The organism is Pseudomonas idahonensis (assembly GCF_037903935.1).
GTDB lineage: Bacteria > Pseudomonadota > Gammaproteobacteria > Pseudomonadales > Pseudomonadaceae > Aquipseudomonas > Aquipseudomonas danubii.
In genome coordinates this window covers 5703230-5931314 of the sequence record NZ_CP149586.1, presented here as the reverse complement: position 1 = coordinate 5931314, position 228085 = coordinate 5703230, and the positions used below count along the sequence as shown (strand labels likewise).

At 61.2% G+C, this 228085-nt stretch carries 204 protein-coding genes, 6 tRNA genes, 3 rRNA genes and 3 pseudogenes (2 of these 216 cut by a window edge); 116 read left to right on the top strand and 100 right to left on the bottom strand.

The window, feature by feature from the left end:
• A protein-coding gene (locus WIN67_RS26820; protein WP_102865390.1) for a hypothetical protein crosses the window boundary here: on the bottom strand, positions 1–598 show its 5' portion. It extends 374 nt beyond the left edge of the window; the window shows 598 of its 972 coding nt (coding positions 1–598); its start codon is at positions 596–598; its stop codon lies beyond the left edge, outside the window.
• Complete coding sequence (locus WIN67_RS26815) at positions 599–1492, bottom strand: KPN_02809 family neutral zinc metallopeptidase (protein WP_265073797.1); 894 nt, start codon at positions 1490–1492, stop codon at positions 599–601.
• A 140-nt stretch (positions 1493–1632) separates the two neighbouring features.
• Between WIN67_RS26815 and pcaQ the strand changes: the two genes are divergently transcribed.
• From pcaQ to WIN67_RS26780, 7 genes are all read left to right on the top strand, one after another.
• On the top strand, positions 1633–2562 hold the full coding sequence (gene pcaQ, locus WIN67_RS26810) for a pca operon transcription factor PcaQ (protein ID WP_339070273.1): 930 nt from the start codon (positions 1633–1635) through the stop codon (positions 2560–2562).
• Between the two features lie 103 nt (positions 2563–2665).
• Complete coding sequence (gene pcaH, locus WIN67_RS26805; RefSeq protein WP_339070272.1) at positions 2666–3385, top strand: protocatechuate 3,4-dioxygenase subunit beta; 720 nt, start codon at positions 2666–2668, stop codon at positions 3383–3385.
• 10 nt (positions 3386–3395) lie between these two features.
• Positions 3396–4001, top strand: a complete 606-nt coding sequence (pcaG, locus tag WIN67_RS26800) for a protocatechuate 3,4-dioxygenase subunit alpha (protein ID WP_102865394.1) — start codon at positions 3396–3398, stop codon at positions 3999–4001.
• A 216-nt stretch (positions 4002–4217) separates the two neighbouring features.
• Positions 4218–4997, top strand: coding sequence for an IclR family transcriptional regulator (locus WIN67_RS26795; RefSeq protein ID WP_123390380.1), 780 nt, complete (start codon positions 4218–4220; stop codon positions 4995–4997).
• A 261-nt stretch (positions 4998–5258) separates the two neighbouring features.
• Positions 5259–6311 carry a Gfo/Idh/MocA family oxidoreductase gene (locus WIN67_RS26790; RefSeq protein WP_339070271.1) on the top strand — a complete coding sequence of 351 codons (1053 nt, stop codon included), beginning with the start codon at positions 5259–5261 and terminating at the stop codon, positions 6309–6311.
• Between the two features lie 7 nt (positions 6312–6318).
• On the top strand, positions 6319–7134 hold the full coding sequence (locus tag WIN67_RS26785) for a sugar phosphate isomerase/epimerase family protein (protein WP_306383415.1): 816 nt from the start codon (positions 6319–6321) through the stop codon (positions 7132–7134).
• 103 nt (positions 7135–7237) lie between these two features.
• On the top strand, positions 7238–8116 hold the full coding sequence (locus WIN67_RS26780) for a DMT family transporter (RefSeq protein WP_170002320.1): 879 nt from the start codon (positions 7238–7240) through the stop codon (positions 8114–8116).
• A gap of 6 nt (positions 8117–8122) precedes the next feature.
• Here WIN67_RS26780 and WIN67_RS26775 read toward each other — a convergent pair whose 3' ends face one another.
• Together WIN67_RS26775 and WIN67_RS26770 are read right to left on the bottom strand one after the other, a co-directional pair.
• Positions 8123–9745: a methyl-accepting chemotaxis protein gene (locus WIN67_RS26775; RefSeq protein WP_213665069.1), complete on the bottom strand. Its 1623-nt coding sequence runs from the start codon at positions 9743–9745 to the stop codon at positions 8123–8125.
• 90 nt (positions 9746–9835) lie between these two features.
• A complete protein-coding gene (locus WIN67_RS26770) occupies positions 9836–11170 on the bottom strand; it encodes an MFS transporter (RefSeq protein WP_102882294.1) in 1335 nt (444 codons plus the stop codon).
• 527 nt (positions 11171–11697) lie between these two features.
• Between WIN67_RS26770 and quiC the strand changes: the two genes are divergently transcribed.
• The 3 genes from quiC (at position 11698) to WIN67_RS26755 (ending at position 14730) form a co-directional block, all read left to right on the top strand.
• On the top strand, positions 11698–13608 hold the full coding sequence (gene quiC, locus WIN67_RS26765; RefSeq protein ID WP_102882293.1) for a 3-dehydroshikimate dehydratase QuiC: 1911 nt from the start codon (positions 11698–11700) through the stop codon (positions 13606–13608).
• 104 nt (positions 13609–13712) lie between these two features.
• On the top strand, positions 13713–14390 hold the full coding sequence (locus WIN67_RS26760) for a TetR family transcriptional regulator (protein ID WP_102882292.1): 678 nt from the start codon (positions 13713–13715) through the stop codon (positions 14388–14390).
• A 115-nt stretch (positions 14391–14505) separates the two neighbouring features.
• Positions 14506–14730, top strand: coding sequence for a hypothetical protein (locus tag WIN67_RS26755; protein ID WP_016967259.1), 225 nt, complete (start codon positions 14506–14508; stop codon positions 14728–14730).
• Between the two features lie 121 nt (positions 14731–14851).
• Here the strand turns inward: WIN67_RS26755 and WIN67_RS26750 are convergent, their stop codons facing one another.
• On the bottom strand, positions 14852–15706 hold the full coding sequence (locus WIN67_RS26750) for a shikimate dehydrogenase (RefSeq protein WP_339070269.1): 855 nt from the start codon (positions 15704–15706) through the stop codon (positions 14852–14854).
• Positions 15703–16152 (bottom strand): type II 3-dehydroquinate dehydratase, encoded by a 450-nt coding sequence (gene aroQ / locus WIN67_RS26745; RefSeq protein ID WP_102865405.1) that lies wholly within the window; start codon positions 16150–16152, stop codon positions 15703–15705. Before aroQ ends, WIN67_RS26750 begins: the two co-directional genes overlap by 4 nt.
• 341 nt (positions 16153–16493) lie before the next feature.
• Here aroQ and WIN67_RS26740 point away from each other — a divergent pair, with 341 nt between their 5' ends.
• The 9 genes from WIN67_RS26740 (at position 16494) to WIN67_RS26700 (ending at position 27301) form a co-directional block, all read left to right on the top strand.
• The gene (locus WIN67_RS26740; protein WP_102882290.1) at positions 16494–16916 is read left to right on the top strand and encodes a DUF4160 domain-containing protein; all 423 of its coding nucleotides are present in this window, start codon (positions 16494–16496) and stop codon (positions 16914–16916) included.
• On the top strand, positions 16913–17359 hold the full coding sequence (locus WIN67_RS26735) for a DUF2442 domain-containing protein (protein ID WP_102882289.1): 447 nt from the start codon (positions 16913–16915) through the stop codon (positions 17357–17359). Before WIN67_RS26740 ends, WIN67_RS26735 begins: the two co-directional genes overlap by 4 nt.
• A 121-nt stretch (positions 17360–17480) precedes the next feature.
• Complete coding sequence (locus tag WIN67_RS26730; RefSeq protein WP_102865512.1) at positions 17481–18002, top strand: RNA polymerase sigma factor; 522 nt, start codon at positions 17481–17483, stop codon at positions 18000–18002.
• A 63-nt stretch (positions 18003–18065) separates the two neighbouring features.
• Entirely contained in the window at positions 18066–19079 is a 1014-nt protein-coding gene (locus WIN67_RS26725; protein WP_306399979.1) for a FecR family protein, read from the top strand.
• A gap of 132 nt (positions 19080–19211) precedes the next feature.
• A complete protein-coding gene (locus WIN67_RS26720) occupies positions 19212–21917 on the top strand; it encodes a TonB-dependent receptor (RefSeq protein WP_339070268.1) in 2706 nt (901 codons plus the stop codon).
• Positions 21918–22000: 83 nt separating this feature from the next.
• The gene (locus tag WIN67_RS26715; RefSeq protein ID WP_102865410.1) at positions 22001–22618 is read left to right on the top strand and encodes a heme acquisition protein HasA; all 618 of its coding nucleotides are present in this window, start codon (positions 22001–22003) and stop codon (positions 22616–22618) included.
• Between the two features lie 218 nt (positions 22619–22836).
• Positions 22837–24621: a type I secretion system permease/ATPase gene (locus tag WIN67_RS26710; RefSeq protein WP_110596218.1), complete on the top strand. Its 1785-nt coding sequence runs from the start codon at positions 22837–22839 to the stop codon at positions 24619–24621.
• Positions 24618–25967, top strand: coding sequence for an HlyD family type I secretion periplasmic adaptor subunit (locus WIN67_RS26705; RefSeq protein ID WP_110652069.1), 1350 nt, complete (start codon positions 24618–24620; stop codon positions 25965–25967). The genes WIN67_RS26710 and WIN67_RS26705 overlap by 4 nt, the downstream gene beginning before the upstream one ends.
• Entirely contained in the window at positions 25964–27301 is a 1338-nt protein-coding gene (locus WIN67_RS26700) for a TolC family outer membrane protein (RefSeq protein ID WP_102882284.1), read from the top strand. Before WIN67_RS26705 ends, WIN67_RS26700 begins: the two co-directional genes overlap by 4 nt.
• 196 nt (positions 27302–27497) lie before the next feature.
• On the opposite strand, the gene trmA is transcribed toward WIN67_RS26700, so the two are convergent.
• Positions 27498–28577, bottom strand: coding sequence for a tRNA (uridine(54)-C5)-methyltransferase TrmA (gene trmA, locus WIN67_RS26695; RefSeq protein ID WP_273924254.1), 1080 nt, complete (start codon positions 28575–28577; stop codon positions 27498–27500).
• A complete protein-coding gene (locus tag WIN67_RS26690) occupies positions 28574–29869 on the bottom strand; it encodes an NCS2 family permease (RefSeq protein WP_339070266.1) in 1296 nt (431 codons plus the stop codon). Before WIN67_RS26690 ends, trmA begins: the two co-directional genes overlap by 4 nt.
• 207 nt (positions 29870–30076) lie before the next feature.
• On the opposite strand from WIN67_RS26690, the gene WIN67_RS26685 reads away from it, so the two are divergent.
• Together WIN67_RS26685 and WIN67_RS26680 are read left to right on the top strand one after the other, a co-directional pair.
• Positions 30077–30526: a DUF4879 domain-containing protein gene (locus WIN67_RS26685; protein WP_102882281.1), complete on the top strand. Its 450-nt coding sequence runs from the start codon at positions 30077–30079 to the stop codon at positions 30524–30526.
• 62 nt (positions 30527–30588) lie between these two features.
• Positions 30589–31140, top strand: coding sequence for a DJ-1 family glyoxalase III (locus tag WIN67_RS26680; RefSeq protein ID WP_339070265.1), 552 nt, complete (start codon positions 30589–30591; stop codon positions 31138–31140).
• 3 nt (positions 31141–31143) lie between these two features.
• Here the strand turns inward: WIN67_RS26680 and WIN67_RS26675 are convergent, their stop codons facing one another.
• The 3 genes from WIN67_RS26675 to WIN67_RS26665 all read right to left on the bottom strand — a co-directional run bounded on the left by WIN67_RS26675 (position 31144) and on the right by WIN67_RS26665 (position 33065).
• A complete protein-coding gene (locus WIN67_RS26675) occupies positions 31144–31434 on the bottom strand; it encodes a HigA family addiction module antitoxin (protein ID WP_016966170.1) in 291 nt (96 codons plus the stop codon).
• 15 nt (positions 31435–31449) lie between these two features.
• Positions 31450–31728, bottom strand: coding sequence for a type II toxin-antitoxin system RelE/ParE family toxin (locus WIN67_RS26670; RefSeq protein WP_016966171.1), 279 nt, complete (start codon positions 31726–31728; stop codon positions 31450–31452).
• 98 nt (positions 31729–31826) lie between these two features.
• Positions 31827–33065: an MFS transporter gene (locus WIN67_RS26665; protein ID WP_339070264.1), complete on the bottom strand. Its 1239-nt coding sequence runs from the start codon at positions 33063–33065 to the stop codon at positions 31827–31829.
• 586 nt (positions 33066–33651) lie between these two features.
• On the opposite strand from WIN67_RS26665, the gene WIN67_RS26660 reads away from it, so the two are divergent.
• From WIN67_RS26660 to WIN67_RS26650, 3 genes are all read left to right on the top strand, one after another.
• Complete coding sequence (locus WIN67_RS26660; RefSeq protein WP_102865419.1) at positions 33652–35091, top strand: cytochrome ubiquinol oxidase subunit I; 1440 nt, start codon at positions 33652–33654, stop codon at positions 35089–35091.
• 3 nt (positions 35092–35094) lie between these two features.
• The gene (gene cydB / locus WIN67_RS26655) at positions 35095–36102 is read left to right on the top strand and encodes a cytochrome d ubiquinol oxidase subunit II (RefSeq protein WP_102882278.1); all 1008 of its coding nucleotides are present in this window, start codon (positions 35095–35097) and stop codon (positions 36100–36102) included.
• A gap of 112 nt (positions 36103–36214) precedes the next feature.
• The gene (locus tag WIN67_RS26650) at positions 36215–36382 is read left to right on the top strand and encodes a DUF2474 domain-containing protein (RefSeq protein ID WP_102865421.1); all 168 of its coding nucleotides are present in this window, start codon (positions 36215–36217) and stop codon (positions 36380–36382) included.
• A gap of 66 nt (positions 36383–36448) precedes the next feature.
• Here the strand turns inward: WIN67_RS26650 and WIN67_RS26645 are convergent, their stop codons facing one another.
• Positions 36449–37573: a methyltransferase gene (locus WIN67_RS26645; protein WP_110596211.1), complete on the bottom strand. Its 1125-nt coding sequence runs from the start codon at positions 37571–37573 to the stop codon at positions 36449–36451.
• 214 nt (positions 37574–37787) lie between these two features.
• On the opposite strand from WIN67_RS26645, the gene WIN67_RS26640 reads away from it, so the two are divergent.
• Positions 37788–38564: a ferredoxin--NADP reductase gene (locus WIN67_RS26640; protein ID WP_102865423.1), complete on the top strand. Its 777-nt coding sequence runs from the start codon at positions 37788–37790 to the stop codon at positions 38562–38564.
• A 47-nt stretch (positions 38565–38611) separates the two neighbouring features.
• Here the strand turns inward: WIN67_RS26640 and mscL are convergent, their stop codons facing one another.
• On the bottom strand, positions 38612–39025 hold the full coding sequence (gene mscL, locus WIN67_RS26635; RefSeq protein ID WP_102882276.1) for a large-conductance mechanosensitive channel protein MscL: 414 nt from the start codon (positions 39023–39025) through the stop codon (positions 38612–38614).
• Positions 39026–39312: 287 nt separating this feature from the next.
• Between mscL and katB the strand changes: the two genes are divergently transcribed.
• From katB to WIN67_RS26615, 4 genes are all read left to right on the top strand, one after another.
• Complete coding sequence (gene katB, locus WIN67_RS26630; RefSeq protein ID WP_170002340.1) at positions 39313–40854, top strand: catalase KatB; 1542 nt, start codon at positions 39313–39315, stop codon at positions 40852–40854.
• A 67-nt stretch (positions 40855–40921) separates the two neighbouring features.
• Positions 40922–41482 (top strand): ankyrin repeat domain-containing protein, encoded by a 561-nt coding sequence (locus tag WIN67_RS26625; protein ID WP_268562401.1) that lies wholly within the window; start codon positions 40922–40924, stop codon positions 41480–41482.
• A 45-nt stretch (positions 41483–41527) separates the two neighbouring features.
• Positions 41528–42895 carry a DNA repair protein RadA gene (gene radA, locus WIN67_RS26620; protein WP_025129215.1) on the top strand — a complete coding sequence of 456 codons (1368 nt, stop codon included), beginning with the start codon at positions 41528–41530 and terminating at the stop codon, positions 42893–42895.
• A gap of 33 nt (positions 42896–42928) precedes the next feature.
• Complete coding sequence (locus WIN67_RS26615; protein ID WP_422394640.1) at positions 42929–43657, top strand: hypothetical protein; 729 nt, start codon at positions 42929–42931, stop codon at positions 43655–43657.
• Between the two features lie 16 nt (positions 43658–43673).
• On the opposite strand, the gene WIN67_RS26610 is transcribed toward WIN67_RS26615, so the two are convergent.
• Positions 43674–44042 carry a PilZ domain-containing protein gene (locus WIN67_RS26610; protein WP_102882273.1) on the bottom strand — a complete coding sequence of 123 codons (369 nt, stop codon included), beginning with the start codon at positions 44040–44042 and terminating at the stop codon, positions 43674–43676.
• A gap of 286 nt (positions 44043–44328) precedes the next feature.
• On the opposite strand from WIN67_RS26610, the gene WIN67_RS26605 reads away from it, so the two are divergent.
• The 3 genes from WIN67_RS26605 (at position 44329) to yjiA (ending at position 47695) form a co-directional block, all read left to right on the top strand.
• Positions 44329–46395, top strand: a complete 2067-nt coding sequence (locus tag WIN67_RS26605; protein WP_102882272.1) for a carbon starvation CstA family protein — start codon at positions 44329–44331, stop codon at positions 46393–46395.
• 16 nt (positions 46396–46411) lie between these two features.
• Positions 46412–46609 (top strand): YbdD/YjiX family protein, encoded by a 198-nt coding sequence (locus tag WIN67_RS26600; RefSeq protein ID WP_007937254.1) that lies wholly within the window; start codon positions 46412–46414, stop codon positions 46607–46609.
• A gap of 114 nt (positions 46610–46723) precedes the next feature.
• Positions 46724–47695 (top strand): GTPase, encoded by a 972-nt coding sequence (gene yjiA, locus WIN67_RS26595; protein WP_102865429.1) that lies wholly within the window; start codon positions 46724–46726, stop codon positions 47693–47695.
• Between the two features lie 23 nt (positions 47696–47718).
• Here the strand turns inward: yjiA and WIN67_RS26590 are convergent, their stop codons facing one another.
• The 5 genes from WIN67_RS26590 to WIN67_RS26570 all read right to left on the bottom strand — a co-directional run bounded on the left by WIN67_RS26590 (position 47719) and on the right by WIN67_RS26570 (position 56189).
• The gene (locus WIN67_RS26590; RefSeq protein WP_102865430.1) at positions 47719–48426 is read right to left on the bottom strand and encodes a GntR family transcriptional regulator; all 708 of its coding nucleotides are present in this window, start codon (positions 48424–48426) and stop codon (positions 47719–47721) included.
• Positions 48427–48463: 37 nt separating this feature from the next.
• Complete coding sequence (locus tag WIN67_RS26585; protein WP_102882271.1) at positions 48464–49177, bottom strand: FadR/GntR family transcriptional regulator; 714 nt, start codon at positions 49175–49177, stop codon at positions 48464–48466.
• 79 nt (positions 49178–49256) lie between these two features.
• The gene (locus WIN67_RS26580; RefSeq protein WP_102882270.1) at positions 49257–50570 is read right to left on the bottom strand and encodes a C4-dicarboxylate transporter DctA; all 1314 of its coding nucleotides are present in this window, start codon (positions 50568–50570) and stop codon (positions 49257–49259) included.
• Between the two features lie 338 nt (positions 50571–50908).
• Positions 50909–52162 carry a serine hydroxymethyltransferase gene (gene glyA, locus WIN67_RS26575; RefSeq protein ID WP_123724460.1) on the bottom strand — a complete coding sequence of 418 codons (1254 nt, stop codon included), beginning with the start codon at positions 52160–52162 and terminating at the stop codon, positions 50909–50911.
• Positions 52163–52340: 178 nt separating this feature from the next.
• Complete coding sequence (locus tag WIN67_RS26570; protein WP_339070260.1) at positions 52341–56189, bottom strand: sensor domain-containing protein; 3849 nt, start codon at positions 56187–56189, stop codon at positions 52341–52343.
• Between the two features lie 282 nt (positions 56190–56471).
• Here WIN67_RS26570 and ettA point away from each other — a divergent pair, with 282 nt between their 5' ends.
• On the top strand, positions 56472–58136 hold the full coding sequence (gene ettA / locus WIN67_RS26565; RefSeq protein ID WP_092309880.1) for an energy-dependent translational throttle protein EttA: 1665 nt from the start codon (positions 56472–56474) through the stop codon (positions 58134–58136).
• Between the two features lie 322 nt (positions 58137–58458).
• Positions 58459–59796, top strand: coding sequence for an NADP-specific glutamate dehydrogenase (gdhA, locus tag WIN67_RS26560; protein ID WP_339070259.1), 1338 nt, complete (start codon positions 58459–58461; stop codon positions 59794–59796).
• A gap of 6 nt (positions 59797–59802) precedes the next feature.
• Here the strand turns inward: gdhA and WIN67_RS26555 are convergent, their stop codons facing one another.
• The 4 genes from WIN67_RS26555 to WIN67_RS26540 all read right to left on the bottom strand — a co-directional run bounded on the left by WIN67_RS26555 (position 59803) and on the right by WIN67_RS26540 (position 63257).
• Entirely contained in the window at positions 59803–60294 is a 492-nt protein-coding gene (locus WIN67_RS26555) for a GreA/GreB family elongation factor (protein WP_102882266.1), read from the bottom strand.
• A gap of 72 nt (positions 60295–60366) precedes the next feature.
• Entirely contained in the window at positions 60367–60723 is a 357-nt protein-coding gene (locus WIN67_RS26550; RefSeq protein WP_273924262.1) for a hypothetical protein, read from the bottom strand.
• A 99-nt stretch (positions 60724–60822) separates the two neighbouring features.
• Complete coding sequence (locus WIN67_RS26545; protein WP_102865438.1) at positions 60823–62676, bottom strand: DUF4105 domain-containing protein; 1854 nt, start codon at positions 62674–62676, stop codon at positions 60823–60825.
• A 92-nt stretch (positions 62677–62768) separates the two neighbouring features.
• On the bottom strand, positions 62769–63257 hold the full coding sequence (locus tag WIN67_RS26540; protein WP_011063564.1) for a DUF3015 domain-containing protein: 489 nt from the start codon (positions 63255–63257) through the stop codon (positions 62769–62771).
• 276 nt (positions 63258–63533) lie between these two features.
• Between WIN67_RS26540 and WIN67_RS26535 the strand changes: the two genes are divergently transcribed.
• Both WIN67_RS26535 and WIN67_RS26530 read left to right on the top strand, forming a co-directional pair.
• Positions 63534–65972 (top strand): Lon protease family protein, encoded by a 2439-nt coding sequence (locus tag WIN67_RS26535; RefSeq protein ID WP_102865439.1) that lies wholly within the window; start codon positions 63534–63536, stop codon positions 65970–65972.
• Positions 65973–66185: 213 nt separating this feature from the next.
• Positions 66186–66527, top strand: coding sequence for a hypothetical protein (locus WIN67_RS26530; RefSeq protein WP_102865440.1), 342 nt, complete (start codon positions 66186–66188; stop codon positions 66525–66527).
• A gap of 3 nt (positions 66528–66530) precedes the next feature.
• Here the strand turns inward: WIN67_RS26530 and WIN67_RS26525 are convergent, their stop codons facing one another.
• Complete coding sequence (locus WIN67_RS26525; RefSeq protein ID WP_339070258.1) at positions 66531–68360, bottom strand: hypothetical protein; 1830 nt, start codon at positions 68358–68360, stop codon at positions 66531–66533.
• A 161-nt stretch (positions 68361–68521) separates the two neighbouring features.
• Here WIN67_RS26525 and WIN67_RS26520 point away from each other — a divergent pair, with 161 nt between their 5' ends.
• The 3 genes from WIN67_RS26520 to WIN67_RS26510 all read left to right on the top strand — a co-directional run bounded on the left by WIN67_RS26520 (position 68522) and on the right by WIN67_RS26510 (position 70193).
• Positions 68522–69010, top strand: a complete 489-nt coding sequence (locus WIN67_RS26520) for a TIGR00645 family protein (protein ID WP_102882262.1) — start codon at positions 68522–68524, stop codon at positions 69008–69010.
• Positions 69011–69143: 133 nt separating this feature from the next.
• A complete protein-coding gene (locus tag WIN67_RS26515; protein WP_102882261.1) occupies positions 69144–69449 on the top strand; it encodes a DUF6482 family protein in 306 nt (101 codons plus the stop codon).
• A 126-nt stretch (positions 69450–69575) separates the two neighbouring features.
• On the top strand, positions 69576–70193 hold the full coding sequence (locus tag WIN67_RS26510) for an FKBP-type peptidyl-prolyl cis-trans isomerase (RefSeq protein ID WP_044465159.1): 618 nt from the start codon (positions 69576–69578) through the stop codon (positions 70191–70193).
• An 89-nt stretch (positions 70194–70282) separates the two neighbouring features.
• Here WIN67_RS26510 and WIN67_RS26505 read toward each other — a convergent pair whose 3' ends face one another.
• The 3 genes from WIN67_RS26505 to WIN67_RS26495 all read right to left on the bottom strand — a co-directional run bounded on the left by WIN67_RS26505 (position 70283) and on the right by WIN67_RS26495 (position 72182).
• Entirely contained in the window at positions 70283–70552 is a 270-nt protein-coding gene (locus tag WIN67_RS26505; protein ID WP_102865444.1) for a hypothetical protein, read from the bottom strand.
• Between the two features lie 204 nt (positions 70553–70756).
• On the bottom strand, positions 70757–71098 hold the full coding sequence (locus WIN67_RS26500) for a zinc ribbon domain-containing protein YjdM (RefSeq protein ID WP_339070257.1): 342 nt from the start codon (positions 71096–71098) through the stop codon (positions 70757–70759).
• A 115-nt stretch (positions 71099–71213) separates the two neighbouring features.
• Positions 71214–72182 carry a polyprenyl synthetase family protein gene (locus WIN67_RS26495; protein ID WP_016967027.1) on the bottom strand — a complete coding sequence of 323 codons (969 nt, stop codon included), beginning with the start codon at positions 72180–72182 and terminating at the stop codon, positions 71214–71216.
• Between the two features lie 263 nt (positions 72183–72445).
• On the opposite strand from WIN67_RS26495, the gene rplU reads away from it, so the two are divergent.
• From rplU to WIN67_RS26470, 5 genes are all read left to right on the top strand, one after another.
• Complete coding sequence (rplU, locus tag WIN67_RS26490) at positions 72446–72757, top strand: 50S ribosomal protein L21 (protein WP_007924746.1); 312 nt, start codon at positions 72446–72448, stop codon at positions 72755–72757.
• 35 nt (positions 72758–72792) lie between these two features.
• A complete protein-coding gene (rpmA, locus tag WIN67_RS26485) occupies positions 72793–73050 on the top strand; it encodes a 50S ribosomal protein L27 (protein WP_003228360.1) in 258 nt (85 codons plus the stop codon).
• A gap of 194 nt (positions 73051–73244) precedes the next feature.
• Positions 73245–74468, top strand: coding sequence for an Obg family GTPase CgtA (gene cgtA, locus WIN67_RS26480; protein ID WP_110596205.1), 1224 nt, complete (start codon positions 73245–73247; stop codon positions 74466–74468).
• A 183-nt stretch (positions 74469–74651) separates the two neighbouring features.
• Positions 74652–75770: a glutamate 5-kinase gene (gene proB, locus WIN67_RS26475; RefSeq protein WP_047289314.1), complete on the top strand. Its 1119-nt coding sequence runs from the start codon at positions 74652–74654 to the stop codon at positions 75768–75770.
• Positions 75771–75789: 19 nt separating this feature from the next.
• Positions 75790–76251 (top strand): CreA family protein, encoded by a 462-nt coding sequence (locus WIN67_RS26470; RefSeq protein WP_102882259.1) that lies wholly within the window; start codon positions 75790–75792, stop codon positions 76249–76251.
• A gap of 111 nt (positions 76252–76362) precedes the next feature.
• Here WIN67_RS26470 and rpsT read toward each other — a convergent pair whose 3' ends face one another.
• Positions 76363–76641, bottom strand: a complete 279-nt coding sequence (gene rpsT / locus WIN67_RS26465; protein ID WP_016967023.1) for a 30S ribosomal protein S20 — start codon at positions 76639–76641, stop codon at positions 76363–76365.
• Positions 76642–76892: 251 nt separating this feature from the next.
• Here rpsT and murJ point away from each other — a divergent pair, with 251 nt between their 5' ends.
• The 6 genes from murJ to ispH all read left to right on the top strand — a co-directional run bounded on the left by murJ (position 76893) and on the right by ispH (position 84351).
• Entirely contained in the window at positions 76893–78431 is a 1539-nt protein-coding gene (murJ, locus tag WIN67_RS26460) for a murein biosynthesis integral membrane protein MurJ (protein ID WP_102882258.1), read from the top strand.
• A 129-nt stretch (positions 78432–78560) separates the two neighbouring features.
• Positions 78561–79505, top strand: a complete 945-nt coding sequence (ribF, locus tag WIN67_RS26455) for a bifunctional riboflavin kinase/FAD synthetase (protein ID WP_162884093.1) — start codon at positions 78561–78563, stop codon at positions 79503–79505.
• 13 nt (positions 79506–79518) lie between these two features.
• The gene (ileS, locus tag WIN67_RS26450) at positions 79519–82350 is read left to right on the top strand and encodes an isoleucine--tRNA ligase (protein ID WP_102882257.1); all 2832 of its coding nucleotides are present in this window, start codon (positions 79519–79521) and stop codon (positions 82348–82350) included.
• Positions 82343–82855 (top strand): signal peptidase II, encoded by a 513-nt coding sequence (gene lspA / locus WIN67_RS26445; RefSeq protein WP_102865450.1) that lies wholly within the window; start codon positions 82343–82345, stop codon positions 82853–82855. Before ileS ends, lspA begins: the two co-directional genes overlap by 8 nt.
• Positions 82848–83300, top strand: a complete 453-nt coding sequence (gene fkpB / locus WIN67_RS26440) for an FKBP-type peptidyl-prolyl cis-trans isomerase (protein ID WP_102865451.1) — start codon at positions 82848–82850, stop codon at positions 83298–83300. Before lspA ends, fkpB begins: the two co-directional genes overlap by 8 nt.
• A gap of 103 nt (positions 83301–83403) precedes the next feature.
• Complete coding sequence (gene ispH / locus WIN67_RS26435; RefSeq protein ID WP_253085053.1) at positions 83404–84351, top strand: 4-hydroxy-3-methylbut-2-enyl diphosphate reductase; 948 nt, start codon at positions 83404–83406, stop codon at positions 84349–84351.
• Here ispH and WIN67_RS26430 read toward each other — a convergent pair whose 3' ends face one another.
• The gene (locus WIN67_RS26430; RefSeq protein WP_102882256.1) at positions 84352–84876 is read right to left on the bottom strand and encodes a GspH/FimT family protein; all 525 of its coding nucleotides are present in this window, start codon (positions 84874–84876) and stop codon (positions 84352–84354) included.
• Positions 84877–85266: 390 nt separating this feature from the next.
• Between WIN67_RS26430 and pilV the strand changes: the two genes are divergently transcribed.
• Genes pilV through thiO form a run of 6 tightly spaced genes read left to right on the top strand, consistent with a single transcriptional unit; the run spans position 85267 to position 88966 of the window.
• Positions 85267–85710, top strand: coding sequence for a type IV pilus modification protein PilV (pilV, locus tag WIN67_RS26425; RefSeq protein ID WP_339070256.1), 444 nt, complete (start codon positions 85267–85269; stop codon positions 85708–85710).
• Positions 85707–86417 (top strand): PilW family protein, encoded by a 711-nt coding sequence (locus WIN67_RS26420; RefSeq protein ID WP_339070255.1) that lies wholly within the window; start codon positions 85707–85709, stop codon positions 86415–86417. The genes pilV and WIN67_RS26420 overlap by 4 nt, the downstream gene beginning before the upstream one ends.
• A 41-nt stretch (positions 86418–86458) precedes the next feature.
• On the top strand, positions 86459–86899 hold the full coding sequence (locus WIN67_RS26415; RefSeq protein WP_213665054.1) for a pilus assembly PilX family protein: 441 nt from the start codon (positions 86459–86461) through the stop codon (positions 86897–86899).
• Complete coding sequence (locus WIN67_RS26410; protein WP_339070254.1) at positions 86886–87392, top strand: hypothetical protein; 507 nt, start codon at positions 86886–86888, stop codon at positions 87390–87392. The genes WIN67_RS26415 and WIN67_RS26410 overlap by 14 nt, the downstream gene beginning before the upstream one ends.
• A 15-nt stretch (positions 87393–87407) precedes the next feature.
• Positions 87408–87809 (top strand): type IV pilin protein, encoded by a 402-nt coding sequence (locus WIN67_RS26405; protein ID WP_102882252.1) that lies wholly within the window; start codon positions 87408–87410, stop codon positions 87807–87809.
• Between the two features lie 56 nt (positions 87810–87865).
• Entirely contained in the window at positions 87866–88966 is a 1101-nt protein-coding gene (gene thiO, locus WIN67_RS26400; RefSeq protein ID WP_110652086.1) for a glycine oxidase ThiO, read from the top strand.
• On the opposite strand, the gene WIN67_RS26395 is transcribed toward thiO, so the two are convergent.
• The 3 genes from WIN67_RS26395 to WIN67_RS26385 form a co-directional block, all read right to left on the bottom strand.
• On the bottom strand, positions 88963–90291 hold the full coding sequence (locus WIN67_RS26395; protein ID WP_339071744.1) for a sigma-54 dependent transcriptional regulator: 1329 nt from the start codon (positions 90289–90291) through the stop codon (positions 88963–88965). The genes thiO and WIN67_RS26395 overlap by 4 nt on opposite strands.
• Positions 90292–90441: 150 nt before the next feature.
• Complete coding sequence (locus WIN67_RS26390) at positions 90442–90675, bottom strand: PP0621 family protein (RefSeq protein ID WP_339070253.1); 234 nt, start codon at positions 90673–90675, stop codon at positions 90442–90444.
• Positions 90676–90799: 124 nt separating this feature from the next.
• Entirely contained in the window at positions 90800–91822 is a 1023-nt protein-coding gene (locus tag WIN67_RS26385; protein ID WP_102882249.1) for an outer membrane protein assembly factor BamD, read from the bottom strand.
• A gap of 150 nt (positions 91823–91972) precedes the next feature.
• Between WIN67_RS26385 and rluD the strand changes: the two genes are divergently transcribed.
• The 7 genes from rluD (at position 91973) to WIN67_RS26350 (ending at position 97061) form a co-directional block, all read left to right on the top strand.
• On the top strand, positions 91973–92935 hold the full coding sequence (gene rluD / locus WIN67_RS26380; protein WP_339070252.1) for a 23S rRNA pseudouridine(1911/1915/1917) synthase RluD: 963 nt from the start codon (positions 91973–91975) through the stop codon (positions 92933–92935).
• A complete protein-coding gene (gene pgeF / locus WIN67_RS26375) occupies positions 92932–93657 on the top strand; it encodes a peptidoglycan editing factor PgeF (protein ID WP_339070251.1) in 726 nt (241 codons plus the stop codon). The genes rluD and pgeF overlap by 4 nt, the downstream gene beginning before the upstream one ends.
• Positions 93658–93787: 130 nt before the next feature.
• Positions 93788–96352, top strand: a complete 2565-nt coding sequence (gene clpB / locus WIN67_RS26370; protein ID WP_102865463.1) for an ATP-dependent chaperone ClpB — start codon at positions 93788–93790, stop codon at positions 96350–96352.
• A 296-nt stretch (positions 96353–96648) separates the two neighbouring features.
• Positions 96649–96724 (top strand) — tRNA-Asn (locus tag WIN67_RS26365).
• Between the two features lie 9 nt (positions 96725–96733).
• Positions 96734–96810, top strand: a tRNA-Pro gene (locus WIN67_RS26360).
• A gap of 5 nt (positions 96811–96815) precedes the next feature.
• A tRNA-Lys gene (locus WIN67_RS26355) sits at positions 96816–96891 on the top strand.
• A 93-nt stretch (positions 96892–96984) separates the two neighbouring features.
• A tRNA-Pro gene (locus tag WIN67_RS26350) sits at positions 96985–97061 on the top strand.
• 98 nt (positions 97062–97159) lie between these two features.
• Here the strand turns inward: WIN67_RS26350 and WIN67_RS26345 are convergent.
• Positions 97160–100807 carry a transporter substrate-binding domain-containing protein gene (locus tag WIN67_RS26345; protein ID WP_339070250.1) on the bottom strand — a complete coding sequence of 1216 codons (3648 nt, stop codon included), beginning with the start codon at positions 100805–100807 and terminating at the stop codon, positions 97160–97162.
• A gap of 121 nt (positions 100808–100928) precedes the next feature.
• On the bottom strand, positions 100929–102104 hold the full coding sequence (locus WIN67_RS26340) for an EAL domain-containing response regulator (RefSeq protein ID WP_339070249.1): 1176 nt from the start codon (positions 102102–102104) through the stop codon (positions 100929–100931).
• Between the two features lie 329 nt (positions 102105–102433).
• Between WIN67_RS26340 and WIN67_RS26335 the strand changes: the two genes are divergently transcribed.
• Positions 102434–103063: a response regulator transcription factor gene (locus WIN67_RS26335; RefSeq protein WP_110597075.1), complete on the top strand. Its 630-nt coding sequence runs from the start codon at positions 102434–102436 to the stop codon at positions 103061–103063.
• 323 nt (positions 103064–103386) lie between these two features.
• On the opposite strand, the gene WIN67_RS26330 is transcribed toward WIN67_RS26335, so the two are convergent.
• The 6 genes from WIN67_RS26330 to WIN67_RS26305 form a co-directional block, all read right to left on the bottom strand.
• Entirely contained in the window at positions 103387–104598 is a 1212-nt protein-coding gene (locus tag WIN67_RS26330) for a M24 family metallopeptidase (protein WP_339070248.1), read from the bottom strand.
• Positions 104599–104792: 194 nt separating this feature from the next.
• Entirely contained in the window at positions 104793–106307 is a 1515-nt protein-coding gene (locus WIN67_RS26325; protein ID WP_339070247.1) for an ABC transporter substrate-binding protein, read from the bottom strand.
• A 28-nt stretch (positions 106308–106335) separates the two neighbouring features.
• Positions 106336–107307 (bottom strand): ABC transporter ATP-binding protein, encoded by a 972-nt coding sequence (locus WIN67_RS26320; protein WP_339070246.1) that lies wholly within the window; start codon positions 107305–107307, stop codon positions 106336–106338.
• A complete protein-coding gene (locus WIN67_RS26315; RefSeq protein ID WP_339070245.1) occupies positions 107304–108290 on the bottom strand; it encodes an ABC transporter ATP-binding protein in 987 nt (328 codons plus the stop codon). Before WIN67_RS26315 ends, WIN67_RS26320 begins: the two co-directional genes overlap by 4 nt.
• Positions 108287–109138, bottom strand: a complete 852-nt coding sequence (locus tag WIN67_RS26310) for an ABC transporter permease (RefSeq protein WP_339070244.1) — start codon at positions 109136–109138, stop codon at positions 108287–108289. The genes WIN67_RS26315 and WIN67_RS26310 overlap by 4 nt, the downstream gene beginning before the upstream one ends.
• The gene (locus WIN67_RS26305; protein ID WP_339070243.1) at positions 109135–110082 is read right to left on the bottom strand and encodes an ABC transporter permease; all 948 of its coding nucleotides are present in this window, start codon (positions 110080–110082) and stop codon (positions 109135–109137) included. Before WIN67_RS26305 ends, WIN67_RS26310 begins: the two co-directional genes overlap by 4 nt.
• 326 nt (positions 110083–110408) lie before the next feature.
• Here WIN67_RS26305 and WIN67_RS26300 point away from each other — a divergent pair, with 326 nt between their 5' ends.
• Both WIN67_RS26300 and WIN67_RS26295 read left to right on the top strand, forming a co-directional pair.
• A complete protein-coding gene (locus WIN67_RS26300; RefSeq protein WP_339070242.1) occupies positions 110409–111170 on the top strand; it encodes a LuxR family transcriptional regulator in 762 nt (253 codons plus the stop codon).
• Positions 111171–111259: 89 nt separating this feature from the next.
• The gene (locus tag WIN67_RS26295; protein ID WP_339070241.1) at positions 111260–112162 is read left to right on the top strand and encodes a proline iminopeptidase-family hydrolase; all 903 of its coding nucleotides are present in this window, start codon (positions 111260–111262) and stop codon (positions 112160–112162) included.
• Positions 112163–112221: 59 nt separating this feature from the next.
• Here WIN67_RS26295 and WIN67_RS26290 read toward each other — a convergent pair whose 3' ends face one another.
• The 3 genes from WIN67_RS26290 to WIN67_RS26280 form a co-directional block, all read right to left on the bottom strand.
• Positions 112222–113520 (bottom strand): NAD(P)/FAD-dependent oxidoreductase, encoded by a 1299-nt coding sequence (locus WIN67_RS26290; RefSeq protein WP_102865469.1) that lies wholly within the window; start codon positions 113518–113520, stop codon positions 112222–112224.
• A 60-nt stretch (positions 113521–113580) separates the two neighbouring features.
• Positions 113581–113754 carry a DUF3094 family protein gene (locus tag WIN67_RS26285; RefSeq protein WP_043274580.1) on the bottom strand — a complete coding sequence of 58 codons (174 nt, stop codon included), beginning with the start codon at positions 113752–113754 and terminating at the stop codon, positions 113581–113583.
• 188 nt (positions 113755–113942) lie between these two features.
• The gene (locus WIN67_RS26280; RefSeq protein ID WP_102882240.1) at positions 113943–114572 is read right to left on the bottom strand and encodes a DUF1780 domain-containing protein; all 630 of its coding nucleotides are present in this window, start codon (positions 114570–114572) and stop codon (positions 113943–113945) included.
• 145 nt (positions 114573–114717) lie between these two features.
• Between WIN67_RS26280 and WIN67_RS26275 the strand changes: the two genes are divergently transcribed.
• The 3 genes from WIN67_RS26275 to WIN67_RS26265 all read left to right on the top strand — a co-directional run bounded on the left by WIN67_RS26275 (position 114718) and on the right by WIN67_RS26265 (position 116150).
• On the top strand, positions 114718–115185 hold the full coding sequence (locus tag WIN67_RS26275) for an FAD/FMN-containing dehydrogenase (RefSeq protein WP_102882239.1): 468 nt from the start codon (positions 114718–114720) through the stop codon (positions 115183–115185).
• Positions 115182–115871 carry an energy-coupling factor ABC transporter permease gene (locus WIN67_RS26270; RefSeq protein WP_102882238.1) on the top strand — a complete coding sequence of 230 codons (690 nt, stop codon included), beginning with the start codon at positions 115182–115184 and terminating at the stop codon, positions 115869–115871. The genes WIN67_RS26275 and WIN67_RS26270 overlap by 4 nt, the downstream gene beginning before the upstream one ends.
• Before the next feature lie 63 nt (positions 115872–115934).
• On the top strand, positions 115935–116150 hold the full coding sequence (locus WIN67_RS26265; RefSeq protein ID WP_102865473.1) for a hypothetical protein: 216 nt from the start codon (positions 115935–115937) through the stop codon (positions 116148–116150).
• 19 nt (positions 116151–116169) lie between these two features.
• Here WIN67_RS26265 and yacG read toward each other — a convergent pair whose 3' ends face one another.
• From yacG to WIN67_RS26245, 4 genes are read right to left on the bottom strand one after another with little or no spacing between them, the layout of a single operon-like run.
• Entirely contained in the window at positions 116170–116373 is a 204-nt protein-coding gene (gene yacG / locus WIN67_RS26260; RefSeq protein ID WP_267268931.1) for a DNA gyrase inhibitor YacG, read from the bottom strand.
• Positions 116370–116993, bottom strand: coding sequence for a dephospho-CoA kinase (coaE, locus tag WIN67_RS26255; RefSeq protein WP_102865475.1), 624 nt, complete (start codon positions 116991–116993; stop codon positions 116370–116372). Before coaE ends, yacG begins: the two co-directional genes overlap by 4 nt.
• Positions 116990–117862 carry an A24 family peptidase gene (locus WIN67_RS26250; RefSeq protein ID WP_339070240.1) on the bottom strand — a complete coding sequence of 291 codons (873 nt, stop codon included), beginning with the start codon at positions 117860–117862 and terminating at the stop codon, positions 116990–116992. Before WIN67_RS26250 ends, coaE begins: the two co-directional genes overlap by 4 nt.
• Positions 117863–117864: 2 nt before the next feature.
• The gene (locus tag WIN67_RS26245; protein ID WP_102882236.1) at positions 117865–119082 is read right to left on the bottom strand and encodes a type II secretion system F family protein; all 1218 of its coding nucleotides are present in this window, start codon (positions 119080–119082) and stop codon (positions 117865–117867) included.
• A gap of 225 nt (positions 119083–119307) precedes the next feature.
• Between WIN67_RS26245 and WIN67_RS26240 the strand changes: the two genes are divergently transcribed.
• Both WIN67_RS26240 and WIN67_RS26235 read left to right on the top strand, forming a co-directional pair.
• Positions 119308–119724: a pilin gene (locus tag WIN67_RS26240; protein ID WP_102882235.1), complete on the top strand. Its 417-nt coding sequence runs from the start codon at positions 119308–119310 to the stop codon at positions 119722–119724.
• 239 nt (positions 119725–119963) lie between these two features.
• Positions 119964–120320 carry a BON domain-containing protein gene (locus WIN67_RS26235; protein ID WP_102865479.1) on the top strand — a complete coding sequence of 119 codons (357 nt, stop codon included), beginning with the start codon at positions 119964–119966 and terminating at the stop codon, positions 120318–120320.
• A gap of 185 nt (positions 120321–120505) precedes the next feature.
• On the opposite strand, the gene WIN67_RS26230 is transcribed toward WIN67_RS26235, so the two are convergent.
• The 15 genes and pseudogenes from WIN67_RS26230 to dksA form a co-directional block, all read right to left on the bottom strand.
• Positions 120506–123424, bottom strand: a complete 2919-nt coding sequence (locus tag WIN67_RS26230; RefSeq protein ID WP_339070239.1) for a DUF748 domain-containing protein — start codon at positions 123422–123424, stop codon at positions 120506–120508.
• A 105-nt stretch (positions 123425–123529) separates the two neighbouring features.
• Positions 123530–124546, bottom strand: coding sequence for a class I SAM-dependent rRNA methyltransferase (locus WIN67_RS26225; RefSeq protein WP_339070238.1), 1017 nt, complete (start codon positions 124544–124546; stop codon positions 123530–123532).
• Positions 124547–124661: 115 nt separating this feature from the next.
• Positions 124662–124790, bottom strand: a pseudogene (locus WIN67_RS26220) (acetyl-CoA C-acetyltransferase); the annotation flags it as partial.
• A gap of 44 nt (positions 124791–124834) precedes the next feature.
• The gene (locus tag WIN67_RS26215; RefSeq protein WP_102882231.1) at positions 124835–125701 is read right to left on the bottom strand and encodes an oxygenase MpaB family protein; all 867 of its coding nucleotides are present in this window, start codon (positions 125699–125701) and stop codon (positions 124835–124837) included.
• A gap of 51 nt (positions 125702–125752) precedes the next feature.
• Positions 125753–127690 carry an acetate--CoA ligase gene (gene acs / locus WIN67_RS26210; protein ID WP_273924276.1) on the bottom strand — a complete coding sequence of 646 codons (1938 nt, stop codon included), beginning with the start codon at positions 127688–127690 and terminating at the stop codon, positions 125753–125755.
• Positions 127691–127818: 128 nt separating this feature from the next.
• Complete coding sequence (gene pgi / locus WIN67_RS26205; RefSeq protein WP_102882229.1) at positions 127819–129483, bottom strand: glucose-6-phosphate isomerase; 1665 nt, start codon at positions 129481–129483, stop codon at positions 127819–127821.
• 471 nt (positions 129484–129954) lie between these two features.
• Positions 129955–130815, bottom strand: coding sequence for a pantoate--beta-alanine ligase (gene panC / locus WIN67_RS26200; protein ID WP_102865485.1), 861 nt, complete (start codon positions 130813–130815; stop codon positions 129955–129957).
• Positions 130812–131612: a 3-methyl-2-oxobutanoate hydroxymethyltransferase gene (gene panB / locus WIN67_RS26195; RefSeq protein ID WP_102882227.1), complete on the bottom strand. Its 801-nt coding sequence runs from the start codon at positions 131610–131612 to the stop codon at positions 130812–130814. The genes panC and panB overlap by 4 nt, the downstream gene beginning before the upstream one ends.
• Positions 131613–132007: 395 nt before the next feature.
• Positions 132008–132487 carry a 2-amino-4-hydroxy-6-hydroxymethyldihydropteridine diphosphokinase gene (folK, locus tag WIN67_RS26190; RefSeq protein ID WP_110597067.1) on the bottom strand — a complete coding sequence of 160 codons (480 nt, stop codon included), beginning with the start codon at positions 132485–132487 and terminating at the stop codon, positions 132008–132010.
• Positions 132488–132490: 3 nt separating this feature from the next.
• Positions 132491–133888 (bottom strand): polynucleotide adenylyltransferase PcnB, encoded by a 1398-nt coding sequence (locus WIN67_RS26185; RefSeq protein ID WP_339070237.1) that lies wholly within the window; start codon positions 133886–133888, stop codon positions 132491–132493.
• A gap of 746 nt (positions 133889–134634) precedes the next feature.
• On the bottom strand, positions 134635–136062 hold the full coding sequence (locus WIN67_RS26180) for a sigma-54-dependent transcriptional regulator (RefSeq protein WP_102882225.1): 1428 nt from the start codon (positions 136060–136062) through the stop codon (positions 134635–134637).
• Between the two features lie 22 nt (positions 136063–136084).
• Complete coding sequence (locus tag WIN67_RS26175; protein WP_339070235.1) at positions 136085–139039, bottom strand: sensor histidine kinase; 2955 nt, start codon at positions 139037–139039, stop codon at positions 136085–136087.
• On the bottom strand, positions 139023–139199 hold the full coding sequence (locus WIN67_RS26170; RefSeq protein WP_003176118.1) for a hypothetical protein: 177 nt from the start codon (positions 139197–139199) through the stop codon (positions 139023–139025). The genes WIN67_RS26175 and WIN67_RS26170 overlap by 17 nt, the downstream gene beginning before the upstream one ends.
• Before the next feature lie 77 nt (positions 139200–139276).
• Positions 139277–140173, bottom strand: a complete 897-nt coding sequence (gluQRS, locus tag WIN67_RS26165) for a tRNA glutamyl-Q(34) synthetase GluQRS (RefSeq protein ID WP_110652095.1) — start codon at positions 140171–140173, stop codon at positions 139277–139279.
• A gap of 122 nt (positions 140174–140295) precedes the next feature.
• Entirely contained in the window at positions 140296–140736 is a 441-nt protein-coding gene (gene dksA, locus WIN67_RS26160; protein ID WP_011063504.1) for an RNA polymerase-binding protein DksA, read from the bottom strand.
• 339 nt (positions 140737–141075) lie between these two features.
• Between dksA and WIN67_RS26155 the strand changes: the two genes are divergently transcribed.
• Together WIN67_RS26155 and sfsA are read left to right on the top strand one after the other, a co-directional pair.
• The gene (locus WIN67_RS26155) at positions 141076–142248 is read left to right on the top strand and encodes a pyridoxal phosphate-dependent aminotransferase (RefSeq protein WP_102865492.1); all 1173 of its coding nucleotides are present in this window, start codon (positions 141076–141078) and stop codon (positions 142246–142248) included.
• Complete coding sequence (gene sfsA / locus WIN67_RS26150; protein ID WP_102882223.1) at positions 142248–142955, top strand: DNA/RNA nuclease SfsA; 708 nt, start codon at positions 142248–142250, stop codon at positions 142953–142955. The genes WIN67_RS26155 and sfsA overlap by 1 nt, the downstream gene beginning before the upstream one ends.
• A gap of 2 nt (positions 142956–142957) precedes the next feature.
• Here sfsA and WIN67_RS26145 read toward each other — a convergent pair whose 3' ends face one another.
• Positions 142958–143275, bottom strand: a complete 318-nt coding sequence (locus WIN67_RS26145) for a Rieske (2Fe-2S) protein (RefSeq protein WP_102865494.1) — start codon at positions 143273–143275, stop codon at positions 142958–142960.
• 218 nt (positions 143276–143493) lie between these two features.
• Here WIN67_RS26145 and WIN67_RS26140 point away from each other — a divergent pair, with 218 nt between their 5' ends.
• From WIN67_RS26140 to WIN67_RS26125, 4 genes are read left to right on the top strand one after another with little or no spacing between them, the layout of a single operon-like run.
• A complete protein-coding gene (locus WIN67_RS26140; RefSeq protein WP_170002384.1) occupies positions 143494–144369 on the top strand; it encodes a heme/hemin ABC transporter substrate-binding protein in 876 nt (291 codons plus the stop codon).
• Positions 144366–145403 (top strand): FecCD family ABC transporter permease, encoded by a 1038-nt coding sequence (locus WIN67_RS26135; RefSeq protein WP_102865496.1) that lies wholly within the window; start codon positions 144366–144368, stop codon positions 145401–145403. The genes WIN67_RS26140 and WIN67_RS26135 overlap by 4 nt, the downstream gene beginning before the upstream one ends.
• Positions 145403–146170, top strand: coding sequence for a heme ABC transporter ATP-binding protein (locus WIN67_RS26130; RefSeq protein WP_102865497.1), 768 nt, complete (start codon positions 145403–145405; stop codon positions 146168–146170). The genes WIN67_RS26135 and WIN67_RS26130 overlap by 1 nt, the downstream gene beginning before the upstream one ends.
• Positions 146171–146191: 21 nt before the next feature.
• The gene (locus WIN67_RS26125; RefSeq protein ID WP_213665039.1) at positions 146192–147055 is read left to right on the top strand and encodes a ChaN family lipoprotein; all 864 of its coding nucleotides are present in this window, start codon (positions 146192–146194) and stop codon (positions 147053–147055) included.
• A gap of 227 nt (positions 147056–147282) precedes the next feature.
• Here WIN67_RS26125 and WIN67_RS26120 read toward each other — a convergent pair whose 3' ends face one another.
• The 4 genes from WIN67_RS26120 to WIN67_RS26105 all read right to left on the bottom strand — a co-directional run bounded on the left by WIN67_RS26120 (position 147283) and on the right by WIN67_RS26105 (position 150593).
• Positions 147283–148089, bottom strand: a complete 807-nt coding sequence (locus WIN67_RS26120) for a Crp/Fnr family transcriptional regulator (RefSeq protein ID WP_273924280.1) — start codon at positions 148087–148089, stop codon at positions 147283–147285.
• Positions 148090–148102: 13 nt separating this feature from the next.
• Complete coding sequence (locus tag WIN67_RS26115) at positions 148103–148375, bottom strand: TfoX/Sxy family protein (RefSeq protein WP_339070234.1); 273 nt, start codon at positions 148373–148375, stop codon at positions 148103–148105.
• A gap of 224 nt (positions 148376–148599) precedes the next feature.
• Complete coding sequence (locus WIN67_RS26110) at positions 148600–148944, bottom strand: pentapeptide repeat-containing protein (protein WP_102882219.1); 345 nt, start codon at positions 148942–148944, stop codon at positions 148600–148602.
• 92 nt (positions 148945–149036) lie between these two features.
• A complete protein-coding gene (locus WIN67_RS26105; RefSeq protein ID WP_339070233.1) occupies positions 149037–150593 on the bottom strand; it encodes a bifunctional aminoglycoside phosphotransferase/ATP-binding protein in 1557 nt (518 codons plus the stop codon).
• Between the two features lie 116 nt (positions 150594–150709).
• Here WIN67_RS26105 and mrcB point away from each other — a divergent pair, with 116 nt between their 5' ends.
• From mrcB to WIN67_RS26020, 17 genes are all read left to right on the top strand, one after another.
• Positions 150710–153031 (top strand): penicillin-binding protein 1B, encoded by a 2322-nt coding sequence (gene mrcB / locus WIN67_RS26100; protein WP_339070232.1) that lies wholly within the window; start codon positions 150710–150712, stop codon positions 153029–153031.
• Between the two features lie 16 nt (positions 153032–153047).
• Positions 153048–153794 (top strand): tetratricopeptide repeat protein, encoded by a 747-nt coding sequence (locus tag WIN67_RS26095; RefSeq protein ID WP_110652102.1) that lies wholly within the window; start codon positions 153048–153050, stop codon positions 153792–153794.
• Positions 153794–154129, top strand: a complete 336-nt coding sequence (locus WIN67_RS26090; protein WP_102882215.1) for a YqcC family protein — start codon at positions 153794–153796, stop codon at positions 154127–154129. Before WIN67_RS26095 ends, WIN67_RS26090 begins: the two co-directional genes overlap by 1 nt.
• A 549-nt stretch (positions 154130–154678) precedes the next feature.
• On the top strand, positions 154679–156403 hold the full coding sequence (locus WIN67_RS26085) for an acetolactate synthase 3 large subunit (RefSeq protein WP_042940970.1): 1725 nt from the start codon (positions 154679–154681) through the stop codon (positions 156401–156403).
• Positions 156404–156405: 2 nt separating this feature from the next.
• Complete coding sequence (gene ilvN / locus WIN67_RS26080) at positions 156406–156897, top strand: acetolactate synthase small subunit (protein ID WP_016964842.1); 492 nt, start codon at positions 156406–156408, stop codon at positions 156895–156897.
• A gap of 45 nt (positions 156898–156942) precedes the next feature.
• Positions 156943–157959: a ketol-acid reductoisomerase gene (gene ilvC, locus WIN67_RS26075; RefSeq protein WP_007959661.1), complete on the top strand. Its 1017-nt coding sequence runs from the start codon at positions 156943–156945 to the stop codon at positions 157957–157959.
• A gap of 148 nt (positions 157960–158107) precedes the next feature.
• A complete protein-coding gene (gene pssA, locus WIN67_RS26070; protein ID WP_102865505.1) occupies positions 158108–158965 on the top strand; it encodes a CDP-diacylglycerol--serine O-phosphatidyltransferase in 858 nt (285 codons plus the stop codon).
• 63 nt (positions 158966–159028) lie between these two features.
• Positions 159029–160042 (top strand): protein-methionine-sulfoxide reductase catalytic subunit MsrP, encoded by a 1014-nt coding sequence (gene msrP / locus WIN67_RS26065; RefSeq protein WP_339070231.1) that lies wholly within the window; start codon positions 159029–159031, stop codon positions 160040–160042.
• Positions 160042–160662 carry a protein-methionine-sulfoxide reductase heme-binding subunit MsrQ gene (msrQ, locus tag WIN67_RS26060; protein ID WP_102882213.1) on the top strand — a complete coding sequence of 207 codons (621 nt, stop codon included), beginning with the start codon at positions 160042–160044 and terminating at the stop codon, positions 160660–160662. The genes msrP and msrQ overlap by 1 nt, the downstream gene beginning before the upstream one ends.
• Positions 160663–161206: 544 nt before the next feature.
• Positions 161207–162745 (top strand): 16S ribosomal RNA (locus WIN67_RS26055).
• 123 nt (positions 162746–162868) lie between these two features.
• Positions 162869–162945, top strand: a tRNA-Ile gene (locus tag WIN67_RS26050).
• A gap of 10 nt (positions 162946–162955) precedes the next feature.
• Positions 162956–163031: transfer RNA gene (locus WIN67_RS26045), tRNA-Ala, on the top strand.
• 221 nt (positions 163032–163252) lie between these two features.
• Positions 163253–166144: ribosomal RNA gene (locus tag WIN67_RS26040) — 23S ribosomal RNA — on the top strand.
• Between the two features lie 146 nt (positions 166145–166290).
• Positions 166291–166406, top strand: a 5S ribosomal RNA gene (gene rrf, locus WIN67_RS26035).
• Together the 16S, 23S and 5S rRNA genes with 2 tRNA genes alongside form the textbook arrangement of a ribosomal RNA operon.
• Before the next feature lie 148 nt (positions 166407–166554).
• The gene (locus WIN67_RS26030) at positions 166555–167214 is read left to right on the top strand and encodes a paraquat-inducible protein A (RefSeq protein WP_102860186.1); all 660 of its coding nucleotides are present in this window, start codon (positions 166555–166557) and stop codon (positions 167212–167214) included.
• A complete protein-coding gene (locus WIN67_RS26025) occupies positions 167201–167824 on the top strand; it encodes a paraquat-inducible protein A (RefSeq protein WP_102860187.1) in 624 nt (207 codons plus the stop codon). The genes WIN67_RS26030 and WIN67_RS26025 overlap by 14 nt, the downstream gene beginning before the upstream one ends.
• Positions 167817–170120, top strand: a complete 2304-nt coding sequence (locus WIN67_RS26020; RefSeq protein ID WP_110596290.1) for a PqiB family protein — start codon at positions 167817–167819, stop codon at positions 170118–170120. The genes WIN67_RS26025 and WIN67_RS26020 overlap by 8 nt, the downstream gene beginning before the upstream one ends.
• 156 nt (positions 170121–170276) lie before the next feature.
• Here the strand turns inward: WIN67_RS26020 and mksF are convergent, their stop codons facing one another.
• The 3 genes from mksF to mksB are packed head-to-tail and all read right to left on the bottom strand — an operon-like array spanning position 170277 to position 175091.
• Positions 170277–173120, bottom strand: coding sequence for an Mks condensin complex protein MksF (gene mksF, locus WIN67_RS26015; RefSeq protein WP_060844649.1), 2844 nt, complete (start codon positions 173118–173120; stop codon positions 170277–170279).
• A complete protein-coding gene (gene mksE / locus WIN67_RS26010; protein WP_015637041.1) occupies positions 173117–173824 on the bottom strand; it encodes an Mks condensin complex protein MksE in 708 nt (235 codons plus the stop codon). The genes mksF and mksE overlap by 4 nt, the downstream gene beginning before the upstream one ends.
• Complete coding sequence (gene mksB / locus WIN67_RS26005; RefSeq protein WP_339070230.1) at positions 173814–175091, bottom strand: Mks condensin complex protein MksB; 1278 nt, start codon at positions 175089–175091, stop codon at positions 173814–173816. The genes mksE and mksB overlap by 11 nt, the downstream gene beginning before the upstream one ends.
• A 179-nt stretch (positions 175092–175270) precedes the next feature.
• Here mksB and WIN67_RS26000 point away from each other — a divergent pair, with 179 nt between their 5' ends.
• Both WIN67_RS26000 and rimI read left to right on the top strand, forming a co-directional pair.
• A complete protein-coding gene (locus WIN67_RS26000; RefSeq protein WP_110596293.1) occupies positions 175271–176068 on the top strand; it encodes an energy transducer TonB in 798 nt (265 codons plus the stop codon).
• A complete protein-coding gene (gene rimI / locus WIN67_RS25995) occupies positions 176065–176517 on the top strand; it encodes a ribosomal protein S18-alanine N-acetyltransferase (protein WP_047285456.1) in 453 nt (150 codons plus the stop codon). Before WIN67_RS26000 ends, rimI begins: the two co-directional genes overlap by 4 nt.
• A 138-nt stretch (positions 176518–176655) precedes the next feature.
• Here rimI and WIN67_RS25990 read toward each other — a convergent pair whose 3' ends face one another.
• On the bottom strand, positions 176656–176988 hold the full coding sequence (locus tag WIN67_RS25990) for a hypothetical protein (RefSeq protein ID WP_047306113.1): 333 nt from the start codon (positions 176986–176988) through the stop codon (positions 176656–176658).
• 152 nt (positions 176989–177140) lie between these two features.
• Between WIN67_RS25990 and can the strand changes: the two genes are divergently transcribed.
• Complete coding sequence (gene can, locus WIN67_RS25985; protein WP_016963568.1) at positions 177141–177785, top strand: carbonate dehydratase; 645 nt, start codon at positions 177141–177143, stop codon at positions 177783–177785.
• Positions 177786–177831: 46 nt separating this feature from the next.
• Here the strand turns inward: can and WIN67_RS25980 are convergent, their stop codons facing one another.
• The 5 genes from WIN67_RS25980 to WIN67_RS25960 form a co-directional block, all read right to left on the bottom strand.
• The gene (locus WIN67_RS25980; protein ID WP_339070229.1) at positions 177832–179004 is read right to left on the bottom strand and encodes a hypothetical protein; all 1173 of its coding nucleotides are present in this window, start codon (positions 179002–179004) and stop codon (positions 177832–177834) included.
• A 109-nt stretch (positions 179005–179113) separates the two neighbouring features.
• Complete coding sequence (locus tag WIN67_RS25975) at positions 179114–180724, bottom strand: J domain-containing protein (protein ID WP_339070228.1); 1611 nt, start codon at positions 180722–180724, stop codon at positions 179114–179116.
• Positions 180725–180735: 11 nt separating this feature from the next.
• Positions 180736–182433 (bottom strand): molecular chaperone HscC, encoded by a 1698-nt coding sequence (locus tag WIN67_RS25970; protein ID WP_170004423.1) that lies wholly within the window; start codon positions 182431–182433, stop codon positions 180736–180738.
• Positions 182434–182625: 192 nt separating this feature from the next.
• Positions 182626–184326 carry an acid phosphatase gene (locus WIN67_RS25965; RefSeq protein ID WP_339070227.1) on the bottom strand — a complete coding sequence of 567 codons (1701 nt, stop codon included), beginning with the start codon at positions 184324–184326 and terminating at the stop codon, positions 182626–182628.
• 195 nt (positions 184327–184521) lie between these two features.
• Positions 184522–185940 carry a short-chain fatty acid transporter gene (locus WIN67_RS25960; protein WP_102860196.1) on the bottom strand — a complete coding sequence of 473 codons (1419 nt, stop codon included), beginning with the start codon at positions 185938–185940 and terminating at the stop codon, positions 184522–184524.
• A 114-nt stretch (positions 185941–186054) separates the two neighbouring features.
• On the opposite strand from WIN67_RS25960, the gene WIN67_RS25955 reads away from it, so the two are divergent.
• On the top strand, positions 186055–186312 hold the full coding sequence (locus WIN67_RS25955) for a Pathogenicity locus (protein WP_102880974.1): 258 nt from the start codon (positions 186055–186057) through the stop codon (positions 186310–186312).
• Between the two features lie 70 nt (positions 186313–186382).
• Positions 186383–187702, top strand: a complete 1320-nt coding sequence (locus WIN67_RS25950) for an MFS transporter (RefSeq protein WP_339070226.1) — start codon at positions 186383–186385, stop codon at positions 187700–187702.
• Positions 187703–187734: 32 nt separating this feature from the next.
• Here the strand turns inward: WIN67_RS25950 and WIN67_RS25945 are convergent, their stop codons facing one another.
• Together WIN67_RS25945 and WIN67_RS25940 are read right to left on the bottom strand one after the other, a co-directional pair.
• The gene (locus WIN67_RS25945) at positions 187735–188151 is read right to left on the bottom strand and encodes a lysozyme inhibitor LprI family protein (RefSeq protein WP_339070225.1); all 417 of its coding nucleotides are present in this window, start codon (positions 188149–188151) and stop codon (positions 187735–187737) included.
• A gap of 177 nt (positions 188152–188328) precedes the next feature.
• Complete coding sequence (locus WIN67_RS25940) at positions 188329–189003, bottom strand: heavy metal response regulator transcription factor (protein ID WP_102860200.1); 675 nt, start codon at positions 189001–189003, stop codon at positions 188329–188331.
• 384 nt (positions 189004–189387) lie between these two features.
• Here WIN67_RS25940 and WIN67_RS25935 point away from each other — a divergent pair, with 384 nt between their 5' ends.
• The 3 genes from WIN67_RS25935 (at position 189388) to WIN67_RS25925 (ending at position 195178) form a co-directional block, all read left to right on the top strand.
• Complete coding sequence (locus WIN67_RS25935; protein WP_339070224.1) at positions 189388–190638, top strand: TolC family protein; 1251 nt, start codon at positions 189388–189390, stop codon at positions 190636–190638.
• Positions 190639–190835: 197 nt separating this feature from the next.
• Positions 190836–192014 carry an efflux RND transporter periplasmic adaptor subunit gene (locus tag WIN67_RS25930; protein WP_339070223.1) on the top strand — a complete coding sequence of 393 codons (1179 nt, stop codon included), beginning with the start codon at positions 190836–190838 and terminating at the stop codon, positions 192012–192014.
• A gap of 26 nt (positions 192015–192040) precedes the next feature.
• Complete coding sequence (locus WIN67_RS25925) at positions 192041–195178, top strand: CusA/CzcA family heavy metal efflux RND transporter (RefSeq protein WP_273906654.1); 3138 nt, start codon at positions 192041–192043, stop codon at positions 195176–195178.
• Between the two features lie 324 nt (positions 195179–195502).
• Here the strand turns inward: WIN67_RS25925 and WIN67_RS25920 are convergent, their stop codons facing one another.
• From WIN67_RS25920 to WIN67_RS25910, 3 genes are all read right to left on the bottom strand, one after another.
• Positions 195503–195961: an REP-associated tyrosine transposase gene (locus tag WIN67_RS25920; RefSeq protein WP_170004413.1), complete on the bottom strand. Its 459-nt coding sequence runs from the start codon at positions 195959–195961 to the stop codon at positions 195503–195505.
• A 342-nt stretch (positions 195962–196303) separates the two neighbouring features.
• On the bottom strand, positions 196304–196522 hold the full coding sequence (locus WIN67_RS25915) for a hypothetical protein (protein WP_102880967.1): 219 nt from the start codon (positions 196520–196522) through the stop codon (positions 196304–196306).
• A gap of 176 nt (positions 196523–196698) precedes the next feature.
• On the bottom strand, positions 196699–198027 hold the full coding sequence (locus tag WIN67_RS25910) for an OprD family porin (protein ID WP_102880966.1): 1329 nt from the start codon (positions 198025–198027) through the stop codon (positions 196699–196701).
• A gap of 329 nt (positions 198028–198356) precedes the next feature.
• Here WIN67_RS25910 and WIN67_RS25905 point away from each other — a divergent pair, with 329 nt between their 5' ends.
• Positions 198357–198689 (top strand): DUF2790 domain-containing protein, encoded by a 333-nt coding sequence (locus tag WIN67_RS25905; protein WP_102860207.1) that lies wholly within the window; start codon positions 198357–198359, stop codon positions 198687–198689.
• A 16-nt stretch (positions 198690–198705) separates the two neighbouring features.
• On the opposite strand, the gene WIN67_RS25900 is transcribed toward WIN67_RS25905, so the two are convergent.
• The gene (locus WIN67_RS25900; protein WP_102860208.1) at positions 198706–199200 is read right to left on the bottom strand and encodes a RidA family protein; all 495 of its coding nucleotides are present in this window, start codon (positions 199198–199200) and stop codon (positions 198706–198708) included.
• Between the two features lie 222 nt (positions 199201–199422).
• Between WIN67_RS25900 and WIN67_RS31245 the strand changes: the two are divergent.
• The 4 genes and pseudogenes from WIN67_RS31245 to WIN67_RS31230 all read left to right on the top strand — a co-directional run.
• Positions 199423–200193 (top strand): annotated as a pseudogene (locus WIN67_RS31245) (PAS domain-containing protein); the annotation flags it as partial.
• Between the two features lie 114 nt (positions 200194–200307).
• Complete coding sequence (locus tag WIN67_RS31240) at positions 200308–200739, top strand: methyl-accepting chemotaxis protein (RefSeq protein ID WP_253085032.1); 432 nt, start codon at positions 200308–200310, stop codon at positions 200737–200739.
• A 190-nt stretch (positions 200740–200929) separates the two neighbouring features.
• A pseudogene (locus tag WIN67_RS31235) lies at positions 200930–201703 on the top strand (PAS domain-containing protein); the annotation flags it as partial.
• On the top strand, positions 201701–202246 hold the full coding sequence (locus tag WIN67_RS31230) for a methyl-accepting chemotaxis protein (protein WP_422394728.1): 546 nt from the start codon (positions 201701–201703) through the stop codon (positions 202244–202246). The pseudogene WIN67_RS31235 and the gene WIN67_RS31230, both read left to right, overlap by 3 nt.
• Before the next feature lie 57 nt (positions 202247–202303).
• Here the strand turns inward: WIN67_RS31230 and WIN67_RS25885 are convergent, their stop codons facing one another.
• The 3 genes from WIN67_RS25885 to WIN67_RS25875 all read right to left on the bottom strand — a co-directional run bounded on the left by WIN67_RS25885 (position 202304) and on the right by WIN67_RS25875 (position 204678).
• Complete coding sequence (locus tag WIN67_RS25885; protein WP_102880963.1) at positions 202304–202831, bottom strand: GNAT family N-acetyltransferase; 528 nt, start codon at positions 202829–202831, stop codon at positions 202304–202306.
• A 57-nt stretch (positions 202832–202888) separates the two neighbouring features.
• Positions 202889–203794, bottom strand: coding sequence for a LysR family transcriptional regulator (locus WIN67_RS25880; RefSeq protein WP_339070220.1), 906 nt, complete (start codon positions 203792–203794; stop codon positions 202889–202891).
• A 110-nt stretch (positions 203795–203904) separates the two neighbouring features.
• On the bottom strand, positions 203905–204678 hold the full coding sequence (locus WIN67_RS25875; RefSeq protein WP_339070219.1) for an SDR family oxidoreductase: 774 nt from the start codon (positions 204676–204678) through the stop codon (positions 203905–203907).
• A gap of 162 nt (positions 204679–204840) precedes the next feature.
• Here WIN67_RS25875 and WIN67_RS25870 point away from each other — a divergent pair, with 162 nt between their 5' ends.
• On the top strand, positions 204841–205446 hold the full coding sequence (locus WIN67_RS25870) for a flavin reductase family protein (RefSeq protein WP_110652201.1): 606 nt from the start codon (positions 204841–204843) through the stop codon (positions 205444–205446).
• A 66-nt stretch (positions 205447–205512) separates the two neighbouring features.
• On the opposite strand, the gene WIN67_RS25865 is transcribed toward WIN67_RS25870, so the two are convergent.
• Complete coding sequence (locus WIN67_RS25865; RefSeq protein ID WP_102880960.1) at positions 205513–206397, bottom strand: LysR family transcriptional regulator; 885 nt, start codon at positions 206395–206397, stop codon at positions 205513–205515.
• 96 nt (positions 206398–206493) lie between these two features.
• On the opposite strand from WIN67_RS25865, the gene WIN67_RS25860 reads away from it, so the two are divergent.
• Positions 206494–207900 carry an MFS transporter gene (locus tag WIN67_RS25860; protein ID WP_102880959.1) on the top strand — a complete coding sequence of 469 codons (1407 nt, stop codon included), beginning with the start codon at positions 206494–206496 and terminating at the stop codon, positions 207898–207900.
• 7 nt (positions 207901–207907) lie between these two features.
• Here the strand turns inward: WIN67_RS25860 and WIN67_RS25855 are convergent, their stop codons facing one another.
• Positions 207908–208837 carry a DMT family transporter gene (locus WIN67_RS25855; protein WP_339070218.1) on the bottom strand — a complete coding sequence of 310 codons (930 nt, stop codon included), beginning with the start codon at positions 208835–208837 and terminating at the stop codon, positions 207908–207910.
• Positions 208838–208939: 102 nt separating this feature from the next.
• Between WIN67_RS25855 and WIN67_RS25850 the strand changes: the two genes are divergently transcribed.
• The gene (locus WIN67_RS25850) at positions 208940–209839 is read left to right on the top strand and encodes a LysR substrate-binding domain-containing protein (protein ID WP_102880958.1); all 900 of its coding nucleotides are present in this window, start codon (positions 208940–208942) and stop codon (positions 209837–209839) included.
• A gap of 35 nt (positions 209840–209874) precedes the next feature.
• Here WIN67_RS25850 and WIN67_RS25845 read toward each other — a convergent pair whose 3' ends face one another.
• The 4 genes from WIN67_RS25845 to WIN67_RS25830 all read right to left on the bottom strand — a co-directional run bounded on the left by WIN67_RS25845 (position 209875) and on the right by WIN67_RS25830 (position 214260).
• Positions 209875–212115: an ATP-binding protein gene (locus WIN67_RS25845; protein ID WP_339070217.1), complete on the bottom strand. Its 2241-nt coding sequence runs from the start codon at positions 212113–212115 to the stop codon at positions 209875–209877.
• Positions 212112–212726, bottom strand: a complete 615-nt coding sequence (locus tag WIN67_RS25840) for a biliverdin-producing heme oxygenase (protein WP_213665955.1) — start codon at positions 212724–212726, stop codon at positions 212112–212114. Before WIN67_RS25840 ends, WIN67_RS25845 begins: the two co-directional genes overlap by 4 nt.
• Before the next feature lie 257 nt (positions 212727–212983).
• On the bottom strand, positions 212984–213370 hold the full coding sequence (locus WIN67_RS25835) for a cupin domain-containing protein (protein WP_102880955.1): 387 nt from the start codon (positions 213368–213370) through the stop codon (positions 212984–212986).
• An 80-nt stretch (positions 213371–213450) separates the two neighbouring features.
• Entirely contained in the window at positions 213451–214260 is an 810-nt protein-coding gene (locus tag WIN67_RS25830; RefSeq protein WP_102860222.1) for an AraC family transcriptional regulator, read from the bottom strand.
• 196 nt (positions 214261–214456) lie between these two features.
• Here WIN67_RS25830 and WIN67_RS25825 point away from each other — a divergent pair, with 196 nt between their 5' ends.
• Together WIN67_RS25825 and ddlA are read left to right on the top strand one after the other, a co-directional pair.
• Positions 214457–214936: a GNAT family N-acetyltransferase gene (locus WIN67_RS25825; protein ID WP_123393932.1), complete on the top strand. Its 480-nt coding sequence runs from the start codon at positions 214457–214459 to the stop codon at positions 214934–214936.
• Positions 214937–214981: 45 nt separating this feature from the next.
• Entirely contained in the window at positions 214982–216076 is a 1095-nt protein-coding gene (gene ddlA, locus WIN67_RS25820; RefSeq protein WP_268562620.1) for a D-alanine--D-alanine ligase, read from the top strand.
• Between the two features lie 19 nt (positions 216077–216095).
• Here the strand turns inward: ddlA and WIN67_RS25815 are convergent, their stop codons facing one another.
• The 9 genes from WIN67_RS25815 to ggt form a co-directional block, all read right to left on the bottom strand.
• Positions 216096–216677, bottom strand: a complete 582-nt coding sequence (locus WIN67_RS25815) for a DUF4234 domain-containing protein (protein WP_123393935.1) — start codon at positions 216675–216677, stop codon at positions 216096–216098.
• A 60-nt stretch (positions 216678–216737) separates the two neighbouring features.
• Entirely contained in the window at positions 216738–217226 is a 489-nt protein-coding gene (locus WIN67_RS25810; protein WP_265073750.1) for a GNAT family N-acetyltransferase, read from the bottom strand.
• Entirely contained in the window at positions 217223–217939 is a 717-nt protein-coding gene (locus WIN67_RS25805; protein WP_253085011.1) for a polyphenol oxidase family protein, read from the bottom strand. The genes WIN67_RS25810 and WIN67_RS25805 overlap by 4 nt, the downstream gene beginning before the upstream one ends.
• A 133-nt stretch (positions 217940–218072) precedes the next feature.
• The gene (locus tag WIN67_RS25800) at positions 218073–218885 is read right to left on the bottom strand and encodes a MerR family transcriptional regulator (protein ID WP_110652212.1); all 813 of its coding nucleotides are present in this window, start codon (positions 218883–218885) and stop codon (positions 218073–218075) included.
• Between the two features lie 78 nt (positions 218886–218963).
• Entirely contained in the window at positions 218964–219335 is a 372-nt protein-coding gene (locus tag WIN67_RS25795) for a helix-turn-helix domain-containing protein (protein ID WP_016967390.1), read from the bottom strand.
• Positions 219332–219643 (bottom strand): type II toxin-antitoxin system HigB family toxin, encoded by a 312-nt coding sequence (locus WIN67_RS25790; RefSeq protein WP_072450953.1) that lies wholly within the window; start codon positions 219641–219643, stop codon positions 219332–219334. Before WIN67_RS25790 ends, WIN67_RS25795 begins: the two co-directional genes overlap by 4 nt.
• 115 nt (positions 219644–219758) lie before the next feature.
• The gene (locus tag WIN67_RS25785; RefSeq protein ID WP_248764742.1) at positions 219759–220025 is read right to left on the bottom strand and encodes a DUF3077 domain-containing protein; all 267 of its coding nucleotides are present in this window, start codon (positions 220023–220025) and stop codon (positions 219759–219761) included.
• 463 nt (positions 220026–220488) lie between these two features.
• Complete coding sequence (locus WIN67_RS25780) at positions 220489–220983, bottom strand: GNAT family N-acetyltransferase (protein ID WP_123393939.1); 495 nt, start codon at positions 220981–220983, stop codon at positions 220489–220491.
• 154 nt (positions 220984–221137) lie between these two features.
• A complete protein-coding gene (gene ggt, locus WIN67_RS25775; RefSeq protein ID WP_339070215.1) occupies positions 221138–222973 on the bottom strand; it encodes a gamma-glutamyltransferase in 1836 nt (611 codons plus the stop codon).
• A 271-nt stretch (positions 222974–223244) separates the two neighbouring features.
• Here ggt and WIN67_RS25770 point away from each other — a divergent pair, with 271 nt between their 5' ends.
• From WIN67_RS25770 to WIN67_RS25755, 4 genes are all read left to right on the top strand, one after another.
• The gene (locus tag WIN67_RS25770; RefSeq protein WP_306408978.1) at positions 223245–224213 is read left to right on the top strand and encodes a cytochrome-c peroxidase; all 969 of its coding nucleotides are present in this window, start codon (positions 223245–223247) and stop codon (positions 224211–224213) included.
• 144 nt (positions 224214–224357) lie between these two features.
• Positions 224358–224870, top strand: coding sequence for a sigma-70 family RNA polymerase sigma factor (locus WIN67_RS25765; protein ID WP_213665947.1), 513 nt, complete (start codon positions 224358–224360; stop codon positions 224868–224870).
• A gap of 2 nt (positions 224871–224872) precedes the next feature.
• Positions 224873–225814 carry a FecR domain-containing protein gene (locus WIN67_RS25760; protein WP_253085007.1) on the top strand — a complete coding sequence of 314 codons (942 nt, stop codon included), beginning with the start codon at positions 224873–224875 and terminating at the stop codon, positions 225812–225814.
• A gap of 119 nt (positions 225815–225933) precedes the next feature.
• Positions 225934–228085, top strand: the 5' portion of a protein-coding gene (locus tag WIN67_RS25755; protein WP_339070214.1) for a TonB-dependent siderophore receptor. The gene runs 329 nt beyond the window's last position; only the first 2152 of its 2481 coding nucleotides appear in the window; the start codon lies at positions 225934–225936; its stop codon lies beyond the right edge, outside the window.

Genomic DNA, 228085 nt, shown 5'->3' with positions numbered 1-228085 from the left:
CGAAGTAGGCGTAGGACGACGGATTGGCGATCACGTAGCGCAGTTCGATTCCGGACTGCTTCAACTCGGCATGTTGCCCTGTGGTCAGGGCATAGCGCTGTACCACCTGGGCGCCCCCGGAGTGGCCGGCAATCACCACTTCCTTGAGTGCAGGAAAGAACTGGCGGTCCTGCAGACGCTGGAGGACGGCATCCAGTACCGCGTAGGAGCTGATGGCCACGGGGCCGGCAGCAGGTTCGCCGGCCATCCAGTCATTACCTTTCCAGCGCAGTAGCGCGTCCGGTAGCTGATGGCGGGCGATGTCACTCTGGTTGAGAAACTGGGGGGCGATCACCAGGGTTGCGGCGCTTTGCCCTGCTTGTCGTGAAGCACTTTCGCCGCTCTTCAGGTAAGTCTGGGCGTTGCGCAGCCGACCGTGAACCATGATCAGCGCGCGCTGCACCCCGGGCAGTGGCTGGCGCCAGTCCTGGCTCAGGCCCAGGGCCAGTTGCCCGCCCTCCAGGGGCAGGCGTTCGGGGCTGACGACCTTGACTGTGTGTTCCGCGGCCTGGGCGCCCAGGCAGCCCAGGCACAGTAATGCCGCCAGCAGTCGGCCCATCTACAGGCTCTTGGCGGCGAAGGTATCGCACTGGCCAACCTGGCCCTGGCTGAAGCCGGTCTTGAACCAGCGCACCCGTTGCGCCGAGGTGCCGTGGGTGAAGGAATCCGGTACGACCCGGCCCTGGCCCTGTTGCTGCAGTCGGTCGTCACCGATGGCATTGGCAGCGTTCAGGGCTTCTTCCACATCCCCGGGCTCCAGCCAGTTCAGGCGCTTCTGCCCATGGTAGGCCCAGACCCCAGCCAGACAGTCGGCCTGCAATTCCTGGCGCACCAGTAGTCCGCCGTCACCTTCCATTTGCCGGCCTTGCTGGCGTGCGGCCTGCATTTTCGCCGAGACCCCCAGCAGGGTCTGTACGTGGTGCCCGACTTCATGGGCAATCACGTAGGCCTGGGCGAAGTCGCCGGCAGCGGAAAAGCGCTGGGCCATCTCGCGGAAGAAGTCCATGTCCAGGTACACCTGCTGATCGGCAGGGCAATAAAAGGGGCCGCTGGCAGAGGTGGCGGAGCCGCAGGCGGAGTTGACCCGGCCACGGAACAGAATCAGCTTGGGCGCCTGATACTGGCGGCCGGCCTGCTGGAAGATCTGGCCCCAGGTGTCTTCGGTGTCGCCGAGGATGGCGCGGACGAACTCCGCCTGCTCGTCATTGGCCGGTGGGCTCTTGCGCGCCTGGGTGGTGGCCGGGGCCGAAGTCTGGCTGCTCTGGCCCACCAGTTGACCGAGGATCTGCAGCGGGTCCTGGCCGGTGGCCCAGCCGATACCGACGATCAGGATGATCGCCGTCAGGCTCAGCCCCTTGCCACCGCCAAAACGCAGGCCGCCACCACCGCCGCCACCGCTGTCATTTCGCGCATCCACGACGTTGTCGCTGCGCCGGCCTTTTTTCCAAAGCATGGGGGAGTCCTCGTTTTTTTCTGCTGGTCAGTGTTGCTGCTGGCATGAAGCGGCGCCAGTCCGGTCGTCAGGGATTTTTGCGCACGCTACCATGGCCCGATTGCGGATCTCTCCGCTCCTGGCGCATTCGGGGCTCCCTATTGAACATCGATACCCGCATCAAATTCCGTCACTTGGTGTGTTTTCTTGAAATGGCCCGCCAAGGCAGCCTGGCGCGGGCCGCCGACGTGCTGTCGGTGAGCCAGCCGGCAATGTCGAAAACCCTCAAGGAACTGGAGGAGCTGCTGGACACTCGGCTGTTTGCCAGGAGCAAGGCCGGGCTCAGCCTGACCGAAGCCGGGCGAGCCTTCCTGCGCTATGCCGGGCCTTCGGTGCAGGCCCTGCGCGAAGGCGTCAGCAGTTTGCGCGGCGGCGAATACGCTGCCGGGCTGGTACGTATCGGCGTGTTGTCCACCGTGGAAAGCCTGCTGCTGCCGGAGGTGATGCGGCGCCTGCACCAGCGGCATTCGGCGTTGACCGTGAGTGTGCTGACCGGCCCCAGCGCCCATCTGCTTTCGCAACTGCGAGTCGGTGACCTGGATCTGGTGGTCGGCCGCATGACCGAGAGTCCGGAGATCCACGGCCTGAGCTTCGAGCACCTGTACAGCGAATCCATGACCCTGGTGGCCCGCCCCGAGCATCCCCTGGCGACCGGGCCCCTGGATCGCGATGCGCTCAGCGCCTATCCGCTGGTACTGCCCCTGGCTGGCACCAGCATTCGCAAGCACGCCGACAGCCTGTTCATTCAGTGCGGTATCGCCCAGCCGCAACAACGCCTGGAAACCCTGTCGGTGGCCCTGAGCCGGCGCTACACCCTGTCCAGCGATGCATTGTGGATAGCGCCGCTGGATGCGGTGCGTCTGGACCTGGCCAATGGCGAGTTGCAGGAGCTGGATCTGGGCCTGCGCGAGCCCGGCGGTTCGGTGGGTATCTCCAGCAATGCCAGCCTGCCGCTGTCCCTGGCGGCGCAATGGGCGGTGGATGTGCTCAGGGAAGTGGGGCGGGCCTATCACGAGGGCAGTTATCCATAACCTTTTGGTTATGGATAGCGGGCGGCTTTTCAATTTTCCCCGCTCCTGGTTTGTTTGAAACTGCGCCGGCTGCGCTCCATAAATCAAACAACAGGAGATCGACATGTCTGATGCAGACAGCAGTCGCTTCGTGATTCGCGACCGTAATTGGCACCCCAAGGCCCTGACCCCCGACTACAAGACCTCCGTCGCCCGCTCGCCGCGCCAGGCACTGGTGAGCATTCCGCAATCGGCCAGCGAAACCAGCGGCCCGGACTTCTCCCACTTGCGCACCGGGCGTTTCGATAACGACTTGCTGCTCAACTTCAACCACGGCGGCTTGCCGATCGGGGAGCGGATCATCGTTTCCGGGCGGGTCTGCGATCAATATGGCAAGCCGATCCCCCACACCCTGGTGGAAATGTGGCAGGCCAACTCCGGTGGCCGTTACCGGCACAAGAACGACCGCTACCTGGCGCCCCTGGACCCGAACTTCGGCGGCGTCGGCCGAGCCCTCACCGACCGTGACGGCTACTACAGCTTCCGCACCATCAAGCCCGGGCCTTACCCCTGGCGCAACGGTCCCAACGACTGGCGCCCGGCGCATATCCACTTCTCCATCAGCGGCCCGTCGATTGCCACGCGGCTGATCACCCAGCTGTATTTCGAAGGCGACCCGTTGATCCCGCTGTGCCCGATCGTCAAGTCCATCGCCAACCCGGACGCGGTGCAGAGCCTGATCGCGCGCCTGGACATGGGCAACGCCAACCCCATGGATTGCCTGGCCTACCGCTTCGACATCGTGCTGCGCGGCCAGCGCAAGACCCACTTCGAAAACTGCTGAGGAGCCTGCCATGCCTGTTCAACTGCTGCCTGAAACCCCCTCGCAAACGGCCGGCCCCTATGTGCACATCGGCCTGGCCCTGGCGGCGGCGGGAAATCCGACCCGTCCCGAGGAAATCTGGAACCAGATGGCCAAGCCTGATGCGCCGGGCGAGCGGATTCTGCTGATCGGCCATGTGTACGACGGCAACGGCCACCTGGTGCGCGACTCCTTCCTGGAGTTCTGGCAGGCCGATTCTGCCGGGGTCTACGACCCGGTGTTCGACACGGAAAAGCCCTTCAACTGCTTTGGCCGCACCGCCACCACCTTCGATGCCGGGGAATGGACCCTCCATACCGTCAAGCCCGGGGTGGTGAACAACGCCGCCGGCGTGCCGATGGCGCCGCACATCAACCTGTCGCTGTTTGCCAGGGGGATCAACATCCACCTGCATACCCGGTTGTACTTTGCCGACGAGCCGGAGGCTAACGCCCAGTGCCCGGTGTTGAACCTGATCGAGCAGCCGCAACGTCGGGAAACCCTGCTGGCTCACCCCTGTGAAGTGAACGGCCAGCGCGCCTACCGCTTCGATATCCGCATTCAGGGTGAGGGCGAGACGGTGTTCTTCGATTTTTGACCCAGCGTCCCGCCACGGATGGCAAGCTTCGGTCCTGACTGGTTTATGGAAGGTTGTTCCAAAAAATAGCCGGGCTCGGCTAATCTGCGCACAAGACGTTGTGCCGGGCCCCAAGGTCCGGCCTCGTCGCTTCTGGGCGGTCATCGAACCCTGCCGCGCAGTTCCCCAACCGGCCCGTTGTCACTAGAATCGGCCAAATTTTGTCGGGACCCGACCATGGCTGGCAGTCAAATCGAACGCGTCTTCAGCGTTCTCGAACGTCTTACCGGTGATCCCCGCGGCCTGCCGTTGCAGACCCTGGCGGAACAACTGGAGATCCCCAAAAGTGCAACCCATCGCCTGCTGGCGGAGTTGATTCGCCTGGGCTACGTGCGCCAGAACCCGGACAACCTGCGTTACCAACTGTCCACCCGGCTGGTGGCCATGGGCTTTCGCTACCTGTCGGTCAGCGGCGCCGACATTGTCCAGCCGGTGCTCGATCGTCTGGCCCAGGAGTCCGGCGAGCTGGTGCGCCTGGGAGTGATCGAGGGCGAGCGCCAGACCTGGATCGCCAAGTCCCAGGGCGCCCGTTCCGGGCTGCGTTACGACCCGGACATGGGCCGCGAGGCGCCGCTGTTCTACACCGCTTCCGGGCATGCCTGGCTGGCCACGCTGAGTGACGCCGAGGCGTTGTCGCTGGTGGAACGCCAGGGTGTGGAGCCCCCGGCGGACCTGGGGCCCAATGCACCGCGCTCGAACATCGAGTTGCTGGAGCGCCTGCGCCTGGCCCGCGAGCAGGGCTATGCCTGGGTCGAAGAAAGCTCGGCGGTCGGCACCTCGGCGATTGCCGCGGTGGTGCGCCATCCCATCGATGGCCGGGTGGTGGGCGTGCTCAGCATCGCCGGTCCCAGCGCGCGCCTACCGTTGGCGCGGCTGCATGAACTGGCGCCGTTGCTGCTGCGATTTGCCGAAGAGCTGTCGGCCGCCAGCCAGGCTTCCGAACTGTTCAACCTGTAGCTGCTGCCGAGCCTGCGAGGCTGCGCAAAGGCCCGCAGGGTCTTGCTTGGCGATCTACCGTCGGGCGTGTGGTGGCCTTGATATCGCCGCGTCTGTTGCACAGCCGTTCGCAGCCTGCGGCAGCGGCTACACAGACTTCGGCTCGGCACAAAGCCGTTCGATAATCGGACGGTATTTTTTATCCCTCTTGTATGAAAGTGGAACTGAGTTCTAAATATTTGGAATTCATTGTCCCTATAACAATCACAAGAGGATCTTCCATTGAATCCGCCACTGCGCATTGCCCTGATCGGCGTCGGCAATATGGGGCAGCAGCACTATCAGCACCTCAAGACCCTGGCCGAGGTCCGACTGTGCGCCGTGGCCGATCCGGGGCCCCAGGCGCAAGCCATCGCCGGGCAATGGCAGGTGCCGCATTACAGCGATCACCGGACCTTGCTCAAGGACGTGCGCCCGGATGCGGTGATCGTCGCCAATCCCAACAACCTCCACGTCAGCACGGCCCTGGATTGTCTGGCCGCAGGCGTGCCGGTGCTGCTGGAAAAACCCGTGGGCGTGCACCTGGATGAAGTGCGCGAGCTGGTGGCGGCATCGCGCAACACTGGCGTGCCGGTGCTGGTGGGGCACCATCGACGACACAACCCGTTGATCGCCCGCGCCCATGAGCTGGTGCACAGCGGCGCTCTGGGCCGGCTAACCACGGTCACTGCACTCTGGCAGTTGCAAAAGCCCGAGAGCTACTTCGACATCCCCTGGCGCCGTGAGCCCGGCGCCGGCATGTTGCTGACCAACCTGATCCACGACCTCGACCTGCTGCGCCACCTGTGCGGCGAAGTGCGACAAGTGCAGGCCATCACCAGCAATCACGTGCGTGGTTACGCCAATGAAGATTGCGCCGCGGTGCTGTTGCAGTTCGACAGCGGCGCCCTGGGCAGCCTCACCGGTTCCGACGCGGTGGCCGCGCCCTGGAGCTGGGAGCTGGATTCCGGGGAGAACCCGGTGTACCCGCGCCAGGCCGATCAGCCTTGCTACCTGCTGGCCGGCACTCAGGGGGCCTTGAGCATTCCCCAGCTCAAGCGCTGGCATTACGCCCAAGCCGGGGCCGGCTGGCATCAGCCCTTGCTGATGCAGCAGGAAGCCTTTGATCCGGGCGAGGCCCTGCGCTTGCAATTGCAGCACTTCGTCCAAGTCGCCCGCGGCGAAGTCGCGCCGCTGGTCAGCGCCGCCGATGCCGCGCGCACCCTGGCGCTGATTGAAGCCATTCGCCAGGCCGCCGCCACGGGCCGCGCCTGCACCCCCACCCCTATTGAGTGAACGACTGATGAGTGAGCGGATTTTTTCCCTGGCCAGCCTGACCGTGCTGGAGCTGTCGCCGCCAGAGATGGTGGACGTGGCGGCCCGTGCCGGCTACAGCCATGTGGGCCTGCGGCTGGTGCCGGCAACCCCGGAGGAACATCACTTCCCGCTGGTGGCCGATGCCGGCTTGCGGCGCCAGACCCTGGCGCGCCTGCGTGATACCGGCGTGCGGGTGCTGGATGTGGAGATCCTGCGGCTCAAGCCACAGACCCGGGTCCGCGACTTCGAGGCGGTGCTGGCGGTGGGCGCCGAGTTTGCCGCCAGCGAGTTGCTGGTGGCGGGCAATGATCCCGATGAGGCGCGCATGACCGACAACTTCGCCGCCTTGTGCGATCTGGCGCGGCAGTACGGGCTGCATCCCCATCTGGAATTCATGCCCTGGACCGATGCACGCAACCTGGAACAGGCGCTGCGGGTGGTGGAAAACGCCGGCCGTGACAATGGCTGCGTGCTGGTGGACGCCTTCCATTTCGACCGTTCGGGTTCGCGCCTGGAGGACCTGGCCAAGGTTGATCCGGCGCGCCTGCGTTATGCACAGTTGTGCGACGTTGCCGGGCCACGGCCGGACGATATGCAGGAGATCCTGCGTCAGGCCCGTAACGAGCGGCGCTTTCCAGGGGAGGGCGATTGTGATCTGGCGGGGCTGCTCAAGTGCCTGCCGGAGAACCTGCCCCTGAGTCTGGAAATTCCCACGGTGCAATTGCTCGAACAGGGCGTGAGTGCCTTGCAGCGGGCACAGATGGCGCTGGATGCAACTCGCGCGCTGCTGGCCAGGACCTGAGTGGGCGGGAGGGCTTTCGCCAGCAAGCCGGCTCCTACAAATACCCGCTAGGAGCCGGCTTGCCGGCGAAGCTGTGTCTTCAATACACCTTCAAGGAATGCCCATGACCCGCAGCACGCCCCTCTCCGGGACCAACCACCCCTTCAAGGGCATCCTGCTGATCGTCCTGGCGACCTTTCTGTTCGCCAGCCACGATGCCCTGTCCAAATACCTCTCGGGGTTTTTCCCGGTGATCATGGTGGTCTGGGCCCGTTACCTGATCCATACCTTGCTGATGGCCGGGATCTTCCTGCCGCAATCGGGCCTGCGGGTGCTGCGCAGCAAGCGACCGCTGCTGCAATTGCTGCGGGCCTTGTGCCTGCTGAGCACCAGTTTGCTGTTCACCTCGGCATTGCTGTTCATTCCCCTGGCCGAGGCCACGGCGGTCAACTTTCTCGCGCCGGTGCTGGTCACCGCGTTGTCGGTGCCCTTGCTCGGCGAACAGGTGACCCGCGGCCAATGGCTGGCGGTGATCTGCGGTTTCATCGGGGTGCTGATCATCGTGCATCCGGGGGGCGAGCTGTTCACGCCGGCGGTGTTGCTGCCGTTCTGCTCGGCGCTGTTCTTCTGTTTCTATCAGTTGCTGACCCGCAAGCTGGCCGAGCATGACAGCCCCACCACCAGCAACTTCTTCGCCGGGCTGTGCAACACCCTGGTGATGAGTGCGCTGGTGCCGTTCTTCTGGCAGACCCCGGGCTTTGTCCATGGCCTGTTGATGCTGGCGCTGGGTGCTTGCGGCATGAGTGCCCACCTGTTCCTGACCCAGGCCTTTCGTCACGCGGCGCCGGCGCTGCTGGCGCCGTTCGGCTATTGCCAGATTGTCTTTGCCGGGCTGCTGGGCTGGCTGCTGTTCAACCACACGCCGGATGCGATTACCCAAGTGGGCATCGCCGTGATCTGCCTCAGCGGGCTGGCGGCGGCGTGGCAGCAACGCCGCCGCTGAGACGACTCAGAAACGGAAGCGCACCACCAGGTTCTGCAGGCCGGCCGCCAAGTGCGACAGCTCCTGGCTGGTGGCGTTGGTGCGCGTGGCGGCGTCGGCGCTTTCCAGGGACAGGTCGCGGATGTTCAGCAGGTTGCGGTCCACTTCACGGGCCACCTGGGCCTGTTCTTCCGAGGCACTGGCGATCACCAGGTTGCGCTCGTGGATCTGCTCCATGGCCCGGGTGATTTCCCCCAGGGCCAGCCCGGCCTGTTCGGCGATGGACAGGGTCTGGGCCACCCGCTGATTGTTGCCGTGCATGGACTGCACCACGCTGTCGGTGTCGCCCTGGACCCGGCCGATCATCTGTTCGATTTCCTGGGTCGACTGCTGGGTGCGATGGGCCAGGGCCCGCACTTCATCTGCCACCACGGCAAAGCCGCGGCCGGCTTCCCCGGCCCGCGCGGCCTCGATGGCGGCGTTCAGGGCCAGCAGGTTGGTCTGTTCGGCAATGGCGCGGATCACGTCCAGCACCTTGCCGATTTCCCTTGATTGCTCGGCCAGGGTCTGCACTTGCTGCAAGGCGGTGCCGACATCGCTGCTCATGGCCTGGATCGAGTCCAGGGTCTGGATCACCCGGGCCTGCCCCTGGGTCGCCTGGGTGGTGGACTGGCGGGTGGTGTCGGAGGTGGACACCGCGTTGCGCGCCACTTCCTCGACGGCCACGGTCATCTCGTTGACGGCGGTGGCGGCTTGCTCGATTTCGTTGTGTTGCTGCTGCAGGCGGCTGGAGTCCTGGTGGGTGCTCTGGCTCATCTGTTGCGCGGCGGCGGCCAGCTGGGTCGAGGTGCTGCTGATCAGTTGCAGGGTTTCACGCAGGCTGGCCTGCATGCTGGCCAGGGCCTTGAGCAGGCGCGCGGTTTCATCGCTGCCCTCGCTGTGGATCGGTCGGCTGAGATCGCCGGCGGCCACTTGCTCGGCCACGCCCACGGCCTGGCGGATGGGCACGACGATGCTGCGAATCAACAGCCAGGCCAGGCACAGGGTCAGCAGGGCGACGGCGATCAGGGCGCCGATCACCGTGATTTTTACCTGGGTGTACAGCGCGTCTGCATGCTGGGCCGACTGGCTGACTTCCTCGGCAGTGAGGTTCATCAGTTCGGCGAACTGGTCGCCGGTCTGGGTCGAGTAATCCTGGATCTTGCCGTTGAGCAGGGCCGTCATCTCGCTGCTGCGATTGTCCTGGGACAGGGCTTCGTACTGGGCCAGGGCCTGTTGGTAGCTTTTTACCGTGGCGAGGAATGTCTCGTATTGCACCCGGTTGTGATCGCCCACCAGCGGCGCGAACCTGGCCAGGGCCTGGTCGAGCCAGGCTTGTACCTGATGCAGGCGGGCAATGGTGCTTTCCAGCACTTTGGGTTCACGGTTGAGGGCCATGCGCAGGCTCAGCACGCGGATGCTCAACACGTAGTCGCGCACTTCTCCCAGGTAGCGGGTGCTGGGCAGGGAAATGTTTTCGGTGTGCTGGCCGGTGGCGCGGACTTCGGCCACTTGCTTGAGGGCGAACAGCCCCTGCAGCAGGACCAGCAGGGCAATCACGCCGAAGCTGATCACGGCGCGTTTGGCGATGCTCAGGTTACCCAGCGTCATGGAACGATCTCCGAGTGTGGAAAAACAAAAGGGGGGAGGGGGAGCCGATAAAAAAACGCAGGCCCTGAGCGGGCCTGCGTGAAAGGAGCATCAGTCTTCTACGTGAGGAATCTTGCGCGGGGCCATGAAGTACATCCAGGTCAGGGCGATGAAGTACATGGCCGGGATCAGGGTGAACAGCAGGGTGTAGTTGTTGTTGGTGACGGTCAGGATGTGGCCGACGATCTGGGTCATGAACATGCCGCCGATGGCCGCGCACATGCCGCCAAAGCCGAACACGGTGCTCATCATGTGCTTGGGCGTGTAGTCCATCACCAGGCTCCAGATGTTGGCAGTCCAGGCCTGGTGGGCACCGATCCCCAGGGAGATGGCGAACACGGCCAGCCACAGGTTGGCGGTGCCGGCGGCCATGATCACGCCGATGATGCAGCAGGCGAACAGGAACATCGACAGCAGCCGCGCCTTGATCGGGTTCATGCCGCGACCGATGAGGAACGAGGAGAGGATGCCGCCACCGACGCTGCCGAAGTCGGCGGTCAGGTAGATGATGATCAGCGGGATGCCCATCTGGGTGACGTTGATCCCCAGGTTGTACTGCTGGTTGAGGAACGGCGGCAGCCAGTACAGGTAGAACCAGAACACCGGCGCGGTCAGCGAGTAGGCCAGGGCGAAGGCCCAGGTGCCACGCATGCGCAGGATGCGGCTGAAGGGCACGCGGGTCGGCTCGGGTTCTACTTGTTGCTGGATGTAGGCCAGTTCCGAGGCTTTGACGCTGGGGTGATCTTCCGGGTTGAAGTACTTCAGGCCCCAGAACAGCAGCCAGACGCCGCCCAGTGCCGCCATGCACAGGAACGCCGCTTGCCAGCCCCAGGCGTGGAGGATCAACGGCAGCAGCATGGGGGTGAACATAGCGCCGACGTTGGTCCCGGCGTTGAAGATGCCGGTGGCTACCGCGCGTTCGCCGGCCGGGAACCACAGGCGCGTGGTCTTCACGCAGGCCGGGTAGTTGGCGGCTTCAGTGAGCCCGAGAATGAAGCGGCAAACCATGAAGCCTGCCGCCGAAGTGGCCAGGCCATGAGCGCCGGTGGCCAGGCTCCACAGCAGCACGGCGAAGAAGAACACCCGTTTCACGCCGACTCGGTCGATCAGTCGCCCTTGCAGCACGAAGCCCACGGCGTAACCGACCTGGAACCAGAAGTTGATGTTGGCGTAGTCCATCGCCGTCCAGTTCATTTCCTTGGCCAGGATCGGCTGCATCACGCCCAGTGCGGCGCGATCGATGTAGTTCAGGGTGGTGGCGAAGAACACCAGGGCGAGCATGCCCCAGCGGGTCTTGCCGACGGCCATGGCGCCGCGGATCTTGTCGCCGATGCCGCCGGCAACACTGAGGCTCGGGGCGATGCGAGAGCTTTGGGAAGGAATCATATAGGCCATCCGTTCAGTGACTGACGAGCCAGGGCTCGTCGGAACTCAAGGGCGCGTGATCAATCGTCAGCGAGGGCATGAGCGCCTGGGACTGGGTGATTGATCGGCTGGTTTGGTTCGTCGAGCCGTTGATTGCGGACCGGCGAACGCCATCGGTACGACGCTCCGCTCAGGGCAGTAGCGGGTCGTGATCCAGGGTGCCGATTGAGGCCGTTCCAGGCGCGAGCCAAAGGGATGAGCAGCAGGGCGGGGCGTTGAGTGCAAGCATGAGGATGTACCCGATTTTTAAAATTTTTATGGTGTGTTCTGGGTCTGGGTGATTGAAGCCACGGTTTCTTGGGGCGGCTCAATGTGCTGTCGATGGTGCGCAGTGGCTGAAAAATCGTCAATTCGCCAAGCGGCTTTTTGTTCGATAATCGAACACAAAACTAACTGGTTCGTACACTTTAAATCATGCTGTGGAATAATCCGCAACATCGAATAAAAGGCTCGGGTGCCACCGGCCGTCATCCCCCGGGAGTTCAATCATGCAGCGTTCCATTGCCACCGTTTCCTTGAGCGGCACCCTGCCGGAAAAACTCGAAGCCATCGCCGCCGCCGGCTTCGATGGGGTGGAGATTTTCGAGAACGACCTTCTCTATTACGACGGTAGCCCTCGGGAAATCAGGCAGATGTGCGCCGACCTGGGGATCGCCATCACCCTGTTCCAGCCATTCCGGGATTTCGAGGGCTGCCGCCGCGATCGCCTGTCGCGCAACCTGGAGCGTGCCGAACGCAAGTTCGACTTGATGCAGGAGCTGGGCACCGACCTGGTGCTGGTGTGCAGTAACGCCCAGGCCGACAGCCTCGGGGACCGGCAGATTCTCATCGATGATTTGCACCTGTTGGCCGAACGGGCCGCGCTGCGCGGCTTGCGCATCGGCTACGAAGCCCTGGCCTGGGGCCGTCACGTGAATACCTATCAACAGGTCTGGGACATCGTGCGCAGCGCCGATCACCCCAACCTTGGGGTGTTGCTGGACAGCTTCCATACCCTGTCGCTCAAGGGCGACCCGGCGGCGATTGCCGAGATTCCCGGGGACAAGATCTTCTTCGTGCAGATGGCCGATGCGCCGATCCTGGCCATGGATGTACTGGAGTGGAGCCGGCATTTCCGCTGTTTTCCGGGCCAGGGCGAGTTCGATCTGCCGGGCTTTCTGGCGCCGATCATCAAGAGCGGCTACACCGGGCCGCTGTCCCTGGAAATCTTCAACGACGGCTTTCGCGCCGCGCCGCCGCGGGCCAATGCCGCCGACGGCTTGCGCTCCTTGCTGTACCTGGAGGAGAAGACCCGCGAGCGCCTGCTGCAGGAGGCGCAACCGGTGGCCAACCTGGACATTCTGTTCGCCCCGCCAGCGGTTGAAGCCTATGGCGGCACCGAGTTCCTTGAGTTCGCGGTGGACGATGCCCTGGGCGCCAAGCTGGGGAGCTGGCTGGAGCGCCTGGGTTTTGCCAAGGCCGGACAGCATCGTTCCAAGAACGTGAGCCTGATGCGTCAGGGCGATATCAACCTGATCCTCAACTCCGAGCCCTATTCCTTCGCCCACAGCTTCTTCGAGGCCCATGGCCCTTCGGTGTGTGCCACGGCCATCCGGGTCAAGGACAGCGCCAAGGCTCTGGAGCGGGCGGTGGCCTACAAGGGCCAGCCTTATCGCGGGCTTGTAGGCCCCAACGAGCTGGAACTGGCGGCGGTGCGCGAGCCCGATGGCAGCCTGATCTATCTGGTGGACCCGCAGCAGGGCGGCCAGCACCTGTACGACACCGACTTCAACATGCATGACGATGTGCAGGCCAAGGGCGGCCTCAAGCGTATCGACCACATGGCCATGGCCCTGCCGGCGGACAGCCTCGACAGCTGGGCGCTGTTCTACAAGAGCCTGCTGGATTTCGAGGCCGATGATGAAGTGGTGCTGCCCGATCCTTATGGCCTGGTGAAAAGCCGCGCCCTGCGCAGCCGTTGCAGCTCGATCCGCTTGCCGCTGAACATCTCGGAGAACCGCAACACCGCGATTTCCCACGCGCTGTCCAGTTATCGTGGCAGCGGGGTGCATCACATTGCCTTCGACTGCGACGACCTTTTCGCCGAGGTCAGCCGGGCCAAGCAGGCCGGAGTGCCGCTGCTGGATATTCCGCTCAATTACTACGACGACCTGGCGGCGCGTTTTGATTTCGACGACGAGTTTCTCAGCGAATTGGCCTACTACAACGTCCTGTATGACCGCGATGCCCAGGGCGGCGAGCTGTTTCACGTCTACACCGAACCGTTCGAGGGGCGGTTCTTCTTCGAGATCATCCAGCGCAAGAACGGCTACGCCGGCTATGGTGCGGCCAACGTTGCGGTGCGTCTGGCGGCCATGGCCAAGTCTCGCAGTGGCGCGGTGCGCCAGGCCAAGTTGTAGCGCATTGGTAACCGGAGGCGGTAATCCACCGCCTCTGTGCTTTCTTTCGCGACAGGACGCGGCCCATAATCGCCCGCGTGTTCAGTGATGGCCGTGAGCCCAGAATGACAATGACCAGTGAACGCTCGATTGCGTCCGATGAGCCTGCTCTCGAACCGCGCAAGAGTCGCAAGAACAACCCGGAAAAAACCCGCGAGAACATCCTTCAAGAAGCTATTGTCGAGTTCGTCCAGCAGGGACTTTCCGGTGCGCGGGTGGATGCGATCGCCGAGCGCATCCATACCTCCAAGCGCATGATCTATTACTACTTCGGCAGCAAGGAGCAGCTGTACGTCGAAGTCCTGGAAAAACTCTACGGCGATATCCGCAGCACCGAGAGCCGCCTGCATCTGGCCGAGCTGGCGCCGCGGGAGGCGATTCGTCGGCTGGTGGAGTTCACCTTCGATCACCACGACCGCAATGTCGATTTCGTGCGCATCGTCAGCATCGAGAATATCCACAAGGCCGAGTACGTGAAGCAGTCCGGCGTAATCAAGGCAATGAACAACACCATCCTCCATGCCCTGGGCGAGATCCTTGAGCGCGGCGCGCAGGAAGGCGTGTTCCGCAGTGGCCTGGACCCGCTGGACGTGCACTTGCTGATCAGCTCGTTCTGCTTCTATCGGGTGTCGAACCGTCACACCTTTGGCGAGATCTTCCAGATCGACCTGCCGGACGAAAGCATCAAGCAGCGGCACCGGGAAATGATCTGCGAATCGGTGCTGCGCTACCTGCAGGCCTGACCCGGAGCTTTAGGGCCGGGTTGGCTTGTCAGGCGCTGGCTTGCTGGCCAAAGCGTCCGTAAGATCGCCTCGCCACCCCGGCTCTCGCATCATCCCCCACGACAAGGAAGGCACCATGGGTAACCCCGTCCCAACGCTTAAAATCATCCTGATCCTGATGATCGTCGTTGACTCGTTCTGGTTCGGTGAGCGCCTGCTGTCCCTGACCGGTTTCAGCGTATTCGACTGGCTGCCGAGCTCGGTGATCAATCTGGTGGGCCTGTTCGGCAGTCTGCTGATGATTCTCTTCAACGTGCTGTTGATCGGCCTGCTTGCGCGCCTGCAGCTCAAGCCCGAGTAAACGCAGGACCTGTAGCCGCTGCCGAAGGCTGCGAACGAGCCGCAGGCTCGCCAGCGTCCTGACGGATGCCGAGGGCCCTGCGGGGCCTGTCGCAGCCTGCGGCAGCGGCCACAGGCGTATTTCAGCCATTCATGCTGTGGAAGTGCGCCAGCATGCGTTGCGGGTCGGCGCTCTGGCCGCTGAACAGCTCGAACGCCTTGACCGCCTGGAACACCGCCATGGTGCCGCCATCCAGGGTTCGGCAACCCAGGGCGCGGGCATTGCGCAGCAGCTCGGTTTCCAGCGGGAAGTAGACGATCTCGGCCACCCACAGCTCCGCCCGCAGCAGTTCCACCGGCACCGGCGTGCCCGGCAGCTTGGCCATGCCCATGGGCGTGGTGTTCACCAGGCCGTCGGCGCTCGCCAGGGTGCTGGGCAGGTCGCCACCGGCCTTGGCCCGAGCGGCGCCGAAATGCTGGTTGAGGTTGTCCGCCAGGCTCTGCGCCCGCTGGTTTTCCATATCGAAAATGCTCAGTTGCTCCACACCCTCACTGAGCAGGGCGTGGGCCACTGCCGCTCCGGCGCCGCCGGCCCCCATCTGCACCACGTGCCGTCTGGCCACGCCTTGCAGACCGCGCCGGAACCCTTCGGCAAACCCCAGGCAGTCGGTGTTGTGGCCAACCCGCTTGCCGTCCTTGAGGACCACGGTGTTGACCGCGCCAATGCCGCGAGCTTCCGGGGACAGTTCGTCCAGTAGCGGCAAGATGCTCTGCTTGCAGGGAAAGGTGATGTTCAGGCCGGTGAAGTTCATCCGTTCGGCGGCGCTGAGCAGGTCGGGCAGGGCGCTGCTGTCGAGCCCCAGCTGGTCCAGATCGATCAACCGGTACAGGTAGCGCAGGTTTTGCGCGTCGCCTTCGTGTTCATGCAGGGCCGGGGTGCGTGAAGCCTGGATGCCGGCGCCGATCAGTCCGGCGAGTACGCCTGTATGGCCTGTCATAGACCTTGCTCCTTGAACCGCAGGCTGAAGTGTTCCAGTGCCAGGCGATAGCCGTGGCTGCCAAAGCCGCACATCACCGCCAGGGCAATACCCGAGACAAAGGAGTGATGGCGGAACGGTTCGCGGGCGTGGACGTTGGACAGGTGCACTTCGATCACCGGCAGTTCACTGGCCACCAGCGCATCGCGGATCGCCACCGAGGTGTGGGTCCAGGCGGCGGGGTTGATCACGATGCCGGCGCAGCGCCCGCGGGCGGCGTGAATCCAGTCCAGCAATTCGCCTTCGTGGTTGGTCTGGCGAAACTCCACGGCCAGGCCCAATTCCTCGGCGGCACGGCCGCACAAAGCCGAGACATCGGCCAGGGTTTCGTGGCCGTAAGTGGCAGGTTCACGGCTGCCGAGCAGATTCAGGTTCGGGCCGTTAAGCACCAGAACGATAGGACGCATGGGGGTAGATCTCCGTTGTTATTGTCAGCCTCGGGAGAGGGTACGAGGCACTGGGGAGGTAAATTGTACTAACTGGTTAATTTGGTCAATTGATGGCCGAGAGCGGAACCCGGGAAGGCTGATTAAGTGTTCGATAACCGAACGCTGTTATTGGCGATGGCCGTGGCGAGGCCTTGCCCGGCAATAAATGCTGACGACTTTGCGGCCGCCCGGAGGCTTTCCTGACCTTCTCCGGGGCTAACCTCAAGCAGGTCACCTCACTGCTGCCCTTTCAGGCCGGTGGTCGGATTAATCATGGAAACATGAGTCTTTGGACTCAATAACCTAACAGATGGGTTAGCATGAAAGTGTTCGTTTACAAGGGCTATGCGGTCGTCGTCATGTTGCGTGACGAACATTGCCCACCCCATGTGCATGTGGATGGCGGTCGTTGGAGTGCCCGTTTTCGCTTCAGCTTCTGGCACAACGGTGTCGAGCTCTGGGACGTTGTCCCCCATGGCCGTCGCCCGGCACTGGCAGTCCTTGAAGGCTTGCGCCAGGCCTTGAAGCAACGGGTGCATCTGGCTCGGCGTATCTGGTGGAGCAAGCTGCGCACCTTGTGCCTTGAGCAGCAGTTGTGGGATTGGCAAGCGAACGCTGTGGTGGAAGGTTCAAGCGCCGGCTGCAGGGTGTACCTGATCGAGTCAGCGCACTACGAGGAACAACGAAACCTGACTCGCCTGACCCTGGTGGGTGCGGCGCAAGGAGTGGAGATCGAACTATGAAAGTCGTCAAAGCAGCGGTGCCTGTCGATGTGCCCTTGACCCAGGAGCAGCTGGATCAAGCGGTCGAACGCGGTGAGGCGCGTCACGACGCGGGTTTGCAAGTCAGTACCTTGAGCTATGCGGCCGGGTGCCTGTGCCTGGGCTTTGCCGATGGCAGCTCGATTCATTTGCCTGTGGAAAACTATCCGGAGCTGGCGGCGCTGAGCGACACCCAATTGCAGCAACTGCAGTTGGGCTTTTCCGCCACGGCGGTGTGTCATGAGGCCGTGGATCTGCAGCTGTCGATTGTCGGGCTGCTGTCCGCCAGCGAGCCGCTGATGAAACTGGCGACCCAGTTGGTCGCCTCCCGTAACGGTCGGCAAAGCAGCGCGGCCAAGGCTCGGGCGGCGCGCCTGAATGGCAAGAAGGGCGGCCGGCCGCGCAAGGTCGAGGTGCCAGCCTAGGTCCTGGAAAGCGGCTGGCAACTGGTGTAAGCGATCGCTAATGAATACTGATATCAATTGAAAATAATTCTCGACTGACCGTAAGATGCCGGCAATTTCCTTCATGTTCCAGGGAGTCGGTTTGTCGGACGTGGATCTCAAGGGACTGTTTCTCAAGCATGCCGCGACCTTGCGTGGGTACCTGGCGCGCAAGGTACGGGACCCGCAGTTGGCCGCAGATCTGGTGCAGGAGAGTTTTCTGCGGCTGGCCGAGCAAACGCGCGGTGAGCGGATCGACAACTCCCAGGGCTATCTCTACCGCACGGCGAACAACCTGCTGATCGACCATGTACGCCAGGAGGCGCGGCGCAAGACCGAGACCGTGCCCCATGAAGTACTGGCCGACATCGAGGATGAGGCGGCCGGGTTGGAGGCTCAGGCGATGGCGCAACAACAGCGCAAGGCACTGAAACAGGCGATCACCGAGCTGCCTGCGCGCACTCAGGAAATCTTCCGCCTGAACCGTATCGAAGGCATGACCCACGCCGAGGTGGCCCGGCACCTGAATATCTCCGACAGCTCGGTGCAAAAGCACCTGTCCCGGGCGCTGGCTTATGTGATGCAACGCCTGCAGGCTACCGACGGTCGGCCGGTTGACCAGTGAGTTACGGTAAAAGTCGGGGTCAGACGTCACTGCTTATATATAACGAGAAATCGAGATTCACACGTGAATAGCCAGGGTCCGCAAGAGCGCAGTATCACCGAGGCCGCCGCCGATTGGGCGGTGCGTTTGCACGCGGGAGGCTTGAGCGCCACCGAGCAGGCGCAGCTTGCCCAATGGCAGGCCGAGGACCCGCGTCATCCCCAGGCTCTGGTGTTTGCCCGGCAGACCTGGGAGGCCTTGGGCGAGCTGCGCCTGGACCCCGAGCTGGCGGCCACTGCCCCACCAAGACGCCAGGTGGAACGGCCTGCGGCGACAATACAGCGCCCGCGCCGTCGACGCCGGCTGGTGCGGGTCGCCAGTGCGGCCATGCTGGTTCTGGCGGTGGCCCTGGGCTGGCTGCAAGGGCCGCAGGCACTGCTGTACCTGCAGGCCGACTACCAGACCGGCAAGGGCGAGGTGCGCACCGTGCAACTGGCCGATGGCAGCCAAGTGGAGCTGGACTCGAGCAGCGCCATTCGCCTGGATTACAGCGGCGACAAGCGTCAGATCCAATTGCTGGCCGGCTCCGCAGTATTTGATGTGGCGCCCATGGTCGGTGAGGAGCAACGACCTTTCATCGTGCACAGCGCCAGCGGCCAGACCCGGGCCCTGGGCACCCGTTTTGTGGTCGGGCGCGAGAGCGATCAACAAGCCTGGGTTGGGGTGTTGCAGCACAGTGTCGCCGTGAGCCTGGATGCCCCGGCGCAACGCGGCGTTTCCGAGCGGGTTCTGCAAGAGGGACAGAGCGTGCGCTATGACTCGCAGTCGGGGGTGGTGGCACTTGATGGGCTCGACCTGCAGCGCGCCACCAGTTGGCGACGTGGAGTCCTGGTGTTCGATCGCCAGCCCTTGAGCGTGGTGGTGGAGCGCCTCAATCGCTATCGACCCGGGCGGGTGGTGCTGACCAACAGTGCCCTGGCCCAGCGTCAGGTCAGCGGTGTGTTCCGTCTGGATATGCTCGACGCGGCCCTGGTCACCCTCACCCAGGAGTTGCAGGTGCAGCGTTTCGACCTGGCCGGCGTCAGCCTTATTTATTGAGGCCTGCGGGCCTTTTTTCACCTTCGGCGAAAAATAACTGAAAAAACCTTACTGAGTTTTCCTGCCTGGCACGTCTAGCTAATTGAGATGCATTCGCATGCACTAAAAGTAGCCAGCGCAGGAATCAGGAACATGAGGGTAGGCAGTCGCACTGGAATTCACGCCGCAAGTCGTCTGGCCCTGGCCATTCACTTGGGCGTAGCAGGGCTGTTGGCAGGAGGCGGTTTGTTGCACGCGGCAGAGCCCGTGGGCGTAGTCCCGCAGAGTGCTCAGCAACCACGCGAACTGGATTTCGATATCCCTGCCCAGGCCCTCGGCAGTGCGGTGCTGGCTTTTGCCGAGCAGGCCGGGGTGCAGGTGCTGTTCGACAGCCTGCGCCTGCATGGCTTGCACAGCTCGCCGCTCAAGGGCCGCTACGGCGCCGAGGAAGGACTGGCCCGGCTGCTGGGCAATGCGCCGGTGGAGTACCGCTTTAGCGGCGAGCGCCAGGTGACCCTGAGTCGGGTGGAAACCGGACGTGATGGCGCCCTGGCCTTGGCCCCCACCACGATTTCCGGTGACCTCGAAGGCCGGCAGAGCGATTGGGTATACAACGCGCCACGCTCGGTGAGCGTGGTCGGGCGCGAGCAACTTGATCGCAATCCACCGCGGCATGCCGCCGAAATGCTGGAGGAAACGTCCGGCGTGTATTCGGCGCTCAGCCAGCAGGACCCGGGCGTGTCGGTGAACATCCGCGGTATCCAGGACTATGGTCGGGTCAACATGTCGGTGGACGGCATGCGCCAGAACTATCAGCAGAGCGGCCACCAGCAGCGCAACGGAACGCTCTATGTCGACCCCGAGCTGCTCTCCGAAGTGGTGGTGGAGAAGGGCGCCACCTCCACCATGGGCGGGGCTGGAGTGATCGGCGGGGTCGCCAACTTTCGCACCATCGAGGCCCGCGACCTGCTCAAGCCCGGCCAGGAGATCGGTGGCCGAATTCGCCTGACCACCGGCTTGGGCGGCCGCAGCAACGGCACTCACTTCATCGGCAGTTCCGCCTTCGCCATCGGCACCGAAGTCTGGGACATGCTGCTGGCCGCCAGTGAACGACACCTGGGGGACTACAAGCCGGGGACCCGTGGCGGCATTGGCGAATTGCGCACCGGGAGCTGGATGGACCCGTCGATCAATGACCGGGTGAAGCATTCCAAGGTGGCCTATTCCGCTTCGGTGATGCGCTCGCGCCTGGTCAAGCTGGGGCTCAACCTGCCCCAGGACCAGCGTCTGCAGCTGAGCTACCTGACCACTGAGGTGTCCTACGACGACGCCAACATGATGAACACCGAGAACAAGAATCAGCTCTGGGAAAAGCTCGGCAGCAGCGATGTGCATTCGCAGAACTTCGGCCTCGACTACAGCTACACCCCGGACAACCCGCTGATCGACTTCAAGGCCAAGCTCTATTACGTCGACAACAGCAATGACCAGAGCACCCTGACCCGCCGCAGCAGCCCTGGCTACTCGATCACCTACCAGACCGATACCTATGGCGCCCAGGCGCAGAACACGTCGACCTTTGCCCTGGGCGGGCTGTCCACGCTGAAGGCCAACTACGGCCTGGAGTTCTTCTACGACAAGGTCCGCCCCGACTCCAGCCAGCCGGTGCCCAAGGGCTCGGCGGTCAGTGCCTCGCCTGCGGCGAGCATGACCCCCGAGGGTGATCGAGCCCTGGGCAGCCTGTTCACCCGCCTGGACTTCGACTACGACGGCTGGTTGAACCTCAATGCCGGCTTGCGTTACGACCGCTACCGCCTGCGCGGCGAAACCGGAATCAACACCCGCACCTTCGTGATCGGCAAGACGCCCCAGCAAATCTCGGTGCCGGTGGCCTATGACATCGACAACCAGGAAGGGCGCTTCTCGCCGACCTTCGGCCTGTCGGTCAAGCCCGGGGTCGAGTGGCTGCAACTGTTCGCCAGCTATGGCAAGGGCTGGCGGCCACCGGCGGTAACCGAAACCATGATCACCGGACGCCCCCATGGTGGAGGTTCTGAGAGCACCTTTCCCAACCCCTTCCTCAAGCCAGAGCGCTCCACCACCTGGGAAGCGGGGGTCAACGTCTTCAAGGAAAACCTCTGGTTCAACGATGACCGCCTGGGCATCAAGGTGGCCTACTTCGATACCCGGGTCGATGACTTCATCTATATGGCCATGGGCGTGCAGCCCCCGGGCTATGGCTCCCCCGGCATCGGCAACAGCGCCTACGTCAACGATCTCAGCAGCACCCGCTTCAAGGGCGTCGAGTACCAGCTCGACTATGACGCCGGTCGCGCCTACGGCCAGCTCAATTACACCCACATGATCGGCGACAACGATTTCTGCATGAAGACCGCCTGGCTGGGAGGGGTGACCCAGCCGGTGAAGAACGGCACAGGGCGGGGCGCAATTGTCACCGGCATGCGTCCCGATGATGCGGCCAACAATGCCAGCCGCTGCAACGCCGCGATCCTCGGTTCGGCCGAACACATGCCCATGGACCGCGGCACCCTGACCCTGGGCGCGCGCTTTTTCGAACGCAAACTGGATATCGGTGCCCGGGCCCGCTACAGCGCCGGCTACTCGATCGCCGGCTCGGCGACCGGGACCGTGAGCCAGACCGGTGTCTACCCGGCCGACTGGAAGCCCTACACCGTCTACGACCTGTATGGCAGCTACCGGGCCACTGAAGAACTGACCCTGCGCCTGGCCATGGAAAACGTCGCCGACCGCGCCTACCTGGTGCCCCTCGGCGATGTCCTGGCCTTCACCCTCGGCCGTGGCCGCACCTTGCAGGGCACCGTGGAATATCAGTTCTGACCGCTTTTGCCCATTGAAGGGCAAAACCGCAGCAGGCACTGGCGTGCTGCGGACCTGACCCACCTAATGTATTGGAGTTTTGCATGAGCATTTCGATCTCTTACAGCGCTACCTACGGCGGTAACACTGTTGCGCAATACCTGACTGACTGGTCGGCCTACTTCGGCGACGTCAACCATCGCCCAGGCGAAGTGGTTGATGGCACCAATACCGGTGGTTTCAACCCGGGCCCGTTCGACGGCACCCAGTACGCCATCAAGAGCACCGCCAGCGACGCCGCCTTCGTGGCCGACGGCAACCTGCATTACACCCTGTTCAGCAACCCGAGCCACACGCTGTGGGGCTCGCTGGACAGCGTTTCTCTGGGCGACACCCTCGCCGGTGGTTCGGGCAGCAACTACCACCTGGTCAGCCAGGAAGTCAGCTTCAGCAACCTGGGCCTCAACAGCCTGAAAGATGAAGGCCGTGCCGGTGAAGTGCACAAGGTGGTCTACGGCCTGATGAGCGGCGACAGCTCGGCGCTGGCCGGCGAGATCGATGCCCTGCTCAAGGCTATCGACCCAAGCCTGTCGGTGAACTCCACTTTCGACGACCTGGCCGCCGCCGGTGTTGCCCACGTCACCCCGGCTGCCGCCGCCGCAGCCGATGTCGGCCTGGTGGGTGTGCAGGACGTGGCCCAGGACTGGGCACTGGCCGCCTGAGTGCCGGCTTGAGGCATAAAAAAGCGAATGCAGGATCGCTCCTCCATTCGCTGGTTTGACTCACCTCCGTCGCCCGAGTTTTCGAAGGCCAGGGCGGCGGCGGTGGCAAATTCTGGGGAGCGCCGGGGTGCCTGTCAACGCACCGGGCGCGCCTCTTGTCGTTCCGCTCTGCCTAAGCGGAAGACCCTGTATCCCTAAACTCTGCACAGGACACCTTGATGAGCAGGCCGAATCCACTTGCCGCTTCCGAGACGCTGGCGGCCCTGACGGCCTACAAGGGCGGCTTCTTCAACATCGGCCTGTTCTCGGCGGTGATCAATCTGCTGATGCTGGCCCCGGCCCTGTACATGCTGCAGGTCTACGACCGGGTGCTGGCCTCGGGCAATCAGATGACCCTGTTGATGCTGACGCTGATGATCCTCGGCCTGTTCGGCCTGATGGGGGCGTTGGAGTGGGTGCGCAGCCAGGTGGTGATCCACCTCGGCACCCAGATGGACATGCGCCTGAACCAGCGGGTGTATGACGCGGCGTTCGAGGCCCAGCTCAAGGGCAGCCCCCAGGCCGCCGGCCAGGCCTTGAATGACCTGACCGCGCTGCGCCAGTTCGCCACCGGCAATGCCTTGTTCGCCTTCTTCGACGCGCCCTGGTTCCCGGTCTATCTGCTGGTGATCTTCCTCTTTCACCCCTGGCTCGGTCTGTTGGCCCTGGGCGGTGCGCTGCTGTTGGTGGCGCTGGCCTGGATCAACCAGCATATCTGCCAGGCGCCGCTGGCCCAGGCCAGCCAGTTGTCGATCATCACCAGCCAACAGGCCACGGCCAACCTGCGCAACGCCGACGCCATCGAAGCCATGGGCATGCTCGGCGCGCTGCGCGAGCGCTGGTTCGTCGGTCACCAGGGCTTTCTCGCTCAGCAGAACCTGGCCAGTGAAAAGACCGCCACTATCAGCGCCTGGTCCAAGGGCGTGCGCATGGCCTTGCAGTCCCTGGTATTGGGCCTGGGCGCGTGGCTGGCGGTGCAGGGGCAGATCACCCCGGGGATGATGATCGCCGGCTCGATCCTCATGGGCCGGGTGCTCAGCCCCATCGACCAGTTGATCGCGGTCTGGAAGCAATGGAGCTCGGCGCGCCTGGCCTACGAGCGCTTGTCCGAGCTGTTGCAGGCCAATCCGCCACGGCCGGTGCGCATGAGCCTGCCGACGCCCAAGGGCAAGTTGAGTGTCGAGCAATTGAGTGCCTGTGCCCCGGGAAGTCGCCGTCCGGCCCTGAGCAACCTCGGCTTCACCCTGGAGGCCGGCCAGGTCCTGGGGGTGATCGGCCCTTCCGGTTGCGGCAAGTCCACCCTGGCTCGGCTGTTGGTGGGGGCTTGGACGCCCCTGACGGGAAAGGTGCGCCTGGATGGCGCGGACCTGGCCCAGTGGGACAAGCAGCAACTGGGCCCGCATATCGGCTACCTGCCCCAGGACATCCAATTGTTCGCCGGCAGCATTGCCGAGAACATCGCGCGTTTCGGCGCGCTGGACTCCGATCAGGTCCTGCAGGCTGCGCAAATGGCCGGGGTGCATGAGTTGATCCTGCAACTGCCCCAGGGCTATGACACGCGCCTGGGTGAGGGCGGTGCCGGGCTGTCCGGCGGGCAGCGCCAGCGCATCGGCCTGGCCCGCGCGTTATACGGCTTGCCGGCGCTGATCGTGCTCGACGAACCCAACTCCAACCTTGATGAAGCTGGCGAACAGGCGCTGCTGCAGGCCATCAGCCAACTCAAGCAACGGCAGCGGACCCTGGTGCTGATCACTCACAAGCCCAACGTGCTGACCCTCACCGACCAACTGATGATCCTGCGCGAAGGCCAGCTGCAAGCCTTCGGCCCGACGGCGCGGGTGCTGGAGGCGAACCAGAAGGCCAAGGCCGCGCCGCCGCCCGCGGTACCGGTGAGCAATCCGGTGACCAGCCTGAACATGAATTACCGACTGGGCGTGGCCGGCGGCGAAGGGAAAAAAGCATGAAGGCGAATGTATCCACAGGCTCTGTTGCGCCGGTCGCGGGGCCCGCCGCCAGCAATGTGTTGTCCCTGGACGACAGGAAGTATTCACGCCTCGGCTGGCTCCTGGTGCTGGGAGGCTTTGCCGGGTTTATCGGCTGGGCCGCCCTGGCGCCGCTGGACAAGGGCGTGGCGGTATCGGGCAAGGTCATGGTCTCGGGCCATCGCAAGACGGTGCAGCACCAGAGCGGCGGCATCGTCGAGCGGATCGAGGTCAAGGAGGGCGACCGGGTCAGCGCCGGGCAGGTGCTGCTGCGCCTCAACGAGACCCCGCTGCGCACCCAGATGCAGTCCTTGCGCAGTCAGTACCTGGGGTCCCTGGCCAGCGAAGCGCGACTCAATGCCGAGCGCGATGGTGCCAGCGAGATCGTCTTTGATCCTCAGCTCCAGGCCTTGGCGAGCGAACCTGAGGTGGCCGCCAGCCTGGCCCTGCAACGGCAGCTGTTCAGCAGTCGGCGCCAGGCCCTGAGCATGGAGCAACAGGGCATTGCCGAGACCATTGCCGGCTCCGAAGCGCAGTTGCGCGGTACCCGGGATTCCCAGGCCAGCAAGCGGCAACAGCGCAGTGCCTTGAACGAACAGTTGCAGGGCCTGCGGGAGCTGGCCCGGGACGGCTACATCCCGCGCAATCGCCTGCTGGACAGCGAACGCCTGTACGCGCAGATCGACGGCTCGATCGCCGAGGACTTCGGCCGCATCGGCCAGTTGCAGCGACAGATCCTCGAACTGCGCCTGCGCATCCGCCAGTCCACCGAGGACTTCCAGAAAGACCTGCGCAGCCAGTTGGCCGACACCCGGATTCGCACCGAAGACCTGCGCAATCGCCTGGCCTCCGCCGAGTTCGAACTGGCCAACAGCCAGGTGCGCGCCCCGGCTGCCGGGGTGGTGGTGGGCCTGGAGGTGTACACCGAGGGCGGAGTGATCAAGCCGGGCCAGCCGCTGATGGACATCGTGCCCCAGGACGAGCCGCTGCTGGTGGAGGCGCGGGTGCCGGTGCAACTGGTGGACAAGGTGCACCCGGGGCTGCCCGTGGAGCTGATGTTCTCGGCCTTCAACCAGAGCACCACGCCGAGGGTGCCGGGGGAAGTGACCCTGGTGTCCGCCGATCGCCAGGTCGACGAACGTACCGAAGAGCCCTATTACACCTTGCGCGCCACGGTCAGCGCCGAAGGCATGCAGCAGTTGCAGGGCTTGCAGATCCGTCCGGGGATGCCGGTGGAGGCCTTTGTCCGTACCGGCGAGCGTTCGATGCTCAATTACCTGTTCAAGCCCCTGCTGGACCGGACTCATATGGCGTTGGTGGAAGAATGACTCGCGCCTTTTGCTTTCTCGCGCTGCTGTGCCTGCTGAGCAGCCCGTCGGCCCTGGCCCTGGGTTTGCTCGATGCCTACGATCTGGCTCTGCGTAACGACCCGACCTTCCAGGCGGCGATCAAGGAGCGCGATGCCGGTGAAGAGAACCGGGCCATCGGCCGTGCCGGGCTGTTGCCGAACCTGTCCTGGAGCTACAACAATTCGCGCAACCAGTCCGAGGTGACCCAGGACACGGTTCGTGGCGATGTCACCACCGATCGTGACTATCGCAGCTATGCCTCGACCCTGACCCTGCAACAGCCGTTGCTGGACTACGAGGCCTATGCGCGCTATCGCCAGGGCTCGGCCCAGGCGCTGTTTTCCGACGAGCGTTTTCGCGGCAAGAGCCAGGAACTGGCGGTGCGCCTGCTCAGTGCCTACAGCCAGGCGCTGCTGGCCCAGGAGCGCATCGAGCTGAGCCGGGCACAGAAACGCGCCTACGCCGAACGCTTGCAGCTCAATGAACGTCTGCTCAAGGGCGGCGAGGGCACCCGCACCGATGTGCTGGAGACCCAGGCCCGTTTGAGCCTGGCCCTGGCGCAAGAGATCGAGGCCCAGGACCAGCAGGATGCGGCCCTGCGCGAGCTGCAAGCCATAGTCGGCGAGCCGTTGCAGATCGACGAGCTGGACCCGCTGACCCGGCAGTTCGAGATCCAGCCGCTGCAGCCCAACCGCTTCGACAGTTGGCGCGACCTGGCCATGGCCAACAACCCTGAACTGGCTTCCCAGCAGCAGGCCCTGCGGGCGGCGGAATACGAAGTGGAGCGCAAGCGCGCCGGGCACCTACCCAAGATCAGCCTGTACGCCAGCAGCCGGCAGACCCGCTCTGATTCGGAGAGCACCTACAACCAGCAGTACGACACCAACACCGTGGGTATCCAGGTCAGCCTGCCGCTGTTTGCCGGTGGTTCGGTCTCGGCCTCGACCCGCCAGGCGGCCAGTCAGCTGTCCCAGGCGCAATATGAACTGGATGCGCAAACCGCCAATACCCTCAACCAGCTGCGCAAGCAGTTCAACCTCAACACCAGTGCCGCGGCCAAGGTCCGCGCCTATGAAATGGCCGTCAGCTCAGCCGAGGCCCTGGTGACTGCGACCCGCAAAAGCGTGCAGGGTGGCGAGCGGGTCAACCTCGATGTGCTGGACGCCGAGCAGCAACTGTTCACTGCCCGTCGTGACCTGGCGGATGCCCGGCATGCCTACCTGCTGGCACGGATTGAGCTCAAGTACTACGCCGGCCTGCTCAATGAACAGGACCTGCAGCAACTGGCCGGGTACTTTCAACCCGCGGGCTGACCTTGTGGCCGCTGCCGCAGGCTGCGACCGGGGCGCAGCCCCGCCAACCCCGGCCCTGATGCACCGCGGTGTCAGGTTTGCGCCTGCTTCGCAGTCGATCGCAGCCTGCGGCAGCGGCTACAGGAAGCGGTAGGGGGATCGGCGGCCCAGAATGACAACGGCCGTCTCGAGGACGGCCGTTGGGGAGCGGGGCAAATCAGCGGCGGGTCAGCAGGACCCCGGATTCCATGTGGTGAGTCCAGGGGAACTGGTCGAACAGCGCGCAGCGGGTGATGCGGTGGGTGTCGTGCAACTGGGCGATGTTGGCCGCCAGGGTTTCAGGGTTGCAGGAGATGTACAGGATGTTGTCGAAGCGCCGGGTCAGTTCGCAGGTGTCCGGGTCCATGCCGGCCCGGGGCGGGTCGACGAACACGCTGCCGAATTCGTAGCTCTTCAGGTCCACGCCCTGCAGGCGGCGGAACGGACGCACTTCGTTCAGGGCTTCGGTCAGCTCTTCGGCGGACAGACGCACCAGGGTGACGTTATCCACAGCGTTTTCGCTGAGGTTGCTCAAGGCGGCGTTGACCGAGGTCTTGCTGATCTCGGTGGCCAGTACCTTGCGCACCCGGGTGGCCAGGGGCAGGGTGAAGTTGCCGTTGCCGCAGTACAGTTCCAGCAGGTCGTCCTGGCGCTCGCCCAGGGCTTCATAGGCCCAGTTGAGCATCTTCTGGTTCACCGTGCCGTTGGGCTGGGTGAAGGCGCCTTCGGGTTGGCGGTAGCTGAAGGTACGCCCGCCGACTTCGAGCTTTTCCACCACGTAGTCCTGGCCGATGACTTCGCGCTTGCCCTTGGAACGGCCGATCACACTGACATTGAGGTCGGCGGCCAGTTGGCTCGCGGCCTTGTGCCAGTGCTCGTCCAGCGGGCGGTGGTAGCACAGGGTGATCATCGCATCGCCGGCCAAGGTGGTGAGGAACTCCACCTGGAACAGCTTGTGGCTCAAAGGCGCGCTGGCCTGCCAGGCGGCCTTGAGCCGGGGCATCAACTGGTTGATGCGCAGGCTGGCGATGGGGAATTCTTCAATGAGGATCGGCGTGCGTTTGTCGTCCTGGGAGAACATCGCGTAATGGCGTTCACCGGCCTCGCGCCACAGGCGGAACTCGGCCCGCAGGCGGAAGTTCTGCAGGGGCGAGTCGAAGACCTGGGGCTCGGGCGCAGCGAAGGGCGCCAGCAGGTCACGCAGGCGCGTGACCTTGTCGTTCAATTGGGTGCTGTAGCTTGCGGCGTCAAAAGTCATGCGGCGAACCAACCCAGCTTGATCACGAACAATATCGACAGGATCACCAGCGGTGCGTTCAGCTCGCGGGCGCGGCCCGACAGCAGCTTGATCGCGGTCCAGGCAATGAAGCCGAAGGCGATGCCGTTGGCGATCGAATAGGTGAACGGCATGGCCAGGGCAGTGACCACCACCGGCGCGGCGACGGTGATGTCGTCCCAGTCGATTTCCGCCAGGCCCGAGGTCATCAGCACGGCCACGAACAGCAGTGCCGGCGCGGTGGCGAACGGTGGCACGCTGGCCGCCAGCGGCGAGAAGAACAGTGCCAGCAGGAACAGAATCGCCACCACGATGGCGGTCAGGCCGGTGCGGCCACCGGCGCTCACGCCCGCAGCGGATTCGATGTAGCTGGTGGTGGTCGAGGTGCCCAGCAGGGAGCCGGCCATGGCGGCGGTGCTGTCAGCGATCAGCGCGCGGCCCATTTTCGGCATGTGGCCGTCCTTGCCCATCAGGCCGGCGCGCTTGGCGACGCCGATCAGGGTGCCGGAGTTGTCGAACAGATCAACGAACAGGAAGGCGAAGATCACGCTCACCAGACCAATGTCCATGGCGCCCTTGATGTCCAGTTGCAGGAACGTCGGGGCCAGGGACGGAGGCATCGAGGTCACGCCGGCGAACGGGGTGAAGCCCATGATGATCGAGGCAATGGTCACCGCGAGGATGCCGATCAGCACCGCCCCGCGCACTTTCAGCGCTTCCAGGGCGACGATCAGGGCAAAGCCCAGGGTGGCGAGGATCGGCGCCGGCTTTTTCAGATCACCCAGGCCGACCATGGTGGCCTGGTTGCTGACCACGATGCCGGCGTTGTGCAGGGCGATCAGCGCCAGGAACAGGCCGATACCGGCAGCAATCGCCGAGCGCAGCGGCAGGGGGATGCTGTTGATGATCCATTCGCGGATCTTGAAGATCGACAGCAGGAAGAACAGCACCGCCGAGATGAACACCGCACCCAGCGCCACTTGCCAGGTGTGGCCCATGTGCAGGACCACGGTGTAGGTGAAGAAGGCGTTCAGGCCCATGCCCGGGGCCAGGGCGATCGGGTAGTTGGCGATCAGGCCCATGATGGTGGAGCCGATGGCGGCAGCCAGACAGGTGGCAACGAACAGGGCGCCCTTGTCCATGCCCGTCTCGCCGAGAATGCTCGGGTTGACGAAGAGAATGTAGGCCATGGCCAGGAAGGTGGTGACGCCCGCAAGAATCTCGGTGCGCACGTTGGTGTTGTGTGCCTTGAGTTGAAACAGCCTTTCCAGCATGTCTGCTCCCCGTGGCGCCGCCGGGCGCCGTGAATGTATCGACTCCAACAGCAAAGCACAGACTTTATAAGGTGCCTGTGGATTTGCCCTGTGTCGGAAAAAGCCGCGCATCATACCAGCAGCGTGGGCCAATGGCTGCGATCGTCGGCGATGTTTTGCACTGCTGGCAAGTAGCGCATACTGCGCCCTGCTTTTAAGGGGGGATTTATGCGCAGCACAGTGAAAATGACAGCATTGACGCTGCTGGGGGCTGCGGCCTGCTGGTTGGCGGCTCCGGCCCTGGCGCGTTCGGCGCCGCCGTTGAGCCAGGTGGAGATTCTCAAGGTGCTGTCACCTTCCTGCGGCCTGGAAGATGTCTCCGATGGGCGTGAACGCACCCAGTGCGACCACAACGGCCCGAACATCAAGGTCTACGTGCTGGAGATCGGCTACGGCCGCGAGCCCCATGTGAACCTGGACGGTTTCGAGGTCGACGGCACTCGCTCGCCGGTGTGCGAGGACGGCTCCGCCTATGTGCCCTGCGGCAACTCGGGAATCACCGTGGGCTACATCTATGTCTTCGACCTGGCGGGCAAGCAGGAAGGCACCTTCAGCTTCAGCAACACCTCGATCAACGCACCGGGCAATACCCTGAGTGCGCAGATCTACATCCGGTAGCCCCGAACGGCGTTCGGCAAAGCTGACTAAGCTCTAAAGACCTTCCTTGTGGAGTCATCCCCATGACCTTCAGAGCCTTGGTCACCCTTGCCGAAGGCATTGATGACCTGCAAAGCGTGACCCTGATCGACGTACTGCGCCGTGCCGAAATCGAGGTGTTGGCGGCCAGTGTCGAAAACCGGCGCATGCTCACCTGCGCCCGCGGCACTCGACTGACCGCCGACGCCATGCTGGTGGATGTGCTGGCCCAGCGCTTCGACCTGATTGTGTTGCCCGGCGGCGCGGTAGGTGCCCAGCATTTGGCGGGCCATCAACCCCTGATGCAATTGGTCAAGTATCAGGCGGCCGCCGGCAGGTTCTTCGCCGGCATCGCCGAAGCACCGGCCCTGGCCTTGCAGGCCTATGGCGTGCTGCGCCAGCGGCGCATGACCTGCCTGCCCAGCGCCAGCCATCAGCTGTTGGGCTGTACCTTTGTCGACCAGCCGGTGGTGGTGGATGGCAACTGCATCACCGCCCAGGGTTCCGGCGCGGCCCTGACATTTGCCCTGGCCCTGGTGGAGGCGCTGTGCGGTCGCGGCAAGCGCGCCCAGGTGGCAGCAGAGTTGTCGGTATAGGGCTCAGCCGACATGGGCCGCGATAGGCTCGATCACCGGTTGCAACTCCTGCTCGGTGTGCCAGATGTCGTAATCGGCCTGCACCGCCAGCCAGACCTTGGCCTTGCCGATTCCGGCACGTTCCAGGCGGACCGCCAGTTCCGCGCGGATCGGCGCATGGCCGTTCAACACCTTGGACAGATGCGGGCGGGCATAGCCGATATGCCGGGCCAGTTCCGTCACGCTGATGCCCAGCTCAGGCAAGACATCCAAGCGCAGGGTGTCACCGGGGTGGGGCGGGTTGTGGATGGGCATGATCCTGCCTCCTGTTCAGTGGTAGTCCAGATAATCGACCAGTTCGATATCCGAACCTACGAAACGAAAGATCACTCGCCAGTTGCCGGACACCACCAAAGACCAATAGCCGTGCAGGTCGCCCTTGAGTGGGTGCAGCCGCCAACCCGGCAGGTTGAGGTCTGCCGGTTCGCTGGCGTGATCCATGAACGACAGCTGGCGGGCCAGCCGGCGTGCATGCTCAGCCCGTATTCCACGAGTCGATCCGGTTTCATAGAAGGCGCGCAGGCCTTTGTGCTGAAAGGACTTGATCATGGGGAGCGAGTGTAAGGCGATACCTTACACGCTTCGTAGCGGTTTTGTATTGCAGAGAATGATCAACACGCTGTTACAGGGACAAACCGCCTGAGGTTTTACATCTTGGCCTCTTCCACCCGTTCGATCATCCGATCGCGCTTGGCCAGGGTCGGAAACAGCTTGATCCAGACCCCGGTCACGACCAGCGTGCCGACCCCGCCCAGCACCACCGCCGGCACGGTGCCGAACCAGTGGGCGGTCAGCCCGGATTCAAATTCCCCCAGCTGGTTCGAAGCGCCGATGAACAGGCCGTTTACCGCGCTGACCCGGCCGCGCATTTCGTCCGGGGTTTCCAGCTGCACGAAGGACGCGCGGATCACCATGCTGATCATGTCCGCCGCCCCCTGCACCACCAGCACCACCAGGGAAAACCAGAACGAGGTCGAGAGGCCGAAGGCGATGGTGGCCACGCCGAATACGCCGACGGCGGTGAACATCACCCGCCCGACCTTGCGCTCGACGCTAAAGCGCGCCAGCCACAGCGACATCAGCAAGGCGCCCACCGCCGGTGCCGAACGCAGCAGGCCCAGGCCCCAGGGACCGGTGAGCAGGATGTCCTTGGCGAACACCGGCAAGAGTGCTGTGGCGCCGCCCAGCAGCACGGCGAACAGGTCCAGGGAGATGGCGCCGAGGATGTCCGGGCGGCTGCGGATGAAGCGAATCCCCGCCAGCAGCGAATCGAGGGTGGCCTTGCCCTTGTTCAGCGGCGTCTGCCGGGCCGGCAGGTTGAGCATCAGCAGGCAGGCGATCAGGTACAGGACCACGGTGGGGCCGTAGACCCAGACGCTGCCGAAGGCGTACAGCAACCCGCCCAGGGCCGGGGCGACGATGGTCGCCGACTGTTGCGCCGATTGCGCGGCGGCCACCGCCCGGGGAAACAGCGCCGCGGGCACGATGCTCGGCAGCAGGGCCTGGGTGGTGGGCATCTCGAAGGAACGGGCGCCGCCGAGGAGGAAGGCCAGGATGAAGATCATTTCCCGGGTCACGCTGTCGGTCAGGCTGCCGACGGCCAGGGCCAGGGCGATCAAGGCTTGTAGCGACTGACAGATAGCCGCCACTCGGCGCCGGTCGTAGCGGTCGGCCACGTGCCCGGTGTGCAGCATGAACAGCACTCTTGGGGCAAACTCCACCAGCCCCACCAGGCCCAGGTCGAGCACATTGCCGGTCAGCTGGTAGAGGTTCCAGCCGATGGCCACAGTGAGCATCTGGAAACCACTGGCGGTGAAGATCCGGGCCAGCCAGAACGCAATGAACGGACGATGGTGACGGAGCAGCAGAGGGTCTTGGCTGGGCATCGGGCGGTCGATCTGAGCGGGGAGTGCGACGAGGTTATCACCAAGATGTAACCAATAGTTGCGGGGCGGGGGAAATCGTTAGCCACGCATCTATCTCGTTTTTCGCTCGAACACCGGGTCGCGAACCCTGTAGCCGCTGCCGCAGGCTGCGAACGCTTTGGGCGGCACTCCGTCGCAGGAGACGCCAGGATCTTGAATACGCCGCAGGTTCGCCGGGAAATGGCCAGGCAAGACCCTGCGTACCGAACGCGGCCCGGCCTTTCGCAGCTTCGCAGGCTCAGCAGCGGCTACAGGCGTTTTGTGTGGGGAAAAGCCGGGAAAACCCCGTGTTTGGCGGGGTGAGGCAAGCTGTCACGCGGCAAATAACCACAGAGTTGCGCGCTGAAAATAGGACTACTCTTTTAACGTTGCTTGACCCAGATCAAAACCTTTTCCAGTGGTTTGATGTGGCGGCCCAAGGGCCAGAATCCCTACGTTGCGATGGTTTAAAAAAGAACGAATCCGAATTCGCCGAACTCCATATCCGTGGGGGCAGTAGGCGCTGGCCTTTGGCCCGCAGCCGGTTTTACCTGATAGAGGAAAGCTTATGTTCGGTTTAGAGGCGCTTGATCTCGCCCGAATTCAGTTCGCATTCACCGTTTCGTTCCACATCCTGTTCCCGGCCATCACCATTGGTCTGGCGAGTTATCTGGCGGTACTCGAAGGCCTGTGGCTCAAGACCCGCGACGATACCTATCGTGATCTTTACCACTTCTGGTCGAAGATCTTCGCTGTCAACTTCGGCATGGGGGTGGTTTCCGGTCTGGTGATGTCCTACCAGTTCGGCACCAACTGGAGCCGTTTCTCCGATTTTGCTGGTGCTGTCACCGGCCCCTTGCTCACCTATGAAGTGCTCACCGCGTTCTTCCTCGAGGCTGGTTTCCTCGGGGTCATGCTGTTCGGCTGGAACAAGGTCGGACGCAAGCTGCACTTCTTCTCCACGGTGATGGTGGCCATTGGCACCCTGATTTCGACCTTCTGGATTCTGTCCTCCAACAGTTGGATGCAGACCCCGCAAGGCTTCGAAATCGTTGACGGCCGAGTGATTCCGGTGGACTGGCTGGCGGTGATCTTCAACCCGTCATTCCCCTATCGCCTGGCGCACATGGCGGTGGCGGCGTTCGTCGCCACGGCGTTCTTCGTCGGCTCGTCCGCAGCCTGGCACTTGCTGCGGGGCCGCGACAACCCGGCCATTCGTCGCATGCTGTCGATGGCCATGTGGATGGCCTTGATCGTGGCACCGGTGCAGGCGGTGATCGGCGACTTCCACGGTCTTAATACCCTCAAGCACCAACCGGCGAAAATCGCCGCCATCGAAGGTCACTGGGAAAACGTCGGTAATGAGCCGACCCCGCTGATCCTATTCGGCTGGCCGGACATGAAGGCTGAGAAAACCAAATACGCAGTGGAAATCCCTTACCTGGGCAGCCTGATCCTCACCCACTCGCTGGACAAGCAGGTGCCGGCGCTCAAGGAGTTCCCGCCTGAAGACCGTCCCAACTCGACCATTGTGTTCTGGTCGTTCCGGGTCATGGTGGGCCTGGGCATGCTGATGATCTTCACCGGCCTGTGGAGTGTCTGGCTGCGCAAGCGCGGCACCCTCTACACCTCGCGTCCGTTCCTGTACCTGACGTTGTGGATGGGGCCGTCCGGCCTGATCGCGATCCTGGCGGGCTGGTTCACCACCGAGATCGGCCGTCAGCCCTGGGTGGTCTATGGCCTGATGCGCACGGCGGATGCTTCGTCCGCACACAGTTTTGTGCAGATGAGCATCACCCTGGCGTTGTTCGTGGTGGTGTATTTCTCGCTGTTCGGCGTGGGTCTGGGCTACATGATGCGCCTGGTGCGTAAAGGCCCGGTCACCAACGAAGGTGCCGAAACCAGCCACGGTGGTCCCGGGCAGAAACGTACCCCGGCCCGTCCGCTGTCCGCAGCCGACGATGACCACGACGCCGACCACGGCACCCGCCTGAACAAGGGGAACTGAGTCATGGGTATTGATCTTCCGCTGTTGTGGGCCGTGATTATCATCTTCGGCATCATGATGTATGTGGTCATGGACGGCTTCGACCTGGGGATCGGGATTCTCTTCCCGTTCGTCAAGGACGACCGCGACCGAGACGTGATGATGAACACCGTCGCCCCGGTCTGGGACGGCAACGAGACCTGGCTGGTGCTGGGGGGCGCGGCCTTGTTTGGCGCCTTCCCGCTGGCCTACTCGGTGGTGCTCTCGGCGCTGTACCTGCCGCTGATCCTGATGCTGATCGGCCTGATCTTCCGCGGGGTGGCCTTTGAGTTCCGCTTCAAGGCCAAGGAAGACAAGCGTCATATCTGGGACAAGGCGTTTATCGGCGGCTCGGCGGCGGCGACCTTCTTCCAGGGCGTGGCTTTGGGCGCATTCATCGACGGCTTGCCGGTGGTGGACCGCCAGTTTGCCGGTGGCTCCCTGGACTGGCTGACGCCCTTCACCCTGTTCTGCGGCCTGGCGCTGGTGGTGGCCTATGCCTTGCTTGGCTGCACCTGGCTGATCATGAAGACCGAAGGCAAGCTGCAGCAGCAGATGCATGACCTGGCCCGGCCCCTGGCCTATGTGGTGCTGGCGGTGATCGGCATCGTCAGTATCTGGACGCCCTTGGCCCATGCCGATATCGCGGCGCGCTGGTTCACCCTGCCCAATCTGTTCTGGTTCCTGCCGGTGCCGATCCTGGTGCTGGTGACCATGTACGGCCTGCTCCGTGCTGTGGCCCGCAACGCGCATTACACGCCGTTCCTGCTGACCCTGGTGCTGATCTTCCTCGGCTACAGCGGCCTGGGTATCAGCCTGTGGCCGAACATCGTGCCGCCGTCGATCTCCATCTGGGACGCCGCGGCGCCGCCGCAAAGCCAGGGCTTCATGCTGGTGGGCACCTTGTTCATCATCCCGTTCATCCTGGGTTACACCTTCTGGAGCTACTACGTGTTCCGCGGCAAGGTCACCCACGAAGACGGTTACCACTAGGTAGGAGCCGGCTTGCCGGCGAACAGGCCCTTGCACCTTGTGCCTGGCTGGCCGGCGCTTTCACTGGCCAGCCAGCTCCGACGAGGGTTTGGGTCAAGCAGGAGTTGAAATCATGAGCGATAAACACTCTTTGCAGGAAATCGAACAGGCGGAAAAACAGCCCCTGTGGCGGCGCCTGGGCTGGCTGGCGATGATCTGGGGTGGCAGTGTGCTGGCCCTGTTCGTGGTGGCCAGCCTGATGCGCATGTTCATGAGCGCCGCGGGCCTGACTACCCACTGATCATCCCATCCCGTTGCCTTGCGGCACGGTTTCAACCCTCCGCTTGCGGAGGGTTTTTTTTGCCTGTTACTTGCGCGCTTTGAGGATCACGAACTTGGGCGTGGCCGCCACTTGTTCGACGCCGCGGAACAGCCGCGCCAGCTTGCTGTGATAACCCAGGTGACGGTTGCCGACGATATACAGCGCACCGCCCACCACCAGGGCTTCCCGGGCCTGTTGGAACATGCGCCAGGCAAGGAAGTCGCCCACCACCTGCTGCTGGTGGAACGGCGGGTTGCACAGCACCACGTCCAGGGACTGCGGCGCCTGACCGGCCAGGCCATCGCCGGCGCGCATCTCGGCTTCGCGCTCGCCCAGCAGCGCCTGCCAGTTCTCCCGTGCCGACTGCACGGCCATGAAGGATTCGTCCACCAGGGTGTAGTGGGCCTGGGGGTTGTCCAGGGCGCTGGCGATGGCCAGCACGCCGTTGCCGCAGCCCAGGTCCGCGACCCGGGCGTTGCCGAGGTTCTGTGGCAAGTGCGGGAGGAAGGCGCGGGTGCCGATGTCCAGGCCTTCGCGGCAGAACACGTTGGCGTGGTTGAGCAGTTCGATGGCCGGCTGCTCCAGGCGATAGCGGGTCGGGTAGGGCGACACGACCGGCGGTTTGGCCTCTGGCGTGGCGACCAGCAGGCGGGCCTTTTTCACCGCCAGGGAGGCCTGCACCGGGCCGATGTAGCGCTCCAGCAAGTCACCGGCGGCGCGGGGCAGGTGCTTGACCATGGCCGCCGCCACGACCTGGGCGCCAGGGGCCAGTTGTCCCTGCAGGCGGATCAGCTGTTCTTCCAGCAGGGCCAAGGTCTTGGGGACGCGAATCAGCACCCGGTCGAAGGAACCGTGCAACGGCTCGCTGGCCGGTATCACCCGCAGGGCGTCAAAGGGCAGGCCGTTGCGCACCAGGTTCTTTTCCAGGGCCAGGGCGCCCAGGTACGAATCGCCGCTGCTGCTGACCTGGACCTTGCCCAGCAGGCTTGCAGCCAGGGCGCCGAAGCTGTCGTTGAGGATCAGCACCCGCGTATCGCTGGTCGGTTGCTGCTCGGCCAGATGGTTGAGCAGGTATTCGTCCGCTGCGTCGAAGGCTTGCAGCGGCTCGTTTTGCTGTTCGGGCTGGCGGATCAGGTCGAGCTGGGCGAAGGGGCTTGCAAGCAGGGGCATGGGGCGGACTCTAGGTAATCGGTGAATGTCCCGGCGGTGGGGGCTGTCGCGCGCACGGGAACCCTCGAACAGCGCAGGCGCGGGCCGTTCGAAGCGGGGCTAAATGGTACGTTTTTTTGCCGGGGATTGCCCGCGCTCTATGCCACTACAAACCGCCGGTGTTTCTGTCCGGCGCTTTGCGGGACACTAGCGCATCGCTTTTGTGGAGCCCGTCATGACCGCCAGTGAAGAAAAGTACACTCGCCAGACCCTGCTCGAGGTCCAGCCGCTGACCTCCAGCCTGTTCACCCTGCGCACTACCCGGGATGCGGGTTTTCGCTTTCGCGCCGGGCAGTTCGCTCGTCTCGGGGTGACCAAGGCCGATGGCAGCACGGTGTGGCGCGCCTATTCCATGGTGTCGTCGCCGTTCGATGAGTTTCTCGAATTCTTCTCCATCGTGGTGCCCGGTGGCGAGTTCACCAGCGAGCTGAGCCGCCTGGAAGTGGGGGACAGCCTGTTGGTGGATCGTCAGGCCTTTGGCTACCTGACCCTGGATCGTTTCGTCGACGGTCGCGATCTCTGGTTGTTATCCACAGGCACCGGGATTGCGCCGTTCCTGTCGATCCTCCAGGACTTCGAGGTCTGGGAGAAATTCGAACGCATCATCCTGGTCTACAGCGTGCGCGAGGCCAGGGAGCTGGCTTATCAGCAGTTGCTTGCCGAGTTGCCGCAACGTGAGTACCTGGCCGAGTTCGCGCATAAGTTGCAATTCATCAGCACCGTGACCCGCGAGCAGCACCCGGGCAGCCTCAATGGGCGCATCACCCAACTGATCGAGAACGGCGAGCTGGAACGCGCCGCTGGCGTGGAACTGACCCCCGAGCATTCCCGGGTGATGCTCTGCGGCAACCCACAGATGATTGACGACACCCGTGCCCTGCTCAAGCAGCGAGGGATGAACCTGAGCCTGAGTCGACGGCCGGGGCAGGTGGCGGTGGAGACTTACTGGTAACCAAAACGGCGCCTTGAGGGCGCCGTTGATGTATTGCAGGACTCGCCTCAGGGCTTGTTGTTCTGCGCCTTGAGCAGATCGCGGATCTCTCCCAGCAGCTCTTCTTCCTTGGTCGGTACCGGTGGCAGGGTAGGGGCCACGGCTTCTTCGCGTTTCAGGCGGTTGATGACCTTGACGCCCATGAAGATGGCGAAGGCGATGATGATGAAGTCGATGATGCTCTGGATGAACTTGCCATAGGCCAGAACCACCGCGGGTGCATCCCCAGCCGCCGCTTTCAGCGTGACCGCCAGGTCCCCGAAGTTCACCCCACCGACCAACACGCCGATGGGCGGCATGACCACGTCGCCGACAAAGGACGAGACGATCTTGCCGAACGCGGCGCCGATGATGATACCCACGGCCATATCGACCACGTTACCTTTGACCGCGAAGGCCTTGAACTCACTTAGCACGCCCATAGGTTATTCCTTGTTACAGATGAGGTTGGTTACGGCAGTGTAATTCAGCAAAAAGCATTTTGCCGACACAACTTTTAACAGCACGCGGGGTTATTGACCGATAAACAGGCAAAGAGTTTTTTCAAAGTGCCATCGGATCGCGCGCGATATACCCCGCATTTGACGAGATAACCAGAACATTCTGTCAATCGATGGGTTATGGCCTTTCTATTTATCTTTCAAATGTTTAGTCACTAGCCTCTAGCAGGCGCACCGAGATGCGCCTTATATAACTAGAGGAATTCAACATGACCGCTTCTCTTGGCCTTGGGAGTTTTTCCCAGCGACGCGTACTGGGCGTGCTTGCCGCCAGTCTGCTTTCCCTTTCCGTACAGGCCGCCACGCTGACCCGCGACAATGGCGCGGCAGTGGGCGATAACCAGAATTCACAGACCGCAGGCGCCACCGGCCCGGTGTTGCTGCAAGATGTGCAACTGATCCAGAAACTTCAGCGTTTTGATCGCGAGCGCATTCCAGAGCGCGTGGTACACGCCCGTGGCACCGGCGCCCACGGCACCTTCACCGTCACCGACAACCTCAGCGACCTGACCCGTGCCAAGGTGTTTGCCGCCGGCGAGGTGACCCCGGTATTCGTGCGTTTCTCGTCGGTGGTGCATGGCAACCACTCCCCGGAAACCTTGCGTGATCCACGGGGTTTCGCCACCAAGTTCTATACCGCAGAGGGGAACTGGGACCTGGTCGGCAACAACTTCCCGACCTTCTTCATTCGCGATGCCATCAAGTTCCCGGATATGGTGCACGCGTTCAAACCCGATCCGCGTACCAATCTGGATGATGACTCGCGACGTTTTGATTTCTTCTCTCATGTTCCCGAAGCCACTCGCACATTGACCGAACTGTATTCCAACTCCGGAACTCCGGCCAGTTACCGGGAAATGGATGGCAATGGGGTGCACGCCTACAAGTTGATCAACGCCAAGGGTGAAGTGCACTACGTGAAGTTTCACTGGAAGAGTCTGCAAGGTCTGAAGAATCTCGATCCGAAACAGGTGGTCGAGGTACAAGGGCGCGATTACAGCCATATGACCCATGACTTGGTAACCCACATTAATAAAGGGGACTTTCCCAAGTGGGACTTGTATGTCCAGGTATTGAAACCCGAAGACTTGGCCAAGTTTGATTTCGACCCGCTGGACGCCACCAAGATCTGGCCGGATGTGCCCGAGCGCAAAGTGGGACAGATGGTGTTGAACCGTAACCCGGCCAACGTCTTCCAAGAGACTGAGCAAGTGGCCATGGCCCCGTCCAACCTGGTACCGGGGATCGAGCCTTCGGAAGACCGCCTGCTGCAAGGCCGGGTGTTCTCCTACGCCGATACCCAGATGTACCGCATCGGCGCCAATGCTCTGCAACTGCCGATCAACGCACCGAAGAACCCGGTGAACAACGGCAACCAGGACGGCGCGATGAACCTGGGTCACACCAGCACGGGGGTCAACTACCAGCCGAGCCGCCTGATGCCCCGCGAAGAGCCGCAAACCGCGCGCTACAGCCAGCTGGCACTGTCGGGCAGCACCCAGCAGGCGAAGATCCAGCGCGAGCAGAACTTCAAGCAGGCCGGTGATCTGTACCGTTCCTTCAGCAAGAAGGAACGCCAGGACCTGATCGACAGCTTCGGCGGCTCCCTGGCCACCACCGATGATGAGAGCAAGCACATCATCCTGTCGTTCCTGTATAAGGCCGACCCGGAGTACGGCACCGGCGTGACCCGCGTGGCCAAGGGCGACCTGACTCGGGTCAAGGCGCTGGCGGCCAAGCTGAGCGATTGATCGAGCGCGTTTCACTTCGTCACGCCCGCCTGGGCGTGACGACTTTTTCCGACAGAGGAGTCGCGCCATGCGTCTTTTTACAGCGCTGCTGTCAGCGGCCTGTTCGTTTGCCGCCTACGCGCAGCCGGCGGCCGAAGCCGCGACCGCCGCCGACCCGGTGGCGGTCAAGGTGCAGCTGGAACACTACTATTTCGATGCCGCCCGCCGGGGCGATGTGGAAATGCTCGACACCTTTATCGAGGCCGGTTACTCCCTCGATACCCAGGATGAAAAGGGCTACACCGCGTTGATCCTCGCCGCTTATCACGGCCAGGGTCCGGCAGTGGAGCGCCTGCTGGACGCCGGCGCCAATGCCTGTGCCCAGGACAAACGCGGCAACACGGCGTTGATGGGGGCGATCTTCAAGGGCGAGGTGCAGATCGCTCGGCGTTTGCTGGCGACCGATTGCAGTCCCGATCAGCGCAATGGCGCCGGGCAGACGGCGGCCATGTACGCCGGGTTGTTCAAGCGGGTCGAACTGTTGGACGCCTTGGCCGCCAAGGGCGCTGACCTGAATGCCGAAGACCCGCTGGGCAATAGCGCCACGCGGCTGGCCAGCGGGCAGATACGCACCACGGCGCCGCGCTGATCGGTTCCAGCTGAGCTATCATCGCGGCTTTTGCCGGGGGTTCAGATGGCCAAGGCCAAGCGCATGTACGGCTGCACCGAGTGCGGCTCCACCTTTCCCAAATGGGCCGGGCAATGTGGCGAGTGCGGGGCCTGGAACACCCTGACCGAGACCATGATCGAAAGCGGTGGTGCCGCGGCTCCCGCCGGGCGCACTGGCTGGGCCGGGCAACAGGCGCAGATCAAGACCCTGGCAGAAGTCAGCGTCGAGGAAATTCCACGTTTCTCCACCGCTTCCGGCGAGCTCGACCGAGTGCTGGGCGGCGGCCTGGTGGACGGCTCGGTGGTGCTGATCGGTGGTGATCCGGGGATCGGCAAGTCGACCATCCTGCTGCAGACCCTGTGCAACATCGCCACGCGCATGCCGGCCTTGTACGTCACCGGCGAGGAGTCTCAGCAGCAGGTGGCGATGCGCGCCCGGCGCCTGGGCCTGCCCCAGGATCAGTTGCGGGTGATGACCGAGACCTGCATCGAAACCATCATCGCCACCGCTCGGGTGGAAAAACCCAAGGTCATGGTGATCGACTCGATCCAGACCATCTTCACCGAACAGCTGCAATCGGCTCCGGGCGGCGTGTCCCAGGTGCGCGAGAGCGCCGCCTTGCTGGTGCGTTACGCCAAGCAGAGCGGCACGGCGATTTTCCTGGTGGGCCACGTGACCAAGGAGGGCGCCCTGGCCGGGCCGCGGGTGCTGGAGCACATGGTCGACACCGTGCTGTATTTCGAGGGCGAGTCTGACGGTCGCCTGCGGTTGCTGCGGGCGGTGAAGAACCGTTTTGGTGCGGTCAATGAGCTGGGTGTGTTCGGCATGACCGACCGCGGTTTGAAGGAAGTCTCCAATCCTTCGGCGATTTTCCTCACTCGGGCCCAGGAAGAAGTGCCCGGCAGCGTGGTAATGGCGACCTGGGAGGGGACCCGGCCGATGCTGGTGGAAGTCCAGGCGCTGGTGGATGACAGCCACCTGGCCAATCCGCGCCGGGTCACCCTGGGCCTGGATCAGAACCGCCTGGCCATGCTGCTGGCAGTGCTGCACCGCCACGGCGGGATTCCGACCCATGATCAGGACGTGTTCCTCAACGTGGTGGGTGGGGTCAAGGTGCTGGAAACCGCGTCCGACCTGGCGTTGATGGCCGCCGTGATGTCGAGCTTGCGCAATCGTCCGCTGCCCCATGACTTGCTGGTGTTCGGTGAAGTCGGCCTGTCCGGTGAAGTGCGTCCGGTGCCCAGCGGCCAGGAGCGTTTGAAAGAGGCCGCCAAGCACGGCTTCAAACGGGCCATCGTGCCCAAGGGCAATGCGCCGAAAGAGTCGCCTCCGGGCCTGAAGATCATTGCCGTGACCCGCCTGGAACAGGCGTTGGATGCGCTCTTCGAATAAATCGAGCTGGGCTCTCATGGAAGGAAGCAGGTAATGGGCATGACAAAGTTGAAGGGTTGGTGGCTGGGCCTCAGCCTGCTGTGGGGCAGCGGCTTTGCCGTGGCGCAGCCGAGCGAGGTGCCCGAGGGCTATCGCGTGGCCCAGCAAGTGCTGGTGGGCGATGGCTCGCTGCTGGAGGTGCTGGAGGATGTGCGCATCACGCCGCAACTGCATGCCGACAGCTGGAGCAATGGCCTGGACGCCGACAGCTTTGCCCAGTCCGAGGACGATCACCCGACCACGCCCTTGGGCGCTCAGGTGCGCCTGGTTTCCGACGGTGGCGAGGTGCTTGCGCAGAAGTCCCTGGGCTATCCCCTGGCCACGGTGGAAAAGGCGCCGCTCAACGGCCTGCCATCGCCGGCGTTTTTCCTCACTGTCGACCAGACCGCCCCCATGGGCAGCTACAGCGGTCCGGCCACGCAAGTGCTGATGCCGCAGCAGAGTCAGCTGGACTCGGTGCTCTATCTGGGGGAAGAAGGGGAAAGGCAGCCGCTGGTGTTCGCCCAGACTGGCAAGGCGGCGTGGCGGATCGTGCCGTCCCGGGAGGGGGGCACCGAAAGCATCCAGCAGGTGTCATCGGCGTCGTCGATGGAGAACGAAGAGTTCATCACCACCTATCGCACCTTCCGTTATGTCGACGGCCAATGGACAGTATCGTCACGGCAGCAAGCGGGTTACTGGGACATGGAAAGCGACTTTCCCGAACCCGCGCTGTTCCCCTGAATACTGGTGCCTTTGATCAAATACTGATCAGCGCACCCAGTTCCCGCTCCAACTCCTCGGGGTCCCCCAGGTTCAGCTCGATCAACCTCCTGAGGTGTTCGATGGACTCCAGGCCGATGTGCAGGCAGACGAAGCCCAACTGACCGTTATGGTCGTGGGCCAGTTGCACATTCATACGCACGTCGGCATCGAGGCCCAGGTGAATATCGGCTTCGAAGGGGCGGTTGGGATCTCCGAGCCAGGGATCGGGGCGTTCGATCAACAGTCCCTTGAGGGACAGGTCCAGCAACCGCACCGGCCAGCGGTGGGTGCCTTGACTCAGTTCAGTCGTGGCATCGAAGGCGATGCGTTTGAAGCGTCGGCGTTCGGCGTGTTGCTCGCTCATGGGCTGGCCCTCTGCGTGGTGCACTGACTATAGACCCCGGTTTATTACTGTCGCTACAAAGCCATCGGACCGCAAAAAAAATGCAATGCCGCCGCGCTCGCGGCTTGCCGGACGAATGGGGCTGATTCAGGGTTTTGTGGCGGTGCGCCTTGCGCAGAAAAATTCCCAAAAAAATGCCGCTCATAAGATAAAAGAAGGCTCTAGACCAACGTGGGGGGTGGTCTTTGAGAACAGTAGCGCTACACTCGAAATGCTGTTTTTCTATCCCCCTGGCCGGAATAAAAAAATGAAAAATAATAATAGCCTGCTGCGCCATGTCCCTTGGCTGCTGCTGGCAATCGTAGGAGCGTGCGCCCTCGGCGTAGTTGCATTGCGTCGCGGCGAGGCGATCAACGCCTTGTGGATTGTGGTGGCCGCGGTGGCCATCTATCTGGTGGCGTACCGGTACTACAGTCTGTTCATTGCCAATAATGTGATGCAGCTGGACCCGCGTCGGGCCACTCCCGCCGTGCTCAATAATGACGGTCTGGACTATGTGCCGACCAACAAACACATTCTCTTCGGTCACCACTTCGCGGCCATTGCCGGCGCCGGCCCTTTGGTGGGCCCGGTCCTGGCGGCGCAGATGGGCTACCTGCCCGGCACCCTGTGGCTGATTGCCGGGGTGGTCCTGGCCGGTGCGGTTCAGGACTTCATGGTGCTGTTCCTGTCCACCCGGCGTAACGGCCGTTCCCTGGGCGACATGGTCCGTGAGGAAATGGGCCGTATTCCCGGCACCATTGCGCTGTTCGGCTGCTTCCTGATCATGATCATCATCCTCGCGGTGCTGGCGCTGATCGTGGTCAAGGCCCTGGCGGAGAGCCCGTGGGGCATCTTCACGGTGATGGCGACCATTCCGATCGCGGTGTTCATGGGCGTGTACATGCGCTACATCCGCCCGGGCCGCATCGGCGAGATTTCGTTGATCGGCGTTCTATTGCTGCTGGGTTCCATCTGGCTGGGGGGGCAGGTGGCCGCCGATCCGGTCTGGGGCAAGATGTTTACCTTCACCGGCATCCAGATCACCTGGATGCTGATCGGCTACGGTTTTGTCGCCGCGGTGCTGCCGGTGTGGCTGATCCTGGCGCCCCGTGACTATCTGTCGACCTTCCTCAAGATCGGTACCATCATCGCCCTGGCGATTGGCATCCTGATCACCATGCCCGAGCTGAAAATGCCGGCCCTGACCCAGTTCACCGATGGCACTGGCCCGGTATGGAAAGGCGGCCTGTTCCCGTTCCTGTTCATCACCATCGCTTGTGGCGCGGTGTCGGGCTTTCATGCGTTGATCTCCTCGGGGACCACGCCCAAGCTGCTGGATAATGAAACCAACGCCCGCTACATCGGCTACGGCGGCATGCTCATGGAGTCCTTCGTGGCGATCATGGCCATGGTCGCGGCTTCGGTGATCGAGCCTGGCGTTTACTTCGCCATGAACAGCCCGGCGGCCATCGTCGGCGGTGATGTGGTGGCCGTGGCGCAGACTGTCAGCAGCTGGGGCTTTGTCATCAGCCCGGAACAACTGCAGGCGGTGGCCAAGGACATCGGTGAAAACACCATCCTGGCCCGTGCCGGTGGGGCACCGACCCTGGCGGTGGGTATCGCGCAGATCCTCCACCAAGTACTGCCGGGTGAGAACACCATGGCGTTCTGGTACCACTTCGCGATCCTGTTCGAAGCCCTGTTCATTCTGACCGCTGTGGATGCCGGTACCCGTGCCGGTCGTTTCATGCTCCAGGATTTGCTGGGGTCTTTCGTTCCAGCGCTCAAACGCACTGAATCCTGGACCGCCAACCTGATTGCTACCGCCGGTTGCGTGTCCCTGTGGGGCTACCTGCTGTACCAGGGCGTGATCGATCCGCTGGGCGGCATCAACACCTTGTGGCCGCTGTTCGGCATCTCCAACCAGATGCTGGCCGGTATCGCCCTGATGCTGGGCACCGTGGTCCTGATCAAGATGAAGCGCCAGCGCTACATCTGGGTCACCCTGCTGCCGGCTGTCTGGCTGCTGATCTGCACCACGACTGCGGGCTTCATCAAGCTGTTCGACGCCAACCCGGCGATCGGCTTCCTGTCGCTGGCGAAGAAATACAGCGATGCGATGGCCAATGGTCAGATCCTCGCTCCGGCCAAGGACATCACGCAGATGCAGCACGTGATCTTCAACGCCTACACCAACGCGACCCTGACCGCCTTGTTCCTGCTGGTGGTGTTCAGCATCCTGTTCTACGCGCTCAAGGTCGGTATCGCGGCTTGGGGCAGCAAGGAACGTACGGATAAAGAATCGCCCTACCAGGCTGTGCCTGACGCGTAACCCGAGGATTGCAACCATGTTCAATGACCTGAGTCGCCTCGGTAAATACCTCGGTCAGGCCGCGCGCCTGATGGTCGGCATGCCCGACTACGACAACTACGTCGAGCATATGCAAACCAAGCACCCGGACAAGCCGGTGATGTCGTACGAGGCGTTCTTCCGTGAACGCCAGGAAGCCCGGTACGGCGGCAAGGGCGGTCCGAAGTGCTGTTGAAGTACAGCGTGTAAGCCACACCCATGTAGGAGCCGGCTGCTCGGCGATAGCGCTCTGATTGACGCCATCGTCGGCCAGCCGGCTCCTACGTTTTTATGCGTGGGAGATCCTGTTTTGCAAAATCCTATTCCCGTCACCGTGCTCAGCGGTTTCCTCGGCGCCGGCAAGACCACTTTGCTGCGTCATCTGCTCAAGGCCGAGCACGGTTTGAAGATCGCTGTGATCGAGAATGAGTTCAGTGATGCCGGTATCGACACCCAGCTGCTGGGGGACGAGCCGGTCCAGGTCATGACCCTGTCCAATGGCTGTGTCTGCTGCACCATCCACACCGACCTGACCAAGGCCCTGTATCTGCTGCTGGAGCGCCTGGACAGTGGCGAGATCGCCTTTGATCGACTGGTGATCGAGTGCACCGGATTGGCCGACCCGGCTCCGGTGGCGCAGACCTTTTTCATTGATGAAGAGTTGCGTGAGCGCTACATCCTCGACGGCATCATTACCCTGGTGGATGCCAAGCACGCCGAGTTCCACCTGACCCAGACCATCGCCCAGGCGCAGATCGGCTTTGCCGACCGGCTGCTGGTGAGCAAGCGCGACCTGGTGGATGAGCAGACCTTCGAGGCCCTCAGCCAGCGCCTGACGCGGATCAACCGCCGGGCGCCGATTCGCCTGGTGGAGCACGGCCGGATCGATCTGGCGGAACTGCTGGATGTGCGGGGCTTCAACTTGAATGCTGATCTGGGCGGCGGCATCAGCCTGCGTCCGGTGAGCCCGGCACCCTCGGTGGATCGGATTTCCAGCCTGGTGCTGCGCACTGAACAGGCCCTGGACCTGGATCGCCTCAGCGAGTTCATGAATGAGCTGCTGGAGGATCATGGCAAGCAATTGTTGCGTTACAAGGGCGTGCTGAACGTGATCGACGAGCCACGGCGCATGGTGTTCCAGGGCGTGCTCAAGCTTTATGGCTTCGACTGGGATACCGAATGGGCTGAGGGCGAGGCGCGGGAGAGTGTGATGGTGTTCATTGCCGACGATCTGCCGGAAGAGAAGATCCGGCAGGGCTTCGAGAAGATGCTGGGGGGCTGAAGTCCTCGCTGGCCAGCCGACTCCTACAGGTCGGCGGGCGCTGTGCCTAGCAGGCGTTGTTCCAGGTGATCCAGGTGGCGGTTCATCAGGGCTTCGGCCTTTTCTACATCAGCCGCCTGTAGCGCATCGATGATCGTCGCGTGCTCTTGCCAGGCGCAGCAGTGGCGGGCGCGGCCTTCAAACTGGGCGATGGCCAGGGAGGTCAGCGGCACCAGACTGCCGAGAAACTGCGCCAGTGGGGCGTTGCCGGCCACTTCAGCCAGTTGCAGGTGGAACTCCCCGGACAGGCGGATGGCCGGGCCGCGTTGGTCGCGCTCAATGGCTTCACGTTCCCGGGCGATCAACTGTCGCAGGGACTGCAACTGGCGCCGGGGTTGCTGGCAGGCCAGGCGCACCAGGGTGATTTCCGTCAGGCGCCGGGCGTGCAGGATCTGCCGGGTCTGCTCCAGGTCAGGAGCCGCGACCTGGGGGCGGTAATTGGGTCGCAGGATCACCACTTGCTGGTGGGACAAGCGCGCCAGGACCTGGCGGATGATGCTGCGGCTGACGCCGAAGGCCTGCCCGAGGCTGTCTTCGGTGAAGCGGCTGCCGGGGGCGATGCGCTGTTCGAGAATGGCGTCGAAGATCTGCGGATAGACATCATCGACCAGCAGTTTTTTTTCGCCGCACTGACGCCGAGGCAGGCTGGCCACCAGGGTGAAGGGGTTGTTTTTCAGGGCGTAGCTGACCATGGCCTGTCTCCAGTCCAGTTGCTGACTCGGGGGTTGATTACAGGGCGTTGGAGCCCAGGTGATCGTCCGGAATATTCAGTTCGATGCCCATGCGCTGGCCTTCCTGGAGGATGTGCCGACGCATCTCGGCGCTGGCCAGGGCGCTGTTCTTATTGCGGATCGCCCGCACCACGGCTTCATTTTCTTCCAGGCGTTCGGCCAGGTGCTCCGGCGAATTGCGCAGGATCTGCGCACTTTGCTTGAGGGCATTGCTGGTCTGTTGCACCACGTTCTGGAAGATCGGGTTGCTGGTCAGGGTGAACAGTTCCTCGTGGAAGGCGATGTAGGCATTGACCCCGGCTTCGCTGTCATTGGCCTCCAGGGCTTCGCGCATGTCCATCAGGGTCAGGCGCAGCTGGCCGACTTCCTTGCTGCTGATGGATTGCGCCACCAGCCCGACGATGAAGGGCTCCAGGGTGTAGCGCAGTTGCAGCACGTCCTCGAGGCTGGCGCCGGCCACGCTGCGCTCGGCACCCTGGGCTTCGCCCTGGGGCGCATCCAGCACCACCACGCCCTTGCCAGGCATGGAGCGCACCAGGCCCAGGGTTTCCAGGACGATCACCGCTTCGCGCAGGCTGGGGCGGCTGATGCCCAGTTGCTCGGCCAATTCACGTTGCCCGGGCAGCATGTCGCCGGAGCGCCACTGGCCTCGGGCAAGGGCCGCCCGGAGCTTTTCTACCACTGAATTCACAACCGTTGACGAGCTGATCACTGTTGACTCCATGAGCTATCGGTAGCGCGCTGTTGCCGCGCTGATTGTTGTGCCTGCCGTCGGCAGGCACAAGGTTGGATCAAAATTCCTGCTGGTGGGCACCGGCCACCGGTTTTCGCGCCTGGAAGGTATAGCCCTGTTGACCACTGAGCACCTTGTTGGCCCGTTGCACGTCGATGTCCTTTTCCCAGCGGGCGATGGCCACGGTGGCCACGCAGTTGCCGATCAGGTTGGTCAGGGCGCGACCGATGCCCATGAACCAGTCCACTGCCAGCACCAGCACCAGGCCCACCACCGGAATTGCCGGGATCGCGGTCAGGGTCGCGGCCAGGATCACCAGGGCCGAACCGGGAATGCCATGGGCTCCCTTGGAGGTGATCAGCGACACCAGGAGGATGGTCAACAGGTCCGACATGGACAACGGCGTGCCGGTGGCATTGGCGATGAAGACGATGGCCAGGGTCAGGTAAATGGAGAAACCATCCAGGTTGAACGAGTAGCCGGTGGGAATCACCAGGCCCACGGTGGAGCTGCCAATGCCCAGGTGCTCCAGCTTGCGCATGATCTGCGGCAGGACGGCGTCGGAGGAGGCGGTGCCGAGAACGATCAGCAACTCTTCGCGCAGGTATTTGAGGAAGGGCAGCATGCGTAGGCCCGACAGGCGCATGACCAGGCCGAGGATCAGCGCGACGAAGGCGACGCAGGTCAGGTAGAACAGGCCCACCAGGCTGCCCAGGTGCTGCAGCGAATCCAGACCGTATTTGCTGGTGGTGAAGGCGATGGCGCCGAACACGCCGATGGGCGCCAGGCGCACGATCATGCCCATGATGCGGAAGATCACGTGGCTCAGTTCATTGATCAGCCGGGAGATGCCCGAGGCGGCTTCGCCTACCAGGTTCAGGGCACTGCCGAACAGCACCGAGAACAGCAGCACCTGGAGGATATTGTTCTCGGCAAAGGCACCGATCACCGATGTGGGGATCAGGTCCATCAGGAACTGGGTGGTGGTGTGCATGTGCTGGCCGCGCTGGGCGATATCGCCCATGTCGGCGGTGGACAGCTGCTCCAGGTGAATATTGGCGCCGCTGCCGATGCCGGTGCTGAAGGCCATGACCAGGCCGATCACCAGGGCGATGGTGGTGAGTATTTCGAAGTAGATCACTGATTTGAGGCCGATGCGGCCGACCTTCTTCAGGTCGCCGGCGCCGGAGATGCCGCTGACCACCACGCAGAACACGATCAGGCCGATGAGCATCTTGATCAGCTTGATGAAGCCGTCGCCCAGTGGTTTGAGTTGTGAGGAGTATTCGGGGAGGGTGAGTCCGCACACGATGCCGAGCATCAGTCCGAGCACAACCTGGAGGAAAATCGAACGCGAGCACCATCTGAGCATGGGGAGGAATCCTGGTCGGTGTCCTGTCTGCCGTGCGCGGGGGAGCGCAGCGGATGGAGGACTTAATTATTGTGGTCTTACCGGTATGTCCAGTGCAGGCGCAGTCTACGCTCGGGTTTTATGGGTTTACAAGATGCTGAACGAAAATTGGCTTTACCGGTCTGACCAGTGGTTTTTCCTCCCCTGGCCACTGTAGCCGCTGCCGTAGGCTGCGATCGCCGAGTATCTTGCGTTCGCAAGACCTCGCAGGCTCCTTTCAGCGCCTGGTGCGGCGGCCATCCAGGCACAAAAAAGCCCGGCGCTGGGCCGGGCTTTTTCTGTTGCGGTCTGCGGGCTGATTAAGCGCCGTATACCGGCAGCTTCTTGCAGATGGCCTTGACCTTCTCACGCACGGCGTCGATCACCGCTTCGTTGGACAGGTCCGCCAGGATGTCGCAGATCCAGCCGGCCAGTTCCTTGCACTCGGCTTCCTTGAAGCCACGGGTGGTCACAGCCGGAGTACCGAAGCGCAGGCCGGAGGTAACGAACGGGGAACGTGGGTCGTTAGGCACGGAGTTCTTGTTCACGGTGATGAACGCTTTGCCCAGAGCGGCGTCGGCGTCTTTACCGGAGATGTCCTGCTTGATCAGCGACAGCAGGAACAGGTGGTTCTTGGTACCACCGGAAACCACGTCGAAACCGCGGGCGATGAACACTTCGGCCATGGCTTGGGCGTTCTTCACCACCTGTTCCTGGTAGGCCTTGAACTCAGGCTGCAGCGCTTCCTTGAAGCAGATCGCTTTAGCGGCGATCACGTGCTCCAGCGGGCCACCCTGGGCGCCCGGGAATACCGCGGAGTTCAGCTTCTTCTCGATGTCGGCGTTGGCGCGAGCCAGGATCAGGCCGCCACGTGGACCGCGCAGGGTCTTGTGGGTGGTGGTGGTGACCACGTCGGCGAATGGCACTGGGTTCGGGTAGACGCCAGCGGCGACCAGACCGGCCACGTGGGCCATGTCGACGAACAGGTAGGCACCGACCTTGTCAGCGATTTCGCGGAAACGCGGGAAGTCGAGGATCTGCGAGTAGGCGGAGAAACCGGCCACGATCATTTTCGGCTTGTGCTCGACGGCCAGGCGCTCGACTTCGTCGTAGTCGATCAGACCGTTGGCGTCGATGCCGTACTGAACAGCGTTGTACAGCTTGCCGGAGGAGGAAACGGCAGCACCGTGGGTCAGGTGACCACCGTGGGCCAGGCTCATGCCCAGGATGGTGTCGCCGCCTTGCAGCAGGGCCAGGTAGACCGCTGCGTTGGCTTGGGAGCCGGCGTGTGGCTGGACGTTGGCGTAGTCGGCGCCGAACAGCTCCTTGGCGCGATCAATGGCCAGTTGCTCAACCACGTCGACGTATTCGCAACCGCCGTAGTAGCGCTTGCCTGGGTAGCCTTCGGCGTATTTGTTGGTCAGTACCGAGCCTTGAGCTTCCATCACCGCTGGGCTGGTGTAGTTTTCCGAAGCGATCAGCTCAATGTGCTCTTCCTGACGCTGAGCTTCTTGCTCCATGGCGGCAAAGAGATCGGCGTCGTACTTGGCAATAGTCAAATCACGGCTGAACATGGCGGTCCTCAAGGATCGGGGGGCAGAAAGGGGAGGCATTCTAACCCAATGGGTTTTAGATGGCATATGAAAGGACATCATGTCGCATAGAAGCAGCGTTCAAGTGACGAGCAGCAAGCCGCAAGCAGAAAACCGCCATGCTTTCTTGCCGCTGGTCGCTTGAAGCTTGCCACCGCTTCTAGTCGAACATGAACAGGGCGTCGTTGCTGAACTGCGCTTCGAAGCGGTTGGCTGGCATCGGCCGGCCGAACAGGTAGCCCTGGACCTCGTCGCAGCCGTGTTCGCGCAGGAACTCCAGCTGCTCGTGGGTTTCCACGCCCTCGGCGATTACCGCCAGGTTCAGGCTGTGGGCCATGGCGATAATGGCACGGGCGATCTGCGCATCCTGCTCGCCGGACGGCAGGCCGTCGACGAAGGTGCGGTCGATCTTCAGCACGTCGATGGGGAACTGCTTGAGGTAGTTCAGCGATGAATAGCCGGTGCCGAAGTCGTCCACCGCGATGCTCAGGCCTAGATTCTTCAGGCCGTCGAGAATCTGCATCGCCTCGCTGACTTCGCGCATCAGGATACTTTCGGTGAGCTCCAGCTCCAGGCACGCCGGCGGCAGGCCGGTGTCCTTGAGGATGGTGGCGATGCGCATGCCCAGTTGGCCGTCGGAGAACTGCCGCGCGGAAATGTTCACCGAGACCTTCGGCACCCGCACCTTGGCCTGGTGCCAGGACTTGAGCTGGCGGCAGGCTTCGCTGATTACCCAGTCGCCCACATCCACCACCAGGCCCAGTTCTTCCAGGACCGGAATGAAGTCGCCCGGCGGCACCAGCCCGCGGCGCGGATGACGCCAGCGCAGCAGCGCCTCGGCACCGGTCAGGCGTTTGCCGTCGCCGCTGAACTGCGGCTGGTAATAGAGCACGAACTCTTCCTGTTCCAGGGCGTGGCGCAGGTCGCTTTCCAGCTCCAGGCGCTCCAGGGCACTGGCGTTCATGTCGGCCTGGTAGAACTGGAAGTTGTTCTTGCCGCGCTCCTTGGCGTGGTACATCGCGGTGTCGGCGTTCTTCATCAGCTGGCTCAGTTCTTTGCCGTCCTGAGGGCTCAGGGCGATGCCGATACTGGCGGTGACGAAGAACTCCCGACCTTCGAGGACGAAGGGCTTGACCAGGCTGGCGAGGATCTTCTCGGCCACATTGATGGCCCGGTTCAGGGCGATCTCGCGGCTGGCGCGCGGTTGCAGGAGCAGGGTGAATTCGTCGCCACCCATGCGCGCCACGGTGTCGTCATCGTCGACGCAACCCAACAGGCGGGTGGCCATTTCCTTGAGCATGCGATCGCCCGCCGCGTGGCCCAGGGAGTCGTTGATCGGCTTGAAACGGTCCAGATCGAGGAACATCAGCACCACCCAGGACTTCTGCCGCTCCGCCGATTGCAGCGCGGTGTGCAGACGGTCCTGGAACAGGGTGCGGTTGGGCAGGTGGGTCAGGGCGTCGTAGTAGGCCAGGCGGTGAATCCGCTGTTCACTGGCCTTGCGCTCGCTGATGTCGCTGAAGAAGCATACGTAGCTGGCCAGGTCGCCTTCATCGTCGAGCACCGCAGTGATGCCGACCCAGGCCGGGTAGTGCTCGCCATTGCGGCGCTTGAGCCAGACTTCGCCTTCCCAACTGCTGTGCTGGTGCAACTGCTTGAGCACATAACGCAGGTGGGCTTCCTGCTGGTCGTCGACGGTGAGCATGTTCGGCAACTGGTCAAGCACCTGGGACACCGCGTAGCCGCTGACCCGGCTGAAGGCTTCGTTGGCCTGGACGATGTAGCCGGCGGGGTCGGTGATCAGGATCGCCGAGGTCGAGTGCTCGAATACCGTGGCCGCCATGCGCAGGTCTTTTTCCGCCCGGCGTTGCTGGCTGATATCGCGGCCAACCCCGAGCACGCCCTCGAAGGCGCCGTGTTCGTCCCACACCAGGACCAGGCGCAGTTCGATGGGGATCTTGCGCCCATCGGCTCGCAGGCAGTCGAACAGGAACAGCTGGGTCTGCACCTGGCTGCGCAATTGCGCCAGTTGCTCGGGTTTATCCAGGGCCTTGCTGACCCGGTCCATCAGGGTGTAAATGCCGGCCAGTTGCTGTGGGTTGGCGATGGTGGACTGCCAGCCATTCTGGAAGATCCACTCCACGTCGTAGCCGAGCACCGCATGCACCGAGGGGCTGACGTAGTTCAGCGACAGCTTGTTGTCAGTGGAGAAGATCACGTCGCTGATGCTTTCGGCGAGCATGCGGTAGCGCTGTTCGCTGTCACGCAGCGACTCGCTGGCCTCGATCTGGTCGGTGATGTCCTTGGCCACGCCGATGATTCGCGTCACCTGGTCGTAGCGATCCCGGGCCAGGGCCTGTTCGCGGATCTCGAAGCGCCGCCACTGGCCGCTGCGGTGGCGAAAGCGCAGTTGGCATTGCAGGAGCTGGGCGTAGGCCGAGTGGCGCTGTTCCTGGCGCAGGCGGTGATAGAGGTCGGCGTCTTCCGGGTGCAGGAGGATTTCCCAGAAGTACTCGCCCATCTGGTGCAGTTCGGTCTTGTTGTAGCCGAGGGTCTGGCCCAGGTGGTGGTTGCTGAAGATCATCCGTTGGCTGATCACGTCCTGCACATACAGGTGATCGGGCACGGTGCGCACCACGTCCGACCAGAAACCTTCGCGCTCCAGCAGCGACAGCTCGATCAGCTTGCGGCTGGTGATGTCGCTGATGCTGAGGATCACGGCGCTGTAATCCTCAGTCGCTTCCGGCAGGCGCAGCACCAGCCATAGATGCTGGTCATTGCCTTGGGCGTCGCTGAGCTTGATCTCCAGTTCCAACTGTTTCTGCTGGTTGACCACGGCTTCCAGTAACTGGCCGCCGATGGCGTTGCCGTTCTTCGGGCAGCCTTCGATCAGTAGTTGCCAGGCCTGGTCGCTGGATTCGACATTGAGCAGGCGCAGCGCCACCTGATTGACTTCGGTGATGCGCAATTCTTTCAGCAACTGGCGACGGTGGTCCGGATGGCTGGATTGCCAGCGCTTGAGCTGCTCGCTGTTGTGTAAATGGTGTTGGCCGAGCAGGTCCGGGAGCCCGGAGATATCCAGGACGCAGAGGGCGACCCCTGTGCCCTCGAAAATATCCTGGTAGCGTCGCCGGCCCTCGTGGAGCTGGCGTTGGCGCCGACGCATGTTGAGCAGGGCAATCACCGGCAGCAGGGAGAACGCCAGGCCCAGCAGGCACTTGCCGATAAAGGCCGGCAGCAGTTCCTCGATCACCGCCCGTTGGTCGAACAGCCCGCGCAGCTGCCAGTCGCTATTGTTCAAAGGCACCAGCAGCACACTGCTGGCCATCTCGTCGGGGTCCAGCATGCCTGGGGTCGGGGCGCTGCGTTCGTCGCGCTTGATCACCTGTCGGCTCAGGCGATTCTCGATCACCCAGGTCGGCTTGAAACTTTCCTCGCTTTGCCGCACCAGGGTCTGCAGGAAACTGGGGGACATGCGCAGTATCCAGAAACTGCGAGTCGAGCCACTGGCCTGGTGCAGCAAGACATGCACCACTGAACCGTCGGCAGGATTGCTGTAGTAATAGCGCTGGGAACGGCTGCGCTGGACCAGTTCGGCGAGCCAGAGAGCATCCTGACTGTCGGTGGCGCTGTCGCTGAGGATCTGCCCCTGGCTGTCCAGCAGGGCGAAACTGCGGACGTCCGGCAGGGAACGCTGGAGCTTTTGCAGCAATTGCTGTTGTTGCTGGCTGTCTTGGGGGGCTTCGACGGTCGGTAGCAGATTGAGGGCGATCTGGGCATTGAGCGCCAGGTTCAGGCTCAGGTGGTCGGCCAGATCGGCGCTGTAGTCGATGGCGTGCTGGCGCTGGTCCTTGCGGGTTTGCTGCAGTTGATCGAGCAGTTGCCAGAACAACAGGGCCAGGAGCAATAGCACCAGCGTCGCCAGTGCGCCTTTGAGTGTGCCCCGCAAAGGAAGGGCCGACGCGGAGGCTTTAGCGCGCGCGGGCTGTGGCGAAATGACGTTGGACAAGCTGTGATCCTGCGGTTTGGCTGGGCTGGCGCGACGTGCACTATAAGCCGGACGCCCGAAGGGCGGCTAGCATGCCTTGAGTTGTGGCAAAGTGCCAGTCCCGCTTGGCTGGACCTGGATCGTGCATTGAGGTAGTTTTGCCGGTTACGCGGGAGCGTTCCAGCTCCAAACAATCAGGCTTTTTCCGCCCGTCGGTATTGATCATGGTCAATGCCGGTGCCGCGCATGGCCTGGCCCGGGCCCGGCCCGTTCTATTCATCTGTCACTGACGCTAGGTTCACCATGGCTCAATACGTCTTCACCATGCATCGGCTGGGCAAAGTTGTTCCGCCGAAGCGGGAAATCCTGAAAAACATCTCCCTGTCTTTTTTCCCTGGCGCCAAGATCGGCGTACTGGGCCTCAACGGTTCGGGTAAGTCCACGCTGCTGAAAATCATGGCCGGCGTCGATACCGAGTTCGAAGGTGAAGCCCGTCCGATGCCGGACCTGAACATCGGCTACCTGCCTCAGGAACCACAACTGGATCCAACCAAGACTGTGCGTGAAGTGGTCGAGGAAGCGGTGAGCGTGATCAAGGACGCCCAGGCACGTCTGGACGAAGTCTACGCCGCCTACGCCGAGCCGGATGCCGATTTCGACAAGCTGGCCGCCGAGCAGGCCAAGCTGGAAGCCATCCTGCAAGCCAGCGACGGTCATAACCTGGAGCGCCAGCTGGAAGTGGCCGCCGACGCCCTGCGCTTGCCGGCCTGGGACGCCAAGGTCGAGCACCTGTCCGGTGGTGAAAAGCGTCGTGTGGCCCTGTGCCGCCTGCTGCTCTCCGCCCCCGACATGCTGCTGCTCGACGAGCCAACCAACCACCTGGATGCCGATTCCGTGGCCTGGCTGGAACACTTCCTCCACGACTTCCCAGGCACCGTGGTCGCGATTACGCACGACCGTTACTTCCTGGACAACGTTGCCGGTTGGATTCTCGAACTCGACCGCGGCGCCGGTATTCCTTACGAGGGCAACTATTCGGGTTGGCTGGAAGCCAAGTCCGCGCGTCTGGCCCAGGAATCCAAGCAGCAGTCGGCCCATGAAAAGGCCATGAAGGAAGAGCTGGAGTGGGTGCGCAAAGGCGCCAAGGCCCGCCAGTCGAAATCCAAGGCTCGTCTGCAACGCTTCGAGGAAATGCAGTCCCAGGAATTCCAGAAGCGCAGCGAAACCAACGAGATCTATATCCCGGCCGGTCCGCGCCTGGGTGACAAGGTCATCGAGTTCAAGAACGTCACCAAGGGCTACGGCGATCGCGTGCTGATCGACAACCTGTCGTTCTCCATGCCCAAAGGCGCCATTGTCGGCGTGATCGGTGGTAACGGTGCCGGTAAATCGACCCTGTTCCGCATGCTCATGGGCAAGGAAACCCCGGATTCGGGCAGCATCGAGATCGGTGAAACCGTGCAGCTTGCCTGCGTGGATCAGAGCCGTGAGGACCTGGACGGCAGCAAGACCGTGTTCCAGCAGATTTCCGACGGTTCCGACCAGATCCGCATTGGTAACTACGAGATCCCGTCGCGTACCTACGTCGGTCGCTTCAACTTCAAGGGTGGCGACCAGCAGAAGTTCGTCAAGGACCTGTCCGGTGGTGAGCGTGGCCGTCTGCACCTGGCCCTGACCCTGAAAGAGGGCGGCAACGTCCTGCTGCTCGACGAACCGTCCAACGACCTCGACGTCGAAACCTTGCGTTCCCTGGAAGAGGCCCTGCTGGACTTCCCGGGCGCCGCCATCGTGATTTCCCACGATCGGTGGTTCCTGGACCGGGTGGCCACTCACATCCTGGCGTACGAAGACGATTCGCAAGCGGTGTTCTTCGAAGGCAACTACACCGAGTACGAAGCCGATCGCAAGAAGCGCCTGGGCGAAGCCGCAGCGCAACCGCACCGTGTGCGGCACAAGAAGCTGGCCTGATCGGCTCGCTGCTTGAAACAAACGGAGCCTTCGGGCTCCGTTTTTTTTGTTCGCCGGTAAGCCGGCGCCTACAAAAATACTGCCGTTGCGGTAGGCGTTGGCTGACCGGCGAAGGGTTTTCTGCGACTCCCCAAAAACGTGCAGGCCATGCAATTTGTGCCACCAAATCCGTGCACAAAATCCCTGAAAATCGTCGTCATTTATATCTAATGCACCATTTAAATTCATATCTGCGACATTTTGCGCTGTCGCGGTGCGAGTTGAATTGATAAAGTCCCGGGCAAATCTCCCCTTAACGACAATAAATTTGCCGAGACTTCCCATGATCGAATCCGTCGAAGATTTCCTCGCCCGCCTGAAAAAGCGCGATCCGGACCAACCTGAGTTTCATCAGGCGGTGGAAGAGGTCCTGCGCAGCCTTTGGCCATTTCTGGAGGCCAATCCGCACTATCTGAGCTCCGGTATTCTCGAGCGAATCTGCGAACCGGAACGCACTGTGGTGTTTCGCGTGTCCTGGGTCGACGATCAGGGCAAGGTCCGGGTCAATCGCGGTTTCCGCATCCAGATGAACAGCGCCATCGGTCCCTACAAGGGCGGCTTGCGCTTCCATCCGTCGGTCAATATGGGCGTGCTGAAATTCCTCGCCTTCGAGCAGACCTTCAAGAACTCCCTGACGTCCCTGCCCATGGGCGGCGGCAAGGGTGGCTCCGACTTCAATCCCAAAGGCAAGAGCGATGCTGAAGTGATGCGCTTCTGCCAAGCCTTCATGACCGAGCTGTACCGGCATATTGGTGCCGATGTGGACGTGCCGGCGGGAGACATTGGTGTGGGGGGCCGGGAAATCGGTTTCCTTTTCGGTCAGTACAAGCGCTTGAGCAACCAGTTCACCTCAGTTTTTACGGGCAAGGGCATCAGCTACGGCGGCAGTCTTATCCGCCCGGAGGCCACGGGGTTCGGTTGTGTGTACTTCGCCGAAGAAATGCTCAAGCGTCGTGGTGCCCGGGTTGAAGGTCAGCGAGTGGCGATTTCCGGTTCCGGTAACGTGGCGCAATACGCGGCCCGCAAGGTCATGGACTTGGGCGGCAAGGTGATCTCCCTGTCGGACTCCGAAGGCACCCTGTACTGCGAGTCCGGCCTGAGCGAAGAACAATGGCTGGCGGTGCTGGAACTGAAGAACGTCAAGCGTGGACGCATCAGCGAACTGGCGACTCAATTCGGCCTGGAGTTCCGCGCCGGGAAAACCCCATGGGACTTGCCCTGCAATATCGCCCTGCCATGCGCCACACAGAACGAACTGGATGCCGAGGCTGCGCGTACCCTGCTGCGCAACGGCTGCATCTGCGTCGCCGAAGGCGCCAACATGCCGACCACTCTGGAGGCTGTGGATATCTTTATCGAGGCCGACATCCTGTTCGCCCCGGGCAAGGCATCCAATGCCGGCGGAGTGGCTGTGAGCGGGCTGGAAATGTCGCAGAACGCCATGCGCCTGCTCTGGACTGCCGGTGAAGTGGACAGCAAGCTGCACGCCATCATGCAGTCGATCCACCATGCCTGCGTGCACTACGGCGAAGAGAACGGTCGGATCAACTACGTCAAAGGGGCGAACATCGCCGGCTTCGTCAAGGTTGCCGATGCCATGCTGGCCCAGGGCGTGGTCTGAGCCGTCTCAGGCCAGTTCGATTCGGATGATTTCGATCAACTGATCCCCAGCCGGCCGTTGCCACAGGACTTCGTCACCGGGTTGTGCCCCCATCAGGGCACGGCCCAGGGGCGAGGCCCAATTGATCAGGCCTCTGGCGGCATCGGCCTGATCCTCACCGACCAATTGCACGCTCTGTTGCTGATCCTGTTCATCGGCGAAGGTCACGCGGCTGCCGATCTGCACCTTGTCGCAGGTGCTCGCATTGACCACCTGGGCGCTGTGCAGGCGTGACGAGAAATAGCGCAGGTCCCGTTCCAGTTCCGCCACCTGCTGTTGGTCTGCGGCGTCCCCCAAGTCGGTTTGTGCCGAGTGCTGGCTGTGCAGTTCTGCCACCTTGGCCTGCAACTCGGCAAAACCCAGGGGCGTGACGTAGTTGGGCAGGGTGCTGATCTGACGTTCCACGGGTTGCTCGACCTGGGCTGCGGCCAGATCTTCATTGACGAAAGCGCGGCTCATGGTTGTTCTCCTTAAAGGGAGCGATGGACCATGGTTGCAGGCTTTTGACCCGGGCGGTTAGCTGAAAACGACTTATTGCGAGCGATAAGTCCGAGCCGCGTCACGGTCCTTCTCCTGCTGCCAGGCACGTTCCCGTTCGTCCCAGTGACGTTCCCGGTACTCATTGCGGTCCTGGTTCTCCAGCATGCCCTGGCACTGGCGGAAACCATCGCTCCAGCCCTCGGCATACTGCGGGTCCTTGAGGTAGCGCGGAACGTCCTTGCGATACTCACCGCTGATCGATCCTGCTACCTGACGGCCGCTGACGCAGCCAGCGTCGAAGCCGTCGACAAAGGCCGGCGGATAGCCTTGCTTGAGCAAATACTCGTGGTTCGACTCACAACCACCGATCAGTGCCAGTGCCAGCACTGCCCAACCATAACGCCACATCGAGTCACTCCCAGGCTTCACCTGAGTGAAGTCTAGAAGGGCGATTGTCGGCGACGCGTGAAAACCTTGTCGCTGGCAACTTGAGGCTTGCAGCTGTTCTTAATAGTGATACCACTTGAGTTCGAGCATGACTTCGTTGACCGGGCTAGCCAATTGGCTGAACTCGCGCTGCGCGCTCAGGCGCAGGCCCAGGTTGCGGGACAGTTCCCATTGCTGGTTGAGGCTCAGGCTGCGGCGGACTTCGCCGTTGGTGAAGTAGTCGCCCTTGGCTTCGAGGCTGAAGTTGCCCAGTGGGTTCTTCCACAGCAGCCCGGAGTTGAAGCCTGCCGCCGGGGCGATGAACCCGGCGAAGTCGGCGTTGTGTTCTACCCGCACGGTACCCAGGACAAAACCCAGGGTGTCCTCGCCCAACTGCCAGGTACCGCCGGCGCCGCCGTTGACGTGGCTGACCAGGGTTTCATCGTCGTGCTTGCCAGGCACCCGCTCCAGGCCGCCAGTGACCTGCCAGGACCAGGGTTGCAGCAGCTCGTTGCGTGGAGTCAGGGAGCGGATGGTCGCCAGGTCCAGTTGTTGCAACTGCCAGCGGTTGCCTTCGTACTGGCGTAGTTTCATCTGCAGGATTTCGATCTGCGCCCCTAATGGGAAACCCTCGGCGTTGTCATTGAGGTCGTGGTAGGCCATGCGCAGGCCGTATTCGGCAAAGGCCTTGTCGTCCCGGGTTCCGAGCCCCAGTTGCCAGGTACGGGACTGGTGACCATCTTCCGGCAGGCCAGGGCGTTCGATCTGCAGTTCCGGCGCGGGGTTCTGGTTGATTGCCCGCAACAGTTCGAAGCTGCGCTGGGAACGCTCGGTATCGCGCTCCAGCCCGTTGGCCCGGTAACGCTCAAGACGGTAGGCAGCGTCGACGATCAAGGCCTGGCGAGCCCGCGGCAGGGCCTTGAACTCGGCACCCTGCAGTTGTTTCTGATCGGCGCTGACCTTGAGTACCCATTGCTGTTCGTCGTGGCTCAGGGGCTGGGCGCGGCTGAGCAGCTCCCGCTCCCGGGACGGGCGATAGTCGATGCGCTCCACCAGTCCGGCGTCCTTGACCGCCTTCACCGTGTCGGTGGGAATGGCGGTCAAGGGGAATTGTCCGGTCAGGCGTAGGCTGGGCCTGGCGACTTGTAGCAACTCCAGCAGGCGGTAGGAGCAGTTCTCATCGAAGAAGAAGTAGTCGAACTTGATCTGCTTGAGCTCCCAGACGTGCTCCACCATGCGCTCGGTTTCAACTGGCGTCAGGTTCAGGCGGTACTCCCACAGGTCGCGGTTTTCCAGGCTGCGGTACTCCGAAAGCTTCTCCTGGTAGGGCACCAGGGCAAACAGTCCGGGGTAGCCGCCCATCAGGCCTTTCCACGCGTAGAGGATGCTGTTGTCCGAACCTTCGATATAGGCACCGAAGTTGATCGCGTAGCTGAGCAGGGCCGTGTTGTTGCTTTGTACGTCGGCCTGGTCGATGCGTAGCAAGGTATGGCCGAACATCGAGGAGGGGCTGTTGAGGTAGGCCGCAGGGAAAATCATCACGGTACTGTGGGGCGAGACATCCTTGAACCATTGTTTGAATTCTGTGCACTCGACTTGGGGCAAGTCATTCAGCCCCAGTTGTGCCTTGAGCCAGCGGGTGCGGGACGGATAGACGCACTGCGCATGCCGGTCACCGGCGTCGGGGGCAGCGTAGAGGGCGTTCAGCGTCGCGCTCAGCTCGGCGTCAGGATGGTGGGCGCCATCGGTTGCGAGGAAGAACTTCGGATCACTGACATAACTGCGCCAGCCGCCCAGCTTGGCGGTTTCATAGTGTCCGATGGAAATCCAGAACGGGTCATTGGCCAGTTGCTGCAAACGTTGGGGATCGATGTGGGGCGCGGCATACAGCGGGGCGCAGACAAAGAGCGCCAGGTAGGCAAGGCGTTTGAGCATGGTGGGCAACTTAAGTCGGAAATACAAAGACCCAAGATGGGCAAGGTCAAGAAGACAAAACCCGCTCCCCGGGGGGAGCGGGCGGGTCGAGCTTAAGCTGGAGTGGCGTATTTCGCCAGGCGCGCATCGTTCTTCAACACGGCCAGGGTATTGGTGTGCACATCTTCCGCGGTCACGTCAGCCTTGCTGAAGATCTGTTGGAAGTGTTCGTGGGTGACCGCAGCAAAGTGCGCACGGTCTTCAGGGGCGACACCGAGTACCACGGCGTAGGTGGTCAAGGCTTCGCCTTGGCCCTTGGCCATGTCTTCGGAGAGCTCGTTCATCATGCCGTTCATGGCGAACCAGGATTTACCACCGTAAGTCAGTGATGCATTGGTGGAGCAGCCGTTGGTGCCGGAAGTCATGCCGAAGGTCGCGTTACCGGAGGTGCCGTTGGTGGTGGAAGCCAGGAAGTGCGCTGGAGTACCACGCTGACCTTCGAACAGCATGTTGCCCCAGCCGCAATCCGGACCGCCTGGCGCCTGAGCCATGGCGTTGAGGGATACAGCGGTGAAAAGAGTACCGAGAAGAATCCGTTTCATAGCGTTGTTCTCTTTGTGTGCATACCAATGGACAGGGAGACTGGCGCTGATTGGCGCCAGTGGGCCGGTTATCTATCCAGCCGCGCAGTTTGGAGTTTAGGCAGGTTCCATGGGTTCCGTAGATTTTTACAAAACAATGCCTGAAATAGCTGGTTTTACATGGGGCGGGTAGCTGTATCCGCCTTGTCTATGCTTTCCCCTGAGGCGCGCCTTGCCAGCCGGGCATACCCGGCGCCAGAATGCCGCCATCTGCCCCGCCTGATGTAAGGAAGCCCGATGCCTGATCCTGTTGCTGCCAGCCTGCGTCTTGCGCCTGAAGCGCTGACCCGTCCTTTCTCTGCTGAACAGTTCAGCTTCTCGACCACCAATGATTTGGAGCCCTTTCGCGGTGTGCTTGGCCAGGAACGTGCGGTCGAAGCCTTGCAGTTCGGCGTGGCCATGCCACGCCCCGGTTACAACGTGTTTGTCATGGGGGAACCCGGCACGGGGCGCTTTTCTTTCGTAAAGCGTTACCTGAAGGCTGAAGGCAAGCGCCTGCAGACCCCGTCTGACTGGGTCTATGTCAACAATTTTGACGAGCCCCGGGAGCCTCGGGCGCTGGAACTGCCGGCCGGTGCCGCGGGCAGTTTCATCAGCGACATCAACGGTTTGATCGATAACCTGCTGGCGACGTTCCCAGCGGTTTTCGAGCATCCGTCCTATCAGCAGAAGAAGAGCGCCATCGACCGCGCTTTCAACCAGCGTTACGACCGCGCCCTGGACGTGATCGAGCGCCTGGCCCTGGAAAAGGACGTGGCGCTGTACCGCGACAGCAGCAATATCGCCTTTACCCCGATGCTCGATGGCAAGGCCCTGGACGAAGCCGAGTTCGCCCAACTGCCGGAGGCTGATCGCGAGCGTTTCCACGAGGATATTTCCGCTCTGGAAGAGCGCCTTAATGAAGAGCTGGCGAGCTTGCCGCAGTGGAAGCGCGAGTCGAGCAACCAGTTGCGTCAGCTCAATGAAGAAACCATCACCCTGGCCCTGCAGCCGTTGTTGGCGCCACTGTCCGAGAAGTACGCGGAAAACGCTGCGGTCTGCGGTTACTTGCAAGCCATGCAGGTCTATCTGTTGAAGACCGTGGTCGAGCAACTGGTGGACGACAGCAAGACCGATGCGGTGGCACGCAAGCTGTTGGAAGAGCAGTACTGCCCAAGCCTGGTGGTGGGCCACCCGGCCAGTGGCGGCGCGCCGGTGGTGTTCGAGCCGCATCCGACCTACGACAACCTGTTCGGCCGGATCGAGTACAGCACCGACCAGGGTGCGCTCTACACCACGTACCGGCAGTTGCGTCCCGGTGCACTGCATCGAGCCAATGGTGGTTTCCTGATTCTGGAAGCCGAGAAGATGCTCAGCGAACCCTTTGTCTGGGACGCCCTGAAGCGTGCCCTGCAATCGCGCAAGCTGAAGATGGAATCGCCTCTGGGCGAGATGGGGCGTCTGGCTACCGTGACCCTGACGCCGCAGATGATTCCGCTGCAGGTCAAAGTCATCATCATTGGTGCTCGTCAGTTGTATTACACGCTGCAGGACCTGGATCCGGACTTCCAGGAAATGTTCCGGGTACTGGTGGACTTCGACGAAGACATCCCGATGGTGGATGAAAGCCTGGAGCAGTTTGCCCAGTTGCTGAAAACCCGCACCTCGGAGGAGGGCATGGCCCCGCTGACCGCTGATGCGGTGGCGCGCCTGGCCACCTACAGCGCGCGTCTGGCGGAGCACCAGGGGCGTCTGTCGGCGCGGATCGGCGACCTGTTCCAATTGGTCAGCGAGGCCGACTTTATCCGCCACCTGGCTTCCGACGAAATGACTGACGCTGGACATATCGAAAGGGCGCTGAAGGCCAAGGCGACGCGTACCGGTCGGGTATCGGCACGGATTCTCGATGACATGCTCGCCGGCATCATTCTCATCGACACTGATGGTGCGGCCGTGGGCAAGTGCAACGGCCTGACGGTACTGGAGGTGGGGGATTCGGCGTTCGGCGTGCCAGCGCGGATTTCCGCCACGGTCTACCCCGGTGGCAGTGGCATCGTCGACATCGAGCGCGAGGTCAATCTTGGCCAGCCCATCCACTCCAAGGGGGTGATGATCCTGACCGGTTACCTGGGCAGTCGCTATGCCCAGGAGTTCCCCCTGGCGATTTCCGCGAGCATTGCCCTGGAGCAGTCCTACGGCTACGTGGATGGCGACAGTGCTTCGCTGGGGGAGGCCTGCACGTTGATTTCGGCGTTGTCGAAAACTCCACTCAAACAGTGTTTCGCCATCACCGGCTCGATCAACCAGTTCGGCGAGGTGCAGGCTGTGGGCGGAGTCAACGAGAAGATCGAAGGCTTCTTCCGCCTGTGCGAAGCCCGCGGCTTGACGGGAGAGCAGGGTGCGATCATTCCTCAGGCCAACGTGGCCACTTTGATGCTCGATGAGAAGGTGCTGCAGGCCGTACGTGCTGGACAGTTCCATGTGTATGCGGTGCGTCAGGCTGATGAAGCCCTGAGCCTGCTGGTGGGCGAGCCGGCTGGTGAACCGGATGCCGAAGGTCAGTTCCCCGAAGGCAGCGTCAACGCGCGGGTGGTGGAGCGCCTGCGGGTCATTGCCGAGATGATCAGCGAAGAAGACCTGAAAGAAGCGGAAAAGGAACTGGCGCAAGAGGCGCTGACAGAGGCCAAGCCGGCGTGACATTGGCCGCTGGCGAGGGCTTTGTCCCTCGCCAGCGGCGTCAGTGGGCTGACGCCAATTTCTCAAAATAGACCATTCGGCGCCTGTTGGATCGGTCAACTTTGTTTATCAGGCTTTTCTTCTATTCTCAGGGCAAGGAGAACGACAGTCGTCGCTGGATCGAAACAGTCCTCTACTGAAGGCTGAACAGTGGTTCTACCGAGGGTCGCCGCCATGTCGCGCAACCTTTGCCTCACCCGCCAATGCCTTGGCTTGGTCACCCGTATCGAATGCAGCGTCCGCCCACTGGCGGGGGACAACGGTATGTGGACCCTTCTCTTCGCCGCCGGAATGGCGGGTGAACAACCCTCAGCGATCAAGTCCCAAGGCCCGTTCTGTGGGCCTGTGGTGGCGGAGTCCATCCTTGATTCGATTGTTGAAAGCCTGACCACCCATGGCTATCAGCTGGCCGATGATCCACAGATCTGGTGCCTGCATCTGCAGGCCCAGTTACGTCAGATCAATGGTGAGCGGGGACGTCATGCCGGTGATTTCCAGTTCCATCCCGAACACTGACCCCTAGGGGGCCGGGGGCGCCGACTCGGCTTTGTCGAGCTTGACCTCAAAGCCGTATTGCACAGTGTCGAGTGTGCTGCGGGTGTAGCTTTCCAACTGGCTGGGCTCGCCGTAGAAGTAGTGCACATCGAATAACGCCGTACCGTCGGCCGAGGCACTGTGGCTGCTTGCAAGAATCTCCTTCAGGTATTGGCCGCTGGCGTCCTTGGCAAAGAAGCGCCAGGCGTCTGCAGGAAAGAGTTTCTGGTCGACGATCAAGGCGTTGCCCCTGAGTTCTAGGCCTTTGGGCAGCTGTTGAGCGTTGATGCTGCTCTTCTCGATGGTGGCCAGGAACAGAGGAATGGAGCCTACGGCGTAGGCGGGGGTTTCCGGGAAAAGGTTGAGGTCGTAGGTGATGACGCCCCGCAATGGGTCGATGTCGAAGGCCTCGTCCGGCAGTTCGATCGGTTCACCCCGTTGGCCCTTCTCGTTCTGGGTGAAGAAAGTCAGCGGGGTATCGTTGGTGCTGAACTCTGAGCCCAGCAACTCATCATTGAAGGTCCGCGGGTGGCTGAACTCGATGCGCGCTGCGCTGGCATCTTCCACCGACTGGCTGATGGTCACGGATTTTTTCAGTGACTCTTCGTCCAGCTGTGCGCCCTTGAGGTAGTGGGGGGCTTGATCGTCATAGACCACCACCGGCATTGGCAGCGGTTGGATGTTCCTGTCGGTGGTATTGCTGTCGAAGCGATGTACCGGCAGGTCCAGGTCCTTGCGCGTGACGCTGGCCTGGGAGAAATCCAGTACCGCGACTTCCAGCCGATCCACCAGGCCATTGAAATACACCTTGGCGTAATGATTGGTGTGTTGCTGGTCGAAGGCCTTTTGCTCGTCCTCCAGTTGTTTCTCGAATGCCTCGCTCCACGCCTTCTGCTTTTGCATCTCGGCCAATTGCTGTTGGTAGAAGGCGATCTGTTGGGCACTTTCGTTGATCGAGCCTGCGCGAGACAGAATCTGCCCCTTGCTGTTACGGGCCTGGGCCAGCAAGGGATTGAGGGAGGCATCATTGGCTTCTTCGGGCAGGGGGGCGCTATTGCTCAGCTCGATCTCGGCAACGTTCCTGTCCAGCGTCAACAGAGTCAGGCGGATATTGCCGTCCTGACGCGGTTTACCGATGTCGGCCTTGGTCAGTTCAAAAGCGAGCACCCGACCTGGGGCTATCACCTCCAGCTTGCCTTGCAGGGAAACCGGCTGCGGCTGATTCTTGTTGTCCACCTCCAGGCCCTCGATAAAGGGGTAGGTGATGGTCAAGTCATCCGGATTGGTCAGGTTGGAGCTGGAGGGGCTGAGCTGGATGCCCGGATCGGTCTCCGACCATTCGGCTTGGAAGGGAATGACTTTTTTGTTGCTGAGGGTGACCGACTGCCATTCCAGCCCGTGGGGAAACGGGAACTGTGTGGGCATGTTGAAGCTGAAGGGGAAGACGGGCTGCAGATCGGTCAGGTAGTCGGAATTGGAGGATTTGCGCAGTACGAACAGGCCGTTGACGTAGGTGTCCACCAAGGCTTGGGCAGTGGGATAGTGCTTGAGCAGGGCCAGGCTGTCGTCGCCGTATTCGGTTTCCAGCGGCTTGCTGTCAAGTTTGAGCTGTGCTCGTTCCAGCAGCAGGAGGGAGCCACCAAGATTGGCAATGGCGTCCTTGAGCTTCGGATCCTGGATGGCGTCCAGCGACTGTTCAAACTGTACGGTTTTCTCTTCGAGGCTCGCCTGTTTCTTTTCGTCGCTGGGGGAACAGCCGCTGATCAGCAGCGCCAGACCAAGGCCGACACTGGCCAAAGGCAATCGCACATCCATTTCCAGTCTTCCTGTCCAATGTCGGTGAGCGTGAGCAATGGCTTCGACACTAGCAGAAAATACGCCCGGAAAAACCCGTGGATCAGGTGATTGTCTGTGGTTTATGGGGGTTTCGGGCGCTGATATACTCGCCGCCGTTTTTACACCGGGTGCGAGATTCAATGGAACGTTTTATCGAGAATGCAATGTATGCCTCACGCTGGCTGCTGGCGCCGATCTACTTCGGTTTGTCTCTGGGCTTGCTGGCACTGGCATTGAAGTTCTTCCAGGAAGTCTTCCACGTCATTCCCAATGTGTTTTCCATGGCCGAGTCCGACCTGATCCTGGTGCTGTTGTCGTTGATCGACATGGCGCTGGTAGGTGGCCTGCTGGTGATGGTGATGATCTCCGGTTATGAGAACTTCGTGTCGCAACTGGACATCGACGAAGACAAGGAGAAGCTCAGCTGGTTGGGCAAGATGGATTCTTCGTCGTTGAAGATGAAAGTGGCCGCGTCCATCGTAGCGATTTCGTCGATCCACCTGCTGCGAGTGTTCATGGATGCCAAGAACATCCCTACCGAGTACCTGTTGTGGTACGTGGTGATTCACATGACGTTCGTGATTTCGGCGTTTGCCATGGGTTACCTGGACAAGCTGACCAAGCACTGACAGGTTTCGCTGCGTGAATGAATGCCGCCCGGCCGTTGCGAAACGGACGGGCGGCGTTGTTTGTGGCTTGTGCTTTTCCTGGCTGGGGCATATGCCTGTAGCTGTCAGGGCTGTAAAAGCACGAGGTGCTCTCATGAATCTGCAAGAAATGAATGCCTACGCCATTGCCGGAAAAGTCGACGAATTGAATCTGATCTCCCTGGAGGGCGGAATCTATCTGCTTGAGGCGCGCATGCACGGGGCGGCTTATCCACTGAGCGATGCCCAGGGCCAGATGTTTCATCTGCGCTCCGTGGAGCATGCTCGTGAGGTCCTGCAGTCCTTTCCCAAGTTGCCGTTCAATCTGATTCACACGTCAGTGCATGACGAGATGTGCGGCTTGTCCGCGGGTGTCGAGGAAAGCTTGAAAGTGCCCATCACTTTGCACTCGGGTGGCTGAGGCCTGCACGGCGATGATCCGTGCCGGGCTTCTGTGCTAGTCTGCTCGCCCTTTTGATTCCGGGCGCTCCGGGAGGCGCTGTGTTCCTGCGGCCTTTCCGAGCCGTCCGCACAGCGGAGCAGTGTCATGTCCGAAGTAAATCTGTCCACCGACGAAACCCGCGTCAGCTACGGCATTGGCCGTCAGTTGGGCGACCAACTGCGCGACAACCCTCCACCGGGCGTTAGCCTGGACGCGATCCTGGCGGGTCTGACCGACGCTTTCGCCGGTAAGCCAAGCCGTGTGGGTCAGGAAGAAATGTCCGCGAGCTTCAAGGTCATCCGCGAAATCATGCAAGCTGAAGCCGCTGCTAAAGCCGAAGCTGCTGCGGGTGCCGGTCTGGCTTTCCTGGCGGAAAACGCCAAGCGTGAAGGCATCACCACGCTGGCTTCCGGTCTGCAATTCGAAGTGCTGACCCAGGGTGACGGCGCCAAGCCATCCCGTGAAGACAGCGTGCGTACTCACTACCACGGCACCCTGATCGACGGCACTGTGTTCGACAGCTCCTACGAGCGTGGCCAACCTGCTGAGTTCCCGGTAGGCGGCGTGATTGCCGGCTGGACCGAAGCGCTGCAATTGATGAACGCCGGTAGCAAATGGCGTCTGTACGTGCCGAGCGAGCTGGCTTACGGCGCACAAGGCGTGGGCAGCATCCCGCCGCACAGCGTTCTGGTGTTCGACGTCGAGCTGCTGGACGTTCTGTAACCCGGTAGGGGCCAGATGGCTGGCGATGACGGCCGCGCACGCGCGGTCGGTTCATCCTCGGCCAACTTGCCCCTTTCGCGGTTTTGGTTTCATAGACGAATTTTTGCGCCCAGGCTGTGGCCATCGGCGCCGGTTGGCCGCAAGGCTCTGGCGTAGCAGAACAAAAACAGGTTGCGCACCAATTCCTTGAGAACCAGCGGTTCGCTGGAGCTCAAGCCGATCAGGTCCAGATCTCCCTGGTCCTGCAGCTCGCTCAGGGCTTCCTCTTCCAGCACAGCACAGACTTCCCCGGTTTCCCGATGCAGGATGCGCAGGTAAGGGTGTGGGCGGTCCAGCCAGGCATCAATCAAATAAGTCATGGGTGTCATCTCCTTGAATGGGGTTCAATGAGAATAATTCTTATTCAATGAATAGCAAGTACCTATTGGCGGTTTCTGCTTTTTTCTGTGTGGAAATTGTTTTCGATCAAATCGGCTGGCTTTTCGCTAGCAGGTGTGTGGATCAAGCAGGGCGGGGGGATAGGCGGGATACCCTCTCGCGGCAGGCGCGAGAGGGTGCAGGCGTCAGACCTTGCGGACGAACTCGGATTTGAGCTTCATCGGGCCGATGCCGTCGATCTTGCAGTCGATGTCGTGGTCGCCATCGCACAGGCGGATGTTCTTGACCTTGGTGCCGACCTTGACCACCAGGGAGGTGCCCTTGACCTTGAGGTCCTTGATCACGGTGATGGTGTCGCCGTCTTGCAGCACGTTGCCCACCGAATCTTTCTTCACGGCTTCATCGGATGCGGCTTCGGTTTCGCCGCTGGCGGACCACTCGTGGGCGCACTCGGGGCAGATCAGCTGGGTGCCGTCCTCGTAGGTGTATTCGGAATTGCATTTTGGGCAGGGTGGCAAAGTGCTCACTTAAGCTCCTCAAAGTCAGGATGGCTAAAAAGCGCACATTGTATAGGGTTTTTTCGGGGAGGGGGGCGCTGGGGAGTTGCGTCGGCTCCTGCCAATCGGCAGGAGCCGGTGCGGTTTAGTGGGTGCGAGCGACGGCGAATTCGCTCAACTCCACCAGAGCGTCGCGGTATTCGCTGGGGGGCAGAGCTTCCAGGCAGGTGATGGCGCGAGCTACGTAGTCGCGGGCCAATTGCGCGGTGTAATCCAGGGAGCCCGAAGCCTCAACGGCGGCGCGGATGCTTTCCAGGTCTTCGATACCGCCTTTCTGGATGGCCTGGCGCACCAGGGCTGCCTGCTCTGGGGTGCCTTCGCGCATGGTGTAGATCAGCGGCAGGGTGGGTTTGCCTTCCGCGAGGTCGTCACCCACGTTCTTGCCCAGGGTTTCGGCGTCGCCACGGTAGTCCAGCAGGTCGTCCACCAGTTGGAAGGCTACGCCCAGGTGATCGCCGAAGGTGCGCAGGGCTTCGGCCTGTTCCGGTGTGGCGCCGGCCAGGGCGGCTGCGCTGTGGGTCGAGGCTTCGAAGAGCATCGCGGTCTTGCCGCGGATGACTTCCATATAGGTTTCTTCGGTGGTACTGGCGTCGCGCACCTTGGACAGTTGCAGGACTTCGCCTTCGGCGATGATCCGCGTGGCCTGGGACAGGATGCGCATGACCGGCATCGAGCCCAGTTCAACCATCATTTCGAACGAACGGGAGTACAGGAAGTCTCCCACCAGTACGCTGGGCGCATTGCCCCACATAGCGTTGGCGGTCGAGCGGCCACGGCGCATGCCGGACATGTCGACCACGTCGTCATGCAGCAGGGTGGCGGTGTGCAGGAACTCGATGGTGGCGGCCAGCAGGCGCAAATCGTCGCCTTCGCGCCCCAGTGCCTTGCCACACAGCAGCACTAATAAAGGACGCAGGCGCTTGCCTCCGGCCGAAGTGATGTAGTCGCCGATTTTTGAAACCAGCGGCACTCGGGAAGTCAGCTGTTTCTTGATGATGCCGTCGACGGCGCTAAAATCGTCCGCCACCGCGCGGTAGAAAGCTTGGGGTTGCATCAGCGACAGGTGCTCCAGAAGGGTTGCGCGGCATGCTAGGACCCGCGTCCGCAGGTGTCAAGGCGCGCTCCGGGCAGGACTCCGCGCCGCCTGAACGGCACTTGCATCGCTATTGTGCCTTGCGTACAATCGCGCACCCTGAACTTCCTGGGCAGCACCTGCCTTACGCAATTGCACTTGGGCCGTTCCAGCCCCATGCAGCCATGCCAGCCAATACCTCTTCTTATAAAGAGCTGGGTGAGCAGGATTATCGGAGAAATACCATGTACGCAGTAATCGTTACCGGCGGTAAGCAATACAAGGTCGCTGAAGGTGAATACCTGAAGATCGAAAAACTGGAAATCGCCACTGGCGAGTCCGTGACTTTTGACCGCGTTCTGTTGGTTGCCAATGGCGACGACGTGAACATCGGCGCACCTGTTGTTGCTGGCGCAACCGTCAAGGCTGAAGTGATCTCCCAAGGTCGTCACGATAAAGTCCGCATCATCAAGTTCCGTCGCCGTAAGCACCACATGAAGCGTATGGGCCACCGCCAGTGGTTCACCGAGATCAAAATCACCGGTATTCAGGCTTAATTTCAGCCTAATTCCTCACTAGGAGAATTGAACTCATGGCACACAAAAAAGCTGGTGGTAGTACCCGTAACGGTCGCGACTCAGAAGCCAAACGCCTTGGCGTGAAGATGTATGGCGGCCAGGTCATCAAGGCTGGCAACATCATCGTGCGTCAGCGCGGCACCCAATTCCACGCTGGCTACGGCGTTGGCATGGGTAAAGATCACACCCTGTTCGCGAAAATCGAAGGCGTGATCAAGTTTGAAGTAAAAGGCGCCTTCGGTCGTCGTTACGTGAGCGTCGTCGCGGCTTAATTGCGCGATCGCTGGAAAAGCCCTGTCTCGCGACGGGGCTTTTTCGTTTGTGGGATGAGTCTCTTGCAAAACTGTTTGTACGAGCTGGCAGCGTTGGATGTTTCGGTCGTTGATTGAGGTCGCTGCGCTCATTTTTGCAAGAGTCTTATGTCTTGGTTTCTTCAGCTCGCCCGTGCGGTGAGAGGCGTTTGATCATGAAGTTTGTTGATGAAGTTTCGATTCGAGTAAAAGCTGGCGACGGCGGCAATGGCTGCATGAGTTTCCGTCGGGAAAAATTCATCGAGAACGGTGGTCCCAACGGCGGTGATGGTGGTGATGGTGGCTCGATCTACATGGTCGCTGACGAAAACCTCAACACCCTGGTGGACTACCGTTATACCCGGCACTTCGATGCTGAGCGCGGCTCCAATGGTGGCAGCACCGACTGCACCGGCAAGAAAGGCGAGGATCTGGAGCTGCGGGTTCCGGTCGGTACCACCATCATTGATGCCGGTACTCAGGAAGTCATCGGCGACCTGACCAAGGCTGGTCAGCGCCTGATGGTGGTGCAGGGTGGCTGGCACGGCCTGGGTAACACCCGGTTCAAGTCCAGTACCAACCGTGCGCCGCGACAGACCACTCCGGGCAAGCCGGGTGAGCAGCGTGATCTCAAGCTGGAATTGAAGGTGTTGGCGGACGTCGGCCTCCTGGGTTTGCCGAATGCCGGTAAAAGTACCTTCATTCGCTCGGTTTCCGCCGCCAAGCCGAAAGTGGCTGACTACCCCTTCACCACGCTGGTGCCCAACCTGGGCGTGGTCAGTGTCGACCGCTGGAAGAGCTTCGTAATCGCCGATATTCCAGGTTTGATCGAAGGGGCTTCCGATGGCGCTGGCCTGGGGATTCGCTTCCTCAAGCACTTGGCGCGTACGCGCATCCTGCTGCATCTGGTGGACATGGCTCCGCTGGATGAAACCAATCCGGCGGATGCCGCAGAAGTGATTGTCAACGAGTTGGTCAAGTTCAGTCCGTCCCTGGCTGAGCGTGAGCGCTGGCTGGTGCTGAACAAGAGCGATCAGATTCTTGAGGAGGAGCGTGAGGAGCGCGTCAAGGAGATCGTTGATCGCCTGGAGTGGACGGGTCCGGTGTACGTGATCTCGGCCATCTCCAAGGATGGTACCGAGCGTTTGAGTCGCGACATCATGCGTTATCTGGAAGATCGTGCCGATCGCCTGGCGGCCGACCCGGCCTATGCCGATGAGCTGGCCGAGCTGGATCAGCGCATCGAAGATGAGGCGCGTGCCCAGTTGCAGGCGCTGGACGATCAGCGTGCCCTGCGCCGTAGCGGCGTCAAGAGTGTCCATGACATTGGCGACGATGACTGGGATGAAGAGGATGTGGATGACGAGGACGGCCCGGAAATCATCTACGTCCGCGACTGATCCTGTGGTGCGGGCTTGCCCGCGAACACGGTTTATCTGGGCGGGCGCGGTGTTATCATCGCTGCCAGCCAGCTCTCAAGGCGCCGCTCATTCGAGCGGCGTTTTGGTATCTGCAAGGCTTAAATACGAATAACCCCATGAGTGGCGCTCGGTCGCGCTGCTCGCTGGCAAAGGTTGAATAAGATGCGGAGCAAGGTGACGGGTGCGCAGCGCTGGGTCGTGAAGATCGGCAGTGCACTGCTGACGGCGGACGGCAAGGGACTGGATCGCGCGGCAATGGGCGTGTGGGTCGAGCAGATGGTGGCCTTGCATGAGGCGGGGGTTGAATTGGTACTGGTCTCTTCGGGTGCTGTGGCGGCCGGAATGAGTCGCCTTGGCTGGACCGCACGACCGAGTGCGATGCATGAGCTGCAGGCGGCTGCGGCCATTGGCCAGATGGGCTTGGTGCAGGCCTGGGAGTCGAGCTTTGCCGAGCATGGCCGGCATACGGCGCAGATTCTCCTGACCCACGACGATCTGTCGGACCGTAAGCGTTACCTCAATGCTCGCAGTACTTTGCGGGCGCTGGTGGAGCTCAAGGTGATTCCGGTGATCAATGAAAACGACACCGTGGTGACCGATGAAATCCGCTTCGGCGATAACGACACCCTGGCGGCGCTGGTGGCCAATCTGGTGGAGGCTGACCTGCTGGTTATCCTCACTGATCGCGATGGCATGTTCGATGCTGATCCGCGCAACAATCCCGATGCGCAGTTGATTTACGAGGCGCGGGCCGATGATCCGGCGCTGGATGCCGTGGCTGGCGGTACTGGCGGGGCGTTGGGGCGTGGTGGTATGCAGACCAAGTTGCGAGCGGCGCGCCTGGCGGCGCGCTCCGGTGCGCATACCATCATTGTTGGTGGGCGTCTGGAGCGGGTGCTGGATCGCCTGAAAGCGGGGGAGCGCATTGGTACCTTGCTGTCGCCGGAGCGTGGCATGTTGGCGGCGCGCAAGCAGTGGCTTGCCGGGCATCTGCAAACCCGCGGTACCCTGGTGCTGGATGAGGGTGCTGTATCGGCCCTGTCTCAGGGCAACAAGAGTCTGTTGCCAGTGGGGGTCAAGCAGGTCCAGGGTGGTTTCCGTCGCGGTGAAATGGTGGTGTGCGTGGCGCCTGATGGGCGTGAAATTGCCCGCGGCCTGGCCAACTACAGTGCCCTCGAGGCGCAGAAAATCATCGGTCAGCCCTCTGATGCGATTGTCGGTGTCCTGGGTTACATGGCTGAGCCGGAATTGGTTCACCGCGATAACCTGATTCTGGTGTAAGTGACCTAAGGAAAAGCGAATGCGCGTAGCAAAAGGATTGTTGGGGCTGCTCTTGGCGATGCCGTTCATGGTGTCGGCCGAGGAGATTGGCCAGGTGTCCACGGTGTTCAAATTTGTCGGGCCTAACGACCGGATCGTGGTCGAGGCCTTTGATGATCCCAAGGTGGATGGCGTGACTTGTTATCTGTCGCGAGCCAAGACAGGTGGTCTCAAGGGTGGCTTGGGTTTGGCTGAGGATCGTGCCGAGGCGTCCATTGCCTGTCGCCAGGTGGGGCCGATCGCCTTCAAGGGCGAGCTCAAGGATGGTGACGAGGTCTTCAAGGAGCGCACCTCGCTAGTGTTCAAGACCATGCAGGTGGTGCGCTTCCTCGACAAGAAGCGCAACACCCTGGTGTATCTGGTCTATAGCGATCGTGTGATCGAGGGTAGTCCGCAGAATGCGGTAACGGCGATCCCTATTCTGCCTTGGCCTCATCAATGACCTGTTGAGAATTGCCGGGCCGGCCCCTGATGGGGCTGGCTTGTTGCGGGCGGGTAAATTGCAGGCAATAAAAAACCGACCCTTGGGTCGGTTTTTTAACAAGCGTGTCGCTTAGGCTGCAGCAGCAAGGTTCAGAGCCTTGATGTGGCCATTCAGACGACCTTTATGACGAGCAGCTTTGTTCTTGTGGATGATGCCTTTATCGGCCATGCGGTCGATAACTGGCACGGCCAGAACATAAGCGGCTTGCGCTTTAGCAGCGTCTTTGGCGTCGATGGCCTTAACTACGTTCTTGATGTAGGTACGAACCATGGAACGCAGGCTGGCGTTGTGGCTGCGACGCTTCTCAGCCTGTTTTGCACGTTTTTTGGCGGAAGGTGTGTTGGCCACCGTCGAGCTCCTCGAAAGACTTTTTGGGAAATAGCAAACAAAATAGGCCGCGAATCATGCCGATGAGTTGAAGTCTTGTCAAGGGCAGCTGATGCGTTCCGCTGAGTGGTCGATCTGAAGAGGCGGGATATTTATTTCCGGCGCTTGACCTGTAAACTCGCGAGCTTTGGCTCTGTGCTGTTGCGGCGCGGAGTATCGCATAAGTGGGCGTCTTTTCGCCTGCTGTTTATCTACAGGCAAACAACCTTTTCATGAACCTGCTCAAGTCATTGGCCGCGGTCAGCTCTATCACGATGCTTTCCCGGGTACTGGGGTTTGTCCGCGATACCATCATCGCGCGCACGTTCGGCGCCGGGATGGCTACGGATGCCTTCTTCATTGCCTTCAAGTTGCCCAACCTGTTGCGGCGAATCTTTGCCGAAGGAGCCTTCTCTCAAGCCTTCGTGCCGATTCTGGCGGAGTACAAGAGTCAGCAGGGGGAGGAGGCGACTCGGACCTTCATTGCCTATGTCTCGGGCTTGTTGACCCTGGTTCTGGCCCTGGTCACTGCCCTGGGGATCATCGCTGCACCCTGGGTGATCTGGGCTACGGCACCGGGTTTTGTCGACTCCCCGGAAAAATTCGCCCTGACTTCCGATCTGCTCCGGGTGACCTTTCCTTATATATTGCTGATCTCGCTGTCCTCCCTGGCCGGGGCGATTCTCAATACCTGGAACCGCTTCTCGGTGCCGGCGTTCGTGCCGACTCTGCTCAACGTCAGCATGATCATCTTCGCGCTGTTCCTTACGCCCTACTTCGATCCTCCAGTGATGGCCCTGGGCTGGGCAGTGCTGGCAGGGGGCTTGGCGCAATTGCTCTATCAGCTGCCGCATTTGAAGAAGATCGGCATGTTGGTGCTGCCTCGACTGAATGTGCGTGATACCGGTGTCTGGCGGGTGATGAAGCAGATGTTGCCGGCGATCCTCGGGGTGTCCGTCAGTCAGATCTCGCTGATCATCAACACCATCTTTGCTTCCTTCCTGGTCGCGGGCTCTGTGTCCTGGATGTATTACGCCGACCGTCTTATGGAGCTGCCTTCCGGTGTGCTGGGCGTGGCCCTGGGCACTATTTTGCTACCGACCCTGGCCAAGACCTACGCCAACAAGGATCGCCATGAGTACTCGCGGATTCTCGATTGGGGGTTGCGTCTGTGCTTCATCCTGGTGCTGCCATGTTCCCTGGCGCTGGGGATACTTGCTGAGCCGTTGACGGTGTCGCTGTTCCAGTACGGTGAGTTCAGTGCTTTTGACGCCTCTATGACTCAGCGTGCGTTGGTGGCTTACGCCGTGGGCTTGCTGGGGATCATCGTGATCAAGGTGCTGGCGCCGGGTTTCTACGCACAGCAGAACATTCGCACACCGGTGAAGATCGCCATTTTCACGCTGATCGTCACCCAACTGCTCAACCTGGCCTTTATCGGTCCCTTGAAGCACGCTGGCCTGGCTTTGGCCATCAGCGCTGGGGCCTGTATCAACGCTGGGCTGTTGTTCTACCAATTGCGCAAGCAGCAGATGTTTCAGCCGCAGCCGGGCTGGGGGCTGTTTGCCTTGAAGCTGATCGTGGCTGTGACGGTGATGTCGGCGGTACTGCTGGGGCTGCTGCACTTTATGCCGGCCTGGGACCAGGGGCACATGCTCCAGCGTTTCCTACGCTTGGGCGTGTTGGTGGTGGCTGGGGTGGTGGCGTATTTCGGCATGTTGGCCCTGCTGGGCTTCCGTTTGCGCGACTTCAATCGCAAGGCCTTGAACTGACGGCTGTTTAGTAGTTGGTGCGAGGCAGCTACCGGTTTTGTCGGTTCGATCAATTTGGGTGACGGTGCTGCCTGTCGTCGGCCGTCGGGTGTGGTTATAATCGACCACTTTATGAGCAAGAAGCGCGTTATGCAGCTGGTTCGAGGCCTCCACAATCTGCGCCCCCAGCATCGGGGCTGCGTCGCCACTATTGGCAACTTTGACGGTGTTCACCGTGGTCACCAGGCCATCCTGGGCCGGCTGCGTGAGCGTGCGCTCGAGTTGGGCGTGCCCAGCTGTGTGGTGATTTTCGAGCCCCAGCCGCGGGAATTCTTTGCCCCTGAGACGGCGCCGGCGCGCCTGGCCCGCCTGCGTGACAAGCTGCAACTGCTGGCCCAGGCCGGTGTTGATCGGGTGTTGTGCCTGGCGTTCAACCAGCGACTGAGCAAACTCAGCGCCAATGAATTTGTCGAGCGGATCCTGGTGGATGGCCTGGGCGTGCAGCACCTGGAAGTCGGCGACGATTTCCGTTTTGGTTGCGACCGGGTCGGCGATTTCGAGTTTTTGCAGCAGGCTGGCGCCAACCACGGCTTTACCGTCGAAGCGGCGCAGACCGTAGAACTGGATGGTTTGCGTGTGAGCAGCACCCAGGTCCGTAATGCCTTGGCCGCAGCAGATTTTGAACTGGCCGAGCGTCTGCTTGGTCGGCCGTACCGGATTGCCGGGCGGGTGCTGCACGGGCAGAAACTGGCGCGCCAGTTGGGTACGCCCACTGCCAACGTGCAATTGAAGCGCCGGCGTGTGCCGCTTTCCGGGGTTTACCTGGTGAGTGTCGACATTGCCGGCAAGACCTGGCCGGGGGTCGCCAATATCGGCGTCCGGCCCACAGTCGCAGGTGATGGCAAGGCCCACCTGGAAGTTCATCTTTTAGATTTTGCCGGCGATCTGTATGACCGGCGTTTGACGGTGGTTTTCCACCACAAGCTGCGTGAAGAGCAGCGTTTCGCCTCCCTGGAGGCGTTGAAGACGGCGATCAATGCGGATGTTGCCGCCGCCCGTGCCCAAGTGGCACGTATCCATAGCGCCAATCGCTAATGAAGAGCCTTAAATGACCGACTATAAAGCCACGTTAAACCTTCCGGACACCGCCTTCCCAATGAAGGCCGGCCTGCCTCAGCGCGAACCACAGATTCTGCAGCGTTGGGACAGCATTGGCCTGTACGGAAAGTTGCGCGAGATTGGCAAGGATCGTCCGAAGTTCGTTCTGCACGACGGTCCTCCTTATGCCAACGGCACTATTCACATCGGTCACGCGCTGAACAAAATTCTCAAGGACATGATCCTGCGCTCGAAAACCCTGTCGGGGTTCGACGCACCTTATGTTCCGGGCTGGGACTGCCACGGCCTGCCGATCGAGCACAAAGTCGAAGTGACCTACGGCAAGAACCTGGGCGCAGATAAAACCCGCGAACTGTGCCGCGCCTACGCCACCGAGCAGATCGAAGGGCAGAAGTCCGAATTCATCCGTCTGGGCGTTCTGGGCGAATGGGACAACCCGTACAAGACCATGAACTTCAAGAACGAGGCCGGAGAAATCCGCGCCTTGGCCGAAATCGTCAAAGGCGGCTTCGTGTTCAAGGGCCTCAAGCCTGTGAACTGGTGCTTCGACTGCGGTTCGGCCCTGGCCGAAGCGGAAGTCGAGTACGAAGACAAGAAGTCCTCGACCATCGACGTGGCCTTCCCGGTCGCCGATGAAGACAAGTTGGCCACCGCCTTCGGCCTGGCCAAACTGGCCAAGCCCGCGGCTATCGTGATCTGGACCACCACCCCGTGGACCATCCCGGCCAACCAGGCGCTGAACGTCCATCCGGAGTTCAACTACGCCCTGGTGGATGCCGGCGAGCGCCTGCTGGTGCTGGCCGAAGAGCTGGTTGAGTCCTGCCTGGCTCGCTACAACTTGGAAGGTTCGGTGATCGCTACCGCCCCGGGTTCTGCCCTGGAACTGATCAATTTCCGTCATCCGTTCTACGACCGTCTGTCGCCGGTGTACCTGGCCGAGTACGTGGAACTAGGGGCTGGCACTGGCGTGGTTCACTCGGCCCCGGCCTACGGTGAAGACGACTTCGTGACCTGCAAGCGCTACGGCATGGTCAACGACGACATCCTCAACCCGGTCCAGAGCAACGGCGTCTACGCGCCATCGCTGGAGTTCTTCGGCGGCCAGTTCATCTGGAAGGCCAATCCGCTCATCGTCGATAAGCTGAGTGAAGTGGGTGCGTTGCTGCACACCGAAATCATCAGCCACAGCTACATGCACTGCTGGCGCCACAAGAGCCCGTTGATCTACCGTGCCACCGCGCAATGGTTCATCGGCATGGACAAAGAGCCGGTCAGCGGTGACACCCTGCGTGCGCGCTCGCTCAAAGCGATCGAAGACACCAAGTTCGTCCCCGCCTGGGGCCAGGCGCGCCTGCATTCGATGATCGCCAACCGTCCGGACTGGTGCATTTCCCGCCAGCGCAACTGGGGCGTGCCGATCCCGTTCTTCCTGAACAAGGAAAGCGGCGAACTGCACCCACGCACCGTCGAGCTGATGGAAGAAGTGGCGCAGCGTGTTGAGCAGGAAGGCATCGAGGCCTGGTTCAAGCTGGACGCCGCCGAGCTGCTGGGCGACGAAGCGCCGCTTTACGACAAGATCAGCGACACCCTCGACGTGTGGTTCGACTCCGGCACCACTCACTGGCACGTACTGCGCGGTTCGCACCCAATGGGCCACGTGAACGGCCCACGTGCCGACCTGTACCTGGAAGGCTCGGACCAACACCGTGGCTGGTTCCACTCGTCGTTGCTGACCGGTTGCGCCATCGACAACCACGCGCCGTACCGCGAACTGCTGACCCACGGTTTCACCGTCGACGAGACGGGCCGCAAGATGTCCAAGTCGCTGAAGAACGTGATCGAGCCGAAGAAGATCAACGACACCTTGGGTGCTGACATCATGCGTCTGTGGGTGGCGTCGACCGATTACTCGGGCGAAATCGCCGTGTCGGACCAGATCCTGGCCCGCAGTGCCGACGCCTACCGCCGTATCCGCAATACCGCACGCTTCCTGCTGTCGAACCTGAGCGGTTTCAACCCGGCCACCGACATCCTGCCGGCCGAGGACATGCTCGCCCTGGATCGTTGGGCCGTGGACCGTACCCTGTTGCTGCAGCGCGAGTTGCAGGAACACTACGGCGAATACCGCTTCTGGAACGTGTACTCGAAGATCCACAACTTCTGCGTGCAGGAGTTGGGTGGTTTCTACCTCGACATCATCAAGGATCGCCAGTACACCACCGGCGCCAACAGCAAGGCACGTCGTTCGGCGCAGACCGCGCTGTACCACATCTCTGAAGCGCTGGTGCGCTGGATCGCACCGATCCTGGCCTTCACCGCTGATGAACTGTGGGAATACCTGCCGGGCGAGCGTAACGAATCCGTGATGCTCAACACCTGGTACGAAGGCCTGAGCGAACTGCCAGCTGACTTTGAACTGGGCCGCGAGTACTGGGAGGGCGTGATGGCGGTCAAGGTTGCAGTGAACAAGGAGCTGGAGGTTCAGCGTGCGGCCAAGGCCGTCGGTGGCAACCTGCAAGCCGAAGTCACCCTGTTTGCCGAGGATGGCCTGAGCGCCGACCTGGCCAAGCTGAGCAACGAACTGCGTTTCGTGCTGATCACCTCGACCGCCAGCCTGGCACCGTTTGCCCAGGCACCAGCGGATGCCGTGGCTACCGAAGTACCGGGCCTCAAGCTCAAAGTCGTCAAGTCGGCCTTCCCTAAGTGCGCCCGCTGCTGGCACTGCCGTGAAGACGTCGGCGTGAACCCTGAGCACCCGGAAATCTGCGGTCGTTGTGTGGATAACATCAGCGGCGCGGGCGAGGTTCGTCACTATGCCTAACGCCGCAGGCCGTTTCGGCCGTCTGGGCTGGCTGTGGTTGAGCTTGCTGGTCCTGGTCATCGACCAGGCCAGCAAGCTGCACTTTGAAAGCTCGCTGACCATGTACCAGCAGATCGTAGTGATCCCCGAGTACTTCAGTTGGACCCTGGCTTATAACACCGGCGCAGCCTTCAGCTTCCTCGCGGACAGCTCTGGCTGGCAGCGCTGGCTGTTCGCCCTGATCGCGATTGTGGTCAGCGCCGTGCTGGTGGTCTGGCTCAAGCGCCTGGGGCGTAACGAAACCTGGCTGGCCATCGCTCTGGCCCTGGTACTGGGCGGTGCCTTGGGCAACCTGTATGACCGCATTGCCCTGGGCCATGTGATCGATTTCATCCTGGTGCACTGGCAGAACCGCTGGTACTTCCCGGCATTCAACTTCGCCGACAGTGCTATCACCGTTGGCGCGGTGATGCTGGCCCTGGATATGTTCAAGAGCAAGAAAACCGGAGAAGCCGTTCATGACTGAACAGGTATTGACTGAGCAACGTATCGGTCAGAACACGGAAGTCACTTTGCACTTCGCATTGCGCCTGGAGAACGGCGATACCGTAGACAGCACTTTCGACAAGGCCCCGGCGACCTTCAAGGTCGGTGACGGCAACCTGCTCCCCGGGTTCGAGGCCGCGCTGTTCGGCTTCAAGGCCGGTGACAAGCGTAGCCTGACGATTGAGCCGGAAAACGCCTTTGGCCAGCCGAACCCGCAGAACGTGCAGGTCATCCCGCGTTCGCAGTTCCAGGACATGGAGTTGTCGGAAGGTTTGCTGGTGATCTTCAATGACGCGGCCAATACTGAGCTGCCGGGTGTGGTCAAAGCCTTCGATGATGCTCAAGTCACCGTCGACTTCAACCACCCGCTGGCCGGCAAGACCTTGACCTTCGACGTGGAAATCATCGACGTCAAAGCGCTTTAACAGCATCGCCGGCATGCCGTGCCCTACTCTGTAGGGGCTGGTTTGCTGGCGATCCGCTGTCTATAACGATCTAACTTCTTGCGCGCAAGACACGAGGCACAGCATGCAAATCAAACTCGCCAATCCCCGTGGCTTCTGCGCCGGTGTGGACCGGGCGATTGAAATCGTCAATCGCGCCCTGGAAGTCTTCGGGCCGCCGATCTACGTCCGGCATGAAGTGGTGCACAACAAATTTGTCGTCGAAGACCTGCGCAATCGTGGCGCGATCTTCGTCGAAGAGCTGGAGCAGGTGCCGGACGACGTCATCGTTATCTTCAGCGCCCACGGTGTCTCCCAGGCTGTACGCAGTGAAGCGGCCGGTCGCGGTCTCAAAGTGTTCGATGCCACTTGCCCGCTGGTGACCAAGGTGCATATCGAAGTGGCGCGCTACAGCCGTGATGGTCGTGAGTGCATCCTCATCGGACACGCCGGCCACCCTGAAGTCGAAGGCACCATGGGTCAGTACGACGCCAGCAACGGCGGCGCCATCTACCTGGTGGAAGATGAAAAGGATGTAGCCGAGCTGCAGGTGCAGAACCCTGAACGCCTGGCGTTCGTGACCCAGACGACACTGTCCATGGACGATACTAGCCGGGTGATCGATGCCCTGCGCACGCGTTTCCCGGCCATTGGCGGGCCGCGCAAGGACGATATCTGCTACGCCACGCAAAACCGCCAGGACGCGGTCAAGCAACTGGCTGACGAGTGCGATGTAGTGCTGGTGGTGGGCAGTCCCAACAGCTCGAACTCCAACCGCCTGCGCGAGCTGGCCGAGCGCATGGCCACTCCCGCCTACCTGATCGACGGTGCCGAGGATCTGCGGCGCAGCTGGTTCGACGGTGTCGAGCGCATCGGCATTACCGCCGGCGCTTCGGCTCCGGAAGTGCTGGTGCGTGGGGTGATCCAGCAGTTGCAGGCCTGGGGCGCCACCGGTGCCGACGAGTTGGCCGGCCGCGAAGAGAACATCACCTTCTCCATGCCCAAAGAGTTGCGGGTTCGCTCCCTGCTCTGATCAGTCCACTCCCACGCAAAGGGCCTGCTCGGCGGTTTCGCTGCGCAGGCTGACCCGCCCGCTGCGCGACAGCACCACCTGGTGGCGGCTGTGTTCCTGGTCGGCCTGGCAAATATGCAAGGTGCCGGCCTGGAAGGCGCCACTGGGCAGCAACGGATTGCCCTGGGCACTGAAGCGCACGAAGTGCTGTACCGGACGATTACCCACAATCAGCACTTGCCCGCCGCTCTGACGCTCGATCAGCAGCGGATTCTCTGGATCCTCCCACCCCTTGCCACTGACATCCAGAATGATGCGCCAGCCCTGGCTCCAGTCGTCGTTCAGACTATGTATCAGCGCGGTGCGCTGGTGCAGGATGGCCGCCGCCCGTGCATTGCGCAGGCCGCTGGCGAGCATCTGCGCCGCTTCCTGCTGTCGATTGGTGCGCAATAGTTCACTGAGCGCAGCCGTGGACAGCGGCAGCAAAAGTGCCAGTAAGGCCAGCGCGATCAGCAGTTCAATCAGGCTGAAGCCCTTTTCATGCATGGTGTCTCCTCCCTGGAGATGAGGCGTTCACGCTATCCGTATGCAGGCGCTGAGCAGATGACCAACTTGCCGGTCTGGGATGGGGCGAGTCGCCGCCCGTTATAGCCGATGCCTGTTCCAGGATGGGTGGTGTATTTAGGTACAAAGGGTTTCACCCGATTGAAACGGCCCGGCGCCTGGGCCCTTGCGGCTCGGCCTCAAGGGAGAGGTAAGGGGGCTGTGAGCAATGTATTGCGGGTTGTTCCGAGAGGCGGCCCGGGGCTGACTCTGGCACTAACCTTTGAAGTCGAGAGCAGTGGTTTCCATCGTTTCTGTGGGCTCACACGAGCCTGCTTCATCGGAGATCGGTGGTTGTCTGCATGGGCTTGGGAGCGTGACGGAGATTGGAACATGAGGGAGCAGCATGCACAGGACGGCATGACCCTGATCGAGGTGCTGGTGGCCCTGTTGATTCTCGCGGTGGGGCTGCTGGGGGCCGCGGCGGTCCAGATCAAGGCCTTGCAGTACACCGACAGTTCACGGATGAGCACCCAGGCCAGCTTTATCGCCTACGACATGCTTGACCGGATCCGTGCCAATACGGCGGCCGACTATGGTGTTGCCACTCCCGCCGCAGGCAGCCCGGGCAATGTGCGGGATCAGGACCTGCATGATTTCGCCAGCAACGTGGCGAACTTCGGGGGGGCCAGCGCCAAGGGCAGTATCAGTGTCAATCAGCAGGTCTATACCATCCGCATCACGTGGGACGATTCCCGGGCCGAGGGGCATTCGCGCAGTCAGCGCGCTCTGGTGCTCAGCAGCCGCGTGGCCGTGGATTCGAGAGGGGCGCGATGAGGCAGGGCAGCCATGGCTTCGGGCTGGTAGAGATAATGCTGGCACTGGCTTTGAGCCTTGTGCTGGTGCTGGGTGCGGCTCAGGTGTTTATCGCGGCGAAGGCTACTTACCTTAGCCAGAACGCCTCGGCCTACCTGCTGGAGGATGCGCGTTTTGTTCTGAGCAAGATGCTCCAGGAAATTCGCATGGCAGGGCTTTTCGGTTGCCTGCGCACCGTCAATGATCGCAGTACGGCTAAGGAGTTTTCCCGCTACGCGGCCACCCCGATTCAGTGGAGCAATGTCGAGCGCAAGCTGACCTTGATCACCGCCGACATCGGTGATTATGGCGGGACGCCGACCTGGAGCCTGGTCACCGACTGTCGGCGCAGCGCCGTGGTCTATTCGGGTGCTCATCAAGGGGAGCACGGGCAGCAGGTACTGGCCTTGCGCCGGCTGTTCTATAGCCTCCAGGACCACCAGTTGATGCTGGGCAACGGCTTGGGCAAGCAGCAGGCGGTGCTGCTGGATAATGTCGAGGCCTTCGAGGTGAGTTTCGGCATGGCCCGTACCGCAACGGATAGTGCCGCTTCCAGCTACAGCCGCAACCCGGGAGATCCGGCACGTATTCGCAGCGTGCGGTTGCAGCTGACATTGGCCGATCCCGAGCAGCGTGTGCGCCCGCAGCGCTTTACGCTAGTGGCGGCCTTGCGTAACAGGTTGCCCTGATGCCTGGCATCAATCGCGCAGGGCCCACCAGGGAGAGAGGCATGGCGCTGTTGATGAGCCTGGTGTTCTTGTTGCTGCTGACCATGATCGGCCTGTCATCGCTGCAGAACGCCATCCTCCAGGAAAAGATGAGCGCCAGCCTGACCTTGAACAACCGCGCATTCCAGGCTGCAGAAGCGGCCTTGCGCCTCGGGGAAAACGCGGTGCGCATGGATGACTATCGTTTGTCGGTATGCGCCAATCCTTCTGAATGTGCCCCTCCCGCTGAGTCTGCAGCGGTCAGCAGCGCGGGCTTCAACAGGGTTTCCGCCGTGACCTGGATCGCCACCGGAGAGGGTTTCTATGGGGTGCAGAACCTGGGGGCTTCTACGGATGCGGTCAACCTGCCGATCAATACCGTCGCCACCTTGTATCGAGTGACTGCCGTGGGTTTGGCCGGTCATTCGCGCAGCGTCTTGGAGAGCATTTATGCCAAATACTGAACCTGATTCGAAAGGTAGCCGGCTGTTGCTCGTCGTTGCCGCTACGTTGCTGGGCAGTCTGTGGCAAGTGGGACCGGCCCAGGCGCGCGGTCCCGCCAACAGCCTACTCCCAGGCGCTGTTGCAGCAGCGCCTGAAGTGATAACCAGCACTCCTTATGTTCTGCCCTTTGTACGCGGACAGGTCTTGCCTTGTGCAGCGATGGGCAGTGCCGGCCAGCCCATGGGTGTGGTTCCGTGGCGGCCGGTGCATGTTCGTGACGCTAGGCGGGTGTCCTGCAACCTTCTGCCGTTCAAGATCGATGGCCCCGACTCAAACACTGGTAGTGGGAAATTGATCGAGCTGCAAGCGTTCAGCGGTAAGATGCTCGACGCTGCGGTTGCGCACACCCATGGCACTGGCAAGATCATCCGCGATTCCAGTGGCGGCATCAGCACCCGGGTGGACAAAAACGACGGTGGCAGCCGGCGCATCCTGTGGCGACAAATTCAGTAAGCGAGATTCTTGACCATGCGCAGATCCAACCAAGGGTTCACCCTGATCGAAATCATGATCGTGATTGCGATCATCGGTCTGGTCCTTACCTTGAGCCTTCCCAGCATCACCGAATACATGAAGAAGCCCCATCGCAGTGAAATCGCCGTGCTGCTCACCGAGCAGGCGCAGCAACTTGAGCGCCACTTCTCCAAGACCGGTGCCTACAGCAACGCCCCGGATCTGAGCACCGGCAATGAGTACTACAGCATCACCCCGACTCTGAGCGACAGCGGGTTCTCGCTGACCGCGACGCCAAAAGCCGACGGGATGATGGCGGGGGACAAATGCGGCAGCTTCAGCATCGATCAGACAGGTGCCACCAGCATCAGCGGCCAAGCCGACGGGCTGGCGGCTAAGGATTGCTGGGGACGCTGAGTCTCTGTATCGGGGAGCTGCGGCGCCCACTGTCTTTCTCATGATTGGATCGAATTATGGTCAAGCAACAGCAAGTGCTGGTGGTGGGCGGCGGAGTGATCGGCCTGCTCACGGCTTTCAATCTGGCGTCCCGGGGCCAGCAGGTGCGGCTTGTAGAGCGTTCGGAGCTGGGGCGTGAGTCGTCGTGGGCTGGTGGAGGCATCGTCTCGCCGCTGTACCCTTGGCGCTACAGCCCGGCAGTCACGGCGCTGGCCCATTGGTCCCAGGACTTTTATCCACAGCTGGCGGAGCAACTGCTGAGTGCTACCGGGGTTGATCCCGAAGTGCATACCACCGGGCTCTACTGGCTGGACCTGGAGGATGAGGCCCAGGCCTTGCAATGGGCGCGGCGCGAGGGTCGGCCCCTGAGCGCTGTGGATATCTCGGCGGTACATGATGGGGTGCCGGTGCTGGGGAGCGGCTACCAGCGGGCGATCTACATGGCCAATGTGGCCAATGTGCGTAATCCGCGGCTGGTCAAATCCCTCAAGGCCGCTTTGCAGGCTTTGCCCAACGTGCACATCGACGAGCAGTGCAGCGTCAGCGGCTTTATTTGTGAAGGCCGGCAGGTGGCAGGCGTGCACAGTTCGCTGGGTGAGATCCGCGCCGATCAGGTGGTGCTCTGCGCCGGGGCCTGGAGTGGCGAGTTGCTGGGCAGCCTGGGGCTTGTACTGCCGGTGGAACCGGTCAAAGGGCAGATGATCCTGTACAAATGCGCTGCCGACTTCCTGTCCTGCATGGTCCTGGCCAAGGGCCGTTATGCGATTCCCCGGCGTGACGGACACATCCTGGTAGGCAGTACTCTGGAGCACGAAGGGTTCGACAAGACGCCGACTGCATCCGCTCTGGAAAGCCTCAAGGCTTCTGCTGTCGAGCTGATCCCGGCGCTGGCGGACGCTGAGGTCGTGGGGCATTGGGCTGGGCTGCGTCCGGGGTCGCCGGAGGGCATTCCCTACATCGGGCCAGTTCCCGGCTTTGCCGGTTTGTGGCTCAACTGTGGGCATTACCGTAACGGCCTGGTGCTGGCGCCCGCTTCCTGCCAGCTTTTTTGCGACCTGCTGCTGGGACAAGCGCCGATCATCGATCCGGCGCCTTATGCGCCCGAAGGTCGAATTTAATTCAGGCCAAGCTTCTTCATGCGGTAACGCATCGAACGCAAGGACAGACTCAGCCGTCGGGCCGCCACCGTGCGGTTCCAGCGGCTTTCCTCCAGGGCCTGGAGCAGTAAATGGCGCTCCACCTGTTGCAGGTGCAGCGCGAGGTCCAGGTTGGGAGGGAGCGAGGGGGAGGGGGCGTCCTGGTGTTCACTGACAGGCAGATGCAGGTCGCTCAGCTCGATCCACGGACCCTCGCAAAGGGTCTGGGCCCGCTCCAGCAGGTTTTCCAGTTCACGTACGTTGCCGGGAAAGTCGTAGCGCTCCAGGGCTTGCAGAGCTTGCGGGCTCAGTTGGGTGGCAGGCTTGTCGCCGGATTTGGCCAGGCGTTGCAGAATATGCCGCGCCAGTATCTCGATATCTCCTGGGCGCTCGCGCAGCGCGGGGACTCGCAGTTCGATCACATTCAAGCGGTAGTAGAGATCCTGGCGAAAGCGGCCGGACTCTACCTCGCACTTCAGATCCTTGTGAGTGGCACAGAGAATCCGCACATCGACGGCTCTTTCCTCCTGGCTGCCCACCGGGCGCACAGACCTTTCCTGCAGTGCACGCAGTAGCTTCACCTGCATGGCTAGAGGCAGGTCGGCGACCTCGTCGAGGAACAGGGTTCCCCCCTCAGCGGCCTGGAACAGTCCAGGCTGATCAGCAAGGGCGCCACTGAAGCTGCCTTTGCGGTGACCGAAAAACTCACTCTCCATCAGTTCGCCAGGAATGGCACCACAGTTGACCGGAATGAAGGGCGCCCTGGCCCTGGGACCCAACTGGTGGATCAAACGCGCCACTCGCTCCTTGCCACTGCCGGATTCGCCGCTGATGTAGACCGCCGCCAGGCTGGGGGCCAACTTGTCGATGTGTTGGCGCAGGTTGTCCATGGGCGGTGAGTGCCCCAACAACTGATGGTCGGGTAGGTTTTTTGTGGTGGTGGGCAGCCGCTTCAGTCTGCTGCTTATCCATTCTCGAAGGCGTATGGGGTGTAGAGGCTTGTGCAGCAGGTCGCAAGCCCCGACTTCCAGGGCGCTGGCCTGCGTGCCTGGGTCATTGCTTAGAAGTGCGACCGGCAATTGAGGGTGGCATTGGCGAATATGCAGCAGCAGGTCCAGTCCGCTGCCATCCGGCAAATGCAGGTCTGTCAGGCACAGGTCGAAGCGCTCCCGGGTCAGATGAGTCCGGGCTTCCTGCAAGGTGCGGGCACTTTGGGTGTGCAGGCGCATGCGGCCGAGGGTGATTTCCACGAGGGCACGGACTTCCATGGCCTCATCGACCACCAGCACCCTGGGCATTGGGTTCATGGCGGCTGCCGTTTTCATGGGTCAGTCAACAGCGGGCAATAGCGCCCGTGTTGGGGGGCGAGAGATCAGTCTAGGCCCTTGGGATGGGCGGCGCAGGGTGCCGGGGGCGGGTTATTTTGTCGCCAATTGTGCGGACGATGGGTGTAGGGCTCAGCGATCCTGGCTGTCCGGGCCCTGCTCCAGATGGGCCTGGCTGCAGTACCACTGTTGTGACAGGCTCAACGCCCGGTTCTGAGGCAGGTGTACGCCGCAGTGAGCGCAGCGCACCATTGGCGTACTCGCCGGCTCCTGGGGTGTGCGGGGAGTTGCAGCGGGGCGCTTGAATTTGCGCCAGAACCATACCGCAGCGGCAATCAGAGCGATCCAGAACAGTAGACGAACCATGGTGACCAGCTTTATGGGGAAAAGAGGGAGCAGTTTATCCAAGCGCCCGGCGGGCGCACAGGCCCATAAAGCTGCGGGCATGAAAAAGGGAGACTTGAAGTCTCCCTTTTTTACTGCGGCGCTATCAGTCGAACACGCCGAAGGTCATGTAGCTGAACCAGGAGCGGTCACTGTTGTTGCCAGTGGCCTCGTGCTCTTCTTCCTCGACCACGTCGCCGTTGCTGTCTTTAGGCTTGAGCTCCGACGGGATCGCGTCCTTGGCATCCTGATACTGCTTCATCACGTCCTGATTGGCGCGGGTTTCTCCCGGCGGCAGCGGTGGACGGGACTCGATAAGGCCCAGGGTGGCCTTGCTCAGCCAGGAGCGGTTGTCGGCTTCGGCCACCCGTGGCACGAACTGACCATCAACCAGGCTTGGGTGGTCAGGGTAGTTGAGCTTCAGGGTTTCCAGGCTGGTGGCAGCCAGTTCATCCAGGTGCAGACGCTGGTAGGCCTCGGTCATCACCGCTAGGCCGTCACCCACGGAAGGGGTTTCCTGGAAGTTTTCCACCACGTAGCGGCCACGGTTGGCGGCGGCGACATAGGCCTGACGGGTCAGGTAATAGTCGGCTACGTGGATTTCGTAGGCGGCCAGCAGGTTGCGCAGGTAAATCATGCGCTGCTTGGCGTCCGGGGCGTAGCGGCTGTTGGGGAAGCGGCTGGTGAGCTGGGCGAACTCGTTGTAGGAGTCGCGGGCGGCACCCGGGTCACGCTTGGTCATGTCCAGTGGCAGGAAGCGCGCCAGCAGGCCGACGTCCTGATCGAAGGAAGTCAGGCCCTTGAGGTAGTAGGCGTAGTCGACGTTCGGGTGTTGTGGGTGCAGGCGAATGAAGCGCTCGGCGGCGGATTTCGCAGCCTCTGGCTCGGCATTCTTGTAGTTGGCGTAGATCAGCTCGAGCTGTGCCTGATCGGCGTAGCGACCAAAGGGATAGCGCGATTCCAGGGCCTTGAGCTTGGCGGTGGCGCTGGTGTAGCTGTGGTTGTCCAGGTCGGTCTGCGCCTGCTGGTACAACTCGACTTCGCTCAGGTTTTCGTCAACGACTTCCTTCGATGAGCAAGCAGCGGTCAGTGCGAGGATGGCGATCAGCAGCAGGTGTTTCACTTGCATGGCGGCTTGCGTCCCTATGACGGCCGCTGTCTTGGGCGGGGCCGTCCTGTTATGATGAGCGCCCCGTTGAAAGCCTCGGGGCAAAAGACGCCGTATTTAACCACAAGCGCGCAGCCGAAACCAAAGGCTGTGCCGACGCCCAGTCCGAGCATGTCCGATAAAATTGAACTTCGCGCAGAGGTGCCGTCCGAACTGGGCGGTCAACGCCTCGATCAAGTCGCCGCACAACTATTCGCTGAGCATTCGCGCTCGCGCCTTTCCGCCTGGATCAAAGACGGCCGCCTGACTGTTGACGGAGCGGTGATCCGCCCTCGGGACATCGTGCACGGTGGTGCCGTTCTCGAACTGACCGCCGAGCAGGAGGCTCAGGGTGAGTGGATCGCCCAGGACATCGAGCTGGACATCGTCTTTGAAGACGATGACATCCTGGTGATCAACAAGCCTGCGGGCCTGGTGGTGCACCCGGCTGCCGGCCATGCCGATGGCACGCTGCTCAATGCCCTGCTGCATCACATCCCCGACATTATCAATGTGCCGCGGGCGGGTATCGTCCACCGTCTGGACAAGGACACCACCGGTCTGATGGTGGTGGCCAAGACCATTCAAGCGCAGACCCAGTTGGTGGCTCAGTTGCAGAGCCGCAGCGTCAGCCGCATCTATGAATGCATCGTGATCGGTGTAGTGACTGCGGGTGGCAAGATCAATGCTCCCATTGGTCGCCACGGCCAGCAGCGCCAGCGCATGGCGGTGATGGAGGGTGGCAAGCAGGCTGTCAGCCACTACCGCGTTCTGGAGCGCTTCCGTTCCCACACCCATGTACGGGTCAAGCTGGAAACCGGTCGTACTCACCAGATTCGGGTGCACATGGCCCACATCAACTTCCCGCTGGTGGGCGATCCGGCTTACGGCGGTCGCTTCCGCATTCCGCCGGCGGCCAGCCAGACCATGGTCGAGTCGCTGAAAAACTTCCCGCGCCAGGCCTTGCATGCGCGCTTCCTGGAGTTGGACCATCCGACCACTGGTCAACGCATGAGCTGGGAATCGCCGCTGCCGGATGACTTCGTCTGGTTGTTGTCGCTGCTCAAGCAGGACCGTGAGGCGTTCATCGGATGAGTGGCTGGCTGATTCCTGACTGGCCCGCGCCGGCTGGGGTCAAAGCCTGTGTTACTACCCGCGATGGCGGCGTCAGCCTGGCGCCGTTTGACAGCCTCAATCTGGGCGACCACGTTGAGGATCGGCCTCAAGCGGTGGCCGAGAATCGCCGGCGCCTGACCGAGCACTTCGATATTGCCCCGGCCTGGTTGCAACAGGTGCACGGGATTGCTGTGGCTCACGCCGATCCTGGCGTCGTGGTCAGCGCCGATGCCAGTTGGTCCGCCACGCCAGGCATTGCCTGTGCGGTGATGACCGCCGACTGCCTGCCTGCGTTGTTCTGCAACCGAGCCGGAACCCGGGTCGCGGCAGCCCATGCCGGTTGGCGCGGGCTGGCAGCCGGAGTGCTGGAAGCCACTCTCGACAACCTGGATGTCCCCGCCGCTGAGGTCTTGGTATGGCTGGGGCCCGCTATAGGTCCACAGAGTTTCGAAGTGGGTGCGGAGGTCCGTGAAGCTTTCGTTGCCCAATTGGCGGCTGCGGAGCAAGCCTTTGTCCCTAGCGTCAATGCCGGGCGCTTCATGGCTGACATCTACCAGTTGGCGCGCCTGCGTCTGGCCACCCGGGGTGTGACGGCGGTCTATGGTGGTGGCTACTGCACCGTGACCGATCCACGCTTCTTCTCTTATCGACGCAGCCCACGTACCGGGCGTTTTGCCTCCCTTATCTGGCTTCAACGCTAGACTAATCTGACCTGCGTCAAGCAGCTGACGCTTGAATCTCCCAGAATCGACCGCATCTAGAGAATCATCTGGCAGGTTTCTCTATTTAGGTGTGTCCATCGCTCCGGCCTGCTCAAAAGGAAGGTGACTAATGCGTATAGACCGATTAACCAGCAAATTGCAGCTGGCCTTATCCGATTCTCAATCCTTGGCCGTTGGCCTCGATCATCCGGCCATTGAACCTGCGCACCTGATGCAGGCGCTGCTGGAACAGCAAGGCGGCTCGATCAAGCCACTGCTGATGCAGGTGGGCTTCGACGTCAACAGCCTGCGCAAGGAACTGAGCAAAGAGCTCGACCAACTGCCAAAAATCCAGAACCCCACTGGCGACGTCAACATGTCCCAGGATCTGGCGCGCCTGCTCAACCAGGCCGATCGCCTGGCTCAGCAGAAAGGCGACCAGTTCATTTCCAGCGAGCTGGTACTGCTGGCCGCCATGGATGAAAACAGCAAGCTCGGCAAGTTGCTGCTGGGTCAGGGCGTGAGCAAGAAAGCCCTGGAAAACGCCATCAATAACCTGCGCGGCGGCGAGGCGGTGAATGACGCCAACGTCGAAGAGTCGCGCCAGGCTCTGGACAAGTACACCGTCGACCTGACCAAGCGCGCCGAAGAGGGCAAGCTTGACCCGGTGATCGGGCGTGACGATGAAATTCGCCGGACCATCCAGGTGCTGCAACGCCGGACCAAGAACAACCCGGTGCTGATCGGTGAACCTGGCGTGGGTAAAACCGCCATCGCCGAAGGCCTGGCCCAGCGGATCATTAATGGCGAAGTGCCTGATGGCCTGAAAGGCAAGCGCCTGCTGTCCTTGGACATGGGCGCGCTGATTGCCGGTGCCAAGTACCGTGGCGAGTTCGAGGAACGCCTGAAATCCCTGCTCAACGAGCTGTCGAAGCAGGAAGGTCAGATCATCCTGTTCATCGACGAGCTGCACACCATGGTCGGCGCCGGTAAAGGCGAAGGCTCGATGGATGCGGGCAACATGCTCAAGCCGGCCCTGGCCCGTGGCGAGCTGCATTGCGTCGGTGCCACCACGCTCAACGAGTACCGCCAATATATAGAGAAGGATGCAGCCCTTGAGCGGCGCTTCCAGAAAGTGTTGGTGGACGAGCCGAGCGAGGAAGACACCATCGCCATCCTGCGCGGCCTGAAGGAGCGCTATGAGGTGCACCACAAGGTGGCGATCACCGATGGCGCGATCATTGCTGCGGCCAAGCTCAGCCATCGTTACATCACTGATCGGCAACTGCCGGACAAGGCCATCGACCTGATCGACGAGGCCGCCAGCCGCATCCGCATGGAGATCGACTCCAAGCCGGAAGTGCTGGACCGTCTGGAGCGGCGCCTGATTCAGCTCAAGGTTGAATCCCAGGCGCTGAAGAAGGAGGACGACGAGGCGGCGATCAAGCGCCTGGAAAAACTCCAGGAAGAGATTGTCCGCCTGGAGCGTGAGTACGCTGACCTGGAAGAAGTCTGGACCTCGGAGAAAGCCGAAGTGCAGGGCTCTGCGCAGATCCAGCAGAAGATCGAGCAGTCGCGTCAGGAGCTGGAAGCGGCGCGGCGTAAAGGTGACCTTAATCGCATGGCCGAGCTGCAGTACGGGGTGATCCCGGACCTGGAGCGCAGCCTGCAGATGGTCGACCAGCACGGCCACAGCGAGAACCAGTTGCTGCGCAGCAAGGTCACCGAGGAAGAAATTGCCGAAGTGGTGTCCAAGTGGACCGGCATCCCGGTGTCGAAAATGCTCGAAGGCGAGCGCGACAAGCTGTTGAAGATGGAAAGCCTGCTGCATCAACGGGTGATTGGTCAGAACGAAGCCGTGGTGGCGGTATCCAACGCAGTGCGCCGCTCCCGGGCTGGCTTGTCCGATCCGAACCGGCCAAGTGGCTCGTTCATGTTCCTCGGCCCAACCGGGGTGGGTAAGACTGAGTTGTGCAAGGCCTTGGCGGAGTTCCTCTTCGATACCGAGGAAGCCATGGTGCGGATCGATATGTCCGAGTTCATGGAGAAACACTCCGTGGCTCGCCTGATCGGTGCGCCGCCAGGCTATGTTGGTTATGAAGAAGGTGGCTACCTGACCGAAGCCGTGCGTCGCAAGCCGTACTCGGTCATCCTCCTGGACGAAGTCGAGAAGGCGCACCCGGATGTGTTCAATATCCTGCTGCAGGTTCTGGAAGATGGTCGCCTGACGGACAGCCACGGGCGTACCGTGGACTTCCGCAATACGGTGATCGTCATGACCTCCAACCTGGGCTCGGCACAGATCCAGGAATTGGTAGGGGATCGCGAGGCACAGCGGGCAGCGGTGATGGATGCGGTGTCCACCCACTTCCGGCCGGAGTTCATCAACCGGGTCGACGAAGTGGTGATCTTCGAGCCTCTGGCACGGGATCAGATCGCTGGCATCACGCAGATCCAGTTGGGGCGCCTGCGCAGCCGTCTGGCGGAGCGCGAGCTGAGCCTGGAACTGAGCGACGAGGCCTTGGACAAGCTGATCGCCGTGGGTTACGACCCGGTGTATGGCGCACGGCCGCTGAAGCGTGCGATCCAGCGCTGGATCGAGAACCCGTTGGCCCAGTTGATCCTGTCCGGTGGCTTCCTGCCAGGAGCAACAGTCACTGCATCGGTGCGGGACGATGAAATCGTCTTTGCCTGATCGCACAGTGGCGTATTGATGAAAAGGCCTCGTATGGCGAGGCCTTTTTTTTCACTAGGGCGTTGAACTGAAAGGAAAAGGCTTGTAAAGTGCGCCCCGCAGTCAGTCACCCCCTAGGTTTTTTCTGATGTAGAAGAAACCGGCAATGAAGTCGCAAATCATTGTCTTAAAAGCAATTTAAGGGGTTGACAGGTAGTTTGAAGATTGTAAAATAGCGCGCCTCAGAGGCATGAACGTAGCGATACGGGAAAGCCGAAGAGGATGAAGTAAAAACGTTGTAACTTGAAATATGTAGTTCCGTGATAGCTCAGTCGGTAGAGCAAATGACTGTTAATCATTGGGTCCCAGGTTCGAGTCCTGGTCACGGAGCCAATTTCAAACCGGGGTATAGCGCAGTCCGGTAGCGCGCCTGCTTTGGGAGCAGGATGTCAGGAGTTCGAATCCCCTTACCCCGACCATTTTTGGGTCGTTAGCTCAGTTGGTAGAGCAGTTGGCTTTTAACCAATTGGTCGTAGGTTCGAATCCCACACGACCCACCATTTTTGAGACCAGTTCGCTGGAATCGAATCTTAAGATCAGACGCCAAAAGCTCTGTTCGCAGAAGGCGCCTTTTAAAGGTGCCTTTTTTTTACCGGGGTATAGCGCAGTCCGGTAGCGCGCCTGCTTTGGGAGCAGGATGTCAGGAGTTCGAATCCCCTTACCCCGACCATATTCACGATAAAAGGCACCTCTAGAGGTGCCTTTTTTCGTTTGTCTGCAAAAAAGCGCTGAGGTCGAGGGGCAGCCCGGGAGGCGGGCCTCTTGTTGTCAGTCGATAGGCAGTTCTTCCCAGACCCTACGTTGTTCAAACAGGCGCTGTTCGAGGGTGATGATGGCCTGTTTCACCTGTTCCACGCATTCCTTGACCATGTTCAGGGACAGGTCGGGGCTCAGGCAGGCATCTTCCAGCTGACGACAACTCTCTACCAAATCTTCGCCATTGACCACGCGCGCAGCGCCCTTGATACGATGCGCCAACTCTGCCAACTCAACTGTTGCCTGCTCTTGAAGCAAGGTGTCGAGGCTCTGCATGTCCATGCGATTGTTACTGAGCAACTCACTCAAGATGTGATGCAACATCGTCGGCTCGCTGCCCACCAGGGTATGCAATGACTCCAGGTCGAATACCCGAGAAGAGCGGGGGCTGGTGGGCTTCGTGGGGATGAGGTTCTCACGTTCGCTCTCATCGGCTTGTCCCATGGCCAGCAGACGTTCTTCCAACTCATCCAGGCTGATGGGTTTGATCAGGCAATCATTCATTCCCGCCTGGATGCAACGTTCCACTTCTTCCTGCTGGGCGTCGGCGGTCAGGCCGATGATCATCATTGGTTCGCAGGCCTTGTCCCGCTCATCCTGGCGGATCGCCCGGCTCATCTCGGCGCCGTTCATGATGGGCATGTGGCAGTCGGTGATGATCACGTCAAAGTCCTGCTCGCGCCAGAGATGCAGTGCCTCCAGGCCGTTCTCCGCTTCGAACACGTCATGTCCGAGAAAGCACAGCTGCTGCTGCAGGACCTGGCGGTTCACCGGATGATCGTCTACCACCAGAATCTGCAAACGGTGCGTGTAGCGCCTCTTGACCTGAGGCGGACGCTCAGAGGTGGCCGTGCGCTCCAGTACTTGCAAACTCAGCGCCACATCCACCCGGGTGCCATGCCCCAGGGTGCTGCTCATCGACACCTGGCCACCCATCATTTCGCACAGGGAACGACAAATCACCAGCCCCAGCCCTGTGCCCTCGATGGTCTGCACGTTGCGCTCTACCTGTGCGAAAGGTTGGAACAGGCGTTGCTGGTTGCTGGGGGAAATACCAATTCCCGAGTCTTCGACACTGAGCTCGACCCGCAGCACAGCGTTTTCCACCAGCTCGCCGGAAATGGTCACCTTGATAAAACCGGCTTCGGTGAACTTGATGGCATTGCTCACCAGATTGGACAGGATCTGCTTGAAACGCATCCCGTCCACCAGCACATCGCCGTTGATGCTGGAGTCGATCTCGAGGATCAGGCTCAGGCATTTCTGCCGGGCCAGCCCCTCGAACACTCTAGCCACTGATTCCACCAGTTCGCGCAGGTTGGCGCGTTTGGGCGAGAGGCTCAGGCGTCCGGACTCGATGCGGGCAATGTCGAGGATATCGCCGATCAGCTCCAGCAGGCTCTTGGCCGAACTGTAGGCGATTTCAATGCTGGAGCGCTCGATCCGATCGCTGTCGGCGCGTTTGAGCGCCAGTTCCAGAATGCCGATGATGGCGTTCATTGGCGTGCGTATTTCATGGCTCATGGTGGCCAGGAAGGTGGTCTTGGCCCGGCTGGCCTCATCGGCGAGATTCTTCGCCTCCTTCAGTTCCTGAACCAGATGACGGTGCTTGGTTATGTCCAGCCAGACGCAGATCACGCCCTTTGTGACACCGGTGGCGTCCTGGAATGGCTGAATCCAGTGCTCGATCCAGACGTCCTTGCCCTGCAATTGCACGGCATATACCGAGGTAATGGTCTTGCCGTCATTGATCGCTTGCAGGTAGTTCTGGTGCAGGTCGGGCCCTGCCGCAAAGTGCTCATCAGGTAGTTCCTGCACGGTCTTGTCCAGGATGTCCTCGGCACTCAGACCGACGCTCTGCAGATAGCTGCGGTTGCAGGACAGCATGTTGCCCTCAATGTCCCGGAGATAGAGGGCCGGGGGCATGTTCTCTGCCAGGGTCTCGATAAAGCGCAATTGTTCATTGAGCGTTTTCTCGGCCTTGACCCGGCGTTGCAGATAGACGACCCAGAGCAGCGACAGCAGGAGCAGCAACGAAGCGCCAGCTATGATTTCGGCGATCATCAACGCGTAGTCGCGCCAGGTTTCGCTGCTCATGCCCGGCGGTGAGCGCCAGCGGTTGGCGATGGCGTTCAAATCGTCCGTCGGGAGGCTGATCAGGGCTTTATCGAGGATGGATTGCAGTTCCGAATCGCTTCGCCTCAGGGCAAAGCTGGCGGTCGCCTGCCGGGTGTGAATCAGATCGGCAACAGCCAGGCGATTCTGGAACAGGCGGACAATGTAGTAACGCGAGGCCGGCAATGACACCACCGCGGCATCGGCGCCGCCGGTATAGACCATGTTCATGGCGTCCAGCGAGGTGCCGACTTCAATGACTTCGGCTTTCGGGTAGCGCTCGCGCACATGCTGCAGTGTCACGTGTCCGGAAGGGATGGCCAGGCGCTTGTTTGCCAGGTCTCCAGGCCGCTGTGCCATGCCTTTCTTGTCGGTCTGGGTCACGAGGACGAAGGGACTGGTCAGGAAGGAGCGAGTGAAGCGCAGGTTGTCTTCGCGTTGTTCACTGGCAGTCATGATGGCCAGGTCGGCCTCTGATTGGCGCAAGGCTTCAATCTGTTCCGGGTAGCCGCCGTTGCGAGCGGTGACCTGGAAGTCGAGTCCGGTGCGCTGTGATAGCACGTCCAGCAGTTCAGCGGTGACACCCGAGAAAACGCCATTGGCGTCGAAGAAGGCAATGGGCGCCAGATCGTCATTGATCACCAGGCGTATGACTGGGTTGCGGGCTATCCAGCGCGACTCTTCCGGCGTCAGTGCCATCCTTTGGTCCGACGCAATGAGGCCGCTACCCACCCAGCGCCGACTCAGATTGAGGAGTTTTTCCTTACCGATCGCGTCAATGCTCTGGTTGATAATCCGCAGCAGGCGCTGGTTATCCTCTTGGAGCGCATAACCGTAGCCGCCTTGGGAAAAGTCGGCGAAGCGCTCGAACTTGAGAAAGCCATAGTAGGAACGATTGATGCGGAAATAGGCGCTCAGAACATCGTCCACGTACATGTCGGTATGGCCAAAGGCTGCCGCGGCTATGGCCTCGTCATGGGTGGGATAGACCATCAAGTGGGCCAAGGGAAAGCGCGACTGCAGTTGCGCGCTGTGTTCCTGGGCCACAGAAACTCGTAGTCCGGCCAGGTTGGAGGGCGATTTGCGCAATTCATCCTTGCGTTTGAACAGTGCCAGTCGGGCTTCGGCGAAGGGGCGAGTAAACCTGACGGCCTCGGCAGGCTGCTCGGAGCTGTAGCTGCCTAGCAAGTCGATATTGGCAGCCTGTAAGGCTTGCGTGGCCTCTGCCCGGGTGGCAAAGGACACGATCTTGATGCGAACCCCGAGTATCTGCCCAATCAGAGCGCTGACGTCAGCGGTAATGCCCTCGTAGTGATTGTCGTTGTAGCTGACATTGAAGGGGGACGATTCTGTAGCCACGGCACCGATTTTCAGTTCCGACCTGTGGCGCAGCCAACGCCAGTCTTCATCGTCAAGGGCAAGGTCGTGGTGATCGAGGCGTGCCGTGCTGTACAGCGTATTGGGCAAACTCGGAAGCTGGGCCGCTGCCGGTTGAACAGCCAATATCGCCAGGCAGATAAAAAGCCAGAAAAGTCGTGAATGCATGATCGCTTCAGATAGTGGGGGGCCAGATGGCTCGATCAACGAGTCACAACGCAATGAGCGCCCGGCGGGCGGTACAGAACCTGAGCAACGGGTCGCCTCTTTGATCGGCTCTCCCAAGGGACTAACGAATGCAGTAGGCAATGAAATGGCTTTCCGGCATCGGGCGTGCAAACACGAAGCCCTGGGCTATGTCGCATCCCAGCTCCAGTAGGCGTTGCTGCTGCTCGCGGGTTTCCACTCCTTCGATAATCAGCGACATACCCAATGAACGGGCGAGCGCCACCGTGTAGCCAATGATGGCGCTGCTTCTGGGGTGATGCCCCATCTTGCGCACGAAAGTGCCGTCGAGCTTGATCTGACTGAAGGGCAACTCGCAGAGGCGATCCAGGGAGGAGTAGCCCGCACCGAAGTCATCCATGGCCAAGCCGCAGCCCATTACCCGCAGGCGTACCAGATTTTCCAGGCTACTGGCGGGAGCGCTGATCAGACTGGTTTCGGTGATTTCAAAGGTGATGCTGCTGGATGGAACCTGAAACAGTACGAGCAGGGTGGCAATGGATTCGGTCAGCGTCTGGGACGCCAGCTGTGATGGGTGCAGATTGAACGAGAAACTCAGGGGAATGCCTTTTTGCGCCAGTTTGCGGCGCAAGGCCAGGCCCTGGTCGAACAGTTGCCAGAACAGGCGGTCCAGCAAGCTGTGGTGTTCCATGATGTGCAGGAAGTGCGAAGGCGGCAGTACTCCCAACTGTGGATGATTCCAGCGGGCTAGCGCTTCCGCCCCCTGGAGCGACGCGTTGTCGAGTGCCACCTTGGGTTGGTAGTAGGGTTCGAATTCGCCGTTGTCCAGGCCGCGAATCACGTCCGCCAGGGTGGGTAGTTCGGACTTTCTCAGAGCAGTGACCAGACCGTGGCGCTGGTTCTGATAACGAGTCAGCAGGGTGGTCAGGCGCTCCAGATTGAAGGGCTTGCCCAGATCACCCAGGAAGTTCAAGCCCAGGCGCCTGATCATCGAGACGGTAGTTTGGCGCAGAATCGGCTCGATCTGGCTGCACAGGATCACGGAGTGCAGTTTGCCGCTTTGGCTGGCGTGGCGCAGGAAGGCCAAACCGTCCATTCCGGGCATTTTCAGGTCACAGATGGCAATGTCCATCCTTTCGCAGTGCTCCAGCAGTGCCAGGGCTTCACTACCGCTGGCCGCTTCATGCACCTGCCCAGGCATCACTTTTTTCAGTGCAGTGACGGTAACCAGGCGTTGCAGCGGTTCATCTTCCAGGACCAGAACGTTCAAATTTTGCATTGCCGGCTCATGTCATTATTTGCCGGTCATAGTGCTAAGGCTCTAGAGTTGCAGCCATTAGGCAAATCCTTATGTGCGGTAGGAAATTTCTCATTGAAAAATCAGACTGTCTGATTCCTTAAGGAGGAGTCATTAACCCCTTGTATCCTCTGTTATTTGCCGGGAATCTGAAATTTCTGGACGACATCAAGGTGCTGTACACGAAATTTCTACATGACATCAGCGTCTTTATACGGATACGTAAGTTGCAGCATATAGGGTGCGGTTACGTATATTTTCCGGTCGGTCCGGCTCAACCGAAGGCCGGGTTTTTAAGGTGAAGTGACAATATGCACAGCGTATTGATAGTTGACGATCATCCTGTTGTTCGGCTCGCCGTTAAGGTCTTGCTGGAAAAGAACAACATGCGGGTGGTGGCCGAAACAGACAATGGATTGGATGCGCTGGAGTTGGTGCGCGAGCATGGGCCGGATGTGGTAATCCTCGATATCGGTATTCCCAAGCTGGATGGCCTCAAGGTGCTTTCACGTATCAAGGCTCTGGGCTTGCCCACTGAAGTGCTGGTGCTGACCTCGCAGTCGATTGAAAGCTTCTGCAGACGCTGTATTCAGCTGGGAGCTCGGGGTTTCGTCAACAAGGAGGAGGATCTGGGCAATCTGGTGGTGGCTCTGAATGCTGTGTTGGCCGGCTACACTTTTTATCCGTCGATGGCTTTGGATGTTTCCATGCCCACGGCGGAACAACAGTCCGAGGCGGAGCAGATAGGCCTGCTGACTGATCGGGAAATGATCGTGTTGCAGTATCTAGCACAGGGACATTCCAACAAGGCCATTGGTGAAAAACTGTTCTTGAGCAACAAGACAGTCAGCACCTACAAGACCCGACTGTTGCAGAAGCTGGGGTTGGAGTCGCAAGTAAGCCTGGCGGAGTTTGCCAAGCGCAATGCTTTGATTCCATAAAGTGAACATGGTCGGTTACTTGTAATGTCGAGTTTTCACTTAGTTGTGTCTGGATCGCTACCGAACGATGGGGCATGCCGTGTTTGCTCGTTGTGCATGACTTCGAAAGTATCCGGGCAGACACCTGAGTGAAATGCATGGCATCTGTTTCTATTGGGTTTCAGGGCTCATCCTGGATAAGCCCTGAAAGCTCTTGTTGCTTAAGCTTTTTCTCGTTGGGTTTCAGAGGTAATCGCTGCAATCTTCACGGCTTGTTGGCTTTGTAGATGCCTGTTGATCAAGAGCGCGTTGAGCATCCCGGTCGAGTGGTCCTGATTGTTTCTTCAGCGGTCGATGATGTTGTGCTGTGGTCCGTAGGGCAGCCGGGTGATGTTTTCCGCGCCTTGGGAGTTGACGATCAGAATGTCGTGCTCACGATAACCACCGGCACCTGGACTGCCTTCGGGTAGCCTGATCATCGGCTCCATGGACACCACCATGCCGGGCTCCAGCACAGTGTCCACGTCCTCGCGAAACTCCAGCCCGGTCTCGCGCCCGTAGTAGTGATTGAGGATGCCGAACGAGTGGCCGTAGCCGAAGGTCCGGTATTGCAGCAAGTCGTGTTCCAGGTAGATTTCGTTCAACTGTCGGGCAATGTCGCTGCAGCGGGCTCCGGGCTTGATCAGTTGCAATCCGGCCTCATGCACCTTGAGGTTGATTTCCCACAGCCGCAGATAAGCGTCGGGACAATGCCCAAGGAACAGTGTGCGCTCCAGCGCGGTGTAGTAACCGGCGATCATCGGGAAACAGTTGAGGCTGAGTACCTCTCCCGGGCTGATGCGCCGCGAGGTCAGCGGATTGTGTGCGCCGTCGGTATTGATCCCTGATTGAAACCAGGTCCAGGTGTCCATCAATTCGGCTGCGGGAAAGGTCCGGGCGATTTCCCGCACCATGGCCTGTGTGGCGTGCAGGGCCACATCGTATTCCGATACCTGATCCTGCAGGGCATCGATGGCGGCGGCCCCGCCGATGTCGGCGATGCGTGCACCCTGGCGGATCAGTGCCTGTTCTTCGACTGACTTGAGCATGCGCATGCTCATGCACGGGGCAGCAATATCCAGGAGTTGCGCCCGAGGATAGAGCTCGGCGAAGGCCTGGTGGCTGGGCAGGGTCAGTTGATCGAACTCCAGGCCCAGCCGTGCTGCCTGCGGCAAGGCCTGTTTGACCGCGACGAAGAAGTTGCCCCGGTGCCAGTCGGTGTACACCACCTGATCATCGCAGACCGCCCGACGCCCGGGCTGCCCGCCGTCGATATTGGCGCTGATCAGCACGCTACGTTCCCGGGTCACCACCAGGGCGTACTGACGGCCGAAAGAGCAATACAGGAAGTCGGCGTAGTAGTTGATGTTGTGGTAGGAGGTGAACAGCGCCGCGTCGATATCCTGCTGGGCCATATAGGCTCGCAGCGTGCTCAGGCGCTGGGCGTATTCTTCAAGGGAGAAGGTTGAAGGGACTTTTTCACCGTTGTGGATCTGAAGGGTCTTGGGCATCTGCATGGCACGGGTCCTTGTCTGCAATGAGCGATGCGCGGCGCCACACTCGGGTGGGCCATGAAGCGGCATTGCAGCAGACTGGGGAGGTGTGGGCATGCGTGATACCGACCTTGATGTGGCTATCGGCGCTGCTTTTTGGGGCTGGCGAGAGCCTCGCGCAACCAGGCCGGCTGCTCTGGTTGCGCGGCTTTGACGGGTCAGTTCTTGACGGTTTCTTCCAGGGAGAAGCGGCCCATTGGGCTTTGCTGGAAGTTTTCGATGTTCTTGCGCGAAATGTTGATGTACGGGCTGTAGTAGAGGTCGATCCAGTTCACGTCCTGCTTAGCGAGCTTTTGCAGATCCACATACATTTGCTCGCGCTTGGAGGCGTCCATTTCCACCCGTGCGGCAGCCACCAACTCCTTGACCTGTGGGTTTTTGTAGCGGGTCATGTAATTCATGTTGGTGTCGTGCCCCAGAACAAAGGTGGTTTTTTGGTCTGGGTCGAGGATGTCAGCAGTCCAATACATGACAGAAAGATCGTAGTCGCCATCCACGAGCATCTGCCAGCTTTGGCTGGGATCGACTTTCTGGAGATTGGCCTTTACCCCGACGGCCGCCAACTGGTTCTGTACGAGCACAGCGATCTGTTCGTCGGCCTCATTACCGGCGTTGACCACGTAATTGAGTTGCAGTCCTTTGGCTCCGGCTTGCTCTAACAGCTTTTTGGCTTTTTCAGGGTCGTAGGGACGCTGCAGGTTATCGGCGTAATGGTACATCGCGCCTTTGGGAATGTATGAGTAGGCCACTTCGCCATGCCCGAAGGTCACGGTATCAACCAAAGACTTCTTGTTGATGGCCAGGTCCAGGGCTTCACGCACTTGTGGTTTGCCTAGCAGGCCGTGTTCGTGGTTGATCAAAAGGTGATCTTCTCGTGTGGAAGGATCCAGATGCACGACCAGATTTGGATCTTTTCTCAGCGCATCGACTCGTGAGAAGGGCACGAAGAGTGCGGAGTCCAGCTCTCCTGCCTGTACTTTCAGCATCCGTGTGTTGTCGTCGGGAATGGAGATCCACTCCACGCCATCCAGGCTTACTGTGTCGGCTTGCCAGAAGTGTGGGTTCTTTTCCAGAATCACTCGATCGCCGCGTAACCACTCCTTGACCACAAAGGCGCCGGATGAAACGGGTTGCTGGGCGTAGGCTTCGTCACCCATTCTTGCCATTGCTTGTTGCGACAGGATTGAAGCGTTGGGTGAGGCCAACTGCGAGAGAAAGGGCACCGAGGGGCTTTTCAACGTGAGCACCAGGGTCTGGGAGTCTGGCGCTTCGGCCTTGTCGAGAATGGCGTAGGTGTCAGTCCACAGCGACGTTTTATCATCGCGAATACGTAGCAGGCTGAAGACTGCATCCTGGGCGCTGATAGATGAACCGTCGGAAAATTTGGCCGGACGCAGCTTGAAGGTGTAGGTCAGGCCATCGTCGGAAATCTTCCAACTTTCTGCCAGCCCGGGTAGTAGCTTGGTCCCGGCTTTGTCGACTCGTACCAGCACGTCATAGACATTGGTGAACACCCAGCTGTCGCGATTCTGTGCGCTTTTGATCGGGTCGAAGGTAGTGCTTTCTTCCCGGCAGCCTATCGTCAGAACTCCTGCAGCTTGCGAAACGCCCGTGGTCAATGCGCAGACCAGAAATGAAGCGGCTACCAATATCTTTCGATGTCTTGCCTTCATGATCAAATTCCCTGTTGATGTGCGTTTTTTAGTTTTTGAACTGCGTTTCTTCTAATATGCAGTTGTAGCGCCGGCTCTTCAGATACCGGGTAGGGGGTTGGGTATTGGCGCAAACGTACTGCGCGTAACTGCAGCGTGAGTGAAAGGCGCAGCCTGCGGGTAGCCGCATCGGGCTAGGCGGCTCGCCTGGTAACGGTTGTGGTAAAGCCTGGCTTGGGTCTAGTTGTGGAATGGCGCTGATCAAGGCGGCCGTGTATGGATGGAGTGGATGATTGAATATGGCCTCCACCGGCCCCTCTTCGATGATCTGTCCCATGTACATAACGGCCACTCGATCGCAGATTCGACGAACGACTGACAGGTCATGGCTGATAAACAGTAGTGTCAAATTGATCTGCTGACGTAACTCCAGTAGCAGGTTAATGATCTGTCCTTGGATAGAGACGTCCAAGGCCGAGATGCACTCATCGGCGACAATTAATCGAGGTTCGACCGCGAGCGCCCGCGCGATTCCCACTCGCTGGCATTGGCCACCACTGAGGGATCTTGGTTTGCGAGAAGCTATCTCCACTGGTAGTCCTACCAGTCTGAGCAACTCTTCCACCCGCTCGGCGATGCACTCTGGGGGCAATCTACGCTGTATTCGTAGGACTTCACTTAGCGTTTCGCCAACACTCAGTCTTGGATTGAGCGCTGTGTATGGGTCTTGGAAAATCATTGCAGTTTCGTGTCGCAGACGTTGAATATCGCGCTTCTTACCAGCAGTAATGTCTGTCCCGTCGAAAACGATCTTTCCTCCACTGGTTTTGTTTAAACACAGAATTGCTTTGCCAAGACTACTTTTGCCACTCCCCGATTCGCCCACCAACCCCAGAATCTCTCCCTGCGCCAGATTCAGGGAGACGCCATTGACGGCTTTCAGCCAACGGCTACGCATTCCTAACCAAGAGGTGCTGGCGGGAAAATGTACGTGCAGTTCTCTAACGTTAAGCAAGCTCAAGGCAAAACTCCTGGCTTGAGTGGGAAGTGGCAGGCGACGAGTTGCTCTGCATGGGATGGCTGCGGTTCCGGTTGTTTGTTGATGCACAGATCCACGGATTGTTGGCAGCGCGGAGCGAATCGACACCCTTGAGCAAGGGCGTCGAAAGAAGGCGGCTGGCCGGGTATTGTTTTCAAGGGGCCATATCCCTTGTTGAATGCTGGCTGGCAGCTAATCAAACCCGCTGTATAAGGGTGCTGTGGAGACCTCAGAACCTCATGTCTTGTGCCTAGCTCACAAAGCCTGCCTGCGTACATCACTGCAATCGAATCACAGGTTTGGGCTACAACTCCCAAGTCGTGGCTGATCAGGATCAGTGACAAGCCTCGTTCATCTCGCAATTTCAGAAGCAGTCGCAGAATTTGTGCCTGGACCGTCACATCCAGAGCGGTAGTCGGTTCGTCGGCAATCAGTATTTTTGGATTGCAGCCTAGGGCTACAGCGATCATTGCCCGTTGTCGCATACCGCCTGAGAATTCATGTGGGTAGTGTTCTGCTCGGGCCCGTGGGTCGGGGATGCCGACCTGTCTCAGCAGGTCGATGGCCAGTGCACGCGCTTCTCGTCTGGTTACTTCATGGTGCAGTTGAATACCTTCACTGATTTGTTCGCCGATGCGCATCAGTGGGTCGAGATGATTTGTGGGGTTTTGGAACACCATGCCTAACTGGCGACCTCGTACTGTGCGTATTTCATCCTCGCTCAGTTGCAGTAGGTCGGTATCGCCAAGTTTCACGGCGCGCCCCTGAATATGCAGGTTGTGCGCTGGCAACAGGCGCATAAGGGCGCGACAGGCGAGGGTCTTGCCGCTGCCGCTTTCGCCTACGAGGCCAAGTATTTCTCCTTCCGCGAGTGTGAATGAGAGGCTGTCCACTAAAGTGGTCTCACGCTCTGCCGAGCGTGCAATAACGCTAAGTTCGTCGACTTGCAGGAGAGGGGACTTCACGAGCGCTTTCCGAGTATGCCGGCGATGCCATCGGCAATCAGACTGAAACCCATTGCCAAGGAGATGATCGCCAACCCTGGAAATGTGCAGATCCACCAGGCTGAAGTAATAAAACTCTGGCCTTCGGCGATCATTGTTCCCCACTCAGCAGTAGGTGGCTGAACACCAAGGCCGAGATAACTGACGGCCGCACCGTTGAGGAGGATTAGTACTGCGTCGGACATGAAGAACACAATGGAACTGAAAAGCGCATTGGGTAGCAGATGACGGAACAGGATTCTCATGTGGTTGAACCCCAGGCTTTTCGCTGCCAATGCGAAGTCGCTTTTCTTGAGAACCAGAATTTGTGAGCGCGTCAGGCGGGCGTAGGAGACCCATCCCACTAACGCAATGGCAATGTAGAAACTGCCAAGTCCGGGACCGATCAGCATCATGATCGCCAGCATCAGCACCAGAAAGGGAAAAGCCAGGATGATATCGATCAGGCGCATGCACAGGGTGTCGAAGTACCCACCTATGTAGCCTGATAAAGCTCCTACTGAGGTACCAATTAGAAATGGCAGGATGACGCCTAGCAGCGAAAGCTGAAGGTCTACCCGAGCTCCCCAGATGACTCGGGAAAGGATGTCGCGCCCGAAGTTGTCGGTACCAAACAGGTGGGCGAGGCTTGGGGCGTTTAAACGCAACTCGATATTGTGCTCAAGCGGGTCGAACGGTGCTGCCCATGGCGCCAGTATTGCCAGCAAGAGCCAGGAACAAAGAATGGCCAATCCTAGAGTCAGATTCAGTTGGCCCCTATTGGCCCCCAGGTGTTGTCGCTCATTTGCAACCGTAGTGATGCTGCTCATTGGACTTTGACTCTTGGGTCGATTGCGACTGTCAGGAGGTCGGCAAGGAAGTTCACAGCCACTGTTGAGCAGGCCAGTACCATCGTTACCCCCTGTACCACCATGTAATCGCGGGTGAATATCCCGCGTACCAGCAACTGACCCACGCCTGGGATTGCGAACAAACTTTCAATCACGACGGTACCGCTGATCAGCCAGCCAACGTTCACGGCTAGCAGGTTTACGGTGGGGATCAATGCATTGGGCAAGACATGGCGACGAAAGATGACTCTCTCATCGAGGCCTCGTGCTCGGGCTGCAGCGATATGCTCGGCTTGCATTTCATCAATGAGGCTTGCACGCAGATTTCGAATCAGCAATGACGACAACGCTAGAGCAACAGTCAAGCAAGGGAGTACTAAATGGTGCAGTTTTTCTAGCCATGTACGGCCGTAACCGGATACCGGGAATAGGCCACATTGCACGCTGAACAATAGAATCAGCATGATTCCCAACCAGAATGCTGGCATGCCCAGACCCGCGGTGCTCAGCAACCGGATCAATCGATCAAGCCAGCCACCTTGATTGCGTGCTGCCAAAATGGCCAGAGGTAGTGCAATCAATAACGCCAGCATTACGCTCCCCGAAACGAGCAGTAGCGTAGGCTCAATGCGGGTACTTATGAGCTTCAGCGTATCGATTTTGTACAGCAAGGATTGGCCTAGTTCGCCATTGAAAAGATTCTTCAGGAAATAGAGATACTGTTGCCATAGAGACTGATCAAGACCGTACTGGGTTCTGATTTTCACCAAGGCATCTGGGGTGCTGCGGCTGCCCAACAGAATTCGGGCTGGATCTCCTGGAATCGAACGTACCATCACAAAAGTCGTCAGGCTGATACCGAAGAGCACTGGCAGTAATTGCAAAGGACGGGAAAGTACAAAGCGGTATCGTCTGAGGCTCATGATCCAGCCCCAAGGGTGTTGTAGATAAACACGTGGTGTCTGGAAGAGCGTGGGCTTTTTTGTAGGCGGGGAGAGTTATTGGCCGGAGCTGGGAGGGAATTCAACACCTTGGAGGCACTGGCCACCTGATCTGGTCGCAGGGCCGTCGCCATTTCCTGCTGCATCACTAACATCCTGTCAGTTGCTACTTGATGAACAAACTTAATGAGGGCGCAGCGTCGCCGTAAGCTAGCAAATCTTATAGGTTCGCTCTGGCTGTCCCTCGCCGAGGCATGGCATTCTACTCATTGGTTGTCAAGAAAGAAAACCACGAGGGAGCTGAAGGGATGCAGATCAAGCTGTCTGAGTACAAGGGCTGTCTTTCAGATGGAGGGAATCTGGAGGCGCAGTTGGATGAGGCTATGCTGCTGGCCTCCAATTTGGGCTTTGATGCGTTGGTATACGACTACAGTCCAGTGCCATTTGATCATGATGGATTGCTGATTACGCCGGAGGTGCTTCTGCGTAAGACACCTGCAGAATGGCAGGAGCTCTGGTGCAATGAGGGCTATTATCAGATTGACCCAGTCCAGCAAGTGGCACTCAACTCTATTTCGCCTTTCCTTTGGTCCTATCAACCAGAGGCAGAGACAGTCCTGAAAGAAGTCATCGGCTTACGCCATGCACCGGTGGTGAGCTACTTGCAAAATGCTCAGATGGCTCATGGAGTCTCAGTCCCCATCCATCTCCCGAAAGGCGGTTTTGCCAGCCTTGCGGGGTTACGGTCCGGTGGAACTCAGAGCGCACTCAAGGATATGCGTCATGTTCTCGGGGAGTTCAGTCTGATTGCCTATGCCCTGCAAGAAGCGGCCTATCCAGTATTGAGTCAGAAGGAAGGACAACACTCATCGACACCTCTGACCAAACGCGAACGCGAGTGCATGAAGTGGGCTGCAGAGGGTTTCACCGCTTTAGAAATAGCTGCTCGATTACACCGGTCTGTTGCAACCGTGACTCTTCATTTGAACTCTGCCATGCATAAATTGGGCGCTAGGAACCGGGTCCAAGCCGTTGCCCGAGCGGTTCATTACCGATTATTGGATAGCTGAGGTGATGTAAAACCTATCTTTTCTTCTAGTTACATTGACCTTCCCCCGCCGATACTCTGTGTCGTGTGTAATACAGGGAGTGGCACATAATGGACTCGAATAAGATAACGCTCGAAGGCTATGCCTCCTTTGGTGCTTATAGAACTTGGTATCGCGTTACCGGTGATTTACGCAATGGCAATACGCCCTTGGTGATTCTGCATGGTGGTCCAGGTTGCACCTATGATTATGTAGATACCTTCAAGGATGTAGCTGCCAGTGGCCGCGCGGTCATTCACTATGATCAGATCGGTAATGGCTTTTCTACTCACCTGCCAGATAAACCCCCTTCATTCTGGACAGTGGAACTTTTTCTTGAGGAGTTGGACAACCTTCTGGATCACCTTGGTATTAGCGATAACTATGCATTGCTGGGGCAATCTTGGGGGGGGATGCTGGCCAGTGAGCATGCGGTGTTGCGCCCCGCAGGTTTGCGGGCACTGATTATCGCCAACTCTCCGGCCGATATGCGGACTTGGGTTGCGGAGGCTAATCGCTTGCGTGAAGCCTTACCTGAGGAGGTGCAGCGAACTCTGCTGCGCCATGAGCGCGCGGGGACAACAGACTCCGTAGAGTATGTTGCAGCCTCGCGAGTCTTTTATGATCGCCATGTCTGTCGTATCAAGCCCTGGCCTGATGATGTTGCTCGTACCTTCGCTAAGGTTGACGCCAATCCCACGGTTTATCGCGCCATGAATGGCCCCAATGAGTTCCATATCGTTGCTAGCCTGAAGGACTGGACCATCGTCGAACGCTTGAAACACATTAACGTACCGACGCTATTGATCTCCGGCCGTTACGACGAGGCTACGCCGACAGTGGTCAAGCCCTATCTGGAACAGATTCCCAACATCCGCTGGGCCTTGTTCGAAAACTCCAGCCACATGCCCCACGTCGAAGAACGGGTTGCTTGCATGGGGACCGTGGTGAGTTTTCTCGATGAGTGCCTTTAGGCGGACCGGTTTGTCCGGTTGCCCCACTACCTTGCGTAGCGGGGCGTACTTTCAGGCGCTTAGTGCAACTTCAAGCGTGGGTCGGTGCCTCGTCCAATCCGGCTGCCGAGCATCAGCATCGCCGTGCGGAACACTCCGTACAGGGCCATTTGGTGCATGCGATACAGCGAGATGTAGAACATCCTCGCCAGCCAGCCTTCGAGCATCACGCTGCCGGTGAGATTGCCCATCAGGTTGCCCACCGCCGAGAAGCGCGAGAGCGAGATCAGCGAACCGTAGTCGGTGTACTTGTAGGTCGGTAGGTCTTTGCCTTCGATACGCAGTTTCAGCGATTTGGCCAGCAGTGAGGCTTGTTGGTGCGCAGCCTGGGCCCGTGGCGGTACGTTGCGGTCGCTGCCGGGTTGAGGGCAGGCGGCGCAGTCGCCGAAGGCAAAGATGTTCTCGTCACGGGTGGTCTGCAGGGTTGGCAGCACCTGGAGCTGATTGATGCGGTTGGTTTCCAGGCCGTCGATGTCCTTGAGGAAACCCGGCGCGCGGATGCCGGCAGCCCACACCTTGAGGCTGGCGGGAATGGTCTGGCCATCAGCGGTGATCAGACTGTCGGCGGTCACCTCACTGACTGAAGCGTTGGTCAGCACTTTGACCCCGAGTTTCTCCAGGGTCTTGTGCACCGGCCCGCTGATGCGCTCAGGCAGGGCCGGCAGCACCCGTGGCCCGGCTTCGATCAGGGTGATGTGCATGTTTTCCGGGAGGATCCGATCCAGGCCGTAGGCGGCCAGTTCATGGGCGGCGTTGTGCAGTTCCGCTGCCAGTTCCACACCGGTGGCACCGGCGCCGACGATGGCCACGCTGATCTGTTCCACGGCATCTGTCTGCCCGGCGTGGGCCCGCAGGTAGTGATTGAGCAGTTGCTGGTGGAAGCGTTCGGCCTGTTTGCGGGTGTCGAGGAACAGGCAATGCTGGGCGGCGCCCTGGGTGCCGAAGTCGTTGGTGGTACTGCCCACGGCGATCACCAGGGTGTCGTAGCCCAGTTCACGGGCCGGCAACAGTTCTGTGCCTTCCTCGTCATAGGTGGCAGCCAACTGGATCTTTTTCTGTTGACGATCGAGCCCGCTCATACGGCCCAGCTGGAACTCGAAGTGGTTCCATTTTGCTTGGGCAACGTAGTTGAGTTCGTCTTCGGAGGAGTTCAGTGAGCCGGCGGCCACTTCGTGCAGCAGGGGTTTCCATATATGGGTCAGGTTGGCGTCCACCAGCATCACACTGGCGGTGCCGCGCTTGCCCAGGGTCTTACCCAGGCGGGTCGCCAACTCCAGGCCGCCGGCGCCGCCGCCAACGATGACAATACGATGAGTCATGGGGATATCTCGCAAGGCTAAAAGAAATCGGTGCAGTCAACCGAGCGAGCGCGATGCAGCTCATAGCGTCAGGTAACTGATAAAACGGCTCAACAGGCCCAGGGCGACCGTCACCACGACCACCACCACAAGGAGCATCCACGGCCGAAAGGGCCGGCGCTCGACTCGGTGCTGGGGCAGTTGCAGGTATTCTTCGACATGGCGTTGGTCGTCGGGGTTCAGGCGGCTGCTCATAAAGGGCCTCGTCAGGTAGACGTCGCAACACAGGGGAATGTTACAGCGCGATGCAATCGAGCATTTACCGAGCATAGCCGCTGCGCGTGGGGGCTCGATGACGAAGTCCCGGCGTTGGCAGGCAAGAGCGCTTTTTTACCATTGCCCGGGATATTGCGCCATGCCCAGGCGAGGCGGATTGACGGACTTTACAAACTGATGCCGACGTCGAAAACGATACTGCGGCCCAGGTTGCTACGCAGGAACTCCGGCGCATCCGGATGGGCGAACAGCACCCGGGCGAAGGTCGGTCCCACCAGGGACAGCGAGCGCCAGCCCTGGCGCAGGTACTCGGTGGGGGGCGGGAAGTGGCTGTTCAGATCCAGCACTTCACGTTTCAGGGCGGCGAAGGCGATGATGTCCAGCTCCCCGAGGTTCATCCCACGCTCCTTGTAGTTGTGGGCCTTCTTGCGCAGGGTCGGCCCCAGGCGCAGCAACAGTTCGTTAGCCGGGATGCGCTTGGGCTTGGCTTCGCGTCGTACCAGTTGGCTCAGGGAAAATGCGCTGCGCCGGCGTTGCAGTTCGTCGCGCCATTCATCATTGAGTCGGCGGCCTTCATCAAGGACGAAGAACACCTCGAAGCTGGCCTCGCGAAACAGCACATCCGGCGGTTCCTGCCCGGCGGCGCTGAATTCGTCGTTGCGATAGGGAATATTCAGGCCTTGCAGCAGGCGCTGGCAGACCCAACGCTCACGCTCCCATTTGCGGGCATTGGACAGAAACGCGTTGGCTTGTTCGGCCTGAATGGTGAGCAGGCGCAAAAAATCTGAGTCATCCATATCCCCAAGCTTAGCGCTCAAATATGACCTTAAAAACCACGTTTCTCGAAAAACCTCTGCACCCGGTGCCTGGCGGTGCTTGCTCGAGCCTGCCCAGGGGCGGTGTAGACTGTTTCCCGTCCTACCCCTCGATAAGGAGTGTGCAGTGAAACGCTGGTCAATTCTGTTGCTGGGCCTGTTGCCCCTGTGGGCCCAGGCCCTTGAAATCGGTGAGCGTCTGGCACCCTGGACCTTGCTGGATCAGTTCGATCAAGCCTACAGCCTCGATTCACAGGCGCAGATCCTGCTGGTGGCGCGCGGTATGGACGCGGCCAAGGTGGTGAACGGGGCGCTCAAGGACAAGCCCAAGGATTATCTGCAGGCGCGTCACGGGGTGTTTGTCGCGGATATCCAGCGCATGCCGGCGCTGATCGCCAAGATGTTCGCAGTTCCGGCCATGCGTGATTATCCCTACCGGGTGATGCTCGACCGCGAAGGGCGTGTGGCCTCTCGTTACCCTGCCGCCGAGGACAAGGTCTTGTGGCTGCAGTTGCAGGACGGCCAACTGGTGTCTCGGCAGGAATTCACCACCGTCGAGCAACTGAAGACTGCGCTGGAGAAAGCCCGGCCATGATCAGCGCGGCGCTGCTGTCACCGGCAAGCCTGAGCATCGGCTGGCTGCTGTATGTGCCGGTTCTGATCTGGGCGGTGTGGCGGGCGCCCTGGGTCGAGCTGTTCACCGACAGTCGCCGTCAGCATCTACTGTTCGGAACGGTGTTTGCGTTGTTTCTGCTGTGGTTGGTGCGCCGGGATTTCGATACTGGAGTGTCTTATCACTTCATCGGCATGACGGCGGTGACCTTACTGCTGGATTGGCCACTGGCGATTGTCGGTGGCCTGATTGCGCAGCTGGGCTTGCTGGCACTGGGGCGGCAGGAGCTGGCGGCACTGGGGGTCAATGGCGCCTTGCTGATCCTGTTGCCGGTGGCGGTAACCGAGGCCTGTGCCGGTCTGGTGGAGCGGGCTCAACCGCGCAATCCCTTCGTCTATATCTTCTGCTCCGGATTCTTCGCCGCGGCCCTGTCGGCGCTGTTGTGCCTGCTTTGTGGCCTGGGGCTCTTGTGGCTTGATGGGCGTTTCGCCATGCCCGAATGGCTGGAGGATTTTGTCGGCTACCTGTGGCTGATCATCTTTCCCGAGGCATTTATCAACGGCATGGTGATCAGCGCCTTGGTGGTGTTCTGCCCGGAATGGCTGGAAACCTTCAATCGCACCCGCTACCTCAGTGCGCCCTGGAAGGATGAGGACCCGCGCCCTTGATCCATATCAACTCCGAGCCTGGGGCCGCGCTGCATGCTCGGCAAAAATCTCAGGAGTGCGGTCATGAGCGTCTATCAGTGGGCCCGGCAAGAAGTGCGCGACAGTTTGCACAGTGCCCAGCAGGAAGGGTTTGAACCGGGTTTGAGCCTGCGGGCGCTGCTCAGCGCGGTGGTGCAGCAGAGCAAGGGCGTACGTAGCATCGAGGATCTGGCTGACGAGTTGCAGTTCCTCGCGGAGAACCTCGACGACGATCAGGACTACAGCTTCATGCGGCCCTGATCGGCGTCGGTTCGAGCACTCAGTGAGCGCGGGGCGGCAGTTCTTCCGAGAACAGTTCGTCCTCGGCATCCGGGCTCACTGGAATCTTGTGTTCCTCGGCGGCCCAGGCCCCCAGGTCGATCAATTTGCAACGGTCGGAACAGAACGGCCGGTTGGTGTTGGTCGCGATCCATTCCACGGGGGCGCCACAGGTTGGGCATTCGACGGTCAGGGGTTGGCTCATGACTGGCCTCCACGCAAAGTTAGGTAAAAGTGATGCAGGCGTTCGACCTCGCTGCGCAACCAGGCGTGATCGCGGTCGTTGACCAGCACATCGTCGGCGTGACGCAGGCGCTCCTCGCGGCTGGCCTGGGCCTGGAGAATCGCCTGGACCTGCTGTTCGCTGATCTGGTCGCGCTGCAAGGTGCGTTCGATCTGCAATTGTTGCGGCACATCGATCACCAGAATCCGTTGGGTCATCCGGAACTGGCCTGACTCGATCAGCAGTGGCGACACCAGGATCGCGTAAGGCGATTCTGCACGGGCCAGATGGCTGACGATCTCCTCGGCAATCAGCGGGTGCAATAGCGCCTCCAGCCAGCGACGCTGTTCGGGGACTTCGAAGATCAGCTTGCGCAGTGCCGCGCGATCCAGTTGGCCGTCGGCCTGCAGCACGCTGTCACCAAAGTGCTGGGCAATCTGTTCCAAGGCCGGGCGGCCCGGTTCCACCACCCAGCGAGCGGCGTGATCGGCATCGATCACATGCACTCCCAGGTCGATGAAGTGCTGGGCGGCAGCGCTTTTGCCGCTGCCGATGCCGCCGGTGAGGCCGAGGGTCCAGGGTGTGTTTACGGAGCGAGTCATTGGAAACCGACAAACTGCAAATAGAAGTCGGTCATTTGACCACCCCAGAGCAAGGCAATCCAGCCGGCAATGGCCAGAAAGGGGCCGAAGGGGATGGGCGTCGAGGTCTTGGCCCGGTTCAGGCGCAGCATGACAGTGCCGAGAATCGCCCCCACCAGCGAGGACAGGAGCAAGGTCAGCGGCAGGATCTGCCAGCCGCCCCAGGCGCCAAGCATCGCTAGCAGCTTGAAGTCGCCGTGGCCCATGCCGTCCTTGCCGGTCAGCAATTTGAACAGCCAGAACACTGACCACAGGCACAGATAGCCGAGTACCGCGCCCCACAGGGCATCCTCCAGGCTCGCCAGTACCTCGAAGCTATTGGCAATCAGTCCCAGCCACAGCAGTGGCAACACCAGCACGTCTGGCAGCAGTTGGTGATCGGCATCGATCAGGCTCATGGCCAGTAACCCCCAACTGAGGATCAGCAGCAGGCCTGCGGGCCAGCCAAAACCGAAGTGCCAGGCGACGTACGCCGAGATCAGCCCGCAAGCCAGTTCGGTTAGTGGGTAGCGCGGGCTGATGGCGGTCCTGCAGTGGGCGCAACGGCCCCGCAGCCACAGATAGCTGAGCAGGGGAATGTTTTCCCAGGGGCGGATCGGTTGTGTGCAATGGGGGCATTGGGAGTGGGGCAGCAGCAGGTTGTAGGGCGCCGCTACAGGCTCCGGGGGCAGTCCCAGCACTTCGTGGGCTTGAGCCCGCCAATCGCGTTCAAGCATTTTCGGCAGGCGCCACACCAGCACGTTCAGAAAGCTGCCTACGAGCAGCCCCAGTACCAGGGCCGCAGTCACGAAGGCCAGGGGGTAAAGGGTCATGGCTTCAGTCAAGGACATGTTCAGATCGCTGTGCCGAGTTGAAAGATGGGCAGGTACATGGCAACCACCAGGGCGCCGACGATACTGCCCAGGATGACCATGATCAACGGCTCCATGAGGCTGGTCAGGCTGTCGACCAGGTGGTCCACCTCGACCTCATAATGCGCTGCGACTTTTTCCAGCAGATGATCCAGCATTCCGGATTCTTCACCGATGGCGGTCATCTGGATCGCCATAGTAGGGAAGACGCCGCTGGCGCGCATGGCAAAGTTCAGTTGCATGCCACTGGCCACCTGTTGGCGGATGCGTTCCACCGCTTGCCTGAAGACCTTGTTGCCGCTGGCTCCGGCCACTGAATCCAGGGCCTGGACCAGAGGCACGCCAGCCGCGAAGGTGGTGGCCAGCGTACGGGCGTAGCGGGCCACTGCGGCCTTGTACAGCAGCGGGCCGGCCAAGGGCAGGCGTAGCAGTCCCTGATCCACACTGTCCCGCAGGCGCTCTGAGCGCCGATAAGCCTGCCTGATCCCTACCCCCATCAGCAGGCCGGCGCTGAGCAACCATCCGCCGTGGTTCTGGATGACATGGGAAAGGGTGATGACCCATTGGGTCAGTAGCGGCAATTGGGCGTTGAACCCGGCGAACAGGCTCTGGAACTGGGGAACCACCTTGATCAGCAGGATGCTGCTGACCAGGACGGCCACGCCGATCACCGCCACGGGATAGACCATGGCCTTTTTTACCCGGGCCTTGAGGTTCTCGCTTTTTTCCCTATGGGTGGCGACCCGTTCCAGCAGGGTATCCAGGGCGCCGGACTGTTCGCCGGCCTCCACCAGATTGCAGTACAGCTCGTCAAAGTGGCGCGGATGTCGGCGCAGCGCCGTGGCCAGGCTGGAGCCTGCCTCGATGTCGCGTTTGAGGCTGGCCAGCAGTTGGCGCATCAATGGCTGGACGAAGCTCTCGGCAATGATTTCGAAGGCTTGCAGCAGTGGCACTCCGGCCTGCATCAGGGTTGCCAGTTGCCGGGTGAACAGGGCGATCTCCCGTGCCTTGATTCGTTGGCCCGATCGGAGCCAGGCCCTGGGCTTGCGGCGTACCCGGGTTGGAGTGATGCCTTGCCTGCGCAGCTGAGCTCGGATCAGCGCCGGGTTTGCAGCGCTCAGCTCGCCGGCCAACTTGTGGCCCTGGCCGTCGGTGCCTTGCCAGAGATAGACGCTGGCCACAGGTGCTTTTACCGCCATGGTTCAATCCTTGATGCAGGGGTGAGCTTCTTGAAGCCTAGCCGCCGGGCACCTGACGCATAGGGGCGCTAGATGACGAAATTTGTCAGTTTGTGCAACTCCTCGTACTCAAGGCCATGGGCTATCAGCGCTGCAGGCCTTGAATTCCGTGGGGCTAACCTTGGCACAGGGCGTGCTTCAAGCCTTGCTGATTACCCACGGAGCATTCTTGCCAGGAGGCAACTCATGAAACATCAATCCGCTTTTACCCTGATCGAATTGCTGGTGGTGGTGGCCATCATCGGCATTCTCGCCACAGTGGCGATGCCGCTGTATTCCAAGTACCAGGTGCGGGCCAAGATGATGGCCGCGTTGGCCGAGGCGTCGGCGCTGAAGGTCAATATCGAGGACCTGCTTAATCAGGGAATCGACCCGACTCTGGCCCTCGCCGGTGGCACGCCCTTGACGTTGAACTGCCGAATGAGCGCCGAGGGCACTGCCGCCACCGGTGAAGGCAGTATCGGCTGTACCCTCCTCAATGCTCCGGGGGCGGTGTTGAACAAGACTCTGGTACTGAGCCGTTCGCCAGCTTCGGGATGGACGTGCAACACCACAGTGGAGGCCGACTATGCGCCCAAGGGCTGTGCCGCGCACGACACCTGAGTCCTGGCAGGCTGTTGGGGGTGGGCTTGATGAGCTGCGTCGAAAAAAGCCGCAACTTGCATGCAGATTGTTGGGTGGTCATGCATTTTGCATGATGCTGATTCTTCGCGTTATCTATAACTTATTGTTTTTTATGAGTTTTTTATGTGGTCTGGACTTGGCACAGCACCTGCAATATCCCTCATAACCCTGTTGCCAGGACACGGCGCAGGCTTTCTAAAAGAACAGGAGTTACTCGTATGAAGAAGTTCGCTATCGCTGCTGCAACTGCTACCGCTCTGACCCTGACCATGTCCAACGCAGCATTTGCGCAGACCACTCAAAGCACCCAGTCGCCTATGGTCGTGGCTGCCGGTGAAGTGACCAAGGCCAAAGAGGCCACCTCCGATACCTGGATCACCACCAAAGTGAAAAGCGATCTGGTAACCGAGAAAGGCATTCCTGGCACCGACATCAAGGTTGAAACCAACAAGGGCGTCGTCTCGCTGTCGTCCACTGTTGCCATTACCGAGGCGCAGAAAGCCACAGCCGTGGCAATCACCAAGAAAATCAAAGGCGTTCAAGCGGTCTCTGCCGACGGCCTGAAAGCCGAGTAAGACCCCAAGCTTCTCGCCTGGACAGGGAGAGGGGGCGGTAGACGAGCCAAGCGATACGTCTGCCGCTTCTTTCAAAGGTTCATGCGGAAGATCACAAGGATGTGATCATTACAGGCCCCGGCACTTTGTGTCGGGGCCTGTTCTATTGGGCGGGGAAGTGGCGCTGCTTGAGGCCGGCGGGAGCCTTACTCGCTGTCCAGGTGCAGCGGAGTGATCACCTTGCCGTCGCTTTCGGCCTGGCCGAGGTTGGCATCGATGAAGTAGACCCGGTCATCGGCCAATTGGCCCTTGTCCACCAGGAAGTCCTTGATGCTGCTGGCCCGTTCCTGGCCCAGTTGGCGCAGCAACACGTCGCTGCCGCTCCAGAACTTGATCAGCCCCTCACGCAGTTTGGCACTGCGCTCGTCGCGGCTGAGCTGGGTCCATTCGGCCGGAGGTTGCTGTTTCAGGCGGGTGCGGTAGATGCCTTCCAGCAATGGCGCTTTCTCGCCCTCGGGAACCTGCAGCAAGGACGCCTGGGCCGGCACCTTGTCGCCGCGCCGTTGCAGGATTTTGTAGTAGTTGTACTGGTACTCGCGCTCCAGACGCTGTTCGGCGATCAGCGGACCATCGCTGCTCTGGGCGCTGGTGCCTTCGATCTCCAGGCGCAAGGTCGGACGCTCCTTGAGGGCCTTGGCCAGGGTGGTGAGGGCTGACTCGGACTCTTTGCTCAGTTCGCTGGAGCCAGGAGCGAAAGACACACTGCTCAGGTCTTCAGAGTCGCCGCCGGTGACCAGGCCGCCAATGAACTTGAAGGGGGCCTGGGCGGCTCGCAGCACCAGGTTGCGCAGGGTCTGCCAGACGATTGGCATCACGCTGAACTGTGGGTTGTTGAGGTCGCCGGAAATTGGCAACTCGATGGAAATCTTGCCGTCGGTGTCTTTCAGCAGGGCTACGGCCAGGCGAATCGGCAGGTCCACGGCGTCTGGGCTGTCGACCTTTTCACCCAGTTGCAGCTGTTCGACCACCAGTTTGTTCTCGGCCTTGAGCTGGCCCTTGGTGATCATGTAGTGCAAGTCGAGGTTGAGTCGGCCCTTGCGAATACGAAAACCGGCGAACTTTCCGGAATAGGGCGTCAGGGTGGTCAACTCCACTCGCTTGAAGCTGGTGGCGATGTCCAGTGCGGCCATTGGATCGAAGGGGTTGACGCTGCCCTTGATGGTCACTGGAGCGTAACGGTCGACCTTGCCCTTGACGTCCACCTCCGCCGGCTTGGCCTGGCGGCTGTCGATGGTGCCGATATGCCCGTTGAGTTGCTGGACTGCCGTGGCGAAGTTTGGTGTCAGGCTCAGGTCGGCGAAGTTGGCCGAACCATCGTTGATGGCGATTTTACCAATGTGAATACCCAGTGGCTTGCTGGAACTTGGGGCGGGCTTGCCCGAGGATTTGCTGCCGCCGCCTGCGGGTTGTGGAATCAGCAGGTCGTCGATATTGGTGGTGCGGTCATCGTTGATGATGAAGCGCGCATAAGGCTGCATCAGGTTGACCTGGCTGATGGTCAGGCTGTCACCGTGCTGATAGTTCAGGCCCTCCACCACCACTTGTTTCCACTTCACGAAGTCGCGGGTCTTGAGGGTGTCCAGGGTGTGCAACTGATCCACTTCGGCCCGGCCGGTGATGCTGAAGGTCAACGGTTCGACTTTCTTCAGGTCCACTGCCAGGTCGCTGCCGAGCATGCCGCTGCGCAGTTCCAGGCGAATGAACGGGCTGATGTAGGACTGGGCGACCCGCAGGTCGATGTCCTTGGTCTGCACCTTGAGCTTGGCGGTGATGGGGTTGAGGTTGACTTCGCCGCTGGCGCTGACCTTGCCTTGTTTACCCAGGCCGGTATCGAGCTTTAGGGTGAAAGGCGACTGGTTGAGGCTGTCGAAGTTTTTCAGATCCAGGTTCAGCGGGCCAACGTCCAGCGCCACGGCCGGTTTGGCTTGGCGGTCGGCCAGGTGCACCTGATAGTTGCGCAGTTCCACATCCTTGAGCAGTACCTGCCAGGGCTTGCTGGGGACTGCGGGTTCCTTGGTGGTATCGGCTGTGGCTGGCTGAGGCTTGGCTGCCGGCTTGGCGGGTTGGCTGGCGAAGAGCTTTTGCCAGTCCAGTTGGCCATCGGCTTCAAGGGCGGCCCAGGTCTCCAGTTTCTGGCTGCGGATCTTGCCGACTATGACGTGCTGCTTGGCCAGGTCCACCGTCGCTTCGCTGATGTCCAGGCGCTCCAGGCGCGCCAGCGGGCGACCGTCCGGGGCTTTGATGGCGAATGGCGCAACGCTGATGGAGGTGTTGTCCAGCAGCAGTTCGGTTTCCTTGGTCAGGCTGAATTTATAGTGGGTGCTGAGGTTGACCACGCCGTCTTCCAGCACCAGCGGCACGGCGTCACGTACATAGGGCCACCAGGCTTTCATCTTGCCGTCGGTGACTTTCAAGGTGCCTTCGGAAGCCAGCGGGGTCACGCTGAAGTTGCCGCTCCAGTCGATCTGTCCGCCTTCCGGGCCGGTGGCCACCAGGGTCATGTCGGCGCTGTCATCCGGCAGGGTGCTGAGGTTCTTCAGTTCAAAGTCGAGCTTGTTGTAGAGAAATACGATGGGCTCGCTGGGGCGCAGGTCCTTGAAGTGCAGATAGCCGCCCGCCAGCTTGATGCGTTCAATGCGAACGGGAAACGGCTTGGCGTCGGGATCGCTCGGGGTCGGTTCGCTGGCAGGCAGCTTGAACAGGGCCAGGAGGTTGAGCTTGCCTTCCTTGTCGAAGAGGATCTCGGTCTTGGGCTGGTCCAGTTCGACGTCCGCCAGATGCAGAGCGCGTTTCCACAGACTGTCCAATTGCAGATTGGCGTAGAGGCGCTGGAAGGCAATCTGTTCCTTGCCCGGTTCGCCGACGCTCAGGCCCCAGAGGGTCAGTTCCAGGCTGAAGGGGTTGAGTTCGATACGCTGGATATGGGCCGGGGTCGTGGCGTAGTTGGCCAGTTGCTGGTTGGCCACCCGCAAGGCGATGCCCGGCAAAATCAGAAAGCCCAGCAGACTGTAAAGGGCGAGAGCGGTCAACAAGGCGCAGAGAGCGCGAATCAATCCTTTGGTCATGCGAGGCTTCATCTATCTGGATCGGAAGTGCCTTGGAGTATGGCACGCGTTTACGGTTCCGAAACCATCACAGTCTTCAGGATTGTTCAGATTTTTTGCCCCTGATCAAAGTTGCAGGATCAGTGTTTTCAGCGGCGGTTGTCCGTCCTGGGAAGGGAAGTCCGCAGCAGGGGCAAGGACCTGGCAATCGCGTACTGGCCGCCCGGCTTTCTCGGCGCAGCGCAGCACTTGTTCTCGCCAGTCCTGCAACGACACCTTGGCCAGGTTGTTACAGCAGATCAGCACACCCTCTTCGGCAGTGGCCAGCAGCGCCGGCTTCAGCAGGCTCTGATAATCGCGCAGCAGGTCGACGGTGCCGAAGGCACTCTTGGCCCAGGCCGGAGGGTCCAGCAAGACCAGATCGTATTGGCGTTGTTCAAGACGTGGGTAGCTGGGGAGCTTCTGTCCACGTCGCTGACTGATGGGCAGGCCCGCCAGTTGGCGGATTGCTGGGAAGTAGTCCGACTGCACGAACTGCATGGCGGGTAGCTGCGGGTTGAGCTGGCCGTTTTCCCGGCCTACCGCCAGGTTGCCTTCGGCGAAGTCCAGGTTGAGGACCTCCCGGGCGCCTCCGGCCGCAGCGCAGAGGCCGACACCGCAGGTATAGGCGAAGAGATTGAGCACGCTTTTCCCGGCGCTGTGCTGCTTGACCCAGCCGCGAGCGTTGCGCAGGTCGAGAAACAGCAACGGGTCCTGCCCGGCATGACGGCCACGGACACGATAATTCAACCCCCATTCATGGCCGACCAGATCCTCCAGGGCACGGTCGTCGGCGCGGTATACCGAGTCTTCACGGTCGATACGCGAGTTGCCGCGGGAGCGATCGTTGTAGACCAGCAGGGTCGACAGGTTCAGCTGTTGATTGATGGTTTCGTGCAATTGCAGCAGGGCATCGCGTTCCAGCGTTTGGTGAAAGCTCTGTACCAGCAACTGCGGCCCATAACGGTCGACGGTCAGGCCACCGGCGCCTTCCTGGCTGCCGTGGAACAGGCGATAGCAGTCGGTGCCTTGCTGGTGCAGTTCGGCGAGCAGGTCTTGACGGTGATCGAGGGCGGCGCGCAGCGCCTGATTCAAGGAAGACATGCAGGGCGCCTTGGAGAAGAGGAATAAGGCGCCGCAGTTTACCAGCCTCCTGCCCGTTGTAGGAGCCAAGTGCTGGCGAAGGCGATCTCTCGGACTCTATGGCCAAGGCCACGCCCTGGCCGCCGCCGATGATCACTTTGGCATCGCCGCAGCCAATGGCCTGGGCGCTCAGGTGCAAGACCTTGAGGCCGGAGCCGCAGACTTTGTTCAAGGGCATGGTGGGTACGGCGTGGTGCTGGCCGGCCAATTGCGAACTGTCTGGGCGTGTTGTGCATGAGCGGTCGTCTTCTACAGACCCATGCGTCGTTTCGCTCGATGCACCGAACTGTCACGCACCGCCCAGCGCAGCATCGGCGTACTGCGTTTGACGCTGGCTCGAATCAGCTGGCGTTGCAGCGGGTTCTGATTGACGTCAAGCATGGCGCTGGCCCAGTCCGGCAGCAGGTCGATACCGGCCTGCATCATCAATGAACCAAAAGGTTTGGCCAGGCGACTGGGAGCTGGAGCCGCCTGTAGCAGGCGCAGAACCTCGCGACTGCGATCGTCGCACAGCAGTTGCGGACGCATGGCTTGCAGGTAGTCGGCCACCGCCCGCCGCGAGCGGGGCACATCCCGGGCGCCGAGACGTTCGGCGATCAGCGCGATCTCGTTGTAGTAGCGGTCCTGGTCTGCCCCTGACAGGCGAGGGTTGAGGTAACGCAGGTGGGCGGCGAGAAAGTTGCTGACTTCCGCCACATGCACCCAGGTCAGCAGGTCTGGATCGCTGGCGGCGTAAGGACGGCCGTCAGGAGCGGTGCCCACGATATGCAGGTGAATAGTGCGTACTTTTTCGATCAGCCATTCGGCGTCCTGACGGGAGCCGAAGGTGGTGCCGGAAATGAATTGGCCGGTGCGGCGCAGGCGGCCGATCATGTCCTGGCGAAAGTTCGAGTGGTCCCAGACCCCGGCCAGGGCCAGGGGGTGCAGGGCTTGCATCAGCAAGGCACTGATGCCGCCGATCAGCATGCTGCTGAAGTCGGCGTGTACCTGCCAACTGACCGAGCCCGGCCCGAACAGGCCGGGGTCGCCCTTGGGATGCTCCAGGTCGAGTTGCCCCAGGGAGAGGCCAGACAAGCTCATGACCTGGCTTTCGATACGGCTGCGAATGAATTCCATGACAGCTCGGTGCGGGTAGTGAAAAAAGGCGCGGCCGTGGCCGCGCCGGTTTCAAGCGTTCAGGCGCTTGTCGATCAGGCCTTCCACCACACTGGGGTCTGCCAGGGTCGAGGTATCCCCCAAGGTCTCCAGTTCGTTGCAGGCGATCTTGCGCAGGATACGCCGCATGATCTTGCCCGAGCGAGTTTTCGGCAGGGCCGGAGCCCACTGGATCAGCTCCGGTTTGGCAAAGCTGCCGATTTCACGGCTGACCAGGGCCAGCAGTTGCTTTTTCAGTTCCTCGTCGGGTTCGATGCCTTGCATCGGCGTGACAAAGGCATAGATCCCCTGGCCCTTGAGGTCGTGGGGGTAGCCGACCACGGCGGCCTCGGCGATGTCGTCGTGAAGCACCAGGGCGCTTTCCACTTCGGCGGTGCCGATGCGGTGCCCGGAGACGTTGATCACGTCGTCGATGCGTCCGGTGATCCAGTAGCTGCCGTCCTCGTCCCGGCGCGCGCCGTCACCGGTGAAGTAGTAGCCGGGGTAAGGCGCGAAGTAGGTTTCGATCATGCGCTTGGGATCGCCGTAGACGCTGCGTATCTGTGCCGGCCAACTGGCCTTGATCGCCAGGATGCCGCTGCCGGCACCTTGGATTTCCTTGCCCTGGTCGTCCAGCAACACCGGTTGTACACCGAACATCGGCGTCGAGGCGCAGCCGGGTTTGACCTGCCGGGCGCTGACCAGGGGGCTGAGCATGATGCCGCCGGTCTCGGTCTGCCACCAGGTATCGACAATCGGGCAGCGCTGCTCGCCCACGACATTGAAATACCACTCCCAGGCTTCCGGGTTGATCGGTTCGCCAACACTGCCCAGGAGCCGCAGGCTGCTACGGGAGGTGCGCTGCACGGGGTCGTTGCCTTCGCGCATCAGGGCCCGCAGGGCGGTCGGGGCAGTGTAGAAAATGTTCACCTGGTGCTTGTCCACCACCTCCCAGAAACGCGAGGTGCTGGGGTAGTTGGGCACGCCTTCGAAGATCAGCGTGGTGGCACCGTTGGCCAGCGGACCGTAGAGGATGTAGCTGTGGCCGGTGACCCAGCCGACGTCGGCGGTGCACCAGAAGACCTCGCCGTCGCGGTAGTCCAGTACGTACTTGAAGGTCATGGCGGCCTGTAGCAGGTAGCCGCCGGTGGTATGCAGAACGCCTTTGGGTTTGCCGGTGCTGCCGGAGGTATAGAGGATGAACAGTGGGTCTTCGGCGTCCATCGGCTCGGGGGCGCACTGGTCGCTGGCCGCGGCTACGGCCTGCTGGTAGTGAATGTCGCGGCCCTCTACCCAGTTCACCGGATTACGGGTGCGCTCGACCACTACCACGCTGCTGACGTCCGGGCAACTGAGCAGGGCCTTGTCGACGTTGCTCTTGAGGGAAATCTGTTTGCCGCCGCGCACGCCTTCGTCGGCGGTGATCAGGGTGCGGCAGTCAGCGTTGAGAATCCGGTCGCGCAGGGCCTCCGGGGAGAAACCGCCGAACACCACCGAATGCACGGCACCGATCCGGGTGCAGGCGAGCATGGCGTAGGCCACTTCGGGAATCATCGGCATGTAGATGCACACCCGGTCGCCTTTTTTCACGCCACGGCTTTTCAGCACGTTAGCCAGGCGGCAGACATGCCCGTGAAGTTCTTTGTAGGTGATGCGCTGTGAGTCGGCGGGGTTATCGCCTTCCCAGATAATGGCTGCCTGATCGCCGCGTTTTTCTAGATGACGATCAATGCAGTTGTAGCTGACGTTGAGTTGGCCGCCACGGAACCAACTGGCCTCGCCGGTGCGCATGTCATGGCTGTGCACGCTGTCCCAGGGGCTGCTCCAGTGCAGGAAACGCTTGGCCTGCTCGGCCCAGAACACATCTGGCTGCTCAATGGATTGGCGGTAGAGGTGGTGGTAGTCGTCCTGACTCATTTGCGCCGCCCGGCGGACGGCATCGGCTTTCGGAAAAGTGCTGATATCGAACATGACGGTTCCTTATTCTTGTTTTGCGACAAGCCATAAGGGTGCGCACAAGTGTCAGGAAGGTTCAAGGGGGGGAGGGCCGGGGCCCGGACGGGAGCCGACGTGGCGGCTCCCGGGACAGAGAAGGTTGATCAGCCGCGGTGACGGCCGCGGAAGTAGTTGATCAGGCCTTGGGTCGAAGCATCGTCGGCCAGGGTTTCGTCGCTACCGACCAGACGGTTGTAGACGCCTTTGCCCAGTTCCTTGCCCAGCTCCACGCCCCACTGGTCGAAGGCGTTGATGCCCCAGACCACGCTTTGCACGAAGACCTTGTGTTCGTACAGCGCTACCAGGGCGCCCAGGCGCCGCGGGCTGATGCGTTCCACCACCAGGGTGTTGCTCGGACGGTTGCCTGGAATCACCTTGTGCGGCGCGAGTTTTGCCACATCGGCTTCGCTCATGCCTTTCTCGCGCAGTTCGCTCTCGGCTTCGGCGCGGGTCTTGCCCAGCATCAGCGCCTGGCTCTGGGACAGACAGTTGGCGTACAGCCACTGGTGGTGGTCAGCCACCGGATTGAAGCTGACGATCGGCACGATGAAGTCGGCCGGAATCAGCTGGGTGCCCTGGTGCAGCAACTGGTGATAGGCGTGCTGACCGTTGCAGCCTACGCCGCCCCAGATCACCGGGCCGGTATCGGTGGCCACCGGGGTACCGTCCTGGCGCACGCTCTTGCCGTTGGATTCCATGTCCAGTTGCTGCAAGTGCTTGGTGATGTTGCGCAGGTAGTGGTCGTACGGCAGGATCGCGTGACTTTGCGCTCCCCAGAAGTTGCCGTACCACACTCCCAGCAGGGCCAGCAGTACCGGCATGTTCTGCTCGAACGGTGCGCTCTGGAAGTGCTGGTCCATGGTGTAGGCACCGGACAGCAGTTCCTTGAAGTTGGACATGCCGATGGCCAGTGCGATCGGCAAGCCGATGGCGGACCACAGCGAGTAGCGTCCACCGACCCAGTCCCACATTGGGAAAATGTTCTCTTCACGAATGCCGAAGGCCACGGCGGCCGCGTTGTTGCTCGATACGGCGATGAAGTGGCGGTGCAATTCGGCTTCGGAGCCGCCCTGGGCCAGGTACCAGGCCCGCGCCGCCTGGGCGTTCTTCAGGGTTTCGAGGGTGTTGAATGACTTGGAAGAAACGATGAATAGCGTGGTTTCTGCACGGATTTTCGCCGAAAGCTCATGGAACTCGCTGCCGTCGATATTGGCCAGGTAGTGACAGCGCACGCCTTTCTGGGCATAGGACAACAGCGCCTCGGACACCAGCTCCGGGCCGAGGAACGAGCCACCGATACCGATGTTGACCACGTCGGTGATGGGTTTCTCGGTGTAGCCGCGCCACAGGCCGTCGTGGATGCGCCCGACCAGTTCGGTGATCTGGTTCAGTACCTTGTGTACTTCCGGCATCACGTTGACGCCATTGACCGACAGCTTGTCGCCCACTGGACGGCGTAGTGCAGTGTGCAGCGCCGGACGGCCTTCGGAGGCGTTGACCAGCTCACCGGTCACCATGGACTTGATGGCATCGGCCAGACCGACTTCCTTGGCCAGATTGACCAGCAGATCGCGGGTCTGGCTGGTGATCAGGTTTTTCGAGTAGTCGAGAAACAGTCCGCAGCTGCTCAGGGTAAATTGGTTGAAGCGCTGTGGATCGGTATTGAACGCCTCGCGCATGCTGAAATCCTGCATGGCTTGGCGGTGGTCTTTCAACGCTTGCCAGGCGGGCAGAGCGGTAACGTCGTGAGGAGTGCGGTAGTACGCCATCGCTGCGGTTTTCCTTTTGCTTGAACTGCCTTTTTGGACACTGAGAAGCCCGGAACGTCCTGCGCGGTCTCAAGGACCTCGTTCCTTCAGTCCTGTGCTGATTCGATTAATCACCCAGGGCGATAACAGTAACTCCAGCGTGCTGTTCTGTCTTGGCTTTGTGCGCCTTGTGGCCGGTACTATTTTGTACTGGCGGGGCCAATCAGGGCTGCATGGGGGGCTTTCAGCGGGAATAAACGGGGTTGGAATCGGCTGGCTTCAACGGGGACCCCAAGGTTTCGTGGTTCCGCTCGTTGCCGGGGGCATCTACCGCCTGCGTGGTCTGGCACTGAGCAGATCGCTTTCACCCTGGGCAAGATGGCACGCATGGGAAATTCCTGGGTCGGATCCTCGAACAGGACCTGCAGTATCAGCTGCAGGCCCCAGCCGGCGGCAGTTTGCCCGAAGGTTGGCGTTCGGGCAATCAGGCGTTCATGCCGGCGTGTCGAGGTCCAGATGCAGGTTGTCGATCAAGCGTGTTGCGCCCAGATAAGCCGCCACCAGAATCACCAGGTCACGGTCTTCGGCAGTGGCGGGACGCAGGTTTTTCGCGTGACGGATTTCCAGGTAGTCCCGTCGCAGGCCGGCCGCCTCGAGCTGCTGCTGTTGCTCGGCCAGTAGCCTCGGATAGTCACGCTCGCCATCCCGAATGGCCTGAGCGATTTGGCTCAGACTGCGGTACAGCACTGGGGCGATGGCGCGCTGCTCTGCGCTCAAGTAGCCATTGCGCGAGGACAGGGCCAGGCCGTCGGTGGCCCTCACCGTTGGCTCGCCGATGATCTGGATCGGCATGTTCAGGTCATGCACCAGGGCACGAATGACCGCCAACTGCTGGTAGTCCTTCTGGCCGAACACGGCAAGGTCCGGCTGGACCATGTTGAACAGCTTGCTGACCACCGTGGCCACGCCTTCGAAATGACCGGGGCGGCTGGCGCCGCACAGGCCTTCGGAGAGCTGTGGCACGCTGACCCGGGTCTGTCCAGCCATGCCGTCGGGGTACATCTCTTCGACACTGGGAGCGAACAGCAGATGGCAGCCGGCTTCGAGCAGTTTCTCCTGGTCGGCGGCCAGGGTGCGCGGATACTTGTCGAGGTCTTCGCCGGCGCCGAACTGCAGCGGGTTGACGAAGATACTGGCCACCACGAAATCCACTCGCTGGGCGGCCTTGGCCACCAGGGCGGCGTGACCGCTGTGCAGGTTGCCCATGGTGGGGACGAAGCCGATCCGCTTGCCTTCGCTGCGGGCGCGGGCGACCGCAGCGCGCAACTCGCGCACGGTTTTGACTGTATTCATGCAGAGAACCCGTGTTCGACGCCTGGGAAGGTAACGGCCTTGACCGCTTCGACATAGGCACTCAAGGCCGCCTGGATGCTGTCTTTGCCGGCCATGAAGTTCTTCACGAACTTGGGCGAGCGACCGCTCAGGGACAGGCCCAGCATGTCGTGGAGCACCAGCACCTGGCCGTCGGTGGCGCTGCCGGCACCGATGCCGATCACTGGGATCTTCACTGCCTGGGTGATTTCCGCCGCGAGTTCGCTGGGGACGCACTCCAGCAGCAACATGGCGGCACCGGCCTGCTCCAGGGCAATGGCATCGGCCCGCATCTGCCGCGCCTGGTTCTCGTTGCGCCCCTGGACCTTGTAGCCGCCCAGCACATTCACTGTTTGTGGGGTCAGCCCCATGTGTACGCAGACCGGGACGCCGCGCTCGTTCAGCAGGCGAACCGACTCGGCCAGCCAGGCGGCACCTTCGATCTTGACCATGTGCGCCCCGGCCTGCATCAACTGGGCCGAGCTGCTCAGGGCCTGTTCGGGGGTGGCATAGGACATGAAGGGCAGGTCGGCGAGGATCAAAGCGCCGTTGTTGCCGCGTTTGACCGCCGCGACGTGATAGGCCATATCGGCGTTGCTCACGGGCAGTGTGCTGTCGTGCCCTTGCAACACCATGCCCAGGGAGTCGCCTACCAGCAGGACTTCGACGCCGGCTTCACAGCAGGTGTGGGCGAAGGTGGCGTCATAGCAGGTCAGCATGGTGATCTTTTCACCTTTCTGCTTGAGGCTTTGCAGGGTGGTCAGAGTGATGTCTGGCATGAAAAGGGGTCCTCATTTCAGGCGCTTTGGAAACTACTGCGAGTAACGCGCGTGATTCTTCGTTATTCAGGCGCACGGTCTTTTGTCGTGCTTATACAGCCTGGTTCCAAGCGATTTGAAAGCGGTGCCGGGATTCGCGCTGGTGGCGTTGGACGCCTTATTCTGTGCCCAGAAGGGGCTGTGTACCAGCGGGTGCCACCGCCGTTGCACAAGCGCCTTGGCCTAGCGTTTCCTGGGGTCGCCGCGAACAAGCCTCGCTTGAATTGCGCCCTTTAACGCCGGGATGGCGGCAACGGGACGCCTATAGTCGTGATGAGGACTCTGGAAGTCAATTAGATGTGTTACCGCCTTGTTACGCCGGGAGTGTTACCGCCGTTACTGATGCGTTTCAGCGGTTATTTCAGCCGTTCCAGGCCGACAAATGGACAGGCGTCGAGCAGCTCCTGCAGGGTACGTCCGTCGGCCAGTCGCAATTCAGCGGGGGCCAGTTCCGCCAGGGGATAGAGGACAAAGGGGCGGGCCTGCATATGGTAATGAGGGACTTTGAGGCGCGGTTCGTCAATCAGGCGGTCGCCGAACAGGAGGATGTCCAGGTCCAGGGTGCGGGGGCCCCAGCGCTCATTACGTTCTCGGCCTTGCTGGTTTTCGATGGCCTGCAGTGCATCAAGCAGTGCCAAGGGTTCCAGGTCACTGTCCAGCGCCGCCACGGCATTGGTGTAGCGCGGTTGGCCGGGCAGCAGGGAATCGCTTTGATAGAAGGCCGACACGCCGTGGAAGTGGCTTGCGGGCAACTGCGCCAAGGCCTCGAGTGCGCTGCGCAGTTGCTCTTCAGGGGCAGCCAGATTGCTGCCCATGCCAATGTAGATGCGTTCCATCCATTACTCGCCTGAAGCGCTGGAGCTGCCTGCACGCTTGCGTTTGGCACCGCTGCTGCGCCGACGTTTGCGTGGCGCGCCGCTGGTGTCTTCCTTACCGCTCAGGTCGCGGATCATGTCGCGGCGTTCGGAGTCATTGGCGTCCTGGTAGTCGGTCCACCATTCACCCAGGCCGTCGGTCTGCTCGCCTGCGCTTTCACGCAGCAGCAGGAAGTCGTAGCCGGCACGGAAGCGCGGGTTGTCCAGCAACTGGTCGGCGCGCTTGCCGCTGCGCCGTGGCAGCCGTTCCTGCATGTCCCAGATTTCGCGGATCGGCATGGTGAAGCGCTTGGGAATGGCAATGCGTTGGCACTGTTCGGCGATCAGTTCGTGGGCAGCTTCCTGCATGGCCGGGATTGGCGGCATGCCACGCTCCTGCAGGCGCAGGACCCGGGCGGGCAGGGCCGGCCAGAGCAGGGCGGCGAACAGGAAGGCCGGAGTCACGGGCTTGTTCTGCTTGATTCGCAAATCAGTGTTGATCAAGGCTTCACTGATCAGTGTATGGGTGTAGGTCGGGTTGTATTCCAGGGCTTCGGCGCTGGCCGGGAACAATGGATCGAAGAGTTGCAGGTCCACCAGCATTTCGAAGGTGTCGGCCGCGTAGCCGGAGAGGAACAGCTTGAGCACTTCTTCGAACAGACGTGCGGAAGGGATTTCCCGCAGCATGGGAGCCAGTTCGCGGATCGGCGTTGCGGTGTGTTTTTCGATACCGAAGTTGAGTTTTGCCGCGAATCGCACGGCACGCAGCATCCGCACCGGGTCTTCCTGGTAGCGCTGCCGAGGGTCGCCGATGAGGCGGATCAGATTGTTGCGAATGTCGTGTACGCCATTGGCGTAATCGAGGATGCGTTCGCTGACCGGGTCGTAATACAGGGCGTTGATGGTGAAGTCGCGGCGTTGCGCGTCTTCTTCAAGGGTGCCGTAGACGTTATCCCGCAAAATTCGCCCGCTTTCGTTACGGGAGGATTGATTGCTGTCTTCCTCATCGTCGTTCTGCGGGTGGTTGGCGCGGAAAGTCGCGACCTCGATGATTTCGCGACCGAAGTGGATATGCACCAGTTTGAAACGACGGCCAATGATCCGTGCGTTACGAAACTCGGCCTTGACCTGCTCCGGTGTAGCGCTGGTAGCGACGTCGAAATCCTTGGGGGTGATGTTGAGCAGCATGTCGCGCACGCAGCCACCCACCAGATACGCCTGGTAGCCGGCGTTCTGCAGGCGTTCGACGATATTTACCGCATACCGGCTGAACTGGGCACGTTGCAGCGAATACTGGCTGCTATTGAGCACTTCAGGGGTGCTGCGTTTATGTTGCGTACGACGCAAGGGAGAACGGAATGACTGGAACAGCTTCTTCAGCATGGGATGCACTGTTTGAAGGAATGTTCGGCCAAAACGAAGAATGACCGCATGATGGGCGGGGATTCTAGCATTTAGTCGAAGGATGGTGTAGGAAGCTGCCGCGACTTGTGCAGGCCTGCGCAAAGGTGCGATCTAGCAGGGCTGGCGTAGGTTTTTTTGGGGGAAATGCGAATTCTGGAAACCACAAGGGGAGCCGAAGCTCCCCCAGAATAGTTGTGCGTGCTCTATTTTTATTATTGGTTTCGGGCTTCTTGTTTTTGTTAAACGCCCTTGTCACTAAGGTTATCCAGAGTGACCCTCCCAATCGGGAGCCAAGAGCAAACGGATTGCTTTGATCGCTGAGTTGCAATGACCTTTCGATCCAACCAGTTCAGGCTCTGCCTTAGGGCAGTTTTTGTTGTTCTCGGCCTGGTTGTGGGGCATGCCCCAAATACAACGCCTCTCCAAAAGAATCAGTTAGCTGCGCCTCCGCCGTGTTGTTTTTATTATGCGTGAGTCGATTCGTCTTATTTTTATTGTCTTGTGCATTGCTTGTTATTGTTCTTGTACTAAACATATAGCAGGTGCCGTGCCAACTTTTGCGATCCCCAGTAAAACAAGGGGTTAGGCGTGCCTGGTGGTGTTTTTCAGGCCAAAAAAAACCGGGGCTTCGTTACCTTTAGCCCCGGCTTTTGTTACGTCCAATTACACAGGTAACAGTTTTTTTCACAAAGTCGAGCGTTACCCACACTCGGGTCAGCCTGGGTTCAGCTTTCGCTGGCTACCCCGCTTTTGCGCCGCGGGATGCCCAGGCGCTGGCGACGTTCCCAAAGGCATTTGCGGCTGACGCCCAGTTTGCGTGCCAATTCGGTCTCGGTCATGTGGTCCTGGTGTTCGAGGACAAAGTGCTGGAAGTAGTCTTCCAGGGACAGGTCCTCGGTGGGCTCGTGACTGGTGTTGCCCTGTTGCGCTGGCAGGCCGACGAAGTCATCGTCTTCGAGGTCGCTCAGCTCGATATCAATCCCCAGCAGGTCAGCGGAGATTTCCGGGCTTTCGCACAGGATTACCGCGCGCTCTACAGCGTTTTCCAGTTCACGCACGTTTCCTGGCCAGGAATAATGGCGAATAGCCTGTTCGGCGTCGGCGGCGAACTTCAGGTCCGAGCGGCCGATGCGTGCGCTCTGGCGGGCGAGGAAGGCATTGGCGATTTCAATGACGTCGGCGCCGCGCTCGCGCAAGGCGGGCAGTTTCAGGGCAATCACGTGCAGGCGGTAATACAGGTCCTCACGGAACTGGCCGATTTTCGAGAGGCTTTTCAAGTCGCGGTGAGTCGCTGCAATCAGGCGGACATCGACTTTTTGCGACTGCACGGACCCCACGCGACGGATCTCGCCTTCCTGCAGAACCCGCAGCAGGCGCGCCTGGGCCTCCAGTGGCAGCTCCCCGATTTCATCGAGGAACAGTGTTCCGCCGTCCGCTGCTTCCACCAAGCCTGCACGCCCGGCGCTGGCGCCGGTGAACGCGCCTTTCTCATGGCCGAACAATTCGGACTCGATCAGGGTTTCCGGAATGGCCGCGCAGTTCACCGAGATCATGGGGGCCTTGGCCCGCTTGGAGAGGTTGTGCAGTGCCCGGGCCACCAGCTCCTTGCCGGTACCGGACTCGCCCTGGATCAGGACATTCGAATCTGTTGGCGCCACCTTGCGGATCTTGCTGTACATATCCTGCATGGGCGGGCAGGAACCGATGATGCCGATTTCGCCGTTGTTGTTGCTGGCGCCGGCCTTGTCCGCAACGCTCCCCGTCTTGGTGGCTGGACGATCTGCCGGTGCGTTCTCGGCGCTTTGTCGGTCGCGGAGAATCCGGGCCACGGCCTGGAGCATTTCATCGTGGTCGAACGGTTTGGCGATGTAGTCCACCGCACCCATTTTCATTGAGTCCACAGCCGAGCGCAGGCTGGCGTAACTGGTCATGATCAGTACAGGAGTGCCCTGGCCGAGCTTGATCAGTTCGGTGCCGGGGGCGCCAGGCAAGCGCAGGTCGCTGACAATCAGGTCGAATGTGGGAATGCTGAAGCGTTCCTGGGCTTCCTGCACCGAGCCGGCTTCGCTGACCTGGTACTGGTTGCGTTCCAGCAGGCGGCGAAGGGCGGAGCGGATAATGGTTTCGTCTTCGACGATCAGAATATGCGGCATTGATTCAATTCTCTCGACGGTCTCAGTTCACAGCGGACGTCGCTTCGACATGACGCGGTAAGGTCACCCGAATACGGGTGCCGCGTTGGCTTTGTGGATCGGCCGGGCTGTCGATGGTGATTTGTCCATAATGCTCTTCAATGATGGAATAGACCAGTGCAAGGCCCAGTCCGGTACCTTCCCCAGGGTCCTTGGTGGTGAAAAACGGTTCGAACAATCGGTCCATGATGTTCTTGGGAATGCCGCTGCCTTCGTCTTCCACGATTAGATCGACCGTGTGTTCGAAAGCCTCGCTCTTGACGCGTACCGCGTTGCCGGGAGGAGAGGCGTCGCGGGCGTTGGACAGGAGGTTGATCAGTACCTGCGCCAGCCGCTGCGGATCACCATCGACCCAGTGGTCGGGATCGCACAGATTGAAGAACTGCACTTCGAAATTGCGCCGGTTCAAGGCCAGGAGACCAATGGCGTCCTGGGCAACTTCGGCCAGGCAGACGGCTTCGTCGTTGTGCTGATGGCTACCGGCGTGGGCAAAGCTCATCAGTGATTGGACGATGCGCGAAATGCGCTTGGTCTGTTCGAGGATCTGCTCACTGATTTCCGTCAGCTCACCGTCTTCCTCGCGCTCCTCTCGCAGATTCTGCGCCAGACAGGCGATGCCGGTGATCGGATTGCCGATCTCGTGAGCCACCCCGGCAGCGAGGCGTCCGATACTGGCCAGGCGTTCGGAGTGCACCAGCTTGTCTTCCAGGGTCTGGGTTTCGGTCAAGTCTTCCACCAGTAACACCAGGCCGCTGTTACCCGGAGCCAACGGCTCGTCGATGGCCGCCTTGTGCAGGTTCAGCCAGCGAGTCTGGCCGTCGAGGGCCAGATGCTGCTTGTGCAAGTGCTCGTCCGGCAAGTTGATAAAGCCCTGCAGCAGGTCTTTCCATGGATTGGTGATGGTGCTCAGGCGCGATCCCACCACATGCTGAGCGGGAATGCCGGTCAACTCCTCCATGGCCTTGTTCCACATGAGGATTTCCTGATCCTTGGCCAGGGAGCAGACGCCCATGGGCAGTTCCTGCAGGGTTTGTCGGTGGTAACGGCGCAGGGCATCGAGCTCGGCGGCCAGGCCGGTCAGGCGTGAGTGGTAGTCCTCAAGGCGGCTCTCGATGAAATGGATGTCTTCGGTGACATAGTTTTCTCCGCCGGCCTTGTAGGGCAAGAAGGTTTCCACCATGTCCTGGGCGACACTCGGTCCCATCAGGCCGGACAGGTTGGCCTCGATACGGTCACGCAGACGTCGCAAGGCATAGGGGCGGCGTTCGTCAAAAGGCAGATACAGGTCGCGCAAGGCTTGCTCCACTTCCTTTTGCGCGGCCTTGGCTCCCAGCGGCTTGGCCAGTTGGGTGGCGAACTCCTGAGGTGAGGCGGCATGCAGTTCCCGGCGCTGCGGTCGGCGCACGTTGTCCACTGCGCAGGCTTCGGCGGCGCTGGTTTCCTCGGTACTGGCGTTGGTGAACAGCGAAATCAGGGTGAACATCAGTACGTTGGCTGCCAGCGAGGCGATGGCTGCCATGTGCCAGCTCGTGTCGTCGAGGACGTAAATCATGTTCAGCAGCGGGATATAGAAACCCTGCAGGTTGCCGATCAGAGGCAGCAGCATGGTCACCAGCCAGACCAGGATCCCCGCCAGCAGCCCGGCAATGAAGCCCCGACGGTTGGCGGTCGGCCAGTACAACACCGAAAGCACGCCGGGAAGAAATTGCAGGGTAGCGACGAAGGCGACAATTCCCAGGTTGGCCAGGTCCTGTTCGGCTCCCAGCAGCAGGTAGAAGGCGTAGCCGGCCATGATGATGGCGACGATCAGGGCGCGACGGGTCCACTTCAGCCAGCGATAGATGTTGCCTTCTGCGGGGGGCTGGTAAAGCGGCAGCACCAGATGGTTCAGGGCCATCCCCGACAGGGCCAGCGTGGTGACGATGATCAGACCGCTGGCGGCCGAGAGTCCGCCGACATAGGCCAGTAGCGCCAGGGCTGGGCTGTTGGCGGCGATACCTATGCCCAGGGTGAAGTATTCCGGGTTGGTGGTGGCGCCGAGCTTGAGTCCGGCCCAGAGAATCAGCGGCACCGCCAGGCTCATCAGCAGCAGGAACAGCGGCAGCCCCCAGCTGGCGCTGACCAGGGCTCGGGGGTTGAGGTTTTCGGTAAAGGTCATGTGGTACATGTGCGGCATGACGATCGCCGAGGCGAAGAACACCAGCAGCAAGGTGCGCCACGGGCCCTCTTGCAGTGGGGTGTGCAGCGCGGCGAGGGCGGTCTGGTTCTGCAGTAGCCAGAGTTCCAGCTGTTGCGGACCATCGAAGACCCCGTACAGCGCATACAGGCCGACACCGCCGATGGCGATCAGCTTGATCACCGATTCGAAGGCAATGGCGAACACCAGGCCTTCATGTTTCTCCCGGGTAGCGATGTGCCGTGAACCGAAGAAAATCGTGAACAGGGTGATCAGCGCGCAGAAGCTCAGCGCTACTCGATGTTGCACCGGTTCATGGGTGAGGATGCCAATGGAATCGGCTACTGCCTGGATTTGCAGGGCCAGCAAGGGCAGGACTCCCACCAGCATGAAGATGGTGGTCAGGGCGCCGGCCCAGGTGCTGCGGAAACGGAAGGCGAAGAGGTCCGCCAGGGATGACAGTTGATAGGTGCGGGTGATCTTCAGGATCGGATAGAGCAGCACCGGCGCCAGCAGGAAGGCCCCGGACACCCCCAGGTAGCTGGAGAGGAACCCGTAGCCGTACTGATAGGCCAGGCCCACCGTGCCGTAGAAGGCCCAGGCGCTGGCATAGACCCCCAGCGACAGGGTGTAGGTCAGTGGGTGGCGAATGATCGAGCGCGGAATCATGCCGCGCTCACTGATCCAGGCCACCCCGAACAGCACCAGCAAGTAGGCGGCGCTGATCAGGATCATCTGGGTCAGGCTAAAGCTCATCGGCATCTTTTTGGCTCTGCAGGATGAAGGTCACGACGATCAGAATCAGCCAGAGCAGATACGGGCGATACCAGGCGCCAGTAGCATCGATCCACCAATCCATGATGGCGGGGGAGAACAGATAGATCCCCACTACCAGGAGCAGGACCAAGCGATAGATGTACATCTCGGCCTCTCTTTATTGTGTGCGTGCCCGAAAACGTGCGGCGATGGTAACGGATGGGCGCCAAGCTGCAAGGGGCGTCAGCTCAATTGGGCTTCCGGCACGCTCAGTGTGCGTGGAATCAAGCTTGCATCCCAGTGCGCAGTACCCCAGCGCATGATCTCTGCCACGCTGGCATCGGCCAGTTCGCTTGGCGCTGTCTGCCCCAGGGCCCGCAGCGCTCGCAATAGCAAGGGCGGCGCCTGATCTTCGCTCAGTGGTGGCGAGCGGTAGGACTTGCCCAGTTTGTGGCCGTCCGGCTGAGTGATCAGCGGCACATGCAGGTAGCGCGGTTGAGGCAGCCCCAGCAATTCCTGCAAGTACAACTGACGCGGTGTGGAGTCCAACAGGTCAGAACCACGGACGATGTCGGTGATGCCTTGCCACGCGTCATCCAGCACCACGGCCAGTTGATAAGCATAGAGGCCATCCCGGCGCTGGATCACGAAGTCCCCCACGTCCCGGCCCAAGTGCTGGCGGTACTCGCCCTGGACCCGGTCGGTGAAGCGGTACTCCAGCTCCGGCACGCGCAGGCGGATCGCTGCATGCTCTCGGGCATGGCCGAGGTTGCGGCACAGGCCCGGGTAGATGCCGTGGTAGGGCTCCAGCTGTTTGCGTGAACAGGTACAGGCATAGGCCAGGCCCTGGTTGAACAAGCGGTTGAGCACCTCGGCATAGGCAGTGTGGCGTTCGCTCTGACGGACCATGTCACCGTCCCATTCGAAACCGTAGCATTCCAGGGCCTTGAGGATCGCTGCCTGGGCGCCGGGCTCTTCCCGGGGCGGATCGAGGTCTTCCATGCGCACCAGCCAGCGGCCGCCGACAGCTCGGGCATCCAGATAGGAGGCAAGGGCTGCAACCAGCGAGCCGAAATGCAGGTAGCCGCTGGGGGTGGGGGCGAAGCGTCCGATGTATGAAGGAGATGTGGAGGCAGTCATGGGCAGGATGCTATCGGGGCTGGCCCCGGAGTGATGACAGGAACGGGGGGATTGCTTCTACAGCGCAAGGCGGAAACGAAAACGGAGCGTGTATACGCTCCGTTTCAGGTTCAGGCCGGCGATTACTTGCCGACTTGTTTTTCCTTGATTTCCGCCAGGGTCTTGCAATCAACGCACATATCGGCGGTTGGGCGGGCTTCCAGCCGGCGGATGCCGATCTCGACACCACAGGATTCACACCAGCCGTATTCTTCGTCTTCGATCAATTGCAGGGTCTTGTCGATCTTCTTGATCAACTTGCGCTCACGATCACGGGCGCGCAGTTCAAGGCTGAACTCTTCTTCCTGGCTGGCACGGTCGGCCGGATCAGGGAAGTTGGCCGCTTCATCTTTCATGTGATCAACAGTGCGGTCGACTTCCTGCATCAAGTCCTGTTTCCACTTGTTCAGGATCTTGGTGAAGTGCTCACGCATGGGCTTGCCCATGTACTCTTCGCCCGCAGTTTCAACATAAGGTTCAAAACCGCTGATCGATTGAATCTGTTGCTTTGCTTGGGTGGGCATGAATGGACCGCCTCTACTCTTGTAATCCATTGCGCAGGATTGCTCCATCTCCGACACTTGCCGGCCCTGCGGCTGCAAGCGGGCGAACTTACCAGATCAAACCAGAGCGCGCTACTCCCGGTTGTCGAGCCTGCGTCCAGTCGCAGTCCGTAGACACGGGAAAACTCTGGCATGGCTTGCAGATCGGTCCGCTCAATCGTTGATTTTAGTCAAATCTGCGGTTTCTGTTTGCACCAGTTGGCGCAAGGCAACAGACCGCGTGGATGGGGTTGGGTTCTCCCGAGCTTCACTGGATGGGTAGAATCGGACTTTTGCTCCCCCTCGAATAAAGGAAGGCTAATGGCTCTGCCCTACAGTGCGCGCAGTCGCGCTATCGAACCTTTCCATGTCATGGCCCTGCTGGCCCGCGCCAATGAGTTGCAGGCCGCCGGACATGATGTGATTCACCTGGAGATCGGCGAGCCGGACTTCACCACCGCCGAGCCGATCATCAAGGCCGGGCAGGCGGCCTTGAGCGCCGGCAAGACTCGTTACACCGCGGCGCGAGGTATCCCGGAGCTGCGTGGGGCAATCTCCGGTTTCTACCAGCAGCGTTATGGCCTGGATATCGACCCCGAGCGGATCATGATCACTCCCGGAGGTTCTGGTGCGTTGCTGCTGACCAGCAGCCTGCTGGTGGACCCGGGCAAGCACTGGCTGCTGGCTGACCCGGGCTATCCGTGCAACCGGCATTTTCTGCGTCTGGTGGAAGGCGCTGCGCAGTTGGTGCCGGTAGGGCCGGATGTGCGTTATCAACTGACTCCTGACTTGGTGGAGCGTTACTGGGATCAGGACAGCGTCGGCGCCCTGGTTGCTTCCCCGGCGAACCCTACCGGGACTGTGCTCAGTCGTGATGAACTGGCGGGCCTGTCCGCTGCGATCAAGGCTCGCAACGGACATCTGGTGGTGGACGAGATCTACCACGGCCTGACCTATGGCACTGATGCCGCCAGCGTGCTGGAAGTGGATGACAGCGCTTTCGTCCTGAATAGTTTTTCCAAGTATTTCGGCATGACCGGCTGGCGCCTGGGGTGGCTGGTGGCACCGCCTGCGGCTGTGGGTGAGCTGGAGAAACTGGCGCAGAACCTCTACATCAGTGCGCCGAGCATGGCCCAGTACGCTGCTCTGGCCTGTTTCGAGCCGCAAACCATCAGCATGCTTGAGGAGCGTCGTGCCGAATTCGGGCGCCGCCGGGATTTCCTGCTCCCGGCCTTGCGCGAGTTGGGCTTTGGTATCGCCGTGGAGCCTGAAGGAGCCTTCTATCTGTACGCCGATATCAGCGCTTTTGGTGGTGATGCCTTTGCTTTCTGCCGGCACTTCCTGGAGACCGAGCACTTGGCCTTCACTCCCGGCCTGGACTTCGGTCGTCACCAGGCGGGACACCATGTGCGTTTCGCCTACACCCAGAGCCTGGAGCGCCTCCAGGAAGCGGTGCAGCGTATCTCCCGTGGCCTGCAGAGCTGGCAAGGCTGATGCGCTTCAATCCTCCCTTGGAAGAAGGGCGTCTGCTGCGTCGCTACAAGCGTTTCCTGGCAGACATCGAAACCGCTGCAGGCGAACAGATGACGATTCACTGTCCCAATACCGGCTCTATGTTCAATTGCATGGTTGAAGGCGGGCAGGTGTGGTTCAGCCGTTCCAACGACCCCAAGCGCAAGCTGCCGGGCACCTGGGAAATCAGTGAAACGCCTCAAGGTCGTCTGGCCTGCGTCAATACCGGGCGGGCCAACAGCCTGGTTGAAGAGGCGTTGAGGGCAGGGCTGATCAATGAATTGAACGGCTTCACCGGGTTGAAGCGCGAGGTGCCTTATGGGCAGGAGAACAGTCGCATCGATTTTCGCCTGGATTACCCGGGTGGTCCGGCCTATGTCGAGGTCAAGAGTGTCACTCTGGGGTTCGATGGTTGCGCAGTGGCGGCGTTCCCCGATGCGGTGACCCAGCGCGGCGCCAAGCACTTGCGTGAACTGGCAAGCCTGGCTCGGGAGGGGGTACGTGCGGTTCAGCTGTATTGCGTCAATCTCTCGGGTATAGAAGCAGTGCGTCCGGCAGAGGAGATTGATCCGGGGTATGCCGTAGCCCTGAGGGAGGCGGTAGCGGCCGGTGTCGAGGTGCTGGCTTATGGCGTTCGCCTGACTGCACAGGAAGTCTCTATCGATCGGCGCCTAGAGGTGCTGTTTTAGGGTTAAAGATCGACCCAGATGCCCTGACTGTCTTCCCTGCAGTCGATAGCCCTCAGGAACTGCCCGGCGCATGGCCCTGCCACACATTCGCCACTCTCGATCAGAAACAGTGCGCCATGGGTGGCGCACTGGATCAGGCTGGCGCTGGGATCGAGGAACTGATCAGGTTGCCATTCCAGGGGGACTCCTCGGTGCGGGCACTGATTGGCATACACGTAGGCCTGCCCCTCGCGGCGCACGGCAAAGAGCTTCAAGCCCGCAAGCTGGAAACCCCGGCTACCGGCCTCGGGAAGGTCACTCCCGGCGCAAAGAAATTTCATGTCTATCCTCTTGGTCCGAAGGCTCTGCGCTAAGGCTGTCACAGTTTTTCCGTGGCGGCAGGATGAAACATGTCGACGCTTGACTGCTAAATGAAAACAATTATCAAATGGCCGCCTCGCCCGACACGGGGTGCTTGCTCATTTCGATGCCTGCTCTGCCTGGCATGTCACATGGACAGCTGCTTCGCGGGCCCCACGTCTATAAAGGAAATGTACTTATGCGCCTGAGTGCCAGCGCCATTGCGTTCTGTGCCGGAATGCTGGTGAGCCAGTGGGCCACCGCCGATGAGTTGCCGCAGCGTTGGGTCAGTGCTGGTGGGGCCTTGTCTGAGTGGGTAACAGCTCTGGGCGCGGAGTCGAAGCTGGTGGGGGTCGACACCACCAGCCAGCACCCGGCATCACTCAAGGCGCTGCCCAGCATTGGCTATCAACGGCAGCTATCGGCGGAAGGGATTCTGAGCCTGCGGCCGCAGATTCTGGTGGGTACAGAGGAAATGGGCCCGCCGCCGGTGCTGTCGCAGATTCGTAGCGCCGGGGTCAGGGTCGAGCTGTTTTCTGCCCAGGCTGATCTTCCTACCTTGCAGCACACTTTGCGGCATCTGGGGCAACTACTGGGCCGCGATGCGCAAGCCGCAGAGCTGTTTCAGGACTATCAAAAGCAGCTTGAACAGCAACACGCCTGGGTCAGTGAGGCACAGAAGGCCCAGGCGGCGCCGGGAGTATTGCTGCTGCTGGGGCATGCTGGCGGTAAACCGCTGATTGCCGGCAAGGACACTGCGGCGGACTGGCTCCTGCAGCAGGCCGGTGGGCACAACTTGGCGACCCATACCGGCTACAAGCCGTTTTCGGTGGAGTCCTTGGCCGGCTTGAGTCCGCAAGTCCTGGTGTTTTCCGATCGCAGTCTGAGCGGCGACGCGGCCCGTGCTGCGCTGTTCAAGGAAAACCCGGTGCTGGCGTCTACTGCGGCGGTCAAGGCTGGGCGGGTGGTCGAACTGGATCCGACCTTGCTGGTGGGGGGCTTGGGGCCTCGGTTGCCGGATAGCCTGAAGCGCCTGGCGGCAGTGTTCTACCCCCAGGCCAAGTCGGCCCAATGAGTCGTCTGGTCAAACCTAGAACGCTGTTTCTCGGGTTGGGAGCCCTGTGCCTCCTGGCTATTTGGCTGTCACTGGCCTTGGGGCCGGTCAGCCTGCCCCTGTTCGATACCTTGCGCGCCGCCCTGCGCTTGCTTGGAATACCGATCAATGGGCAGGGGCTGGAGCAGGCGGAGTTGATCCTCGGGCAGATCCGTCTGCCGCGGACCTTGCTTGGCCTTGCGGTGGGGGGAGTGCTGGCGCTGTCCGGCGTGGCCATGCAGGGACTGTTTCGCAATCCCCTGGCAGATCCGGGGCTGGTGGGGGTGTCCAGTGGAGCAGCGTTGGGCGCGGCGATCGCCATTGTTGGCGGCTCGATGTTTGGCGGTGTACCGGAAGCCATTGGCCCTTACCTGCTTTCACTCTGTGCCTTTCTGGGTGGCCTGGGAGTGACGGCGCTGGTCTATCGTCTTGGTCGGCGCAATGGCCAGACTCATGTAGCAACCATGTTGCTGGCGGGAATAGCCTTGACGGCTCTGGCCAGCTCGGCTGTGGGCTTGTTCACCTACCTGGCGGATGATGCCACCTTGCGAACCTTGACCTTCTGGAACCTGGGCAGCCTGAACGGTGCCAGTTACCAGCGGTTGTGGCCGCTGCTGCTGGTGACGGCTGCGGTAGCTCTGTGGTTGCCTCGTCGGGCCACGGCATTGAATGCGCTGCTACTGGGCGAGTCCGAGGCCAAGCATTTGGGGATTGATGTCGAAGGACTCAAGCGCGAGCTGGTGTTCTGTACTGCCCTGGGCGTGGGAGCTGCCGTGGCTGCAGCGGGGATGATAGGTTTTGTCGGACTGGTGGTGCCCCATCTGGTGCGCCTGCTGTCGGGGCCGGATCATCGCACCTTGCTTCCGGCATCGATCCTGGCGGGGGCCAGCTTGTTGCTGTTGGCTGACCTGGTGGCGCGCCTGGCGCTGGCACCAGCCGAATTGCCCATCGGTATCGTCACCGCTTTTATCGGCGCGCCGTTCTTTTTGTACCTGTTGTTGCGAGGGCGCGCCTGATGCTGCGAGTCGAGAATCTGCATGTCCGCCGTGGTGGTAAAGATGTTCTGTCCGGCGTGGACCTGCAATTGTTGCCGGGCCAGGTATTGGGGGTGCTTGGACCCAATGGAGCCGGTAAAAGCAGCCTGCTCGGAGCCATGAGTGGAGAGTTGGCGGCCCACCAGGGCCGAGTGTCGCTGGATGGGCAAGAGTTGGCGCAGTGGCAGGGTACATTGCGGGCGCAACGTCTGGCGGTGTTGCCTCAGGCGTCGAGTCTGGACTTCGCTTTTCGGGTCGAGGAAGTGGTGGGGCTTGGGCGTTTGCCCCATCAGAGTGGTCGCGTGCGTGACGCGCAGATAGTCAGTGCTGCGCTGGAGGCGGCCGATGTGATGCATCTGTCGGGGCGCAGCTACCTGGCGTTGTCGGGTGGAGAGCGGCAGCGGGTGCATCTGGCGCGGGTCCTGGCGCAATTGTGGCCAGGACAGAGTGGACACAACCTGTTGCTGGATGAGCCCACATCTGCCCTCGATCCGTTGCATCAACACATCACCTTGCAGGCCGTCCGGGAGTTTGCCGATCGCGGCGCGGCGGTGCTGATTATCCTCCATGACCTGAATCTGGCGGCGCGCTACTGTGATCGGGTATTGCTGCTTGAAGGCGGACGCCCGCATTCGTTGGGTACGCCAGCCGAGGTGCTGCGTTCCGAGCCGTTGCAAGCGGTGTTCGGCCTGGAGGTTCTGGTGCAGCAGCACCCTGAACGCGGGCATCCGTTGATCATTGCCCGTTGATCTGACACACGGAGAGACCTGATGCGTGCACTCTCGCTACTGCTGGCCCTGTTGCTGGCGGCCTGTCACAGCATGCCGGAAACGCTGCCGCCGCCGGTTGCGCAGGAGCCAGGCAACATTATTGACCTGCACAATGGTGAGGCGCTGAGCCCTGGCGAGCTGGTTGAACGCCTGGCACAGGCGCCCAGGCTGATAGTCGGTGAGCAGCATGACAACGCCGATCATCACGCGTTGCAGCTCTGGCTCTTGCGCTCTATGTCCGCGGAGCGGCAACAGGGCAGTCTGTTGTTGGAAATGCTCAATCCGGATCAGCAATCAAAAGTCGATGAGGTCAAGCGGTCCCTTGATGGGCGGCGTTTGCCTGATGGACTACCCGCTACGCTGGCCTGGCAACCGGGTTGGGACTGGAGTCTCTACGGTCCGCTGGTGGGTTATGCGTTGAAGCAGCCCTATCCATTGTTGGCAGCCAATCTGGATACTCAGGACGTGCGCAGGATTTATGCACAGGCGCCTGTTCTGTCAGGGGCGCGGAGCAATGCCCGCCCGGTGACTCAGCTATTGTCCGCGCAAATTCGCGAGTCCCACTGCGGCCTACTGCCCGAAAGCCAGGTGCCGTCCATGCTGGCGGTGCAGCAACAGCGGGATCGGCGCATGGCCGAGCGGCTGCTGGCAGCACCGACTCCAGCCTTGCTGTTTGCCGGATCTTTTCATGGGCGCCGGGATCTTGGGGTGCCCTTGCATATGGCTGATCTGGATCAGGGGCAGGAAGTTGTGGTGCTGATTCTGGCGGAGCAGGGAAGTGAGGTTTCCCCGGCATCGGCCGATTACGTCTGGTACACGCCACCCCAGCCACCCAAGGATTACTGTGCGCAATTGAAACCTTGAATGGCTCACTTTTTCACAGGCAAAAAAAGACCCGGCAAGAGCCGGGTCAAATAACCGTGATTAGCCTGATGAGGAGATAATCTGAGAGTCCGAACCACTGGTCTTCCAGGTTATCGACTGATCTCGCGACCAGTTGTGATAATCATAACGATTCTCATTTCGAAGTCAACAAGGCTTTTTCAGTTTTCGCATATTTCGCTAAACGCTTGTTTGGATCCTCTGCTCGTTCAATCTTGGCTCGGGCTGTTCAAGGCCATGAGACGGGTCACTTCCTTGTTCAGCAGGTCGATGCGCCTTGCCATGCTCTCGATCAGGCTGTGGGCGATGCGTGGATTGCTCTGGGTCAGGCTGAGGAACTGCTCCTTGGGAATCAGCATGATCGTGCTCGGCTCGCTGGCGATCACACTGGCGCTGCGTTTCTCTCCGGTGAAGACCGCCATGGCGCCAAAAATCTCATCCTTGGGTACATCGCCAACTTTGTGGCCATCGACAAAGGCTTGGGCGTGCCCTTCGAGAATCACGAACACATGATCCGCCTCATCCCCCTGAGCAATCAGTACTTCGCCGGAAGCTACCCGTTTGAAGCCGTTGCTGCTGCGTAATTCCGGAGGTTTCAAGCGTGCTACTGCATCAGAGAGTAGGGCGGTCTGGCCAATCAGGTATTGCAGCAACAGTTCCGAGCGCTGTTCGTCGGCGTAGATATGCCGGAACACGTCGGTCCGCAAATAGGGGGTCAATATCAGTGGTGTGTCGCTGCTCAAGTGCCACTGTGGTTGCTCGATACCTCGACGCAACCCCACCAGATCGCCTTCATGCAGGTAAAAAAGTGGTCGTTCGTCAACGCTGGCCTGGATCACGCCGCTGTCGAGGAGGAACAGTTGGTGGCCGGGCAGTGCGTTGGACAGGTCTGCTACAGCTTCAAATTCCAGGGCTGAACCGCTGGGTGAAAGTCCCGCCAGTAGCTGCGTCGGGATACTTTGCAGACGATTGATCAAGGCATCGGCGTAGGCCGGTTGCTCCCCCATCAGGTACATAAGGTTCTGCCAGTCAGTTTTTGTGGCGAGAGGAAATGGCGTCCAGCTGTTTGTTCAACGCCTCTTTGCGTTCAGCAGGAAGGTCGTTCCAGTGCATGTCCATCAAGGCTCCTTCAATGGCGTATAGCAGGACTTTAGAGGTGCGAAAGCCGCGGGTGCGCACCGCCCGATAGGCGTCTACCGCGCCCAGGCGGCGCAAGTCCGAAGCACTATGGATGCCCACTGCATGCAGCCATTGTGCGGAGGTCTTGCCAAGGTTCTTCAGATGTTGCAGTTCATCATTCATTAAGCCTCCTGGCGATGGCCGAATGGTGAGTGGGCAGCCTCAAAGGAGTGTAGCGCTCAGTAGAAAACGCGCTGTTCTTTGGTCGGGTTTGGCGCAAATGCTTCTAAGGAGGGGGTGTCAGGGCGAGGCAGCGAGGGCGCTCGGGCCTTGCAGGGTAAGGGAGCAATGGGGATGTCACGGGTCCGGCGCGCAGTTGGGCGCCGGACAGAGCAGTGCAGGGGCTTTCAGCGGGTGTTGTAACGCAGGCGGGTACCGAAGTTGACTGACATGAGGATTTCGTCGGCAGTCAGTTCTACCGGGAAGTAGGCGCCAGAGATTTGCGCATGGGCCAGGCTGGCGCCTTCCATGGTGGCATTGCGCAGGTCCAGGCCACGCAGATCGGCGGAACGGAAGTAGGCGTCAGTAAAGTCGATGCCCTGAGCGTTCAACTGTCGCAGGTCGAGGCCGCGGAAGTCACCGCCACGCATGTCGATGGGTTGATCCTTTGGACGTTCGCGGTTGAAACCGACGATGTCGTCTTTATGCAGCAGGGCGTAAAGCGGAGTATCCAGAAGTTTCGGTTGGCTCATGGCGACGTCACCAGTGTTGGATTTATGACGCCAGTATAGTGCCACTATTTTTCAGCCGTGAAGTCTTTGCACTTCACGGCTGAAATTACTGCTTACAGGCCTGGGAGGCGCTGACGAATGTTGGCAACCAGAGCATCCAGGCTACCGCTTTCATTGGTTTCGATACGCTTGCTGCGTAGCAGCTCTTCGTCGGTCAGGGCCTCTCGCGTGGCTTGCTGGGTGGCGATCACTTCCAGAGTGGCATCGGAAGGATCGTTCTGATCGGCTTGACGTTGAGCCAACCAGCTGGCGACCACTGCCTCGGGTGCGTTGCAGTCGATGATCAGGCAAGGGGTGCCGGTGGCTTCGGCCACCTTGGCTGCGGCATCCCGCTGCGCGCGCTTGAGGTAGGTAGCGTCGATCACGACTGGGAAACCAGCGCGCAGAATAATTTCGGCAATTTCATGCAGGCGGGTGTAGGTGGCGCTGCTGGCTTCGCTGCTGTAGATACCGGCGTGAGGGTCGTTCGGCACTTGTTGCTCGCCGAACAGACGCTTGCGTTCCACATCGGAGCGCAGGCGAACGGCGCCCAGTGCCTCCACCAGACGCATGGCTACGCGGCTTTTGCCAACGGCCGAGACGCCCGAGGTGATCGCCAGGAAGCGTGATGGAATGGTGCTGTAGCTTTCCGCTAGGTTGGCGTAGTTGCGGTATTGGCGCAGGGTGGTGGCGCGCTGTACCGGAGTGGCATCGGCCGGCATGCTGAACAGGCTGACTTTGGCGCGTACCAGAGCACGGTAGGCTTTGTAGAAGTTCAGCAGTTCCAGGCCCTGATAGTCACCGGTCAGTTCCAGGTACTGGCTGATGAAACGCCGCGCCAGGCTTTTCAGGCCGCGATCTTCCAGGTCCATGGCGAGGAAACCGGTGTCGGCATAGACGTCAGTGAAACGGAAGGGTTCGTTGAATTCGATGCAGTCGAAAATCACCACCTTGCCGTCGATAAGGGTGGCGTTGCCCAGGTGGATATCACCGTGGCACTCACGGATAAAGCCTTCGCTCTTGCGTTGGGCCAGCAGTGGCTTGAGGCGTTCGAAACTAGCCTCGGCCCAGGCCTCCAGGGCTTCGAGCTGCTGCAGGTCGGCCTTATCGCTGAGGAAGGGGCGTATCTGCTCGAAGTTCTGGCGTACTGGCGCCATTACGCTTTCCGGTGTACCGGCTTCGTGGGTAGCCGGGACCTTGGGGGCGCTGAGGTGGAACTCGGCGATCTGCTTGGCCAGCTCGTCGATGTGCGCGGTGGTCAGTTCGCTATTGGCTTGCAAGGTGCTGAGCAATTGGCTCTGGGGGAACTGGCGCATTTTCAGCGCGTATTCGATGACCGGGCCGTTGCCGCCCAGCTCTGGTGCTTCGGCGCTACCGGTGATCGGCAGGACTTCCAGGTACAGGTCCTGGGTCAGGCGCTGGTTCAGGCGCAGCTCTTCACCGCAGAAATGCTCCCGGGCATCCAGGCTGGTGAAATCGAGGAACCCGAAATTCACCGGCTTCTTCACTTTATAAGCAAAGGGGCCGGTGAGCAGTACCCAGGAGATGTGGGTTTCGATGACCTGAAACCCTTCAACGGGATGAGGATACAAAGCGGGGTTTTGCAGGGCGGCGATCAGTGACTGGCTCACAGGCGATCCTTCAGAGTCGGGGAAAATCGAGGGCGTCATTATGGCCGCTGGGAGGGGTAACGCAAACCTCGGGTGGCGCATGTTGAGGATGAATAAAGTGCGTATAATCCGCCGCCATGACTCGTACCCGATCCCCTCGTTCCGCTAAAAAAACTCCCTCTGGTGGCCTGCGCCCCTGGCTGGGCTGGGCGCTCAAGCTCAGCTTGGTCGGCTTGGTAGTGCTCGCCGGCTTTGCGGTTTACCTCGATGCTGTGGTCCAGGAAAAATTCTCCGGCAAGCGCTGGACTATCCCGGCCAAGGTCTATGCCCGTCCGCTGGAGCTGTTCGTCGGACAAAAGCTCAGCAAGGAGGACTTCCTGACGGAGCTCGATGCCCTGGGCTATCGCCGCGAAAGTGTCGCCAACGGTCCCGGTGCTGCTGCGGTCAGCGGCAACACTGTCGATCTGAATACCCGTGGCTTCCAGTTCTATGAAGGATTGGAGCAGGCGCAGCCGGTTCGCGTGCGTTTCTCCGGTGACTATGTGGCGGAGCTGTCCGGCAGTAAGGGCGCCAAGCTTGCGGTCGTGCGGCTGGAGCCGCTGCTGATCGGTGGCCTGTACCCGAAAAACCTGGAGGACCGGATCCTGATCAAGATCGATCAGGTTCCCCCCTACCTGCTGGAAACCCTGGTGGCGGTGGAAGACCGTGACTTCTATTCGCACTTCGGGGTGTCGCCGAAGTCGATTGCCCGGGCGATCTGGGTCAACACTTCGTCGGGCCAGATGCGCCAGGGTGGCAGCACCCTGACCCAGCAGTTGGTGAAGAACTTCTTCCTGACCAATGAACGCAGCCTGTCGCGAAAGCTCAATGAAGCCATGATGGCGCTGCTGCTGGAGCTGCATTACGACAAGCGCGAGATTCTCGAGGCCTATCTCAACGAGGTTTTTGTCGGCCAGGACGGTCAGCGAGCGGTGCACGGTTTCGGTTTGGCCAGCCAGTTCTTCTTCAGCCAGCCGCTGTCCGAACTCAAATTGCATCAGGTAGCGCTGCTGGTGGGGATGGTCAAAGGTCCTTCCTATTACAATCCGCGGCGTTATCCGGAGCGTGCTCTGGAACGGCGCAACCTGGTGCTCGACCTGCTTGAGCAACAGGGTGTGGCCACTGCCGAGCAGGTTGAAGCTGCGAAAAAAATGCCATTGGGCGTGACCAAGCGCGGCAGCCTGGCTGACAGCTCGTTCCCAGGCTTCCTCGACCTGGTTAAGCGCCAGTTGCGAGAAGATTATCGCGACGAAGACTTGACTGAAGAAGGGCTGCGAATCTTCACCAGTTTCGATCCCATCCTGCAGATGAAGGCTGAGGCTTCGGTCAACGATACCTTCAAACGCCTGGCTGGACGCAAGGGCTCGGAAGACGTTGAAGCGGCCATGGTGGTGACCAATCCGGAAACCGGTGAAGTCCAGGCCATGATTGGCAGTCGTCAAGCCAGCTTCGCCGGTTTCAATCGGGCATTGGACGCAGTGCGTCCAATCGGCTCGCTGATCAAGCCTGCGGTCTACCTGACGGCTCTGGAAAAGCCCAGCCAGTACACCCTGACCAGTTGGCTTTCCGATGAGGCTTTCTCGGTGAAGGGGGCTGGCGGCCAGGTGTGGAAGCCGCAGAACTACGACCGTCGTTCCCATGGCACCGTTTTCCTGTACCAGGGCCTGGCCCATTCCTACAACTTGTCCACCGCGCGACTTGGCTTGGAAGTAGGCGTACCCAACGTCCTGAAAACCCTGGGACGCCTGGGCGTTACCCGAGAGTTCCCGGCGTTCCCCTCGATGCTGCTGGGAGCCGGTGGCATGAGCCCGATCGAAGTGGCGACCATGTACCAGACCCTGGCCAATGGCGGTTTCAATACGCCAATGCGCGGGATTCGCAGCGTATTGACGGCCGAAGGCGAACCGCTCAAGCGCTATCCGTTCCAGATTCAGCAGCGATTCGATGCTGGGTCTATCTACCTGATCCAGAGTGCGATGCAGCGTGTGATGCGCGAAGGCACGGGTAGCTCGGTTTACAACGTATTGCCCAAGACCCTGGCGCTTGCGGGCAAGACCGGCACCAGTAACGACTCCCGTGACAGCTGGTTCGCCGGCTTCAGCCAGGACCTGCTGGCGGTGGTCTGGCTGGGCCGTGACGATAATGGCAAGACGCCGTTTACCGGCGCCACGGGTGCCTTGCAGGTGTGGACCAGTTTCATGCGCAAGGCCGATCCGCTGCCGCTGGATATGCCGCAGCCGGACAACGTGGTTCAAGCCTGGGTCGATTCGCGTACCGGACAGGGCTCCGATGCCAACTGTCCGGGGGCTGTACAGATGCCGTATATTCGCGGCAGCGAACCGCCTCCCGGCGCCTCCTGCGGTGGTGAAACCCCGGCAGGTAGCGATGTGATGGATTGGGTCAAGGGCTGGATGAACTAAGCGATGAGGGTTTGACGTGAACAAGTGGTGGGTTCCAGCTATTACAGCTCTGGCGTTGCTCAACGGTTGCGCCAGTGTGCAGCGCGGCTCCATTCCCGTCGTGGACTCCGGCACGGCCGTGTCCAACAGTGAGCGGATTTCTGCCTCCGGAGGCTTTCGACAGACGACGATCAAGCGTCCGGCGCAAGCTCAAGCACAGGCGATTCCGGAGGACTCCGGGGTGGTGGTGATGGTTCCGGGTGGTGGCGCAACGGCTTCGGCGCCGATCAGCAGCTCACCGATTACTCCGGGGCCTATTACCTCCGGGCCAATTACCCCGGGTCCGGTGGACGGCTCCGGCTATCAGCCGGCGCCGATCAACCAGGGCACCTACAACATGCCGTCCACGCCCAGTGGCATCCCTTCGGCACGTGCCGGTGGCCTGTCTGCTGATGAGCAACTGGACGGTCCGGTGCTAGCGTTGCTAACCACTGCGCAACAGCAGCAGTCCAGTGGTGACCTGAACGGTGCTTCTTCCAGCCTCGAGCGGGCGCAGCGTGTTGCTCCACGTGAGCCGCAGGTGCTGTACCGCCTGGCTCAGGTGCGCATGGCCCAGGGCGATGCGCCGCAAGCCGAACAGTTTGCTCGTCGCGGTCTGAGTTTTGCCAATGGTCGTCCCGATCTTCAGGCGAGTTTGTGGGAGTTGATCGCCCAGGCACGGGAGAAACAGGGTGATGCAGCTGGTGCCGCCCAGGCACGGCAGAAAGCCCGAGTCTCGCTGTGATGGATGTGCGTTTTCCCAAGATCGCCGAGCAGTTGCTGCTGATCGAGCGTGAGTTGCGCGTGCAGGGGCTGTGGGACGAGATAGCACCCAGTGCCGAGGCTCTGGCCAGTACTCAGCCTTTTGCCGTGGATACGCTGGATTTCGAGCAGTGGCTGCAGTGGATCTTTCTGCCGCGCATGAAGGTGATCCTGGAGCAGGATCTGCCGCTGCCCAATGCCTCCGGTATCCAGGAGATGGCCGAAATGGTGTTCTCCACCCGGCCGATGCAGGGGCGCGATCTGCAGTTGCGAATGTTGCTCAAAGAGTTCGATCAACTCATCGCGGCCACCCGCTGAATCCGAGACTGCCGGGTGTGCCTGGCAGTCGCCTTCGGATGCCAGGCACCGTCCTCCTCACCTCTTCCTAGCGCTCTTCTTGCCGTTCTGCCGGCAGCCTTGACCAGTCCCTGTCTTTAGGCCGATGACCAAAGTCAAGGTGCGCATTTCTGAGTTGCTTGTCGAATATTGCGCAATCGAAGTGCAGGCAGTGGTTGTTTTTGGGTTTTTTCTTGCGTTCTCATGCGCTTAGTTCGAATTAACTACATAGACGACTTGACTTGAAGGGGACGAAACAGAAGAATCCAAAGTCCGCTGTAGAGGGACTGCCAGAAGCAGACCCACTCAGCAGATCATGAGGCGCACATCCGCGCCGAAGTGCTACACCCGCAACGCGTTACCTCGCGCTGGGTGGGAAAACCCCGCAACACTTTGGGGCGCTCCCAATACTTGCTCAGTCAGTGCTGACGTAGTCGGCGACCACCGTCGCTCATGCTCTGCTGAGAAGTAAACCTATTAAGACCCGCTCCCTTTTGAGGGCGGTATTCTGGCGTTTTAGAGGTGAACAACGTGGAGCTTTTATCTGGCGGTGAGATGCTCGTCCGCTTTTTGCGTGACGAAGGCGTCAAATATATTTACGGGTACCCAGGTGGTGCTCTCCTTCATGTTTACGATGCCCTGTTCAAAGAGCCGGAAGTGACTCACATCCTGGTTCGTCACGAACAAGCGGCGACCCATATGGCTGACGGCTATGCCCGTGCCACCGGTAAAGCCGGTGTGGTACTGGTGACTTCCGGCCCGGGCGCGACCAATGCCATTACCGGTATTGCCACCGCCTATATGGACTCGATTCCAATGGTGATCATTTCCGGTCAGGTGCCTAGCACCATGGTCGGTACCGATGCGTTCCAGGAAACCGACATGATCGGTATCTCCCGGCCGATCGTGAAGCACAGCTTCATGATCAAGCACGCTTCGGAAATCCCGGAAGTCATGAAGAAAGCCTTCTACCTGGCGCAGTCCGGTCGTCCCGGTCCGGTAGTGGTCGATATCCCGAAGGACATGACCAACCCGGCTGAAAAGTTCGAATACGTTTTCCCCAAGAAAGCCAAGCTGCGCTCCTACAGCCCAGCTGTCCGTGGTCATTCCGGGCAAATCCGCAAGGCGGCAGAGATGCTCCTGGCGGCCAAGCGACCTGTGCTTTATGCAGGCGGCGGCGTGATCCTTGGTGGCGGCTCCGCACCGCTCACCGAACTGGCCAAGATGCTCAATCTGCCAGTGACCAATACCTTGATGGGCTTGGGCGCCTATCCAGGTACTGACCGACAGTTCGTCGGCATGCTCGGCATGCACGGCAGCTACACGGCCAACCTGACCATGCACCACGCTGACGTGATTCTTGCAGTAGGCGCGCGCTTCGATGACCGGGTTATCAACGGTGCACCGAAGTTCTGCCCGAACGCCAAGATCATTCATGTGGACATCGACCCTGCTTCCATCTCCAAGACCATCAAGGCTGACGTGCCTATCGTGGGGCCTGTGGAAAGTGTCCTGACCGAAATGGTCGCGGCGCTCAAGGAAATCGGCGAGACCCCGAACAAGGACACGGTCGCCAGCTGGTGGAAGCAGATCGACGAGTGGCGTGGTGATCGCGGCCTGTTCCCTTACGACAAGGGCGACGGCAGCATCATCAAACCGCAAACGGTGATCGAGACTCTGTGCGAAGTGACCAAGGGCGATGCCTTTGTCACCTCCGACGTGGGCCAGCACCAGATGTTCGCGGCGCAGTATTACAAGTTCAACAAGCCCAATCGCTGGATCAACTCCGGCGGCCTGGGCACCATGGGCTTCGGTTTCCCGGCAGCCATGGGCGTCAAGTTGAGCTTTCCGGATAATGATGTCGCCTGCGTCACCGGCGAGGGCAGTATCCAGATGAATATCCAGGAGCTGTCCACCTGCCTGCAGTACGGTCTGCCGGTCAAGATCGTTAACCTGAACAACGGTGTGTTGGGCATGGTTCGCCAATGGCAGGACATGAGCTACGGCAGCCGTCACTCGCACTCCTACATGGAGTCGCTGCCTGACTTCGTCAAGCTGGTTGAGGCCTATGGGCACGTGGGCATGCGTATCACGGATCTGAAGGATCTGAAGCCGAAGATGGAAGAAGCGTTCGCCATGAAGGATCGCCTGGTATTCCTTGATATCCAGGTCGACACCAGCGAGCACGTCTATCCGATGCAGATCAAAGACGGCTCTATGCGCGATATGTGGCTGAGCAAGACGGAGCGTACTTAATCATGCGGCACATCATTTCCTTGCTTCTGGAAAACGAACCGGGCGCTTTGTCTCGCGTAGTCGGTCTGTTCTCTCAGCGTAACTACAACATTGAAAGCTTGACCGTGGCACCGACCGAAGACCCGACCCTGTCGCGTCTGACCCTCACCACGGTTGGTCATGATGAGATCATCGAGCAGATCACCAAGAACCTGAACAAGTTGATCGAGGTGGTGAAGCTGGTGGACCTTTCGGAAAGTGCTCACATCGAGCGCGAACTGATGTTGGTCAAGATCAAGGCCACTGGTGCACAGCGCGCCGAGGTCAAGCGCACTACCGATATTTACCGTGGGCAGATCGTTGATGTCAGCGCCAGCGTGTATACCGTTCAATTGACCGGTACCAGCGACAAGCTCGACAGTTTCATTCAATCGATCGGCACCGCGTCGATTCTAGAAACCGTACGCAGTGGTGTCACCGGGATTGCCCGTGGCGACAAAGTACTGAGCATCTAACTCAAATTAGCGAATGGCCGGAACGGCCTGATATAGGGGAAATTCATGAAAGTTTTCTACGATAAAGACTGCGACCTGTCGATCATCCAGGGCAAGAAAGTTGCCATCATCGGTTACGGTTCCCAGGGCCACGCTCAAGCTTGCAACCTGAAAGACTCCGGTGTTGACGTGACTGTAGGCCTGCGCAAAGGCTCGGCCACTGTTGCCAAGGCTGAGGCTCATGGCCTGAAAGTGACCGACGTTGCTGCAGCCGTTGCCGGCGCCGACCTGGTCATGATCCTGACCCCGGACGAGTTCCAGTCCCAGCTGTACAAGAACGAAATCGAGCCGAACATCAAGAAGGGCGCCACCCTGGCCTTCTCCCACGGCTTCGCGATCCATTACAACCAGGTCGTTCCACGTGCTGACCTCGACGTGATCATGATCGCGCCGAAGGCTCCAGGCCACACCGTGCGTTCCGAGTTCGTCAAGGGCGGCGGTATTCCTGACCTGATCGCTATCTATCAGGACGCTTCCGGCAATGCCAAGAACGTAGCCTTGTCTTATGCAGCTGGCGTAGGCGGTGGTCGTACCGGCATCATCGAAACCACCTTCAAGGACGAGACTGAAACCGACCTGTTCGGCGAGCAGGCTGTTCTGTGTGGCGGTACCGTTGAGCTGGTCAAAGCCGGTTTCGAAACCCTGGTTGAAGCTGGCTACGCGCCGGAAATGGCCTACTTCGAATGCTTGCACGAACTGAAGTTGATCGTTGACCTCATGTACGAAGGCGGTATCGCCAACATGAACTACTCGATCTCCAACAACGCCGAATATGGCGAGTACGTGACTGGTCCAGAAGTTATCAACGCCGAATCTCGCCAGGCCATGCGCAACGCTCTGAAGCGCATCCAGGACGGTGAGTACGCGAAGATGTTCATCAGCGAGGGTGCTACCGGTTACCCATCGATGACCGCCAAGCGTCGTAACAACGCTGCTCACGGTATCGAAATCATCGGTGAGCAACTTCGTTCGATGATGCCGTGGATCGGTGCCAACAAAATCGTCGACAAAGCCAAGAACTAAGTTCGAGTCTTGTCAGAGAAAACGCGGCCTAGGCCGCGTTTTTTCGTTTGGACGGGTAGGTTCTGGTATAAAGCTGGATCCTTTGTGGCCGAATCACGGTCCTGGGGTATCTGTCGAAACTTTTCACACCGTTGCAAGGTATTTGTCCATGAGCGAACGTCCCGAAGAGCCAAACCAGGCCTCTGACGCCGAAAGCCTGCTACCGATCGATGAGCATGTCGAAGAAGGGCATGACGCTGAAGGCCGTAAAGTCCGGCATCGTGGTATCTATCTTCTGCCGAATCTGTTCACCACTGCGAACCTGTTCGCGGGGTTCTATTCCATTATCAGTTCCATGAGTGCCCAGAGTGCGCTGAGTGCCGGGGACACGGCGGGGGCGAGCAAGTACTTTGCCTTTGCCGCTATTGCGATCTTTGTCGCTATGGTCCTTGACGGTTTGGATGGGCGTGTAGCTCGTATGACCAATACCCAAAGTGCTTTCGGCGCCGAGTACGATTCACTGTCGGATATGGTTGCATTTGGCGTAGCGCCGGCATTGCTTGCCTTCGGTTGGGCTCTTGGCGATATGGGTAAGGTCGGCTGGATGGTCGCCTTTATCTATGTGGCGGGTGCTGCACTGCGCCTGGCACGTTTCAACACTCAGGTGGGAACTGCTGATAAGCGTTACTTCATTGGTCTGGCCAGCCCTGCGGCGGCGGGTGTGGTGGCGGGTATTGTCTGGGCTTTCAGTGACTACGGTATCCAGGGTTCGAAGATGTCGTTTCTGGTGGCGCTGATGGTGGCGGCGGCAGGCATGTTGATGGTCAGCAATATCAAGTACAACAGCTTCAAGGACCTGGATCTGAAAGGGCGGGTACCCTTTGTAGCGATTCTGGCAGTAGTGCTGGTGTTTGCCGTGGTGTTCAGCGATCCGCCACGTATTCTGCTGCTGGTGTTCTTGGCTTATGCAGCTTCGGGCCCTATCCAGTACCTGTTGCACCTGCGTCGCCGCAAAAGCGCCGAGTGATGTAATTTCCTCCATACTCCGCAGTCTATTGGTACATCTGTCCTCCAATACTGCGGAGTTGCCATGTTGTTCAAATTTCCCAAAGCGTCCGACTGCCTTGAGTCGGATGTCACGCCTGAATCTCTTTATCTCTCTCGACGCAGCTTGCTGGGTGGTGCGGTTGCAGGCATGGCTTTTGCCGGTTTGCCGCGTTGGGCAGTTGCACAGGATGTGGCGCGTTACGCCGACGTGGAGCCTGGCCGTGCGCCTGCGTGGTTCTCTGACAAGCTGACCAGCACCCAGTGGCAAGCCGTAACAGTCAAGGGGGAGGCGATCACGCCTTTCAAGGATGCGACCCACTACAACAACTTCTATGAGTTCGGTACGGATAAGGGGGATCCGGCGGCCAGCGCGGGTGCGCTCAAGACCGAACCATGGAGTGTGGTGGTTGATGGTGAGGTCGCCAAGCCTGGACGCTATACCCTCGAAGATTTCATGAAGCCCTACTCGCTGGAGGAGCGTATTTATCGACTTCGCTGTGTAGAAGCCTGGTCGATGGTGATTCCCTGGATAGGCTTTCCAATCTCAGCGTTGCTCAAGCAGGTGGAGCCAACCAGTAAAGCCAAGTTCATTCGTTTTGAAACACTGCAGGACCCTAAGAGCATGCCGGGTCAGCGTTCCGGTTTTGCCTTGATCGACTGGCCCTATGTCGAAGGCTTGCGTCTTGATGAGGCGATGCATCCATTGGCAATTCTTGCGGTAGGGATGTATGGGCGTGAGCTGCCTAACCAGAATGGTGCGCCTCTGCGACTGGTGGTGCCTTGGAAGTATGGCTTCAAGAGTGTGAAGTCGATTGTGCGTATCAGCCTGGTCAGTGAGCAGCCGAAGACTACATGGCAGAGCATTGCGGCCAACGAGTATGGTTTCTACGCAAATGTGAACCCGGCTGTTGATCATCCTCGGTGGACTCAGGCACGGGAGCGTCGTCTGCCGAGTGGGCTGTTCAGTCCTAACGTAAGAGAAACGCAGATGTTCAATGGCTACTCGGACGAGGTTGCTTCTCTATATAGCGGCATGGACCTTCGGAAAAATTACTGATGCGTTATTCGCTCTGGCGTGTCGTCGTCTTTATTGCTGCGGCTGTCTGGCCCCTGTATTGGCTTTATGAGGCCTGGGCTTCGGTGTTGGGGCCAGACCCCGGCAAGGTTTTGGTTGATCGTCTGGGCTTGGGTACTTTGGTGTTGCTGTTGATCACCTTAAGTATGACGCCGTTGCAGCGTCTTACTGGGTGGGCGGGTTGGATAGCGGTGCGCAGGCAGTTAGGGTTGTGGTGTTTCGCCTATGTCGTGTTGCACTTGTGTGCCTACGGCGTATTCATTCTCGGTTTGGATTGGTCGCAGTTGGGCGTAGAGCTGCGCAAGCGGCCATATATCTTTGTCGGTAGTCTAGGCTTCGTCTTTCTATTGCTGTTGGCGGTCACGTCCAATCGTTACAGTCAGCGCCGACTGGGCACGCGCTGGAAAAAGCTGCATCGGTTGGTGTATTTCATTCTCGGGCTTGGATTGCTGCATATGCTCTGGATTGTCCGGGCCGATCTGAAGGAGTGGGCGGTGTATGCATCTATAGGTGCGTTATTACTGTTGTTGCGCGTGCCGTCAGTCATGCGCCGGATTCCTCGGGTTCTTGCTAAAAAAGCATCTTCTGCAACAAAAGCGTAATTAACCCTTGACGGCAGATTCTACAGGTCTATAATTCGCCCCACTTCCGGCGCAGTCGAAACGGAAAACTCCTTGAGATTCAACGAGTTACGCGGTTTTCGGCAGCGGTTACGCTTCAGTTCATCGAAGCCAGAAGCAGTTGGTAAGGCAGTGTGTTTTCGCCTTATTAACGATTCGATCCTCTCGGTCGAAAGCGGTTAAAAAGAGGTGTTGACAGCAGCGTGTAACGCTGTAGAATTCGCCTCCCGCTAACGAGAGATCGGAAGCGCAAGTGGTTGAAGTTAAAAAGGAAACTTTGAAAACTTCTTAAAAAAATCACTTGACAGCAAGTGAGGCTGCTGTAGAATGCGCGCCTCGGTTGAGGCGAAAGATCTTAACCAACCGCTCTTTAACAACTGAATCAAGCAATTCGTGTGGGTGCTTGTGGAGTCAGACTGATAGTCAAAAAGATTATCAGCATCACAAGTTACTCCGCGAGAAATCAAAGATGTAACCAACGATTGCTGAGCCAAGTTTAGGGTTTTCTCAAAACCCAAAGATGTTTGAACTGAAGAGTTTGATCATGGCTCAGATTGAACGCTGGCGGCAGGCCTAACACATGCAAGTCGAGCGGCAGCACGGGTACTTGTACCTGGTGGCGAGCGGCGGACGGGTGAGTAATGCCTAGGAATCTGCCTAGTAGTGGGGGATAACGTCCGGAAACGGGCGCTAATACCGCATACGTCCTACGGGAGAAAGTGGGGGATCTTCGGACCTCACGCTATTAGATGAGCCTAGGTCGGATTAGCTAGTTGGTGAGGTAATGGCTCACCAAGGCGACGATCCGTAACTGGTCTGAGAGGATGATCAGTCACACTGGAACTGAGACACGGTCCAGACTCCTACGGGAGGCAGCAGTGGGGAATATTGGACAATGGGCGAAAGCCTGATCCAGCCATGCCGCGTGTGTGAAGAAGGTCTTCGGATTGTAAAGCACTTTAAGTTGGGAGGAAGGGCAGTTACCTAATACGTGATTGTTTTGACGTTACCGACAGAATAAGCACCGGCTAACTCTGTGCCAGCAGCCGCGGTAATACAGAGGGTGCAAGCGTTAATCGGAATTACTGGGCGTAAAGCGCGCGTAGGTGGTTTGTTAAGTTGGATGTGAAAGCCCCGGGCTCAACCTGGGAACTGCATCCAAAACTGGCAAGCTAGAGTATGGTAGAGGGTGGTGGAATTTCCTGTGTAGCGGTGAAATGCGTAGATATAGGAAGGAACACCAGTGGCGAAGGCGACCACCTGGACTGATACTGACACTGAGGTGCGAAAGCGTGGGGAGCAAACAGGATTAGATACCCTGGTAGTCCACGCCGTAAACGATGTCAACTAGCCGTTGGGAGCCTTGAGCTCTTAGTGGCGCAGCTAACGCATTAAGTTGACCGCCTGGGGAGTACGGCCGCAAGGTTAAAACTCAAATGAATTGACGGGGGCCCGCACAAGCGGTGGAGCATGTGGTTTAATTCGAAGCAACGCGAAGAACCTTACCAGGCCTTGACATCCAATGAACTTTCTAGAGATAGATTGGTGCCTTCGGGAACATTGAGACAGGTGCTGCATGGCTGTCGTCAGCTCGTGTCGTGAGATGTTGGGTTAAGTCCCGTAACGAGCGCAACCCTTGTCCTTAGTTACCAGCACGTTATGGTGGGCACTCTAAGGAGACTGCCGGTGACAAACCGGAGGAAGGTGGGGATGACGTCAAGTCATCATGGCCCTTACGGCCTGGGCTACACACGTGCTACAATGGTCGGTACAAAGGGTTGCCAAGCCGCGAGGTGGAGCTAATCCCATAAAACCGATCGTAGTCCGGATCGCAGTCTGCAACTCGACTGCGTGAAGTCGGAATCGCTAGTAATCGCGAATCAGAATGTCGCGGTGAATACGTTCCCGGGCCTTGTACACACCGCCCGTCACACCATGGGAGTGGGTTGCACCAGAAGTAGCTAGTCTAACCTTCGGGAGGACGGTTACCACGGTGTGATTCATGACTGGGGTGAAGTCGTAACAAGGTAGCCGTAGGGGAACCTGCGGCTGGATCACCTCCTTAATCGACGACATCAGCTGCTTCATAAGCTCCCACACGAATTGCTTGATTCATTGAAGAAGACGATAGAAGCAGCTTTAAGCTCCAAGCTGATAGCTCCAAGCTAACAGTTACAAGCTCGAAATTGGGTCTGTAGCTCAGTTGGTTAGAGCGCACCCCTGATAAGGGTGAGGTCGGCAGTTCGAATCTGCCCAGACCCACCAATTTTGTTATGGGGCCATAGCTCAGCTGGGAGAGCGCCTGCCTTGCACGCAGGAGGTCAGCGGTTCGATCCCGCTTGGCTCCACCATAAACTGCTTCTGAAAGCTTAGAAATGAGCATTCTGCTTGAATGTTGATTTCTAGTCTTTTGATTAGATCGTTCTTTAAAAATTTGGGTATGTGATAGAAAGATAGACTGAACGTTACTTTCACTGGTAACGGATCAGGCTAAGGTAAAATTTGTGAGTTAAATTGCAAATTTTCGGCGAATGTCGTCTTCATAGTATAACCAGATTGCTTGGGGTTATATGGTCAAGTGAAGAAGCGCATACGGTGGATGCCTTGGCAGTCAGAGGCGATGAAAGACGTGGTAGCCTGCGATAAGCTTCGGGGAGTCGGCAAACAGACTTTGATCCGGAGATCTCTGAATGGGGGAACCCAGCCATCATAAGATGGTTATCTTGTACTGAATACATAGGTGCAAGAGGCGAACCAGGGGAACTGAAACATCTAAGTACCCTGAGGAAAAGAAATCAACCGAGATTCCCTTAGTAGTGGCGAGCGAACGGGGACTAGCCCTTAAGTGGCTTTGAGATTAGCGGAACGCTCTGGAAAGTGCGGCCATAGTGGGTGATAGCCCTGTACGCGAAAATCTCTTAGTCATGAAATCGAGTAGGACGGGGCACGAGAAACCTTGTCTGAATATGGGGGGACCATCCTCCAAGGCTAAATACTACTGACTGACCGATAGTGAACTAGTACCGTGAGGGAAAGGCGAAAAGAACCCCGGAGAGGGGAGTGAAATAGATCCTGAAACCGTATGCGTACAAGCAGTGGGAGCAGACTTTGTTCTGTGACTGCGTACCTTTTGTATAATGGGTCAGCGACTTATTTTCAGTGGCGAGCTTAACCGAATAGGGGAGGCGTAGCGAAAGCGAGTCTTAATAGGGCGTCTAGTCGCTGGGAATAGACCCGAAACCGGGCGATCTATCCATGGGCAGGTTGAAGGTTAGGTAACACTGACTGGAGGACCGAACCGACTACCGTTGAAAAGTTAGCGGATGACCTGTGGATCGGAGTGAAAGGCTAATCAAGCTCGGAGATAGCTGGTTCTCCTCGAAAGCTATTTAGGTAGCGCCTCATGTATCACTGTAGGGGGTAGAGCACTGTTTCGGCTAGGGGGTCATCCCGACTTACCAAACCGATGCAAACTCCGAATACCTACAAGTGCCGAGCATGGGAGACACACGGCGGGTGCTAACGTCCGTCGTGAAAAGGGAAACAACCCAGACCGTCAGCTAAGGTCCCAAAGTTATGGTTAAGTGGGAAACGATGTGGGAAGGCTTAGACAGCTAGGAGGTTGGCTTAGAAGCAGCCACCCTTTAAAGAAAGCGTAATAGCTCACTAGTCGAGTCGGCCTGCGCGGAAGATGTAACGGGGCTCAAACCATACACCGAAGCTACGGGTATCACGTAAGTGATGCGGTAGAGGAGCGTTCTGTAAGCCTGTGAAGGTGAGTTGAGAAGCTTGCTGGAGGTATCAGAAGTGCGAATGCTGACATGAGTAACGACAATGGGTGTGAAAAACACCCACGCCGAAAGACCAAGGTTTCCTGCGCAACGTTAATCGACGCAGGGTTAGTCGGTCCCTAAGGCGAGGCTGAAAAGCGTAGTCGATGGAAAACAGGTTAATATTCCTGTACTTCTAGTTATTGCGATGGAGGGACGGAGAAGGCTAGGCCAGCTTGGCGTTGGTTGTCCAAGTTTAAGGTGGTAGGCTGGAATCTTAGGTAAATCCGGGGTTCTAAGGCCGAGAGCTGATGACGAGTTACCTTTTAGGTGACGAAGTGGTTGATGCCATGCTTCCAAGAAAAGCTTCTAAGCTTCAGATAACTAGGAACCGTACCCCAAACCGACACAGGTGGTTGGGTAGAGAATACCAAGGCGCTTGAGAGAACTCGGGTGAAGGAACTAGGCAAAATGGCACCGTAACTTCGGGAGAAGGTGCGCCGGTGAGGGTGAAGGACTTGCTCCGTAAGCTCATGCCGGTCGAAGATACCAGGCCGCTGCGACTGTTTATTAAAAACACAGCACTCTGCAAACACGAAAGTGGACGTATAGGGTGTGACGCCTGCCCGGTGCCGGAAGGTTAATTGATGGGGTTAGCTAACGCGAAGCTCTTGATCGAAGCCCCGGTAAACGGCGGCCGTAACTATAACGGTCCTAAGGTAGCGAAATTCCTTGTCGGGTAAGTTCCGACCTGCACGAATGGCGTAACGATGGCGGCGCTGTCTCCACCCGAGACTCAGTGAAATTGAAATCGCTGTGAAGATGCAGTGTATCCGCGGCTAGACGGAAAGACCCCGTGAACCTTTACTATAGCTTTGCACTGGACTTTGAATTTGCTTGTGTAGGATAGGTGGGAGGCTTTGAAGCGTGAACGCCAGTTTGCGTGGAGCCATCCTTGAAATACCACCCTGGCAACTTTGAGGTTCTAACTCAGGTCCGTTATCCGGATCGAGGACAGTGTATGGTGGGTAGTTTGACTGGGGCGGTCTCCTCCTAAAGAGTAACGGAGGAGTACGAAGGTGCGCTCAGACCGGTCGGAAATCGGTCGTAGAGTATAAAGGCAAAAGCGCGCTTGACTGCGAGACAGACACGTCGAGCAGGTACGAAAGTAGGTCTTAGTGATCCGGTGGTTCTGTATGGAAGGGCCATCGCTCAACGGATAAAAGGTACTCCGGGGATAACAGGCTGATACCGCCCAAGAGTTCATATCGACGGCGGTGTTTGGCACCTCGATGTCGGCTCATCACATCCTGGGGCTGAAGCCGGTCCCAAGGGTATGGCTGTTCGCCATTTAAAGTGGTACGCGAGCTGGGTTTAGAACGTCGTGAGACAGTTCGGTCCCTATCTGCCGTGGACGTTTGAGATTTGAGAGGGGCTGCTCCTAGTACGAGAGGACCGGAGTGGACGAACCTCTGGTGTTCCGGTTGTCACGCCAGTGGCATTGCCGGGTAGCTATGTTCGGAAAAGATAACCGCTGAAAGCATCTAAGCGGGAAACTTGCCTCAAGATGAGATCTCACTGGGATCTTGAATCCCCTAAAGGGCCGTCGAAGACTACGACGTTGATAGGTTGGGTGTGTAAGCGCTGTGAGGCGTTGAGCTAACCAATACTAATTGCCCGTGAGGCTTGACCATATAACACCCAAGCAATTTGCGAACTCGAAAGAGACCAGATTGCGGTGTGTGAAGACGAAACAAACCGAAAGTTTGCACAACACACAAATCTATTACATACCCATTCGCTGGCACGTTGCATCAGCAACGGTCTGGCTACCGAATTTCTTGACGACCATAGAGCGTTGGAACCACCTGATCCCATCCCGAACTCAGAAGTGAAACGATGCATCGCCGATGGTAGTGTGGGGTTTCCCCATGTGAGAGTAGGTCATCGTCAAGATTAAATTCCGAAACCCCAATTGCGAAAGCAATTGGGGTTTTGTTTTTGCGTGGAGAAAAATTGCTCTTATTCGCAAACAAAATTGCACAGTTATTTTCGAATTGGAACACTAGAATAGCCGCTACTTTCTCCACTTCCAGAGCCCTCTATGCCAGATCCGGTTGACGCCCCCGGGTTGTCAGAACTACCACTGGACGACCTGGTTGCCTGCCATGAGTGCGACCTGCTGATGCGCAAGCCAACGCTCGCCCTTGGCGAGAAAGCCCAGTGCCCGCGTTGTGGCTATGAGCTGTATGCCCATCGGCACAATGTGGTCGAACGCAGCCTGGCTCTGGTAATCGCCGCCTTATTGCTCTACGTGCCGGCGAACTTTCTACCCATCATGCAGCTCAATCTATTGGGACAGTCTTCCGAAGATACGGTCTGGAGTGGGGTACAAGGCCTGTTCGATACCGGCATGGAAGGCGTAGCGCTGGTGGTATTCCTGTGCAGCATGGGCATTCCATTGCTCAAGTTGATTTGCCAACTTCTGGTGCTTCTAAGTATCCGCTGGAACATCGGCCGTAGTTACGGTTTGCTGCTCTATCGCATTTATCACCATTTGCGCGATTGGGGCATGCTCGAGGTCTACTTGATGGGCGTACTGGTGGCCATCGTCAAGTTGGCCGACATGGCCTCCATCACCGTAGGCCTGGGGCTGGTGTGTTTCATCAGTCTGTTGTTGGTGCAGGTCTGGCTGGAAGTGGTGATGTCGCCTCATCAGGTCTGGCAGGCGCTATCGGGAGAAGACATACATGCGGGCGATTGATGCAGGCATTCTGATTTGCACTGAATGCCATGAATTGAACCGGCAGGAGGCCGACAGCGACGGGCAGACCTGCACTCGTTGCGGAGCTTTGGTACACCCACGGCGCCCCAACAGCATCCTGCGTACCTGGGCCCTGCTGCTTACCGCCGCCATTCTCTATATACCCGCCAATGTCCTGCCGATCATGACAGTCAGCTCGCTGGGCCAGGGCGACCCGAGCACCATCATGTCCGGGGTCATCCAGCTGGTGCAGCATGGAATGTTCCCCATCGCCGCCGTGGTGTTTGTCGCCAGTATTCTGGTGCCTACCTTCAAACTGGTGGGCATTGCCCTGTTGCTGTTCTCGGTGCAGCGTCACCAGCCACTGTCAGCGCGGCAACGGATTATCATGTACCGCTTTATCGAGTTCATCGGTCGTTGGTCGATGCTGGATATTTTCGTCATCGCCATTCTGGTGGCGGTGGTCAACTTTGGCCGGCTGGCCAGTATCGAGGCCAATCTCGGTGCGGTCGCCTTTGCCAGCGTGGTGATCCTGACCATGCTGGCCGCAGTAACTTTTGATCCCCGACTGATCTGGGATAACACGGAGTCGGACGACGACCATGAGTGATTTGCCTACCGCCAAAACCCGCCCGGCCTCCAACTGGTCGGCCATCTGGGTGCTGCCCCTGATTGCCTTGATCATCGGTGGCTGGCTGGGTTGGCGTGCCTACAGCCAGACCGGTATCGAGATCCAGTTGCGCTTTGAAAGCGGCGAAGGAATACAGGCCAACAAGACCGAAGTGGTCTACAAAGGCATGCCTGTGGGTAAGGTCAAGACTCTGGCTCTGGACGATGAGGGCAACTCCAAGGGGGTGATTGCCACGGTCGAAATGAACAAGGATGTCGAACAGTACCTGAAGACCAACACCCGCTTCTGGCTGGTCAAGCCTAGTGTCAGCCTGGCCGGGATCACCGGTCTGGAAACCCTGGTCTCAGGCAATTACATCGCGGTCAATCCCGGAGAAGGAGAGCCCACGCGCAAGTTCAAGGCCCTGGCTGAAGAGCCGCCGTTATCGGATGCCAAGCCTGGTCTGCACCTGACCATCAAGGCCGAACGCCTGGGGTCGTTGAGCCGCGGCAGTCCGGTCTTCTACAAACAGATCCAGGTCGGACAGATCAAGAGCTTCCTGCTTTCCGAGGATCAGAACACAGTCGAGCTCAAGGTCTACATCGAACCGACCTACGCCAATCTGGTGCGCAAACACACGCGCTTCTGGAACGCCAGCGGCATCAGCATCGACGCCAATCTGTCCGGGGTAAAAGTGCGCAGTGAGTCCCTGTCCAGCATAGTGGCCGGCGGTATCGCGTTCGCCACTCCGGAAAATCGCAGGGACAGCCCGCCCACCGACCCGAGCCTGCCGTTCCGCCTATACGAAGATTTCGATGCCGCCCAGGCGGGCATCCGGGTCAAGGTCAAACTCACCGATTTCGAAGGCCTGCAGGCAGGGCGCACGCCCGTGATGTACAAAGGCATCCAGGTGGGCAGCCTGAAAGCCCTGAAGGTCGACTCCGACCTGACTAGTGCCACCGCCGAGCTGACCCTCGACCCACTGGCCGAGGACTATCTGGTCCAGGGTACCCAGTTCTGGACTGTCAAACCCTCGATCTCCCTGGCGGGTATCACGGGGCTCGAGGCCTTGGTGAAAGGCAACTACATCGCCATTCGCCCCGGTGACAAGGGCGCCGCCCCCCAGCGCGAGTTCGAGGCGCGGGCCAAGGCCCCGCCCCTGGACCTGCGAGCACCTGGCCTGCACATGGTGCTGTTTACCGACAATCTCGGCTCCCTGGAGGTGGGCAGTCCGATTCTCTACAAACAGGTCAAGGTCGGTTCGGTGCAGAGCTATCAGTTCTCCCACACCCGCAAGCAAGTGGTGATCGGTGTTCATATCGAGAAAGAATACGAGGGGCTGGTCAACGGCTCGACGCGCTTCTGGAACGTCAGTGGCATTACCCTTACGGGCGGCCTCACTGGCGGTATCCAGATCAAGAGTGAGTCGCTGCAAAGCCTGATGGCCGGCGGCATCGCCTTCGAGACGCCGCTGCCCAACGTGCCGCTGAAAAAGCGCATTCCGCGGTTCCGTCTGTTCGCCAACCAGGAAGAGGCGGCGCAGCGCGGCACCCTGGTCAATATCAAGGTCGATCGCGCCGATGGGCTGCGTGCCGGAACGCCGGTGCGCTTCAAGGGCCTGGATGTGGGCAAACTGGAAGAAGTGACCCTCAGCGCCGACCTGCAATCGGTAATGCTCAAGGCGCGGATCACCGAAGTGCCGGAACGTATTGCCCGGGTCGGCAGCCAGTTCTGGGTGGTCAAGCCGGAACTGGGGCTGATGAAGACCTCGAACCTGGAAACCCTGGTGACGGGTCAATACATCGAGGTTCAGCCCGCGGCGAAGAACCAGGGTGTGCAAACCAGCTTTGTCGCCTTGCCGCAGCCACCGGAAGCCAGCTCCCAGGAAGCGGGTCTGAGCCTGGTGCTGAGTGCTGCTCGCCGTGGTTCGCTGAAGGTGGGTGTCCCAGTGACTTACCGGGAAGTGACCGTGGGCAAGGTCACCGGCTACGAACTGGGACAGACCGCCGACCGGGTACTGATCCATATCCTCATCGAACCCAAATACGCGCCGTTGATTCGTGGTGGCACGCGCTTCTGGAACAGCAGCGGATTTGGTGTGGACTTTGGCCTGTTCAAGGGCGCCACAGTGCGCACCGAATCCCTGGAAACCCTGATCCAGGGCGGCATTGCCTTCGCCACCCCGGATGGCGAACGCATGGGCAACCCGGCCCGTCCCCAGCAGACCTTCCCGCTGTTCGACAAGTTCGAGGATGAATGGCTGACCTGGGCTCCCAAGATCCCCCTGGGCAAGTAACCCTGTTGTAGGAGCCGGCTTGCCGGCGAAGAGGCCCTCAAGTCCTGCGTTCTTCTAGAGGACGCCTTCGCTGGCAAGCCAGCTCCTACAAAAGCTATCCAATAAAAAAGGCCGCGCTCCCAAGAGCGCGGCCTTTTACGTTGCAGCGTTACGGAATCAGACTTCGTCCAGTTCCGCCTCTGCTTCGGGTTCCACGTTCAGCGTCGCCTTGACCTGATCGTGACGACGGATGAACTTCCAGTCCGCCTCGTCGATGTAGATGCCGTTCGGTCCGCTGCCGCCTTCCAGGTCGATGGCTACCTGGGCCGACACCTGCGGCTTCACACTGGCCAGGATCGGCACGAAGCCCAGCTGCAGGCTGGTTTCCAGCAGCGCCGCCTGGTTGCGTTCGTCGATGTCCGCCGCTTCGTCGAGGTAGTAAGGCAGACGAATGCGCCCGGCCTGGTCGCGGTCCATCAAGTGCAGCAACAGGTACATGTTGGTCAGCGCCTTGATGGTCATGGTGGTGCCGTTGGACGCCGCGCCATCGATGTCGGTGTGGATCACCGGCTGGCCGTTGACCTTGGTGATCTCGAACGCCAGTTCGAACAAGTCCTTCAGGCCCAACTGGTTGTGGTTGGCTGCTACCAACCGCGCCAGGTACTCCTTGGCCTCTTCGTTCTTGTTGTCCTGCTCGGCGCTCTGGCTCAAGTCGAACACCGACAGGGTCTCGCCTTCCTCGTACTGGCCGGCGCTGTGGATGATCTGGTCGATGTGCTTGAGGGCTTCCTTGTTCGGTGCCAGGACGATGCGGAAGCTCTGCAGGTTGGACACCTGGCGCTTGTTGATCTCGCGGTTGAACAGCGCCAGCTGGTGTTCCAGGCTGTCGTAGTCACTGCGGATATTGCGCAGGGTTCGGGCGATATCGGTCACCGCGGCGCGGCGTGCCTTGCCCAGGGTCAAGGCTTCGTCGGTACGGTGCGCATAGGCGTTGATCAGCAACTGCAGGCGGCGCTCGACGTCATCTTCGCTGTCGAACTTGGCCACGCCCTTGAGGCGTACCTGGGCATACAGCGCCTCGATCTGCCCGTCGACCCGTTGCAAGCCCTGCCAGCTGTCCTGGTAGTCGTTGAGCAGTGGCAGCAGGTTGTCCATGGAGTCGTCCACCGGGTCCATGAACGGCGTGCCGAACGGCAGGTCTGCGGGCAGCAGCTGACGGCGACGCAGGGCGTCATCGAGGGTGCGTTGCTTGGCTTCCATGTCGGCGATCTGCCGGCCCACCAGTTGCAACTTGGCCGACAGTTGCTGGACGCGTTCGGTGAAGGCATCGCTGGAGCGCTTGAGTTCGTCCTGGGCGGCTTCCATCTGCGCCAGCTGCTCCAGCTTCTCGCCTTCCTCGGCGCTCAAGGTCTGGGCACGGCGGAAGTCTTCCAGGGCCTTCTGCGCATCCAGTACCTGCTGGTACAGGGCTTCGGTCTGGGTCTTGCTCGCGGCGCGGTCGGCAGCCACGGCGGCCTGGGTCTTGAGCTGCTTGAGTTCTTTTTCCAGGCGCTCCTTCTGATCCCGCAGGGCGGCGCGGTCAGCCAGGGCCTGCAGGGCTGGCGGCTCGATGTGGGAGATGTCGATGGTCAACCCCGGCACTTCGAAACGCTCGCCCTTGAAGCCATCGAGGATCAGCTCCACCGACTTCACCCACTCGCCGTTGTCGTCCAGGGCGATGCCGTGCTCGCCCAGGGGCAGGCTGAACAGCGCGCTGTTGAACAGGCGCATCAGGCGCTCCACGTCCTGCTGGGAGAACTCCTCGCGCAGGCGGGCATAGCTGTTGTTGTCAGCGTGATCGAGTTGCTGCTTGACCGACTTCAGGCGCTTTTCCAGATCCCGCAGGCGTTCTTCCAAATCTTCAGCCGAGAACTGCCGGGACTGGGCCAGGGCGCCGGCCAGTTCATCGTGGGCATCCTTGGCCGCCAGCAGTTGCTGTTCCAGGACCTTGACGTCATCCACCAGGGCGAAGCGGTGCTTGAGCACCGACAGCTCGCCGAGCCAACGCTGGGTGCCGGTGATTTCCCGTTCCAGGCGCATCATTTCCTGGGTGCTGCTGCGTTGGTCGTTTTGCAGCGCGTCCTGCTCGTTACGGTAGTGCTCGGCCTGGATGGTCAGCTCTTCCTTGCGCGCGCCGGCGTAGTCCGACCAAGTGCCCAGCAGCGAATCCAGCAGAGGCGACAGGCGATGCAGCTTGCCCCGCAGAATGTCCCGCTGCTTCACGCCGTTGGCCAGGGCCTCCACCAGAGGGCCCGCGGCCACCAGGGAGTTGTAGTCCTGCTCCATGCGCCGCACATCGCGGAAGGCTTCGTCGCAGGCGGCGATGTAGTCGACGCTGCCGGAGCGCAGGCTGTGCTCGAAGGCATCGAGGAACAGCTGCTTGAGCTTGGCTGCGGTGATCTCGCGCATGTGCAGCAGGTTGATGAACAGCGCGCGGAATGTCTTCAGGCTCTGCTCGCTGGTCGAGCGCAGCGGGATCAGGGTCAGGTCCAGTGGAATTGAGGTGTGGCCGCCTACCAGCAGGCGCCGCAGTTCATCCGGCTTGAGTTCATAGGCCTTCAGGCCCTGGCGTTCCAGGTTGGTGAACAACTCTTTCTGCCGCAGGCAGGTGTCGTCCTTCTGGTAATGCGCCAGGTCCAGCTGGCCGGCGTAGGCGAAGAACTGGTGGCCGAAACCGCCGCCCGGGCCGCGCCCGACCACGCCAATCACATGAGGGCCGTGGGGCAGCGAGACTTCCACCAGGATGTAACTGGTGTCGGAGGCGAAGTAGAAGCGCCGGGATTGTTCCAGGCTGTACTTGCCGAAGCTCATGTCCGACATGCGTGCCAGGATCGGGAATTGCAGGGCGTTGATCGACGCCGACTTGCCCAGGTTGTTGGCCCCGTAGACCGACAGCGGCTCTTCCAGGGGGAACAGGCCCAAGCTGTAGCCGGCGGTGTTCAGTAGGGCAAAGCGGCGGATGCCGTAGCGTTCCTTGCTCATGCGTCGAGCTCCTGTTCTTCGGCGATGGCCCGGGCCAGCGCGTCTTCTTCACTTTCTTCGGACTCGTCGAATTCGCTCAGGTCCAGCGGGTCATCGGTCTGCAGCAGTTTCTCGTCGCTGTCGTTGTCCACCAGCACCGGGGTCGGCAACGGCAGCACGCTGTGCAGGCTGGCGGCCAGGTCGCGGTCCTGCTGCACCGACAGGCAAACGTCGAGGAAGCGGTGCATTGGCGGCAGGAAGCGGTAGATCCCCGGTTCCTCCGCGGCAAAACCCAGCTGGGTCATGCGGCGCATGATTTTCTCTTCCAGCTCTTCCTGGGTCTGTACTTCGGCCTGGATGAACAGGTCGCGGTATTTCTCCAGCAAGGACGGCAGTTCGTCACGGCCGAGGCTACCGCCATCGAGCACGGCAATCGGGTCGCGGCCCTGGTCGGCCAGATGCTCCACCAGGATGAAAGTGAACAGCGCCAGGCGCTGGGCGGTCTTGTTCACCTGGGCGGCGGCGTTGTCGGGGACAAAGTAGTAGAAGCCGCGGGTGTCGCACACCAGTTCGAAGCCCAGGGCCTTGAACAGCGTGCGGTACTGGTCCTGGAAGTTCGACAATTGCGCGTACAGCTCCGGGTCGCGGCGGCTGACGTGGTAACCCTTGAACAGCTCGCGGAAGATCGGCGCCAGCTGGGACAGTTCGGAAAGATCAAGATGCATGGGCGTTGCTCGCAGAATGCTCGGCGGTGTCATCGCGGGCCGAGAGCAGGGCGAAGGAGCGCAGGCTGACCTGGTGCTCCTGGGTGTGGTAGTCGCGGCGTTCTAGGCGCTCGCGCTTGAAGCGTTTTTCCCGGGACAGGCGGGAGAACCAGTACAGCAATTCGTCGGTGGCGCCATCCGGTTCCTGGTCCAGCAGCCAGCTCATCAGGTCCGGCATCGGCAGGGCGTCTTCGCAGCGCTCGAGCATTTCCCGAACCGTGCGCGGCGCCTTGGGGGCCAGGCCCTTGTGGGTCTTGTGGGCCTTGGGGAAACGCGCCGGCTTGGGCTCGAAGCGGGCCAGGGCGTAGACATAGGCTTCCACCTGGCCGGAGCTGCCGAGGAAGGTGCTCTGCGGACGGGTGAACATCGGCATCGCCGCCTGGGGCACCGCGTCGATGCCCTTGCGGCGGATGGCCGCCAGGGCCAGGGCGGCGCCGCGGGTCACGGTGTTGTGGCGGCGGGCTTCCTCACGCAACGGCAGCAGCAGCTCCCGGGCGTGACGCAGGGTCAACTGGGCGCTGGTCTGCATTTCCAGGATGCGCGCGTGGGTGCGCAACAGCATGTCGTCGTCCACCAGATGGCCCAGGCGCTGTTGCTCGGTGAGCAGGCGCAGCAGGACGTTCTCCACCTTGCGCACGCCCTGTTCGAAGGCGCCGTCGGCGTTCACCAACTGAATCATCGGCTCGACGTATTCGTCCCAGGTGGCCAGCACCTCAGCGTAGCGCTGGCGCAGGGGAATCTGCCGGTCGCTGGTCTTGGCCCGCTCGGCCACGGCCACCAGGGCCTGTTCGTCGTTGGCGAGCTTCTTCAGGACATCGCGCACGCGCATGTCCAGCAGCCGCAACTGGCGCGCCAGGTCGTTGCCGTCGCGCACATCGAAGGCGTCCTGGATGTAACCGGCCAGGCGCTCCAGGTGACGCAGGTAGGCTTCGATCTCCAGGCACAGGCCCAGGCGGTGTTCACGGCGCAGGTAGGCGAGGAAGTCGTGGATCTGCGCATTGAGCTCGAAACGGTTCGGGCTTTTCGCCACCGGGACCAGGATGTCCAGGCGTATCCATACGTCCAGCAGGTGGGTGATGTCCTGGGGCGTACTGTCCAGTTGTTGGGCAGACAGCTGTGAACGCAGTTCGGCAAGACTCAGGGTGCCTTGGTCGAAGTGCTCGCACAGCGGCTCCAGAAGTGCCCAGTGTTCGGCGAGGGCGCGCAAGACGCGCTTGGGTTCGATCATCGGAATGGCCGGCTGGTTGGCAATGAAAAGCGGCGATTGTACTGCATCAGGGGGCCGACGATTCACCCCCAGGTCCAGGTATGAGACGGACTGTCGCTTTTGCGCGCAATCAACAGCAGGCGATCTTTGGCGAAGGACGGTAGAATCCCCCACCTCAGTTATCCACAAGTGGCCGACCTTTGCTTATCGAGTCCCGTCGTCGCGCTTATCTGTCCGCCATGCAGGTGGTCAGTTGGCTGCCGCGCAGCGAATTGCCCTTTGCCGCCCCTTCGCGTCCTGAATTGCTGGCCTTGCCGGAACCTGAGGTGCAGGCGCCGCCTGCCCCTGTGGTCGAGGCCAAGGCCCCGGCGGCGGCTGCAAGGACCGTCGAGCGGCCGAAGATCGAGGTGCCGCGTCCTTCCACCACGCCTGCAAAGTCAGCCAGCAAGCCAGTGGCCGAGGGCGAAGAAGCCCCGGCTCCGGTGGTCAAGGCGCCGGTGGTTCCTCCGCCGCGCTTTGCCCTGCAGCTGTTGCGGGCCGGCCGTTGCCTGCTGCTGGTGGAGTTACCCACAGGCGAAGCCTTCCAGAGCCGCGACCCGGCCTACTTGCTGCTCAAGGACATGCTGCGCGCCGCTGGCCTGCCGGACAGCCCGCAGATCCTCGCCGAGCCGGTGCGCTGGCCGATGCTGACCCGGGGCAACCTCGACCAAGGGCCGGAAGCCGCCCGGGACTTCGTCCAGGCCTTTGTCGGCGTGCGAATCGAAGAAGAGCCCTGCGTCTGCCTGTGGCTGATCGGTCTGCCGGCCGTACGTTTCGCCGGGGAAGCCAACGCTGAATCCTACAACCGTGAACTGCAGGTCGAAGGCCTGGGTTCGGCCTGGGCCTTGCCCGGCCTGGAACTATTAATGGAAGAGCCACAGCGTAAGGCTGATGTCTGGCAAGCCATGCGTCGATTGATGACGCGCTGGAAAAGCACTGATGAGCACAATGACCAATGAGTGACGCGTTGACCTTCCGCCTGGCTACCGAGGCGGACCTGGATGCCATCCTGAAAATCGAATATGCCGCGTTCAGTCACCCCTGGACCCGGGGCATTTTCATGGATGCCTTCAAGTCATACGAAGTCTGGCTGATGTTCGAAGGCAGCCAGCAGGTGGGCCACGGGGTGATCCAGGTGATCATTGACGAGGCGCATCTGCTGAATATCACCGTCAAGCCGGAAAGCCAGGGCCGCGGCCTGGGCCTGCGGCTGCTGGAAGAGCTGATGAAGCGCGCCTACCAAAAGGACGCGCGCGAATGTTTCCTCGAAGTGCGTTCCAGCAACCAGACCGCTTATCGGCTTTACGAGCGTTATGGCTTCAATGAAGTCGGGCGCCGCCGCGACTATTACCCGGCAGTAGGTGGCCGCGAAGACGCCCTGGTGATGGCCTGTACCCTGGTCGACTGAGCCTTTAATCGCACGCTGCCTGCTGTAGGAGCTGGCTTGCCAGCGAAGGCGCCATTCGCGGCGATGCATGGCTTGAGGGCCTCTTCGCCGGCAAGCCGGCTCCTGCGGAAGATGGCGTCATTAAATGTGGCGCCGAGCTCAGGGTTTGCCGTCCAGCGGGTCGCGGCGCGCCAGTTCGGCTTCATCCAGACCACTGCCACCCCCAATGTCCGTGGCATCGACAATACTCAGATCCCAGTCCGCCGGTTTATCGGCGCCGATTTCCCGGGCAGAACGGGCCCCATCCTCGCGGATCAGGGTTTCCGGGCTCAGGTCGTCGTCGCTGGAGCCGTCGCTGGTGAGGCCGGTGCTGCTTAGGGCGCCGGGTTCGTCGTCATCGAAATGCAGTTCCTCCATGGACCCCATGCGATCCTGATCATCGTCGATCGGCTCGGGCTGGGGCGCGTTGAAGGGGCGTCGTGATTCGGTCATGGCGATTGCTCATACTTTTAGGGGCTTGCAGGGTGGACCCACAGCCCCGGTGAAGATTCCCCGGCAGGGATAACCGGTATCTGCCGTTATTGGCGTGACCTCGACAGACACTCGTCTGTCAAAGCTGCGCATCATTCTTGAGGCTTCACAGCATGAACGAACTACAAGATCTGATTGATAACAACGCGCGTTGGGCCGAAGCGATCAAGCAGGAAGATCCGGAATTCTTCTCCAAGCTGGCCCGCCAGCAGACTCCGGAGTACCTGTGGATCGGCTGCTCGGACGCCCGGGTGCCAGCCAACGAGATCGTCGGCATGTTGCCGGGCGACCTGTTTGTGCACCGTAACGTGGCCAACGTCGTGCTGCACACCGACCTCAATTGCCTGTCGGTGATCCAGTACGCGGTGGATGTACTCAAGGTCAAACACATCCTGGTCACCGGCCACTATGGTTGCGGCGGCGTGCGCGCCTCGATGCAGGATCGCCAGTTTGGCCTGATCGATGGCTGGCTGCGTTCGATTCGTGACCTGTACTACGAGCACCGCGAGGCGCTGGCACAACTGGCCACGGAAGAAGAACAAGTCGACCGCCTGTGCGAACTGAACGTGATCCAGCAAGTGGCCAACGTCGGCCATACCAGCATCGTGCAGAACGCTTGGCATCGCGGGCAGAGCCTGTCGATCCACGGTTGCATCTACGGGATCAAGGACGGTCGCTGGAAGAGCCTGGACACGACCATCAGCGGTTTCGAACAACTGCCACCGCAATATCGCCTGCGTCCCCTCGGCGCCGTCTGAATGCGGGCTGGCCGCTGCGTGAAGGCGCAGCGGCCAGTGGCGGACTTCAGAGGTGCGGCACCTCGGTGCTTGGCGCCGGTGCCGGTGCCTTGAGCTGCTTGAGCTGGGTCGTGACCGGTGCGCTGCTGCACTTGGCCGCGGCCTGTTGCTCGGTCAGCTTGCGTACCGAGGTGTAGAACAACTCGCAGGTCTGCTCTTTTTGCGTCACCTGCCAGGTCTGGGTGCAACTGCTGAGCAGGGTGCTCGGGTCCGTCCCCGGCTTGCTGCCCATACCGGCCTGCCAGCAGGCCGCACTCAAATCCTGCCCCATGACTTTCAGCCCTGCGGCGTCGGCCTTGGCCTCGTCGTTGTCATAGTTGTCCGGGTCCGCCGCGTACCAGATGTAGCTCGGGTGGTTGGAGCCCAGTACCGGCACCTTCACGCCTTCGCTGGGGCTGATCTGCGCCAGGCCCAGCACATTCACCGTGACCCCATATTGCTGCTTGAGCCAGTTACGCACGGGCGCACCGAAAGCCACCATCGGCAAGGCCGCGCCGCTGGCGTTCTGGCTGACCTGCTTGACCATGGTGGTCTGGTAGTTGTTGAAGTAGCTGTAGACCCCTTCCAGGTCCTTGCCGGCACTCGATGGCGCGGCGATCGGTGCGATGTCGACAATGGTCTGGTACGCCGGCGTTTGCTCTGCGGCAATGCCGTTGACGGTGAGCAGGGTGGCCCAGCGGTCGGTGGTGGCCGACTCCAGATAGTCCTGGGCCTGGGTCAATGAATAGTCCGGCGGGAAGTGCAGCAGCTCGACGCTCTTGCGGTTTTCCAGGGCCATGCCCAGAGGCAGGAACAGGTACCAGCTGTAGGCCCATTTGCCATCGGCATTGAGCTGGCTGGCGCCTTTATAGGCCAGGTCGCCGGCATCGAGCAGGGCGCTCAACGGCTTGTCGTAGCCCTCGGGCACGCCGCTGATGGAGGCGACAACCTTGTCGTTGGCGGTTTTCACGCTGACCTTGGCCGCGCTGTAGCCATCGCGCTGCACGCTCTGGGTCAGGTAGTGCTCCACCGTCTGCTCAAGGGTCCAGTTGCGATAGCAGATCACGTTGCAATTGTTGGGGTAGGCGAAGAGTTGGGTAACGCGTTGCGGACTGCCCAGATCGACCTCGACATCGGCCATGGCGCTGCTGCTCAGCGCGGCCGCCGCCAGGGCCAGGGTGATTCCTGCGAATTTGAACATGCTCAGATCCTTTTCAGCGTGAACCCCTCCACGGGGGCTGCTCATACTGGAACACCGCCGTGGATAGAGAAAGACAGCGGAGAAAAAATCTGTCCCCCATGTGCAGGCTTCAGCCCGGGATCAACCGGGTCAGCGGGAAGGCCGGGTAGAACACTTGGCACGCCCGGATGACAACCACCATCAGCAACAAGAAGACGGGTTGCCAGGGGCTGAAGTTCGACCAGTGCAAGACGCTCAGCCAGGGATGCTTGAGTCTGAAGGCTTCGCTCATGTGGCCGATGCGCTTGTGGTGCAGGGCGCCAATCAGGCTGAAGCCCAGATAGGTCAGCATCCCCAGCACGCCGAGCAGGCAGGCGAACAGCGCCAGCAAGGCCAGGAAGGGCACGCCGTGGCGCAGCAGCCTTCGATAGGGAGGCCTGTGCAGTTGTTTGGGGATCAGGCGTTCACTGAGCCACAGGTCCAGATCCAGCAGGCGCAACGCCAGGGCGTTCCAGGCACTCAGTGCCAACAGGCCGAGCACCGCCGCCAGCCAGCCGCACAAGGCCGCCATGATGGCCGCCAGCAACGGCGGGTCCTGGCGTTCCTGAATGAAAAAGAGGGTGAACGCCAGCCCGATGCCGGCCCAGGCCCGGACCCATGTTTCCCCTGTGGTGGAGGGTTGCGGCATGAATTTCTGCCAATAGAACACGTCACGCTGGGGCAGGCGCTCGATCAGTTGCGGGAAGCGCCAGGTCAGGGTCTGTGCCAGCTCCTGGCAGGCTTGCCATTCATTCTGGGTAAAGCCGCGGGTGAGGTTGCGCTGCTGGCGCGGGGACAGTGGCTTGGCGAGCAGTTGCGCCGCCAGTACCTCAGGGGCCCAGCTGTGTTCCTGTTGCAGCTTGTTTTGCAGCTCCTGGTAGAAGGTTTCCTGCTGACAGCGCTGGACCAGGTGTTGCCAGACCCAGGCCGGCTCCGGGATGGCGCCGCGTTGTTCATCCCAGCCGAATGCCTGGCACACCCGCTCGAACAGGGGCACGCTCCACTGCTGTTCGTTGAGCAGCATCAGCACGGTGCTTTGCCATTGCAGACGATGATCGAAAATCTGCAGCCAGAGCTGTTCGCTGTAGTGCGTCAGTTGCGCGAGGAACGCCCGTTCCTGGTTGGCTTGCAACTGGTCTTTCAGGGTCTGGCGGTAATAGCCCAGCAGGGCTCCCACCAGCGAGCGTTGTTGCGCGTCGCTCATCGACAGGCTTTGCCAGGGCGTCAGCCATTCCAGATGTTGAACCGCCCACTCAACCAGGGGCGCGCGCTGTTCGGGGTGGTTGCAGCAGTGCTCCAGCAGCAGGTTCTGGAAGTCCTGGGCACATTGTTGGGCCTGGGCCTCTGGCCAGCGTTGCGGCAGGTTCTCCAGGGTCAGGCCCTTGAGTAGGCTCTGTGCCGGTGTTGGCGTGACAGCGGCTGTTGGCATGGGGGCCAGGCTCGGGCTCATCTCTACCAGGCCCGACCAGGCCTGCAGGTTGTCCGCAGGCAGAGCAGAGGCGATGGGCTCGGGGGAACAGTCGTCGGTTTCCTCTTCCCGCCAGCGAGCCAGTTGCAGCGCCCGCTCGTAGGCCTCGCGCAGACGCTGGAAGCCTTCGGCATCCTCATCGGGACGGGTGGTTTTCAGGCGTTTGGCGTAGCTGCGCTTGATGCTGCGCTCATCGGCATCGTCCGGCAGCTCCAGCAGGGTCCAACAGTCCATGTCGCCGCTCCTCAGTGCCAGTGGCCGTTTTCCAGTCTCTGCAACTGTTCACTGAGTTGGTTGCGCACTTCGCGGATCTTGCGCTCGTCCTGGGTGTCCAGCACTTGCTGGAATTGCCCGGCCCAATAGCCGATCTGTTCACGCAACTCGCCCAGGCTTTCCTGATACAGACGTTCCAGCCGGGCGCTGAGCAGGGTGTTGACCTGCTGGTCGCGGGGATGAACCTTCAGTTGCTCCAGGGCCTTGAGCCGCTGCTGGATTTCCTCTGGGGTGAGCACGCCGGGGTTGTTCTCGATCACCAGGGAACGGCTCTCACCGGTCAGGGGAATGCTCACCTGGGCTTCCAGCAGGCCGTTGATGTCGTAGGTGAAGCGCACGTCCAGCGAGACTTCACCGGCCGGGCGCTTGGGCACCTGCATTTCCAGTTGGCCGAGGGCGACGTTGTCGCGCACCAGGCGGCTCTCGCCCTGGAAAATCTTCAGCAGCACCTGTTCCTGGTTGTCATGCAAGGTTTGCACGGTCTTGACCCGGCTCACCGGCACCACGCTGTTGCGCTCGATGATCGGCAGGTAATGCCCGCCCTCGATCTGGTTGCCGTACTGCTGGGAGGTTTCGATGCCCAGGGTGTAGGAGCAGACGTCGGTCAGGACCACTTCTTCCAGGGCCGCGGAGCGTGCCTTGAGGGCGGCCTGGACCGCCGCGCCTTGGGCCACCACTTCGTCGGGGTCGAGGCTGATGGACGGAAAACGCCCGAACAATCCGGCCGCCAGCTTGCGTACCAGGGGCATGCGGGTCGCGCCGCCCACCAGGAGGATTTCATCCAGGTCGCTGACGCGGATTCGCGCATCGCGCAGGGCCCGCTCGATGGGGGCCCGCAGGCGTTCCAGCAGGGGCGTGTAGAGGTTGGCCAACTGCGCCTGGGTGATGGTCTGGGTCCATTGCCGGCCATCGACGCGCAGGCTGAACTCGGCGCTGGGTTCCTGGCCCAGGGCACGGCGTACCCGTTCGGCTTCCCGGCGCAGGGCCTGGAGCACGCTCTGGCGCTCGGGAAAGTCCGCCGCCTGGCCTTGCTGTTCGATGAAGTGCTCCAGCAGCAGGCTGTCGAAATCTTCGCCGCCGAGGAAGTTGTCACCGGCGCTGGCGCGGACTTCCATGACCCCGTCGAACAGCTCCAGGATCGACACGTCGAAGGTGCCGCCACCGAGGTCGAAGACCAGGAACGAGGTTTCCTTGTCGCGCTGGTGCAGGCCGTAGGCCAGGGCCGCGGCAGTGGGTTCGTTGATCAGCTTTTCCACCTTGAGCCCGGCCAGCTCGCCGGCGATCCGCGTGGCCTTGCGCTGGGCGTCGCTGAAGTAGGCCGGCACGCTGATCACCGCCTCTTCCACCGGCTCGCCGTAGGTGCGCTCGACATCCTCCTTGAGACTCTTGAGCACCAGGGCCGAGAGTTCTTCCGGGCGGAACAGACGATCCCCCAGACGCACTTCGGTGGCGCTGCCCATGTAGCGCTTGAACAGTGCGGTGGTCAGTTGCGGATGGGTGTGCAGGCGTTCCCGGGCGGCCTGGCCCACCAGCACCCGGCCCTCATCGTCCAGGCCCACCACGCTGGGGGTCAGGAGCTGGCCCAGGGCGTTGGGCACCAGCTCACTGGCGGTGTCGCGCCAGACCGCCACCAGGCTGTTGGTGGTCCCCAGGTCGATGCCTACGATCATGACGACGAACTCCCTTTCCAATCGGAAAACTGATGAAACAAATAGGTGGCGCGCAGGATATTACCCGTCGGGTGGATGGGTAAAGTGCGTGATATCACATAGCTATTATTGGCGCCGGTGCCGCAGAGCCGAAGCGGATCTTGAGCTTCGGTTCTGCGGTGGCTGGCGGGCCTGTTGCGGGCCCCGCCGGGGTCAGACGCTGAAGTGCAGGGCGTTGGTCAGATCGCCCATGGGCTTCTGGCCCCGGGCAATCATGGCCTCATCACGCTCCTTGATGCCGTCCAGGGTTTCCAGCTGGAACACCCGGGTGATCAGCCGCAGGATCGAGGCCGTGTCATACACCGTGTGATCCACCGTGCCCTTGCGGGCGAACGGCGACACCACCAGCGCCGGAATCCGCGTGCCCGGGCCCCAGCGATCACCCTGGGGCGGCGCCACGTGGTCCCACCAGCCGCCGTTTTCGTCGACGGTGACGATCACCACCATGTTTTTCCATTGCGGGCTTTCCCGCAGCACTTTCAGAGCCCGGTCGATATGCCGGTCGCCGGCGGCTACGTCGGCATAGCCGGCGTGCAGGTTGAGGTTGCCCTGGGGTTTGTAGAAGGTCACCGCCGGTAGCTTGCCGGCCTCGGCGTCGGCGAAGAACTTGTTGGTGCTCGACTCGTCCCCCAGGCCGCCGTTGCGCAGGCGCTTGGCACGCTCGGCCGGATTCTCCGGGCCCTGGCGCACAAAGTAGTTGAACGGCTGGTGGTGGTACTGGAAGTTGGGGATCTTGGGAATCCCGCCGGAATCCTTGAATTGCTCCAGAGTGGCCTGCCAGGCACCGCCGTACCAGGCCCAGTCGACGTTCTTCTTCGACAGCTTGTCGCCGATGTGTTCGTGGGTCTGGGGCACCAGCACGCTGGGCAGATCGGGCTTGGCGTAGTCCGGGCGCTCCGGGTCGCGGATCCAGGTCGGCCAGTAGGGCGGGGCCATGGTATTGACCGCGTAACCGTCCGGGGTCAGGGCGCTGGGGCCGAACTGCGGCGCACCGTCCATGGCACTGGCCGGGGACTTGTCCAGGGGCTTGAGGCGCGTGCCCTTGGGGTCGTCGCCCTGCAAGGTGGCGATCTGCGACTTGGCCACCGAGTTGGCCGCGTCGGGGTAGAACGGCACCTTGGCGCTGATCAGGTACTGGTGGTTGAGGAAGGAGCCGCCAAAGGCGCCCTGGAAGAAGTTGTCACAAAGCACGAACTCTCGCGCTACATCCCACAGGCGCAGGGAGTAACGGGTCTGGGCGTAGTGACCCATGGTCAGGGCACCGGAGTCGGCCCAGGCCACGAAGCCATCGTTCTTGCCGCCGTTGATCTGCATCTGGTTCTGGTAGAACACATGCCACAGGTCGCGGGTCACCAGGCCCAGGGGCAGGTCCTCGCCGCTGGGGCCTTTGAGGGCGAATGGCGCATTGGGCAGGTTTTCCTGGAACTGGGTTTCCACCGGATAGGTGATGCCGTCCAGGGTCTGTGGCCCCACTTGCAGGATGCCGCCCCAGATGGGCGGCAGTTTCGACAGCAGGCTGCCATCGCGGTCCCGTTGCTGGAACGCTTCGGGCTTGAGGGCCGACAGCGGTTTTTCCACGCCGGGGAAGTTGGCGAACAGGTTGTTGAAGCTGCGGTTCTCGGCGAACAGCACCACCACGTTCTTCACCTGATCGCGCAGCGCCTTGTCCAGCTCAGTGGGGGAGAGCGGACGTGCATCCGGTTTGCCTGTGGGTTCGCCGGGCTTGCTACAGGCGCTCAGGGTGGCGCCGACCCCAAGAACGGCAACGCCGCCAAGGAAGCGGCGGCGGCTGGTGTCAGTGGGTTGGTCGGCGTTGGTTTCGGGGGTGTCGCGCTGGTCGGTATCGTCGCTCATGTCGGCTCCTTGCACGTCGATCTGGAAATTCGTTACAAACTATTTCGGTGGCACGGTAACAACCGAATATGACGCAAAGACTACAGGAATGCTTCAGGAGTCCACTGCGATGGCCTCTGAAAAGTCTGAAATCCGCGTCGAAAAAGACTTATCCACAGGCCCGCTCCGACTTGGCGGAGCGGGCTCGGCAAGCCTTCAGGGGATCACGGGCGGCAAGTAGGCCAAGGTGGTGCCCAGGGCCCAGAGCAGGACCAGCACCAGAGGGGTGTGCACCAGCAACTGGACGAAGGAGAAACCGATCAGGTCCCGGGCCTTCAAGCCCAGTACTCCCAGCAGCGGCAGCATGTAGAAGGGGTTGATCAGGTTCGGCAAGGCCTCGGCGGCGTTGTAGATCTGCACGGCCCAACCCAGGTGGTATTGCAGGTCATTGGCCACTTGCATCACATAAGGCGCTTCGATGATCCACTTGCCGCCGCCCGACGGAATGAAGAAGCCCAGCACCGCCGAGTACAGGCCCATCAGCAGGGCATAGGTGTCGTGGGAAGCGATCTGCACGAAGAAGGTCGAGATGTGGTGGGCCAGGGTCTGGCCGTCCACGCCCTTGACCACCGTCATCAGCGCGGCGATGGAACCGTATAGCGGAAACTGGATCAGCACCCCGGTGGTGGTGGGCACCGCCCGGGCCACGGCATCGAGGAAGCTGCGCGGGCGCCAGTGCAGCAGGGCGCCGGCCATCAGGAACAGGAAGTTGTAGGTGTTGAGCCCGGAGATCGCGGTGATCGCCGGTTTGGTGGCGAACTCGTGATACAGCCAGCCGGCGGCCAGCAGCGCCAGGAGAATGGTCAGCAACGGGCTGTACTCCAGCCACTCGCCGGGGCGGGTCCGCGGTTGCGGCTTGGGCATGCTGAAGCTCGGGTCGACCCCGCAGGCCTGGGCATCCCGGGCACTGTTGGGCCCCGGGGCGGTGGCGTAGGCGACGATCAGCGAGACGACGATCAGGGCCAGCAGCAACACCCCCGACTGCCAGAGAAAGATGGTCTGGGTGAAAGGAATCACCCCGGTGATGGCCAGGATCGACGGCGGCAGGCTGCCGGGGTTGGCCTGCAACTGCGCGGCCGAGGACGACAGCCCCAGGGCCCAGACAGCGCCCAGGCCCAGGTAGGCGGCCGCCCCGGCGGCGCGGTAATCCATGCGCAGTTCGGTGCGTCGGGCCAGGGCCCGTACCAGCAGGCCGCCGAACACCAGGGACAGGCCCCAGTTGAGCAAGGAGGCGACCATGGAAATCAGCGCCACCCAGGCCACCGCCGAGCGGCCGTTCTTGGGAATGCGCGCCAGCTTGTCGATCAGCTTCACCGCTGGCGGCGAGCTGGCCACCACATAGCCGCCGATGACCACGAAGGCCATCTGCATGGTGAAGGGAATCAGGCTCCAGAAACCGTCGCCAAAGGCCATGGCGGCGTCGGTGGGCTTGGCGCCCATGGCCAGGGTGGCCAGGGTGACGATGATCACCGCCAGTGCGGCGAACACCCAGGAATCGGGAAACCAGCGTTCAGCCCAGTTCGAACAGCGCAGGGCAAAGCGGGCGGAGCGGCTATCTTGAATATCAGCGGCCACGTCAGTACCTCGGATTTCTTATGTTTATAAGGAAGACGGCCGCCCCAGGCTGAGGCGGCCGAGAACTGTGCAAGAATGCGGCAATTGCCACGGACTGCAAAGGACTCAAAGCCGATGTCATTTTCCCCCGAAGAACGCGCCGCACTGCTCAAGGTCAAGGGTGTCGGGCCCACAGTGGTGGGGCGCCTGGAGCAATTGGGGATCATTTCCCTGAGCCAGCTGGCCGCCGCCGATGCCCTGGATATCGTTACCCAGGCTTCAGCCCTGGTGGGCTCCAGCTGCTGGAAAAACAGCCCCCAGGCCCGCGCCGCGATCCAGGCCGCCATCGCCATGGCCAAGGGCTCGTCTATAGCCCGGGTCGCCAACGACTGATGGTTGTTCCTCGGGACGATTGCATAGACCATGTGCAGCCTTGCTGATTGCCACCCTCCGAGTTGCTTTTATGACCCCTTCCACTGAGTCGTCGCCGGCGCGCTTTTCCCGCGCCGACTACAAGACCCTGGGCCTGGCCGCCCTGGGCGGCGCCCTGGAAATCTACGATTTCATCATCTTCGTATTTTTCGCCCTGACCCTGAGCCAGCTGTTCTTCCCTCCGGAAATGCCCGAATGGCTGCGCCTGCTGCAAAGCTTCGGGATCTTCGTCACCGGCTACCTGGCCCGGCCCCTGGGGGGCATTCTCATGGCCCACTTCGCCGACCGGCTGGGGCGCAAGAAGGTCTTCAGTCTGAGCATCCTGATGATGGCGCTGCCTTGCCTGCTGATCGGCCTCATGCCCACCTATGCCCAGATCGGTTACTTCGCGCCCTTGCTGCTGTTGGCGCTGCGCGTGCTGCAAGGCGCTGCCGTGGGGGGCGAAGTGCCCAGTGCCTGGGTATTTGTCGCCGAGCACGCGCCACGGGCCCATCGCGGCTATGCCCTGGGTTTTCTCCAGGCCGGGCTGACCTTCGGCTACCTGTTGGGCGCGCTGACCGCGACCCTGCTGGCGCGGGTCTTCAGCCCCGAGGAAATCCTCGATCACGCCTGGCGCTACCCCTTCCTGCTGGGCGGGGTGTTTGGCGTGATCGGCGTTTGGCTGCGCCGTTGGCTGAGTGAAACCCCGGTGTTCGTGGCCCTGCAGAACCAACGCGACAGCGCCGGCGAATTACCCCTGCGCACCGTGCTGCGCGAGCACCGGCTGGCGATCCTGCCGGCGCTGATCCTCACCTGCGTGCTGACCTCGGCGGTGGTGGTGTTCGTGGTCATCACCCCGACCATGATGCAGAAGAGCTTCGGCATGAGCGCCAGCCATACCTTTGCCCTGAGTAGCCTGGGCATCGTTTTCCTCAACATCGGCTGCATCCTGGCCGGGCTGATCGTCGACCGCCTCGGCGCCTGGCGCACGGTGATGCTCTACAGCCTGCTGCTGCCCCTGGGCATCGCCGTGCTCTATGGCTGCCTGATCAGCGGCGGTGAGTGGATCGGCCTGGCCTACGCCATCGCCGGCCTGGGCTGCGGGGTGGTGGGGGCGGTGCCATCGGTGATGGTCAGCCTGTTTCCACCGCGGATTCGCGTCTCGGGCATTTCCTTCACCTACAACATCGCCTATGCCCTCTGGGCCAGCACCACGCCGTTGTTGCTGATTGCCCTGATGCCCTGGAGCCCATGGATCTGCGTGATCTATTGCGCGGTGATGGGGGCGGTGGGGGTGGCCAGTGCCGGCTACTTTGGTGGGCGCGTGGGCGAGGCTCGGCACCCATCGGCGCAACCTGATGGGGGCTACTGATCAGCTTCGCGAATTTTCTTCAGCGGGTGCGATTATTTGGGTAGCAGTTGGTCCAGGTAGCGGGTGCGCTCGTTGCTCAGGCGGGTCACGCAGCGGTTGATCAGGGTGACGTGGGCCGGCTTGCCCGGTTCCACTTCGAAGGCCTCCAGCACGCAGCTGCTGTCGCGGTATTTGATCCAGGCACGCTGGGCATTCTTCAATTTGCCGAGGTATTCCTGTTCTTGCAGCAGGCTGCCGGGATACAGGTTGTGGACCCGTACCAGCAGTGCCTGATAGCTCTGGTTGAGCGCAGCGTCGGCGCGATCCTTGTCCTGCCGGGCGCAGCGATCGATCTGTTCGCTGACGCTGATGTGCTCGCAGTCCAGTGCTGCGGCCTGGGCAGGCGCCCAGCCAGCGGTACTGGCGAGTACGGCGATGACAAGGCCAAAGATCCAAGGCTGATGAGGCATGTCGGTCCCTTGCGCTGAGAATGGAGCAGGCATTCTACAGAGCTGTTGCCAGGGAGAGCATGTACCTGCTCCTGCAAGGCGTGCCGGACGGGATCGAGGTCGAGCAGGTGGAGCCGGCGGGGCATCAGCAGATGCATGAGCAAAAAGGTGGTCTGGCCGGCGAGGCGATCGTGCGGCTCAGTCGCGCTCTTCGAGTACGTAGCCCACGCCCCGCAGGGTGTGGATCAGTTTGCGCTCGAAAGGGTCGTCGATCTTCGCTCGCAAGCGGCGGATCGAGACTTCCACCACGTTGGTGTCGCAATCGAAGTTCATGTCCCAGACAAAGGAGATGATCTGGGTCCGGGACAGCACTACGCCGCTCTGACGCATCAGCAGGTGCAGCAGGGCGAATTCCTTGGTGGTCAGATCGATGCGTTGTTTACCGCGAAAGGCCCGGTGCCGGCCCTGGTCCAGTTCCAGGTCGGCGACCCTGAGCACGTCGGGCACCGCTGCCTGTTCGCTGCGGCGCATCAGGGTGCGGACCCGGGCCAGCAGTTCGGGGAACTCGAACGGCTTGACCAGGTAGTCATCGGCCCCCAGGTCCAGCCCTCGGATCTTGTCCGCCAGCCGTCCCTGGGCCGTGAGCATCATTACCCGGGTGTTGCTGTCCTGGCGGATCTGGCACAGCACGCCCCAGCCGTCGATCTGCGGCAGGTTGACGTCCAGGATTACCAGGTCGTAGGCGTGCTGGCGGGTCAGGTGCAGGCCATCCGCGCCGGTATTGGCACAATCCACCACATATCCACTTTCAGTCAGTCCCTGATGCAGGTAGTCGGCAGTTTTAAGTTCGTCTTCGATAACCAGGATACGCATGCTGATGAGGTTCTCGGCGATAAGGGGCAGTAAAAGAAAGTTGCTGTAAATGGCTGGATTAATAATTTAAAAGTGCACTTTCATGCAGGCAGCTTGAGACGCCTTTAACTTTGTTTGGAGCGTTTTAAAGTGCGTCTGGCATTGTCTTTGGATGGCGGAATGTTAATACAGAACGTTGATGCAGAGCCTTTGCTAACGGATTTGTAATCTTTGCGCCACCCTGCTGATAAGCAGCGAAAGTTACCCTTGGTCGATATTGAAACTCTCCCAGTCAATGGGCGAACTGTTGCAGTTCCATATCGGCCAGGGCGCTGTTGAATAACCACCGATATGTTCCGCTGCACTTTCGCAGAAACTTTGCCTCTATAGGGGCCGGAACCTGTTATGCCGACTTTCCCGAGAACACTTCCCCGGGCAGCCTGGCGCTGCTCTGCGGTGCTGCTGCTGGCGCTGCTGGCGCAGTCTCCGAGTGCTGCCGAGCCACCCGCGCTGAGCCTGGATAGCGCCTTGGCCAATGCCTTTGCCAACAACCCCGAACTGGCCGCCGCACGCTGGGAGATCGAGATCGCCCAGGGCGCTCGCCAACAGGCCGGGCTGATGCCCAACCCGGTGCTGTCGGTGGATGCCGAGGACACCCGCAGGGATACCCGCACCACCTCGGTCAAACTCAGCCAGGCGCTGGAACTGGGAGGCAAGCGCGGCGCTCGGGTGGAGCTGGCCAGCCGCGGCCAGGCGCTGGCGGCCCTGGAACTGGAGCGACGGGGCAACCAGCTGCGGGCCGATGTCCTGGAGGCTTTTTACGCCGCCCTGCGGGCCCAGGAGCGCACGCAACTGGCCGGGCGTTCCCTGGCCCTGGCCGAGCGCGGTGTCACGGTGGCCCAGGGGCGGGTCAATGCCGGCAAGGCCTCGCCGGTGGAGGCCACCCGGGCCCAGGTGCAGTTGGCAGAAGTTCGCCTGGAACTCAATCGTGGCCAGATGGAGCAGGACAATGCCTATCGGCAGTTGGCCAGGATCACAGGCGCTGCCACCACGAACTTTGCCGCCGTGCAGGAGCCCTCGCTGGCGGTGGTCACTCCGCCGGCTTCGGCGCAATTGCTGAATCGGTTGCAGGAGACCGCGGAGCTGCGTCTGGCGGAGCAGGAGATTGTCCAGCGCGAGGCGTCCCTGGGCCTGGAAAAAGCCCAGCGCATTCCCGACCTCGACGTCAGCGTAGGCAGTCAGTACGACGCCAGTGCCCGCGAGCGGGTGAACCTGGTGGGCCTGTCGATGCCGCTGCCGCTGTTCAACCGCAACCAGGGCAATGTGCTGTCCGCCGCCCGGCGCGCCGATCAGGCCCGGGACCTGCGCAACGCCACCGAGCTGCGCCTGCGCAGCGAAACCCGCCAGGCCCTGGAGCAGTGGAGCACCGCCAGGGGCGAGGTGCAGTCGTTCAACCAGATCATCCTGCCTGCGGCCCAGCGCGCAGTGGACAGTGCCACCCGGGGCTTCGAGATGGGCAAGTTCAGCTTCCTCGAAGTACTGGATGCCCAGCGCACCTTGATCAGCGCTCGCAGCCAGTACCTTGCCGCCGTGGCGCAAACCACCGATGCCTGGGTGCGGATCGAACGCATCTACGGCGACCTCAGCCGTTGGTGAAAGCCTGGTTGAGGGGCCTCGCGTGCCTGGCCGCCCTGCTGGTCAGCGATTGCAGCGGTGCACCGCTGGCGCCGCCGGATGAGCCGCCCCGGCACTGGTGCGTCCATGAATGGCACCGGGCTCTCGACGAACTTTTCTTTCCGCCTACCTCGTAAGGCGCGTTTCGCGCTGCCGAACATCGATTGTCAGGAGCACCCATGGATAAAAAACGCAGCCTTGTCATGGCCATTTCAGCGGTGGTCGGCCTGGGAGCGGCGGCCTTGCTGCTGCCGGACCTGTTCGCCACCCCCGCCCGCACCCAGGCACCTGCAGTGGCAGAGCCGGCCGGGCATGGCGAAGACGAACCTGAAGGGCATCTGGAGCTCAGCCCCGAACAGATCCAGGCGGCCGGTATCGAGCTGGCCGAGGCCGGGCCCCGGCGCCTCAACCGCCTGCTCAGCCTGCCGGGTGAAATCCGCTTTGACGAGGATCGCACCTCCCACATCGTGCCGCGGGCTGCCGGCGTGGTGGAGTCGGTGCAGGTCAATCTCGGTCAGGCGGTCAAGCGTGGCGAGTTGCTGGCGGTCATTGCCAGCCAGCAGGTGTCTGACCTGCGCAGTGAATTGGCGGCTGCCGGGCGGCGGGTGGAACTGGCCCGTACCACTTTCGAGCGTGAACGCCAGTTGTGGGTCGACCAGATCTCCGCCGAGCAGGATTACCTGCTGGCGCGGCAGACCCTGCAAGAAGCGCAAATCGCCCTCGACAATGCCCGGCAGAAGATGAATGCCCTGAGTGGCAGTGCGCAGTTGGTGGGGGGCAATCGCTATGAAATGCGCGCGCCGTTCGATGGCGTGGTGGTGGAGAAACACCTCAGCGTCGGCGAAGTGGTGAGCGAAACCAGCGCCGCTTTCACCCTGTCGGACCTGTCCCGGGTCTGGGCCACCTTCGGGGTGTTTCCCAAGGACCTGGACAAAGTCCGGGTCGGTCAGGCGGTGCATGTCAGCTCCAGTGAGCTGGGGACCCAGGTCCAGGGCCAGGTGGCCTACGTCGGCAACTTGCTGGGGGAGCAGACCCGGACCGCCACCGTGCGGGTGACCCTGGCCAACCCCGATGACGCCTGGCGCCCGGGGCTGTTCGTCTCGGTGCAAGTGGCCACCGAGGCCTTCGAAGCGCCGGTCAGCGTGCCGCAGACGGCGATCCAGACCGTGGAAGACCGGCCTTCGGTGTTTGTCCGGGTGGCCGAGGGCTTCCAGGCCACGCCGGTGGTCACCGGGGCCACTCAGGACGGTTTCGTCGAGATCCGCGAAGGCCTGGCCGCCGGTGCCCGGGTCGCCACCGGTGGCAGCTTCACCCTCAAGTCCGAGCTGGGCAAAGGCTCGGCCGACCATGGCCATTGATCGGTCACAGCACAGAGTGATTTCCCATGTTTGAGCGCCTCATTCAATTCGCCATCGAACAGCGCATCATCGTCCTGTTGGCGGTGCTGCTGATGGCCGGGGTCGGCATCGCCAGCTACCAGAAGCTGCCGATCGACGCGGTCCCCGACATCACCAACGTCCAGGTGCAGATCAACTCCGCAGCGCCAGGGTTTTCGCCTCTGGAAACCGAGCAGCGCATCACCTTTCCCATCGAGACCGCCATGGCCGGCTTGCCAGGGTTGCAGCAGACCCGCTCGCTGTCGCGCTCGGGCCTGTCCCAGGTGACGGTGATCTTCAAGGACGGCACCGACCTGTTCTTCGCCCGGCAACTGGTCAACGAGCGCCTGCAAGTGGCTCGTGAGCAATTGCCTGAAGGCGTGGAGGCGGTGATGGGGCCGATCTCCACCGGGCTGGGGGAAATCTTCCTGTGGACCGTGGAGGCCGAGGACGGTGCCCGCAAGGAAGATGGCACGCCCTACACCCCTACCGACTTGCGGGTGATCCAGGACTGGATCATCAAGCCGCAACTGCGCAACGTGCAGGGCGTGGCGGAGATCAACACCATCGGCGGCTTCGCCAAGGAGTACCAGATCGCTCCGGACCCCAAGCGCCTGGCAGCCTACAAGCTGACCCTGAATGATCTGGTGACGTCCCTGGAGCGCAACAACGCCAACGTCGGCGCCGGCTACATCGAGCGCAGCGGCGAGCAGTTGCTGATCCGTGCGCCGGGGCAACTGGCGTCCATCGAGGACATCGCCAACATCGTCATCAGCAGCAGCGACGGCACGCCGATCCGCGTGCGCAATGTCGCCCAGGTGCAGATCGGCCGCGAACTGCGTACGGGCGCGGCCACCGAGAACGGCCGGGAAGTGGTGTTGGGGACGGTGTTCATGCTGATCGGCGAGAACAGCCGCAGCGTGTCCCAGGCCGTGGCGAAAAAGCTCGAAGAGATCAACCGCTCGCTGCCCGAAGGGGTGGTGGCGGTCACGGTGTACGACCGCACCAACCTGGTGGAAAAAGCCATCGCCACGGTGAAGAAGAATCTCTTCGAAGGCGCGTTGCTGGTGATCGTGATTCTGTTCCTGTTCCTGGGCAACATCCGCGCCGCGCTGATCACTGCCCTGGTGATTCCACTGTCGATGCTGTTCACCTTCACCGGCATGTTCAGCAACAAGGTCAGCGCCAACCTGATGAGCCTCGGCGCCCTGGACTTCGGCATCATCGTCGACGGCGCGGTGGTGATTGTGGAGAACGCCATCCGCCGCCTGGCTCATGCCCAGCAGCACCACGGCCGCATGCTGACTCGCTCCGAACGCCTGCATGAAGTCTTTGCCGCGGCCAAGGAGGCCCGGCGTGCGCTGATCTTCGGCCAGTTGATCATCATGGTGGTGTACCTGCCGATCTTCGCCCTGACCGGGGTGGCCGGGAAGATGTTCCACCCCATGGCCTTCACCGTGGTCATGGCCCTGCTGGGGGCGATGATCCTCTCGGTGACCTTCGTCCCGGCGGCCATTGCGCTGTTCGTCACCGGCAAGGTCAAGGAAGAGGAAAACCTGCTGGTGCGCAGCGCCAAGCGTGGCTACGCCCCGGTGCTGGACTGGGTCATGGGCCATCGTGCGACGACCTTCGCGGCGGCCGCGGCGATCCTGCTGGGCAGCGGTGTGCTGGCCAGCCGCATGGGCAGTGAATTCATTCCCAGCCTCAGCGAAGGCGACTTCGCCCAACAGGCTCTGCGGGTGCCCGGCACCAGCCTCACGCAGTCGGTGGACATGCAGCAGCGTCTGGAGAAAACCCTGCTGGCGCAGGTGCCGGAGATCGAGCGGGTGTTTGCCCGCACCGGCACCGCGGAGATCGCCTCGGACCCGATGCCGCCGAATATTTCCGACAGTTACGTGATGCTCAAGCCCAAGGCGCAATGGCCGGACCCGGGCAAGTCCCGGGAGGCATTGATTGCCGATATCCAGCGCGCCAGCGCCCTGGTGCCGGGTAGCGCCTATGAACTGTCGCAGCCGATCCAACTGCGTTTCAACGAGCTGATTTCCGGGGTGCGCAGCGATGTGGCGGTCAAGGTGTTCGGTGACGACATGACCGTGCTGAACAAGACCGCCAATGAAATCGCCACGGCCCTGCAGGGCTTGTCCGGTGCCTCGGAAGTCAAGGTCGAGCAGACCTCCGGCCTGCCGGTGCTGACCATCAATATCGACCGCGACAAGGCGGCGCGATTCGGCCTGAATGTGGGCGATGTGCAAGACACCATCGCAGTGGCGGTGGGTGGGCGTCAGGCCGGCACCCTGTATGAAGGCGACCGGCGCTTCGACATGGTGGTGCGTCTCTCGGACCAACTGCGTACCGACATTGACGGCCTGTCGCGGCTGCTGATCCCGATCCCGGCGACCGCGGGCACGGCCAACGGGCAGATCGGTTTTATCGCCCTGTCGGAAGTGGCCAGCCTCGATCTGGTGTTGGGCCCCAATCAGGTCAGCCGTGAGAACGGCAAGCGCCTGGTGATCGTCAGCGCCAACGTTCGCGGGCGGGATATCGGCTCCTTTGTCGAGGAAGCCACGGCGTTGATTGGCGAGAAGGTCAAGGTCCCGGCGGGGTACTGGACCACCTGGGGCGGCCAGTTCGAGCAATTGCAGGAGGCGTCCCAGCGCCTGCAAGTGGTAGTGCCGGTGGCGCTGCTGCTGGTGTTCGGGTTGTTGTTCATGATGTTCAACAACCTCAAGGACGGCCTGCTGGTGTTCACCGGCATTCCCTTTGCCCTGACCGGCGGGATCATGGCCCTGTGGTTGCGGGATATTCCGCTGTCGATCTCGGCGGGGGTGGGTTTTATCGCCTTGTCGGGGGTGGCGGTGCTCAATGGGCTGGTGATGATTGCCTTTATCCGTAACCTGCGCGAGGAAGGGCGCCCCTTGTCCACGGCCATTCACGAAGGCGCCCTGACCCGTTTGCGTCCGGTGCTGATGACCGCGCTGGTGGCGTCCCTGGGGTTTATTCCTATGGCCCTGGCCACCGGCACTGGCGCCGAAGTACAACGGCCCCTGGCGACCGTGGTGATTGGCGGCATCCTGTCGTCCACCATCCTCACCCTTCTGGTCTTGCCGGCGCTGTACCAATGGGCGCACCGCAAGGAAGAGGACTAGCGCCTGTCGCCGCTGCCGCAGGCTGTGAGCGGGCTGGGCGGCACTCCGTCGAAGGGACGCGGCGGTCTTGAGGCCGCTGCGGGGTTGGCGGGAGATCGTCAGGCAAGGTCCTGCGGACCTTTGCGCAGCTTCGCCGTGGCTCAGCAGCGGCTACAGGGCCAGTGCCGATCCGAGATTTGTGTGGCCGCTGCCGCAGGCTGCGAACGGCACGAAGGGCCGCGGCGTTCTTGAGGCCGCTGCGAGTTCGGCGGGGGATCGTCAGGCAAGGTCCTGCGGACCTTTGCGCAGCTTCGCGGGCTCAGCAGCGGCTACAGGGCGGGTGGGTTAGAGCCAGGCGGCATCCCAGAGGGGATAGTCGCCCACGCGCTGGACCAGTCCCGCTCGAACCGGGTTGTAGATGATGTAGCGGGCAAGCGCCTTGAGGTCTGCCTCGCGACGGATGGCCCGTTCGTAATACCCTTTTTGCCACAGTCGACCACGCTGGTTAAGGCGCTGGTTGATGTTGCGCCCGCTTCGTGACTTGAGCCGGCACAAGGACTCTTCCAGCGAGCATTTCTGCAGTTGGAACAACCAGTGAATGTGATCAGGCATGACCACCCAGGCCAGGGAGTGGATGAGTCCCGCTTCGTGTTGGGCCCTGATTTGTTCGACCACCAGCCGCCCCAGGTAGAAGTCGCTGAACATCGGGCGTCGCTGTTCGGTCACGGCGGTTATCGCGTAGATTCTACCGATCTGTGTGTGTCGTCCTTTGAGCAGGCGATAACCATTGGATCGGAATTGCATTACCCGGCTCTCCCTGTGCTGGAATGATCCCTTCACGCTAGTCCTGGCTCGGCCTGTTAACAGATGTATCTCGTTAACACCTATGTCTCTCTTGCATCCCTGTAGCCGCTGCTGAGCCAAGGCGAAGCTGCGCAAAGGTCCGCAGGACCTTCAGCGCGGTAAAGAACGGCGCCTCCTGCGCAGGTGTTCGCAGCCTGCGGCAGCGGCTGAAAAAGCCCAGCATGGCCGGCCATTCTCGGGCAAAAAAAAGCGCCCCATGCGGGACGCTAAAAATTCATCTCTTTCCAAAGGAGCATCAAAAAAACGCTTCAAGAGATGAATGTGCTCGGTAGGCCATCGCCGTTAAATATCTTCCTCGGCCGTAGCGGATGCGCCAGCGTCGCGAGGGGAAGTGCCGGTGCCAGCCGCGGCTGTTTGCTGACTGGCGTTGCCGTGAATCTGTTCCTGGCTGGCGAGGAAGGTGTCGCGGACCTGCTGTGGGCGTTCGCTGCCATCAGATGCCCAGACGGCGGAGCCGGTAGTGGCCAGAAGGCCGATCAACAATAGTCGGGTGGGACCCATGGTGTTTCTCCTGACAAGCTCGCCGGCCGGGGGAATCACGGCGGATTCGAGTGTGTTCAGGAGTATATGGAGGCCAACCTAACGAGAAGGTGAGGCCGATATTACAGTTCTGAAAGCCATGCGTCTGTGAAGAAGTTTTAACACCGGGCAGGCGTCAACCTGCCCGGCCAGGTACATCAGAGCAGGGCCAGGGGGTACTCGACGATCAGTCGGAATTCTTCCAGGTCGGACTCGAACTGACTGGAGCGGATGGTCGCCTGGCGGATGCGCAGGGACAGGTCCTTGAGCGTGCCGCCCTGGAACACGTACTTGGCTTCGATGTCCCGCTCCCAGCGACGCTGATCGGTCAGCGGATCACCCGCCGCGTCGCGGCGCATGTACACCGAGTTGGCATGGCTGTAGTCGGCGTCGCTGCCGCGCGCGTAGCGGGTCATGAACGACAGACCGGGAATGCCGAAGGTCTGCATGTCGAGGTCGTAGCGGACCATCCACGAACGCTCCTTGGGCGAGTTGAAGTCGCTGTACTGGATCGAGTTGTCGAGGAAGATCGAGTCCGACTGGCGCAGGTAGTCGAAGTCGTCGTTGCCGTTGTTGCGCTGGTGCGACAGGGCCAGGGTGTGGGCGCCATAGGTGGCGCCGACCTTGGCGCTCCAGATGTTGTTGTCGAACTCGCCCAGCAGTTTCTTGCCCTCGTCCACAGCCTTGTAATAGTTGAAACCGCTGAACAGGGTCAGGTCGTCGGACACCGGGTAGTTCACCGCCGTGCCGAAGTAGTACTGATCCCAGGCGTCTTTCAGGCGGCTGCTGTAGAGGCTGAAACTGAGGTTGGGGTTGAACTTGTAGTCGCCACCGAAGTAGCCGACCCAGGGCGAGTCGACCTTGCCCGCGTAGAAGGTGGCGAAGCCGTCGCGCATGCCGCTGCTGTCGGGCTGGCTCATGGCGTGCAGGCGCCCGCCCTGCAGGTTGAGACCGTCGAGGCTGGTGTTTTCCAGGGTCACCCCGCGAAAGCTTTCCGGCAGCAGGCGCGAGTCGCCGTAATGCACCACCGGCGTCTTGGGGAACACGTCGCCGACTTTCACCACGGTGTCCAGGGCTCGCAGTTTCACCGCGCCGCCGGCCTTGCCATAGCCGTCGGCGGGCTCGTTGTCGTGGTTCACCGGCAGCATGCCGAAGGAGCCACGGCCGCCGCTGCGCCCGCTGCCGGAGTCGAGCTTGAGGCCGTACATGGCGAAGGCATCGATGCCGAAGCCGACCGTGCCCTGGGTGAAGCCGGACTCGAACTTGCCGATCAGGCCCTGGGCCCAGGCTTCGGAGTAACCGTTGCCGGTGGGGCTGGACTGGCCCTTGCGATCATCGCGGTTGAAGTAGTAGTTGCGCAGCAACAGGTCGAGGCGGCTGCCTTCGACAAAGCCTTCGGGTCGTTCCTCGGCGGTTACCGCCGCCACGGGACACAGCCCCAGTACCGCGGCAAGCACGGACAGGGACAGAGGGGGATTGATTCGCATGGGGTCGCTCCTGAGTGTTGGCAGCTATCAACTTTTATATCGCCAGAGGCGTTCTTATTGGGGGGACTGACCGGCGCAGAAGCGCCCTGAAAGTCGCTGTCGATAGTTGCAAACAGTCGATAACGGCGAGGTGACCCGGTGATTACAATTGTGCAAGAAAGGATGCTGGTAGCGCTCGGCCAAAGCCTCTGAAACCCCCATGAACAGGGGCGATGGCAATGGGAGGGAAGTTGCCTGAAGGGGCATTACAGATAAGTAATGTGCCCGCGATCATTCTGACAGGGTCGGTTCCTTATCCTCGCTGGAGTCAACTGGACGAGGAAACTGTCATGAAGCTGTTCAACTTGAGTATCGCCGCGTTGCTGCTGTCCATTTCTGCCCTGGCCCTGGCCGAGGGCGGTGGTGATCGCACCTTTACCCGCGCCATGCTGGAGAACCAGAAGGCCATGGAGCGCTATGCCGCAAGCCAGGGCAAACCGGCCCCGGTGGTGCAGAGCTACCGCTATGGCATGGCGCTGGATATCGCCAGGGTGGTCAATGTGACGCCTGCGGCCAAGTCCTGCGAGGTGGTGCCCTCGCGCATGACGTATGAAGACTCCGCCGGTCAGCTCAAGACCATCGAATATCAGGTGGTGGGTCAGTGCCGCAACAACGGCAGCTGACTTCGGTGTCGCGCCCTCAGGCGTCGCCTGGCTCGGGGTGCAGGGCAACGATCATGTCGACTTCCACCGAGGCGTTTTTCGGCAACTGATAGACCCCCAGCGAAGTGCGTGTGTGCACGCCGGCCTCGGCAAACACCGAATACAGGATCTCTGAGGCGCCATCCGCCACTTCGCTCTGCTGGGTGAAGTCCGCCGCGCTCTGCACATAGACGTTGATTCGCAGAATGCGCTTGATCCGCTGCAGGTCGCCGAGCATCTGTTCCAGGATCGCCAGGGCTCGCAGGGTACAAATCTGTGCCCCGTGCCGGGCCTGCTCCAGGGACGTCTCGGCACCCACCCGGCCGACCACCATCACCGTGTTGTCGATGCGCGGGATCTGCCCGCTGACATAGACCTCATCACCGTTACGCACCGCCGGCACATAGTTGCCGCCAATGCGCATCTCGCCTTCGAAACTGTGGCCGATCCGGGCTGCCGCCTGCTGGAAAAGTGCCTTGCGTGTTGCGTCCATAGTCCAACTCCGTCGATCGCCGTGGAATTTCCAGAAGCCGACTATACGCGCTCCAACGCGGCGATGAATCTTCGGCGAAAGCCCCGTATCGACGGGCTTTGCCTGCCGTTGAAATTTTTTGGTCGGACAAGTCGCAGTTGCTATTAAGAAAATACTTTCAGGGCCGATGTTAGGCCCAAAGCAGCCCATTTTTTTCAGTCCCCCCGTCCCCGGTGCATCCTCATGTTCAATAAACGCTTGAAGCAAGAGTTGTCGGCGCTTCGTGAAGAACTCTCGAGCCTTCAGCAAGTGAAGGAAAGTCTTGAAAGCGAGATGCTCGTGATCAATTTGAGCGCCGATGGACGGATTCAATCGGTCAACCACAACTTCGCCCAGGAAATGCTCTACAAGGGAGGCGATCTGGTGGGTCGTGCCCTGGAGGACATCGTCCCGGAACACGTCAAGCACGACGAGTTCCATCAGCGCTTCAAGGCGACCCTGGCCCGGGGCGAGCATTTTGCCGGGGCGGTGCGCTTGCTGCGGGGCAACGGTGAGGAAGCCTGGCTGCGCGCCATTTCCCAGCCGATTCGCGACTCAGAGGGCCGGATCAAGTACTTCGCGATCTTTTCCAGCGACCTGACCCGCACCATCGAGGCCTCCCGCGAGCACGAGAACCTGATCGGCGCGCTGATGCGTTCCACCGCGCTGATCGAGTTCGATCTCAATGGCCATGTGCTGACCGCCAATGACCGTTTCCTGGCCGGGATGGGTTACAGCCTGGCGCAGATCAAGGGCAAGCATCACCGCATGTTCTGTGAGCCGGAGGAGTACAACAGCGCGGCCTACCAGGCGTTCTGGAGACGCCTGAATGCCGGGGAATTCATCGCTGAACGCTTCAAGCGGATCGATGCCCACGGCCGGGTGGTCTGGCTGGAGGCGTCCTACAACCCGGTGCTGGACGCCAACAACAAGCTCTACAAGGTGGTGAAGTTCGCCACGGTGATCACCGATCAGGTGAATCAGGAACTGGCCGTGGCCGAAGCGGCGAACATTGCCTACAGCACCTCGTTGCAGACCGACAACAGCGCCCAGCGCGGCACCACGGTGGTCACCGAGGCGGTGAACGTCATGCGTGATCTGGCCAAACACATGCAGGAGGCCGGCGAAGGTATCGGCGCCCTGAACGAGCAATCCCTGGTGATTGGCAGCATCGTCAAGACCATCAGCGGAATTGCCGAGCAGACCAACCTGCTGGCGCTCAATGCGGCGATCGAGGCAGCCCGTGCCGGTGAGCAGGGACGGGGTTTTGCCGTGGTCGCCGATGAGGTCCGGCAACTGGCCTCGCGTACCAGCAAGGCCACCGAAGAAATCGTCGGCGTGGTCCGGCAGAACCAGGACATGGCCCGTGAAGCCGTGGAGCTGATGGCCGAAGGCAAGCTGCAGGCCGAGCAGGGCCTGGCCCTGGCCGCAGAAGCCGGCACGGTGATCGTCGAGATCCAGGACGGCGCACAGAAAGTGGTGAGCGCGGTGGGTCAGTTCGCCAATCAACTGTCGACCTGAGTCGTGGGGCCCCGGTGACGGGGCACCGCTCATCCTCTCGGCACGGCGTTCGCCGGCCACGATGGCTTTGAGGAAATTTCCGAAGGGGTCTTAAGAATATTCTGAAAAGCTGCGCACGGCTTGGAGAAAGGTCACGCAGCGCCGATGGCAAGAGGGTCGCTGTATCCACTCTTAGTCTGTCGGTGTATCCATGTTCAACAAACGTTTGAAGCAACAGCTTGCCACCTTGAGCGACGAGCTGAATGCTCTGCAGCAATTCAAGGCCTGTCTGGAAACCCAGGTGCTCAGCATCGAACTGGACAGCGAGGGAGTGATCCGTCGGGTCAACCAGAACTTCACACGCACCCTGGGCTTCGAAGGCCAACAGCTCTGTGGGCAGCCCCTGGAGCATTTAGTTTCGCGGCACACGCAGGCGATCCAGTTGTATCGCACGTTCCGGGCGGCGCTGTTGCGCAACGAAGGCTACATCGGCCAGTTGCGCCTGCAGCGGGGCGACGGCCGCGACGCCTGGTTGCATACATGCGTACAGGCTGTCCATGACAACGCCGGGCACCTGGACCACTACTCGCTGATCTGCAACGACCAGACGGCGTCGGTGGAAAGCGCCTGCGAGCATGAAAACCTAATGGCGGCGTTGCTGCGTTCCACCGCGGTGATCGAGTTCGACCTGCAAGGCCGGGTGCTGACCGCCAACCCGCGTTTTCTGGCCTGCATGGGTTACCGCCTCGATGAAGTCCAGGGGCAGAACCACCGCCTGTTTTGCGAACCCCAGGAATACGAGGGGCCGTCGTACCAGGAGTTCTGGGCGCGCCTGAACGCTGGCGAATATGTCGCCCACCGCTTCAAGCGTATCGACAGCCAGGGGCGTGTCGTGTGGCTCGACGCCTCTTACAACCCGGTGCTGGATGCCAACGGCCAGCTGTACAAAGTGGTGAAGTTCGCCACCCTGATCACCGATCAGGTGAACCAGGAACGCTCGGTGGCCGAGGCCGCCGACATCGCCTACAGCATCTCCCGGCAAACCGATACCAGCGCCCAGCGCGGCTCGGCGGTGGTCACCCAAACCCTGGACGTGATGCGTGACCTGGCCAAGTGCATGCAAGACGCCGGTGACGGTATTGAAGCCCTGAACGAGCAGTCCCTGGTGATTGGCAGCATCGTCAAGACCATCAGCGGGATTGCCGAGCAGACCAACCTGCTGGCCCTCAATGCGGCGATCGAGGCCGCTCGGGCCGGTGAACAGGGGCGCGGTTTCGCCGTGGTCGCCGACGAGGTCCGACAACTGGCCTCGCGTACCAGCAAGGCCACCGATGAAATCGTCGGTGTGGTCCGGCACAACCAGAACATGGCCCGCTCGGCGGTGGAACTGATGGCCGAAGGTCGCCAGCAAGCCGAGCAGGGCCTGACCCTGGCGGCGGAGGCTGGCGCGGTGATCGTCGAGATCCAGGACGGTGCGCAGAAAGTGGTGGGCGCGGTGGGGCAGTTCGCCAGTCAGCTGTCCAGCTGAGTGTCACGCTGAGGGTTCAAGTTTCGCGTCCGCCTGGCCCAGCGGACGCGGAGGGTTTCAGTGTTGCAACGGCCCATGGCATTCGTAATGCAAACGGTCGAACCACTGCCCGTGCAGCAGGAAGCTGCGGCGTGAATGGCCGTAGCGGGAGAACCCTGACGCCTCCAGTACCCGCACCGAGCCGAGGTTCTCCGGGCGGGCGTTGGCTTCGATGCGGCTCAGTTGCAACTCCCCGAAGGCCCGTTGCCGGACTTGCTCCACCGCCGCCTTGGCGATGCCGCGGCCGTTGAAACGGGCGCCCACTCGATAGCCCAGTTCGGCGCAATTGAAGTAGGCGCGCTGCACCCGGTGCAGGTTGATGCGTCCCACCAGCTGTGAGTTTTCACGGATCAGGAATTGATAGCCGCGATCCGCTTCGGCGTCCTGTCGAGCCTGGGCGATGGCTTCGGCGACGCCTTCGGCACAGTAGTACGCGGCGGGTCGGGCGTTGATCGAGGCCTCGAAAAAAACGCGGTTCTCTTGCTCAAAAGCTAGCAGTTCATGCACGTCGTCAGGCTGCGGGGCGGTGATGTACAGGTGCGTCATGGTCCGGTGGCCTCAATCCGTTGAAGGCGCTTTCATCTCACGTTCTGCAGGTCGGCTTCAAGCCTCCAGGTGCGGTTTGATCAGTTCGGCAAACCATTCGATGAACACATTGAGACGGCGCGAGCGATGGCGGCGGTCGGGGTACAGTGCGCTGATTTCCATGGGCGCCACCGGCAGTTCATGAAGCACCTGCACCAGTTCGCCGCGCTCCAGTAGATGCTGCACATCGAAGCGCGGCACCTGGATCAGCCCCAGGCCCTGGCGACAGCAGGCAATGTAGTTCTCGACGTTGTTGACGATCACCCGACTGGGCAGGCCCAGCAGGTGCTCGCGACCTTCCTGCAGGTATTCCCAGGGCTGCTCTCGACCCGTGTCCGGGGAGGCGTAGCCCACCATCCACTGGCCATTCTGCAGGTCCTGGTGGCTTCGAGGCTCGCCATGTTCGGCGAGGTAGGCGGGGCTGGCGCAGTTGATCAGCGCCAGGCGCCCCAGGGGACGGGCGATCAGGCTGCTGTCCGCCAGGCTGCCGACGCGGATCGCGCAGTCGATGCCTTCCTGGACCAGGTCGATGCTGCGATCGCAGGCCCCCAGCGCCAGTTGCAGGTCGGGGTATTGCGCCAGCCATTGGGGCAGGGCGGGCACGATCAGGCGCCGGGCGATGCGGCTGGGTACGTCGATGTTCAAACGTCCACTGACATCCACCTGGCGATGCTGGAACAGTTGGCTGAGTTCGGATGCATCCGCCAGCAGACGCCGGGCTCGCTCCAGAAGGATGGCGCCGTCGGCGGTCAATTGCACATGCCGGGTCGTGCGGTGCAGCAGGCGCGTGCCGAGGGCGGTTTCCAGTTGCTGCACGGCGGAGGAGACGGTGGCCCGTGGCAGTTCCAGGACATGGGCGGCCTTGATGAAGCTGCCCATGTCGGCCACCTGGATGAACACGCGGTATTGTTCAAGCTTATCCATCGTATGAACGATCCTGGTCCGGGGGACGCCGAGCGGCAATGGATCGCGGCATCGTCCGAGGCGATCGATGCAGCGGCTCGGCAGGCCAATTTACCCCTTGGGCGCCAGGATTACTTGGTGGTGTAGCCGCCGTTGATCAGTAAGGTCTGACCGGTGATCCACCAACCCTCGGTCACCAGGTGACGAATGAAGGGCACCACATCCTCGATATCAGTGAGTCCGGTCTTGCTCGAAGGCGACAGGGCCGCGGCGCTCTTGTGGTAGGCCACCGCGTCGTCCCCTTCGGCAGGGTAGAAGAACGGTGTATCCATGGGGCCTGGCCCTACAGCGGTGACCGAGATGCCGCGGGCGCCGAACTCCTTGGCTGCGGCCCGGGTGAAGTGTTCCACCGGTGCCTTGGAACCGCCATAGGTGGCATAGAACGGGGTGAAGGCTCCCAGCAGCGACGTCACCAGGGTCACCAGCTTGCCGTTGTCCTCCAAGTGTTTGCCGGCTTCCTTGATGAAGAAGAACGCGCTCTTGGCATTGACCGCAAACATCTGGTCGTACTCGTCTTCGCTGATGTCGACTATGGGTTTTTTCAGCACCTTGCCCACGGTGTTGATGGCGATGTCGATCTTGCCGAAACGCGCCTTGACCTCGCTGAACAGACGCTCCACGGCACTGGCGCTGGTGAGGTCGGCCTGCCAGGCGTGGGCCTCGACCCCCAGGTCCTTGAGCGCCGCCAGGGTGCGCTCGGCGTCGGCCTGGCTGGCGCTGCTGTTGTAGTGCACGGCCACGGCTTTGGCCCCGTGGCTGGCAAGATCACGGGCAATCAGGCCGCCGAGGTTTTTCACCCCTCCGGCAATCAACACGACTTTGTTGTTCAGGGAATGATCGGCCATGGTGCGGCTCCTTCGACGGTTGGTGAAGGCTGAGTCTAGTCTTTGGAAGGGCGCGGATAAGCCGTCGGCGGCTGGACGGATTATCCAGAAAATCCATCCAATGCCGCGGTCTGCCCGAGGGCTGGATAGGGCTACAATCGGTTTTTTTTTCAGGAGCCTGCCATGCCTGCATTTCGTCGTTCGGTCCCTCTGGAAAAGGCCTACCGCCTGCTCAATCACGGCCCTACGGTGCTGGTCAGCGCGGCCCATGGTGGCCAGCGCAATATCATGGCCGCGGCCTGGGCGATGCCCCTGGATTTCGAGCCGCCGAAAGTTGCCGTGGTGCTCGACAAGTCCACCTGGACCCGGCAGCTGCTGGAGGCTTCGGGCACCTTCGTCCTCAACGTGCCCTGCGCCGCTCAAGTGGACATTGTGCAGAGCCTGGGCAACAGCTCCGGACTGGAGCTGCACCACGCCGGGCGCGACAAGTTTTGCGCCTATGGTTTATCGACCTTTGCCGGCCAGGCCCTTGAGGCTCCGCTGCTGGAAGGTTGCGTGGCCTGGCTGGAATGCCGGCTGTTGCCCGAGCCCCACAATCACCAGCAGTACGACCTGTTCCTCGGTGAGGTGATTGCGGCCCAGGCCGATGCCCGAGTGTTCAGCGAAGGGCGTTGGCACTTCGAGGGTCAGGACTCGCTGCGCACCCTGCACCATGTAGCAGGTGGGCATTTCCTGACCATTGGCGACGCCGTTGACGGTCGTCAGTTGCCCCAGGCCGGTGAGGTTTGAGTCAACGTCTGCTGGGTGTGATCCAGCACCTGCAAGTCCAGCGCTCTGCCGCCGACTGGGTCTTGGCTACCAGCTCACCTGGCCCAGGGCGTCGGCGAAGGCGTTGAGTTTCGGCGAGCATTGGCGTGAGGGCGGGTAGACCAGGGACAGTTCCCGGCAGCGCCCGTCATGGGCCTGGAGAATCGGCACCAGATGGCCTGCGTCGAGGGCATCGCGCACGGCGAACTCCATCAACTGGGCGATGCCGAAGCCACCCAGCACCGCATCCACCAGGGCATCGCCGATGTCGAAGATCAGCCGCCCCTGCACCGCCAGGTCCAGAGGCTTGCCCTGGTCCATGAACTGCCAGTCCACCAGGCGGCCGCTGCGCAGGTTGCGCACGGTGAGGCAGTTGTGCTGCTGCAAGTCCGCCAGTTGCCGGGGCGTGCCATGGCGCTGCAGATAAGCCGGCGCTGCCACCGTTACCCAGCGCAAGGGCGCCAGGGGGCGGGCGATCAGACGCTGGTCGTTGATCACCCCGGTACGCAGCACCGCGTCGAAGCCTTCGTCGATGATGTCCACCACCCGATCGGTCATCACCGCCTCGATGCTCAACTCGCGATAGCGGGTGGTCAGCTCGCCAATGACCGGCATCACCACCTTGCGCCCGAACAGTGAAGGGGTGCTGATCTTCAGCGCTCCGGTGGGAGAGTCCCGGCGGTCCAGCAGCAAGTGCTCGGTATGGGCCAGTTCTGCCAGCAGCGGTCCGGCCCGGTCCACCAGAACCTGGCCGTCCGGGGTCAGGCTGACACTGCGGGTATTGCGTTGCAGCAGGCGCACGCCCAGTTGCTGTTCCAGGCGGGAAATGGCCCGGGACAGGCCGGATTGGGTCAGCCCCAGGTCGCCGGCGGCCCGGGTGAAACTGCGGGTCTCGGCCACCCGGACCAGCAGGCGAAGGGCGTTCAGATCCATGATTAAAGTCATTACTGAAAGAGGAAGTGGCGTATTTATCATTTAAACGGCATCGATGACACTGGGCGCCGCTTATTTCAGACAAGGATTTTCGCGATGTCCGCGACCCCGTTAGCCAAGCCGTCGGGCTGGATGCTGTTACTGCTGGCCACCGCGCAGTTGATCATCGCCCTGGACGCCACCATCGTCTTTGTTGCCCTGCCGGACATTGGCCAGCGTCTGGGGTTCTCCGCCCAGCAATTACAGTGGGTGGTCAGCGCCTACAGTGTGGCCTTTGGCGGCTTCCTGCTGCTGGGCGGGCGTGCGGCGGACCTGTTGGGCAAGCGGCGTTTCTACATCATTGGCCAGTCCCTGTACGCCCTGGCGTCCCTGGCCGGCGGCCTGGGCGGCAGCGCCCTGTTGCTGGTGCTGGCCCGGGCCGTGCAGGGCGTGGGCGGGGCGATGCTGTTCCCGGCCACCCTGGCCCTGATCAACACCTGGTACGCCGAAGGCCCGGCCCGTAACCGCGCCTTTGCGGTGTGGAGCGCGGCCTCGGCGGCGGGACTGGCCCTGGGGGCCTTGCTGGGCGGGGTGTTGACCCAGTACTGGGGCTGGGAAGCGGTGTTCCTGGTCAACGTGCCCCTGGCCGGAGCCTGCGCGCTGATGGCCCGGCGCTGGATTCCTGCCGACCCGGCGCGCCAGCGTGGCCGTCAGTTCGATCTGCGCGGTGCCCTGACCGTGACCCTGGGGGGCACCTTGCTGGTGTTTTCCATTGTTCAGGGGCCGGAGTGGGGCTGGACCGCGCCGGCGACCCTGGCTTGCCTGATGCTGTCCCTGGCGTTGCTCTGGCTGTTTGTCCGACTGGAGCAGCGCAGCCCGGACCCGCTGATGCCGCTGCGTTTGCTGGGTTATCCACAACTGCGCATGGCCATGGTGATTACTGCATTGTTCATGAGCAGCTTTGGCGTGCAGTACTACTTTCTCAGCCTGTATTTCCAACAGGTCTACCAGTTCAGCGTGTTGCAGAGCGGCTTGGCGTTCCTGCCTTCGACCCTGCTGTGCACGGCCGGAATCTGGGTGGCGGAACGGGCGCTGCTGCGTATCGGCTTGCGGGCGACCCTGGTCAGCGGCTTGCTGCTTGGGGCGCTGGGCATCGGCATGATGTACCTGGCCTTGCCCGGTAGCCTGGGTTTTGTCGGCCTGTTACCAGGGATTGTGGTGATGAGCATCGGCCAGGGCATGACCTGGACTTCGATGTGGGTCTCGGCCGGGCAGGGTATCGCAGCGTCCGAGCAAGGGGTGGCAGCGGGGGTGGCCTCTACCAGTCAGCAAATCGGCGGGGCCCTGGGGCTGGCGCTGCTGGTGTCCCTGGCCAATACCTTGAGCCCTGAGGGCAATCAGGCTCATGGCATTGAAATGGCCACTGCGGCCAGCGCCCTGCTGGCCTTGCTCGGTGCACTCCTGGCGTTGCGTTTGCCTCGGGCGTCACCAGCCTTGCCGGCCTGTTCCGTGGCCCAGGGCTAAGGCGCGTTCAGTGGGGCTGGGGCAAGTGGCGGCGCACCGCCCACAGCACCCCGGCCAGCAACAGCAGGGCCGCCGAGCTTTGCAGCAGGCTCGGCAGGTGTTGCAGGCAGATAAAACCGTACAGCAGGGCAAACAGGGTCTCGAACACGATCAGTTGGCCGCTGAGGGTCAGGGGCAAGCGCCGGGTCGAGGCGTTCCACATGCGATTGCCGAACCAGGAACCCAGCACTGCACTGGACAGGCTCAGGCCCCAGAACAGCATCCAGCGTTGCTCGCTGGCCTCGACCTGGGTACCCGGCAGGGAGAAAGCTTCCGCCAGCAGCCAGATCAGGGCGCCCATGAGCCCGGTGGTGATGCCCCACAGGGTCGACCACTGGCTGCTGTTGAAACGGCTGCCTTTGAGGTAGCGGGCGTTGTCGGTGGCGAACCAGGTCCAGCACAGCAGGGCGCCAAAGGCGCAGAGCAGGCCCAGGGCGCGCTGGCCCAGCTCGGGTGAATCGCCAGGCGCGGTCAGCAGGGTGTCGAGGTTGATGCAGCAGATGCCGGCGAACACCAGCAGCAGCGGCCAGCGCAGGCGGCGCAAGGGCACGGCGTCGGCGTCGCCGCGCCCGGCCAGGGTAATGGTCAGCGGCAACAGGCCGACGATCAGCGCGGTGCTGGCCACCCCGGCCCACTGGATGGCGCTGGCCAGGAGCATGAAATAGATCAGGTTGCCGGTCAGCGCCAGCTTCACCAGCAACCCGGCATCGCTCCAGGTCAGGCGTTGCAAGAGTTCCCGGGCCTGGGGCGCAGCTAGGAGCAGGGAGAATGCACCGTACAGGGTGAAGCGGGCACAGCTGAGCATCAGCGGACTGAACTCCGGCAACAGGCTGGGCACCACAATGGCCAGGCCCCAGACCGCACCGGCCAGGGCGGCGTAAGCAACTCCGCGTTTCATGCACACACTCGCAGCGATTCATCAAAGCGCGCAGCCTAGTCATTGCTGACCGAGTGGACAAAGGATATATAGGCACCTACCTATTCTTCTGGGGAATGCCTCATGAGCCGCTTTGCCCGTCATTTGCCACCATTGGAAACCCTGGTGACCTTCGAGGCGGTGGGGCGCAACGCCAGCTTCACCCGCGCCGCCACCGAGCTGTGCCTGACCCAGAGCGCAGTGAGCAAGCAGATCCGTGCCCTGGAGCTGTCGCTCAAGACCGAACTGTTCGAGCGCCAGGCCCGGGGGGTGAAACTCACCGCCAGCGGTGCCTCGCTGTTCGCCGAGGTCAGCACTCAGTTGGAGGCGTTACTGCGCAGCGTCAGTCGCCTGCGGGCCGGGCGCGATGCCAACACCGTTACCGTGCAATGCACCCATGCGGTGGCGCAGTTCTGGCTGTTTCCGCGCTTGCTGGCGTTCAACAAACAACACCCGGACATCACCGTGAGCATCCACGCCAACAACGACATGGACGAGTCCAGCGTGGCCGAGCACGACTTCGCCATTCTCTACGGCGCCGGGCATTGGTCGTCCCTGACCGCCACGCCGTTGTTCGCCGAGATTGTCTATCCCATCGCCAGCCGGCGCCTGGAGTTGCCGGCCATTGACGCGCTGGCGCAACTGGCCGAGCTGCCCTTGATCCAGCTGGATGCCTCGGCCTGGAACTGCATCGACTGGCGCGACTGGTTCCGGCATTTCGGCCTGGACTACAGCGCGCCCCCAGGGGCCATGGGCTTCAACCAATTGACGCTGATGTTCAGCGCCGTGCAGCAGGGCATGGGGGTGGGCCTGGGCTGGGATTTCATGGCCAGCGAGTTGGTGGCCCAGGGCGAGTTGCAGCGCGTCGGCCAGTGGGCGTTTCGCACCGGGCAGGCAGACTTTCTGGTGCATGTGCGGCACAAGCGCCTGTCTGCCAGCGGCCAGTTGTTTCGCGACTGGCTGGTGGCGCAGGCGAGTGAATGAGCGCCTGGGGCGGTGTGCCAGCCCCGCTGCCTGGATCAGAGGCTGGCGCGGGGCACGCTGAAGCGGAACTCGCTGCCCTTGCCCGGTTCGCTGTGGGCCTCGATCTTGCCGCCGTGGGCCTGGATGATGCCCTGGGTGATGTACAACCCCAGGCCGGTGCCGTTGGGGTTGCCTTCCTTCAGGGTCCAGTAGCGATCGAAGATGAACGGCAGCTGGTCGGCGGGAATGCCTTCCCCGGTGTCGCGGACGCTGAAGACGATCTGCTCGCCGTCGGACATCGCCACCACCCCGACCTTGCCTTGCTTGGGGGTGAACTTGATGGCGTTGCCCACCAGGTTCGACAACACCTGGAACAACCGCTCGGGATCGGCATTGATGGTCAGCTCGGGCTCGGCGTGGAAGCTGATGTCGATGGCCTTGTCCAGGGCCAAGGGGGCCAGCAGCGAATAGGCCTCTTCAAAGATCTGGCTCACCTCCAGCGGCTGTGGCGCGATGCTGTAGCGCCCGGCTTCGATCTTCGAGGTGTCGAGCAAGTCCTCCAGCAGGTTGTTCATGCGGCTGGCGGCCTGTTGCATGGTGTCGATGGCCGAGGAAATGCGTCGTGACGTATGCGGGCCGTCAGAGCTGAAGGCCTTTTGCAGCATGCCGCAGAGCATGGAAATCACGGTCATCGGGTTGCGCAGGTCGTGGGACACCACCGCCACCAGCTCGTCCCGGGCGCGCACGGCCTGTTGTTCACGCAGGACCTGGCGCGCCAGGTCGTGTTCCAGGGCCGAGCGCCGCAGGTCGTTGGCGGCGAAGCGGTCGCCGTGGCTCCACTTGCTGGAGATCCCGGCCATTTCCACCTTCCAGATCTCGAACGAGGTACGCGGTCGCAGGCGCAGGCCGGCTTCGGAGTTTTCCAGGTCTAGGGGCTTTTGCGGGTTGCCGCTCCAGTGGATGTTTTCCTTCACTTCGGGGCGGAACCACAGCACGCCGTTATCCACAGGTTTGGGCAGGCTCATGGCCAGGACGCCGCTGGCGACCTGTTGATAACTCGCCGCCGGCGGGTACACGCTGGCCAGGTGATGACTGGCAAACACCGCTTCCCCCGTGCCTTGCAGCCAGCGATGCAGCGCGCGGATTTCGTCCTGGGGCGGGCACTGGCCGAAGCAATGCAACTGTTTGTCCTCGATGATCGCGACACCGCCGGCTTGCGTCAGGTCCAGCAGCACCTGCGGCGCCTGGGTCAAGCCGTCGAAAACACTGCCGCAGGCGTCGCGCATGGCCTGGTCGAGGCTGGCCAGGGCGGTGAGTTTCTCTTCCCGCTGGCGGCTCAGGTCCAGGGCTTGCATGGCGCTGATCTGCAACGACAGCACCTGGCCAATGGTCTGGCAGGCAATGCGCAGTTCGTGGGGCACCAGCAGCGGCTGGCGGTTGCCGCAGCTGATCAGGCCCCAGAGCTGATCGTCCTTGAGCAGGGAAATGCTCATGGACGACAGCACGCCCATGTTCTTCATGTACTGGCAGTGAATCGGCGACACGCTGCGCAGGGTGGCGAAACTCAGGTCCAGGGGCTGCTGGGTGTCCGGGCGCAGGGTCGGCAGCAGCGGCACCGGCTGGTAGTCGGCGTTGGGAATGATCCGCAGCCAGTTGCTGCGATACAGCTCGCGGGCCTGCTGGGGAATGTCCGAGGCGGGGAAGAACAGGCCGTTGAACACCTCCATGTCGGGGCGGGTGGCTTCGGCGATCACCTGGCCGTGGCCTTCCTCTTCGAAGCGGTAGATCAGCACCCGGTCGTAGCCGGTCATGGCCTGGATCTCGGCGACGCTGATGGCGTACAGCTCGTGCAGGGTCCTGGCCGCTTGCAGGCGCCGCAGCAGGCGCCCGAGATTCTCGGTCTGTTGCTTGAGGTGCTGGTGCTGCGGCTGATCGGGCTGGATTTCCAGCTCCAGCATCAGCACCCCTTGATGGCGATGCAGCAGGGCTTCGAAAGGTGTTCCGTTGAGTGACAGGTGCAGCGGCGGGGCATCGAACAGCTGATCCTGTTGCAGCACTTCACGGATGCGTTGAGCGTCTGTTTCTCCCAGCAACTGCTCCAGTGGGTGACCCAGCAGCGAATCGGCGGGCGGGCCCAGTAGGGTCTCGACGTTGGCACTGATTTGCTGGATGCGCAGTTGCGGTTCGCACAGGGTCAGCAACACACCGTGGGGCTGGATCGCTCCCGGGGAGTGGATGGGTTCGTTGGCGCAATTGGCCAGCAACTGTTCGAAGGTTTGGGAATCTTGGGGGGTCATAGCAGCACCTCGCGGCGGTCGAGCCAGCGTTCGAAACAGGCAAATGTGGATTGCGCGGCGCTGACCAGGTGTCGGCGTGTGCTCGCGTCTTCGGGCATGCGCCCCAGGTAGTCGAGAAAGTCCTTCCAGCGCCGCCCGGTGGCAGTGCCGTAGACGTCGAGAAAGGCGCCGCCGTTGTCGGCATCGAGATCCAGGCGCCGGGCCATTTCCCGGCGCAGAATCTGTCCGCCCAGGGTCGCGCCTTCCAGTACGTAGAGGGTGCCCAGGCAGGCTCCGGCGCTGTGCAGAGGCGGCAGTTGCTCACAGCGGGGCAGGGCCTCGATGCTGGCGACATCCAAGCCCAGGGCACGCAGATCCCCGAACAGGGTCGGGGTCTTCAGGCGTTGGCTCAGGTCATAGCCCGCAGGGATCAGGCCGCTGTTCTGCAGGGCCGCTTCCAGGGGCTGATAGAAGCCGTAATAGGCCTGGATCAGGCGTCGATACCAGGGCGCATCAAGCCGCTCACAGAAGAACGGCAGGCGTTTCTCCAGGGCAACGTGCAAGGTCGCGGTGCCGGTGCGCAGGTCTTGAAGCAGGGTGGGCGTGGTGCTGGCTTGGTGCGGTGTCGGCATGCAGGGATCAGGGGTCGCAACAGGTAGTGGACGCGCCATGGGCGTCATCAAAAGCCGGGACCAGGCTGGCATCCCCGCGATAGAGCCATCGCACAGAAAAAATCGGCGCGTCACTTTACCCGTGCTTTTTCCCTCGACGTAGGGGTTTTGTCACACCGTCGGTCGGTCAGCAGCGTTGATTGAGTGGCGTGTCAAAGCGTCTGACCCCGCCGGTGCGGTGGAAATTCCCTTTTCCACTTTGCAGATTCGGGCCGGGGTCAGATCCAGACGTCGTTCTGTGCCGTACGTTCGCCGCCTTGATCGCCGGTGTTGAGCACGCCCTTGGGCTCGATCAACAGCAGTTTGACCTCCTGCTCGGCCCAGGGCTTGTGTTCGACGCCCTTGGGCACCACGAACATCTCGCCGCTGGCGATGGACACCTGGCCGTCACGGAAGTCGATGTGCAGCAGGCCGTCGAGCACGATGAAGGTTTCGTCGGTGTCGGCGTGGCTGTGCCAGACGAATTCCCCTTGCAGCTTGGAGATCTTGAACTGGTAGTCATTCATCTCGGCGATCACCTTGGGGGTCCAGTGTTCGCTGAACAGGCCGAGTTTGTTGGCGAAGTTGATGCTTTGGTAGGCGTCTTGCGGGGCAGGGTTTTGCATGTTGCGGTCCACCTCAGTGATGAATGAACACTGAGGGTAAACAGGCAGGGGCGCGGGCTTCTTGAACGATCGTGTGTGGCTCAGCGGCCGAGCATCTTCAGCCAGCGAGCGGGAGGCAGGCCGTAGGTCTGGCGAAACTGTCGGGTCATGTGGCTCTGGTCGGAGAAACCCGCCATCAGCGCCGCATTGGCCAGGGACTGGCCCTGCACCAGCAGGGCGCGGACCAGGTCCAGGCGGCGCATGCTCAGGTAGCGATAGGGGCTGGTGCCGAACAGCAGGCGAAAGTCCCGGGACAGGCTCCAGCGGTCGCGTTCGCTATGGGCTGCCAACTCGTCCAGGGTGAGGGTCCGGTCCAGGGCGCTGTGGATGTACTCTCGGGCGCGTTCTGCCGCTACGTAGTCGAAGCGCTGGCGGGACCGCGGGACTCCGGACACGCTGTTCAAGGCGTGGGCCAGGTCGAACAGCGCGTCTTCCTGTTCCAGCGGATCGAGGGGGCCGTCGACGCTGCGCAGCAGGGTCTCGGTGGCGGCGAACAGCCGCGGGTCATTGGACAGGCCGCCGGCAATGAAGGGCAGTGGCTGGCCGCCGAGGATTTGCTGGATCAGCGCCGGCTCGACATACAGCATGCGGTAGTGAAAACCGTCGTGGGTGCCGGCTTCGCCGTCGTGGGGCTCGTCGGGGTGCAGGACCATGGTGGCCCCAGGCAGGCTGTGGCGCCAGCCGCCACGGTACTGGAAGCTCTGTACCCCGCGCAGGGTGCGGCCGATAGCGTAGGTGTCGTGGCGGTGCATGTCATAACCATGGCCGGCGAAATACGCCTCGATGCGCTCCAGGCCCCGGGCGGGCGGCGCGCGGTGAACCCAGTCGGTGACAGCGGTGGGTTTGGCCATTGGACGGTCCTGGTGAGCAATCGCAAGAGCCGCACATTAACTCAGGGGCTTGGAGTTTGTCTGCAAGGCCTGAGCCGATAACGCATGCCTCTGTGCTGCAACTGCCTCTTGCTATTGCCCCGGTGGCTGGTGACTAATCTGCAGGCACGATTGCCCCTCAACACGGACGTTATGTCCCCGTATCAGGAGACTGAACATGGCTGTTGTTTTTCGCCCGGTAGCGGACGCCGACATTGCGCGGATCTGCAGTTTCGTGGGCAGTCCCCAAGAGTTGTATTTCTTTTTTCCCGCTGCCACCTGGCCGCTGACCCACGAACAGCTGCGCGACTCCATCGCCCAGCGCAGCGACTCGACAGTGATCGAGTTGGATGGGCAGGTGGTGGGCTTTGCCAACTTCTATCGCTGGGCCAGTGGCGGCACCTGCACCATCGGCAATGTCATCGTCGACCCAGAGGTGCGCGGCGCGGGCCTGGGAGCGCAACTGATCGGGCAGATGATCCATATCGCTCGCAGCAAGCACCAGGCCAGCGAGGTGACGCTGTCCTGCTTCAACAGCAATGTGGCGGGGTTGCTGTTCTATCCGAAGCTGGGCTTCGTGCCGTTCGCCATCGAAGAGCGCAAGAACAAGGAGCAGGAGCGGGTGGCGTTGATCCATTTGCGCTACAGCCCCAGCTGAAACCAAGAGAAGCGTCAGCGATCATTTTTTTAACGGAAACCATTCATGAGCAAGTTGCGGGTCGGAATTATTTTTGGTGGCCGTTCGGCCGAACACGAAGTGTCGTTGCAGTCGGCGCGCAACATCGTCGATGCCCTGGATCGCTCGCGCTTCGAGCCGGTGCTGATCGGCATCGACAAGCAGGGCCACTGGCACCTCAATGACACCTCGAACTTTCTGATCAACCAGGAAAACCCGGCGCTGATTGCCCTCAACCAGTCCAACCGCGAACTGGCGGTGGTACCGGGCAAGGCCAGTCAGCAACTGGTGGAAACCTCCAGCCAGGAACTGCTGGGCCATGTCGATGTGATCTTCCCCATCGTCCACGGCACCCTGGGGGAAGATGGCTGCCTGCAGGGCTTGTTGCGCATGGCCGACCTGCCCTTTGTCGGCTCCGATGTACTGGGCTCGGCAGTGTGCATGGACAAGGACATCAGCAAGCGCCTGCTGCGCGATGCCGGGCTGGCGGTGACGCCGTTTATCACCCTGACCCGTGCCACTCGTGGTCGCTACGGTTTTGCCCAGGCCCGGGAGCAACTCGGCTTGCCGCTGTTCGTCAAACCGGCGAACCAGGGCTCGTCGGTGGGGGTGAGCAAGGTCGAAAGCGAAGCCGATTATCTGGCTGCCGTGGAACTGGCCCTGAGCTTTGACCACAAGGTGCTGGTGGAGTCGGCAGTGCGCGGGCGGGAAATCGAATGCGCGGTGCTGGGCAATGACCAGCCGCTTGCCAGTGGCTGCGGCGAGATCGTGGTCAGCCAGGGCTTCTATTCCTACGACAGCAAGTACATCGACGAACAGGCGGCTCAGGTGGTGGTACCGGCGGCGATCAGTCCGGCTGATAGCGAGCGGATTCAGGCCCTGGCCATCGAGGCATTCCAGGTGCTGGGTTGCTCCGGGCTGGCCCGGGTCGATGTGTTCCTCACCGACAGTGGCGAAGTGCTGATCAATGAAATCAACTCCCTGCCAGGGTTCACGCGTATCAGCATGTACCCCAAACTATGGCAGGCCGCCGGCATGAGCTACAGCGAGCTGGTCAGCCGGCTGATCGAGCTGGCCCTGGAGCGTCACGGCGAGCGCCAAACCTTGAAAATCACCCGCTAAGGCGAGCCTCCTTCCGGGCTCATTCCGGCGGTAGCATCAGCCCGATGCAGGCCAGCGCCAGCAACAGCGCCCCAAGCACGATGAACACGTAGTTGACGGGGGTGAAGCGGGCGTTGCTGCGACCCTCGGGGTCACCCGCAGCAGCATTCAGACCCCGCTGGCCCAGCCAGGTGACCCATGCCAGCACTGGCAGCAGCGCCAGGCTGGCGATGTCGGTCACCGGGTAGCCGATGTTCTTGCGTGACAGGGCATCCACCACGTTGTTGACGATCAGCCCCACCACGAACAGGGTTGCCAGTTCACCGGGCCGCCAGTCATGGCTGCGGCCGTCGCGTTTGAGCTGTGCATCGGCTTCGCGGTACAGCGCGTGGGTGAAGAAAATCGCAAAAAACGCCCGGGCCACGGGCCACAGTTCCTGGCCGCTGGCATGCCTGAATTGATGCCAGTGCTTGTAGGCCCAATACAGCTGGTAAATGCCGAAAGTGACGATGTACAGGGTGATGAACTTGGTCCTGGACACCACATAGAACGGTTGCAGCTGCGCTTGGGGGGACGGCGCGACCAGTTCCGCCTTGGGCGGGGCATAGAGGTTGTCAGACACGGGCACTCCTTGGTTGGGTCTGAAGAAGCGGCAACGTTAGCGCCGCTTGGGGTGGGACGCCTACTGGCATTCAGGCAGGTCTGCGCGGGATGACTCACGACGCAGCGGATCTGCCGGGCGAAGGTAATGAATATCCCATTCGCTTTCACTGACCTGAACAAAACCCAGGCGTCGATAAAAACGATTCGAGTCACTGCCACGCAGGGCATCCAGGCGGATTGGCACCTGTTCCAGGGTTGATCGATCAATCAGCGGTTTCAAGGCCTTCTCGCCGATGCCCTGCCCCTGAAAATCAGGCATGACGTACAGGTGCTGCAAAAGCAAATGATCGCTATAGGCTTGGCTCTGAATGAAGCCTACATGCTGTCCGTCGAGACAGATGAATTGGCATCGTTCGCAAGCAAAACTTGCCACAAAGCGTTCTCGGGCGCGCTGCGGGTCGAAGCGTCCGATGCGTTCCAGGCTGTCGCGCATCGCCGTTATACGCATGTTGACTAGGGTTTCCAGATCGTTTGCGGTGGTGGCTTGCAATGCAAGCACCGGGCTCATGTGCGGGCTATCCAGGAGTATTGAAAGGCCTTCTCGTCACCGCGATGGCCCCGGCGCCGGTAGCTGGCCAGCTTCGGGGTCGAGCAGTAGGTGCACAGTGGGCTGAACTCGACCTGTTCATCACTCATCCCGGCCGCACGCAGCAAGTACAGGGCATAGCGGCTCAGGTCGAACCACAGCGAGCCTTCCTGGGTCGGTTGCGGCGGGGTGATCTCGGGCGGCAGCAAGGGGGCCGGTTGCTGACGGCTCCAGGGGGCCTGAGCTGCGGGCCACAGATGGCTTTGGCTGGCAGACAAGTGGTTGACGAAATCCGCACTGACTTCATAGCAGCAAGGCTTGATCGACGGGCCAATGGCCACGCGCAACTGATGTACGCCGATGCCCCGAGCGGCGAAGTGCTCCAGCACATGGGCAATGATCCCGCCGTGCAGGCCTTTCCAGCCGCCATGCACCGCTGCTACCCAGGCGCCGTCGTGGCTGCTGATCAACATCGGCAGGCAATCGGCGGTGACCACCGCAATCGGCCGGGCCGAGCGGGTCAGTACCGCGTCGCCACGAATGATGCCGCTGGGCAGGGTGGTACTGGCTTCCACCACTTCGCCGCTGTGGACCTGGGAGCAGAAGAACAGATTGGCCGGCAGGGCAGCGCCCACGTTGGAAAAGTCATGACGGATGCCGGTTATCTGCTGCAACACACCTGCCTGGAAACTCATCGGGCCTTCGCTCGGTTACCTGGGAATGGTTGCAGAGCATAACGGCATCCGCGGTACTTTTGCTGACAACGGCTGGCCCGGACAGGCTCCCAGACCAGCGGTCTTCCCAGTACGGGCCCGTCTGCCGGGCGTTTCAGGCGTTCAACGGGATATACAACTCCACCACGCTGTGGGGATTCATGGGGCCCAGAAAGCGTTCGCCGCTGTACTCGAACTCCAGGGCTTCGATGGGCAGCAGCCCGGCCGCGGGCAGCCATTCGCTGTAGGCGGCGCGGAAGGTTTCCGGCAGGGTTTGCACCGTGCCGTGATGCTCGACCCGGGCGTAGTGGCGGCCGGGGATTTCCAGTTCCACCATGCCCGGCACCAAGGGCGCGTCGGCCGCCACCGGCAAGCCGGCGATGTAGCGCCAATGGCCGTCCTCCAGAGGTTGGCAGATGCCGTAAGTGCCAACAGGGTCGGCCAGTCGCTGGATCTCCTGCTCCCGGGGTTCGAAGCGCTGCCAGAGTTCGGCGATGGAGCCGGGATCATTCTGCTGCCAGGCCATGCCGATGATTCGCAGCGGCGCCAGGAGCACTTTTTCCGGCGTTTGCGGCGCAGGAATCTGGCGTTGCGGTTGCGCCAGATAGCGCTGCAGATGGCCGAGCACTTTCTGGCTGCGGGCAATCTCGCTTTCCAGCTGCCGGGCGTGGTCCTGCAGTGATTGCTGCATGTGCAACACGCTGTCCAGGCCGCCCTGGTCCGCCAGCGTGCGGATGTCTTCCAGGGACATGCCCAGTTGCCGCAGCCAGACGATGCGGCCCAGGGTCACGATCTGTTCCGGGCTGTAGTAGCGATAGCCGTTGTCACGGCCGGTGAGGGCCGGGGTGAACAGGCCGATGCTGTCGTAATGGCGCAGGGTCTTGGTGGTGAGGCTGTGGCAGCGAGCCATTTGGCCGATGGTGAGCATGGAACGTCCTTGGTGTGGTTGGGCTGCCAGGCAGGTTGAGCCTTTACCCAAGGGCAAGCTCAAGCCCGGCAGCGTGGCTCAGGACGATTTGCTCGGCTTGATCAGGCTTTCGGCCGGGATGCCGAACAGCTGGTGCAGTTTCCAGATCATCGGCAGGGTCAGCGCGCGCTTGCCGTTGAGCACTTCGTAGACGCGATTGGTGCGGCCGATGGCCGGCGCCAGGTCGGCGGCGGACAAGCCGGATTGCTCCATGCGGAACTTGATCGCCTCGATCGGGTTGGGCAGGTCCAGGGGAAACTGCCTGGCTTCGTATGCCTCGATCAGGGTGATCATCACATCGAAGTAATCGCCTTCAGGCGTCCCGGGCTGCGGTTCGTTGTCGAACAGGGGCGAGACGCTTTTGAGCGCGGCGCGGTAATCCTGGTCGGTGTGGATAGGGCGGATGTTCATGCGGGTTGCTCCATGTCTACGCTGTCGGCGTCAATGGCATCGTACTGCTGGTGGGTACCTACGAACTTGATGTAGAGCGCGCCGAAGCGATAGGCCACGGCAACGATCAGTCGATACTCATTCCCCTTGATGTTGAAGACCACCCTGCGGCTTTTGAGAATGCTCGCGTTGCGATACTGGTCCTTGATCTGCGCAGGGTTGGACCACTCGGCTTTCCTTGCTTCATCGACCCAGGCCAGCAAGGGCTGTTCTGCGTCCGGGTACTTCTCCCAGAAGGCCTTCAACTGACTGACTGCAATAATTCTCATGGCGTGATCCTAGTCCCGTCCTGGGACTTAAACAAGTCGCTGAGTGCGTCAAGCGATGTACGGGCAGATCGCTGGATCTGCCCGTACAGGCAACGTCGGCTCAGGGACGATCAGGTCATGCAGAGAGCGTGGCGTGCACGTCGTCCATCAGTGCCTTGCCCATCTCTGCCAGGTAGTGTGCCGCCCAAGCATAGCGGTCGCACCGGGGCTCCATGGCGGCCTCCAGGGTGAATTGCTTTGCCAGATGCAACAGCGCCGAGGCGTGTTCCAGGGCATCGCTGATCGGCACGTCGGCATTCACCCGAAACAGCGGATGCAGGTGCTCGCCGCACTGGGAAAAGCGGATTTCACCGAGGGTGGTCAGAGGCGATTGAGTGGTCATCGGGCACCTCCGGCTTTTTGTGACGGGAGGTAATGGAGAAACAGATTGCAGAAGCAGTTCATGGTCACGACTCCTTGATTCGAAGGACCGTCACCGTCTGCCGCCAAGCAGATCAGGGTGGCGGATTGCGCAGGATTGGCGGACCGGGAATCAAGGAACCGGCGAACCCGAAGGTTCTCCCACGCAACCCGCCATAACGCAGGTATGCGGGCGCAAAAAAAGCGCCCGCATGTGGGTGGGGCGCTGTTGCGCCTCGATTCTATCAGGCCGCCAAGCCTGTTCGCTGATTTTGCAGCGACGGTCGAACCATAGGTTGGAGTAGGGGGCGTCGCAACGGCATTACTGCGACATTTTGTGAACCAACCCTGTAGCCGCTGCCGCAGGCTGCGAACGACCGGAACGGTCGCAGCGATCTCCCAGGCGCCGAAGGCCCTTCGGTCCTTGTCGCAGCCTGCGGCAGCGGCTACAGAAAGCCCTGTTTCGCCATCTCACTGGTCGCGGCCCAACCCAGCCCCTGATACAGCGGCTTGCCGGCCTCGGTCGCATGCAGCACGGCAAAGCCCAGCCCGCGCTGGCTGAACTCGGCCTCTGCCAGTTTCATCAGCGCCGACGCCAGGCCGCGGCGCCGGTAGGCCGGTTCGACGTAGACGTTGAGCACGTAGCCGCGCTGGTCCTGAGTTGGATGGGAAGGGTGGGGCGGCCAGTCGATGTTCATCAGGCCGATGCTGGCCACGCTCTGCTCGGCGTCCATCAGGGCGAAGCCGTAGTAGCGGCCGTCCTCCAGGCGTTCGCGCAACCAGGGGCGAAAGTGCTCGGTCATCACCTGCAAGGTGGAGAGGTCCTTACCCGCATCGAGAAACATCGCCTGGCGATGGCGGCAGATCAATTCAAGGTCCTGGGGCGTCAGGCGTCGTGGGCTCAGGCCCGGAATATCAAGGTCGGCTGCAATCTTGTTCATCGTCGGTTCCTCGGTGGGCAGGGACGATGCTAGGGCAGATCCACAGGCCGGGTCAGACACAGAGCGCCGCAAAATCTTGCATACAGTGCCCTGGGCCCCCGCCCACAAAAAAGGGCCAGCCTCACGGCCGGCCCTCGGGTTCAGCGCAGGGCCTTCAATCCCCCAGCGCTTCCCCTTCGCGCCGTGGATCGGCGCCGCCGGCCCAGGACGCCTTGCCCTGTGCATCACGCACGCGAACGATGGCTTGGGTGCCGCTGGTCATGTCGATCTCGTTCAGTTCATGACCCTGGGCTCTCAGCGCCTGTTTCAGCGCCGGGCTGAACTGGCCCTTCTCCAGTTCTGTGGGGCCGTTGCGGCTGCCGAAGTTGGGCAGGCCGACGGCGGCTTGCGGGTCGAGGTTCCAGTCGAGCATGCCCACCAGCGACTTGGCCACGTACTCGATGATCTGCGAGCCTCCGGGGGAGCCGACGCTGGCCAGCAGTTCGCCGCTGGCGCGGTCGAAGACCAGGGTCGGCGCCATGGACGAGCGCGGGCGCTTGCCGGGTTCGACGCGGTTGGCCACCTTCTGGCCGTTTTCCTCGGGGATGAAGGAGAAGTCGGTCAGCTGGTTGTTGAGCATGAAGCCCTGGACCATCAGGTGCGAACCAAAGGCCGCTTCCACCGTGGTGGTCATGGACACCGCGCCGCCCAAGTCATCCACCGCCACCACTTGCGAGGTGGAGATGCGCATCGGCGAGCGATCCGGTGCATAGGCCACCTGAATGCCCTGAGGCTTGCCCGGTTCGGCCTTGCCCAGGCTGCGTTCGCCAATCAGCGCAGCGCGCTGGGCCAGGTAGTTCGGGGCGATCAGGCCGGCCACCGGCACGGGCACAAAGTCGCTGTCGGCCACGTACAGGCCACGGTCGGCATAGGCCAGGCGCTCGGCTTCGGCGATCAGGTGCACCGCTTGCGGTGCTGGCTCAAGGCCGGCGGGCAGGTTGGTTTTCTGCGGCTTGAGGTTGGCCAGGGTGTAGCGCGGGTCGCGTTGTTCCAGAGCCTGCAGGGTGCCGAGGATCTGCGCCACCGCCACACCGCCTGATGAAGGCGGCGGCATGCCGCACACCTGCCAGCGCTTGTAGTCGCTGCACAGCGGCGCGCGTTCCTTGGCGCGGTAGCCTTGCAGGTCGTTGAGCGACAGGCTGCCGGGGTTGGCGTGGCCCTGGACCTTGGCGACGATTTCCGCGGCCACCGGGCCTGTGTACAGGGCGTCCGGGCCTTCCTGGGCGATGCGTTTGAGCACGGCGGCCAGCTGTGGATTTTTCAGCAAGGTGCCCACGGCTTTCGGCGTGCCGTCGGCATTCAGGAAGTACGCGGCCATGTCCGGCGAGCGCGCCAGGAACGGGTCGGCGCTGATCATGCTGTGCAGCCGTGGCGAGATGGCGAAGCCTTGCTCGGCCAGGCGGATCGCCGGTTCGAACAATTGCGCCCAAGGCAGGCGCCCGTGTTTCTGGTGGGCCATTTCCAGGGCGCGCAGCACGCCCGGGGTGCCCACCGAGCGTCCACCGATCTGCGCCTGAGGGAAGGGCATCGGCTTGCCGTCCGCCTGCAGGAAGAGCTTCTCGGTGGCGCCCGCCGGCGCGGTTTCCCGACCGTCATAAGTGCGCACGGCCTTGCCGTCCCAGAGCACGATCATCGCGCCGCCGCCAATCCCCGAGGACTGCGGCTCCACCAGGGTCAGCACCGCTTGCATGGCAATCGCCGCATCAATGGCCGAGCCGCCTTTGCGCAGCATTTCGCGCCCGGCCTCGGCGGCCAGCGGGTTGGCGGCGGCCGCCATGTGTTTGTCGGCATGCCGGGTTTGCATGTCGGTGCGGTAGCCCGAAGCGATTTCCGGAGCGGCAGGCAGGGCGGTGGAAGAGGGCGGGTTGTTGCAGGCGCTGAGGCTGAGGGCGGCGGCCAGCAGGCCGAGGCTGAGGAGTCGGGGGTGACGGGGAGGGAAGATCGAGAACACGCGTTGAGCTCCGTTCACTGGGAAATGAGGTGTCGTCCGTGGAGGGGAATGTACAGCAGTGGCGCCGCCAGCAGGGCCGGCAGGTGGCCATGACCGTGCGCTGGGCCAGTGGCAAGACGCTAGACAGCGGCCCTGTACATAGGGTCGCAGGCAGGCGTGCACCCGGCCACCGATTGATCTGAGTCAGGGCGGCTGGGGGAGGTTGGGCACATGGTGCAGCAAACCATAAGCCTGATGAGAGGACGCCATGCACGGTTGTAAGTGGTTACTTGTGTTCGGATTGCTGCTGGGGAGCGAGGCGCGGGGGGAGACGCCGAGCGAGCCGATCCTGCCGGTGCAGCCGGCGAAGATCAGCGATGTGGCCAAGGTGGAGTTGGGCAAGCAGCTGTTCTTCGACCCGCGCTTGTCCAAATCCGGTTTCATCTCCTGCAACTCCTGCCACAACCTGAGCATGGGCGGCAGCGACAACCTGCCCACCTCCATCGGCCACAACTGGCACCAGGGGCCGATCAACTCGCCCACGGTGCTCAACTCCGGCCTGAGTTTTGCCCAGTACTGGGATGGCCGTGCGGCGACGCTGCAGGAGCAGGCCAGCGGCCCGATCACCAACCCGGGGGAGATGGGCTTTACCCATGACCTGGCGGTGGACGTACTGCGTTCCATTCCCCAGTACCGGGCTTCGTTCAAGCGTGTGTATGGCAACGATGAGATCAGGTTCGAAGACGCCACCAACGCCATTGCCGCCTTCGAAGACACCCTGGTGACGCCCAACGCGCCGTTCGACCGCTGGCTCAAGGGCGACAAGGCGGCCATCAGCCCGACTGCGCTCAAGGGCTACCAACTGTTCAAGTCCATCGGCTGCGTGGCCTGCCACAACGGCGAGGCGGTGGGCGGCGGCTCGTTTCAGAAAATGGGCATGATCGAACCCTACGTCACCCAGAACCCGGCCCAGGGCGTGGCCGGACTGACCGGCAAGGACGCCGACCGGATGCTGTTCAAGGTGCCGACCCTGCGCAACGTGGCGCTGACCTATCCCTACTTCCACGATGGTGCTTATTGGAAGCTAGAGGAGGCGGTTGACGTGATGGCCAGGCTGCAATTGGGGCGCAAGCTGGGTGATGAGGAGATCCAGCAGATTGTGGCTTTCCTCGAGACGCTGACCGGCGATCAGCCGGACTTCAAATTGCCGATGCTGCCGCCGTCCTCGGCGCAGACACCGCGTCCGCAGCCGTTCAACTGACCTGGGTGGAAAAACCGCAGCGTGCTGCGGTTTTTCCGGAAAGGCCTAGTATGCGGCATTCAGGTCTGCCGGGAAGGGGACTCTGTTGTCATGAAAAAACGACTGGATAATAATGAGAGATATTATCATTAGCGACGGTCGATCATGGACGCAGGGGTCAAGGCTTCAATATCGCTGGAGATCGAAGATCTGTATGGCGCCCACCACGGCTGGTTGAAGGGCTGGTTGCGCAGCCGCACCGGCAACTGTGCCGATGCAGCAGACCTGGCCCAGGACACCTTCGTGCGGATGCTGTCGCTGCGCCAGTTGCCGGTACTGCGAGAGCCCCGTCATTACCTGGCGACCATCGCCCGCGGCCTGCTGATCGACAAGGTGCGCCGCAGAGTTCTGGAACAGGCCTATCTGGAGGCTTTGGCGGCACGTCCGGAGCCCCAGGACATTTCTCCTGAAACCCATCATTTGATCATCGAGTCATTGCTGGCCATCGATGCCTTGCTCGATGGGCTGGGCACGCGCACCCGGCAGATTTTCCTAATGGTGCAGCTGGATGGCCTGAGCTATGTGCAGGTCGGGCGGCAGTTGGGAGTGTCGGTGACCACCGTCAAGAATCATCTGGGCAAGGCACTGCTGCAATGCATACAACTGATGGACGATTGAACGTGCCGTCGCCTCCTCTCCTGGACAAGGCCCACCTGCAGGCAGCGGTGGACTGGTACCTGATCCTCAACGATCAACAGGTCAGCGCGGCGCAGCAACAGGCCTGGCAGCAGTGGCTTGGCGCCGATGCGCAACATGCGCGAGCCTGGGCCCGGGTGCAAAGGCTGCAACAGCAGCTGCGTGGGGTCCCGCAGGATATTGCCTTGCCGGTCTTGTCGGAAATGGGCATCCAGCGTCGCCAGGGCCTCAAGGTACTGCTGCTGATGGCTGGCGGCTCGGCGTTGCTGGGCGGCTATCGGCTGTCTCCCTATAGCGCCGACTTCGCCACGCGCACCGGCCAGCGCCGGGAAGAACTGCTGGCCGACGGTACGCGGCTGCACCTCAATACCGATACTCGGGTCGACGTTGCCTACAGCCATGAAGAACGGCTGATCTTCCTGCGTCAGGGCGAGATCCAGGTCACTACTGCCGCAGACCGGGCCCCGGCGCGGCCTTTGCTGGTGGTAACCGCCCATGGCCGCATCCGGGCCCTGGGCACCCGTTTCGATGTGCGCCTGGACCCGGCCTTCAGCCGAGTCTCGGTTCAGCAACATGCTGTGGAGGTGCGCCTGAACGATGATCCGCAACATGCCCAGAGGGTCGCCGAAGGCCAGTCGCTGACCTTTGGCTCCGGGCAGATGGGTGCCCTGCGGGTGGCGGACAATGCCGAGAGTGCCTGGGTCCGGGGCCAGATGGTGGCGCTTGACTGGCGACTGGCGGATTTCATCCGTGAGCTGGGCCGTTACCGCCCTGGCTACCTGGGGTGTGCGGATGAAGTTGCGCAACTGCGGATCAGCGGCGCCTTCCGCCTGGATGATATCGATGGGGTGCTGGCCAACCTGCCATTGTCGTTGCCGGTGAGGGTGCGCCGGTTTTCCAGGTACTGGGTGCGTGTGCAAGCGTGACGGGCGAATGGTCGCTTGAAGAAAAATCGTCAATGCGCCTTGCCGATTCCGCCTGGCGTTCGGCTCATCAGTAGAGCGGTCAATCAGCCGCCTTTACTGCTATGGCATAGGACGCGTACATGAGCCACCGGAGTCGTTTCACCCAGGCCGCCCTGCGGCGCAGTTTCAATCGCACGGCGTTGAGCATCACCCTTGGCACGCTGCTGGCGGCCACCTGTGTTGCGCCGTTTGCCCTGGCCCAGGAGGCGGTGGGCGAAGCACAGGAATTCAACATTGCGCCAGGGGCACTGGGGACTGCACTCAGTGAGTTTGCCGCGGCCAGCGGGGTTACTCTGTCCTTTGGCTCCAGCCAGACCCAGGGGCTGGTTACCCAGGGGCTCAAGGGCCATTATTCCTTCAGTCAGGGCGTGGCGCAGCTGCTGGCCGGCAGTGGCTTGCAGCTGCGCCAGGAAGGCCCGGCGCGCTATACCCTGGTCAAGTTGCCGACGGGGGCGGCGTTGCATCTGGGGCCGACCCAGATCACCGGCGCGTCTCTGGGCACTACCACCGAAGACACCGGCTCCTACACCACCGGCGCCATGCAGACGGCTACCAAGCTGGCCCTGTCGATTCGCGAGACTCCACAGTCGGTGACCGTGGTCACCCGCCAGCGCATGGACGATCAGAACATGCAAAGCCTGGAGGATGTGCTCAAGAGTGCCCCGGGCATTTCCATCACCAAGGACGGACCACAGCGACCGATTTTCTATTCGCGGGGTTTTGCCGTGCAGAACCTCATGGTCGATGGCCTGGCCAACGATATGTCCCATTACCTGAGCCGGGACATGAGCACTTCGGCCGACACTGCGATCTTCGATCGGGTCGAGGTCATGCGTGGCGCCGCCGGCCTGATGCAGGGGACGGGCAGCCCTTCGGCGGCGATCAACATGGTGCGCAAGCGGCCCACTGCCGCCCCGCGCCTGAGCATCACGGCCAGTGCCGGTAGTTGGGACAATTATCGCAGCGAAATTGATGCCTCCAGTGCCCTCAATGACAGTGGCACGTTGCGTGGGCGCCTGGTGACTGCCTACCAGAGCAAGAACAGTTTCCAGGACGTGGCCGATGCCGAGCGTTCGGTGTTCTACGGCATTGCCGAGGCCGACTTGAATGACAACACCACGCTGACCGTGGGTACTACCAATCAGGCGTCGCATAACACCACGACCTGGGGCGGGCTGCCTGCGGCGATTGACGGCCGGCACCTGCACCTGTCGCGCTCGGCCTACCTGGGCAGTGACTGGGAGTACTGGGACCAGAACAACGTCACGGCCTTTGGTCGCCTGGAGTACCGCTTCGACAACGGCTGGAAATTGTTGCTGTCGGCCAGCAAGTCCTGGTCCGACTTGCAGATGCTCGGTTCGATGACCGAGCGTTTCGGCACCGATTTCGACGAGTTCGGCCAGTACGTCGGTCAGTACCACTACAAGGATCAGCAAGACAGCTACGACCTCTTCGCTTCCGGACCGTTTGCCCTGTTCGGGCGTGAGCATGAGCTGGTGGTGGGGGCCAGTCAGCGTGAGCTGGCCTTTCGCGGCAAGGGCAATTTCCAGGACAACGAGACGCGGACCAACATCTACCGTCCCGACCCCCATAGCGTGCCCAAGCCGCAGATGGACCTGGATTACTGGCGCCAGGAGCGCAACTCCGAGCTGAAGAGTTTCTACCTCACCTCACGTTTTAGCCTCGCCGAGCCCCTGACCCTGATTCTGGGTGGGCGCCTGGACTGGTACGACTACGATGTGGATACGCGCTTTGCCGGGGTGCGTACCGCCTCCAGCACCGACTACAAGGTCACCCGCAACCTCACTCGCTATGCGGGCATGGTCTATGACCTTGACGCCCATCACTCGGTGTATGCCAGCTACACCGATGTCTTTAGCCCACAAGCGGAAGTGGACAGCTCCGGTGGCTTGATCAAGCCCGTAGTCGGCAAGAACTACGAGACGGGCATCAAGGGCGAATACTTCGAAGGGGCCCTGACCGCCAGCGCTGCGGTGTTCAGGATCGACCAGGTGAATCGCGCCAAGCAGGTGGTCAGCGCTCAGTGCTCCAGCCTGCAGTGCTACGAAGCCAGCGGCGAGGTGCGCAGCGAAGGTATCGAGCTTGAGGTCAACGGTAAGCTGGCGCCGGGCTGGGAGCTGGGGGCGGGCTACACCTATGCCCAGGCCAAGTATCGCAAGGATGGCAACGAGGACAATGTCGGCCGCCTGTTCGACACCGATATTCCACGTC

Coding starts and splice junctions, on each gene's coding strand:
- WIN67_RS25910 (WP_102880966.1), bottom strand. CDS start 198,027: ATGCGAATCAATCCCCCTCTGTCCCTGTCCGTGCTTGCCGCGGTACTG.
- WIN67_RS26640 (WP_102865423.1), top strand. CDS start 37,788: ATGACCGCCAGTGAAGAAAAGTACACTCGCCAGACCCTGCTCGAGGTC.
- WIN67_RS25865 (WP_102880960.1), bottom strand. CDS start 206,397: ATGGATCTGAACGCCCTTCGCCTGCTGGTCCGGGTGGCCGAGACCCGC.
- WIN67_RS26325 (WP_339070247.1), bottom strand. CDS start 106,307: ATGAAGGCAAGACATCGAAAGATATTGGTAGCCGCTTCATTTCTGGTC.
- WIN67_RS26340 (WP_339070249.1), bottom strand. CDS start 102,104: ATGCAAAATTTGAACGTTCTGGTCCTGGAAGATGAACCGCTGCAACGC.
- WIN67_RS26305 (WP_339070243.1), bottom strand. CDS start 110,082: ATGAGCCTCAGACGATACCGCTTTGTACTTTCCCGTCCTTTGCAATTA.
- WIN67_RS26120 (WP_273924280.1), bottom strand. CDS start 148,089: ATGTACCTGATGGGGGAGCAACCGGCCTACGCCGATGCCTTGATCAAT.
- WIN67_RS26280 (WP_102882240.1), bottom strand. CDS start 114,572: ATGGATGACTCAGATTTTTTGCGCCTGCTCACCATTCAGGCCGAACAA.
- WIN67_RS25950 (WP_339070226.1), top strand. CDS start 186,383: ATGACCCCTTCCACTGAGTCGTCGCCGGCGCGCTTTTCCCGCGCCGAC.
- WIN67_RS25945 (WP_339070225.1), bottom strand. CDS start 188,151: ATGCCTCATCAGCCTTGGATCTTTGGCCTTGTCATCGCCGTACTCGCC.
- WIN67_RS25765 (WP_213665947.1), top strand. CDS start 224,358: ATGGACGCAGGGGTCAAGGCTTCAATATCGCTGGAGATCGAAGATCTG.
- WIN67_RS26515 (WP_102882261.1), top strand. CDS start 69,144: ATGAATCTGCAAGAAATGAATGCCTACGCCATTGCCGGAAAAGTCGAC.
- WIN67_RS26155 (WP_102865492.1), top strand. CDS start 141,076: ATGGCTCTGCCCTACAGTGCGCGCAGTCGCGCTATCGAACCTTTCCAT.
- ileS (WP_102882257.1), top strand. CDS start 79,519: ATGACCGACTATAAAGCCACGTTAAACCTTCCGGACACCGCCTTCCCA.
- pssA (WP_102865505.1), top strand. CDS start 158,108: ATGAGCGAACGTCCCGAAGAGCCAAACCAGGCCTCTGACGCCGAAAGC.
- WIN67_RS26240 (WP_102882235.1), top strand. CDS start 119,308: ATGAAACATCAATCCGCTTTTACCCTGATCGAATTGCTGGTGGTGGTG.
- WIN67_RS26385 (WP_102882249.1), bottom strand. CDS start 91,822: ATGCAAGTGAAACACCTGCTGCTGATCGCCATCCTCGCACTGACCGCT.
- WIN67_RS26660 (WP_102865419.1), top strand. CDS start 33,652: ATGTTCGGTTTAGAGGCGCTTGATCTCGCCCGAATTCAGTTCGCATTC.
- WIN67_RS26610 (WP_102882273.1), bottom strand. CDS start 44,042: ATGAGCGAGCAACACGCCGAACGCCGACGCTTCAAACGCATCGCCTTC.
- WIN67_RS26785 (WP_306383415.1), top strand. CDS start 6,319: ATGAGTGAGCGGATTTTTTCCCTGGCCAGCCTGACCGTGCTGGAGCTG.
- cydB (WP_102882278.1), top strand. CDS start 35,095: ATGGGTATTGATCTTCCGCTGTTGTGGGCCGTGATTATCATCTTCGGC.
- WIN67_RS26815 (WP_265073797.1), bottom strand. CDS start 1,492: ATGCTTTGGAAAAAAGGCCGGCGCAGCGACAACGTCGTGGATGCGCGA.
- WIN67_RS26245 (WP_102882236.1), bottom strand. CDS start 119,082: ATGGCGGTAAAAGCACCTGTGGCCAGCGTCTATCTCTGGCAAGGCACC.
- WIN67_RS26145 (WP_102865494.1), bottom strand. CDS start 143,275: ATGAAATTTCTTTGCGCCGGGAGTGACCTTCCCGAGGCCGGTAGCCGG.
- WIN67_RS26215 (WP_102882231.1), bottom strand. CDS start 125,701: ATGGAATTCATTCGCAGCCGTATCGAAAGCCAGGTCATGAGCTTGTCT.
- WIN67_RS25905 (WP_102860207.1), top strand. CDS start 198,357: ATGAAGCTGTTCAACTTGAGTATCGCCGCGTTGCTGCTGTCCATTTCT.
- WIN67_RS25845 (WP_339070217.1), bottom strand. CDS start 212,115: ATGACCCCCCAAGATTCCCAAACCTTCGAACAGTTGCTGGCCAATTGC.
- WIN67_RS31240 (WP_253085032.1), top strand. CDS start 200,308: ATGCGTGATCTGGCCAAACACATGCAGGAGGCCGGCGAAGGTATCGGC.
- WIN67_RS26115 (WP_339070234.1), bottom strand. CDS start 148,375: ATGAATGATGAACTGCAACATCTGAAGAACCTTGGCAAGACCTCCGCA.
- WIN67_RS25840 (WP_213665955.1), bottom strand. CDS start 212,726: ATGCCGACACCGCACCAAGCCAGCACCACGCCCACCCTGCTTCAAGAC.
- WIN67_RS26175 (WP_339070235.1), bottom strand. CDS start 139,039: ATGCCGATGAGCTTTAGCCTGACCCAGATGATCCTGATCAGCGCCGCC.
- yacG (WP_267268931.1), bottom strand. CDS start 116,373: ATGAGCCAACCCCTGACCGTCGAATGCCCAACCTGTGGCGCCCCCGTG.
- WIN67_RS26270 (WP_102882238.1), top strand. CDS start 115,182: ATGATCAGCGCGGCGCTGCTGTCACCGGCAAGCCTGAGCATCGGCTGG.
- WIN67_RS26755 (WP_016967259.1), top strand. CDS start 14,506: ATGGGTAACCCCGTCCCAACGCTTAAAATCATCCTGATCCTGATGATC.
- WIN67_RS26535 (WP_102865439.1), top strand. CDS start 63,534: ATGCCTGATCCTGTTGCTGCCAGCCTGCGTCTTGCGCCTGAAGCGCTG.
- WIN67_RS26775 (WP_213665069.1), bottom strand. CDS start 9,745: ATGACGCTGGGTAACCTGAGCATCGCCAAACGCGCCGTGATCAGCTTC.
- WIN67_RS25940 (WP_102860200.1), bottom strand. CDS start 189,003: ATGCGTATCCTGGTTATCGAAGACGAACTTAAAACTGCCGACTACCTG.
- WIN67_RS26555 (WP_102882266.1), bottom strand. CDS start 60,294: ATGAGCCGCGCTTTCGTCAATGAAGATCTGGCCGCAGCCCAGGTCGAG.
- WIN67_RS26525 (WP_339070258.1), bottom strand. CDS start 68,360: ATGGATGTGCGATTGCCTTTGGCCAGTGTCGGCCTTGGTCTGGCGCTG.
- WIN67_RS25915 (WP_102880967.1), bottom strand. CDS start 196,522: ATGGGTCCCACCCGACTATTGTTGATCGGCCTTCTGGCCACTACCGGC.
- WIN67_RS26510 (WP_044465159.1), top strand. CDS start 69,576: ATGTCCGAAGTAAATCTGTCCACCGACGAAACCCGCGTCAGCTACGGC.
- WIN67_RS26125 (WP_213665039.1), top strand. CDS start 146,192: ATGCGTGCACTCTCGCTACTGCTGGCCCTGTTGCTGGCGGCCTGTCAC.
- WIN67_RS26770 (WP_102882294.1), bottom strand. CDS start 11,170: ATGATTCCTTCCCAAAGCTCTCGCATCGCCCCGAGCCTCAGTGTTGCC.
- WIN67_RS26795 (WP_123390380.1), top strand. CDS start 4,218: ATGGCTGGCAGTCAAATCGAACGCGTCTTCAGCGTTCTCGAACGTCTT.
- WIN67_RS26180 (WP_102882225.1), bottom strand. CDS start 136,062: ATGCCGCATATTCTGATCGTCGAAGACGAAACCATTATCCGCTCCGCC.
- WIN67_RS26780 (WP_170002320.1), top strand. CDS start 7,238: ATGACCCGCAGCACGCCCCTCTCCGGGACCAACCACCCCTTCAAGGGC.
- WIN67_RS26285 (WP_043274580.1), bottom strand. CDS start 113,754: ATGAGCAGCCGCCTGAACCCCGACGACCAACGCCATGTCGAAGAATAC.
- WIN67_RS26590 (WP_102865430.1), bottom strand. CDS start 48,426: ATGGTCAGCTACGCCCTGAAAAACAACCCCTTCACCCTGGTGGCCAGC.
- WIN67_RS26605 (WP_102882272.1), top strand. CDS start 44,329: ATGAAAAATAATAATAGCCTGCTGCGCCATGTCCCTTGGCTGCTGCTG.
- WIN67_RS26530 (WP_102865440.1), top strand. CDS start 66,186: ATGTCGCGCAACCTTTGCCTCACCCGCCAATGCCTTGGCTTGGTCACC.
- panC (WP_102865485.1), bottom strand. CDS start 130,815: ATGAATACAGTCAAAACCGTGCGCGAGTTGCGCGCTGCGGTCGCCCGC.
- msrP (WP_339070231.1), top strand. CDS start 159,029: ATGTTGTTCAAATTTCCCAAAGCGTCCGACTGCCTTGAGTCGGATGTC.
- WIN67_RS26625 (WP_268562401.1), top strand. CDS start 40,922: ATGCGTCTTTTTACAGCGCTGCTGTCAGCGGCCTGTTCGTTTGCCGCC.
- WIN67_RS26540 (WP_011063564.1), bottom strand. CDS start 63,257: ATGAAACGGATTCTTCTCGGTACTCTTTTCACCGCTGTATCCCTCAAC.
- WIN67_RS25870 (WP_110652201.1), top strand. CDS start 204,841: ATGCCTGCATTTCGTCGTTCGGTCCCTCTGGAAAAGGCCTACCGCCTG.
- katB (WP_170002340.1), top strand. CDS start 39,313: ATGACCGCTTCTCTTGGCCTTGGGAGTTTTTCCCAGCGACGCGTACTG.
- WIN67_RS26300 (WP_339070242.1), top strand. CDS start 110,409: ATGCAGATCAAGCTGTCTGAGTACAAGGGCTGTCTTTCAGATGGAGGG.
- WIN67_RS25780 (WP_123393939.1), bottom strand. CDS start 220,983: ATGAACAAGATTGCAGCCGACCTTGATATTCCGGGCCTGAGCCCACGA.
- WIN67_RS26185 (WP_339070237.1), bottom strand. CDS start 133,888: ATGCTGAAGAAGCTGTTCCAGTCATTCCGTTCTCCCTTGCGTCGTACG.
- WIN67_RS25860 (WP_102880959.1), top strand. CDS start 206,494: ATGTCCGCGACCCCGTTAGCCAAGCCGTCGGGCTGGATGCTGTTACTG.
- WIN67_RS26235 (WP_102865479.1), top strand. CDS start 119,964: ATGAAGAAGTTCGCTATCGCTGCTGCAACTGCTACCGCTCTGACCCTG.
- WIN67_RS26420 (WP_339070255.1), top strand. CDS start 85,707: ATGAGGCAGGGCAGCCATGGCTTCGGGCTGGTAGAGATAATGCTGGCA.
- WIN67_RS26430 (WP_102882256.1), bottom strand. CDS start 84,876: ATGCATGAAAAGGGCTTCAGCCTGATTGAACTGCTGATCGCGCTGGCC.
- WIN67_RS25875 (WP_339070219.1), bottom strand. CDS start 204,678: ATGGCCGATCATTCCCTGAACAACAAAGTCGTGTTGATTGCCGGAGGG.
- WIN67_RS25965 (WP_339070227.1), bottom strand. CDS start 184,326: ATGAGCGACGATACCGACCAGCGCGACACCCCCGAAACCAACGCCGAC.
- trmA (WP_273924254.1), bottom strand. CDS start 28,577: ATGACTTTTGACGCCGCAAGCTACAGCACCCAATTGAACGACAAGGTC.
- WIN67_RS25850 (WP_102880958.1), top strand. CDS start 208,940: ATGAGCCGCTTTGCCCGTCATTTGCCACCATTGGAAACCCTGGTGACC.
- proB (WP_047289314.1), top strand. CDS start 74,652: ATGCGGAGCAAGGTGACGGGTGCGCAGCGCTGGGTCGTGAAGATCGGC.
- WIN67_RS26580 (WP_102882270.1), bottom strand. CDS start 50,570: ATGCTCAGATGGTGCTCGCGTTCGATTTTCCTCCAGGTTGTGCTCGGA.
- msrQ (WP_102882213.1), top strand. CDS start 160,042: ATGCGTTATTCGCTCTGGCGTGTCGTCGTCTTTATTGCTGCGGCTGTC.
- WIN67_RS26225 (WP_339070238.1), bottom strand. CDS start 124,546: ATGTCTTCCTTGAATCAGGCGCTGCGCGCCGCCCTCGATCACCGTCAA.
- ddlA (WP_268562620.1), top strand. CDS start 214,982: ATGAGCAAGTTGCGGGTCGGAATTATTTTTGGTGGCCGTTCGGCCGAA.
- WIN67_RS25955 (WP_102880974.1), top strand. CDS start 186,055: ATGTCATTTTCCCCCGAAGAACGCGCCGCACTGCTCAAGGTCAAGGGT.
- clpB (WP_102865463.1), top strand. CDS start 93,788: ATGCGTATAGACCGATTAACCAGCAAATTGCAGCTGGCCTTATCCGAT.
- WIN67_RS25900 (WP_102860208.1), bottom strand. CDS start 199,200: ATGGACGCAACACGCAAGGCACTTTTCCAGCAGGCGGCAGCCCGGATC.
- WIN67_RS25795 (WP_016967390.1), bottom strand. CDS start 219,335: ATGAACATCCGCCCTATCCACACCGACCAGGATTACCGCGCCGCGCTC.
- WIN67_RS26295 (WP_339070241.1), top strand. CDS start 111,260: ATGGACTCGAATAAGATAACGCTCGAAGGCTATGCCTCCTTTGGTGCT.
- WIN67_RS25785 (WP_248764742.1), bottom strand. CDS start 220,025: ATGACCACTCAATCGCCTCTGACCACCCTCGGTGAAATCCGCTTTTCC.
- WIN67_RS26405 (WP_102882252.1), top strand. CDS start 87,408: ATGCGCAGATCCAACCAAGGGTTCACCCTGATCGAAATCATGATCGTG.
- cgtA (WP_110596205.1), top strand. CDS start 73,245: ATGAAGTTTGTTGATGAAGTTTCGATTCGAGTAAAAGCTGGCGACGGC.
- WIN67_RS26700 (WP_102882284.1), top strand. CDS start 25,964: ATGACTCGCGCCTTTTGCTTTCTCGCGCTGCTGTGCCTGCTGAGCAGC.
- folK (WP_110597067.1), bottom strand. CDS start 132,487: ATGGAACGCATCTACATTGGCATGGGCAGCAATCTGGCTGCCCCTGAA.
- mscL (WP_102882276.1), bottom strand. CDS start 39,025: ATGGGCGTGCTAAGTGAGTTCAAGGCCTTCGCGGTCAAAGGTAACGTG.
- WIN67_RS25880 (WP_339070220.1), bottom strand. CDS start 203,794: ATGGATAAGCTTGAACAATACCGCGTGTTCATCCAGGTGGCCGACATG.
- WIN67_RS26170 (WP_003176118.1), bottom strand. CDS start 139,199: ATGTACATCTATCGCTTGGTCCTGCTCCTGGTAGTGGGGATCTATCTG.
- sfsA (WP_102882223.1), top strand. CDS start 142,248: ATGCGCTTCAATCCTCCCTTGGAAGAAGGGCGTCTGCTGCGTCGCTAC.
- WIN67_RS26680 (WP_339070265.1), top strand. CDS start 30,589: ATGACCTTCAGAGCCTTGGTCACCCTTGCCGAAGGCATTGATGACCTG.
- pcaH (WP_339070272.1), top strand. CDS start 2,666: ATGTCTGATGCAGACAGCAGTCGCTTCGTGATTCGCGACCGTAATTGG.
- WIN67_RS26600 (WP_007937254.1), top strand. CDS start 46,412: ATGTTCAATGACCTGAGTCGCCTCGGTAAATACCTCGGTCAGGCCGCG.
- WIN67_RS26335 (WP_110597075.1), top strand. CDS start 102,434: ATGCACAGCGTATTGATAGTTGACGATCATCCTGTTGTTCGGCTCGCC.
- glyA (WP_123724460.1), bottom strand. CDS start 52,162: ATGTTCAGCCGTGATTTGACTATTGCCAAGTACGACGCCGATCTCTTT.
- WIN67_RS25935 (WP_339070224.1), top strand. CDS start 189,388: ATGCCGACTTTCCCGAGAACACTTCCCCGGGCAGCCTGGCGCTGCTCT.
- WIN67_RS26750 (WP_339070269.1), bottom strand. CDS start 15,706: ATGACAGGCCATACAGGCGTACTCGCCGGACTGATCGGCGCCGGCATC.
- mrcB (WP_339070232.1), top strand. CDS start 150,710: ATGACTCGTACCCGATCCCCTCGTTCCGCTAAAAAAACTCCCTCTGGT.
- panB (WP_102882227.1), bottom strand. CDS start 131,612: ATGCCAGACATCACTCTGACCACCCTGCAAAGCCTCAAGCAGAAAGGT.
- WIN67_RS25800 (WP_110652212.1), bottom strand. CDS start 218,885: ATGCTCACCATCGGCCAAATGGCTCGCTGCCACAGCCTCACCACCAAG.
- mksF (WP_060844649.1), bottom strand. CDS start 173,120: ATGAGCAAGGAACGCTACGGCATCCGCCGCTTTGCCCTACTGAACACC.
- lspA (WP_102865450.1), top strand. CDS start 82,343: ATGCCTAACGCCGCAGGCCGTTTCGGCCGTCTGGGCTGGCTGTGGTTG.
- pilV (WP_339070256.1), top strand. CDS start 85,267: ATGAGGGAGCAGCATGCACAGGACGGCATGACCCTGATCGAGGTGCTG.
- aroQ (WP_102865405.1), bottom strand. CDS start 16,152: ATGCGTCCTATCGTTCTGGTGCTTAACGGCCCGAACCTGAATCTGCTC.
- pcaG (WP_102865394.1), top strand. CDS start 3,396: ATGCCTGTTCAACTGCTGCCTGAAACCCCCTCGCAAACGGCCGGCCCC.
- rimI (WP_047285456.1), top strand. CDS start 176,065: ATGAGTGACGCGTTGACCTTCCGCCTGGCTACCGAGGCGGACCTGGAT.
- WIN67_RS26690 (WP_339070266.1), bottom strand. CDS start 29,869: ATGCTGGAAAGGCTGTTTCAACTCAAGGCACACAACACCAACGTGCGC.
- WIN67_RS25825 (WP_123393932.1), top strand. CDS start 214,457: ATGGCTGTTGTTTTTCGCCCGGTAGCGGACGCCGACATTGCGCGGATC.
- WIN67_RS26545 (WP_102865438.1), bottom strand. CDS start 62,676: ATGCTCAAACGCCTTGCCTACCTGGCGCTCTTTGTCTGCGCCCCGCTG.
- ribF (WP_162884093.1), top strand. CDS start 78,561: ATGCAGCTGGTTCGAGGCCTCCACAATCTGCGCCCCCAGCATCGGGGC.
- WIN67_RS26090 (WP_102882215.1), top strand. CDS start 153,794: ATGGATGTGCGTTTTCCCAAGATCGCCGAGCAGTTGCTGCTGATCGAG.
- WIN67_RS26505 (WP_102865444.1), bottom strand. CDS start 70,552: ATGACTTATTTGATTGATGCCTGGCTGGACCGCCCACACCCTTACCTG.
- WIN67_RS25920 (WP_170004413.1), bottom strand. CDS start 195,961: ATGCAATTCCGATCCAATGGTTATCGCCTGCTCAAAGGACGACACACA.
- WIN67_RS26330 (WP_339070248.1), bottom strand. CDS start 104,598: ATGCAGATGCCCAAGACCCTTCAGATCCACAACGGTGAAAAAGTCCCT.
- WIN67_RS26290 (WP_102865469.1), bottom strand. CDS start 113,520: ATGACTCATCGTATTGTCATCGTTGGCGGCGGCGCCGGCGGCCTGGAG.
- WIN67_RS26520 (WP_102882262.1), top strand. CDS start 68,522: ATGGAACGTTTTATCGAGAATGCAATGTATGCCTCACGCTGGCTGCTG.
- pgeF (WP_339070251.1), top strand. CDS start 92,932: ATGAGTGGCTGGCTGATTCCTGACTGGCCCGCGCCGGCTGGGGTCAAA.
- WIN67_RS25990 (WP_047306113.1), bottom strand. CDS start 176,988: ATGACCGAATCACGACGCCCCTTCAACGCGCCCCAGCCCGAGCCGATC.
- WIN67_RS26025 (WP_102860187.1), top strand. CDS start 167,201: ATGCGGGCGATTGATGCAGGCATTCTGATTTGCACTGAATGCCATGAA.
- WIN67_RS26710 (WP_110596218.1), top strand. CDS start 22,837: ATGAGCAGGCCGAATCCACTTGCCGCTTCCGAGACGCTGGCGGCCCTG.
- WIN67_RS26250 (WP_339070240.1), bottom strand. CDS start 117,862: ATGTCCTTGACTGAAGCCATGACCCTTTACCCCCTGGCCTTCGTGACT.
- murJ (WP_102882258.1), top strand. CDS start 76,893: ATGAACCTGCTCAAGTCATTGGCCGCGGTCAGCTCTATCACGATGCTT.
- WIN67_RS25790 (WP_072450953.1), bottom strand. CDS start 219,643: ATGAGAATTATTGCAGTCAGTCAGTTGAAGGCCTTCTGGGAGAAGTAC.
- quiC (WP_102882293.1), top strand. CDS start 11,698: ATGCAGCGTTCCATTGCCACCGTTTCCTTGAGCGGCACCCTGCCGGAA.
- WIN67_RS26265 (WP_102865473.1), top strand. CDS start 115,935: ATGAGCGTCTATCAGTGGGCCCGGCAAGAAGTGCGCGACAGTTTGCAC.
- WIN67_RS26650 (WP_102865421.1), top strand. CDS start 36,215: ATGAGCGATAAACACTCTTTGCAGGAAATCGAACAGGCGGAAAAACAG.
- WIN67_RS26675 (WP_016966170.1), bottom strand. CDS start 31,434: ATGCCCATCCACAACCCGCCCCACCCCGGTGACACCCTGCGCTTGGAT.
- thiO (WP_110652086.1), top strand. CDS start 87,866: ATGGTCAAGCAACAGCAAGTGCTGGTGGTGGGCGGCGGAGTGATCGGC.
- WIN67_RS26550 (WP_273924262.1), bottom strand. CDS start 60,723: ATGTGGCGTTATGGTTGGGCAGTGCTGGCACTGGCACTGATCGGTGGT.
- rpmA (WP_003228360.1), top strand. CDS start 72,793: ATGGCACACAAAAAAGCTGGTGGTAGTACCCGTAACGGTCGCGACTCA.
- rluD (WP_339070252.1), top strand. CDS start 91,973: ATGTCCGATAAAATTGAACTTCGCGCAGAGGTGCCGTCCGAACTGGGC.
- WIN67_RS26665 (WP_339070264.1), bottom strand. CDS start 33,065: ATGCCCAGCCAAGACCCTCTGCTGCTCCGTCACCATCGTCCGTTCATT.
- ettA (WP_092309880.1), top strand. CDS start 56,472: ATGGCTCAATACGTCTTCACCATGCATCGGCTGGGCAAAGTTGTTCCG.
- radA (WP_025129215.1), top strand. CDS start 41,528: ATGGCCAAGGCCAAGCGCATGTACGGCTGCACCGAGTGCGGCTCCACC.
- fkpB (WP_102865451.1), top strand. CDS start 82,848: ATGACTGAACAGGTATTGACTGAGCAACGTATCGGTCAGAACACGGAA.
- WIN67_RS25980 (WP_339070229.1), bottom strand. CDS start 179,004: ATGTTCAAATTCGCAGGAATCACCCTGGCCCTGGCGGCGGCCGCGCTG.
- rplU (WP_007924746.1), top strand. CDS start 72,446: ATGTACGCAGTAATCGTTACCGGCGGTAAGCAATACAAGGTCGCTGAA.
- WIN67_RS26410 (WP_339070254.1), top strand. CDS start 86,886: ATGCCAAATACTGAACCTGATTCGAAAGGTAGCCGGCTGTTGCTCGTC.
- WIN67_RS26685 (WP_102882281.1), top strand. CDS start 30,077: ATGCGCAGCACAGTGAAAATGACAGCATTGACGCTGCTGGGGGCTGCG.
- WIN67_RS26130 (WP_102865497.1), top strand. CDS start 145,403: ATGCTGCGAGTCGAGAATCTGCATGTCCGCCGTGGTGGTAAAGATGTT.
- WIN67_RS26395 (WP_339071744.1), bottom strand. CDS start 90,291: ATGAACCCAATGCCCAGGGTGCTGGTGGTCGATGAGGCCATGGAAGTC.
- WIN67_RS26760 (WP_102882292.1), top strand. CDS start 13,713: ATGACAATGACCAGTGAACGCTCGATTGCGTCCGATGAGCCTGCTCTC.
- WIN67_RS26310 (WP_339070244.1), bottom strand. CDS start 109,138: ATGAGCAGCATCACTACGGTTGCAAATGAGCGACAACACCTGGGGGCC.
- WIN67_RS26705 (WP_110652069.1), top strand. CDS start 24,618: ATGAAGGCGAATGTATCCACAGGCTCTGTTGCGCCGGTCGCGGGGCCC.
- WIN67_RS26230 (WP_339070239.1), bottom strand. CDS start 123,424: ATGACCAAAGGATTGATTCGCGCTCTCTGCGCCTTGTTGACCGCTCTC.
- WIN67_RS26615 (WP_422394640.1), top strand. CDS start 42,929: ATGGGCATGACAAAGTTGAAGGGTTGGTGGCTGGGCCTCAGCCTGCTG.
- gluQRS (WP_110652095.1), bottom strand. CDS start 140,173: ATGACTGCCTCCACATCTCCTTCATACATCGGACGCTTCGCCCCCACC.
- coaE (WP_102865475.1), bottom strand. CDS start 116,993: ATGACTCGCTCCGTAAACACACCCTGGACCCTCGGCCTCACCGGCGGC.
- WIN67_RS25975 (WP_339070228.1), bottom strand. CDS start 180,724: ATGGACTGTTGGACCCTGCTGGAGCTGCCGGACGATGCCGATGAGCGC.
- WIN67_RS26470 (WP_102882259.1), top strand. CDS start 75,790: ATGCGCGTAGCAAAAGGATTGTTGGGGCTGCTCTTGGCGATGCCGTTC.
- WIN67_RS26720 (WP_339070268.1), top strand. CDS start 19,212: ATGAGGGTAGGCAGTCGCACTGGAATTCACGCCGCAAGTCGTCTGGCC.
- WIN67_RS26670 (WP_016966171.1), bottom strand. CDS start 31,728: ATGATCAAGTCCTTTCAGCACAAAGGCCTGCGCGCCTTCTATGAAACC.
- ilvC (WP_007959661.1), top strand. CDS start 156,943: ATGAAAGTTTTCTACGATAAAGACTGCGACCTGTCGATCATCCAGGGC.
- ilvN (WP_016964842.1), top strand. CDS start 156,406: ATGCGGCACATCATTTCCTTGCTTCTGGAAAACGAACCGGGCGCTTTG.
- WIN67_RS25930 (WP_339070223.1), top strand. CDS start 190,836: ATGGATAAAAAACGCAGCCTTGTCATGGCCATTTCAGCGGTGGTCGGC.
- WIN67_RS26140 (WP_170002384.1), top strand. CDS start 143,494: ATGCGCCTGAGTGCCAGCGCCATTGCGTTCTGTGCCGGAATGCTGGTG.
- WIN67_RS26135 (WP_102865496.1), top strand. CDS start 144,366: ATGAGTCGTCTGGTCAAACCTAGAACGCTGTTTCTCGGGTTGGGAGCC.
- mksB (WP_339070230.1), bottom strand. CDS start 175,091: ATGATCGAACCCAAGCGCGTCTTGCGCGCCCTCGCCGAACACTGGGCA.
- WIN67_RS25925 (WP_273906654.1), top strand. CDS start 192,041: ATGTTTGAGCGCCTCATTCAATTCGCCATCGAACAGCGCATCATCGTC.
- WIN67_RS26645 (WP_110596211.1), bottom strand. CDS start 37,573: ATGCCCCTGCTTGCAAGCCCCTTCGCCCAGCTCGACCTGATCCGCCAG.
- WIN67_RS25970 (WP_170004423.1), bottom strand. CDS start 182,433: ATGATCGTAGGCATCGACCTGGGGACCACCAACAGCCTGGTGGCGGTC.
- ispH (WP_253085053.1), top strand. CDS start 83,404: ATGCAAATCAAACTCGCCAATCCCCGTGGCTTCTGCGCCGGTGTGGAC.
- WIN67_RS25835 (WP_102880955.1), bottom strand. CDS start 213,370: ATGCAAAACCCTGCCCCGCAAGACGCCTACCAAAGCATCAACTTCGCC.
- pgi (WP_102882229.1), bottom strand. CDS start 129,483: ATGGCGTACTACCGCACTCCTCACGACGTTACCGCTCTGCCCGCCTGG.
- WIN67_RS26110 (WP_102882219.1), bottom strand. CDS start 148,944: ATGAGCCAACCGAAACTTCTGGATACTCCGCTTTACGCCCTGCTGCAT.
- WIN67_RS26715 (WP_102865410.1), top strand. CDS start 22,001: ATGAGCATTTCGATCTCTTACAGCGCTACCTACGGCGGTAACACTGTT.
- WIN67_RS25805 (WP_253085011.1), bottom strand. CDS start 217,939: ATGAGTTTCCAGGCAGGTGTGTTGCAGCAGATAACCGGCATCCGTCAT.
- dksA (WP_011063504.1), bottom strand. CDS start 140,736: ATGCCCACCCAAGCAAAGCAACAGATTCAATCGATCAGCGGTTTTGAA.
- WIN67_RS25855 (WP_339070218.1), bottom strand. CDS start 208,837: ATGAAACGCGGAGTTGCTTACGCCGCCCTGGCCGGTGCGGTCTGGGGC.
- WIN67_RS26390 (WP_339070253.1), bottom strand. CDS start 90,675: ATGGTTCGTCTACTGTTCTGGATCGCTCTGATTGCCGCTGCGGTATGG.
- WIN67_RS25885 (WP_102880963.1), bottom strand. CDS start 202,831: ATGACGCACCTGTACATCACCGCCCCGCAGCCTGACGACGTGCATGAA.
- WIN67_RS26495 (WP_016967027.1), bottom strand. CDS start 72,182: ATGCAACCCCAAGCTTTCTACCGCGCGGTGGCGGACGATTTTAGCGCC.
- WIN67_RS26345 (WP_339070250.1), bottom strand. CDS start 100,807: ATGCATTCACGACTTTTCTGGCTTTTTATCTGCCTGGCGATATTGGCT.
- WIN67_RS25830 (WP_102860222.1), bottom strand. CDS start 214,260: ATGGCCAAACCCACCGCTGTCACCGACTGGGTTCACCGCGCGCCGCCC.
- WIN67_RS26735 (WP_102882289.1), top strand. CDS start 16,913: ATGAAAGTCGTCAAAGCAGCGGTGCCTGTCGATGTGCCCTTGACCCAG.
- WIN67_RS26740 (WP_102882290.1), top strand. CDS start 16,494: ATGAAAGTGTTCGTTTACAAGGGCTATGCGGTCGTCGTCATGTTGCGT.
- WIN67_RS26030 (WP_102860186.1), top strand. CDS start 166,555: ATGCCAGATCCGGTTGACGCCCCCGGGTTGTCAGAACTACCACTGGAC.
- gdhA (WP_339070259.1), top strand. CDS start 58,459: ATGATCGAATCCGTCGAAGATTTCCTCGCCCGCCTGAAAAAGCGCGAT.
- WIN67_RS25810 (WP_265073750.1), bottom strand. CDS start 217,226: ATGAGCCCGGTGCTTGCATTGCAAGCCACCACCGCAAACGATCTGGAA.
- mksE (WP_015637041.1), bottom strand. CDS start 173,824: ATGCATCTTGATCTTTCCGAACTGTCCCAGCTGGCGCCGATCTTCCGC.
- WIN67_RS26020 (WP_110596290.1), top strand. CDS start 167,817: ATGAGTGATTTGCCTACCGCCAAAACCCGCCCGGCCTCCAACTGGTCG.
- WIN67_RS26415 (WP_213665054.1), top strand. CDS start 86,459: ATGGCGCTGTTGATGAGCCTGGTGTTCTTGTTGCTGCTGACCATGATC.
- can (WP_016963568.1), top strand. CDS start 177,141: ATGAACGAACTACAAGATCTGATTGATAACAACGCGCGTTGGGCCGAA.
- acs (WP_273924276.1), bottom strand. CDS start 127,690: ATGTTCGATATCAGCACTTTTCCGAAAGCCGATGCCGTCCGCCGGGCG.